The organism is Frigoribacterium sp. AP1 (assembly GCF_056680555.1).
Genome location: NZ_CM155288.1, coordinates 1,463,618 through 1,687,391, shown reverse-complemented (window position 1 = coordinate 1,687,391; position 223,774 = coordinate 1,463,618). Strand labels below are relative to the sequence as shown.

The 223,774-nt window shown below is 72.5% G+C and carries 219 protein-coding genes and 5 tRNA genes (2 of these 224 cut by a window edge); 113 read left to right on the top strand and 111 right to left on the bottom strand.

Annotated elements, in window-relative coordinates; genetic code table 11:
* Together AC1MBW_RS08100 and AC1MBW_RS08095 are read left to right on the top strand one after the other, a co-directional pair.
* Positions 1 to 112, top strand: the end of a protein-coding gene (locus tag AC1MBW_RS08100) for a hypothetical protein (protein WP_480024126.1). Its footprint begins 359 nt before the window's first position; only the last 112 of its 471 coding nucleotides appear in the window; its start codon lies beyond the left edge, outside the window; it ends in the stop codon at positions 110 to 112.
* Positions 113 to 405: 293 nt separating this feature from the next.
* The gene (locus AC1MBW_RS08095) at positions 406 to 1,941 is read left to right on the top strand and encodes a CitMHS family transporter (RefSeq protein WP_480024125.1); all 1,536 of its coding nucleotides are present in this window, start codon (positions 406 to 408) and stop codon (positions 1,939 to 1,941) included.
* A 30-nt stretch (positions 1,942 to 1,971) separates the two neighbouring features.
* Here AC1MBW_RS08095 and AC1MBW_RS08090 read toward each other — a convergent pair whose 3' ends face one another.
* The 5 genes from AC1MBW_RS08090 to AC1MBW_RS08070 form a co-directional block, all read right to left on the bottom strand.
* Positions 1,972 to 2,313: a hypothetical protein gene (locus AC1MBW_RS08090; RefSeq protein ID WP_480024124.1), complete on the bottom strand. Its 342-nt coding sequence runs from the start codon at positions 2,311 to 2,313 to the stop codon at positions 1,972 to 1,974.
* Positions 2,303 to 2,779 (bottom strand): flagellar export chaperone FliS, encoded by a 477-nt coding sequence (fliS, locus tag AC1MBW_RS08085; protein WP_480024123.1) that lies wholly within the window; start codon positions 2,777 to 2,779, stop codon positions 2,303 to 2,305. The genes AC1MBW_RS08090 and fliS overlap by 11 nt, the downstream gene beginning before the upstream one ends.
* Positions 2,779 to 4,167, bottom strand: coding sequence for a flagellar filament capping protein FliD (fliD, locus tag AC1MBW_RS08080; protein ID WP_054145356.1), 1,389 nt, complete (start codon positions 4,165 to 4,167; stop codon positions 2,779 to 2,781). Before fliD ends, fliS begins: the two co-directional genes overlap by 1 nt.
* 221 nt (positions 4,168 to 4,388) lie before the next feature.
* Entirely contained in the window at positions 4,389 to 5,213 is an 825-nt protein-coding gene (locus tag AC1MBW_RS08075) for a flagellin N-terminal helical domain-containing protein (RefSeq protein ID WP_054145357.1), read from the bottom strand.
* 116 nt (positions 5,214 to 5,329) lie between these two features.
* Positions 5,330 to 6,151: a sigma-70 family RNA polymerase sigma factor gene (locus AC1MBW_RS08070; protein ID WP_480024122.1), complete on the bottom strand. Its 822-nt coding sequence runs from the start codon at positions 6,149 to 6,151 to the stop codon at positions 5,330 to 5,332.
* Between the two features lie 469 nt (positions 6,152 to 6,620).
* Here AC1MBW_RS08070 and AC1MBW_RS08065 point away from each other — a divergent pair, with 469 nt between their 5' ends.
* The 8 genes from AC1MBW_RS08065 (at position 6,621) to AC1MBW_RS08030 (ending at position 14,024) form a co-directional block, all read left to right on the top strand.
* Positions 6,621 to 7,124 carry a flagellar protein FlgN gene (locus AC1MBW_RS08065; protein ID WP_043594815.1) on the top strand — a complete coding sequence of 168 codons (504 nt, stop codon included), beginning with the start codon at positions 6,621 to 6,623 and terminating at the stop codon, positions 7,122 to 7,124.
* Between the two features lies 1 nt (position 7,125).
* Positions 7,126 to 8,550: a flagellar hook-associated protein FlgK gene (gene flgK / locus AC1MBW_RS08060; RefSeq protein WP_480024121.1), complete on the top strand. Its 1,425-nt coding sequence runs from the start codon at positions 7,126 to 7,128 to the stop codon at positions 8,548 to 8,550.
* A 3-nt stretch (positions 8,551 to 8,553) separates the two neighbouring features.
* Positions 8,554 to 9,438, top strand: a complete 885-nt coding sequence (gene flgL / locus AC1MBW_RS08055) for a flagellar hook-associated protein FlgL (RefSeq protein ID WP_480024120.1) — start codon at positions 8,554 to 8,556, stop codon at positions 9,436 to 9,438.
* Positions 9,435 to 9,839, top strand: a complete 405-nt coding sequence (locus AC1MBW_RS08050; RefSeq protein WP_043594811.1) for a flagellar assembly protein FliW — start codon at positions 9,435 to 9,437, stop codon at positions 9,837 to 9,839. The genes flgL and AC1MBW_RS08050 overlap by 4 nt, the downstream gene beginning before the upstream one ends.
* A 172-nt stretch (positions 9,840 to 10,011) precedes the next feature.
* Positions 10,012 to 11,220 (top strand): PQQ-dependent sugar dehydrogenase, encoded by a 1,209-nt coding sequence (locus AC1MBW_RS08045; protein WP_480024119.1) that lies wholly within the window; start codon positions 10,012 to 10,014, stop codon positions 11,218 to 11,220.
* Positions 11,221 to 11,593: 373 nt separating this feature from the next.
* Entirely contained in the window at positions 11,594 to 12,829 is a 1,236-nt protein-coding gene (locus AC1MBW_RS08040; RefSeq protein ID WP_480024118.1) for a hypothetical protein, read from the top strand.
* A gap of 21 nt (positions 12,830 to 12,850) precedes the next feature.
* Positions 12,851 to 13,306 (top strand): SprT-like domain-containing protein, encoded by a 456-nt coding sequence (locus AC1MBW_RS08035; RefSeq protein ID WP_054145362.1) that lies wholly within the window; start codon positions 12,851 to 12,853, stop codon positions 13,304 to 13,306.
* A gap of 73 nt (positions 13,307 to 13,379) precedes the next feature.
* Positions 13,380 to 14,024, top strand: coding sequence for a CGNR zinc finger domain-containing protein (locus AC1MBW_RS08030; RefSeq protein ID WP_480024117.1), 645 nt, complete (start codon positions 13,380 to 13,382; stop codon positions 14,022 to 14,024).
* Positions 14,025 to 14,160: 136 nt separating this feature from the next.
* On the opposite strand, the gene AC1MBW_RS08025 is transcribed toward AC1MBW_RS08030, so the two are convergent.
* Complete coding sequence (locus AC1MBW_RS08025) at positions 14,161 to 14,466, bottom strand: DUF427 domain-containing protein (RefSeq protein ID WP_480024116.1); 306 nt, start codon at positions 14,464 to 14,466, stop codon at positions 14,161 to 14,163.
* A gap of 49 nt (positions 14,467 to 14,515) precedes the next feature.
* The gene (locus AC1MBW_RS08020; RefSeq protein WP_480024115.1) at positions 14,516 to 15,121 is read right to left on the bottom strand and encodes a 2-phosphosulfolactate phosphatase; all 606 of its coding nucleotides are present in this window, start codon (positions 15,119 to 15,121) and stop codon (positions 14,516 to 14,518) included.
* 87 nt (positions 15,122 to 15,208) lie between these two features.
* Between AC1MBW_RS08020 and AC1MBW_RS08015 the strand changes: the two genes are divergently transcribed.
* A complete protein-coding gene (locus tag AC1MBW_RS08015; RefSeq protein WP_480024114.1) occupies positions 15,209 to 15,697 on the top strand; it encodes a hypothetical protein in 489 nt (162 codons plus the stop codon).
* Between the two features lie 36 nt (positions 15,698 to 15,733).
* Here AC1MBW_RS08015 and AC1MBW_RS08010 read toward each other — a convergent pair whose 3' ends face one another.
* Positions 15,734 to 16,237, bottom strand: a complete 504-nt coding sequence (locus AC1MBW_RS08010; RefSeq protein ID WP_480024113.1) for a nucleoside deaminase — start codon at positions 16,235 to 16,237, stop codon at positions 15,734 to 15,736.
* A gap of 248 nt (positions 16,238 to 16,485) precedes the next feature.
* Here AC1MBW_RS08010 and AC1MBW_RS08005 point away from each other — a divergent pair, with 248 nt between their 5' ends.
* Both AC1MBW_RS08005 and AC1MBW_RS08000 read left to right on the top strand, forming a co-directional pair.
* Positions 16,486 to 17,085 (top strand): DUF1684 domain-containing protein, encoded by a 600-nt coding sequence (locus tag AC1MBW_RS08005; RefSeq protein WP_480026089.1) that lies wholly within the window; start codon positions 16,486 to 16,488, stop codon positions 17,083 to 17,085.
* A gap of 351 nt (positions 17,086 to 17,436) precedes the next feature.
* The gene (locus AC1MBW_RS08000; protein WP_480024112.1) at positions 17,437 to 19,329 is read left to right on the top strand and encodes a DEAD/DEAH box helicase; all 1,893 of its coding nucleotides are present in this window, start codon (positions 17,437 to 17,439) and stop codon (positions 19,327 to 19,329) included.
* A gap of 49 nt (positions 19,330 to 19,378) precedes the next feature.
* Here the strand turns inward: AC1MBW_RS08000 and AC1MBW_RS07995 are convergent, their stop codons facing one another.
* Together AC1MBW_RS07995 and AC1MBW_RS07990 are read right to left on the bottom strand one after the other, a co-directional pair.
* Positions 19,379 to 20,347, bottom strand: a complete 969-nt coding sequence (locus AC1MBW_RS07995) for a type IV toxin-antitoxin system AbiEi family antitoxin domain-containing protein (protein ID WP_480024111.1) — start codon at positions 20,345 to 20,347, stop codon at positions 19,379 to 19,381.
* Positions 20,348 to 20,493: 146 nt separating this feature from the next.
* Complete coding sequence (locus AC1MBW_RS07990) at positions 20,494 to 21,042, bottom strand: NUDIX hydrolase family protein (protein WP_043595902.1); 549 nt, start codon at positions 21,040 to 21,042, stop codon at positions 20,494 to 20,496.
* 98 nt (positions 21,043 to 21,140) lie between these two features.
* Here AC1MBW_RS07990 and AC1MBW_RS07985 point away from each other — a divergent pair, with 98 nt between their 5' ends.
* Both AC1MBW_RS07985 and AC1MBW_RS07980 read left to right on the top strand, forming a co-directional pair.
* Positions 21,141 to 21,854: an alpha/beta hydrolase gene (locus AC1MBW_RS07985; RefSeq protein WP_480024110.1), complete on the top strand. Its 714-nt coding sequence runs from the start codon at positions 21,141 to 21,143 to the stop codon at positions 21,852 to 21,854.
* A gap of 49 nt (positions 21,855 to 21,903) precedes the next feature.
* A complete protein-coding gene (locus tag AC1MBW_RS07980) occupies positions 21,904 to 22,581 on the top strand; it encodes an SIMPL domain-containing protein (protein ID WP_480024109.1) in 678 nt (225 codons plus the stop codon).
* A gap of 336 nt (positions 22,582 to 22,917) precedes the next feature.
* Here the strand turns inward: AC1MBW_RS07980 and AC1MBW_RS07975 are convergent, their stop codons facing one another.
* The gene (locus AC1MBW_RS07975; RefSeq protein WP_480024108.1) at positions 22,918 to 24,135 is read right to left on the bottom strand and encodes an N-acetyltransferase family protein; all 1,218 of its coding nucleotides are present in this window, start codon (positions 24,133 to 24,135) and stop codon (positions 22,918 to 22,920) included.
* Positions 24,136 to 24,260: 125 nt separating this feature from the next.
* On the opposite strand from AC1MBW_RS07975, the gene AC1MBW_RS07970 reads away from it, so the two are divergent.
* From AC1MBW_RS07970 to AC1MBW_RS07960, 3 genes are all read left to right on the top strand, one after another.
* Complete coding sequence (locus AC1MBW_RS07970; RefSeq protein WP_480024107.1) at positions 24,261 to 24,686, top strand: DUF1810 domain-containing protein; 426 nt, start codon at positions 24,261 to 24,263, stop codon at positions 24,684 to 24,686.
* Between the two features lie 118 nt (positions 24,687 to 24,804).
* Positions 24,805 to 25,800 carry a prolyl aminopeptidase gene (pip, locus tag AC1MBW_RS07965; protein WP_480024106.1) on the top strand — a complete coding sequence of 332 codons (996 nt, stop codon included), beginning with the start codon at positions 24,805 to 24,807 and terminating at the stop codon, positions 25,798 to 25,800.
* The gene (locus tag AC1MBW_RS07960; protein WP_480024105.1) at positions 25,797 to 26,654 is read left to right on the top strand and encodes an NAD-dependent epimerase/dehydratase family protein; all 858 of its coding nucleotides are present in this window, start codon (positions 25,797 to 25,799) and stop codon (positions 26,652 to 26,654) included. Before pip ends, AC1MBW_RS07960 begins: the two co-directional genes overlap by 4 nt.
* Before the next feature lie 144 nt (positions 26,655 to 26,798).
* On the opposite strand, the gene AC1MBW_RS07955 is transcribed toward AC1MBW_RS07960, so the two are convergent.
* The gene (locus AC1MBW_RS07955) at positions 26,799 to 27,692 is read right to left on the bottom strand and encodes an SDR family oxidoreductase (RefSeq protein WP_480024104.1); all 894 of its coding nucleotides are present in this window, start codon (positions 27,690 to 27,692) and stop codon (positions 26,799 to 26,801) included.
* Positions 27,693 to 27,828: 136 nt separating this feature from the next.
* Here AC1MBW_RS07955 and AC1MBW_RS07950 point away from each other — a divergent pair, with 136 nt between their 5' ends.
* Positions 27,829 to 28,398 (top strand): phosphatase PAP2 family protein, encoded by a 570-nt coding sequence (locus AC1MBW_RS07950; RefSeq protein ID WP_480024103.1) that lies wholly within the window; start codon positions 27,829 to 27,831, stop codon positions 28,396 to 28,398.
* A 75-nt stretch (positions 28,399 to 28,473) separates the two neighbouring features.
* Here the strand turns inward: AC1MBW_RS07950 and AC1MBW_RS07945 are convergent, their stop codons facing one another.
* The 3 genes from AC1MBW_RS07945 to AC1MBW_RS07935 form a co-directional block, all read right to left on the bottom strand.
* Positions 28,474 to 29,472, bottom strand: a complete 999-nt coding sequence (locus AC1MBW_RS07945; protein WP_480024102.1) for an aldo/keto reductase — start codon at positions 29,470 to 29,472, stop codon at positions 28,474 to 28,476.
* 67 nt (positions 29,473 to 29,539) lie between these two features.
* Positions 29,540 to 29,770, bottom strand: a complete 231-nt coding sequence (locus AC1MBW_RS07940; RefSeq protein WP_480024101.1) for a hypothetical protein — start codon at positions 29,768 to 29,770, stop codon at positions 29,540 to 29,542.
* Between the two features lie 2 nt (positions 29,771 to 29,772).
* A complete protein-coding gene (locus AC1MBW_RS07935; RefSeq protein WP_480024100.1) occupies positions 29,773 to 30,417 on the bottom strand; it encodes an FMN-dependent NADH-azoreductase in 645 nt (214 codons plus the stop codon).
* A gap of 128 nt (positions 30,418 to 30,545) precedes the next feature.
* Here AC1MBW_RS07935 and AC1MBW_RS07930 point away from each other — a divergent pair, with 128 nt between their 5' ends.
* The 3 genes from AC1MBW_RS07930 to AC1MBW_RS07920 all read left to right on the top strand — a co-directional run bounded on the left by AC1MBW_RS07930 (position 30,546) and on the right by AC1MBW_RS07920 (position 37,103).
* Positions 30,546 to 35,483 (top strand): Lhr family ATP-dependent helicase, encoded by a 4,938-nt coding sequence (locus AC1MBW_RS07930; RefSeq protein ID WP_480024099.1) that lies wholly within the window; start codon positions 30,546 to 30,548, stop codon positions 35,481 to 35,483.
* Positions 35,484 to 35,486: 3 nt separating this feature from the next.
* Positions 35,487 to 36,263, top strand: coding sequence for a DNA-formamidopyrimidine glycosylase family protein (locus AC1MBW_RS07925; RefSeq protein WP_054145378.1), 777 nt, complete (start codon positions 35,487 to 35,489; stop codon positions 36,261 to 36,263).
* Positions 36,264 to 36,377: 114 nt separating this feature from the next.
* On the top strand, positions 36,378 to 37,103 hold the full coding sequence (locus AC1MBW_RS07920; protein ID WP_480024098.1) for a peroxiredoxin-like family protein: 726 nt from the start codon (positions 36,378 to 36,380) through the stop codon (positions 37,101 to 37,103).
* 34 nt (positions 37,104 to 37,137) lie between these two features.
* Here the strand turns inward: AC1MBW_RS07920 and AC1MBW_RS07915 are convergent, their stop codons facing one another.
* A complete protein-coding gene (locus tag AC1MBW_RS07915) occupies positions 37,138 to 37,602 on the bottom strand; it encodes an MSMEG_6728 family protein (protein WP_480024097.1) in 465 nt (154 codons plus the stop codon).
* Between the two features lie 255 nt (positions 37,603 to 37,857).
* Between AC1MBW_RS07915 and AC1MBW_RS07910 the strand changes: the two genes are divergently transcribed.
* Entirely contained in the window at positions 37,858 to 38,550 is a 693-nt protein-coding gene (locus AC1MBW_RS07910; protein WP_480024096.1) for a peroxiredoxin-like family protein, read from the top strand.
* A gap of 211 nt (positions 38,551 to 38,761) precedes the next feature.
* Here AC1MBW_RS07910 and AC1MBW_RS07905 read toward each other — a convergent pair whose 3' ends face one another.
* Positions 38,762 to 40,309: an APC family permease gene (locus AC1MBW_RS07905; RefSeq protein WP_480024095.1), complete on the bottom strand. Its 1,548-nt coding sequence runs from the start codon at positions 40,307 to 40,309 to the stop codon at positions 38,762 to 38,764.
* Positions 40,310 to 40,435: 126 nt separating this feature from the next.
* On the opposite strand from AC1MBW_RS07905, the gene AC1MBW_RS07900 reads away from it, so the two are divergent.
* From AC1MBW_RS07900 to AC1MBW_RS07880, 5 genes are all read left to right on the top strand, one after another.
* A complete protein-coding gene (locus tag AC1MBW_RS07900; RefSeq protein ID WP_480024094.1) occupies positions 40,436 to 42,235 on the top strand; it encodes a PQQ-binding-like beta-propeller repeat protein in 1,800 nt (599 codons plus the stop codon).
* Positions 42,236 to 42,475: 240 nt separating this feature from the next.
* Complete coding sequence (locus AC1MBW_RS07895; RefSeq protein ID WP_480024093.1) at positions 42,476 to 43,240, top strand: hypothetical protein; 765 nt, start codon at positions 42,476 to 42,478, stop codon at positions 43,238 to 43,240.
* 116 nt (positions 43,241 to 43,356) lie between these two features.
* Positions 43,357 to 44,532 carry an amidoligase family protein gene (locus tag AC1MBW_RS07890; RefSeq protein ID WP_480024092.1) on the top strand — a complete coding sequence of 392 codons (1,176 nt, stop codon included), beginning with the start codon at positions 43,357 to 43,359 and terminating at the stop codon, positions 44,530 to 44,532.
* A 10-nt stretch (positions 44,533 to 44,542) separates the two neighbouring features.
* Positions 44,543 to 45,904: a sensor histidine kinase gene (locus tag AC1MBW_RS07885; protein ID WP_480024091.1), complete on the top strand. Its 1,362-nt coding sequence runs from the start codon at positions 44,543 to 44,545 to the stop codon at positions 45,902 to 45,904.
* Entirely contained in the window at positions 45,901 to 46,569 is a 669-nt protein-coding gene (locus AC1MBW_RS07880) for a response regulator (protein ID WP_480024090.1), read from the top strand. The genes AC1MBW_RS07885 and AC1MBW_RS07880 overlap by 4 nt, the downstream gene beginning before the upstream one ends.
* Positions 46,570 to 46,578: 9 nt before the next feature.
* Here the strand turns inward: AC1MBW_RS07880 and AC1MBW_RS07875 are convergent, their stop codons facing one another.
* Both AC1MBW_RS07875 and AC1MBW_RS07870 read right to left on the bottom strand, forming a co-directional pair.
* Positions 46,579 to 47,055: an N-acetyltransferase family protein gene (locus AC1MBW_RS07875; RefSeq protein WP_480024089.1), complete on the bottom strand. Its 477-nt coding sequence runs from the start codon at positions 47,053 to 47,055 to the stop codon at positions 46,579 to 46,581.
* 3 nt (positions 47,056 to 47,058) lie between these two features.
* Positions 47,059 to 47,322, bottom strand: a complete 264-nt coding sequence (locus tag AC1MBW_RS07870; RefSeq protein WP_480024088.1) for a hypothetical protein — start codon at positions 47,320 to 47,322, stop codon at positions 47,059 to 47,061.
* Between the two features lie 123 nt (positions 47,323 to 47,445).
* Here AC1MBW_RS07870 and AC1MBW_RS07865 point away from each other — a divergent pair, with 123 nt between their 5' ends.
* Positions 47,446 to 49,086, top strand: a complete 1,641-nt coding sequence (locus AC1MBW_RS07865) for an outer membrane protein assembly factor BamB family protein (RefSeq protein ID WP_480026060.1) — start codon at positions 47,446 to 47,448, stop codon at positions 49,084 to 49,086.
* A 27-nt stretch (positions 49,087 to 49,113) separates the two neighbouring features.
* Here AC1MBW_RS07865 and AC1MBW_RS07860 read toward each other — a convergent pair whose 3' ends face one another.
* From AC1MBW_RS07860 to AC1MBW_RS07840, 5 genes are all read right to left on the bottom strand, one after another.
* Positions 49,114 to 51,168 (bottom strand): glycosyl hydrolase, encoded by a 2,055-nt coding sequence (locus AC1MBW_RS07860; protein WP_480026059.1) that lies wholly within the window; start codon positions 51,166 to 51,168, stop codon positions 49,114 to 49,116.
* A 146-nt stretch (positions 51,169 to 51,314) separates the two neighbouring features.
* Complete coding sequence (locus AC1MBW_RS07855) at positions 51,315 to 52,046, bottom strand: efflux RND transporter periplasmic adaptor subunit (protein WP_054145227.1); 732 nt, start codon at positions 52,044 to 52,046, stop codon at positions 51,315 to 51,317.
* Complete coding sequence (locus AC1MBW_RS07850; protein ID WP_480026058.1) at positions 52,043 to 54,118, bottom strand: glycosyltransferase family 2 protein; 2,076 nt, start codon at positions 54,116 to 54,118, stop codon at positions 52,043 to 52,045. Before AC1MBW_RS07850 ends, AC1MBW_RS07855 begins: the two co-directional genes overlap by 4 nt.
* A 411-nt stretch (positions 54,119 to 54,529) precedes the next feature.
* Positions 54,530 to 55,420 (bottom strand): hypothetical protein, encoded by an 891-nt coding sequence (locus AC1MBW_RS07845; protein WP_480026057.1) that lies wholly within the window; start codon positions 55,418 to 55,420, stop codon positions 54,530 to 54,532.
* 85 nt (positions 55,421 to 55,505) lie between these two features.
* On the bottom strand, positions 55,506 to 56,144 hold the full coding sequence (locus tag AC1MBW_RS07840) for a DUF2510 domain-containing protein (RefSeq protein ID WP_480026056.1): 639 nt from the start codon (positions 56,142 to 56,144) through the stop codon (positions 55,506 to 55,508).
* Positions 56,145 to 56,322: 178 nt separating this feature from the next.
* On the opposite strand from AC1MBW_RS07840, the gene AC1MBW_RS07835 reads away from it, so the two are divergent.
* On the top strand, positions 56,323 to 56,766 hold the full coding sequence (locus AC1MBW_RS07835; protein WP_480026055.1) for a hypothetical protein: 444 nt from the start codon (positions 56,323 to 56,325) through the stop codon (positions 56,764 to 56,766).
* A gap of 123 nt (positions 56,767 to 56,889) precedes the next feature.
* On the opposite strand, the gene AC1MBW_RS07830 is transcribed toward AC1MBW_RS07835, so the two are convergent.
* Positions 56,890 to 57,930 carry a glycosyl hydrolase family 18 protein gene (locus AC1MBW_RS07830; protein WP_480026054.1) on the bottom strand — a complete coding sequence of 347 codons (1,041 nt, stop codon included), beginning with the start codon at positions 57,928 to 57,930 and terminating at the stop codon, positions 56,890 to 56,892.
* Positions 57,931 to 58,063: 133 nt separating this feature from the next.
* On the opposite strand from AC1MBW_RS07830, the gene AC1MBW_RS07825 reads away from it, so the two are divergent.
* Positions 58,064 to 58,393: a DUF3140 domain-containing protein gene (locus tag AC1MBW_RS07825; RefSeq protein WP_054147600.1), complete on the top strand. Its 330-nt coding sequence runs from the start codon at positions 58,064 to 58,066 to the stop codon at positions 58,391 to 58,393.
* An 82-nt stretch (positions 58,394 to 58,475) separates the two neighbouring features.
* Positions 58,476 to 59,150 carry an SDR family oxidoreductase gene (locus AC1MBW_RS07820; protein ID WP_480026053.1) on the top strand — a complete coding sequence of 225 codons (675 nt, stop codon included), beginning with the start codon at positions 58,476 to 58,478 and terminating at the stop codon, positions 59,148 to 59,150.
* A gap of 212 nt (positions 59,151 to 59,362) precedes the next feature.
* Here the strand turns inward: AC1MBW_RS07820 and AC1MBW_RS07815 are convergent, their stop codons facing one another.
* Together AC1MBW_RS07815 and AC1MBW_RS07810 are read right to left on the bottom strand one after the other, a co-directional pair.
* Complete coding sequence (locus AC1MBW_RS07815) at positions 59,363 to 59,707, bottom strand: hypothetical protein (RefSeq protein WP_480026052.1); 345 nt, start codon at positions 59,705 to 59,707, stop codon at positions 59,363 to 59,365.
* Positions 59,708 to 59,844: 137 nt separating this feature from the next.
* Positions 59,845 to 60,057 (bottom strand): hypothetical protein, encoded by a 213-nt coding sequence (locus tag AC1MBW_RS07810; RefSeq protein ID WP_480026051.1) that lies wholly within the window; start codon positions 60,055 to 60,057, stop codon positions 59,845 to 59,847.
* Between the two features lie 62 nt (positions 60,058 to 60,119).
* Between AC1MBW_RS07810 and AC1MBW_RS07805 the strand changes: the two genes are divergently transcribed.
* Complete coding sequence (locus AC1MBW_RS07805; RefSeq protein ID WP_480026050.1) at positions 60,120 to 61,568, top strand: glucose-6-phosphate dehydrogenase; 1,449 nt, start codon at positions 60,120 to 60,122, stop codon at positions 61,566 to 61,568.
* Positions 61,569 to 61,635: 67 nt separating this feature from the next.
* On the opposite strand, the gene AC1MBW_RS07800 is transcribed toward AC1MBW_RS07805, so the two are convergent.
* Positions 61,636 to 62,502, bottom strand: coding sequence for a transglutaminase-like domain-containing protein (locus tag AC1MBW_RS07800; RefSeq protein WP_480026049.1), 867 nt, complete (start codon positions 62,500 to 62,502; stop codon positions 61,636 to 61,638).
* Between the two features lie 113 nt (positions 62,503 to 62,615).
* On the opposite strand from AC1MBW_RS07800, the gene AC1MBW_RS07795 reads away from it, so the two are divergent.
* The 5 genes from AC1MBW_RS07795 to AC1MBW_RS07775 all read left to right on the top strand — a co-directional run bounded on the left by AC1MBW_RS07795 (position 62,616) and on the right by AC1MBW_RS07775 (position 66,718).
* Complete coding sequence (locus tag AC1MBW_RS07795) at positions 62,616 to 62,912, top strand: hypothetical protein (protein WP_043596776.1); 297 nt, start codon at positions 62,616 to 62,618, stop codon at positions 62,910 to 62,912.
* Positions 62,913 to 63,117: 205 nt separating this feature from the next.
* Positions 63,118 to 63,504 carry a lactococcin 972 family bacteriocin gene (locus tag AC1MBW_RS07790; protein WP_054147606.1) on the top strand — a complete coding sequence of 129 codons (387 nt, stop codon included), beginning with the start codon at positions 63,118 to 63,120 and terminating at the stop codon, positions 63,502 to 63,504.
* Between the two features lie 83 nt (positions 63,505 to 63,587).
* Positions 63,588 to 65,684: a hypothetical protein gene (locus AC1MBW_RS07785; protein WP_480026048.1), complete on the top strand. Its 2,097-nt coding sequence runs from the start codon at positions 63,588 to 63,590 to the stop codon at positions 65,682 to 65,684.
* Between the two features lie 112 nt (positions 65,685 to 65,796).
* Positions 65,797 to 66,510: an ABC transporter ATP-binding protein gene (locus tag AC1MBW_RS07780; RefSeq protein ID WP_480026047.1), complete on the top strand. Its 714-nt coding sequence runs from the start codon at positions 65,797 to 65,799 to the stop codon at positions 66,508 to 66,510.
* On the top strand, positions 66,449 to 66,718 hold the full coding sequence (locus AC1MBW_RS07775) for a hypothetical protein (protein ID WP_480026046.1): 270 nt from the start codon (positions 66,449 to 66,451) through the stop codon (positions 66,716 to 66,718). The genes AC1MBW_RS07780 and AC1MBW_RS07775 overlap by 62 nt, the downstream gene beginning before the upstream one ends.
* A 109-nt stretch (positions 66,719 to 66,827) precedes the next feature.
* Here the strand turns inward: AC1MBW_RS07775 and AC1MBW_RS07770 are convergent, their stop codons facing one another.
* From AC1MBW_RS07770 to AC1MBW_RS07760, 3 genes are all read right to left on the bottom strand, one after another.
* Positions 66,828 to 67,730, bottom strand: coding sequence for an aggregation-promoting factor C-terminal-like domain-containing protein (locus tag AC1MBW_RS07770; RefSeq protein WP_480026045.1), 903 nt, complete (start codon positions 67,728 to 67,730; stop codon positions 66,828 to 66,830).
* Between the two features lie 377 nt (positions 67,731 to 68,107).
* A complete protein-coding gene (locus tag AC1MBW_RS07765) occupies positions 68,108 to 69,361 on the bottom strand; it encodes an AI-2E family transporter (RefSeq protein ID WP_480026044.1) in 1,254 nt (417 codons plus the stop codon).
* Positions 69,362 to 69,487: 126 nt separating this feature from the next.
* On the bottom strand, positions 69,488 to 69,709 hold the full coding sequence (locus AC1MBW_RS07760) for a DUF1653 domain-containing protein (RefSeq protein ID WP_480026043.1): 222 nt from the start codon (positions 69,707 to 69,709) through the stop codon (positions 69,488 to 69,490).
* 40 nt (positions 69,710 to 69,749) lie between these two features.
* On the opposite strand from AC1MBW_RS07760, the gene AC1MBW_RS07755 reads away from it, so the two are divergent.
* From AC1MBW_RS07755 to AC1MBW_RS07740, 4 genes are all read left to right on the top strand, one after another.
* Complete coding sequence (locus AC1MBW_RS07755) at positions 69,750 to 71,156, top strand: carboxylesterase family protein (RefSeq protein WP_480026042.1); 1,407 nt, start codon at positions 69,750 to 69,752, stop codon at positions 71,154 to 71,156.
* Between the two features lie 434 nt (positions 71,157 to 71,590).
* Positions 71,591 to 72,400, top strand: a complete 810-nt coding sequence (locus tag AC1MBW_RS07750) for a YoaK family protein (protein WP_480026041.1) — start codon at positions 71,591 to 71,593, stop codon at positions 72,398 to 72,400.
* Entirely contained in the window at positions 72,393 to 73,841 is a 1,449-nt protein-coding gene (allB, locus tag AC1MBW_RS07745; protein ID WP_480026040.1) for an allantoinase AllB, read from the top strand. Before AC1MBW_RS07750 ends, allB begins: the two co-directional genes overlap by 8 nt.
* Positions 73,842 to 73,875: 34 nt before the next feature.
* Positions 73,876 to 74,607 (top strand): MBL fold metallo-hydrolase, encoded by a 732-nt coding sequence (locus AC1MBW_RS07740; RefSeq protein WP_480026039.1) that lies wholly within the window; start codon positions 73,876 to 73,878, stop codon positions 74,605 to 74,607.
* A 67-nt stretch (positions 74,608 to 74,674) separates the two neighbouring features.
* On the opposite strand, the gene AC1MBW_RS07735 is transcribed toward AC1MBW_RS07740, so the two are convergent.
* From AC1MBW_RS07735 to AC1MBW_RS07715, 5 genes are all read right to left on the bottom strand, one after another.
* Positions 74,675 to 75,670, bottom strand: coding sequence for a MurR/RpiR family transcriptional regulator (locus AC1MBW_RS07735; RefSeq protein WP_480026038.1), 996 nt, complete (start codon positions 75,668 to 75,670; stop codon positions 74,675 to 74,677).
* Positions 75,667 to 76,959: an allantoate amidohydrolase gene (locus AC1MBW_RS07730; protein WP_480026037.1), complete on the bottom strand. Its 1,293-nt coding sequence runs from the start codon at positions 76,957 to 76,959 to the stop codon at positions 75,667 to 75,669. The genes AC1MBW_RS07735 and AC1MBW_RS07730 overlap by 4 nt, the downstream gene beginning before the upstream one ends.
* Positions 76,956 to 78,305, bottom strand: coding sequence for a pyridoxal-phosphate-dependent aminotransferase family protein (locus AC1MBW_RS07725; protein WP_480026036.1), 1,350 nt, complete (start codon positions 78,303 to 78,305; stop codon positions 76,956 to 76,958). Before AC1MBW_RS07725 ends, AC1MBW_RS07730 begins: the two co-directional genes overlap by 4 nt.
* Before the next feature lie 66 nt (positions 78,306 to 78,371).
* Entirely contained in the window at positions 78,372 to 80,042 is a 1,671-nt protein-coding gene (locus tag AC1MBW_RS07720) for an AtzH-like domain-containing protein (RefSeq protein WP_480026035.1), read from the bottom strand.
* Positions 80,035 to 81,180, bottom strand: coding sequence for an acetamidase/formamidase family protein (locus AC1MBW_RS07715; RefSeq protein ID WP_480026034.1), 1,146 nt, complete (start codon positions 81,178 to 81,180; stop codon positions 80,035 to 80,037). Before AC1MBW_RS07715 ends, AC1MBW_RS07720 begins: the two co-directional genes overlap by 8 nt.
* Before the next feature lie 113 nt (positions 81,181 to 81,293).
* On the opposite strand from AC1MBW_RS07715, the gene pucL reads away from it, so the two are divergent.
* A complete protein-coding gene (pucL, locus tag AC1MBW_RS07710; RefSeq protein WP_043596242.1) occupies positions 81,294 to 82,187 on the top strand; it encodes a factor-independent urate hydroxylase in 894 nt (297 codons plus the stop codon).
* Between the two features lie 65 nt (positions 82,188 to 82,252).
* The gene (locus AC1MBW_RS07705) at positions 82,253 to 82,732 is read left to right on the top strand and encodes a nucleoside deaminase (protein ID WP_480026088.1); all 480 of its coding nucleotides are present in this window, start codon (positions 82,253 to 82,255) and stop codon (positions 82,730 to 82,732) included.
* An 18-nt stretch (positions 82,733 to 82,750) separates the two neighbouring features.
* On the opposite strand, the gene uraH is transcribed toward AC1MBW_RS07705, so the two are convergent.
* A complete protein-coding gene (gene uraH / locus AC1MBW_RS07700) occupies positions 82,751 to 83,077 on the bottom strand; it encodes a hydroxyisourate hydrolase (RefSeq protein WP_480026033.1) in 327 nt (108 codons plus the stop codon).
* On the bottom strand, positions 83,074 to 83,637 hold the full coding sequence (uraD, locus tag AC1MBW_RS07695) for a 2-oxo-4-hydroxy-4-carboxy-5-ureidoimidazoline decarboxylase (RefSeq protein WP_480026032.1): 564 nt from the start codon (positions 83,635 to 83,637) through the stop codon (positions 83,074 to 83,076). Before uraD ends, uraH begins: the two co-directional genes overlap by 4 nt.
* Before the next feature lie 327 nt (positions 83,638 to 83,964).
* On the opposite strand from uraD, the gene AC1MBW_RS07690 reads away from it, so the two are divergent.
* Entirely contained in the window at positions 83,965 to 84,912 is a 948-nt protein-coding gene (locus AC1MBW_RS07690) for an FAD binding domain-containing protein (RefSeq protein WP_480026031.1), read from the top strand.
* A complete protein-coding gene (locus AC1MBW_RS07685; RefSeq protein ID WP_480026030.1) occupies positions 84,909 to 87,680 on the top strand; it encodes a molybdopterin-dependent oxidoreductase in 2,772 nt (923 codons plus the stop codon). The genes AC1MBW_RS07690 and AC1MBW_RS07685 overlap by 4 nt, the downstream gene beginning before the upstream one ends.
* Positions 87,681 to 87,839: 159 nt before the next feature.
* Here AC1MBW_RS07685 and AC1MBW_RS07680 read toward each other — a convergent pair whose 3' ends face one another.
* The 4 genes from AC1MBW_RS07680 to AC1MBW_RS07665 form a co-directional block, all read right to left on the bottom strand.
* On the bottom strand, positions 87,840 to 89,282 hold the full coding sequence (locus AC1MBW_RS07680; RefSeq protein WP_082383523.1) for a nucleobase:cation symporter-2 family protein: 1,443 nt from the start codon (positions 89,280 to 89,282) through the stop codon (positions 87,840 to 87,842).
* A 276-nt stretch (positions 89,283 to 89,558) separates the two neighbouring features.
* Positions 89,559 to 90,428 (bottom strand): 5'-methylthioadenosine/S-adenosylhomocysteine nucleosidase, encoded by an 870-nt coding sequence (locus AC1MBW_RS07675; protein ID WP_480026029.1) that lies wholly within the window; start codon positions 90,426 to 90,428, stop codon positions 89,559 to 89,561.
* On the bottom strand, positions 90,425 to 90,877 hold the full coding sequence (locus tag AC1MBW_RS07670) for an S-ribosylhomocysteine lyase (protein ID WP_043597358.1): 453 nt from the start codon (positions 90,875 to 90,877) through the stop codon (positions 90,425 to 90,427). The genes AC1MBW_RS07675 and AC1MBW_RS07670 overlap by 4 nt, the downstream gene beginning before the upstream one ends.
* A 732-nt stretch (positions 90,878 to 91,609) precedes the next feature.
* A complete protein-coding gene (locus AC1MBW_RS07665) occupies positions 91,610 to 92,539 on the bottom strand; it encodes an aldo/keto reductase (RefSeq protein ID WP_480026028.1) in 930 nt (309 codons plus the stop codon).
* Positions 92,540 to 92,668: 129 nt separating this feature from the next.
* On the opposite strand from AC1MBW_RS07665, the gene AC1MBW_RS07660 reads away from it, so the two are divergent.
* The 6 genes from AC1MBW_RS07660 to AC1MBW_RS07635 all read left to right on the top strand — a co-directional run bounded on the left by AC1MBW_RS07660 (position 92,669) and on the right by AC1MBW_RS07635 (position 100,442).
* Positions 92,669 to 93,148: an SRPBCC family protein gene (locus tag AC1MBW_RS07660; protein ID WP_480026027.1), complete on the top strand. Its 480-nt coding sequence runs from the start codon at positions 92,669 to 92,671 to the stop codon at positions 93,146 to 93,148.
* A gap of 144 nt (positions 93,149 to 93,292) precedes the next feature.
* Positions 93,293 to 94,291 (top strand): LacI family DNA-binding transcriptional regulator, encoded by a 999-nt coding sequence (locus AC1MBW_RS07655; RefSeq protein WP_054147328.1) that lies wholly within the window; start codon positions 93,293 to 93,295, stop codon positions 94,289 to 94,291.
* Positions 94,292 to 94,793: 502 nt separating this feature from the next.
* The gene (locus AC1MBW_RS07650) at positions 94,794 to 97,031 is read left to right on the top strand and encodes a beta-galactosidase (RefSeq protein WP_480026026.1); all 2,238 of its coding nucleotides are present in this window, start codon (positions 94,794 to 94,796) and stop codon (positions 97,029 to 97,031) included.
* Between the two features lie 75 nt (positions 97,032 to 97,106).
* Positions 97,107 to 98,462 carry an ABC transporter substrate-binding protein gene (locus AC1MBW_RS07645; RefSeq protein ID WP_054146282.1) on the top strand — a complete coding sequence of 452 codons (1,356 nt, stop codon included), beginning with the start codon at positions 97,107 to 97,109 and terminating at the stop codon, positions 98,460 to 98,462.
* Positions 98,463 to 98,520: 58 nt separating this feature from the next.
* A complete protein-coding gene (locus AC1MBW_RS07640; RefSeq protein WP_071256095.1) occupies positions 98,521 to 99,480 on the top strand; it encodes a carbohydrate ABC transporter permease in 960 nt (319 codons plus the stop codon).
* Positions 99,481 to 99,482: 2 nt separating this feature from the next.
* Positions 99,483 to 100,442 (top strand): carbohydrate ABC transporter permease, encoded by a 960-nt coding sequence (locus AC1MBW_RS07635; RefSeq protein WP_054146294.1) that lies wholly within the window; start codon positions 99,483 to 99,485, stop codon positions 100,440 to 100,442.
* Positions 100,443 to 100,639: 197 nt separating this feature from the next.
* On the opposite strand, the gene AC1MBW_RS07630 is transcribed toward AC1MBW_RS07635, so the two are convergent.
* Entirely contained in the window at positions 100,640 to 101,047 is a 408-nt protein-coding gene (locus AC1MBW_RS07630) for an arsenate-mycothiol transferase ArsC (protein WP_054146295.1), read from the bottom strand.
* A gap of 206 nt (positions 101,048 to 101,253) precedes the next feature.
* Here AC1MBW_RS07630 and AC1MBW_RS07625 point away from each other — a divergent pair, with 206 nt between their 5' ends.
* Together AC1MBW_RS07625 and AC1MBW_RS07620 are read left to right on the top strand one after the other, a co-directional pair.
* Entirely contained in the window at positions 101,254 to 101,796 is a 543-nt protein-coding gene (locus AC1MBW_RS07625) for an RNA polymerase sigma factor (protein ID WP_082460151.1), read from the top strand.
* Entirely contained in the window at positions 101,786 to 103,054 is a 1,269-nt protein-coding gene (locus AC1MBW_RS07620) for a hypothetical protein (protein WP_480026025.1), read from the top strand. The genes AC1MBW_RS07625 and AC1MBW_RS07620 overlap by 11 nt, the downstream gene beginning before the upstream one ends.
* A 187-nt stretch (positions 103,055 to 103,241) precedes the next feature.
* Here the strand turns inward: AC1MBW_RS07620 and nhaA are convergent, their stop codons facing one another.
* The 6 genes from nhaA to AC1MBW_RS07590 form a co-directional block, all read right to left on the bottom strand.
* Positions 103,242 to 104,534 carry a Na+/H+ antiporter NhaA gene (nhaA, locus tag AC1MBW_RS07615; protein WP_480026024.1) on the bottom strand — a complete coding sequence of 431 codons (1,293 nt, stop codon included), beginning with the start codon at positions 104,532 to 104,534 and terminating at the stop codon, positions 103,242 to 103,244.
* Between the two features lie 72 nt (positions 104,535 to 104,606).
* Positions 104,607 to 104,780 (bottom strand): hypothetical protein, encoded by a 174-nt coding sequence (locus AC1MBW_RS07610; RefSeq protein WP_200908349.1) that lies wholly within the window; start codon positions 104,778 to 104,780, stop codon positions 104,607 to 104,609.
* An 89-nt stretch (positions 104,781 to 104,869) separates the two neighbouring features.
* Complete coding sequence (locus AC1MBW_RS07605; protein WP_480026023.1) at positions 104,870 to 105,382, bottom strand: FBP domain-containing protein; 513 nt, start codon at positions 105,380 to 105,382, stop codon at positions 104,870 to 104,872.
* A 527-nt stretch (positions 105,383 to 105,909) separates the two neighbouring features.
* Positions 105,910 to 108,579 (bottom strand): MMPL family transporter, encoded by a 2,670-nt coding sequence (locus tag AC1MBW_RS07600; RefSeq protein ID WP_480026022.1) that lies wholly within the window; start codon positions 108,577 to 108,579, stop codon positions 105,910 to 105,912.
* Between the two features lie 111 nt (positions 108,580 to 108,690).
* Complete coding sequence (locus AC1MBW_RS07595; RefSeq protein WP_054146288.1) at positions 108,691 to 109,386, bottom strand: TetR/AcrR family transcriptional regulator; 696 nt, start codon at positions 109,384 to 109,386, stop codon at positions 108,691 to 108,693.
* A 224-nt stretch (positions 109,387 to 109,610) separates the two neighbouring features.
* Positions 109,611 to 110,486, bottom strand: a complete 876-nt coding sequence (locus AC1MBW_RS07590) for an SDR family NAD(P)-dependent oxidoreductase (protein WP_054146289.1) — start codon at positions 110,484 to 110,486, stop codon at positions 109,611 to 109,613.
* Between the two features lie 186 nt (positions 110,487 to 110,672).
* Between AC1MBW_RS07590 and AC1MBW_RS07585 the strand changes: the two genes are divergently transcribed.
* The 5 genes from AC1MBW_RS07585 to AC1MBW_RS07565 all read left to right on the top strand — a co-directional run bounded on the left by AC1MBW_RS07585 (position 110,673) and on the right by AC1MBW_RS07565 (position 113,912).
* Positions 110,673 to 111,698 (top strand): SDR family NAD(P)-dependent oxidoreductase, encoded by a 1,026-nt coding sequence (locus tag AC1MBW_RS07585; protein WP_480026021.1) that lies wholly within the window; start codon positions 110,673 to 110,675, stop codon positions 111,696 to 111,698.
* Between the two features lie 56 nt (positions 111,699 to 111,754).
* Positions 111,755 to 112,354: a TetR/AcrR family transcriptional regulator gene (locus AC1MBW_RS07580; RefSeq protein ID WP_480026020.1), complete on the top strand. Its 600-nt coding sequence runs from the start codon at positions 111,755 to 111,757 to the stop codon at positions 112,352 to 112,354.
* A 186-nt stretch (positions 112,355 to 112,540) separates the two neighbouring features.
* On the top strand, positions 112,541 to 112,741 hold the full coding sequence (locus AC1MBW_RS07575) for a type II toxin-antitoxin system VapB family antitoxin (protein ID WP_480026019.1): 201 nt from the start codon (positions 112,541 to 112,543) through the stop codon (positions 112,739 to 112,741).
* Positions 112,738 to 113,226, top strand: coding sequence for a PIN domain-containing protein (locus tag AC1MBW_RS07570; protein ID WP_480026018.1), 489 nt, complete (start codon positions 112,738 to 112,740; stop codon positions 113,224 to 113,226). Before AC1MBW_RS07575 ends, AC1MBW_RS07570 begins: the two co-directional genes overlap by 4 nt.
* Positions 113,227 to 113,408: 182 nt before the next feature.
* Positions 113,409 to 113,912, top strand: a complete 504-nt coding sequence (locus AC1MBW_RS07565; protein WP_054144833.1) for a hypothetical protein — start codon at positions 113,409 to 113,411, stop codon at positions 113,910 to 113,912.
* Between the two features lie 70 nt (positions 113,913 to 113,982).
* Here AC1MBW_RS07565 and AC1MBW_RS07560 read toward each other — a convergent pair whose 3' ends face one another.
* Positions 113,983 to 114,906 (bottom strand): helix-turn-helix transcriptional regulator, encoded by a 924-nt coding sequence (locus AC1MBW_RS07560; protein WP_480026017.1) that lies wholly within the window; start codon positions 114,904 to 114,906, stop codon positions 113,983 to 113,985.
* Positions 114,907 to 115,098: 192 nt separating this feature from the next.
* On the opposite strand from AC1MBW_RS07560, the gene AC1MBW_RS07555 reads away from it, so the two are divergent.
* Positions 115,099 to 115,449, top strand: a complete 351-nt coding sequence (locus tag AC1MBW_RS07555) for a hypothetical protein (RefSeq protein WP_152970055.1) — start codon at positions 115,099 to 115,101, stop codon at positions 115,447 to 115,449.
* Between the two features lie 72 nt (positions 115,450 to 115,521).
* Here the strand turns inward: AC1MBW_RS07555 and AC1MBW_RS07550 are convergent, their stop codons facing one another.
* From AC1MBW_RS07550 to AC1MBW_RS07520, 7 genes are all read right to left on the bottom strand, one after another.
* Positions 115,522 to 115,836, bottom strand: a complete 315-nt coding sequence (locus AC1MBW_RS07550; protein WP_480026016.1) for a hypothetical protein — start codon at positions 115,834 to 115,836, stop codon at positions 115,522 to 115,524.
* Between the two features lie 227 nt (positions 115,837 to 116,063).
* Positions 116,064 to 116,837, bottom strand: a complete 774-nt coding sequence (locus tag AC1MBW_RS07545) for an NAD(P)-dependent oxidoreductase (RefSeq protein ID WP_054144829.1) — start codon at positions 116,835 to 116,837, stop codon at positions 116,064 to 116,066.
* Between the two features lie 36 nt (positions 116,838 to 116,873).
* Complete coding sequence (locus AC1MBW_RS07540) at positions 116,874 to 117,617, bottom strand: IclR family transcriptional regulator (protein ID WP_480026015.1); 744 nt, start codon at positions 117,615 to 117,617, stop codon at positions 116,874 to 116,876.
* An 11-nt stretch (positions 117,618 to 117,628) separates the two neighbouring features.
* A complete protein-coding gene (locus AC1MBW_RS07535) occupies positions 117,629 to 118,213 on the bottom strand; it encodes an RraA family protein (RefSeq protein ID WP_480026014.1) in 585 nt (194 codons plus the stop codon).
* A 74-nt stretch (positions 118,214 to 118,287) separates the two neighbouring features.
* Positions 118,288 to 118,566 carry a hypothetical protein gene (locus tag AC1MBW_RS07530; protein ID WP_054144890.1) on the bottom strand — a complete coding sequence of 93 codons (279 nt, stop codon included), beginning with the start codon at positions 118,564 to 118,566 and terminating at the stop codon, positions 118,288 to 118,290.
* Between the two features lie 20 nt (positions 118,567 to 118,586).
* A complete protein-coding gene (locus tag AC1MBW_RS07525) occupies positions 118,587 to 119,933 on the bottom strand; it encodes a TRAP transporter large permease subunit (RefSeq protein WP_480026013.1) in 1,347 nt (448 codons plus the stop codon).
* Positions 119,934 to 120,091: 158 nt separating this feature from the next.
* Complete coding sequence (locus tag AC1MBW_RS07520) at positions 120,092 to 121,138, bottom strand: NAD(P)-dependent alcohol dehydrogenase (RefSeq protein ID WP_480026012.1); 1,047 nt, start codon at positions 121,136 to 121,138, stop codon at positions 120,092 to 120,094.
* 328 nt (positions 121,139 to 121,466) lie between these two features.
* Between AC1MBW_RS07520 and AC1MBW_RS07515 the strand changes: the two genes are divergently transcribed.
* From AC1MBW_RS07515 to AC1MBW_RS07505, 3 genes are all read left to right on the top strand, one after another.
* A complete protein-coding gene (locus AC1MBW_RS07515; protein ID WP_480026011.1) occupies positions 121,467 to 121,823 on the top strand; it encodes a VOC family protein in 357 nt (118 codons plus the stop codon).
* A gap of 108 nt (positions 121,824 to 121,931) precedes the next feature.
* On the top strand, positions 121,932 to 122,471 hold the full coding sequence (locus AC1MBW_RS07510) for a PadR family transcriptional regulator (RefSeq protein ID WP_480026010.1): 540 nt from the start codon (positions 121,932 to 121,934) through the stop codon (positions 122,469 to 122,471).
* A gap of 228 nt (positions 122,472 to 122,699) precedes the next feature.
* Complete coding sequence (locus tag AC1MBW_RS07505) at positions 122,700 to 123,155, top strand: hypothetical protein (RefSeq protein ID WP_480026009.1); 456 nt, start codon at positions 122,700 to 122,702, stop codon at positions 123,153 to 123,155.
* Positions 123,156 to 123,336: 181 nt separating this feature from the next.
* On the opposite strand, the gene AC1MBW_RS07500 is transcribed toward AC1MBW_RS07505, so the two are convergent.
* A complete protein-coding gene (locus tag AC1MBW_RS07500) occupies positions 123,337 to 124,167 on the bottom strand; it encodes an oxidoreductase (RefSeq protein ID WP_480026008.1) in 831 nt (276 codons plus the stop codon).
* A gap of 164 nt (positions 124,168 to 124,331) precedes the next feature.
* On the opposite strand from AC1MBW_RS07500, the gene AC1MBW_RS07495 reads away from it, so the two are divergent.
* Together AC1MBW_RS07495 and AC1MBW_RS07490 are read left to right on the top strand one after the other, a co-directional pair.
* Positions 124,332 to 125,555: a glycoside hydrolase family 76 protein gene (locus AC1MBW_RS07495; RefSeq protein WP_480026007.1), complete on the top strand. Its 1,224-nt coding sequence runs from the start codon at positions 124,332 to 124,334 to the stop codon at positions 125,553 to 125,555.
* The gene (locus AC1MBW_RS07490; protein ID WP_480026006.1) at positions 125,552 to 126,472 is read left to right on the top strand and encodes an ROK family protein; all 921 of its coding nucleotides are present in this window, start codon (positions 125,552 to 125,554) and stop codon (positions 126,470 to 126,472) included. The genes AC1MBW_RS07495 and AC1MBW_RS07490 overlap by 4 nt, the downstream gene beginning before the upstream one ends.
* 60 nt (positions 126,473 to 126,532) lie before the next feature.
* Here AC1MBW_RS07490 and AC1MBW_RS07485 read toward each other — a convergent pair whose 3' ends face one another.
* Positions 126,533 to 128,308: a class I mannose-6-phosphate isomerase gene (locus tag AC1MBW_RS07485; RefSeq protein WP_480026005.1), complete on the bottom strand. Its 1,776-nt coding sequence runs from the start codon at positions 128,306 to 128,308 to the stop codon at positions 126,533 to 126,535.
* Between the two features lie 112 nt (positions 128,309 to 128,420).
* Positions 128,421 to 129,407: a LacI family DNA-binding transcriptional regulator gene (locus AC1MBW_RS07480; RefSeq protein ID WP_480026004.1), complete on the bottom strand. Its 987-nt coding sequence runs from the start codon at positions 129,405 to 129,407 to the stop codon at positions 128,421 to 128,423.
* Between the two features lie 169 nt (positions 129,408 to 129,576).
* Between AC1MBW_RS07480 and AC1MBW_RS07475 the strand changes: the two genes are divergently transcribed.
* The 8 genes from AC1MBW_RS07475 to AC1MBW_RS07440 all read left to right on the top strand — a co-directional run bounded on the left by AC1MBW_RS07475 (position 129,577) and on the right by AC1MBW_RS07440 (position 140,045).
* The gene (locus AC1MBW_RS07475; RefSeq protein WP_480026003.1) at positions 129,577 to 130,881 is read left to right on the top strand and encodes an ABC transporter substrate-binding protein; all 1,305 of its coding nucleotides are present in this window, start codon (positions 129,577 to 129,579) and stop codon (positions 130,879 to 130,881) included.
* The gene (locus AC1MBW_RS07470; RefSeq protein WP_480026002.1) at positions 130,878 to 131,825 is read left to right on the top strand and encodes a carbohydrate ABC transporter permease; all 948 of its coding nucleotides are present in this window, start codon (positions 130,878 to 130,880) and stop codon (positions 131,823 to 131,825) included. Before AC1MBW_RS07475 ends, AC1MBW_RS07470 begins: the two co-directional genes overlap by 4 nt.
* A 9-nt stretch (positions 131,826 to 131,834) precedes the next feature.
* Positions 131,835 to 132,653 carry a carbohydrate ABC transporter permease gene (locus AC1MBW_RS07465; RefSeq protein WP_054144971.1) on the top strand — a complete coding sequence of 273 codons (819 nt, stop codon included), beginning with the start codon at positions 131,835 to 131,837 and terminating at the stop codon, positions 132,651 to 132,653.
* A gap of 137 nt (positions 132,654 to 132,790) precedes the next feature.
* Positions 132,791 to 135,907 (top strand): glycoside hydrolase family 38 N-terminal domain-containing protein, encoded by a 3,117-nt coding sequence (locus AC1MBW_RS07460; RefSeq protein WP_480026001.1) that lies wholly within the window; start codon positions 132,791 to 132,793, stop codon positions 135,905 to 135,907.
* Between the two features lie 128 nt (positions 135,908 to 136,035).
* The gene (locus AC1MBW_RS07455; protein WP_480026000.1) at positions 136,036 to 138,456 is read left to right on the top strand and encodes a sensor histidine kinase; all 2,421 of its coding nucleotides are present in this window, start codon (positions 136,036 to 136,038) and stop codon (positions 138,454 to 138,456) included.
* A 185-nt stretch (positions 138,457 to 138,641) separates the two neighbouring features.
* Positions 138,642 to 138,992 carry a cupin domain-containing protein gene (locus AC1MBW_RS07450; RefSeq protein WP_480025999.1) on the top strand — a complete coding sequence of 117 codons (351 nt, stop codon included), beginning with the start codon at positions 138,642 to 138,644 and terminating at the stop codon, positions 138,990 to 138,992.
* 193 nt (positions 138,993 to 139,185) lie between these two features.
* Positions 139,186 to 139,410 (top strand): hypothetical protein, encoded by a 225-nt coding sequence (locus tag AC1MBW_RS07445; protein WP_054145830.1) that lies wholly within the window; start codon positions 139,186 to 139,188, stop codon positions 139,408 to 139,410.
* 50 nt (positions 139,411 to 139,460) lie between these two features.
* A complete protein-coding gene (locus AC1MBW_RS07440) occupies positions 139,461 to 140,045 on the top strand; it encodes a DUF1349 domain-containing protein (RefSeq protein WP_480025998.1) in 585 nt (194 codons plus the stop codon).
* Between the two features lie 111 nt (positions 140,046 to 140,156).
* Here the strand turns inward: AC1MBW_RS07440 and AC1MBW_RS07435 are convergent, their stop codons facing one another.
* The 3 genes from AC1MBW_RS07435 to AC1MBW_RS07425 all read right to left on the bottom strand — a co-directional run bounded on the left by AC1MBW_RS07435 (position 140,157) and on the right by AC1MBW_RS07425 (position 143,169).
* Positions 140,157 to 140,690: a MaoC family dehydratase gene (locus AC1MBW_RS07435; protein ID WP_480025997.1), complete on the bottom strand. Its 534-nt coding sequence runs from the start codon at positions 140,688 to 140,690 to the stop codon at positions 140,157 to 140,159.
* 301 nt (positions 140,691 to 140,991) lie between these two features.
* Positions 140,992 to 142,203 (bottom strand): MFS transporter, encoded by a 1,212-nt coding sequence (locus AC1MBW_RS07430; protein WP_480025996.1) that lies wholly within the window; start codon positions 142,201 to 142,203, stop codon positions 140,992 to 140,994.
* 78 nt (positions 142,204 to 142,281) lie between these two features.
* On the bottom strand, positions 142,282 to 143,169 hold the full coding sequence (locus tag AC1MBW_RS07425) for a helix-turn-helix transcriptional regulator (protein WP_480025995.1): 888 nt from the start codon (positions 143,167 to 143,169) through the stop codon (positions 142,282 to 142,284).
* Positions 143,170 to 143,326: 157 nt separating this feature from the next.
* Here AC1MBW_RS07425 and AC1MBW_RS07420 point away from each other — a divergent pair, with 157 nt between their 5' ends.
* From AC1MBW_RS07420 to AC1MBW_RS07410, 3 genes are all read left to right on the top strand, one after another.
* On the top strand, positions 143,327 to 143,746 hold the full coding sequence (locus tag AC1MBW_RS07420; RefSeq protein ID WP_480025994.1) for a hypothetical protein: 420 nt from the start codon (positions 143,327 to 143,329) through the stop codon (positions 143,744 to 143,746).
* A gap of 106 nt (positions 143,747 to 143,852) precedes the next feature.
* Entirely contained in the window at positions 143,853 to 144,062 is a 210-nt protein-coding gene (locus tag AC1MBW_RS07415; protein WP_480025993.1) for a hypothetical protein, read from the top strand.
* Between the two features lie 21 nt (positions 144,063 to 144,083).
* Positions 144,084 to 145,010: a hypothetical protein gene (locus AC1MBW_RS07410; RefSeq protein WP_480025992.1), complete on the top strand. Its 927-nt coding sequence runs from the start codon at positions 144,084 to 144,086 to the stop codon at positions 145,008 to 145,010.
* A 127-nt stretch (positions 145,011 to 145,137) separates the two neighbouring features.
* On the opposite strand, the gene AC1MBW_RS07405 is transcribed toward AC1MBW_RS07410, so the two are convergent.
* Complete coding sequence (locus AC1MBW_RS07405; RefSeq protein WP_480025991.1) at positions 145,138 to 145,323, bottom strand: hypothetical protein; 186 nt, start codon at positions 145,321 to 145,323, stop codon at positions 145,138 to 145,140.
* A 115-nt stretch (positions 145,324 to 145,438) separates the two neighbouring features.
* Positions 145,439 to 145,529, bottom strand: a tRNA-Ser gene (locus AC1MBW_RS07400).
* Between the two features lie 137 nt (positions 145,530 to 145,666).
* Here AC1MBW_RS07400 and AC1MBW_RS07395 point away from each other — a divergent pair.
* The 4 genes from AC1MBW_RS07395 (at position 145,667) to AC1MBW_RS07380 (ending at position 149,630) form a co-directional block, all read left to right on the top strand.
* Entirely contained in the window at positions 145,667 to 146,524 is an 858-nt protein-coding gene (locus AC1MBW_RS07395; protein WP_480025990.1) for an SGNH/GDSL hydrolase family protein, read from the top strand.
* A 9-nt stretch (positions 146,525 to 146,533) separates the two neighbouring features.
* On the top strand, positions 146,534 to 147,898 hold the full coding sequence (radA, locus tag AC1MBW_RS07390) for a DNA repair protein RadA (protein ID WP_071256035.1): 1,365 nt from the start codon (positions 146,534 to 146,536) through the stop codon (positions 147,896 to 147,898).
* A 527-nt stretch (positions 147,899 to 148,425) separates the two neighbouring features.
* Positions 148,426 to 149,106 (top strand): hypothetical protein, encoded by a 681-nt coding sequence (locus AC1MBW_RS07385; protein WP_480025989.1) that lies wholly within the window; start codon positions 148,426 to 148,428, stop codon positions 149,104 to 149,106.
* A gap of 14 nt (positions 149,107 to 149,120) precedes the next feature.
* The gene (locus AC1MBW_RS07380; protein WP_480025988.1) at positions 149,121 to 149,630 is read left to right on the top strand and encodes an SseB family protein; all 510 of its coding nucleotides are present in this window, start codon (positions 149,121 to 149,123) and stop codon (positions 149,628 to 149,630) included.
* 125 nt (positions 149,631 to 149,755) lie between these two features.
* Here the strand turns inward: AC1MBW_RS07380 and AC1MBW_RS07375 are convergent, their stop codons facing one another.
* Together AC1MBW_RS07375 and AC1MBW_RS07370 are read right to left on the bottom strand one after the other, a co-directional pair.
* Positions 149,756 to 150,343 carry an amino-acid N-acetyltransferase gene (locus AC1MBW_RS07375; RefSeq protein WP_480025987.1) on the bottom strand — a complete coding sequence of 196 codons (588 nt, stop codon included), beginning with the start codon at positions 150,341 to 150,343 and terminating at the stop codon, positions 149,756 to 149,758.
* 171 nt (positions 150,344 to 150,514) lie between these two features.
* On the bottom strand, positions 150,515 to 153,004 hold the full coding sequence (locus AC1MBW_RS07370) for an ATP-dependent Clp protease ATP-binding subunit (RefSeq protein WP_043594568.1): 2,490 nt from the start codon (positions 153,002 to 153,004) through the stop codon (positions 150,515 to 150,517).
* Positions 153,005 to 153,186: 182 nt separating this feature from the next.
* Here AC1MBW_RS07370 and AC1MBW_RS07365 point away from each other — a divergent pair, with 182 nt between their 5' ends.
* On the top strand, positions 153,187 to 154,185 hold the full coding sequence (locus tag AC1MBW_RS07365; RefSeq protein ID WP_071256031.1) for an NAD(+)/NADH kinase: 999 nt from the start codon (positions 153,187 to 153,189) through the stop codon (positions 154,183 to 154,185).
* 261 nt (positions 154,186 to 154,446) lie between these two features.
* Here the strand turns inward: AC1MBW_RS07365 and AC1MBW_RS07360 are convergent, their stop codons facing one another.
* From AC1MBW_RS07360 to tilS, 15 genes are all read right to left on the bottom strand, one after another.
* Positions 154,447 to 155,301, bottom strand: a complete 855-nt coding sequence (locus tag AC1MBW_RS07360) for a serine protein kinase RIO (RefSeq protein ID WP_480025986.1) — start codon at positions 155,299 to 155,301, stop codon at positions 154,447 to 154,449.
* 366 nt (positions 155,302 to 155,667) lie between these two features.
* Positions 155,668 to 156,573 (bottom strand): hypothetical protein, encoded by a 906-nt coding sequence (locus AC1MBW_RS07355; RefSeq protein WP_480025985.1) that lies wholly within the window; start codon positions 156,571 to 156,573, stop codon positions 155,668 to 155,670.
* Positions 156,574 to 156,842: 269 nt separating this feature from the next.
* Positions 156,843 to 157,865 (bottom strand): sigma-70 family RNA polymerase sigma factor, encoded by a 1,023-nt coding sequence (locus AC1MBW_RS07350; RefSeq protein ID WP_054145811.1) that lies wholly within the window; start codon positions 157,863 to 157,865, stop codon positions 156,843 to 156,845.
* A 373-nt stretch (positions 157,866 to 158,238) separates the two neighbouring features.
* Complete coding sequence (locus tag AC1MBW_RS07345; protein WP_082383283.1) at positions 158,239 to 158,493, bottom strand: hypothetical protein; 255 nt, start codon at positions 158,491 to 158,493, stop codon at positions 158,239 to 158,241.
* Positions 158,494 to 158,709: 216 nt separating this feature from the next.
* Positions 158,710 to 160,230, bottom strand: coding sequence for a lysine--tRNA ligase (gene lysS / locus AC1MBW_RS07340; RefSeq protein WP_480025984.1), 1,521 nt, complete (start codon positions 160,228 to 160,230; stop codon positions 158,710 to 158,712).
* Positions 160,231 to 160,279: 49 nt separating this feature from the next.
* Positions 160,280 to 161,089 (bottom strand): Rossmann-like and DUF2520 domain-containing protein, encoded by an 810-nt coding sequence (locus tag AC1MBW_RS07335; RefSeq protein ID WP_480025983.1) that lies wholly within the window; start codon positions 161,087 to 161,089, stop codon positions 160,280 to 160,282.
* On the bottom strand, positions 161,086 to 162,957 hold the full coding sequence (locus tag AC1MBW_RS07330) for a PH domain-containing protein (RefSeq protein ID WP_480025982.1): 1,872 nt from the start codon (positions 162,955 to 162,957) through the stop codon (positions 161,086 to 161,088). Before AC1MBW_RS07330 ends, AC1MBW_RS07335 begins: the two co-directional genes overlap by 4 nt.
* Positions 162,954 to 163,433, bottom strand: coding sequence for a PH domain-containing protein (locus AC1MBW_RS07325; RefSeq protein WP_480025981.1), 480 nt, complete (start codon positions 163,431 to 163,433; stop codon positions 162,954 to 162,956). Before AC1MBW_RS07325 ends, AC1MBW_RS07330 begins: the two co-directional genes overlap by 4 nt.
* A 90-nt stretch (positions 163,434 to 163,523) precedes the next feature.
* Positions 163,524 to 164,000 carry a DUF3180 domain-containing protein gene (locus AC1MBW_RS07320; protein WP_480025980.1) on the bottom strand — a complete coding sequence of 159 codons (477 nt, stop codon included), beginning with the start codon at positions 163,998 to 164,000 and terminating at the stop codon, positions 163,524 to 163,526.
* On the bottom strand, positions 163,997 to 164,593 hold the full coding sequence (gene folK, locus AC1MBW_RS07315; RefSeq protein ID WP_480025979.1) for a 2-amino-4-hydroxy-6-hydroxymethyldihydropteridine diphosphokinase: 597 nt from the start codon (positions 164,591 to 164,593) through the stop codon (positions 163,997 to 163,999). The genes AC1MBW_RS07320 and folK overlap by 4 nt, the downstream gene beginning before the upstream one ends.
* An 11-nt stretch (positions 164,594 to 164,604) precedes the next feature.
* A complete protein-coding gene (gene folB / locus AC1MBW_RS07310) occupies positions 164,605 to 165,072 on the bottom strand; it encodes a dihydroneopterin aldolase (protein ID WP_480025978.1) in 468 nt (155 codons plus the stop codon).
* Complete coding sequence (folP, locus tag AC1MBW_RS07305; RefSeq protein ID WP_480026087.1) at positions 165,069 to 165,902, bottom strand: dihydropteroate synthase; 834 nt, start codon at positions 165,900 to 165,902, stop codon at positions 165,069 to 165,071. The genes folB and folP overlap by 4 nt, the downstream gene beginning before the upstream one ends.
* Before the next feature lie 662 nt (positions 165,903 to 166,564).
* Complete coding sequence (gene ftsH, locus AC1MBW_RS07300) at positions 166,565 to 168,556, bottom strand: ATP-dependent zinc metalloprotease FtsH (RefSeq protein ID WP_480025977.1); 1,992 nt, start codon at positions 168,554 to 168,556, stop codon at positions 166,565 to 166,567.
* A gap of 125 nt (positions 168,557 to 168,681) precedes the next feature.
* Positions 168,682 to 169,233 carry a hypoxanthine phosphoribosyltransferase gene (gene hpt, locus AC1MBW_RS07295; RefSeq protein ID WP_043593236.1) on the bottom strand — a complete coding sequence of 184 codons (552 nt, stop codon included), beginning with the start codon at positions 169,231 to 169,233 and terminating at the stop codon, positions 168,682 to 168,684.
* 44 nt (positions 169,234 to 169,277) lie between these two features.
* Positions 169,278 to 170,270 (bottom strand): tRNA lysidine(34) synthetase TilS, encoded by a 993-nt coding sequence (gene tilS, locus AC1MBW_RS07290; RefSeq protein ID WP_480025976.1) that lies wholly within the window; start codon positions 170,268 to 170,270, stop codon positions 169,278 to 169,280.
* Between the two features lie 70 nt (positions 170,271 to 170,340).
* Between tilS and ppa the strand changes: the two genes are divergently transcribed.
* Positions 170,341 to 170,832: an inorganic diphosphatase gene (gene ppa / locus AC1MBW_RS07285; RefSeq protein WP_054145021.1), complete on the top strand. Its 492-nt coding sequence runs from the start codon at positions 170,341 to 170,343 to the stop codon at positions 170,830 to 170,832.
* Between the two features lie 84 nt (positions 170,833 to 170,916).
* Here the strand turns inward: ppa and AC1MBW_RS07280 are convergent, their stop codons facing one another.
* Complete coding sequence (locus tag AC1MBW_RS07280) at positions 170,917 to 172,203, bottom strand: peptidoglycan DD-metalloendopeptidase family protein (protein WP_480025975.1); 1,287 nt, start codon at positions 172,201 to 172,203, stop codon at positions 170,917 to 170,919.
* 333 nt (positions 172,204 to 172,536) lie between these two features.
* Here AC1MBW_RS07280 and AC1MBW_RS07275 point away from each other — a divergent pair.
* The 4 genes from AC1MBW_RS07275 (at position 172,537) to AC1MBW_RS07260 (ending at position 174,496) form a co-directional block, all read left to right on the top strand.
* Positions 172,537 to 172,612: transfer RNA gene (locus AC1MBW_RS07275), tRNA-Glu, on the top strand.
* An 83-nt stretch (positions 172,613 to 172,695) separates the two neighbouring features.
* Positions 172,696 to 172,772: transfer RNA gene (locus AC1MBW_RS07270), tRNA-Asp, on the top strand.
* 36 nt (positions 172,773 to 172,808) lie between these two features.
* Positions 172,809 to 172,881 (top strand) — tRNA-Phe (locus AC1MBW_RS07265).
* A 97-nt stretch (positions 172,882 to 172,978) separates the two neighbouring features.
* The gene (locus AC1MBW_RS07260; protein WP_480025974.1) at positions 172,979 to 174,496 is read left to right on the top strand and encodes a glycosyltransferase family 39 protein; all 1,518 of its coding nucleotides are present in this window, start codon (positions 172,979 to 172,981) and stop codon (positions 174,494 to 174,496) included.
* Between the two features lie 3 nt (positions 174,497 to 174,499).
* On the opposite strand, the gene ddaH is transcribed toward AC1MBW_RS07260, so the two are convergent.
* Complete coding sequence (gene ddaH, locus AC1MBW_RS07255; protein ID WP_342212040.1) at positions 174,500 to 175,378, bottom strand: dimethylargininase; 879 nt, start codon at positions 175,376 to 175,378, stop codon at positions 174,500 to 174,502.
* A gap of 102 nt (positions 175,379 to 175,480) precedes the next feature.
* Between ddaH and AC1MBW_RS07250 the strand changes: the two genes are divergently transcribed.
* On the top strand, positions 175,481 to 175,918 hold the full coding sequence (locus tag AC1MBW_RS07250; RefSeq protein ID WP_043593232.1) for an Lrp/AsnC family transcriptional regulator: 438 nt from the start codon (positions 175,481 to 175,483) through the stop codon (positions 175,916 to 175,918).
* Positions 175,919 to 175,934: 16 nt separating this feature from the next.
* Here the strand turns inward: AC1MBW_RS07250 and AC1MBW_RS07245 are convergent, their stop codons facing one another.
* Positions 175,935 to 179,555: a proline dehydrogenase family protein gene (locus tag AC1MBW_RS07245; RefSeq protein ID WP_480025973.1), complete on the bottom strand. Its 3,621-nt coding sequence runs from the start codon at positions 179,553 to 179,555 to the stop codon at positions 175,935 to 175,937.
* A gap of 41 nt (positions 179,556 to 179,596) precedes the next feature.
* Here AC1MBW_RS07245 and AC1MBW_RS07240 point away from each other — a divergent pair, with 41 nt between their 5' ends.
* Positions 179,597 to 180,067 carry a MarR family winged helix-turn-helix transcriptional regulator gene (locus AC1MBW_RS07240; protein WP_480025972.1) on the top strand — a complete coding sequence of 157 codons (471 nt, stop codon included), beginning with the start codon at positions 179,597 to 179,599 and terminating at the stop codon, positions 180,065 to 180,067.
* A 57-nt stretch (positions 180,068 to 180,124) separates the two neighbouring features.
* Here the strand turns inward: AC1MBW_RS07240 and AC1MBW_RS07235 are convergent, their stop codons facing one another.
* A complete protein-coding gene (locus AC1MBW_RS07235; RefSeq protein WP_480025971.1) occupies positions 180,125 to 181,123 on the bottom strand; it encodes a DNA-3-methyladenine glycosylase family protein in 999 nt (332 codons plus the stop codon).
* Positions 181,124 to 181,132: 9 nt separating this feature from the next.
* Positions 181,133 to 182,563, bottom strand: a complete 1,431-nt coding sequence (locus AC1MBW_RS07230) for a GntR family transcriptional regulator (RefSeq protein ID WP_480025970.1) — start codon at positions 182,561 to 182,563, stop codon at positions 181,133 to 181,135.
* A 97-nt stretch (positions 182,564 to 182,660) separates the two neighbouring features.
* Between AC1MBW_RS07230 and trhO the strand changes: the two genes are divergently transcribed.
* The gene (gene trhO / locus AC1MBW_RS07225) at positions 182,661 to 183,581 is read left to right on the top strand and encodes an oxygen-dependent tRNA uridine(34) hydroxylase TrhO (RefSeq protein ID WP_480025969.1); all 921 of its coding nucleotides are present in this window, start codon (positions 182,661 to 182,663) and stop codon (positions 183,579 to 183,581) included.
* Positions 183,582 to 183,591: 10 nt separating this feature from the next.
* Positions 183,592 to 184,077 carry a pyridoxamine 5'-phosphate oxidase family protein gene (locus AC1MBW_RS07220; protein ID WP_480025968.1) on the top strand — a complete coding sequence of 162 codons (486 nt, stop codon included), beginning with the start codon at positions 183,592 to 183,594 and terminating at the stop codon, positions 184,075 to 184,077.
* Between the two features lie 99 nt (positions 184,078 to 184,176).
* On the opposite strand, the gene AC1MBW_RS07215 is transcribed toward AC1MBW_RS07220, so the two are convergent.
* Complete coding sequence (locus AC1MBW_RS07215) at positions 184,177 to 184,842, bottom strand: hypothetical protein (protein ID WP_480025967.1); 666 nt, start codon at positions 184,840 to 184,842, stop codon at positions 184,177 to 184,179.
* 142 nt (positions 184,843 to 184,984) lie between these two features.
* Here AC1MBW_RS07215 and AC1MBW_RS07210 point away from each other — a divergent pair, with 142 nt between their 5' ends.
* From AC1MBW_RS07210 to AC1MBW_RS07185, 6 genes are all read left to right on the top strand, one after another.
* The gene (locus AC1MBW_RS07210) at positions 184,985 to 186,010 is read left to right on the top strand and encodes a 6-phosphofructokinase (protein WP_056260133.1); all 1,026 of its coding nucleotides are present in this window, start codon (positions 184,985 to 184,987) and stop codon (positions 186,008 to 186,010) included.
* A 147-nt stretch (positions 186,011 to 186,157) separates the two neighbouring features.
* The gene (locus AC1MBW_RS07205; protein ID WP_054145012.1) at positions 186,158 to 186,667 is read left to right on the top strand and encodes an NfeD family protein; all 510 of its coding nucleotides are present in this window, start codon (positions 186,158 to 186,160) and stop codon (positions 186,665 to 186,667) included.
* Positions 186,668 to 186,678: 11 nt separating this feature from the next.
* On the top strand, positions 186,679 to 188,076 hold the full coding sequence (locus AC1MBW_RS07200; protein WP_055975635.1) for an SPFH domain-containing protein: 1,398 nt from the start codon (positions 186,679 to 186,681) through the stop codon (positions 188,074 to 188,076).
* Positions 188,077 to 188,120: 44 nt separating this feature from the next.
* A complete protein-coding gene (locus tag AC1MBW_RS07195) occupies positions 188,121 to 189,101 on the top strand; it encodes an MDR family oxidoreductase (RefSeq protein WP_480025966.1) in 981 nt (326 codons plus the stop codon).
* Between the two features lie 150 nt (positions 189,102 to 189,251).
* Positions 189,252 to 189,941: a GntR family transcriptional regulator gene (locus AC1MBW_RS07190; protein ID WP_054145009.1), complete on the top strand. Its 690-nt coding sequence runs from the start codon at positions 189,252 to 189,254 to the stop codon at positions 189,939 to 189,941.
* A gap of 34 nt (positions 189,942 to 189,975) precedes the next feature.
* The gene (locus AC1MBW_RS07185) at positions 189,976 to 190,752 is read left to right on the top strand and encodes an ABC transporter ATP-binding protein (RefSeq protein ID WP_480025965.1); all 777 of its coding nucleotides are present in this window, start codon (positions 189,976 to 189,978) and stop codon (positions 190,750 to 190,752) included.
* 249 nt (positions 190,753 to 191,001) lie between these two features.
* Here the strand turns inward: AC1MBW_RS07185 and hemL are convergent, their stop codons facing one another.
* From hemL to AC1MBW_RS07125, 12 genes are all read right to left on the bottom strand, one after another.
* Entirely contained in the window at positions 191,002 to 192,345 is a 1,344-nt protein-coding gene (gene hemL, locus AC1MBW_RS07180) for a glutamate-1-semialdehyde 2,1-aminomutase (RefSeq protein WP_480025964.1), read from the bottom strand.
* Complete coding sequence (hemB, locus tag AC1MBW_RS07175) at positions 192,345 to 193,334, bottom strand: porphobilinogen synthase (RefSeq protein WP_480025963.1); 990 nt, start codon at positions 193,332 to 193,334, stop codon at positions 192,345 to 192,347. The genes hemL and hemB overlap by 1 nt, the downstream gene beginning before the upstream one ends.
* Positions 193,334 to 194,125: a uroporphyrinogen-III synthase gene (locus tag AC1MBW_RS07170; RefSeq protein ID WP_480025962.1), complete on the bottom strand. Its 792-nt coding sequence runs from the start codon at positions 194,123 to 194,125 to the stop codon at positions 193,334 to 193,336. The genes hemB and AC1MBW_RS07170 overlap by 1 nt, the downstream gene beginning before the upstream one ends.
* A complete protein-coding gene (gene hemC / locus AC1MBW_RS07165) occupies positions 194,122 to 195,108 on the bottom strand; it encodes a hydroxymethylbilane synthase (protein ID WP_480025961.1) in 987 nt (328 codons plus the stop codon). The genes AC1MBW_RS07170 and hemC overlap by 4 nt, the downstream gene beginning before the upstream one ends.
* A 5-nt stretch (positions 195,109 to 195,113) precedes the next feature.
* Complete coding sequence (locus AC1MBW_RS07160; protein WP_082383648.1) at positions 195,114 to 196,337, bottom strand: ferrochelatase; 1,224 nt, start codon at positions 196,335 to 196,337, stop codon at positions 195,114 to 195,116.
* Positions 196,334 to 197,107, bottom strand: coding sequence for a hydrogen peroxide-dependent heme synthase (hemQ, locus tag AC1MBW_RS07155; RefSeq protein WP_082383647.1), 774 nt, complete (start codon positions 197,105 to 197,107; stop codon positions 196,334 to 196,336). Before hemQ ends, AC1MBW_RS07160 begins: the two co-directional genes overlap by 4 nt.
* A gap of 111 nt (positions 197,108 to 197,218) precedes the next feature.
* Positions 197,219 to 197,446, bottom strand: coding sequence for a DUF3618 domain-containing protein (locus AC1MBW_RS07150; protein WP_480025960.1), 228 nt, complete (start codon positions 197,444 to 197,446; stop codon positions 197,219 to 197,221).
* A gap of 47 nt (positions 197,447 to 197,493) precedes the next feature.
* Complete coding sequence (locus tag AC1MBW_RS07145; RefSeq protein ID WP_054147459.1) at positions 197,494 to 197,943, bottom strand: phage holin family protein; 450 nt, start codon at positions 197,941 to 197,943, stop codon at positions 197,494 to 197,496.
* Positions 197,940 to 198,188, bottom strand: a complete 249-nt coding sequence (locus AC1MBW_RS07140) for a hypothetical protein (protein WP_043595360.1) — start codon at positions 198,186 to 198,188, stop codon at positions 197,940 to 197,942. The genes AC1MBW_RS07145 and AC1MBW_RS07140 overlap by 4 nt, the downstream gene beginning before the upstream one ends.
* A gap of 117 nt (positions 198,189 to 198,305) precedes the next feature.
* Positions 198,306 to 199,670 (bottom strand): protoporphyrinogen/coproporphyrinogen oxidase, encoded by a 1,365-nt coding sequence (locus AC1MBW_RS07135; protein WP_480025959.1) that lies wholly within the window; start codon positions 199,668 to 199,670, stop codon positions 198,306 to 198,308.
* Positions 199,667 to 200,734 carry a uroporphyrinogen decarboxylase gene (gene hemE, locus AC1MBW_RS07130; RefSeq protein WP_480025958.1) on the bottom strand — a complete coding sequence of 356 codons (1,068 nt, stop codon included), beginning with the start codon at positions 200,732 to 200,734 and terminating at the stop codon, positions 199,667 to 199,669. The genes AC1MBW_RS07135 and hemE overlap by 4 nt, the downstream gene beginning before the upstream one ends.
* A gap of 121 nt (positions 200,735 to 200,855) precedes the next feature.
* Positions 200,856 to 201,869, bottom strand: coding sequence for an NADP-dependent oxidoreductase (locus AC1MBW_RS07125; RefSeq protein ID WP_054147457.1), 1,014 nt, complete (start codon positions 201,867 to 201,869; stop codon positions 200,856 to 200,858).
* Positions 201,870 to 202,022: 153 nt separating this feature from the next.
* Between AC1MBW_RS07125 and AC1MBW_RS07120 the strand changes: the two genes are divergently transcribed.
* Entirely contained in the window at positions 202,023 to 203,309 is a 1,287-nt protein-coding gene (locus tag AC1MBW_RS07120; protein ID WP_480025957.1) for a glutamyl-tRNA reductase, read from the top strand.
* Between the two features lie 56 nt (positions 203,310 to 203,365).
* The gene (locus AC1MBW_RS07115; protein WP_054147455.1) at positions 203,366 to 203,773 is read left to right on the top strand and encodes an NUDIX hydrolase; all 408 of its coding nucleotides are present in this window, start codon (positions 203,366 to 203,368) and stop codon (positions 203,771 to 203,773) included.
* 64 nt (positions 203,774 to 203,837) lie between these two features.
* On the opposite strand, the gene AC1MBW_RS07110 is transcribed toward AC1MBW_RS07115, so the two are convergent.
* Both AC1MBW_RS07110 and AC1MBW_RS07105 read right to left on the bottom strand, forming a co-directional pair.
* On the bottom strand, positions 203,838 to 204,755 hold the full coding sequence (locus AC1MBW_RS07110; protein ID WP_235451126.1) for a serine hydrolase: 918 nt from the start codon (positions 204,753 to 204,755) through the stop codon (positions 203,838 to 203,840).
* On the bottom strand, positions 204,749 to 206,713 hold the full coding sequence (locus AC1MBW_RS07105) for a M13 family metallopeptidase (RefSeq protein ID WP_480025956.1): 1,965 nt from the start codon (positions 206,711 to 206,713) through the stop codon (positions 204,749 to 204,751). Before AC1MBW_RS07105 ends, AC1MBW_RS07110 begins: the two co-directional genes overlap by 7 nt.
* Positions 206,714 to 206,831: 118 nt before the next feature.
* Here AC1MBW_RS07105 and AC1MBW_RS07100 point away from each other — a divergent pair, with 118 nt between their 5' ends.
* Together AC1MBW_RS07100 and AC1MBW_RS07095 are read left to right on the top strand one after the other, a co-directional pair.
* On the top strand, positions 206,832 to 208,097 hold the full coding sequence (locus AC1MBW_RS07100) for a uracil-xanthine permease family protein (RefSeq protein WP_480025955.1): 1,266 nt from the start codon (positions 206,832 to 206,834) through the stop codon (positions 208,095 to 208,097).
* The gene (locus AC1MBW_RS07095; RefSeq protein WP_480026086.1) at positions 208,094 to 209,425 is read left to right on the top strand and encodes an MATE family efflux transporter; all 1,332 of its coding nucleotides are present in this window, start codon (positions 208,094 to 208,096) and stop codon (positions 209,423 to 209,425) included. The genes AC1MBW_RS07100 and AC1MBW_RS07095 overlap by 4 nt, the downstream gene beginning before the upstream one ends.
* A 37-nt stretch (positions 209,426 to 209,462) precedes the next feature.
* Here the strand turns inward: AC1MBW_RS07095 and AC1MBW_RS07090 are convergent, their stop codons facing one another.
* A complete protein-coding gene (locus AC1MBW_RS07090; RefSeq protein WP_480025954.1) occupies positions 209,463 to 210,542 on the bottom strand; it encodes a LacI family DNA-binding transcriptional regulator in 1,080 nt (359 codons plus the stop codon).
* A gap of 66 nt (positions 210,543 to 210,608) precedes the next feature.
* On the bottom strand, positions 210,609 to 211,283 hold the full coding sequence (locus tag AC1MBW_RS07085; RefSeq protein WP_480025953.1) for a hypothetical protein: 675 nt from the start codon (positions 211,281 to 211,283) through the stop codon (positions 210,609 to 210,611).
* Between the two features lie 123 nt (positions 211,284 to 211,406).
* On the opposite strand from AC1MBW_RS07085, the gene nucS reads away from it, so the two are divergent.
* The 4 genes from nucS (at position 211,407) to AC1MBW_RS07065 (ending at position 214,359) form a co-directional block, all read left to right on the top strand.
* A complete protein-coding gene (gene nucS / locus AC1MBW_RS07080) occupies positions 211,407 to 212,102 on the top strand; it encodes an endonuclease NucS (protein WP_054147450.1) in 696 nt (231 codons plus the stop codon).
* 80 nt (positions 212,103 to 212,182) lie between these two features.
* On the top strand, positions 212,183 to 212,359 hold the full coding sequence (locus tag AC1MBW_RS07075; protein WP_161805567.1) for a hypothetical protein: 177 nt from the start codon (positions 212,183 to 212,185) through the stop codon (positions 212,357 to 212,359).
* Positions 212,360 to 212,383: 24 nt separating this feature from the next.
* Positions 212,384 to 213,061, top strand: coding sequence for an HAD hydrolase-like protein (locus tag AC1MBW_RS07070; RefSeq protein ID WP_480025952.1), 678 nt, complete (start codon positions 212,384 to 212,386; stop codon positions 213,059 to 213,061).
* Positions 213,058 to 214,359 (top strand): MFS transporter, encoded by a 1,302-nt coding sequence (locus tag AC1MBW_RS07065; RefSeq protein ID WP_054147448.1) that lies wholly within the window; start codon positions 213,058 to 213,060, stop codon positions 214,357 to 214,359. The genes AC1MBW_RS07070 and AC1MBW_RS07065 overlap by 4 nt, the downstream gene beginning before the upstream one ends.
* 40 nt (positions 214,360 to 214,399) lie before the next feature.
* On the opposite strand, the gene AC1MBW_RS07060 is transcribed toward AC1MBW_RS07065, so the two are convergent.
* Entirely contained in the window at positions 214,400 to 215,308 is a 909-nt protein-coding gene (locus tag AC1MBW_RS07060; protein ID WP_480025951.1) for an SDR family oxidoreductase, read from the bottom strand.
* 261 nt (positions 215,309 to 215,569) lie between these two features.
* Between AC1MBW_RS07060 and AC1MBW_RS07055 the strand changes: the two genes are divergently transcribed.
* Positions 215,570 to 216,484 carry a cation diffusion facilitator family transporter gene (locus AC1MBW_RS07055; protein ID WP_054145693.1) on the top strand — a complete coding sequence of 305 codons (915 nt, stop codon included), beginning with the start codon at positions 215,570 to 215,572 and terminating at the stop codon, positions 216,482 to 216,484.
* A 27-nt stretch (positions 216,485 to 216,511) separates the two neighbouring features.
* On the opposite strand, the gene crcB is transcribed toward AC1MBW_RS07055, so the two are convergent.
* From crcB to AC1MBW_RS07040, 3 genes are read right to left on the bottom strand one after another with little or no spacing between them, the layout of a single operon-like run.
* The gene (gene crcB / locus AC1MBW_RS07050; protein WP_480025950.1) at positions 216,512 to 216,889 is read right to left on the bottom strand and encodes a fluoride efflux transporter CrcB; all 378 of its coding nucleotides are present in this window, start codon (positions 216,887 to 216,889) and stop codon (positions 216,512 to 216,514) included.
* Positions 216,886 to 217,323, bottom strand: a complete 438-nt coding sequence (locus AC1MBW_RS07045) for a fluoride efflux transporter FluC (protein ID WP_480025949.1) — start codon at positions 217,321 to 217,323, stop codon at positions 216,886 to 216,888. Before AC1MBW_RS07045 ends, crcB begins: the two co-directional genes overlap by 4 nt.
* A 13-nt stretch (positions 217,324 to 217,336) precedes the next feature.
* Positions 217,337 to 217,855 (bottom strand): universal stress protein, encoded by a 519-nt coding sequence (locus AC1MBW_RS07040; RefSeq protein WP_480025948.1) that lies wholly within the window; start codon positions 217,853 to 217,855, stop codon positions 217,337 to 217,339.
* Positions 217,856 to 217,949: 94 nt separating this feature from the next.
* On the opposite strand from AC1MBW_RS07040, the gene AC1MBW_RS07035 reads away from it, so the two are divergent.
* Entirely contained in the window at positions 217,950 to 218,633 is a 684-nt protein-coding gene (locus AC1MBW_RS07035; protein WP_480025947.1) for an SOS response-associated peptidase, read from the top strand.
* A gap of 82 nt (positions 218,634 to 218,715) precedes the next feature.
* Here the strand turns inward: AC1MBW_RS07035 and AC1MBW_RS07030 are convergent, their stop codons facing one another.
* Positions 218,716 to 218,868 carry a hypothetical protein gene (locus AC1MBW_RS07030; RefSeq protein ID WP_480025946.1) on the bottom strand — a complete coding sequence of 51 codons (153 nt, stop codon included), beginning with the start codon at positions 218,866 to 218,868 and terminating at the stop codon, positions 218,716 to 218,718.
* Positions 218,869 to 219,095: 227 nt separating this feature from the next.
* On the opposite strand from AC1MBW_RS07030, the gene AC1MBW_RS07025 reads away from it, so the two are divergent.
* The 4 genes from AC1MBW_RS07025 to AC1MBW_RS07010 all read left to right on the top strand — a co-directional run bounded on the left by AC1MBW_RS07025 (position 219,096) and on the right by AC1MBW_RS07010 (position 220,747).
* The gene (locus AC1MBW_RS07025; protein ID WP_480025945.1) at positions 219,096 to 219,377 is read left to right on the top strand and encodes a polymorphic toxin type 15 domain-containing protein; all 282 of its coding nucleotides are present in this window, start codon (positions 219,096 to 219,098) and stop codon (positions 219,375 to 219,377) included.
* Positions 219,295 to 219,840 carry a T6SS immunity protein Tdi1 domain-containing protein gene (locus AC1MBW_RS07020; RefSeq protein ID WP_480025944.1) on the top strand — a complete coding sequence of 182 codons (546 nt, stop codon included), beginning with the start codon at positions 219,295 to 219,297 and terminating at the stop codon, positions 219,838 to 219,840. Before AC1MBW_RS07025 ends, AC1MBW_RS07020 begins: the two co-directional genes overlap by 83 nt.
* Entirely contained in the window at positions 219,837 to 220,211 is a 375-nt protein-coding gene (locus AC1MBW_RS07015; RefSeq protein WP_480025943.1) for a hypothetical protein, read from the top strand. The genes AC1MBW_RS07020 and AC1MBW_RS07015 overlap by 4 nt, the downstream gene beginning before the upstream one ends.
* A 107-nt stretch (positions 220,212 to 220,318) precedes the next feature.
* Positions 220,319 to 220,747 carry a hypothetical protein gene (locus AC1MBW_RS07010; protein ID WP_480025942.1) on the top strand — a complete coding sequence of 143 codons (429 nt, stop codon included), beginning with the start codon at positions 220,319 to 220,321 and terminating at the stop codon, positions 220,745 to 220,747.
* 32 nt (positions 220,748 to 220,779) lie between these two features.
* On the opposite strand, the gene AC1MBW_RS07005 is transcribed toward AC1MBW_RS07010, so the two are convergent.
* Together AC1MBW_RS07005 and AC1MBW_RS07000 are read right to left on the bottom strand one after the other, a co-directional pair.
* Entirely contained in the window at positions 220,780 to 221,379 is a 600-nt protein-coding gene (locus AC1MBW_RS07005) for a hypothetical protein (protein ID WP_480025941.1), read from the bottom strand.
* A gap of 104 nt (positions 221,380 to 221,483) precedes the next feature.
* Positions 221,484 to 221,567 (bottom strand) — tRNA-Leu (locus AC1MBW_RS07000).
* A gap of 108 nt (positions 221,568 to 221,675) precedes the next feature.
* Here AC1MBW_RS07000 and AC1MBW_RS06995 point away from each other — a divergent pair.
* The 3 genes in view from AC1MBW_RS06995 to AC1MBW_RS06985 are tightly spaced (at most 6 nt apart) and all read left to right on the top strand, a layout consistent with a single transcriptional unit that may run on beyond the window.
* Positions 221,676 to 222,389 carry an FhaA domain-containing protein gene (locus AC1MBW_RS06995; RefSeq protein ID WP_054145701.1) on the top strand — a complete coding sequence of 238 codons (714 nt, stop codon included), beginning with the start codon at positions 221,676 to 221,678 and terminating at the stop codon, positions 222,387 to 222,389.
* Complete coding sequence (locus AC1MBW_RS06990) at positions 222,386 to 222,907, top strand: FHA domain-containing protein FhaB/FipA (protein WP_071257455.1); 522 nt, start codon at positions 222,386 to 222,388, stop codon at positions 222,905 to 222,907. Before AC1MBW_RS06995 ends, AC1MBW_RS06990 begins: the two co-directional genes overlap by 4 nt.
* A gap of 6 nt (positions 222,908 to 222,913) precedes the next feature.
* A protein-coding gene (locus AC1MBW_RS06985; protein WP_480025940.1) for a PP2C family protein-serine/threonine phosphatase crosses the window boundary here: on the top strand, positions 222,914 to 223,774 show its 5' portion. Its footprint extends 387 nt past the window's final position; 861 of the gene's 1,248 nt are visible here — the first part of the coding sequence; the start codon lies at positions 222,914 to 222,916; the stop codon falls past the right edge of the window.

Here is a 223,774-nt window from a genome sequence, read left to right as displayed (position 1 = left end):
GATGCTTGTGGTCGGCCTGACGCTGCTGGCGCTCGGTGCGGTCGCCTTCGGGGCCTGTGCCCTCATGGTGCGGAGGCTGGCCCGCCGGGCCGCAGGGCCGCCCGCCGGGTGACGTCCCGCCACCACTGCACCGCCTCTCGTGCACAGCACCTCGTTTGGTCGCGGTGTCGTGCACGGAACGCGGTGTCGTGCACGGAACGCGGTGTCGTGCCGGGGCCAGGTGCGGGTCGGGTCGGGTCGGGTCGGGTCGGGTCGGCAGGCGACGGACCAGGAGGCGCGGCCCCCTTGAGCAGAACGCGCAGAACGGTGCCAACGCGCGATAGTCGGCCAATGCGCACAAGCGCGACGCGGGTCGGGACGCGCGGCTAGCGTGCCCGGACACACGAACCGGACGAAGGAGTCCTGATGCTCGTCATCCTCGGTTATCTGATGATCGCCACGTTCATGGTGCTGATCATGACCAAGCGGCTCTCGCCGATGCTCGCCCTGATCATGGTGCCGACCATCTTCGGCCTGTTCGCGGGGGCCGGCCTCGGCATCGGCGACATGGTGATCGAGGCGATCGGCGACCTGGCCCCGACTGCGGCGCTGCTGATGTTCGCGATCATGTACTTCGGGCTGATGATCGACGTCGGACTGTTCGACCCGCTCGTGCGCTTCATCCTCCGCGTCACCGGCAACGACCCCGCGAAGATCGTGCTCGGCACGGCACTGCTGGCCGGGGCCGTCTCGCTCGACGGCGACGGGTCGACCACGTTCATCGTGACGACCGCCGCCATGCTGCCGATCTACCTCAAGCTCGGCATGAGCCCGGTCGTGCTGACCTGCGTCGCGGGCCTCGCCAACGGCACGCTCAACATCGTCCCCTGGGGTGGGCCGACCGTGCGCGCCGCCGCCGCCCTCAACGTCGCGCCGTCCGACATCTTCGTGCCGCTCGTGCCGTCGCTCGTCACCGGCCTGGTCATCGTGTTCGTCTTCGCCTGGCTGATGGGCCTGCGCGAGCGCCGTCGCCTCGGCACGGTCGAGCTCGGCGGCTCGGTGCTGGCCGCCGCCGCCGAGAAGATGTCCCCCCTGTCACGCGAGCTGGCCACGGCCGCCCGCGGTGGCGGACCGGGCAAGGCGGGCGTCGGTGTCTCGATGTTCACCAGCCCCACGGTCGCCCTGGGCCTGCGCGGCGGTCGCGCCGACGGCAGCCGGGCGGACGCCCCCGGAGAGCGCGCGGTCGACAACCCCGGCGGCCCGGCCGGCACCGGCAGCGAGAACGGCACCCCGATGAGCGGCACCCTGGCCGACACCATGCTCGACCCCACCCGCGAGACCCTGCGCCCCAAGCTGATCTGGTTCAACTTCGCGCTGACCGTCGTGGTGATGGTGCTGCTCGTGCTCGACCTCTTCCCCCTGGCCTACGTGTTCATGGTCGGCGTCGCGGTCGCGCTGCTGATCAACTTCCCGAAGGTGAAGCAGCAGTCGGCCGAGATCGTCGCCCACGCGCCGAGCATCGTCGGCGTCGTCTCGATGGTCTTCGCCGCCGGCGTGCTGATCGGCGTCCTCAACGGCACGGGCATGGTCGACGCGATGGCGCAGTGGCTCGTGCAGGTGATCCCGAACGAGATGGGCCCGTACCTGGCCGTCATCACGGGGTTGCTCAGCCTGCCGCTCACCTTCTTCATGAGCAACGACGCGTTCTACTTCGGCATCCTGCCCGTGCTCGCCCAGAGCGCCGCGGCGTTCGGCATCGAGCCGGTCGAGATGGCCCGCGCGTCGGTCATCGGGCAGCCCGTGCACCTGCAGAGCCCGCTCGTACCGGCGATCCTGCTGCTGGTCAGCCTCGCGAACGTCAACCTCGGCGACCACCACAAGAAGGTCCTCTGGCGGGCGGCCGTCGTCTCGGTCGTGATGCTCGTCGTCGCCGTCGTCGTCGGGGTCATCCCCTTCGGCTGAGGCTCCGGCCGGGCCGGGCCGTGCTCTGCCTCAGCCGGTGGCGTCGAGGTAGACCGGGCGCGAGGGCTCGTGCGAGGCCTCGACGGTGCGGACGGCGCCGAGGTGCTGCAGCACGGCGGCCCGGGCGGCCTCGAGGCGGCCGATGACGCCGCGCTGGCGCTCGGCCAACGAGGAGGCGCGGGTCGCCAGGTCCTGCGGCAACGGGCCCAGCCCCGTGGGGGGCGTCCAGCGTCGAGGCGGGGTCGCCGCCGTCGAGGTCGCCGTGTCGGCGTCCCCTGCGGGAAGCGAGGCGTCCGCCTCGGCGACCAGCGCGTCCAGCTCGTCCAGGGCCGCGCGCCAGGCGGCGTGCGTCCGCTCGGTCCTAGGCGACACCGAAGCCTCCGGCCAGGCCCGGGACGGTCGAGGCGGCACCGGCCTGCAGCGAGGCCGCGGCCTCGTGCCAGGCCTGGCGCAGCGGCTCGAGCAGCCCGGTGACCTCGCGGGTCTGCGCGACGTCCCGGTGCACGTTGGCGTTGACCAGGGCGGTCGACGTGTAGGTGTACAGGGCGAGCAGGCCCTCGCCGCCGTCCCAGACGTCGATCTTGAGCGACGACGACAGCTCGGCGATGATCGCCTGGGCGTGCAGCAGCTGCTCGGAGGCGGTGCCCCAGTCGGCGGCGCCCTGCGCGGCCTCGGCGCGTGACAGGTCGAGCATGAGGCGGTCGTAGAGCATCGTGACCAGCTGCACGGGCGTCGCGGACAACACGGCGTCGCTCGTGTACTGGGCGCGCTGCTTCTGCACGACGGCCGAGGGGCCGGCCGAGGCCGCGGCGAAGGCGGCGAACGAGGTGGCGTCCATCAGCTGCTGCTCGACGAGAGGCTGGCGAGCTGGCCGGTGATGTAGCTCTGCTGGGCGGTCAGCGCACTGAGCGAGACCTCGAGGGCCGAGTAGGTCTTCTGCAGGTTCGCCCGGCGGGACGCCAGGCGGTCGTCCCACTCGCTGACACGGTCGGTGAGGTCTCTGACGACCGACTGCTGACCGGTGATGACCTTCGTCAGCGAGCCGTCGAACTTGTCCGAGACGGCCGTGGACGTCGAAGCCACCCGCGCGGCGATCGCACTCATCGTCGCCTGCACCTTGTCGGGGTCGGCGGCGAGGGCGGCTGCGAACTTCGTGACGTCGACCGCGAACTGGCCGGTCTTCGCGTCGATCGAGATGCCGATGGTGCTCGGCGACTGACCGTCGACAGGACTGAGCACGGCATCGGTCAGGCGCTGCGTGATGCCGCGCGTGGTCGAGTTGCCGCCGAAGACGCCGGCGGTGACGGTCGTCGTCCCCGTCGCGCTGGTCGAGGTCGTGGCCGCGCTCTTGGTGCTGATCAGGCCCAGGGCGGCGTTGACACCGGCGATCAGGTCGGTCGCGACCTTGGTGGCGGCCGTCGCGTCGCGGGCGATCGAGAGGTGGACGGGTGCGGTGGTCACGGCGGAGACCGTGACCGAGACACCCGGCAGCACGTCGGTGAACGTGTTGCTGCTGCTGGTGACGACCTGCTCGGCCGCCGTTCCCGCCCACAGCGTGATCGAGGCGTCACGAGCCTGCGAGATCACGGCGGCACCGGGCTGGGCGATCAGGTCGGGCGCGGTGCCGGCGTCGACGTCGGCGGCCGTGCCGCGGTAGACGTCGAACCCGCCCTCGGCGCCGCTCTTCTCGCTCGAGAGCTGGAGGCGGTACTGCACGGCGCCCGAGGCGTCCTTGCCCGAGGCGACCTTGACGGCCGTGACCCCGGCGGTGGAGGCGTTGATCGCGGTCACGACGTCGTCGAGGGAAGAGGAGGCGGCGGTCACCTCGGTCGTGACCCCGGCGGCCGAGACGAAGGTCAGGGTGGGGGGCGAGTCGGGCCAGGCGGTCATGGCCGCGGTCACGGCGGTCTTCGACGAGGCGGTCGCCCCGACCACGAGGTCGACCGATCCGGAGACGGCCCCGGCCGCGGTGGTCGCCGTCACCGCCGTCGAGCTGCTGGTCGGGGTGAACAGCGAGAGCGACCCGGGCTTGGCGGCCGAGGTCGCGAGCGTCGCCAGGTCGGCGATCTTGGTGTTCAGACCCTGCAGGGCCGTGACGAGCGTCTGGCCGACGGTGGCCTTGTTCTTCAGGATCGTCTGCGGCACGGCCTCGGACTGCATCAACGTGTTGATGAGCGTCGTGGTGTCGAGCCCGCTGACGAGACCGTCGATGCCGAGCGAGGCCATCTGGTGCTCCTGTCGAGGGTGTGGATGCGGCGGTGATGTCGGGACGGATCGGGTGGGGGCAGATCGAGTGCGTGGGGGCGACGCGACCAGGGCGGTCGTGGCGAGACCGGGTGGTGCGAGGGCGCAGGATCAGCTGCGACCTCGGCACCACCCGGTCTCGGACCGCGGTGAAGCGACGGGTCAGGCCCGAGCTGGGAGCACGGGACCCTCCTCCGCTAGGACTAGCGGAGGAGCGACAGCACGCCCTGGCTGCTCTGGTTCGCCTGGGCCAGCATCGCGGTGCCGGCCTGGCTGAGCACGTTGGAGCGCGTGTACTTGACCATCTCTTCGGCCATGTCGACGTCGCGGATGCGCGACTGGGCCGCCGTGAGGTTCTCCTTCGCGACGTTGGTCGACGCGATGGAGTGCTCGAAGCGGTTCTGCACGGCACCCAGCTCGGAACGGGCCGACGACACGTCCTTGATCTGGGTGTCGATGGCGGCGATCGACGTGAGGGCGTTGGCCGACGAGTCGAACGTGAGCGCCTTGACGGCGGTGGCGACGGCCGTGATGTCGGTCAGCTGCACCGAGATCTGGTCGTTGGCCGCGGTCGAGCCGGCACCGACCTGGAACGTCAGGCTACCGGTGCTGTTCAGCAGGTCGATGCCGTTGAAGTTGGTCGAGTTGCCGATGCGGGTCAGTTCGTCGCCGAGGGCCGTGACCTCGGTCTGGATCGCCGTGCGGGCATCCGCGTTGTTCGAGTCGTTGCCCGACTGGACGGCGAGGTCGCGGACACGCTGGAGGATCGAGTGGACCTCGGTGAGGCCACCTTCAGCGGTCTGGACGACCGAGATGCCGTCCTGGGCGTTGCGTGCGGCGACGGTCAGTCCGCCGACCTGCGAACGCAGGCCCTCGGAGATCGCGAGGCCGGCCGCGTCGTCAGCGGCACGGTTGATGCGGAGACCCGACGAGAGCTTCTCGAGGCTCTTCGACAGGTCGTTCTGCGTGGCGTTCAGGTTGCGGTACGTGTTGTTGGCCGCGAGGTTGGTGTTGATCTGCATACCCATGGTGTTCTCCTCCGTGACTGGGTGGTGTTCGTCGGCCCATCCGTGGGCTGACACCGGTGACTGTCGACCGGTCGACCGCGACTGTTAGGTGAATCGCAGAAGTTTCTGACGCGGTCTCAGACCGCGGTGCTGACGCTGGTGGCGTCGGGCTCGCGCATGGCGCGGGCGACGCCGACGGCGGCGTTCGTCGCGACGCGCGACAGGTACGCGCTGCGTCGGGCCGGCGCCGTCTTCGAGACCGGCGTGAACTCGGCGTCCGGGTCGTCCGCGTAGTGCGACTCGAGGGCGTCGCGCAGCAGGCGGACCGCCTCGGTGCGCTGCTGCGACACCGCCGAGTGGGTGATGCCGAGCTCGTCGGCGATCTCGGTGACGGTGCGGTCGCCGAAGTAGACGCCCTCGACGATCAGGCGCATGCGCTCGGGCAGGGCCTCGACCGCGGCGGCGACGTAGCGGCTGCGCTCCGAGACCAGCAGGTTCTCCTCGGGCAGCGGCAGGTCGGCGGCGAGGTGGTCGGCGACGGTGTCGTCGAGGGCCGAGACCGTGCGGGCCGCGTCGGTCAGCGCACCGGCGGCCGTCTGGCGGTCGACGCCGAGGGCACCGGCGATCTCGTCCACGCTCGGGGTGCGTCCCAGGGTCGCGGTGAGCGCCTCCTGGACGGCGAGGGTCTCCTTGATGCGCTTGCGCGTGCCACGGCTGGCCCAGTCGCCCGAGCGCATGTCGTCGGCGAAGGCGCCGACGATGCGGGTGCGGGCGTAGGCGCCGAACGGGATGCCGAGGGTGGGGTCGAAGGCGTCGGCGGCCTGGACGAGGGCGACGGCACCGACCGAGGCGAGGTCGTCACGCGACAGGTGGGTGGCGCGGGCGCACACCTCTGAGACGAGGTACCCGACCAACGGCAGGTTCTCCACCACCATGGCGTTGCGTTCGGTGCGGTTCATCGCGACTCCCAGTGCGAAGGGGACCTCTGTGGTCCGGTGACGGTGACTCCGGGCGCGACGAACGGCCCTCTGATCAGGGCACGTCGACAGGGTTCGCCGAGGAGGCGCGGGTCGCCCGGACAGGTAGGGGCGGGACCGCGGATGGTGCGCTGCGACCGACCCGTCGGGGGCCCGTCGCTGCTCTGCAACGCTACCGAGCAGGAGGGGGGCGGCGGCAGGTCGGGACTGCCCCCAGTGCGGGGGAACGACCGTCATCCCTTCGGGGGACACACCCCGTGCCCCCACCCCCGGACTGGGTCCGAACGCCCCTGGCTTCGACCACTCCTTTGAGGCTAGGAGCACGGTTCGGGGCCGGTGACTAACGTGCCCCGCGCCTCCGCCGATAGTCCCCGGTGCAGAGGACGTCAGGCACTCCTCGCCGACGACCGACGAACCCGACGCACCGACGCAACCGACCGAGGAGGCCCCCATGGGCGCGAACGAACTCTCCGCGCTGCTCTGGCGAGAGCGAGAGCTGCTCGAGCTGCTGACCTTCAAGCTCGAGGAGGAGCAGCTGCTGCTCACCGCGGGACGCAGCCGCTGGATCGACCACGCCACGCGTGAGGTCGAGCAGGTGCTCGGACGCCTGCGGTCGGCGGGCCTCGAGCGCAGCGTCGAGGTGTCGGCCGTCGCCCGCGAGTGGGGCACAGACGAGGAGGCGCCGCTGCGCGAGATCATCGCCGCGGCCCCGGCCGGCCCGTGGGGCGAGATCTTCACCGCCCACCTGCGCGCCATGACCGAGCTGACCGGCCGCATCGCGCAGCTGCGCGACGAGAACGAACGCTTCCTCCGGGCCGCCGCCCGCGCCACGCAGGAGACGTTGGCCACCGCGTCGACCGGCCCCGCGACCGCGACGTACGACGCGACCGGCCAGACCGGTCACGCGAACTCGGCCAGCGCCTCCGGCGGTCACCTGTTCGACGGGCGGCTCTGACGTGGCGAGCACCTTCGGCAGCCTGAACACGGCCTACCGCGGGCTGACCGCGGCCCGGACCGGGCTCGACGTGGTCGGCCAGAACATCGCCAACGTCAACACCGAGGGCTACACGCGCCAACGAGTCACCCAGTCCTCGATCGAGGCCGCGGCCCGCGTGGGCCTGTTCTCGAGCGGCGTCCAGCCCGGACAGGGCGTGTCGGTCGACGGCATCGCCCGCATCGGCGACCGGTTCGCCGACGCGCAGGTGCGCGGCGCCGCCGGGGCCGCCGGCTACCAGGGCGTCCGCGCCTCGGTCACCGCCGCCCTCGAGTCCTCCCTGAACGAGCCGAGCACCACCGGCATCGCCTCGCAGCTGACGAAGTTCTGGTCGGGCTGGCAGGACCTCTCGAACAATCCGTCGTCCGCCGCGCCCGCGGCCGTGCTGCTCGGACAGGCGAACACGATCGCCCAGACCCTCTCGACCGGCTACAAGGCCGTGGACGACCAGTGGACCTCGCAGCGTCAGCAGCTCGACGGCCTCGCCTCGCAGCTCAACTCGGCCGCGACCCAGGTCGCCGACCTGAACGTGCGCATCCGCACCGCGACCCAGCAGGGCGTCAGCACCAACGAACTCGTGGACGCGCGCTCGGCCCTCACCGAGAAGATCGCGACGCTCGCCGGAGGCACGGTGCGCGACAACGCGGACGGCACGGTCGACGTCCTGGTCGGCGGCAACGCCCTGGTGTCGGGCGACTCGGCCCGGCAGGTGAAGGTGACCGGCGACTACACCCTCGCCACGGCCTCGTCGGGGGTCTCGCTCGAGTGGACCCACCGCGCAGGCGACCCCATCTCGCTCGACGGCGGCAGCATCGCCGGCTCGCTGTCGGTGCTCGCCCCGGCCACGGCCGGCGGAACCGGCGGCGTGCTGGCCGAGGCCGCGGCGAGCTACGACGCTCTGGCGACGCAGCTCGCCGACCAGGTCAACGCGGTGCACGCGACCGGGACGACGGCCGACGGCACCACGGGCCACGACTTCTTCGGCTTCACCGCCGGGGTGTCCGCCGCCCGCGGTCTCACCGTGCTGCCGACCGGCGCGTCGACCATCGCTTCGGGCAACGGCACGGGCGGGGCCCTCGACGGCTCGGTCGCCCGGGCCGTCGGCCAGATCGGCCTGTCGGTCGGTTCGCCCGACCGCACCTGGGGCTCGATCGTCAGCACGATCGGGGCGACGGCCCGCACCGAGGCCGACCGCTCGACCCTCACCGACCTCGCGGCGACGTCCGCCAAGGGCCGCCAGCTCTCGACCGCCGGGGTCAGCCTCGACGAGGAGAACGTCAACCTGCTCACCTATCAGCATGCCTACCAGGGCGCGGCCCGGGTCATGACCGCGATCGACGAGATGCTCGACACGTTGATCAACGGCATGGGACGGGTCGGGAGGTAACCGATGATCACCCGCACCACGAACCAGATGGCGATGCTCACCGCGCAGCGCAACCTGCAGACCAGCTCGTACCGGGTCGACCAGGCCCAGCAGCGCGCGTCGACCCTCGACCGCATCGCGAAGCCGTCGGACGATCCGGCCGGCACGGCGGACGCGCTGCGGGTCAAGGCCGAGCAGGCGGCGAACGTGCAGTTCTCCCGCAACGTCGGCGACGGCGACGGGTGGCTCTCGCTGGCCGACTCGGCGCTGTCGTCCACCGACGACGTGCTCAAGAAAGTGCGCGACCTCACGGTGCAGGGCGCCAACACCGGCGCGCTGTCACAACCCGCGCTGGACGCCATCGCGACCGAGATCGACGGTCTCAAGGCCGACCTCCTCGCCGTGGCGAACACCTCGTACAACGGTCGCAGCGTCTTCGCCGGCACGTCGGACGCGGGCGTCGCCTTCCGCCCCGACTTCAGCTACACCGGCACCCCGGGCTCGTCGGTCACCCGCCAGATCGGCGTCGAGACCAGCGTGCGCGTCGACGCCGACGGGGCCACCGCCTTCGGCACCGGCGCCGACTCGGTCTTCAGCATGCTCGACCGCATCAGCAGCGACCTGCGGGCCGGCGTCAACGTCGGGACGCGGCTCACCGAGGTCGACGCCCGGCTGACGGCCGTGCGCGGCGTACAGTCCGACATCGGGGCACGACAGTCCCAGATCCAGAGAGCCGAGGACACCCTCTTGGACACGAAGACCACGCTCGAGGCGCAGCGCGCCGGCATCATGGACCTCGATCTCGGCCAGGCCGTGCTCGACCTGCAGATGCAGAACACCTCCTACCAGGCAGCCCTCGCGGTCACCGCCAAGGTGCTGCAGCCCACGCTGATGGACTTCCTCCGATGAGCGCGAACGCCGCCCGCGAGGTCGCGGGCTCCGTCGTGACGTTCGTCGCGCCTCCGTTCGGTCTCGAACCGCTGACCGACTTCTCGCTCGAGCGCATCGACGGCGCGCCCGGGCTCTTCGCCCTGCGGGCGAGCGGGTCCGAGGTGCGACTGTTCGTGCTCGACGCGTCCGTGCACCTGCCCGACTACTCGCCCGTCGTGTCGGACGACCAGTCCGCCACCCTCGACCTGCAGGACGCCGCCGAGGCCCTGCTGCTCGTCGTCGCGACGCCCGCGTCGACCGGCATGACGGTGAACCTGCTCGCGCCGATCGTGGTCAACGTGCGCACCGGAGCGGGTGCCCAGTTGATCCTCGAGGGCCAGGACTGGCCGCTGCGCGCCGAGCTGAACCCGCGCGCGTAGGCCCGGATCGCGGCTGGGCACCGTCCCGGCTCGCGGCCGGGCAGCGGCTCGCCGCGGCTGGGCACCGGCTCGCCGCGCGGCTGGGCACCGGCTGCGAAGGCGGTCACGGTGTGGTGACGACCGGTGCGGGCGTCGCGGGCATCGGCTTGCCTGGGACGCAGGAGGCGCGATCATGATCACGACACCCCGCACCACACGGCACCGGCTCGCCGTCGGCACGATGGCGGCGGTCACCGCCGTCCTGCTCGTCGGCTGCACCGCCGGGGCCGACACCTCGGGTTCGGGCGGCCGGGCCGCCACCCGCCCGGCGTCCGAGACCCCGACCGACCCGACCGCCGCCGCCGGCCCGGGTCCGGTCGCCCCGACCAGCGACGCGACCGCCGTCACCGTCGCGGCCGACGCCGAACCGACCGACGTCGCCACCGACCTGGCCGCCCCCTGGTCGGTCGTGCGACTCGACACCGGGTCGTCGTTCGTCAGCCTGCGTGACACCGGCACCGTGCTCGAGCTGCTCGCCGACGGCAGCACCCGCGAGGCCGGCACGATCGACGGGGTCGTGCACGAGGGCGAGGGCGGACTGCTCGGCCTGGCCGTGCTCGCCGGGTCGCCGTCGTACCTCTACGCCTACGCCACGACCACCGACGACAACCGCGTCGTGCGCGCGCCGATCACAGGCGAGGCCGGCTCGTACGGCCTGGGCGAGCAGGAGGCCGTGATCACCGGCATCCCGAAGGCGAGCAACCACGACGGCGGCCGCATCGCGTTCGGCCCGGACGGGCTGCTCTACGTGACGACGGGTGACGCGAACCAGCGGCCGAACGCCCAGGACGCCGGGTCGCTCGGCGGCAAGGTGCTGCGCGCGACCGCCGTCGGCGGGGTGCCCGACGACAACCCCACGCCCGGTTCGCTCGTCTACTCGCTCGGTCATCGCAACCCGCAGGGCATCGCCTGGGACGCCACCGGCGCCGCCTGGGCGGCCGAGTTCGGGCAGAACACCTACGACGAGCTCAACGCCCTCGAGCCGGGGGCCAACTACGGCTGGCCCGAGGTCGAGGGACGCGGCGAGGTCGCCGGCTTCTCGAATCCGGTGCTGCAGTGGTCGACCGACGACGCCAGCCCGAGCGGCCTCACGGCGGTCGGCACGACGCTGTACCTGGCCGGGCTCGGCGGCGAGAAGCTGTTCGAGATCCAGGTGGCGCCCGGCTCCGAGGCCGTGCCGACCGAGCTCTTCTCCGGAGACCGGTCGCTCGGCCGCATCCGCGACGTCCTCCCCGGTCCCGGCGGCACCCTCTGGATCGTGACGAACAACACCGACGGACGCGGCACGCCGAGCGCCGGCGACGACCGCATCGTCAGCGTCCCGCTCACCGCCGTCCCCTGACCCGGCGGGCGACCCGCGCCTCCTCCGCCCTCGCCCTGCCCTGCCCTCCTCTTGCCGTTGCCGCCTCCGCTGTTTCTCCTGTGCAAATCGCGACAGCCGGAGGGCGACACGCCGGTCGACCGGCACGATCGCGTGGCGGGATGCGCCCACGTGTCGGGATGTGCACACGACGGGAGGAGGCGCGGGTCGGGTTCGGCACGCACCCGAGGAGGCGCGGGTCGGGTTCGGCACGCACCCCGAGGAGGCGCGGGTCGGGTTCGGCACGCACCCCGAGGAGGCGCGGGTCGACTTCTCCCCACGGCCCCGTGACACTCGCTCACACGCTGCGCGCCGCGCGGCCTGTTCGGGGGCCGGGCGGTTACCCTCGTACTCGATGAGCCAGCACGACCGACCCGACACGACAGCACCCGGCAGCGCCCGCCCCCAGACCGTGCCGCCGGGGTTCGCCGCACCCGTCGTGCGCGGCACCGGCGGTGCCGGCGGATTCGACCCCGTCAGCCTGCGCACGGCCGTCGACGTGCCCGCCGCCGAGGCCCGCCTCGCCGCCCTGGGCCAGAGCCGCAGCACCGCAGCCCTCGGTGAGCGCGCCGACCTGTTGCGCCTGCTCGGCCGCCTCGACGAGGCCCTCGCCATCGCCGAGGAGGCCTTCCGCCTGGCGCACTTCACCGGCGACCGGGCTGACTCGACGGCCGCCCGCATCCGACGGGCGCACATCTTCCGCGAGCAGGGCAAGCTCGACCGCGCCCTGAACGACCTGCACACCAGCCGCATCACGGCCGCCACCGAAGAGTGGCGCGAGCTCGAGGCCGCCGCCGCCGAACTCGAGGGCTACACGCTGTACGACCTCGGCCGCAACGAAGAGGCTCGCGAGACGCTGGCCAAGGCACTCGAGGCGTACGAGGCGTCGGGCGCTCCGCGCGACCGTACGAACGGGCTGCGCGTCGCGATCGAGGGCGTCATGCGCGCCTACCTGAGCGACACGGGCCCGCAGCCACGGATCGAGGCCCCGGCCGTGGGTGACACGAACCCGGTGCCGGTCCAGCCCTTGACGTCGGCGCCGCCGGTCTCGCCCGCGGCCCCGGCCCGGACCCAGGTGCCCCGCTTCGACGGCATCGCCGCGCTCTACGGCGGGTCGCCCGCGCCCGCGCCCGCGCCCGCGTCTGCGTCTGCTCCCGCTCCTGCTTCCGCCCCCGAGGTGCCGCAGAGCACCGAGGCCACGGCCGCCGACGCCGACGGAGGCGCGGTGCCGGTCCGTCAACCCATCGACGCCGCGCGCACCGCCGCGATCAGCTTCGACCCCGAGTCGATGCCCGACGAGGCCGCCGCGTCGCCGGTGGCCGAGGCCGCCGCCGCCCGGGCCGAGAAGGTCGCCGCGACCGCTCCTGCCGCACCGCGCGACGGTGGCCTCTGGGGCAAGATCAGCCACCTCGCCGAGCGTGCCGCGGGTCACCGCGACCGCGACTCCGACGAGTTCGACGCCGAGCGACGTGGTGACGACGAGGGACGCGCGACCGAGCGGCCCCGCACGGGCGGCACCGGCGTGACCGGGGTCGTCGACGGCCTCCCGCGCGACGACGAGCCCACCACCTGGCCGTTCCCGCGGCGCTGACCCGCGCCTCCTGACCTCGACGTGGCCGACCTCGACCGGGTGCGGCGCTGGGCCGCCGCGCTCATCGACCTGCACCTCGACCCCGCCGTGTGGACCTTCGGCTTCGACAACGCCAAGACCCGCGCGGGCCTGTGCAACTACACGACCAAGCGCATCACGGTCTCGCGGCACCTCGCCGGCCGCTACGACGACGACGAGATCCACCAGGTGCTGCTGCACGAGGTCGCCCACGCCCTCGCCGGCTCGCGCGCCGGTCACGGTCCCCGGTGGAAGGCCGTCGCGACCGACCTGGGCTACGTCGGCTCACGCCTGCACGACGGAGCCATCGCCAGCGAACTCGCCCCGTGGGTCGGGGTCTGCCCCGCGGGGCACGAGCACTACCGCTACCGGCAGCCGGCGCGACCGCTCGCCTGTGGGCGGTGCTCGCGTCGGTACGACCCGGCCCACCTGATCACCTGGACCAAGCGCGAGGTCTGACGCCGCGCCTCCCGGGCCCGGTCCGGGAGACAGGAGGGCCTGCAGGAGGCGCGTAACCGGTTAGGGTGGTCAGGTGCAGACCGGACAGTGGCTCAGATCCGACACCGACACCCGGTGGTTCTTCGACTCGGGGGCGCTCAGCCTCGACTTCGCCTACCTCGGCGGGTTCCGTGCCGGGTCGCGCTTCGGCCCGGAGTCGGGCCTCGACCTGCCCGCCGACGGGTCGACCCCGTGGGACGGCCTGCTGCTGCCCGCCGACCTCGACGACTGGATCGGCGAACGCTTCGACGGCATCGCGGGTTCCGCCGCGGACCGTGAGCTCGCCGACGCCCGGGGCCTGCGCGACGCGATCGCCCGGCTCTCGGTGGCCGCGGCCGACGGCACCTCGACCGACCCCGACGACGTCGACACGCTCAACCTGTTCGCGGCGCTGCCCGACGTGCCGCCGTCGCTCGAGGGCGGCCGACGCCAGGCCGGGGCAGGGCGTCTACGGCTCGGGCAGGCGATGGCGTCGGTGGCGCGCGACGCGGTGACCCTCTTCACGACCGTCGGCTTCGGAGGCGGACCGGACTCGCGCCTCCGTCGGTGCACGAACGGGGCGTGCGGGCTCGTCTTCTTCGACGAGTCGCGCGCCGGCAGCCGTCGCTGGTGCTCGATGCAACGGTGCGGCAACCGCGCCAAGGTGCGGGCGCACCGTGCCCGGGCCGCCCGCGCCTGACGCCGCCACGAAGTGGACAACCCGGCACCTGATCGCGTGGCGGGTTGTTCACTTCGTGGCGGCGTGAGCGGTGCGGCCCCGCATGGGCGGCCCGAGCACGGAGGCGACGGTCGACGAGCAGTCAGTCGGCGTCCGGTCAGTCGATGACCGAGACGTCCTTCCAGAAGGCGACGTAGCCCGAGTAGTCCTTGCCGACGCGGTCGAACGAGGTCGGGATCGGCGTCGGGTAGCTCCAGGCGCGGTCCTGCAGCAGGTCGTCGCCCGACTTGACGCTGAAGTACTGGGTGTCGCCCTTCCACGGGCAGTGGTACTGGGTGGGGCTCTCGGTCAGCAGGTCGGAGTTGACGCTGGCGGGCGGGAAGTACCAGTTGCCCTCGATCGAGATCAGCTCGTCTTTCGGGGCCTCGGCGACGACGGTTCCGTCGGTGAGCACTGCCTTCATGGTTCCTCCTGCGGGTCGGGGCGACGTTCGGGTCGCTCTGGCCGCAACGCTACGCCGAGGGGATGAATTCCTCGCGGGAGCCCGCCCGGACGACGGCGACGACCGCCGCCGCCGCCGCCGAGGACGAGGAGGCGCGGGCCGCGTCGACCACGTCGCCCCGGTCGGTCGCGACCAGCTCGGCCGCCGAGGCCGAGGCCGTCAGCAGGTGCGACGAAGCCCGGGCGAGCGCCCCGGCGGCGGCGCAGGCGACGGCCGCCTCGGGTGACGAGAAGTCGATGCCGACCCCGGCGAGCGCGTCGACCACGGCTCCGGCAGCGAGCTGGTCCTCGACGGCGGGCCGGAACCCGTCGGCCTCGACCGCCCCCGCGGCGACGATCGCGACGAGGGCGCGGTCGCCCTGTCGGGTCTGACGCTCGGCCACGTGCCGGGCCACCTCGCCCGCGGCCCCGGCACCGGTGAGGACGAGGACGTCGGCCCCGCTCGCGACCTCGGGCAGCGCGGCGACGACGCGCACGGTCTCGTCCCGCGTCAGGGTGCCGTGCCCGTCGAGCACGTCGACCACGACGACGACGTGCGCCCCGGGTGCGATGCGGGCGGCTCCGGCCACGCCGTGGTCGAGCCTCACCTGGTACTTCTGCTGGCCGTGCGAACTCATCGGACCAGCGTAGGCAGCCGCAGTCGGACGTCGTCCGTGCGTGACGCGGCGTGACATGCGATCAGGCGGCGGGAGTTGGATCGGGGCATGCACGTGCAGCTCAAACTCCGCCTCGCCTGCCCCGTCGACGTCGCGACCGACGCCCTGCGTGACCCCCAGGTGATGGTCGCCGTGACGAAGCCGCTGGTCGTCTACCGGTCCGAGTCGCCGTCGGGCTTCCCCGACCGCTGGACCGAGGAGGCGCACCCGGTGTCGGCGAGCATCCTCGGCGTCCTGCCGCTCGGCAGCACGCACGTCGACCTCGACTGGCACGAACGCGACGGTGCGTGGATCCAGCGCGACACCGGTCGCGGCACGAGCGGCCAGTTCGCCCGCATGCGCATCAACCACCGCATGGCCGTCGCGCCGGACGGATCGGGGCACACGCTGCTGCGCGACCGGCTCGAGTTCCACGCCGGGCCGTTGGGCCTGCTGCTCTGGCCCGGGCTCTGGGCGACCTGGCAGTGGCGCGCGCTGCGCATGAAGGCGTTGGCCCCGACCTGGCGCGGGGCGCCGACCCACCCGAAGCACGTCTGATCTCGGCACCGGCATCGAGCCGGCCCCGCAGCCGCGTCAGCCCCAGAACCCTGCATGCACGGCCGAGGCCTCGGCGAACAGGGCCGGCCCCGACACGGACACCGCGCCTCCCCCACGGGCGAAGACCTCGCGGCAGGGCAGGTCGAGCGTCGACTCGCCCTCTTGCTCGGTGACCATGCCGAGCAGCTGTCGTTCGGCGAGCGCGTAGACGACCCGACCGATGCCGGCCCAGTGGATCGCTCCGGCACACATCGCGCACGGTTCGGTGCTCGTGTAGAGGGTCGCGGCCTTGAGCGTCGGCTTGTCGAACTGCTGCGCGACGAGGCGGACGAGGTTCGTCTCGGCGTGGCCCGTCGGATCGCCCTCGGTGACGACCGTGTTCTCGGCCTCGACGACGTCCCCGTCGGCCGTGAGCAGCAGGGAGCCGAAGGGATGGTTGCCGTGGTCGCGAGCCTGCTGAGCGACCGCGATCGCCCGGTGCAGCTGCGCGAGGTCGGCCGGGGTGACGGTGGGGTCGGTGGTCGTGGTGTCGGTCGTCATGGGGCGAGCGTAGCCAGGGGGCACCGTCCGCCGCGGCCGGGACGGCGAGCTGTGGACGGGCGACCCGCCTGTGAGGGAGCCACGGGCGGCGGGGCGACCGCCTGCGTACGGTGGCAGGGGTGACCGACCCGACCCGCGCCTCCTCGTCCACCGGCGAGAACACCCCCGACGCCAGCGCCAGCGCCGACGCCTCTGCCGAGACCACCGCCCCGAAGCCCGCGACGACCCCCGCCCAGGGCGCGCTCGACATCGCGTCGTGGCGGCGGACGATCCACGGGCTCTACCGTGACGTGCGCGAGGCGACCGACCTGGCGGCGGCCCACGACCTGTGGCGACGCACCCGCGACGAGCTGTTCTCGACGCACCCCTCGACCCCCCTGCTGCCCGAGGACCGCCCCGACTTCACCGGCCTGCCGACGAAGCCGTACGACCCGGCCTGGCGCTTCGAGGTGGCGGTCGAGCCGGCCGAACCGCGCCGCATGGTGGTCGAGACCGGCACCGACGGCGACGTGCTCTTCGACCTCGTCGGCGTGGTCGACGTGCCCGGCGTCGGCAGCCTCGACGTGTGGAAGCTGGCGCAGTACGCGGGCGGCCTGTTCATCCCGATCAAGGACGCCCTGGCGGGCAAGCCCGGCGGCACCTACGGCGGCGGTCGCTACCTGATCGACTCGGTCAAGGGAGCCGACCTCGGCGCCGGCGGCGAGCCCGGCACGATCGTGCTCGACTTCAACTTCGCCTACAACCCGAGCTGTGCCTACGACCCCGCCTGGGCCTGCCCGCTCGCTCAGCCGGGCAACACGGTCGCCGTCGAGATCCCCGTCGGCGAGCGGTACGGGCGCGCGCACTGAGGCACGCCTGCACACCCGTGCAGACCACACCCGTCGCGTTTTCCGGCCCCAGCCGCTAGGCTGGTGTCACTTGCGAGCCGGTCCGATCGGCTCCCTGCGTCGTAGCACGCCCCTCACCGCCTCTCCGTCCTGGCACACACCCAGGCAGAACAGCAGGCGCGCGAAGCTCACTCTGCGGCGAAACGATCGTGCACACCTGCACCGTCGCCACACCTCGAGCCCGGCTACGACAGCCGTTCTCCCGGCACTGCCCCGCCCTCGTGCGAGCACGTCCCCGACGTGCCCTCGCACCAGCAGGTGGCCAGGCAGCCTCGGCCCGGCTCGACACCGATGCCCCGAAAGGTGCACCACATGTCAACGAACACCCTCGACACCGAGAACACCGACGCCGCGACCGTCGACGAGGCGGCCGACACCGTCACCTTCAGCTCGCTGGGCGTGCCCGCCCCGATCGTGAAGTCCCTCGCCGCGGAAGGCAAGACCACCGCGTTCCCGATCCAGGTCGACACCCTGCCCGACACCCTCGGCGGACGCGACGTCCTCGGCCGCGGCAAGACCGGCTCGGGCAAGACCCTCGCCTTCTCGATCCCCATGGCCGCGCGCCTCGGCGGCAAGCTGGCCGGCGGCAACCGTCGTGCCGGTCGCCCCCTCGGCCTGGTCCTCGCCCCCACCCGCGAGCTCGCCACCCAGATCGACGCCGTGCTCGCCCCGCTCGCCGAGGCCTACGGCATGCGCACCACCACCATCTTCGGCGGCGTCTCGCAGAACCGTCAGGTTCAGGCCCTCAAGGCCGGCGTCGACATCATCATCGCCTGCCCCGGCCGCCTCGAAGACCTCATGAAGCAGGGCTTCGTCAAGCTCGACGCCATCGAGATCACCGTCCTCGACGAGGCCGACCACATGGCCGACCTGGGCTTCCTGCCCGGTGTCACGCGCATCCTCAAGGCCACCCCGAACGACGGCCAGCGCCTCCTCTTCAGCGCCACCCTCGACAACGGCGTGGACAAGCTGGTCAAGCAGTTCCTCCACAACGAGGTGCTGCACTCGGTCGACGAGGCCAACTCGCCCGTCGCCAAGATGACCCACCACGTCTTCGAGACGCCCGACGTCGACAGCAAGAACGCGCTGATCCAGAAGCTCGCCGGCGGCCAGGGCCGTCGCATCCTCTTCATGCGCACCAAGCACCACGCCAAGAAGCTCGCCAAGAAGCTGACCGAGTCGGGCATCCCCGCCGTCGACCTGCACGGCAACCTGTCGCAGCCGCAGCGTGACCGCAACCTCGCCGCCTTCCAGGACGGCTCGGCCCGCGTCCTCGTCGCCACCGACGTCGCCGCCCGAGGCGTGCACGTCGACGACATCGAGCTCGTCATCCACGTCGACCCGCCGACCGAGCACAAGGCGTACCTGCACCGCTCGGGCCGCACCGCCCGCGCCGGAGCCGAGGGCGACGTCGTCACCCTCGTCATCCCCAGCCAGAAGCGCGACGTCGCCCAGCTGATGAAGAAGGCCGACATCCGCCCGACCATCACCGCCGTGACGCCGAACTCGCCCGAGGTCGACGCCCTCGTCGGCCAGGTCGCCGCCTACGTCAAGCCCTCGCCCAAGGCTGCCGTCCAGCAGCAGCAGGGTGGCGGCGGACGCTCGCAGGGCGCCAACGCCCAGCGCAAGCGCGCCGCCCGCCAGGACTCGCAGGGCAACCCCATCGCCCGCCAGGACCGTTCGGGTCGCCCCAGCCAGGGAGGCGCGGGTCGCGGTTCCGACGCCGGTCGCGCCGGTGCCGGTGCGGGTCGCTCGGGTGGCTCGCGTGACGGCGGCCGCCAGGGTGGTCGCGACGGAGGTGCGCGCCGCGACGCCGCCCCCCGCGGTGGCGCCTCGACCTTCTACTCGACCGAGTCGGGCCGCGGTTCGTCCACGCCCGTCCGTGACGACGCCCGTGGCGCGCGTGACGGTGCTCGTGACGGTGCTCGTGACGAGACCCGTGGCAGCCGTCAGACCGGTCGCCGCGCCCAGAGCAGCGGCACCCAGAGCGACGGCGGCCAGAGCCGCACCAATGCCGTCCGCAACGACCAGGCCGAGTTCGCCGCGTCGCTCGGCGGCTCGCGCGAGGGCGGCCAGCGTGACGGCGGCCAGCGCAGCGGCGGACGCCGCGCCTCGTCCGAGGGCGGCCGTCCCGGCTCGCTCAAGGTCGGCGGCCTGGTCGGCGGCAAGGCCCGCACCGGCGGCGGCCAGCGCGGCGGTCGCTGACCGTCAGACCCCAGGAAACCGCTGAGACCCCCGTGCGCGCACGGGGGTCTCAGCGGTTTCCTGGGGTGTCGGCGATCCATGGACCGTGCGTGCAGCCGGCGAGGCCCGCACGGGCGAGCTTGTCGAGCATGGGTCGCTGCGTCAGGGCGTCGTCCCAGGTCCACCGGGCGAAGCCGCGGACACCGGGCACGGCACGGATGCGGTCTTCGCGCAGCTTCTCGTCGACCACGACCTGCTCGGGCGTGCGACCCCGACGTTCGGCTCGGCCGAGGTACTTCACGAGGCCGTCGAACTCTCCGACGACTCCGCAACACGGCCACCAGAAGTCCACCCGCCCGACGAAGCCTTCCGCGTCGTGGAACGCTGTCTGCAGGACCGGTCGGGCGAGCCCGGCCTCGAACATGCCCGCCCGGCTGAGCGACTCGCCGACCGACTCCGAGAGTGGATCAGCGAGGGCGAGAGCGAGGGCGGCCACCCGGGTACCTCTGTAGGAGCCACGAGCCTCGAGGTGGGCTCCCGCGGCGGTCCGGTCGAAGGCTTGCGACCGGAGTCCGTGGTCGATGACGACGAGTCCGCCTCGGAGGTCGCGGGTACGCGCGACGTCGAGAGCGGCTCGGAGAGGGACGACGGTGGGCATGCCCCACCTGCTGGTCAGGTCGGCGGCATCGAGGTCGGCGGCGTGACGTACCAGCGTGGACGATGTGAGGGTGCTGGCGCGCCTCCGGTCGACGACGTGGACGCGTTCGGGCCAACGCCCCAGGAGGGGGAACCCGTCCAGGGCGAGCGCCGACTCGTGCGAGACGACGACGTCGGAGGTCAGCCGCCCGACCACTCCCCGGACCTGCAACACGTGCCGCTGTCGTGGGTCGGCCTCGGTCCAGGTCGACGCGGGCACGTAGGCACCGGGCGCGACGCGCACGAGCTCCCCGGCGCGGGCACGACGTCGGAGCGCGTGGTCGTCACGGCCGCCGCGGAGCCAGACGGTTCGTCGGATCAGGTCGTCGTCGGGAGTGGGCACGGACTCGAGCCTGGCGGACCGGCGCGACCCGCGCCTCCTGCCGCCGTCGGCCTGTGGAGAACGTCGCGAGACCCCAGGAAGTCGCCCAGACCCCGTCTCGCGCGCGAGGGTCTGAGCGACTTCCTGGGGTGTCGGGACGGCGGCGGCTAGTGCAGGGCGCCGACGGAGGCGAGGGCGCTGCGCAGCAGGGTGCCGCGGCCGCCCTCCATCTCGGCGGCGACCTCGTCGGAGGCGGCCTGGTGAGGCGTCAGCCAGGTGAGCTCGAGGGCGTCCTGTCGCGGGTCGCAGGTGCCGGTCACGGGCACCACGTAGGCGAGCGAGACGGCGTGCTGCCGGGGGTCGGTGTAGACCGACGAGCCGGGCAGAGGGAAGTACTCGGCGACCTGGAACGGCACCGGCGACGGCGGCAGCTGCGGGAAGGCCATCGGCCCGAGGTCTTTCTCGAGGTGACGGAACAGGGCGGTGCGCAGGCTCTCGCCGTACATCACCCGGCCCGAGACGAGCATGCGCGAGATCGACCCCTCGTCGGAGGCGCGGAGCAGCACCCCGACCTCGGTCACGACCCCCATGCCGTCGGTGCGCACGGGCACGGCCTCGACGTAGAGGATCGGCAGGTGCTGCCGCGCCTGGAAGAGCTCGTCCTCCGAGAGCCAGCCGGGATTGGGGTCGGGGTCGGGTGTCCGCACGGAGCTCATGGCCCATTCTTACCGGCTCGACGGGCCGCTCGCGTGACGTGACGCTACGGGCGAACAGCACCGGCCCCGATGTCGGCCCCCGTCGCTAGGCTCGGCCCATGGTGCAGATCGACCCGTCCCTCGTCCAGTGGTCCGCCGTCGAGGCCGAGCGTGACGGGCGGCCGCTGCTCGTCCTGCTGCACGGCGTGGGCTCGCACGAGGGCGACCTGATCGGCCTCGTTCCCTACCTGCCGCAGCACTTCGTGGCGGCGTCGCTGCGGGCTCCGCTGCCTCACGGTGACGGCTTCTCGTGGTACCCGCTCTCGACGCCCGGTGCGCCCGACCCGGGTGCCGTCGACGACGCGGCCGAGGCCGTGCTCGCCTGGCTCGACTCTCTGACGAGCGACCACCCGAGCGTCAGCCTGCTCGGCTTCTCACAGGGCGGTTCGCTCTCGCTGCAACTGGTCCGGCATGCGCCCGAGCGGTTCGAGTTCGCCGCCGTGCTCGCCGGCTTCCTGGTCCCCGCCGCAGGTGACGACGCCACGCTCGAGCGCGCAGCCGCACGGGACGACGCCGTGGCGGCCGTCCGCCCGTCGGTCTTCTCCGGTCGCGGCGACGTCGACCAGATCATCCCCGCCGACGCCGTCGAGCGCACCTCGGCCTGGCTCGCGGCGCACGCCGACGCCGAGCAGACCGTGTACCCGGGCCTGGCCCACGGCATCTCGCAAGAAGAGCTCGACGACCTCAACGCGTTCATCGGTCGCGTGACCGCCGCCCCCGTCGTCGACGCCGACGCACCCGTGCCGGTCGCCGGCGCCGACTCCACCGACTGATCCGGGGCCCGCCCCGGCCCTCACCCCTGACGAACGAAGGAGGCGCGCGATGGCGACGCTCTCGGTGTCCGGTTCCGCCACCCACCGCCACCGTGCCGAGCGGGGTGTCGTCCACCTCACCGTGGGCTTCGACGGTGACGACCGCGAGAAGGTCGTCCGCGACACCGCCGCCGTGCACTCCCGCCTCACCGAGCAGGCGACGGCCTGGCGCCGCCAGGAGGCCGCCACCTGGTGGAGCGCCCGGAGCGTCACGGTCGCGATCGAGACCGAGGCGACGACCGACCGGGGTGACGGGGGCGACGCGACCCGCGCCTCCTCGGGGGTGCGGTTCCGTACCCGGGCCGCCGTCGACGTGCGGTTCAGCGACTTCGACGAGTTGGCGTCGTGGGTGGGCGACGTCGCCCTCGAACCCGGTGTGACGGTCGACTGGATCGAGTGGTCGCTCAGCCACGCCCGCCGACCCGAGGTCGAGAAGGCCGTCCGGGTCGCCGCGATCGCCGACGCCGTCACCCGGGCCGGCGACTACGCCGAGGCGCTCGGGCTCGGGCGACCCACGCTGCAGTCGGTGTTCGAACCGGGGCTGCGGCCGGGTGCCCCCGGTGGCGGCAGCCCGTTCGGCCTGGCCCGTGCCGTCACGACGTTCTCGTCGGGCGGCCCCGTCACCTTCGACCTGCACCCCGACGACATCGAGGTCTCCGCCGAGGTCAGCGCCGACTTCGTCGCCTGACCCGTCAGCTCCCCCACGCCGCGGCTCTGCCACCCGGCCTCCCCTGCCCCTGGCCCGGTGTTGTCCGTCCCTGTGTGCAAATCGCGACAACCGGCCTGGGACACGCTGGGCGACGGCGGAACTGAGCGGCGCGTCGTCGCGACGATGTCGGGTTGTGCACACCCAGGGGCGTGCCGCCGGTCGGGTTCGGCACGCCAGGGGGGTGCCGCCAGTCGGGTTCGGCACGCCAGGGGCTCGCCGCTGGTCGGGTTCGGCACACGCCGAGCCGAGCGGCTGGTCCGATTCCGGTTCCGGCATCCCGGGGCGCCGCGCCGCCCGTCGACCCGGCGGCGCACCTCAGAGCAGCCGGTGCCACACCCCTTCGACGCCGACCGACACGAACCCGACGGCCTCGTTGACGGCGAGCATGGGCCGGTTCTCCTCGGCGTTGAAGGTCAGCACCGCCGGGCGGCCCGGCTTCTCCACGGCCAGACGGTCGAGGTTGGCGACCTTCACCAGCCAGCCCAGCCGGTGCCCCCGGTGCTCCCGCCGCACGAGGGTCATCTGCTGCATCGCGGGTCGCGACGCGTCATCGGGCACCGCGAGGTCGGAGCACGCGACGAGTCGGCCCGACGGCACGTGCTCGGCCGCCGCGGTCAGCGAGGCACGCCCGCTCGTGGCCCGTCGCTGCTCGGCCTCGACGAGGCGTTCGACGGTCCAGACGTCCTCGGGCTCGGGCACGTCGCCCATGGGCGCGTCGGTGCTCAGGGCGGTCGCCATCGCCGCGACGTCGGACTGCCAGCGCCGGGGCGTGGGGCCCGACCAGGTGTGGACGCGGTACTCGTCCCCCGCCGCGGCGAGCGCCTCGGAGCGGATCGCGGCCAGCGCCTCCTCGTCCACCGGCAGCGGCAGGCGGCTGATGCGCTCGACCTGGCCGAGCGCGTAGCCGCGCGAGAGCGCGAACCGGACCTCCGAGGAGGCGCGGGGCACCCACCCGTGACCGGTCGAGGCCTCGAGGCGGTCGGCCGGGGCGGTGACGGGGGCCGAGTCCGCTGCGGGTCCCGAGCCTGCGGTAGCGCCCTGGCCCGAGGCCACGCCCTGGCCGGAGGCGACGCCCTGGCCCGAGGCGACGCCCTGGCCCGACGCGACGAAGGCGATGGCGTCGGTCCGGCCGGCGGCGCGGGCGACGGCCTCGACGTGGTCGAGCAGGGCCGTGCCGCGGCCCCGGTGGCGGTGCTCGGGGGCGACGGCGACCCGGAGCCAGCAGGTCGTGACGGCCGGGTCGGCGAGCGTCTCGTACGTGGCCTGGCCGACGATGCGCCCCTCGGCCCGTGCCACGAACAGCCGCCGCGGCGTGAACGGGTCGTGCCACTGCGGCAACTGTTCGGCCGGGGCGAAGTCGAGGTCGTCGAAACCGAGCACCTCGGTCTGGACGGCGTTCTCGAGGGCGATCGCTTCGACGTAGGTGGCGACGCGGGCGGCGTGGTCGGCGGCGGGGCCTGCGTCGTGGTCGGTGGCGGGGCGGGGCTCGAGCGTGCGGGGAACGACGAGTTCGTCGATCACGATGTCGGTCACGGGGCTCCGGGGTCGAGGCAGGGACGTGGTCCGCCGCCCGGCAGGGCAGCCGACCATACTAGCGCCGGTCTCGGCCTCCACGCCAGGGGGGCGACGACCCGACGTGCGAGGCGTAGAACGGGTCGATGAGCGACCCCTTCGACCTCGACCGGTACGTCCGCGCGCAGGACTCCGGCGGGACCCACGACCAGGCCCTCGCCGAGCTACGACGGGGGCGGAAGTCGTCGCACTGGATGTGGTTCGTCTTCCCGCAGATCGCCGGCCTCGGCCGCAGCGGCATGGATCGCACCTACGCGATCCGCTCGCTCGACGAGGCGCGGGCCTACCTCGCGCACCCCCTGCTCGGCCCGCGGCTGCGCGAGGCGGCGGGCCTGGCCGCAGCAGCGGACACGGCGGACGTCGACGACCTGATGGGCGGGATCGACGCCCTCAAGCTGCGCTCGTCGATGACCCTCTTCGGCCGGGCCGACCCGTCCGAGCCCGTGTTCCGGGCCGTACTCGACCGCTGGTTCGACGGCGTCGAGGACGACCTGACCGTCGCCCGACTCTGAGCCGCCGGCGACCCACGGTCGTCTGACGGCTCGTCCCCGGACGAGGAGGCGCGGGTCATCGCCCACAGGCATCGCGCCTCCCCTGCCGGTGTCGGCACCCACGGCTACGCTCGTCGGCATGCCCCCGCTCTACCCCGAGATCGAACCGTACGACTCCGGCCTGCTCGACGTCGGTGACGGCCAGCACGTCTGGTGGGAGGAATGCGGCAACCCCGACGGCAAGCCGGTGGTCTTCCTGCACGGCGGGCCCGGCAGCGGGTCGTCGCCCGCGCACCGCCGGCTCTTCGACCCGCGGCGGTACCGCATCGTGTTGCTCGACCAGCGCGGGGCGGGCCGCAGCACGCCCCACGCGGGCACCTTCGGCACCGACCTCTCCACGAACACGACCCCGCACCTCGTGGCCGACCTCGAGACGTTGCGCGAGCACCTGGGCATCGACCGCTGGCAGGTGTTCGGTGGCTCGTGGGGGTCGACCCTGGCGCTCGCCTACGCCGAGACCCACCCCGACCGGGTCACCGAGCTCGTGCTGCGCGGCATCTTCACGCTGCGACAGAGCGAGCTCGACTGGTTCTACGAGGGCGCGGCGTCGAACGTGCTGCCCGACCGGTGGCAGGGCTACCTCGCCCCGGTGCCGGTCGACGAACGCCGCCCGGGCGGACTGATCGAGGCCTACTCGCGCCTGCTCGCCGACCCCGACCCGGCCGTGCACGGGCCGGCCGCCGTCGCGTGGTCGTCGTGGGAGGCCTCGGCGATCACCCTGCTGCCCCGCCCCGACCTGGTCGAGCGGTACTCCGACCCGTCGTTCTCCCTGGCCTTCGCCCGCATCGAGAACCACTACTTCGTCCACCGCGGCTTCCTCGACGAGGGTCAGCTCATCCGTGACGCCCACCTCGTCGCGCACATCCCGACGGTCATCGTGCAGGGTCGCTACGACCTGTGCACGCCGGCGACCACGGCGTTCGACCTGCACGCCGCCCTGCCCGACGCCGAGTTCGTCCTGGTCGACGACGCCGGGCACGCCTTCGACGAGCCGGGCATCCTCGACGCGCTGATCGCGGCGACCGACCGGTTCGCCGACGCGCCGACCTCATCCGACGACGAGGTGACCCGATGACCGTCGTCCTCGCCGGCTGCGGCGACCTCGGCACCGAGGCCGCCCTGCGGTTCGTCGCCCTCGGGCACCGCGTCCTCGGCCTCCGTCGCTCCGCCGACAAGCTGCCCGCGTCGATCGAGGGCGTCTCGATCGACCTGAGCACCACCCGCCCCACGCTCCCCGCCGACACCGAGGTCGTCGTCGTCGCCCTCTCGGCCGGGTCGCGCGACGTCGACACCTACCGGGCGTCGTACGTCGACGGCCTGCGCACCGTCCTCGACGCACTCGACGAGGCCGGGGCGGTGGACGCCCGGGTGCTGTTCGTCTCGTCGACCGCCGTGTACGACGTCGACGACGGCAGCGTCGTCGACGAGGCGACGCCGGCGACCGGGGCCTCTGCCACGGCCGAGGTGATCCTCGAGGCCGAAGCCCTGCTGCACGAGCGTCGCCCCGACGGCATCGTGCTGCGCCTGGGCGGCATCTACGGCCCGGGACGAGAGCGGCTGATCACCCAGGTGCGCGCCGGCGAGGCCCGACTGGCCGAACCGGCGGGCAGCTCGCCGCACACGAACCGCATCCACCGGGACGACGCGGCGGCCGCGATCGTGCACCTCACCACCATCTCAGGGCCGACCGACGTCCTGTACGTGGGGGTCGACGACGAGCCGTCGAGGCTCGACGACGTGCTGACGTTCGTGGCCGACGAACTGAGGGAGCCCTTGCCGCCGAGCGCGCCTCCTCGGGGCCGTCAGGCCGGTGGCGACAAGCGGCTGTCGAACGCGCGACTGCGCGGCACCGGGTTCGCCTTCGCGTACCCGACGTACCGCGAGGGGTATCGCGCGGTGATCGCGGGCGAGGGCGTCCGGCACCCCTGAGCCGGGCCAGCCCGGGCACGACCTGCACGGGCATCGTCTGCCGGGACCGCCCGCCTCACGAGAACACCGCCGGGCGAACCGAGCACCGCAGCATCCTGCGGTGTCCGGTCCACTCGACGGCGTCTTCGAGGGTGCGTCGGCGATCTAGTGGATCGGAGTACCACCCGTCACGGCGATGGTCTCACCGCTGATGTAGCTCGACTCCTGGCTGGCCAGGAACACGAACGACGGGGCCAGCTCGACGGCCTGTCCGGGGCGACCGTAGGCGGCCTCCGAGCCGAAGCTCTCGATCTTCTCGTTCGGCACGAACGCGGGCTGCAGCGGCGTCCAGACGGGGCCGGGCGCGACGCCGTTGACGCGGATGCCGCGTTCGGCGAGTTGCTGGGCCATGGCGCGGGTCCAGTTCGCGATGCCGGCCTTCGACACGGCGTACTCGGCGAGGTCGGGCGACGGCTGGAAGCCCTGGATCGACGAGGTCGTGATGATCGACGCCCCCGGCTGCAGGTGCTTCGAGGCGGCCTTGGTCAGCCAGAACAGCGGGTAGATGTTGGCCTTGAGGACGTGGTCGAGCGTCTCGGTCTCGAAGTCGTCGATGCTGCTGACGGTCGGCATGACGCCGGCGATGATCGCCAGGATGTCGAGGCCGCCCAGCTCGGAGACGGTCTTCTCGACGACGTCGACGTTGGTCTGCTCGACCTGCAGGTCACCGGGCAGCAGGACGGCGGTGCGACCGGCGTCGCGGACGAGCGCGGCGACCTCCTCGGCCTGCGACTGCTCCTCGGCGAGGTAGCTCAGCGCGACGTCTGCTCCCTCGCGGGCGAAGGCGATGGCGGTGGCGCGGCCGATGCCGCTGTCGGCACCGGTGACGAGGGCCTTGCGACCGGCGAGGCGACCGCTGCCGACGTAGCTGGTCTCGCCGTGGTCGGGCTCGGGCTTCATGGCGTGGACGTCGCCGGGAGCGCTCTGCTGCTGGTGCTCGAAGGGCGGCTGCGGGTACTGGGTGACGGGGTTCTGCGGGGTGTACATGTTGTCTGCCATGTCCCCCGGTGTACGCGGCGGCCGGCGCGCGCCGGCCCAGCTTGTACCCCTGCCCGGAGCGACGTCGCGGGTCGCGGCACGACGAGCCGAGCCGAGGAGGCGCGGCGCGGCCCCCGGGGAAAGATACGGTGGTCGCGTGCCCCTGCTGCCACTGCCTTCAGAGACTCCCCGTCAGGTCCTGCCCGCCTGGGTGCTGCGCGCCGACCGCCGGGCCGCGAAACGCATCAACTCGGTCCGGGGAGTGCTGGTCGTCGACCGCAACCTCAGCCGTCTCAGCCACTTCGCCGACCACGGCCTGTTGTGGGCCGCCGTCGCCGCGGGCCTCGCCCTCGTCGGTCAGCGTCGCGCCGCCGTGCGGGGCACGCTGTCGCTCGGCTTCGCCAGCGCCATGGCCAACATCGTCGGCAAGCGCATCTTCGGCGGCAACCGTCCGCTCATCGACGACGTCCCGATCGAACGACGACTGCGCAGCCAGCCGCTGTCCGCGTCGTTCCCGTCCGGACACGCGGCCTGTGCCGCCGGTTTCGTCACGGGTGTCGCGATCGAGTCGCCGGGGGCCGCGGCAGCCCTGTTGCCGCTGGCCGGCGCCGTCTCGTGGTCGCGCCTCCACGTGGGGGCGCACTGGACGTCCGACGTGGTCGGCGGGCTGATCATCGGGTCGGGCGTCGCGCTGGTCGGGCGACTCGTGTCACCGCGCGAGCGCTGACCCGCCGGCGTTCCCGGCCTGGCCCGGCCCTGCTCGGCGAGACCGAGCGGGACCGGCCGGGTCGACCCGCTCGGACTACCAGCGGGGGTGGACGGCCTCGCGGAAGTACTGGTCGTAGATGCGGACGACCTCGCTGTCGAGCCCGTCGGCGAGCTCACCGACGCTGCCGGCCGCCGCGTTCGCCGTGGCCTGAGCGACGTTGCGCGCGCCGGGGATGACCGTGCTCACGCCCGGCTGCTCGACGATCCAGGCGAGGGCGGCCTGCGGCACGGTGACGCCGTCGGGGACGGCGGCGGCGAACTCCTGCGCGGCGGCGACGCCCTGCTCGAAGTCGACGCCGCTGAAGGTCTCGCCCTGGTCGAACGCCTCGCCGTGCCGGTTGTAGGTGCGGTGGTCGTTCTCGGCGAACGTCGTCTCGGTCGTGTACTTGCCCGAGAGCAGCCCGCTCGCGAGGGGGACGCGGGCGATGATGCCGACGCCGGCGCGTCGCGCGGCCGGCAGCACCTCGTCGAGGGGCTTGAGACGGAACGCGTTGAAGATGATCTGCACGGTCGCCAGGTTCGGGCGCGCGATGGCGGTCAGGGCCTGAGCCGTCTCTTCGACGCTGACGCCGTAGGCGCGGATCGCCCCGTTCTCGACCAGCTCGTCGAGGGCGTCGTAGACCGCGTCGCTCTCGAACACGGCCGTCGGCGGGCAGTGCAGTTGCACGAGGTCGAGCGTGTCCACGCCGAGGTTGCGGCGCGAGCGGTCGGTCCAGGCGACGAAGTTCTCGCGGACGTAGTTCGACGGCACCTGGTCGAGCCGACGGCCCATCTTGGTCGCGACGGTCAGCGGCACGTCGGGGTTCGACGCGCGGAAGCGGCCGATGATCTGCTCGCTGCGGCCGTCGCCGTAGACGTCGGCGGTGTCGAAGAACGTCACCCCCGACTCGACGGAGGCGCCGAGCACGTCGAGCGCGTCGCTCTCGCTGACGTCGCCCCAGTCGGCACCGAGCTGCCAGGTGCCGAGTCCGATGACCGAGACGGGGCGGTCGGCGAGGAAGGATGAACGGGTTCCGAGGGTGCGGCTCTGCATGTCGTCGAGCCTAGGCGCGCGCCGTGCGCGGCGGCCCACCCGGCCCCGGGAGGCGCGGCTCGGCCCGTCAGCGCCTCGAACGGGACGCGTTGACGCTGCGGACGAGCGCGTACGCCACGACGACCGAGACGAACCCCGCGAAGAGGAACGCGGCACCGAAGCCGGCCTGTCCCTGCAGCAGCCGGACGAGCCCGATGATGGCGAGTGCCGCGGCCAGCATGCCGAAGACGCGGGCGACGATCGACTTCAGCCGACGTGCGGCCCCGGCCCGACGACCGCCTCGTCGACGCGACGACACGGTCACCCGAGGCGGCGGGCCGAGGCGACCGCCGCCTCCTTCGCCTCTCGCAGTTCGCGCGCCGCGCGCTCGCGGGCCGCCTCGGGCATCGGGAGCCGGTCGCTGAGCGTGAGGTTCGTGGCGATCGTCTCGACGCGCATGCCGAGCGTCGACCCGAGGACGATGTCGAGGACCGGGGTGGCGTGGTCCCAGCCGGCCGTGGGCGTGCCCTCGTCGTAGACGCCGCCGCGGCTGGTCACGACGACCGCGGGTCGTCCGAGCATCGGCTGCTGGTCGTCGCCGTCGAAGGGCGCGGTGACACCGGGCAGGTGGATGTTGTCGACCCAGGCCTTGAGCGTCGAGGGCAGCGAGTAGTTGTAGAGCGGGGCACCGATCAGCACGACGTCGGCGGCGACGAGTTCGGCGATCAGGGCCTGCTGCAGGGCCTCGTGGGCGGGGTCGGGGGCGTCGCCCGGCTGCCGGAGGCGCGGCGGCCAGTGCAGCGCGCTGTCGCTCAGGTGCGGCAGCGGGTCGACGTGCAGGTCTCGGCGGGTGACCGTGTGGTCGGCGCCGAGGTCGCGCCAGGCGTCGGCGAACGCCGCGGTGATCGCGCGCGAGCGGCTCGTCGTGAGGTCGGCGGACGAGTCGAGGTGGAGCAGGTTCGGCATGCGCCCACCGTAGCCGGGGCGGCCGACACGGCCGGCGAGGGGGCACGACGTGCCGCTCACCTCCGGACAGGAGCGGCACGTCGTGACATCTCGGCGGAATGTCGGTGGTGCAGAGCAGGATGGCAGCGATGACCGACGTGCTCGACCGCTTCTCCCCCGCGACCCGCGAGTGGTTCCGGGGGGCCTTCGCCGCGCCGACCCGCGCGCAGGAGGGCGCTTGGACGGCCATCAGCCAGGGTGACCACGCCCTCGTCATCGCGCCGACCGGCTCGGGCAAGACGCTCGCCTCGTTCCTCTGGTCGATCGACTCGCTGGCCTCGTCGCCCCCGCCCGACGAGAAGCTGCACCGCACCCGCGTGCTCTACATCTCTCCGCTCAAGGCGCTCGGCGTCGACGTCGAGCGCAACCTCCGGTCGCCGCTCGTCGGCATCACCCAGACGGCCCGACGGCTGGGCACCGAGGCACCCGACATCACGGTGGGCGTGCGGTCGGGCGACACGAGCTCGAGCGACCGCGGCCGGCTCGCCCGCACCCCGACCGACATCCTCATCACGACGCCCGAGTCGCTCTACCTCATGCTCACCTCGCAGGCGCGCGAGACCCTCAAGGGCGTGCAGACGGTCATCATCGACGAGGTCCACGCCGTCGCCTCCACCAAGCGCGGCGCCCACCTCGCCCTCTCGCTCGAGCGTCTCGACGCCCTGCTCGAGAAGCCCGCCCAGCGCATCGGCCTCAGCGCCACCGTGCGCCCGCCCGAAGAGGTCGCCCGCTTCCTGGCCGGCCCGGCACCGGTCACGATCGTCAACCCGCGCGCCGACAAGAAGTTCGACCTGCGCGTCGTCGTCCCCGTCGACGACATGACCGAGCTCGGCACCGCCGCCCCGCTCGAAGGGTCGGCCGCCGGTGCCGCACCCCAGGGGTCGATCTGGCCGCACGTCGAAGAGGGCATCGTCGACCTCATCGCCGCACACCGCTCGACCATCGTCTTCTCGAACTCACGCCGCCTGGCCGAACGCCTCACGGCCCGCCTCAACGACATCTGGATCGAACGCCAGGGCGGCGACCTCGAGACCGCCGTCCGTGCCACCGAGGAGGCGCGGGGCCAGTTGGTCACGGCCGGGACCGTCGGCGTCGACACCGTCGACACCGTCGACACCGTCGACCCCTTCGCCCCGGCACCCGCCGCACAGCGCAACCCGGCCGTCGGAGGCGGGGCGCCGGCCCAGCTCATGGGCGGGTCGGGTCAGACCGCGGGCAGCGATCCCCTGCTCGCCCGAGCCCACCACGGGTCGGTTTCGAAAGACCAACGCGCCCTCATCGAGGACGACCTCAAGAGCGGCCGACTGCGCTGCGTCGTCGCCACGAGCTCGCTCGAGCTCGGCATCGACATGGGCGCGGTCGACCTCGTCATCCAGGTCGAGTCGCCGCCCTCCGTCGCCAGCGGCCTGCAGCGGGTCGGCCGTGCCGGGCACCAGGTCGGCGAGACCTCCCGTGGCGTGCTGTTCCCCAAGCACCGGGCCGACCTGATCCACTCCGCCGTCGCCGCCGAACGCATGGTCTCCGGGCTCATCGAAGAGCTGCGCGTGCCGACCAACCCCCTCGACGTGCTGGCCCAACAGACCGTCGCGGCCGTCGCCCTCGACGAGCTCGACGCCGACGCCTGGTTCGACACCGTGCGTCGCAGCGCCCCCTTCGCCACCCTGCCCCGCTCCGCCTTCGACGCCACCCTCGACCTGCTCAGCGGCAAGTACCCGTCCGACGAGTTCGCCGAGCTGCGGCCCCGCATCGTCTGGGACCGCGTGCACGGCACGCTCACCGGCCGCCCCGGCGCCCAGCGCCTCGCGGTGACGAGCGGCGGCACCATCCCCGACCGGGGCCTGTTCGGCGTCTTCATGGTCGGCGAGAAGGCCGCCCGCGTCGGCGAGCTCGACGAAGAGATGGTCTACGAGTCCCGGGTCGGCGACGTCTTCGCCCTCGGGGCGACCAGCTGGCGCATCGAGGACATCACCCACGACCGTGTGCTCGTCTCGCCCGCCTACGGCCAGCCCGGTCGCGTCCCCTTCTGGAAGGGCGACGGCATCGGGCGGCCGGCCGAGCTCGGCAAGGCCATCGGCGGCTACGTCCGCGAGTTGTCGAACTCGAGCGAGGCCGACGCCACCACCCGCGTCGCCGCCGGCGGCCTCGACGAACGGGCCGCCCGCAACCTCATCGCGTTCCTCGCCGAGCAGAAGGCCGCCACGTCGTACGTACCGACCGACACCACCCTCGTGGTCGAGCGCTTCCGCGACGAGCTCGGCGACTGGCGCCTCATCCTGCACTCGCCGTACGGCATGCAGGTGCACGCGCCGTGGGCGCTGGCGGTCTCGGCCCGCATCCGCGACCAGCTCGGCGTCGACGGCGGGGCGATGGCCGCCGACGACGGCATCGTCGTGCGCATCCCCGACACCGACGCCGAGCCTCCCGGCGCCGAGCTGTTCTCGTTCGAGCTGGACGACCTCGACGAGATCGTCACCGAAGAGGTCGGCGGCTCCGCCCTGTTCTCGTCGCGCTTCCGCGAGTGCGCCGCCCGGGCCCTGCTGCTGCCCAGGTACAACCCCGGCAAGCGGTCGCCGCTCTGGCAGCAACGCCAGCGCTCGTCGCAGCTGCTCGACGTCGCCCGCAAGTACCCGCAGTTCCCGATCGTGCTCGAGGCCGTGCGCGAGGTGCTGCAAGACGTGTACGACCTGCCGGCCCTGATGAGCCTCACCCGCGACCTCGCGAGCCGCACCGTGCGCATCGTCGAGACCGAGACCGAGGTGCCCTCGCCCTTCGCCCGGTCGCTGCTCTTCGGCTACGTCGCCGCGTTCATGTACGAGGGCGACTCGCCCCTCGCCGAGCGGCGTGCGGCCGCCCTGTCGCTCGACTCGAGCCTGCTGCAAGAACTGCTCGGCCGGGCCGAACTGCGCGAGCTGCTCGACGCCGACGTCATCGACCAGCACGAACTCGAACTGCAGCGCCTCGCACCCGACCGTCGGGCCCGAGACATCGAGGGCGTCGTCGACCTGTTGCGCCTGCTCGGCCCGCTGACCACCGACGAGATCATCGACCGCAGCTGGCTCGCGGCGACCCTCGTCACCGGTGACGTGGCCGCCCGCGACGACGCGCACCGCGCGCTCGAGACCGCCCTGACCGACCTCGCCTGGTCGAACCGCGTCCTCCGCTTCACCCACGCCGGCACGGTGCGCTGGGCCGGCATCGAGGACGCGTCGCGCCTCCGGGACGCCCTCGGCGTCGCCCTGCCGATCGGCGTGCCGACCGCGTTCGTCGAACCGGTCGACGACCCGCTGGGCGACCTGATCGGCCGCTTCGCTCGCACGCACGGTCCCTTCACCCCGGCCATGGTCGCCGACCGCCTCGGCCTCGGCACCGCCGTCGTGATGGACACCCTGCGCAAGCTCGCCACCCAGCGTCGCGTCGTCGAGGGCGAGTTCCGGCCGCGGCAGCAGGGCAGCGAGTGGTGCGACTCCGAGGTGCTGCGTCGACTGCGCGGCAAGTCGCTGGCCGCCCTGCGTCACGAGGTCGAACCCGTCGCCCCCGAGACGCTCGGACGCTTCCTGCCCGCCTGGCAGCACGTCGCCACCGGGCTCAAGGGATCGGGGCTGCGCGGCCTCGACGGCGTGGTGCAGGTCGTCGACCAGCTCAGCGGGGTCTCGCTGCCCGCCTCGGCATGGGAGTCCCTGATCCTGCCGGCCCGCGTGACCGACTACAACCCGTCCATGCTCGACGAGCTCACCGCCACCGGCGACGTCATCTGGTCGGGCACCGGCACCCTGCCCGGCAACGACGGCTGGGTCAGCCTGCACCTCGCCGACGGCGCCCAGGTCACCCTGCCCGAACCGTCCGGGGCCGAGACCGACGACCTGCAACGCGAGGTGCTCGCCGCCCTGGCCGGCGGCGGGGCCTACTTCTTCCGGCAGCTCTCCGACGCCGTCGGCAGCACCGACGACGACTCGCTCGTCACCGCCATCTGGCAGCTCGTCTGGGCGGGGCAGATCACCAACGACACCTTCGCTCCCCTCCGCACCCAGGTCGGCGGCGGACGCACGCCGAGGCCGCGCACCCCGACGCGATCGCGCTCGTCGTACCGCAGCCGCGGCCGGGTCGCCATGCCCCGCCAGGCGGGCCCGCCCACCGTCGGCGGCCGCTGGTCGCTGCTGCCCCTGGCCGAACCCGACGGCACCGTGCGTGCCGCCGCGACGGCCGAGATCCTGCTCGAACGGCACGGCGTCGTCACCCGGGGCGCCGTGGTCAACGAGGGCGTCCGTGGCGGCTTCTCGACGGCCTACAAGGTCCTCAGCGGCTTCGAAGAGACGGGTCGCGCCCGCCGTGGCTACTTCGTCGAGGGCCTCGGAGCGGCGCAGTTCGCCACCGGGCCGACCGTCGACCGCCTGCGGTCGTTCGTCCGTGACGAGGGCGACCGCCGTGACGACGACACCCTCGCCGCCGCGGGTCGTCAGCGCGATGTGCCCGTGGTGACCCTGGCCGCCACCGACCCGGCGAACCCCTATGGCGCCGCCCTGCCGTGGCCCGGGCAGACGCTCGACGGGGTCTCCGCCGACGAGGCCGCGGCCGTCGCGAGCGCGGCGGCACGAGCCGCCACCGCGGCGGCGGCGACCACGGCGACGGGAGCCGGGACGCGGGCCGAAGCGGGCTCCGCGGGTGCCGCGACCCGCGCCTCCTCGGGGGGCGGCGGCCGCGCGACGAACGACACCTCAGGAGGCGCGGGCGGCGGGAAGAAGTCGGGTCACCGCCCGGGGCGCAAGGCCGGATCGCTCGTGGTGCTCGTCGACGGGCGACTCGTCGTCTACGTCGAACGCGGCGGCAAGACGGTGCTGACCTTCGGCGAGCCCGACGAGCGCGAGCTCGCCCTGGCCGCGGGCTCACTGGCCGCCACCGTGCGCAACCGCATCGGCAAGCTCGCGGTCGAACGGGTCGACGGCGAGTTCGTGCTGGGCACCGCGCTCGGCGACGCCCTGCGCGACGCCGGGTTCGCACCGACGCCCAGCGGCATCCGGCTGAGGTCCTGACCGATGCCCGAAGGAGACACCGTCTACCGCGCCGCCAAGAACCTCGACGCGGTGCTGCACGGCCAGACGCTCACCGCCAGCGACTTCCGGGTGCCGGCGTTCGCCACCGTCGACCTCAGCGGTGAGGTGATCGACGACGTCATCGCGCGCGGCAAGCACCTGCTGCACCACATCGGCGACCTGACACTGCACACGCACCTCAAGATGGAGGGCTCGTGGCACGTCTACCGGCACGGCACGAAGTGGAAGCGCCCGGCCTACCAGGCGCGCGTCGTGCTCGAGACCGCCGACTGGGTCGCCGTCGGGTTCGACCTCGGCATCGTCGAGCTCGTGGCCCGCGACGACGACGACAGCGTGGTCTCGTACCTCGGCCCCGATCTGCTCGGCCCCGACTGGGACGCCGCGCGTGCCCTCGCCAACCTCGAGGCCGACCCGGCCCGCGAGGTCGGGCTCGCGTTGCTCGACCAGCGGGTGCTCGCCGGGGTGGGCAACGTGTACCGCAACGAGCTCTGCTTCCTCCGGGGCGTCCTGCCGACGCGTCCCGTCGGCGAGGTCGAGAACCGACCCAAGATGATCGACCTCGCGCACCGGCTGATCCAGGCCAACAAAGACCGCGTGGACCGCACCACGACCGGCAACCTCCGCGGCACGACGGACTGGGTCTACGGCCGGGCGGGCAAGCCGTGCCTGCGCTGTGGCACGAAGATCCTGCGGGGCGAACTCGGCGAGAGCGAACTCGAGCTGCGCGACACCTACTGGTGCCCGCACTGCCAGAGCTGAGTCCCGCGTGTGACGTCCCGTGACGCGGTTCAGCGTCGGTCCGAGGCGACGTGCCTACGATCGGCGGCACCCGACGGCCGTACCCGGCGAGCCCGTCAGCGCGAGAGGACGACCATGTCGAACACCAGCACCCCCAGCCCCACCACCCCCGACACCACCAGCCCCCGCGGCCCCGTCACCACCATCGCCGAGCAGGTGACCGAGTTCGACCAGGGCTTCACCGCGCAGATCGGCCCCGAGTTCACCGCGGTCTTCGACGACGAGCAGAGCGCCCTGCGCGAGGCCGGCGTGCCCGACGACGCCGTGAAGCCCGGCGACACCGTCGTCGAGGCGACGCTGCTGACACCCCAGGGCACCGAGGTCTCACTCGCCGAGACCGTCGGTGAGGGGCCGGCCGTGCTGGTCTTCTACCGCGGCGCTTGGTGCCCGTACTGCAACCTGACGCTCAAGACCTACCAGGCCGAGTTGCTGCCACGCCTCCGGGAGCGCGGCGTCGCGCTCGTCGCGATCAGCCCCCAGACCCCCGAGGGCTCCGAGGCGTCGGTGACGAACGGCAGCCTCGAGTTCCCCGTGCTGTCCGACCCGGGCAACGTGCTCAGCGGCGCCCTCGGCATCCGCACCGCACCGAGTGCCGACGCCCGCGCCGTCCACACCCAGCTCGGGTTCGACGTCGCCGACAGCAACGCCGACGCGACGGGCGACATCCCGTTCCCGACCGTGCTCGTCGTCGACCACGACGGGGTGGTCGTCTTCGCCGACGTCCACACCGACTACACGACGCGCACCGAGGTGGACGAGATCGTGGCCGCCCTCGACCTGCTGGAGGCGCGGACGGCCTGACGGCGCCGGCCGGCTCGCGGTCGGCCCGCGTCCGTCAGCCTGCGGCGCCCGCCGCCGTGGGCACCGGCCAGACGTAGTCGAGGTCGGCGGGTTCTCCCGTGAACACCCCGGCGTAGAACTCCGGAGCCTTCGCGAGCAGCTTCGAGCGGTGCGACCGGTGGACGTCCTCCCGGCCGAACCAGGGCGGCAGCTCGAACTCGCCCGCACGGTACGCCGCGGCGTCGGCCGGCACCTCGTCGAGGGTCGCCAGGGTCTTCTCGAGACACGTGTCGGCGAACCCCCGTGCGGCCCAGGCCGCACAGGTCTCGGCCTGGTACGCCATGAGCGCCGGACGATGACCCCGCCACATCGCCGTGACCGGGTGGCTCTGCCAGCCGTAGCCGGGCACGACGAGTGCCCGCATGACCTGAAGGGTCTCGACCCGCTGCTTGCCGAGTCGGCGGTCGTCGAGCACCTCGACGCTGGCTCGCAGGTCCGCGTACGGGAGGAAGGTCTGCATCGGACCAGCCAACACGCCCGAACCCCGGGCCGTCCCCCGGGCCGTCCCCCGGCCCGTCCCCCGGCACCGTCGACCACGGGGACGCGGCAGCGTCCCGGGCGGACGCCACGGGTCGTACCGTCTACGCTCGACGTCGGCGATCGGACGTGCCCACACGGGACGTCCCGCACCGCGCCTCCCCGGGGCGCGGTGCCGGCGACCGGTCGTCGTCGACGGCGCGTACCCGACGCGCCACCGCACCGCCGAGAGGACCCCATGTCGACCCCCGAGCCGAGCTCCCCCGCCACCATCGCCGACCAGGTGACCGAGTTCACCGAGGGCTTCAACGCCCAGATCGGCGCGGACGCCACGAAGGTCTTCGACGACGAGCAGTCGGGTCTGCGCGACTCCGGTGTCCCCGCCGCCGCCGTCCGCGTGGGCGACACCATCGTGGACGCCACGCTCGTCACGACCGCCGGCGACGAGGTCTCGCTGTCGGAGACCGTCGGCGAGGGTCCGGCCGTCCTGGTCTTCTACCGCGGCGCCTGGTGCCCGTACTGCAACCTGACGCTCAAGACCTACCAGGCCGACCTGCTGCCCGAGCTGCGCGAGCGCGGTGTCGCCCTGGTCGCGATCAGCCCGCAGACCCCCGAGGGCAGCGAACGGTCCGTCGCGAACGGCGGCCTCGAGTTCCCCGTGTTGTCCGACCCGGGCAACGTGCTCGTCCGGGCTCTGGGCATCCAGACCGAGCCGGTCGCGGCCGCCCGCGCGGTGCACTCCGGCCTCGGCTTCGACGTCGCCGACAGCAACGCCGACGCGACCGCCGACGTGCCGTTCCCGACCGTCCTCGTCGTCGACCGTGACGGCAAGGTCGTCTTCGCCGACGTCCACGTCGACTACACGACCCGCACCGAGGTCGACCAGGTCGTCGCTGCGGTCGACGCGCTCGACACGCCCCCGGCTTCCTGACCGGCGCCGCACCTCCTGGGCTGCCCCAGACCTCCTGACCGGCGCCGCGCCTCCTGACCCCTAGGAGGCGCGCTCGGCCCGGCCGCGCCGGTCACCCCCCGTGCCGGTCACCCCCGCGGCACACGGCGATGAACCCCGTTCCGGACGACGAACCCCGAAGATTCGGGGTTCGTCTTCCGGAACGGGGTTCGTCGTCGATCGGCGGTGCCGCTCAGCGCGGCTGGCCACCGGCGTCGACGGCGGGTGCCGGGGCGGCGGCGTCCTCGCCGAGCCCGACCCGCGAGTGCCGACGCCCGTAGGCGAAGTACACGACGACGCCGATCACGAGCCAGACGGCGAACCGTGCCCAGGTGAGGGTGGTCAGGTTGAACATCAGCCAGACGCAGAGCACCGCCGACAGGATCGGCAGCACGGGCGACAGCGGCACCCGGAACGCGCGCGGCAGGTCGGGCCGCGTGCGCCGCAGCACGATGACGCCGATGCTGACCAGCACGAAGGCCGACAGCGTGCCGATGTTGATCATCTCTTCGAGGACTCCGACGTCGGTGAAGCCGGCGATCAGGGCGACGACGACGCCGGCGATGACCTGGACGCGCACGGGCGTCTTACGGACGGCCGAGGTCTTCGCGAGCCAGCGGGGCAGCAGGCCGTCACGCGCCATCGAGAAGACGATGCGGGCGAGACCGAGCAGCAGCACCATGATGACCGTGGTCAGGCCGATCAGGGCTCCGATCGCGATGACCTGGGCCGCCCAGCCTACGCCGACCAGGTCGAAGGCCGTGGCCAGGGTCGGGGCCTCGACGGCGGCGAGGTCGCGGTACGACACCATGCCGGTGAGCACGATCGAGACCATCACGTAGAGCACGGTGACGATGGCGAGGCCCAGGAAGATGCCGCGGGGCATGGTCTTCTGCGGGTTCTTGACCTCTTCGGCGCTGGTCGCGACGACGTCGAACCCGATGAAGGCGAAGAAGACGAGCGAGGCACCGGCGAGCAGGCCGAAGACGCCGTACTGCGCGGGCTCGGCACCCGAGACGAACGAGAAGAGGGACTGCGTCCAGACGTCGCCCTCGCCGGCCGGGCGGGGCTGCGACGCGGGGACGAACGGCGTGTAGTTCGACGCCTTGACGAAGAAGAAGCCGACCACGATGACGAACAGCACGATCGCGACCTTGATCACCGTGAAGACGCTGCCGACCCGCGAGCTGAGCTGTGTGCCCAGGACGAGCAGCACGGTGAAGAACGCGACGATGACGAACGGCGCCCAGCTCAGTTCGAGCGGCCCGATCGACAGGCTGTCGGGCACGTCGAGGCCGAAGCCGGAGAACACGGTGCTGAGGTAGATGCCCCAGTACTTGGCCAGGACGGCGGCGCCGGTGAGGGTCTCGAGGATGAGGTCCCACCCGATGATCCAGGCCAGGAACTCGCCGAGGGTGGCGTAGGTGAAGGTGTACGCGCTGCCCGCGACGGGGATGGTCGAGGCGAACTCGGCGTAACACATGATCGCGAGGCCGCAGGTGACGGCCGCGAGGAGGAACGACAGCGTGACGCCCGGGCCCGCGAAGTTCGCGGCGGCGTTGGCGCCCACCGAGAAGATGCCGGCCCCGACCGCGACGGCGATGCCCATGAGGGTCAGGTCGGTGACGCCGAGCGAGCGCTTCAGCCCGTTCTCGGGCCCCGTCGAGTCGGCGAGCGACGACTCGACCGACTTGGTGCGCCACAGGGTGCTGAGCCCCCGGGCCTTGGGGACGGTGCTCATGCTGCCTCCTGGGGTGGTGCGGGCGGGTGGTGCCGACGGTCGGTGTGGCCCCGTCTCGGGGGACGACGCGCCAGCATACCGGCGGACCGGTCGCGTCTCGTAGCATGGCCGGTGGGAGGGGGCGGTGTGAGCGGACGGTCGTGGCAGCCCGAGCGCCCTGGGCGCCCGGCGGCAGCGTGGGAGGCACGGGTCGACTCCCCGACCGCGCCCGCCTCGACTGCCGAACGCCTCCCCGACCGCGATGCCCGCGCCGAGGCCGACGCTCGCGACGAGGGCGACGGGGTCGAGCCGACCGGAGCAGGGAGGCGCGCGCAGCCGCCTCCGCTGCAGGCGGCCGGCCGCCGGGCGGGTCGTGCGCTGCGCCGGGTCTGGACCCGCGCCTCCCGGGGTCGCCGCCTGGGGCTGACGGTCGGCGCCGTCGCCGTGGTGACCGCCCTCGTCGCAGGGGCGGGCCTCGCGATGCAACCGCGGTACGACGAGCCGGTGCGCCCGGCGATGCTGGTCGACGACCTGCGCGGAGAGCCCACGGCGACCGTCTGGCAGACCGACCTGGCCGGCGCCTCGACGCCCGGCACGCCGGAGGGCTGCGTGGCCTGGGGGCGGATCGGCATGGTGGGCGACGACGCGCTGCTCGCGGCCCAGTCGACCGAGTTGTCGGACCGGTGCGGTGGCGCCGGAGGGCGTCTCGCCCGGGTGGACGGCGGCACGGGCGCCCTCGAGTGGAACGCGAACGTGGCCACGGCCCTCGGCCGGGCGGTTCGGTCGGTCTGGGTGACCCCGGACGTCGACGGACGAGCGGCCACCCTGGTCGTCGAGCTCGACGCCGGGTCGACCCTGGCCCGGCTGGACCTGCGGACGGGCGAGGTGACCGACCGGTCCGCGGCCGTCGAATCGGCCGACCGCGACCAGGTGACGCGGATCGAGGAGGTCTCGACGACCAGCGTCCTGGTCTCGCACCAGCCCCGGTCCCGGTTCGGGGCCGACGGCTCGGGGCCGACCACCGACGAGGACGACGTCACGCGGTTCGAGCTCCACGTCCTCGACGATCTCGACACCGTCTCGTGGCAGGGCGACGAACCGTCGCAGGCCACGGTGAGGCTCGTCGACGACGAGTTCTACGTGCTGACGTCGGCCGGGGACGGGTCACGGGTGATCGACGCCGGCACCGGTGACGAGCACCGCCTGCCGGTCGACGACGACACGTACGGCTGGCCCCAGGCGGCCGGCGACCACGTGGTCGTGACGCTCGCCGCGCCCTCCGGGCAGCAGCTCGTCGCCTTCTCGCAGGAGCGGCCGGGCACCGTGGACTGGACGGCCGACCTGTCGGCCGACGCCTCGCTCATCGTGTCGGATCGGTGCGTCACGGTCACGTCCACCGTCGCCAGCGGCGACCCGGTGGTCGCCGGGCCGAGGGACTCGGACGACACGGGCGACACCGCCGACGCGGACGAGCCCGAGGGCCGGGCCTCGATCACCTGCCTGTCGCCCTCGACGGGCGAGACCGTGTGGTCGACGACGGTCCTCGTCGCCAGCGGGCAGACGGTCCAGTCGGGGTGGAACCCCTCGCCGAGCTCCGCGTACGACGAGGTGCAGGTCACCGTCTCACCGTCCAGCGGCTTCGGCGACGAGACGTCGACCGTCACGACGTTCGATGCCGACGACGGGCGCGTGGTCTCCGAGGCGACCCTGCCCGGGTACACGGCACCGCTGGCCCAGGGACGCACGACCGTCTACCTGCAGATCTTCGGGGTCGACGGGCGACTGGCGGTCGTCGCCCTCGACCGGGCCAGCGGCCGAGAGCTCTGGCGGACGGCCCGTGACGGGCTGCTGGCGTCCGAGTTCTGGGGGCCGCACCTCGTCGTGACGACCCAGGACGGACTCATCCGCCGCCTCGGAGACGGCACGGCGGTCGTGGCCGGCGGGTGACACGGCTCGACACAGCCGGCCGGCCGGCATTCCGGGAGAATCGTCCCGGGACCATCCCTTCGGAGGAGGCCGGGGCGCGACGGAGTCGTCCCGACGGCCATCGTCCGCCCCCGACCGGCCAGACCCCGGCCCGAAGCCTTGTCGCCCGGTGTCGACGGCTCCTAGCGTCGGCCGTGGTCGCGGAGTGACGGACCACGTCACCCCGATCGACCGACCTGACGAACGACCGAGGAGACCGACATGAACGACACGACCGACACGACCCACACCCGCGACGCGACCGCGACGACCCGGGGCCTCGGCACCGACCGCTCCGGCACCGCGCGCCGTTCGACCGGCAGCGCCTTCCGCCGGGTGGGGGCGACCGCGGCCGTCGCCTGCGCCCTCGCCGGCTCGATCGCCGGACTCGGGGCACTCGGCGCCCTCGCGGCTCCGGGCAGCTCGCCCGCCGCCCAGGCGGCGTCGGAGCCCACGACGGCGACCGTGCCCAAGGTCACGTACACCGCGGCCGACCTGGCCGCCTTCGCCGCCTCGCCCTACGCCGACGACGCCCTCAACCTCGCGGTCGTCTGGGGAGTGGACCAGACCACGGCGAAGGGCAAGGCGGGAGCCGCACTCACGGCCGGCACGGCGCTGCCCTTCGCGGCGGGTGCAGCCACGACGACGGCCTACACCGACGAGCAACGCGAAGCCGCCTTCTTCGCCGCGGGCACCGACACGACGTTCCAGGACGACTTCACCCAGGCCCTCGGGCTCGCCGTGGCCTGGGGCAGCGACGACGTCGCGACGGCCAAGGCGAAGGTCGGCGGCCTGCTGCTCGCCCACGAACAGGTGCCCACCGCGCCGACCTCGTACACCGACGACCAGGACGCCCGGGCCTTCGACCTCGTCGGCTACGGCGACGCCGAGGCGGCCCAGCTGGCGGGCCTGTGGCAGAGCGACACCCGGTCGGCCGTGGTGCGGGCCGGCGCCGCCCTCCTGGCCGGGGACGACCTGCCCCTCTGACGCCCACCCGCCGACGGGCGACCCGACCGGGTCCTCGACCCGGCGGCAGGACCGGGCGGCCGAGCCGCCGCCCGGTCCGCACGAGCACCCGCACCCGCCCTCCCCACGGAAGCCCCATGACGACCCTCCACTCCCGCATCGGCTTCGAGATCGAGCTGCTGGCCCCGCCCGGATCGAGCCGGCGCACCCTCGCCGACCGTCTCGCGAGCGACCTCGACGGTCAGGTCACCCGCATCTTCCACACGGACTCCGAGCCGTCGCTCGTGCCGGGCATGGGCCACTTCTGGCACCTGACGCCGGGCTACGTCGTCTCCGACGCCCGCGGCGGCCCCGTCGCCGAGCTCGTCGACGACGTCACGCTCGTCGACGACCTCCGCCGTGACCACGAGGAGGCGCGGGCCGGGTCCTCGACGGACACGCGCCCCGCCGACGCGGTCCCGCCCGACGACCGGTCGTACCGTGTGCTGTCCGACGACCCGCGCCTCCTGCGTCTCGTGGCCCGGCACTCGTCCCCCGACACGCCCTTCGACCGCGCCCTCGACGACGCGGCCACCCTCTTCGGCAGCACGGTCGAGACGGTCGGCGCCGTGCGTCGCCTGCGCGACGGCGCGGGCTCGAGCATCGCCCTGGCCTCGGCGCTGGCAGCGGGACGCGAGCGACCGTGCGAGATCGTCACGCCGCCGCTCGTCGCCGACCACGAGGCCGCCCTCGAGGGCCTGCTCGAGCCGGCCCGCGAACTCGGCTTCACGGTGCCCGTCGAGGCGGCCGTGCACCTGCACCTCGACGGTGCCCCGTTCCGATCGGTCGCTGCCTTCTCGAACCTGGTGCGCCTCTTCTCGTGGTGGCACGAGCCCCTGCGGGCCGCGCTGGGGACGAACCCCGCGTGCACGCGCCTGGCGCCGCTGCCGTCCGCCCTGGTCGAGCTCGTCGCCCGCGCGGACCAGACGGGCTCGGCGACGACCCTCGACTGGTCGCAGCTGCAGTCGGCCGCCGCGGGCACCGGGCTGACGAAGTACGCCGACGTCAACCTGACCGCGCTGGTGACCGACCGGCCCGTGCGGGACACCGTCGAGGTCCGCATCCTGCCGGGCACCCTCGACGCCGCGGACCTCACCCGCCGTGCGGGCCTGGTCGAGCGGCTGCTGGCCCGCTGCCTCGAGGCGGAGCCCGTGCCGCGCCCGACGAGCACCGACGCGCGCGGGGCCGCAGCCGAGCTGCTCGACCTGGCCCGCACGGCCGACCCCGCCGGATTGGTCCTTTCGGCCGAGGCCACGGCGCGGGGTCGGCGTTAGCGTGGAGGCCGTGCAGACGAACGGGACCACGACGGCCGGGTGGGGACGCACCCGACTCGTGGTGCTGGCGCTGGTCGGGGTCGCCTACTTCGGCGGGCTCGCCCTCGCTCTGCGACTCGAGTGGTACCCGCAGGCGCTCCCGGGGTACCTCTACCTCGGCGTCGTGGCGCTGGTCGCGTGCGCGGCCCTCGACCGGTGGCCCGTCGAGACGCTGGCCGTCGTCACCGGCTTCACGGCCTACACGACCCTCGCACCCCTCCCCCCGGCGCTGTACGGCCTCTACCTCGGGCCGCCCGTGGCGCTCCTGCCCCTCGCCGTCGTGGTCTTCCTGACCATCTCGGGTCGCGGGCCGGTGTTCGCCAGCGCGGCGACCTTCGCCACCCTGGCCGTGCTCGTCGTGCTGCCCTGGCGTGACGTCGCCGCGGCGGGCGTCCAGGGAGTGCCCCTCTCGCAGGTGCTGCTGTCGGACGTGGGGCAGGACCGTTCGGTCGTGCTCGGCCGGCTCATGGCGTGCGGCCTCGTCGTGGTGGTCGCCCTCCTCCTCCGGCGGCAGCGCGAGGCCACGACCGAGCTCGCGAGGACGAACCGTGAGCTGCTCGTGCTGCGGGCGGGCGAGGTCGCCCGCATCGCCGAGCACGAACGCACCCGCATCGCCCGGGACGTCCACGACGAGGTCGGCCACCACGTCGCCGCCCTGGTCATCCGGGCGCAGGCCGCCCTGCGGGTCGCCGACGAGCACCCCGAGCAGCTGGCCCCGGCCATGAGGGACATCGCCGCGGGCGGGCAGGACGTCCTGGGACGCATCCGCGGGGTGCTGCGCGTGCTCCGGGCGGCACCCGGAGGCGCCACCGGGGCGACGTCGGTCATCGACGAACTGGCGCAGATGACGCACCGCCTGACGTCACTCGGCTACGAGGTCGACAGCGCGGTGCACCTCGACGGCGACGACCTGCCGACCGAGCGTCGCGCCGCGGTCCTCGCCGTGGTGCGCGAGGGAATGACGAACGCGATGCTGCACTCGTCGGCGCACCGCGTGCACGTCACCGTCGACGACACGTCCGGCGTGACGGTCGTCACGGTGACCGACCCGGGACCCGCCCGCGAACGGTTCCCCGACGTGCCCCGAGGCGGAGCCGGCCTGCCGTCCCTGCGCGATCGGGTCGGTGCCCTCGGCGGCTCGCTGGTCGCGGGGCCGGACCCCGAGGGGGCCGGTTGGCAGGTCCGGGCCGAACTGCCGGCGACGGCACCGGCACCGGCACCGGCACCGGCAGCGCCGGCCGCGACGGCTGCCGCGTCGGCACCGGCTTCCGCGTCGACACCGGCTTCCGGGTCGACACCGGCTTCCGGGTCGACGGCAGGGCGGGCGGCATGACGCTGCGGGTGCTGGTGGTCGACGACCAAGCGATCGCCCGAGCCGGGCTCGCGACGATGCTCGACGCCGAACCGGACGTCGACGTCGTCGGGCAGAGCGCCGACGGCGAGGACGCCGTCACCGACGCCCTCGCCCTGAGACCCGACGTCGTCGTGATGGACATCCGGATGCCCCGGCTCGACGGCATCTCGGCCACGCGACGCATCGTGCCGGCGATCGGCTGCGCCGTGGTCCTCATCACGACCTTCGACGACGACGAGCACCTGTTCGACGGCATCGCGGCCGGCGCCTCGGGTTTCCTGCTGAAAGACTCCGGGCCCGACCTCATCGCCGCCGCGGTGCGGTCGGCGGCCCGCGGCGATTCCCTGATCGACCCGGCCATGACGCGGGCCCTCATCGAGCAACGGGTCGCCCCGGCCCCCGCGTCGCCGGACGCCGTGCGCCACCGGGCGGCCCTGGACTCGCTGAGCGACCGCGAGCGGGACGTGCTCGACGCCGTCGCGCGCGGCCTCAGCAACGTCGACATCGCCCGAGAGCTCTTCGTCAGCACGGCCACCGTGAAGAGCCACATCTCGAGCCTGCTGGCCAAGACCGACAGCCGCACCCGCGTGCAGGCGGCCGTCTTCGCGTTCCGCTCCGGCTTCGCCCGCCCCGAGGGTGGCTGAGCCGTCCTCTCAGAGCACCCGGTCGAACCGCTGCGAGGGCCGCCTCAACAACGAGTGCTCGAACGGTTCGCCGGCGGCGACCCACCCCTCGCTCTCGTAGAGCCCGACCGCGGCGACGTTGTCGAGGAGTGCGTGCAACACGGCGCGCTCGTACCCGAGCGAGGCCAGCCGCGCGGTGGCCTCTCTCAGCAGCGCACGCCCCAGCCCTCGCGCCTGGGCGTCGGGAGCGGTCGCCAACAGGCCGAGCACCGGGGCGTCGACCGGGTCTGCGGGCAGGCCGCTGCCCGGGCGGGTCGCGAGCACGAAGCCGTCGACCCCGTCGACGCCGTCCGCGATCAGCCAGACGACGCCCGCGTCGAACTTCGGCCGGGCCCGCTCGGCGACCCCGTCGAACGCCTGCCCGTCGCGCGCCGCGCACGCCGCGACCCAGACCGCCAGGCACGCCTCGAGATCGGCCGCGTCGGCAGGGCGCGTCTCGTGCGACACGAGCTACCCCCGCACCAGCAACGGGAACACGAACACCGCGAAGAGGAAGAACGCCGCCATGACGCCGAACACGACGTAGGTGCCACGACCGACGACGCGCTGGCCGGCGGCCTCTCGGCGCTGGAGCACGCGGCGACGGTAGATCACCTGGATCACCACGAGCACGACGATCGCCAGGGCGAGCAGCGAGATGACGACGGCTTCGATGGCACGGCTCCTTCGAGGGACGGGCGATGACAGGGCGAACGAGCGGCGCCGCTCGGGCACCGACAGGCGGGACCGGACGGCCCGCACCAGCTTAACGGCCGACCCCGGGAGCCCAGGAGGCGCGGGTCGCGACCCCGGGACCGCTCACGGCCCGCCCCCGCACCCGACTCGTAGCATGGCCGGGTGACGGACGACGCCCGACCGAGCGACCAGCCGCTCGCGCGCGCCCGCCGCCGCGGGGCCGCCGTCTGGCACCGCGCCTCCCGCCCTCGTCGGCTCGCGCTCGTGACCGCCGCGGTCGTCGTCGCCGCAGCGCTCGTCACGACCGTCGGCCTGGTCGAGGCACCGCGGTACTCGTCGGCCACCGCGCTCGACGGCGTCGTCGGCGACGACCTGCGGCACGAGCCCGTCCCCGAGTCGTGGACGCTCTCGCCGGCCGACGTCGGCGTGCCGGCGGACCAGGGCCGCTGCCTGCTCTGGCAGGCCGAGCCCGCGGTGGGCCCCGACCGGCTCGGCGGCGACGTCCTCGTCAGCGCCGGCGGCGCCGCGGGCGACGACGGCACGGCGAGCGACGACGACACCGCCGGCGACACCGACTGCCGGTTCGACGGCGGCTTCGGCAGCAGCGCGCAGAGCGTCAGCCGACTCGCCCGCATCGACCCCGCCGACGGCACCGTCCGGTGGTGGGTCGACCTCGGCACCGAGCTCGACGCCGGCAGCGGCTTCGTGCAGGTCTGGCCCGCCGACGACGCCACCGACACGACCCTCGTCTCGACGCTGGGCTTCGGCGGGGACGGGTTCGCCTCGTCGTACGCCCGCCTCGACCTCGGCACCGGCGAGCTGACCGACGTGACCACCTCGCCGAACGGGCGCGCCCGCCTGACCGACGCCACCGCCTCCTGGGCCCTCGTCTCGAGCGACCCGCAGTTCTCGTACCAGGACTCGCGCGTCTACTACGACGCCGAGCCCGGCACGGGCGAGTTCTCGCTCTACGCCGCCGACGACCTCGACACCCCCGTGTGGACGGGCGAGACCACCGGCAGCCAGGACGAAGCGCTGACCCCCGACGGTCTGCTCGTCCTCGACGGCGGTGTCATCACCGCGGTCGACGGACGCACCGGCGAGACGCACGCCTGGGGGCCCGACCTGCCGACCGCCACCACCCTCGTCGTCGACGGCGACCTCGTCGTGGTGGGCCTCGATCCCGCGATCCCCACCTCGACCGACGACACCGACGGCACCGTCGTCGCGCTCTCGCTCGACGGCCGCGAGCTCTGGCGGCACGGCTTCCGTCAGGACCGCGGCGTCCAGACGACCGGCGACTGCGTCGTCTTCTCGACCACGCCCGGGGTGGTCTGCGTCGACCGACGCACGGGTGCCGAGCTCTGGACCACCCCGCCCCGCGACCGCCGTCACGGGCTCGCCCGCGTGACCACCGATCCCGCCGGCGACCGGGGGTCGCTCGTCTTCGCCCAGACCTTCGAACCAGGAGGCGCGGCGGCGGTCTCGGGCGACCTCACGTCGGACGAGGCGGCCGAGCGCACCGTCCGCCTGCTCGACGCGGCGTCCGGCCACGAGGTGGCCCGGGCGGTGGTGCCGGGCGAGTCCCAGATCGCGCTGGTCGGCCGCACGACCGGCTACGCCACGACCGCCTCGAGCGGCCGCACGTCGACGGTCACCGCCTTCGACCTGTCCGACGGCCACCGCCTCTGGCAGCTCGACACCGACCGCGACCAGCTGGGCTTCTGGGGCGGCGCGCTCGTGGCGAACCACCCCGACGGCAGCGTGCAGCGTCTCGTCGACCCGGTGCGCGTCGTCGGCTGACGACCCGCGCCTCCTGCCCTCTGCGCCCTACCGCGCCCCGGCGCTCATGACGTACGCCATCGCGTAGGCCCGCGAGTTGCCGTCGTCGATGCCCGTCTCGGGCAGGTCGGCGAGCGCCGTCAGGGCCGCTGCGGCCTGGTCGGGCCCCTGCAGTGCCGAGTACATCAGCACGTAGTCACCCAGAGGCGTGTCGAAGCCGGACGCGCTCGCCTCGGCGACGACGGCGGCGATCCGCTCGGCACCGCCGGCGGCCGACGACGTCAGGTACGACACCGAGGACGGGCTGAGCGGGATCAGCTGGATGCCCGCGATCGCCGACGGTTCGGCCGAGAACCAGGTGCCGTAGTCGCGTTTGCCGCCCCAGGTCAGCGACACGATCTCGTGGTCGTAGCCGTCGGACGTCGGGCCGGTCAGGTCGGGGTTCAGCCAGTAGGCCAGCGCCGACGAGGCCTCGGCGCTGAGCATCCAGGACGCCTCGTCGCCGAGTGCGTCGTCGCCCGTGGCCGCGGCCCACAGCGACAGGCCGGCGTAGGCGGTGACCGCCTCGGACGACGACTCCTGGTTGTTGCCGTCGGCGAACGGCGAGTAGCCCGAGGCCCAGCTGTGCGACCAGTACGGGTCGAACGCCCGTCGGTCGGGGAAGGACCCGTTGTCGGCGCCCGAGGCGATGTCGGCCGCGAGCAGGTCCATGACGGGGCTCCACCGCTCGGCCAGCTCGGGGTCGTCGGCCGCGACCACGCCGGCGGCGTAGAGGAAGTAGCCGTAGTGGAAGTAGTGGTCGTTGAACTCGTCCGAGCCGAACGAGGCCACCTTGCCGACGACCCCCTTCACGGCGGGGTCGTAGACGAAGCACTCCTGCTCGCGCGTCTCGCAGCCCGAGGGGTCGGTCCAGGTGTCGAGGCGGTCGACGAGGGAGGTGCGGAGGGTGTCGGCCGACGCGTCGTCGCCGAGCTGCCGGGCGAGCTGCAACAGCATCGCCGAGCGGTAGAGCGCCTTGCCGCCGAAGTAGGTGTCCGCCGCGGGGGCCTCCGTCGCCGCGACGTCGGCCTCGACCTGGTCCTCGAGCTGCTGCCTCTGGTCGTCGCTCAGCCCCGAGAGGTCGAGCTCGGTCGAGGCCGTCGTGACCGGTGCGTCGAACGACAGCGTCGAACCGACGGACAACGGGACGGTGCCGTAGATCGTCTCGTAGCTCAGCCCGGTGCCGCCGCCCGTCGCCGCGTCGCCCATGTGCGGGGCCGACACGAGCAGGGTGTCTCCCGCGGCGGCCGTCTCGTAGCCGAGCTCGGTGGTCGACACCGCCGACGACCCGGACCCGGAGGCGCGGTGCGCGGTCGTCACCGACACCAGCGGCGAGGCGGCCGCGTCGAGCACCGTCGCGACCTGGTCGTCGGTGGCTCCGTCGGGCAGCGGCACGAGCACGACCGAGCCGCCCTCGTCGAGCCGGACCGCCGTGCCGTCGAGGCCGCCGCCCGTGACGGCCACGCCCCACGTCGTGTCGCCGATCGTGAGCGTGCCGCGCCCCTCGCCGGCGGTGGTCACGGCCGTGCCGAGGGTGTCGGTCTGCGCGGTCGCGGCGGTGTACGAGACGAGCGGCGAGCCCTCGGCGACGGTCGTGTGACCGAGCACCGTGTCGCCGTCGAGGTGGGCGATCGTGACCGAGACGTCGTCGTAGGCGCTGACCTCGGTCGACGAGGCGCCGACGTCGAGGGTGACGTCGGGCAGGGCGGGCGACACGATCGCCTTCTCGGAGGCCACCGGCACCGGCAGACCCGCGGCGAAGCCGGCCTCCGTCAGCTGGAACGAGATCGGGAACGGGAACACGGGCGTCGGCTCGTCGCCGAACACGAGCCCCGAGAACCAGGTGTTGGTCGGCGGGACGAGCCCGTCGGCGAGGCGCATGGTCGGCACGGCGCCGACCGACTCCTGCGGCAGGGCGGCCACGAGGGGGTCGACCTGAGAGGCGGGGAACACGTCGCCTCCGGCGTCGGGTCGGCCCGTGGTGTCGCCGTCCGTGCCCGAGCCGCCGGTGCACCCGGCCAGCACGAGCACGCCGGCCGTGCCGAGGGCGACACCCGCGGCCACGCGGCGGAGGGTCAGGAGGCGCGGGGCGCGTCGGGTACCGCCCCGCGCCTCCTGGGGGTGACGGGCCGGCCCGGAACCGATCGGTGATCCCGAACGATCCCGTCGGTCGGACCGACCCGTCGTCTTGCTCCGTGCGCCGGGGATCGTCAGACCCCGATCTGGCGCAGGAAGTCCTGCATGGTGTCCACCGGCCCCGCGAGGATGCCGTCGTCGCGCAGGTGCATGGTCGCCTCGACCGGCGTGCCGCTCGCGACGAGGCCGTTGTAGGCCCCCTCGCTCAGCTGGTCGCTGACCACGCGGACCGTGGCCGCGGCCGCACCGTCCTTGGTCTGCACGCTGACCAGGTCGACGCTGCCCTCGACGACCTGCTGGTTCGGCAGCATGACGTCGACGGTCGCGCCGTCCTGGATGCGCTCGTAGTCGCGGGGCGTGAGCGTGAAGTCGGCGTCCACGAAGAGCGTGCCGGCCTTCTCGATCGTGGCGACGGACGTGCCCGACCCGAGGAACCCGCCCTCGCGGACGTCGAGCTGCGACAGCGTGCCGTCGACGGTGGCCATGAAGGTGATCGTGCCGTCGTCGGCCACCGTGTAGGCGTCCGTGTCGGGGACGACCACGTCGTCGGCGAGATCCTTCTGCAGCGAGGGGCTCTGGAGCGAGAAGAGGACGTCGCCCTTCGAGACCCGGTCGCCGACCTCGGCGTCGGTGGAGGTGACCGTGCCGCTGTAGTCGGTGCCGACGGAGAAGTCCTGGCTCGCGATGGCCGCACTGGTGCTGATGACCTGCGCCTGCCGTTGCGTGAAGATGACGGTGAAGACGGCCACGAGGGCGATCACCACGAGGATGCCCACGGTCATCTTGATCCTGTTTCCCCAGGTCATGAGACCACCTTCTCTCGGTCGTTCGTGTCGTGTCGGTCGGGTCCGGTCGCCGTTCCGGCGTGCTGCGCCTCGTCGGCGCGGTGCTCGTCGTGACGGTGCTCGTCGGAGCGGTGCTCGTCGACGACCGCCAGTCGGGCCTCGAGCAGGTGACGACGCTCGTCGTCACGACGCCGTTGCTCGTGTCGTTGCTCGGCCGACAGCTCGAGGAACTCGTCGTGGCTGCGGGGCAGCGGTCGTGCGATCTGGGTGCGGAGGGCCTGCACGGGCACGGGGCCGGTGCCGACCGGACCGGCGACGGTCGTGCGGGCGCTCGACCCCGAGCGGGACGCCCGCTTGATCGCCTTCGCCTCGCGGAGGGCCGCGAGCAGGAAGGCCGAGAGCACGGCGGTGTTGATCAGGTTCCAGACCGTGGCCAGGGTGAGCACCCGGTTGTCCCAGTCGCGCCAGATCGCCACGAGCGACGTCAAGGTCAGGAAGAGCCAGAACAGCACCTGGGGGACGAGCACGTTGAACGGACTCGACGCCTTGCCTCCGCCGGTCACGTGCCAGGCGGTGTCCTTGCCGCTCAGCACGTTCCACAACGCCTTGACGTAGATCGGGAACGAGACGGAGGCCAGCATGAGGACCTCCCAGCGGAACGACCCGAGGGTGAAGAACGCCAGCGCGATCTGCAGCAGGTAGAAGCCCGAGTAGAAGAGCAGCCACTGCAGCACGGAGATGTGCAGGTTCATCGGGCGCAGGTCGAAGAAGATCTCCATCGGCGGCACCATGATCAGCAGCAGCGGGGCGATGCCCGTGAGGTAGTGCGTCGCCGTCAACGTGTACTGGAACCGCTGGTCCATCGTCAGGGTGCGACGGGGGCTCAGCGGGTTGTGCCGGAAGAGGATCTCGAAGCCGCCGGTCGCCCAGCGCAGCTGCTGCTTGCTGTAGGCCTCGATGGTCTCGGGGGCGTCGCCGATCGCGAGCGTCATCGGGATGTAGATCGACCGCCAGCCGGCCTCGTGCAGGAACAGGCTCGTCCAGACGTCCTCGGACTTCGAGTCGGTGTCGATGCCGCCGACCTCGTCGATCGCCGCGCGGCGGAAGATGACGTTGGTGCCCACGCAGAACGCCGCGTTGAAGCGGTTGCGACCGGGCTGGATGTACCGGTAGAAGACGGCCTGCATGTAGCCCGCGCCGCGGCTGACGATGCTGACGAGGTTGCCGTACGACTGCGGGGTCTGCACGAAGGCGACCTTCTCGTCGACGAAGAACGGCACGGTCTCGTGCAGGAACATCGGTTTGGGCACGAAGTCCGCGTCGAAGATGGCGAAGTAGTCGCCCTTCGCCACCGACAGGGCGTAGTTGACGTTGCCCGCCTTGGCGCCGTTGCTGGTCAGCCGGCGGATGTAGCGGGCGCCGAGCGTCGCCGCGAGGTCCTTGACCTCGTCGCTGCGGCCGTCGTCGAGCACCCAGGTGCGGTGCTCGCCCTGCATCGCGACGGCGGCCTGGACCGTCATGGCGATCTTCGAGAGCTCCTCGCCGTAGACCGTGACGAAGACGTCGACCACCTTGCGTTCGCCGTCGACGACGATCGGCCAGAGGTGCGGCTGGTCGCGGACGCCGAGGCGGTCGATGGCCTCTTCGTCGTACAGGGTGTCCTGCGTCGAGTGGAAGTCGAAGTCCCGGGGGTTCTGACCGCCCGAGAGGATGGTCCACATCGCCAGCAGGGCCTGGAGGACCAGGACGGCCTCGGCGATGATGACCGCGACGTAGGGCAGCAGGTCGCCCCGGTTGGCGGGGTTCAGCAGGAACTGCCCGTAGAGCAGGATGCCCATGGTGCAGGCCAGCACGAGCAGCACCATGAACGGCGAGTGCGCGCGCCCCTCGGTGCGCGAGACGACCGACGCGTGGTGGTCGCTCGTCATGCGGGTCGAGGGGCGGGCCCGCGACCCGCGCACCTCGTCGTGTGCGAGGCGCTTCAGTTCGCTGCGCGAACGAGGTGCCACGTCGAGGGTGGGGTCGGTGTCGGGTGCACCGGTCAGGGGTCGGTTGTCGGCGTCGCTGTCGCGGACGCGCATGGTTCGGGACATGCGTGTTCTCTCCGGGTTCGGGTCTGAGAGACGACCGGACGCCGACGGCGGTGGGGAACCGCCGTCGGACGTCCGGAGGGGCGTCGGCGACAGCGGCGACTCGAGGTGACGCGCCGGGGTGGGCGGCGGTCGGGTGGGAGTTCGGGTCTCCCGTTTCGTGTCCGTCGACTGCGAGTGGTTCGGGCCATTCGATCGACGGGCTCGTCTCCGGTGTGGGCCTTTCGGGGGACCGTTCCGGGGACGTGTCGAAACAGTACAGGGTCGTTCGAGCCGATCGACGACACCCGTTCGGGGGGCAAGCCCCCTCGAACGGGTCACAGCCCGCGTGGACAGCGGGGAGGTGACACCCGTTGCCCGCGAACACTCACCCGTCTCACCCCGTCCGGGGGGCACGTCGGGCGTGTCCCGGACTCAGGCGGTCAGGTCGGCCAGCCAGCCGGCGAGGAACTCGGCGCCGGCCTCGTCGTGGATCGCGCCCGTGGCGCTCGTCAGCACGGGGTAGGGGGTCGAGGGGACGCCGTCGGCGGGCCGGACGTCGACGTGGGCGACCGCGTGACCCTGCGCGTGCAGCCAGTCGGCCATGGCGTAGTCGCTGCGGGAGTCGCCGACGGTGCGCCAGGCGAGCGGGGGCTCGCCGTCGGCCGCCAGCAGCTCGAGCGCGCGCTCGGCCCCGAGGTCCTTCCCGAGCCGCACCGACTCGATGTCGGTCGAGATGATCGTCGGGTCGACGCGCCACTGCACGGCGCCGGACGCGTCGGGCCGCACGTCGTCGAGTCGGCGCACGCCGAACCCGCGGCGGACCAGCGCCTGCATCGCCTTCTCGTCGAGGTCGCGCTGTCGGGCCAGGTAGGTCGACGACTCGACGCTCGTGAGCTGCTCGATCGAGACCATCGCGTGCTTGGTCGTGTCGTAGAAGACCAGGTCGGCGAACTCGTCGGCGACGAGCGCCTGCATCTCGGCACCGAAGTCGGCGGGCATGGAGAGCGACGAGTCGACCTCGATCGGGCCGATGCCGTCGGCGCCGTGCTCGGGGCCGATCGTGAACCAGACGGCACCCTTCTCGCAGACGCCGTGCACGCGCGACCCCTCGGGCAGTCCGGCCGCGAGCAGCGGGCGGACGACCTCGTCGCGGATGAAGGCGTCCGAGCGCCCGGTGTTGAAGACGATCGGGACGCCGAGGGCGGCGAGCGCCACGAGGTCGCGCGTGATCTCGGGCAGCGCGATGCTGCGGGTCACGGGGCTGGCGATCGGGCCGTCGACGTCGAGGAGCAGGCCGAGGCGGGGTGCGGTGGAGGAGGTCACCGGACCATCCTCGCAGCAGGGGGACGCAGGAGGCGCGGGCCGGCCCGCTCGGTCGACCCGCGCCTCCTGCGCCTCGCGTCGTCGACTACGGGGAGGTCGGCAGCGACGGCATGGTCTGGGCGAACTCGACGAGAGCCGAGAGGAAGACCGAGAACACGACCGCGAGCGTGACGACGTACACCACGATGTAGAGCCAGAGCGGGGCGAGGCCGCCACCGGTCCGGCGCTTCACGACGACCGAGCGGCCGATGACGTAGACGACCGTCAAGAACGCCCACGGCCACGGGAACGGCTTGACGACACCCCGGGCCACGAGGGCTCGGTGGTCGAGCCAGGCGAGGACGACCGTCAGCGCGTAGGCGAGGATGCCGATGCCCATGTAGGCCAGGTAGCCCGGAGTGAACGGCGACTGGTAGACGCCCGGGGTGAACGTGGCGGTGCGCTCGAGGTAGTCGGGGATGTCCCAGAGGGCCAGGCCGATCAACTGCACGAGGGGCAGGAGGACGAGCACCCAGATGAACGGGGTCGAGGTGTTGACGCCGGGGTTGGTGCCCTTGAGCGGGTCGGAGTAGCCGCCGGGGCCGGGGTAGGGCTGCTGCTGCTGCTGGGGCTGCTGCGGGTGCTGGCCCTGGTACGGGGCCGAGTGCTGCGGGTTCTGGGGGTTCTGGGGGTTCTGGGGGTTCTGGGGGTTCTGCCAGGGCTGCTGGCCGGGGGCGTCGCTCACGGTGTCTCCGTCGTCGTCGTGGGTGGGCAGGTCGGTTCGTCGTCGCGCGTCGGGCCGCTCTCCGGCAGCGTAGTGCGGCGGCTCGACCCGACGCCCACTCGCGTTTCCGCCTGTGGACGGACCTGCGAGGGCATCCCGGGTGGGAGGATGGTCGGAACCCCTCGACAGGAGAACACCCGTGGCGTCGCTCCCCCTTTCCGTCATCACCGCACTCGAGGCCTTCGCCGCGCCCGATCGCAAGCAGTCCGTGCACGACCTCGCCGTCGACCCGGCCGGTCCCGCCGAGCAGACCCTGGCCGACCTGACCGGCTCGGTCGAGTGGGTCGACATGGCGGTCGCGCACCCGCTGGGCCCCGACCGCAGCGACCCCGAGGGCATGCGTCGTCTGCTCCAGGCGATGGGCGCCGAGGGGCGCTGCGCCGTCCTGTCGGCCTCGGGCTCCGAGGACGACCGCGACCTCGGCGGCGCGCTCGACGGTGTGCTGCACCAAGAGGGCGGCGCGCTCGTCGTCTGCCGTCCCGGCCCGCTGGCCTTCCTGGTCACCGGCAGGGGCGACCGCTGGCTGCTCAGCGACCGCGAGATCCCCGAGCTGACCGGCCCGATCGGCATCATCACGCCGTAGGGGGCATCCCTCTCTCACGCTGATCCGGTACGTAGCGGATCAGCGGACCCGATCCCCCGCCCCTCCGACTGCGGACGATCCGGTAGGTACCGGATCAGCCGCTGGACGGGCACTCCCCCGGCGTCAGCCGCGGCGGATCGGGTCGCCCGTCGTCAGCTGCCAGATCGCGACGCCGTGCAGCCCCTTCGACTCGGCCAGGTCGGCGCGGGCGGTGATCGAGCGTCCGTCCGACCACCAGAGGGTCGAGCCGTCATCGGGCGACGCCGTGTACTCGGCCTGCTCGGCGTCCCACGAACCGGTGGACTGCGCGCCGGTGCGGGCCTCGGCGACCGACACCGCGCCTCCTGCGGCGCCCTCGCCCGTCCAGCGGTAGCCGTACCCCGCCACACCGAGGTCGAGGCGGTCGGCCGGGACGAGCTCGAGCGCGGCGTCGAGCACCTCGCCGACCCAGGGCAGTCCCCCGACGGGCCCGGGCTCGCTGAAGCCGGTGCCGTGCTGGTCGTAGGCCATGAGCACGAACCGGTCGACCGAGTCGGACAGGGCGGCGAGGTCGTACCCGAGGTCCCCGTACCCCGACGGGTCGGTGCTGGGCTGCACGGCCATCGAGATCGCGGCGTCGTCGGGCAGGGCGTCGCGCAGCTCGGCGGCGAAGTCGACCAGCCCCGGGGCGTCCGCGGCCGAGAGCGACTCGAAGTCGATCTGGACGCCGTCCCAGCCGCCGTTGACGACCTCTCCGGTGAGGCCCGACACCACGAACTCCCGGTTGGCCCGGCTCGACAGCAGCTGTGTCGCGAGCTCGCCGCTGAACCCGTCCCGGCCGGCGTTGACGACCAACAGCTCGGCCTTCTTGCCCGCCGACTGGGCGGCCTCGCGCAGGGAGTTGGCGGACTCGTCGCTCGGGGCGACACCGGCCCCGCCGGTCGTGATCGCGACGCCCGAGACGCCCACCGTGTCGATGGCGGCCTCGCTGTGGTCGAACGCCTCGACCGCGGCCGTCGTCGCGCCGGGCGAGGCGATGGCGTACCCCTCGACCGCGAGCCCGGCGGGGATCTTCGCCTGCGGCGCGACCGTCGGGTTGTTCCCGTCGGCCGAGCACGAGATCAGCGTGACCGCGAGCGAGGCGGCGAGCAGCAGGGCGGCGGTGCCGGTGGTCAGGGTGCGCACCGTGCCATCTTCGCCGATCCGGCGGGACGACGTGGTCGCGGCGGGAGGCGGGACGCGACGGAGGCGCGACGGGCGCGCCTCGCCGACCCGCGCCTCCCGGACTCGCGGGTGGCGGGAGTGCTTGGCTCGGCCCATGACAGACGACGACCGACAGCAGACCTGGGACGAGTTCCACGACGACGTGAACATGACGGCCTCGACGCTTCGCGACTGGCTCGACACGGACGAGTCGCGCGAGGTGGGGCAGAAGGACGGCGGCGAGTCCGTCGGGCACGAGAGCGGTCGGCACATCGTGCGCATCCTCGAGAAGAAGAAGGCCGACCTGACCGACGCCGACTGGCAGCACATGGAGAAGGTGCACGGCTACGTCGCACGTCACTCGAAGCAGCGCCCCTCGGGCGACGTCACCGACACGAAGTGGCGCTGGTCCCTGATGAACTGGGGGCACGACCCCCTGGCCTGACCGCCGGGCCGCCGGACCGCCGGGCCGCCGGGCCGCCGACGGGCCCCGACCACCGTCCGGCCCAGCCCGGCAGACTGGGGCGATGAAGACCGCACTCGTCACCGGGGGCTCGCGGGGCATCGGCCTCGCCGTCGTCCGCGACCTCGCCCGCACCCACCACGTGATCGTCCACGGCCGGGACGAGGAGGCGCTGCGGGCGATCACCGCCGACCTCCCGTCCGCGACGGCGTGGGCCGCCGACCTCTCGGGCCCGGCGCTCACGGTGCCGCCGCTCGACGGGCTCGACGTGCTGGTGCACGCGGCCGGCGTGATCGGCGGCCGGGCCGTCGCCGACACCGAGCGGGACGACTGGCGCCGCGTGTTCGAGGTCAACGTGTTCGCCGTGGCCGAGGTGACGCGTCAGCTGCTGCCGGCCCTGCGGGCGGTGCAAGGCACGGTCGTCTCGATCAACAGCGGCTCGGGGTTCACGGCCGGGCCGAACGGCAGCACCTACGCGGCGAGCAAATTCGCGCTGCGGGCGCTGACCGACGCCCTGCGCGAGGAGGAACGCCCGCACGGCGTCCGGGTCAGCTCGGTGCACCCGGGCCGCGTCGACACCGACATGCAGCACGAGCTCGTCACGGCCGAGGGCGGCACGTACGACACGTCGCTCTACCTCGAGCCGCAGTCCGTCGCCGACGCCGTGCGGCTCGTGGTCGACCTGCCGCACGGGGCCACGGCCGAGGTCGTCTCGGTGCGCCCCACCCGCCGGGCCTGACCTGCCAGGCGCGACCTAAAGGGATCTCGTCAGCCGTCGCGCCACCGTGGCGCCGCGGCGCCGTGCCGAACCCGACCTCGGTAGCCGCTGTCGGGCCCGATCTGCGTGCCGAACCCGACCTCGGGTGGCCTGACGAGCCACCCCGCCACGAGATGACGGCGTGTCGCCGCGTCGTGGTCGCGAATTGCACGCCGGTGGAGGCGCGGGTCGGGTCAGGAGGCGCGGCTCGGGGCCTCGGCCGCGCCCGGCTCGATGAGGGCGAGCCGCGCGACCCTGCGGTTGTGCCACGCGATCTGTCCGCACTGGGCGGCGGCCACGGCCAGGAAGACGACGACGGTCGAGAAGCCGAGGCCGGTGGTCTCACGGATGCCGAAGACTCCGAGCAGCGTCACGCCCGTGCCGAGTCCGCGACCCCACCGGAGGCCGGCCGGGGTGTGCGGGGACTGTCGCCACCACGGGAACCGGTGGTCACCGACCGAGGCGAGCTCTCGAGCCATCGCGTCGGTCGAGAGGGCGACCCCGAACACGAGCACCACGAGCCACAGCAGCAACCACATGCTGACGAGGCTAGGGGCAGGAAGGCGACCCGCGCCTCCTTCGCCCGGTCGAGATGTCACGACGTGCCACTCACCTCCGAAGGTGAGCGGCACGTCGTGACATCTCGCGGACCGGGGAGAAGGGCAGCCCGGGCAGGTCAGCTGTAGTCGTGGCCCGAGACGCCGAGGGAGCGGTACACGAACTCGCCGCCCTCGCTGGCGTCGTCGTCGAGTTCCCACATGAGGTCCTCGCCGTCGGAGGCGCCGGGGCGGGTGACGCTCTTCTGCGGCAGGCCGTCGATGAGGGTCAGTTCTTCGGTGGTGGTCTCGTCGTGGCCGACGAAGCGGGCGGTGTAGGTCTGGTCGCTCATGCCCGCACGCTACGCCGCCCTGCTCCGGGCACGGCCGCGACCGACCCACTACCGTGCACGGCATGAGCACGAAGAAGGCCCCCGAACCGGCGACCCTGTTGATGCTGGGGGCGAGCGGGGACCTCGCCGCGCGCCTCCTGATCCCCGGCCTGGGCGGCCTGTTGTCGCTCGAGCCGCCGCGCCGCGTGCAGCTGATCGGCGCCGGGGTCGAGGAGTACACCGACGCCGAGTGGAAGGCGCGGGTGAAGACGTCGTTCGACAGCGTCCACGCGAGCGGCCCCGCCGTCGACGCCCTGCTCGAGTCGACCACGTACATCACGGCCGACGTGACCGGGGTCGACGGCCTCCGCAGCCTCGTCGAGGCGTGCGACTCGCCTCCGTCCATCTATTTCGCCCTGCCGCCCGCCATCACCGAGAAGGCCTGCACGGCCCTCCGGGAGGTCGACCTGCCCGAGGGCACGTCCCTCGCCCTCGAGAAGCCGTTCGGTACCGACCTCGCCAGCGCGAAGAAGTTGAACCGGGAGGTGTTGAAGCTCGTGCCCGAGGACCAGGTGCACCGCGTCGACCACTTCCTGGGCCGGTCGACCGTGCTCAATCTGCTCGGTCTGCGCTTCGCGAACCGCCTGATCGAGCCCATGCTCAACAACCAGCACGTCGAGAGCATCGAGATCGTCTACGACGAAGAGCTGGGCCTCGAGAACCGCGCCCGCTACTACGACCACGCCGGCGCCATGGTCGACATGATCCAGAGCCACCTGCTGCAGGTCATGGCCGTGCTGACGATGAACGCCCCCGCGACGCTCGGCCCCGCCGACCTGCGCGACGAGAAGGAGTTGGTGCTGCGCGCCACCCACGTCTGGGACGACGACGCGGTCGCGAACACCCGCCGCGCCCGGTACGGCAAGGGGAAGGTCGACGACCGCACCCTGCCCGCCTACGTCGACGAGGACGGCGTCGACCCGTCGCTCGAGACCGAGACGCTGGCCGAGGTCGTCGTCGAGGTGGCGAACTGGCGCTGGGCCGGCGTGCCGATCCTGCTGCGGTCGGGCAAGGCCCTGGCGTCGCGTCGCCGCGAGATCGTGATCACCTTCCGCCCGCCGACCCACGTGCCGAAGGAGTTCGTCGGCGGCGGCACCCCCGACCGCCTCCGCATCGCGATCTCGCCCGACGAGATGTCGCTCGAACTCAACGTCAACGGGCCGGGCGACTCGTACGACCTGTCCCGCGCCTCCTTGCACGCCGACTTCGGCGCGGCCGACCTGACGGCCTACGGCGAGGTGCTCGAGGGCATCCTCGACGACGATCCGACGCTCTCGGTGCGCGGCGACTCGGCGGAAGAGGGCTGGCGCATCGTCGCCCCCGTCGTCGAGGCCTGGACGTCCGGGGAGGTCGCCATCGACGAGTACCCGGCGGGGTCGGCCGGGCCGGAGTCCTGGCCCGCGGGCGTGCACCAGAACGAGCCCGCCGTCCGGGCCCGCGAGGGCGCGAAGCTGGCGCACCGCGAGGACTGAGCCGCGGCGCCGGCGGGCGGCAGGGCAGGGGCGGCGCGAGCGCAGGAGGCGCGGTGCCGGCGGGCGGTCAGCCGAGGCTGACGAAGGTGCTCACGTCGTCGCGCGGCAGGACGTCGGCGACGGCTCCGACCTGCATCCCCGCGACCGTGACGCGGCCGCCGTGGCTCGAGAGGAACGCCGTGTCCGAGGCGTCCCGACCGGTCGCGATGCGCAGCAACGTCTGCCGTGGCGCGAGCCCGGTGGCGTCGACCACGTGCCAGGCGCCGTCGACGAAGGCCTCGGCCACGGCGTGGAAGTCCATCGGCGACAAGCCCGGGGCGTAGACGCTGACCAGCCGCGCGGGCACGTCGAGCCCGCGCAACAGGGCGATGACGAGATGGGCGTAGTCACGGCAGACGCCCTGCCGGTCGAGCAGGGTCTGCACGGCGCCGTCGGTCGGAGCACTGGCCCCGGGCACGTAGGCGAGGTGCGAACCGACCCACGTCGCGACCGCGGCCAGCAGCTCGCGCCCCTCGAGCCCGCCGAACTCGGCACGGGCGGTGGGGCTGAGCGTGTCGGACTCGCAGTAGCGGCTCGGGCGGCGGTAGCGCACGAGGTCCAGCTCGTCGACCGCGGGTTCGTCGAGGCGTCCGTCGACGACGACCCGGTAGTCCACGGTGACCCGGCCGGCCCCGACAGCGCACAGGTGGAGGAGGGTGCCGTGGTGGTCGTGCAGCTCGCGGACCTCGAGAGGGGCGCCGTGCTGGGTGACGACCAGCGCCTCCTCGGTGATGCGGGCGGCGTCGGCTGTGCCGGCCGTGCCGGGCGTGCCGGCCGTGCCGGGCGCCGCTCCCGTGCCGGGCGCGGCGTAGGCGCGGGAGGCGGCGATCGACAGGACGAACTCGGCGGGGCCGTCGACGTCGAACTCGAGTCGGGCGGACGCGGTGCGCTTCATGACGAGAGGGTGGCACGTCCGTGAGTCGGGCGTGTTTCGGGGTGTGCCGTGAAGCGGCTGCGACCCTGCTGGGACCGCCGCTCGATGTCGGTGGTGCCGGGTTGGATGAGCGCATGCCCTCGTACCGCGTCACGCTCACCGTCGGCACCCTGCGACCCGGGGTGCGGCCCGACTCCGTGCTGCCCGCGGCCGCCGCGAGCGCCGCGGGGCTGACCACGGTCGAGGCGAGCGACGTCACGCTGGTGCGGGGCGAGCCACGATTGGTGGTGCGCTACGAGTGCGCCGCCGACGAGCCCGCGCACCGCATCGGGGCCGTCGTCGAGGCGACCGTGGGCGAGCTCGCCGACGTCGTGCAGGGCCGGGTGACGCGTCGCGACGGCGGGGCGTGGACGCTGGTCGGCGCGGTCTGACGCCTTCACCTCGAGGTCGAGGCCGTTCGCAGTCTCCGACCGGCATCGCGGCCGCGCCGCCTCGGAGCACACCGCACCGCACTCGCGCGGAACGGACGTCACGAACCCGGTTATCCACAGGCCGACGTTTTTCATTGAGAAGATCACATATTAATGCTTTTCTGGATGGGTCGAGCACCTGCTCACCCCTCCAGAAAGGCACCGCATGAAGATCCTCTCCCGTCTCGCCACCGGCACTCTCGCATTGGCCCTGATGGCGACCGGCACGACGGCGGCGAACGCAGAGACCCTGCCCGCGCCTGGACCGACAGTCGTCGAGTCCGGCTCGGTGGCGGTCCAGCCCGGTACAGCAGGGACGACCACGAGCGACCACAGCAGAGGCTTCGTGGTCGAGTCGTCCTGGTCCTACGGCACGAAGCCCCGCCTGTACTCGAACTATTTCCACCGCAGCAGGTGGCACGGGTCGTCGGTGAAGACGGCCGCCGGCCGCATCACGCAGAGTGCGAACACGAGCCCGGGCCAGTGGTCGTACGCCTACGGCACCGCCACCCCGAATCGAGTGGACTACGCGTACTACCGCATCACGAGTTGAGCTGCGTGGCGCGTCCCGCCCCGGCGTGACGCGCCACCGCTCCCCCCTCCGCCCGACCTCCCCGTCAGGAAGCCTCGATGCACGTGATTCTCCGGACCTCCATCGTCCTCGTCTCGATGGTCTCGACCGTTGCCGCGCACCTCGTCGCCGAGAGGTCCGAAGAGCTGTTCCCCCTGTCGGCTCCCGCCCAGATCCACATCACGTCGGGCCCAGGAGGCCTGGACGAACCTGCGACCGTGGTCGCGGACTTCGAGGGCAACGACCTGGCCGCAGCTCTCGTGACCTTCGACGCGACCCCGGACGGCGTCCGACGCATCCTCGTCCTCTCTCCTGGTTTCACCGGCCAGCCCGGGGCGCCCGGCGCCCTGGCACCGGGCAGGCAGGTTCACGACTTCGGCACCCGTCTCGCGTCGACGCAGACCCGCGTCCTCGAGGCCGGCGTCGACACGGTCTACGGCCAGTGGACCGTCTTCGGTTCCGACGGCGACATCGAACGCTCCGCTGACGACCTCCGCCGCGACGGATTCACGGCGGAGGTCGTGTGGAACGATGCAGCAGCAACTGCCGCGCAAGCCGTCACGGTGGTCCCGCCCCTCCTCGTGTTCGCTGTCGCCACCTTCCTGTTCGTGACGTCGGCGGCGGCCTGGACCCTGACCGCCGGCTCACGACGGGCTCGTCGCGTCCACGGCCATTCCCGCTACGGGGTGTCGGGCGGCGACCTCGTGAAGACGGCGACGTTCGTCGGGGCCCTGTGGGCGACGACCTGGCTCGGCTGGCTGGCGACGGCCACCCTCCTGTGGGGCTCCAGTCCGAGCATCGGCCCGACCGGTCTCCTCGTGGCGCAGATCACGGCTCTGTGCGGCGGGGCCATGATCGTCATCACGGCCCTCGCGGCCCTCGCGGCCCACGGCGGGTCGCGTCCTGGGCTGCGGCCTCGCGAGCGCCGAGCGACGACGATCCTCGGGGTGGCCGCGGGCACCACACTCCTGAGCATCGGGGCGTCCATGCTGGCCGCGACTGATGCACTAGAGGAAGCCGACGCCGGTCTCCGCGCCGCCACGGCGAAGCACGACTCCTGGCACGACCGATCGGCTCGGATCATCGCTTTGCGGGCGACGGAGGAGTCCGTCGTGGAGCGTGAGGCACCCGACTGGTCCCGCTTCATCGCCAGCGAGGAAGCGACCGGCCACCTCCTGCTGAACTACCTGGACCCCGGATGTCAGGGTCTCTCGTTGACGGTCGACTGCGTGGTGGTCAACCGCACGTACCTGCAGCAGGCGGCATCGCGGGGAACGAGCGGGGTCGACGAGTTCGTCGACGACACCGATGACCGGGTGCGGGTCCTCGTGCCCCTCGGTCTGGAGCCCGAGGCCGGGGCTCTCGAGTCACGTGTGAGAGAGTTCGTAGCATTCCAACGCGAGGTCGAGACGCGATTCACCTGCCCCGACGGCGACTGCTTCGCCGAGGTCCCCGTCGCAGCCGTCACCGTCCAGACATACCGCTCCCCTCTCGAGCTCCCTCTCCTGACGGCCTATCCGCGCACGGATACGGGCGAGGACGTACTCGTCGATCCCGTCGTGGTCGTCGTCCCCCCGACCCAGCGAGTCCTCAGCATGGACTACCACCTGGCGGCCATGAGCACGGGCGACGAGTTGTACACCGGTTCGTACGACGAGCTCGAGGCAGCGCTCCAGGAGCACGGCATCCGCGATCTCGTCTTCGCCCATGCGGAGGTCCGGGACGAGACCGGTTCGCTCGTGCCGCAGTGGCGCGCCTGGAAGAACCAGTCCCTCGTCACGCTGTGGCTCTCGTCCCTCCTGGCTGCTGCGATGGTCTTCCTCCTCGTCTGGGCGTCCGTCCGCTCGCGTGCCCGCTCTCTCTCCGTCCGGCGCGTCCACGGCCTCGGTCCGTTCCGTCGCCACGGCCGGATGATGATCCTCATCGGTGTGCTCGGTTGCGCTGCGCCGTTCGCCTCCTTCGTGACCCCCCAGCCAGGGACCATGCCGGAGATCCCCCTAGGACGACTGATCACCGCCGGCCTGGCACTCGCCGCAGCCTTCGTCCTCCTGGCCTGGCCGACGGCTCTCTGGTGCGAGGGTCGGCCCCGCGGGACGGCCTCGTCCACCAACAGGAGAACCGTTCATCGCCCAACCGAAGGAGACATGCATGGTGCATCCTGATGCCCTGTCCACGCCCACTCGCCCGGCGTCACCCGGGAGTCCCCGCCCGTCTCTGGTCGTCGTGGATCTGTCCAAGGCCCATTCGGGGCGAGAACTCTGGAAGGACGTCACCGTGACGTTCGACGCCGGGACCATGACGTCGATCTCGGGCCCGAGCGGGGTGGGGAAGTCCACGTTGCTCCAGTGTCTGGGGCTGCTCGACACATCGACATCGGGGTCGATCGCCTACGCGAGCGCCGAACTCAGCCGCGCGCGAGGTCGGATACTGCGACGTCTGCATCGCGACGTCTTCGGGTTCCTCTTCCAGGACTACGGTCTCGTCGACAGCTGGACCGTCGCCAAGAACCTCGACGTCGCCCTGACGGCCCAGAGGGTCGCGTCGCGGGAGCGCGCCGGGCGACGATCCGCAGCCCTCCGACGAGTTCACCTGGAGGGGGTCGAAACGACGAAGGTGTCCCGGTTGAGTGGGGGTGAGCAACAGAGAGTCGCTCTGGCCCGCCTCATCCTGCACGAGCCCCGGGTCGTCCTCGCTGACGAACCCACCGCGGCGCTCGATGACGCGAACGCCGAGATGGTCCTCGAACTGCTCCGCGAACTCGCCGACGACGGCGCCGTCGTCATCGTGGCAACGCACGACGCGGGGGTGCTCGCCGCGAGCGACCAGGTGGTCGAACTCGACGGGGCGACGGCCTTCGTCAGGCCCCGCGTAGGCTCCCGACATGGGGACGACACCGACGCGAACGATGCTGACGACGACCGCTCGCGTGGGGGCCGCGGTGGCGACGGCGGCGCTCGCCCTCGGGGCGCTGACGGCCTGCGGCGGTGACGACGACGACCCCGTGGTGACGGTCAGCCCGAGCGTGAGCCCGTCGTCGACGCCCGAGAGCCCGACTCCGGCACCCGCGACTCCCACCGATGACACCGCGACGCCGTCGCCGAGCCCGACCAGCCCCAGCACCGACCCCAGCCCGCGCCCCACGCCGGTCACCACCGACAAGCCCACCGACCGGCAGACGATCCCCCCGCAGAACTGATGGTCGGCCCCCGTCCACCGGCATCGCACCACGAACTGAACGTCGCACCGCGCGTGTGCGCGGTGCGACGTTCAGAAGGCGGTGCGACCCGAGCCCCGGGAGGGCCGGCTCAGTACCAGTTGACGGACTGCGAGTGCGACCAGGCGCCGCACGGAGTGCCGTACACCGACTTGATGTAGCCGAGGCCCCAGGTGATCTGCGTCTTGGCGCTCGTCGCCCAGTCGCTGCCGGCCGAGGCCATCTTGCTGCCGGGCAGGGCCTGCGGGATGCCTGCCGCGCCACTGCTGGAGTTGACGGACTTGTAGTTCCAGCCCGACTCCTTGGTCCACAGCGAGACCAGGCACGAGAACTGGTCGCTGCCCCAGCCGTACTGCGACGACGCGAGGGACTGCGCCGTGGCCTTGGCCCCGGCGACCGAGTTGTCGGATGCAGCGCGGGCGGCCTCGGCGGCAGCGGCGGCCTCGGCGGCGGCCTTCGCCTCGGCAGCGGCCTGGGCCTCGGCGGCCGCCTGCGCAGCAGCGGCCTGGCGGTCGGCCTCGGCGGCGGCGGCCTGCACGGTCTGAGCCGACAGCGCGGTCTTCTCGACGCGGTCGTTCAGCGTCGAGGCGTCGAGCTTCTCGTAGTCGGCGAGCGAGGCGACCTGCGTCTGCAGCTCGCTGGCGTCGGTCCGGCTCGAGGTCGAGGCCACGACCTGGTTCGCGATCTGGATCGTCGAGCGCGCCTTGGCCTGCGCCAGTGATGTGGCGATCTCGGCCTTCTGCTGCTTGACGTCGGCGGCGTGCTGCTCGGCCGAGATGGTGTCCGCACCGGCGGCCGACATCGAGGTGACCGCGAAGCCGGTCCCCGCCACGAGGGCGACCGCGGCGACGCCTCCGATCAACGACAGGCGGCGCCGGGCGCTGCGACGGCGGCCCGCGGAGAGCGAGCGGCGCGTGGCAGGAGCCTCGGCGGTCGGGGTCGACTCGGCGGTGACGGAGTCCTCGCCGGGGGCAGGGGTGTTCTCGGTGGTCATGTGGTCCTCGTGCTCGGCCGACCCGCGCCTCCGGTCGGGCGGGGCGCACACGGCGGAGCCACGCCGGGCGCTCGGGGCGCTCACGGGTGGCCGGTGTCCACGCGACGGGGCGAGGGGCCGTGACAGGTCGGTGTCGGTCTCGCGAGGCCGTGGGGCCTCGACTCGTCCGCCACGGCTGCTCGGCCGAGTGGGGACTCGATCGAGAGGGGCGCACGCGCCCGGGCGAAGTGACGAGTATGCAGAGACTTCCTGAGTAGAACCACACAATGCACTGTCGAACCATGCAGTCCGGCGCATCAGCCCAGCGGATGACATCGACCCGCGCCTCCCTCATCCGAGCGAAGGAGGCGCGGGTCGGGCAGGTCAGCGGCCCCCGATCACGACGCCTCGGGTGTCGCCACGACGTCGTCCGCGACGCGGGACCGACGCCAGGACCCCGTCGCCACGTACTTGACCATCACGTTGAGCACGGCCACCGTCGGCACGGCGAAGAGCGCACCCGGGATGCCCGCCACGTACGACCCGCCCGCCACGGCGAAGACGACCGCGAGCGGGTGCACCCGCACGGCCGAACCCATGACCAGCGGCTGCAGCACGTGGGCCTCGAGCAGGTGCACGACGAGCACTCCGGCCAGCATGACGACGGCCTGTACCGGCCCCGCGAAGACCAGGGCGACGACCACGGCGAGCGCGCCGGTCACGATGGCTCCGACGACCGGGATGAACGACGCCAGGAAGACCAGGATCGCGATCGGCACGGCGAGCGGCAGCCCGAGGACGAACGCGATGAGGCCGATGCCGACGGCGTTGACCGCGGCGACGACGATCTGCACGCGGACGAACGAGGTCAGCGTGTGCCAGCCCGCCTGGCCGGCCCCGTCGACGGCCGGCCGGGCCGCCTTCGGGAAGAGGCGGACGGTCCAGGCCCAGACCCCCCGGCCGTCGATCATCAGGAAGATCGTCGCGAAGAGGGTCAGCAGGCCTCCGGCCAGCAGGTGGCCGGCTGCGGTGCCGATCGACAGCACGCCGCTGAGGATCGCCTTGCTCTCGGTCTGCAGCGCGTTCTGCGCGTCCTTCAGGTAGCCGTCGACGTCGGCGTTCGTCAGCTGGAACGGCGGCCCCTGCAGCAGGGTCGTCAGCTGGTCGTACTGCGCCACGGACTGCTTCTCGATCTGCGGCAGTCCGGCCCGGATCTGCGTCACGGCGAGCAGCACGAGCCCGCCCACGACGACCACCCCGGCCAGCAGCGCCGCCACGATGGCGAGCCAGCGCGGCCACCGGTGCCGACGCAGGAACCCCACGACCGGCACGAGGAACGCCGACACGAGGATCGCGATGAGCAGCGGCACGACGATCTCCTCGAGCGTCGCGATGAGCCAGAAGAGCACGGCCAGCACGGCGGCGACCGCGAGCAGGCGCCAGGCCCAGGCGCCCGCGACGAGCATGCCCGGGGGCAGTGCGGCGGCGGGTGGTGCGCCGCCGGGCTGTGCTGCGGCGGGCGAGGAGGCGCGGGTCGGGTCGACCGGGACGGTGGCGGCCGCGGTCGGGTCGGCGGTGCGGGTCGCGTCGTCCGTGGCGCCCCCGTCTGTGGCTGCACCCTGGGAGCGCTGGGAGCGACGTGAGAACTTCATGAGCCGAGTGTCCGGCCGCGCGGCTATCAAGAGGCTGTGACTTCGCTGACCCGGCCCGCGCCTCCTCGGCTGGGCAGCTTCTCGGCGACCGTCGCGTGGCGGGCGCACGGTTCGCGACCGGGCCGGTCAGCCCTCGGGCGCGAACCTCGGGCCGTCGTAGCCGTCGCGTCGCACCTGTTCCGACCACGCCGCGAGCGGCCGCACCCAGAGCCCCTGCTCGCCGTAGAGCGCGCGGTAGACGACGAGCGGCTCGTCGGTCTCGCTGTGGCGTGCGGTGCCGAGCACCTCGTAACGGCCGCCCTTGAAGTGGCGGTAGAAGCCGGGTGCGGGAGGGGTGTCGGCGGTCATCCCGCGAGCCTAGACGGGCGGTGAGGGGCACGATGGTCGGGTGACCCAGGACGCTCCCCCCTCGACCGCCAGCACGCCGACCACCCCGGGCGAACCCGTCGTCGACACCGACGACCGGGCTGCCCGCCGCGAGTTCGACACCCCCTCGGGCCGCGTCGTGGGCCGCGTCGACGGTGCGGTCGTGCGGGTGCTCGGGGTTCCCTACGCCGAGGCCGACCGCTTCGAGCCGCCGCGTCCGGTCGCGCCCTGGTCGTCCCCGCTGCTCGCCTTCGACCGTGCTCCTGCCTCGCCACAGGTCGCGGCACCCGGGCTCGACGCCCTGATCGAGGGTGCCGCCGTCGGCATGGTCGACGACGAGCACTGCCAACGCCTCTCGATCACCCTGCCCGCCGACCTGCTCGCCGACGAGCGCGTGCCGGTGATGGTGTGGATCCACGGCGGCTCGTACGTGTCGGGGGCGGGCGACCTGCGCGTGTACGACCCGCGCGCCCTCGTCGCCGAGCAGCGCGTGATCGTCGTCACCGTGACCTACCGGCTGGGCATGCTCGGTTTCTTCGGCGTCGGCGACGAGGTGCCCGCCAATCTCGGGCTGCTCGACCAGCTCGCGGCGGTCCGCTGGGTGCACGACACGATCGAGGCGTTCGGTGGCGACTCGTCCCGCATCACCCTGTTCGGCCAGTCGGCCGGCGGCGACGCGATCGCGCACCTGATGATCAGCGAGGGCGCCCGGGGGCTCTTCGCCCGGGCCATCGTGCAGAGCGCCCCGCTCGGCATCGCGCGCGGACGCAGCCGCATGGTGGAGGCGATGACGGAGGCGGTGGGCACGCCCCGCAAGGACGCTCCGCTCGACGAGCTGCTCGCCGGGCAGTCCGTGGCCGAACGGGCGGCGAAGCGCTTCGGCCTGCGCGGTGGCATGGCCTTCGGCGTCCAGTACGGCCGCGCACCGCTGCCCGCCGAGTCCGCCGCCGACGACGCCTGGCGCGAGGTCGCCCCCGAGATCGACCTGCTGATCGGTGCCACGGCCGACGAGACCGCGGTGTTCGCCGAGTTCTCCCCCGTGCTGCAGCGGTTGTTCGGTCTGCCCGTGGTCGGGCGGGTGATCCGGCGCGTGATGGTCGACGCCACGACGAAGGCGGTCTACCACCGGGCCGGCCGGGCCTTCGCCGACCGGCACCGTGCCGCGGGCGGGCGCGTCTCGACGTTCCGGTTCACCTGGGAGCCCGAGGGCACGGCGTTCGGCGCGGCCCACATCACCGAGCTGCCGCTGCTGCTCGGCGGACGCGAGGCCTGGGCGCACACCCGCCTGATCGGCACCACCGACTGGGACGACGTCGACCGCCGCGGCCGCAAGGTGCGCCAGGTCTGGGCCGACTTCGCCCGCACCGGCACGGTCGCCGCCGACGCCACGGCCGGCCTCGCCGACACGCTCGTCGTGCGCCGCCGCTGACCCGGCCCACCTCGCCCCACCCCGCCCCGCCCTCTGTGCAAATCGCGACAACGGGCCGGCGACACGCCGCTCACATCCCTCCGCCGACGGCGTGTCCGCCCGGCGTTGTCGGGTTCGGCCCGCCGCGACACCTGGAAGAAGTCGGGTTCGGCCCGCCGCGACGCGAAGCCGGGTCCGGGTCCGGGTCGGTCCTGACCAGCCCGGTCCGGTCCGGGCCGGTCCGGACCTGTCCGGTCCGGCAGACTCTCCCGGCCACGGTGGGGCCGGACGGTTCCTCCCCCGCCGCACCGCGCCTCCTCTCGTCCACAGGCACGGCCCGGGGTTCGCGCCCGGCACCGCCGCGACCCTACGATCGACGGCAGAACCGATGCGCCGACGTCGCCGTAGTCGCCCGCCCCGCCGTGCCCCGCGGCGCCGAGCACCTGAGGACCCCCGTGAAGAAGTTCCGCCGCAACCAGGCGCGCATGCACCTCGTGATGATGCTGACGTTGACGTTCACCACCGGCATCATCGACGCCGTCGGCTACCTCGGCCTCGACCGGGTGTTCACCGCGAACATGACCGGCAACGTGGTCATCCTCGGCATGGCCATCGCGCAGGCCGACGGTCTGCCGATCGTCGGTCCGATCGTGGCCCTCGCGGCGTTCCTGATCGGGGCCGCGATCGGCGGGCGGGTGCTGCGCGGCGGCCGTGCCGGCTGGTCGGGACGCAGCACGATCTCGTTCGGGGTCACCGGCGGCGTGCTGCTCGGGCTCGGCATCTCGACGTTCTTCGTCGTGCCCGAAGAGAACACGCCGTGGGCCTTCACGATCACCGGCCTGCTCGGCGCCGCCATGGGCCTGCAGGCCGCCGCCGCCCGCAAGATCGCCGTGGCCGACGTCACGACCGTGGTGGTCACGTCGACCATCGTCGGGCTCGCGTCCGAGTCGAAGCTCGCCGGCGGCACGGGCAAGAACTTCCCCCGGCGGGTGCTCGCCGTGGTGCTCATCCTCGCCGGGGCAGGCGTCGGGGCCCTGCTGCTGCAGGTGCACATCGGCGTGGGCATGGGCGTCGCGGGCGGGCTGACGCTGCTCGTCGCCCTGACCGGACACCTGCTGCGCGAGCGGCGGAAAGAGGTCGAAGCGCGCGAGGCGGCCGCGGCAGCCGCAGCGACGACGACGGCGGCCCCGGCTGCCGCCGCGGCGTCCGGAGTCCAGGAGGCGCGCTCGGCGACCGCCGGAGCGAACGGCGACGCTCGTGGCTGACGCCGTGCGCCACGACCTCGTCGTCCGGGCCCGTCGTGCGTTGGTCGACGGCGTGTGGCGCGAGGCGAGCATCGTCGTCCGGGACGGCCGCGTCGTCGCGATCGGTGGCCTCACCGACGAGGTCGACGCCACCGTCGACGTCACGTTGCCCGACGACCAGGTGCTGCTGCCCGGCGTCGTCGACAGCCACGTCCACGTCAACGAGCCCGGCCGCACCGAGTGGGAGGGCTTCGCCACCGCCACCCGTGCGGCCGCCGCCGGGGGCGTGACGACGATCGTCGACATGCCGCTCAACAGCATCCCGCCGACGACCACGGTCGACGCCCTCGACCAGAAGCGTGCCGCCGCCGGACCCCAGTCGGTCGTCGACGTCGGGTTCTGGGGCGGAGCGATCCCCGCGAACCTCGGCACGGGCGACCTGAGGGCGCTGCACGAGGCCGGCGTCTTCGGCTTCAAGTGCTTCCTGTCGCCGTCGGGCGTCGACGAGTTCCCCCACCTGTCGACCGAGCAGCTGCACCGGGCGATGGCCGAGCTCGCCGACTTCGACGGTCTGCTGATCGTGCACGCCGAAGACCCCGACGGGCTCGACGCCGCCGCGGCCTCTCTGACCGAGGGCGCCCATGACGCGGTCGGCGGTGCCGAGGCCGGTGCCTCGTCCGTCGAGGCGCCCGCCGGAGGCGCGGCGTACGACGCGTTCGTCCGCTCGCGTCCCGACGTGGTCGAGCGCACGGCGATCGAGCACGTGGTCGACGCCCTCCGCGCCACGGGTGGTCGTGCCCACGTGCTGCATCTCTCGTCCGCGACGGCGCTCGACACCATCCGCGCCGCCAAGGCCGAGGGTCTGCGGCTCACGGTCGAGACCTGTCCGCACTACCTCACCTTCGACGCCGAGCACATCGGTGAAGGCGCGACGCAGTTCAAGTGCTGCCCGCCGATCCGTGGCGAAGCGAACCGAGAGCTGCTCTGGCAGGCGCTCGTCGACGGCACGATCGACGTCGTCGCGAGCGACCACTCCCCCTCGACCCGCGAGCTCAAGTTCGCCGGTGGTCCCGACGCCGCGCACGGCGACTTCGACGTGGCGTGGGGCGGCATCTCCGGTCTCGAGTTGAGCTTCCGCGCCGTGTGGACCGGGGCAAGGCAGCGCGGCATCCCTCTCGAGACGGTCGTCGGCTGGATGTCGCGGGGCACGGCGGCACTGGTCGGCCTGCCCACGAAGGGGCGGATCGCCGTCGGAGCCGACGCCGACCTCGTCGCGTTCGCCCCCGAGACGCCTGTGACGATCGACGTCGACGACCTGTCGCACCGCAACCCCGTGACCGCGTACGACGACGCACGCCTGTTCGGCGAGGTCGCGGCGACGTGGGTGGGCGGCCGGTTGGCGGGGCCGAGCGCGCCTCCTGCGCGGCTGCTCGTCCGTCCCGACACCGGGGTCGCCTCGTGAGGGGCGGCCGTGGTGCCTCTCTCGAGGTCGCGGCGTGAGCCCGACGAGGGCGGTGGCTCCCGTCGAGGTCGCACCGGGCGTGCACTTCGTCGAGGGTCCCGCGTCGAACTGGACGATCCTCGCGGGCGACGGCACCCTGACGCTGGTCGACGCCGGCTACCCGGCCGACCTCGACCTGGTCGAGTCGTCGCTGCGGGCCGTGGCGCCGGCGACGGGCGACGGCGACGCGCGACTCACGTCGGTGCTCGTGACGCACGGGCACAGCGACCACATCGGCACCCTCTCGGCCCTGCGTCGGCGGCACGGGTTCGAGGTCTTCGCGGCACCCGCCGAGGTGCCGAACGTGACCCGCGAGCAGCTGCACCAGGTCACCGTCGGTGACGTCCTGCCGCACCTGTACAAGCCGCGGTTCGCCCGCTGGGTGCTGCACGCGGTGCGTGCCGGAGGCCTGGGCGACGTTGCCGTGGCCGACGTCGCGCCGCTCGACCTCGGGGCGTCACGCACGTTCAGCGGTCATCGCGTCGTGCCGACGGCCGCGGTCGGTCACACCCCCGGGCACACCGTCTTCGCGCTGCCCGACGACGACGTCCTGATCACGGGCGACGCCCTCGTGACCGGCCACCCGACCTCACGGCTCGACGGCGTGCAGATGCTGCACCCGATCTTCCACTCCGACCTCGCCGAGGCGGGCCGCACCTACGGCCGACTGGTCGACGGCGGGGCGCGGGTCGTGCTGCCGGGTCACGGGCCGGTTCTGCGCCGCTGAGCACGACCAGCCCCTCGGCGTTCGTCAGCCGCCCGTCAGTCCTGCATCTCGAGAGTCGGCTGCAGGCCTATTCGAGCTCGGACAGCTCGGCGTACAGCTCGGTGATCTCGGCGACGCGGCTGCGACCACCCTCGGGGCGTCCGGCCCGCACCGTCTCGGTCAGCACGGCCCCGGCCAGCAGGGCGGCCAGGCTCATGGCACCCGCGTAGCTGTCGAAGGGGGCCGGGGTCTCGACCGGGCAGTCGAGCCTCACGGTCACGTCGACGCCACGCAACGACGGATCGGCCACGAGCACCACCGGCACGCCGCGCGCAGCCAGGGACGACAGGACGCCGGCGAACCCGGCCGGTCGACGCCGGAACCCGACGAGCACGACGACGTCCCGCGCTCCGAGCCCGACCAGCTCTTCGCCGATGGACTGGCCCGGCTGCGGCGCCACGCGGACGTCGTCCCGTGCCTGGACCAGCTGCTGCCTGAGGTGGAGAGCCACCGGGTAGCTGTTGCGGAACCCGGCCACGACGACCCGCTCGGCCCCGGCGACCAACGCCGCGGCACGCTCGAGTCGACCGTCGGCGAGCCCCGAGAGCATCGCGTCGAGGTTGCGACGTTCGGCCTCGGCGTGCTCGGCGAGCCCACCGGAGGCGCGGGTCGGGCCGACCGGGACGCCGCGGCTCCGCGACGCCCTCGCCTGGTCACGCACCTCTTGTGCGTCGGTGAAGCCGAGCCGCCGGAACAGCCGCGACACCGTCGCCTTCGAGACACCGCTCTGCTCGGCGATCTCGGTGGCGGTGTAGACGGCGAGGTCGTCCAGGTGGTCGAGGATGAAGTCGGCGGCTCGCTGTTCCTGGGGCGAGAGGCGGCCGTAACCCGAGTCGATGCGATCACGGATGCCCGCCCCCTCGACCGGGCCCGCGCCTCCTGCGCCCTCGGCCGCGTCTGCGCCGGCGCCTGAGCCTGCGCCAGCGCCAGCGCCAGCGCCAGCGTCGCCGAGCCTGTCGTCGCGGAGCGTGTCGTCGCGGAGCGTGTCGTCGCCGAGCGTGTCGTCGCCGTGGGGGCCGCTCATGCGGACGCCCGCGCCGCGACCGGGTGCGCCGCGGCGACCGCGTGCACGGCGGCCTCGAAGGCGTCGAGCGCGACGGCCACGTCGGCGAGCGTGACGATCTCGTCGGGGTGGTGGCTGATGCCGCCGTTGCCGCAGCGGACGAACAGCATGGCCCACTCGGTCAGTTCGGCGACGGCCATCGCGTCGTGCCCGGCCTTCGAGAACAGCACCATCGGGTCGGCGTCGCCGGTGGTGGCGATGCCCTCACGGATGAACCCCCGGAGGCGCGACGAGGCCACGACGGCCGGCGCGCGATGGGTCTCGTCCACCGAGAAGGTCAGGCCGCGACGCTGGCCGACCTCGGCAGCGACGGCCTGGATGGCGGCCCAGACCTCGTCACGACGGTCGTCGTGCTCGCCGCGGAGGTCGAGGCTGAACTCGACCAGCCCCGGGATGACGTTGACCCCGCCGGGGAAGGCCTGCAGCCGGCCGACCGTGGCGATGCAGTCGGCCTCGCGGGCCAGGCGCTCGACCGCCAGGACGATCTCGCTGGCCCCGGCGAGTGCGTCGTGCCGACGGTGGAACGGCACGCCGCCCGCGTGACCGGCGACCCCGGTCAGGGTCAACTCGAAGCGCCGGGCGCCGGCGATCGACGAGACGACGGCGAGGGACCGATCGGCTTCCTCGAGGTAGGGGCCCTGCTCGATGTGCGTCTCGAGGTAGCCGATCACGTCGGTCGGTTCGTAGGCGGCGTCGGCGACCCGGTCGGGGTCGAGCCCGAAGGCCAGGAACGCTTCGCGCAGCGTCGTTCCGGACGCGTCTGCGAGGGACCACCATTCGGGCAGCCACGTGCCGGCGACCGCACGGGAACCGAGCAGGGCCGTGCCGAAGCGGGTGCCCTCTTCGTCGCCGAAGGCGAGCACCTCGATCGCGAACGGCAGGCGGGCGCCCCGGGCCGACAGTCGCTCGACCAGGGCGATGCCGAGCAGCACGCCGAGGATGCCGTCGTACCGACCGGCGTCGGGCACCGTGTCGAGGTGCGAGCCGAGCAGCAGGGCGGGCAGGCCGGGCTCGGTGCCCTCGTAGCGGCCGCGCTGGTTGCCGGCCGCGTCCTGCCACGTCGTCATGCCGGCTTGCCGCATCCATCCGCCGGCCATCGCGTTGACCCGGGCGTGCTCGGGCGAGAGGTACACGCGCTCGATGCCGGACGGGCTGCTCGAGACCGCGGCCAGGGCGTCGCAGCGTTCGAGGACGAGACGGGCCTCGGCGAGGGGACCGCCCTCGGGGGCGGTGGTGGCCTCGGGGCTCACGCCGCGCCTCCTTCCGGGGCCGCGCCTCCGGCGGTCGCGGCGTCGAGGTCGGGCGACTGCTGGTCGGGGACGACCGAGGAGGCGCGGGTCGCCTCGGACGTCGCGGCCGACGCCGAGCGGTCCACGTCGAGGTAGACGTCGTAGGCGGCACCGACACCGCCGCCGCTCGTGATCGGCGCGCCCTCGCGGCGGAGCACGGCCTCGAGCGCCGCGAGGGTCGTGAGCACGGTGTCGCGACGCGCGTTGTAGCCCATGGTGCCGATGCGCCAGACCTTGCCGTGCAACGGACCGAACGAGGTGCCGATCTCGATGCCGAAATCGGCGAGCAGGGCGCCACGCACCCGGTCGCCGTCGACCCCGTCGGGGATCATCACGGCGACCACGTTGTTCATCTTGTGCGCGAGGTCGCCGAAGGTCTCGAGGCCGAGCCCCTGCACCCCGGCGAGCATGGCGCGGCCGTGCAGCTCGTGTCGCGCGACCACGGCGTCCACGCCCTCGTCGACGACGAGGCGGGCGCACTCGCGGGCACCCCAGAGCATCGTGGTCGCCTCGGTGTGGTGGTTGAGGCGCTGAGGGCCCCAGTAGTCGAAGATCATCGCGAGGTCGAAGTAGTTCGAGGCGATCCGGTGGGCGCTCGTCGTGTCACCTTCGGTGCGGATGCCGGCCTCGATCGACGTGCGGGCCCGGATGACCTCGACGGCCCGCTCGCTGTAGGTGACGGGAGAGGACCCCGAGGGGCCGCCGAGGCACTTCTGCAGGCCGGCGCTGACGGCGTCGAGGCCGAGCTCGTCGGTGCGGAAGGTGTTGCCGACGATCGACGCCGTGACGTCGGTGTAGAACAGCACGCCGTGGCGGGCGCAGACCTCGCCGAGCCCCTCGAGCGGCTGGGCGACGGTCGTCGAGGTGTCGCCGTGCACGACCGCGAGCAGTTTCGGCCGGACGCGTTCGATCGCCTCGACGATGGTCTCGAGGGTGAACACCTGCCCCCAGGGCACCTCGATGACGTGGACCTCGGCCCCGCAGCGCTCGGCGATCTCGCGCAGCAGGTGCCCGAAGCGGCCGAAGACGGGCACGAGCACCTTGTCGCCCGGCTCGATCAGCGAGACGAGCGAGGCCTCGATGCCGGCGCGCGAGGTGCCGTCGACGAGCAGGGTCTGTTCGTTCGAGGTCTGGAACACCTCACGGTAGAGCGCCTGGGTCTCGTCCATGTAGGCGGTCATGGCGGGGTCGTACTGCCCGACGAGCTGCGCCGACATCGCCCGGAGCACCCGGGGGTCGGCGTTGATCGGGCCGGGGCCCATGAGCAGGCGGGCGGGCGGGTCGATCGGCTGGAAGACTCGTTTCACCCGGCCCACCCTACGCAACCCGTGTTTCATGCAGGTGAACGCGTCGGCTCTCGTCAGCGGCGAGCATCAGGTCGCCCAGGTCGCCGCGAGGTCGAGCAGGGACGAGTCCGACCCGCGCGGCCCCACGAGGCACAGCCCGACGGGGGCCCGTCGCCCGGAAGCCGTCGGCACCTCGAGGACGGGTGCCGAGACGGCAGGTGCGCCGAGCACGCCGGCGACGCAGGTGAGACCGAGCGTCGCCGAGCGCACCGCGTCCACCTCGGCGGGGGTCGCCCCGAGCGAGGGCGCGGCCGAGGACGCACTCGGCAGGAGCAGCACCCGCCCGTCGAGGAGGGACTCGAGACGGTGACGTTCGTGGTCGAGGGCGACCCGCGCCTCCTCGGCTCGCTGCCGTGAGACCGTCGAACCGAACGCGAACCGGGACGCCACGTCGGGCGCGAGTTCGCCGGGATGCGCGGTGATCCAGTCGCCGTCGGACTGCCAAGCCTCGAAGGCCTGCACGACGCGGAACAGCTCGAACAGCTGTGCGACGTCGCCCAGCACGAGCGGCTCGGGACGCTCGATGCGTCCCGCCACGGTCGCCTCGTCGAGGGCCCGCCCGAACTCGGCACGCACCTCGGGCGTGACCGAGGCGAGCAGTCCGGGGTCGACCACGTACGACGGCTCGACCGGCACCTGGTCGGCCACGGGCAACGACGTCTCGGCCGCCCGACGGAGGGTGTCGACGTCCCGGGTCAGCCAGCCGACCGTGTCGAAGCTCGGCGCGAGCGGGAGCAGCCCGGTGCGGTCGACGGCCCCGTGCGTCGTGCGGAGACCCCAGAGCCCTTGGTACGACGCGGGCACCCGGAGCGACCCGCCCGTGTCGGTGCCGAGGCCGATGCTCACCTGCCCGAGGGCCACGGCCGCCGCCGGGCCACTCGTCGAACCACCCGAGATAGCCCCGGGCACGGCGGGGTTGGGTGGGTTGCCGTAGGCGGAGTTGCGTCCGGCGATGCTGTAGGCGAACTCGTCGGTCTGGGCGATGCCGCGCAGGTCGGCCCCCGCGTCGAGCAGGTGCTGCACCGCGGCCGCGTGCCGGGTCTCGGGCGTCGCACCGGTGAGACGAGCGGGCACCCCGGCACCGATCGGGTGGCCCGAGACGGCGAACAGGTCCTTCACGGCGACGGTCTCGCCGGCGAGCACCCGAGAGCCCCCAGGAGGCGCGGTGCCGGTCACGCCGTCGTCGCGCCGTCCCGAGACGAGCGGCTCGCCCACGACCCGCCAGACCCGGCGGTCGATCGCCGGAGGCGACGCCTGCACCTGCGCCGACGCGATCCGCCACGGGTGAGCACCCTGCGACCCCGAACCCGACTCGCGGCGCCAGAGCTGCGTGACGACACCGCGCCCACCGGAGGCCGGGGCGTTGACCGACACGACCAGGGCGGTGTCGGCGTCGAGGACCCGCACGTGGCACTCGACGACACGACGCACCGGACCCGACCCGCGCCTGCCTCGGAAGTCCGTGATGGCGTCGTGCCCGACCAGCAGACCCCCGACGTCGGCTCGCATCACGGTGGCGGTCGGCTCGAAGGCTGCGGCGAGCGCGGCTTGGTCGTCGGCGGCGAGCGCCCGCTCGTAGGCGTCGAAGGCGGCCAGCAGGCCGTCGGGCAGGTCACCCTCGACGGTCGTGGGGACGGTGCCCGAGCCGACCCGTGCCTCCTCGGGGCCGAGCAGGTCGGTGGGCGTCGCGTCAACCACCGAAGTCCGCCTTGCGGATGCGGGCGTGGACGCCCTTGACCAGGTCGACGACCTGCGAGATGTCGAAGTCGGTCGCGGCCGACAGGTAGGCGTAGGCGAGGCTGCGGTCCATGCCGTAGCGGGCCTCGAGCAGGTCGATCGCCGCGCGGACACAGGCGCGGACCGCCTCGTCGAGGTCTTCGTCGAGGCCGGTCGGCACGAGCAGGTCGGCGGTCTCGGCCAGCGGCCCGGCGATCTCGCCGAACAGTGTCACGGCCTCGGCACGCCGCACGAGGTCGAAGCGGACCGTGACGCGCAGGCTGGCCTCCATCGCGGTGAGTGCGACCTCGCCGTCGCCCTGGGCGAAGTGCGGGTCACCGACGTAGGCGAGGGCCCCGGGCACCTGGACGGGCAGGTGCAGGGAGGCGCCCTCGGTCAGCAGGGCGATGTCGACGTTGCCCCCGTGTGGGCCCGGTGGCACCGAGTGCGGTCGCTCGTCGCCCGCGACGGCGACCCCCATGATGCCGAGGAACGGGTGCAGGGGGAACCGCACGGTGTGCTCGGCGCCGGGCACGAGCGGCAGGGTGCCGACGAGCGAGCCGTCGGGCTCGTGGTCGACGGCCGCGAAGACGCTGACCGGGCCGGCCTCGAGCGGGTACTCGCCGGCCAGGGCGCCGCGACCGTGACGGTTCGAGATGATGCCGTAGGGCACCCGTGGTGTCGCGTCGAGCAGGGTCATCGTGACGACGTCGCCGGGCTGCGCCCCTCGGATCGCGATGGGCCCCGTCACGACGTGCGGGCCGTCGGCGGCGGGGTCTCGGCCGTGCCGCTCGTCGCCCGCGGCGGCCAGGGCGACCGCGTCGTCGAGCACGTGGTCGGCAGGCACCCCGTGACGGGCGAAGAAGGCCCGGGGGTCACGCCCCTGGTCGTCGAGCACGCCCTCGTGACTGAGGGTGTCGATGAGGACGGCCGTGCCCGGGTCGATCGTGAGCACGGGCTCGTCGGAGGCACAGGGCAAGCGCCCCCACAGGGTCGTGGCGAGTGTCGCGGGCATGTAGGGGACGGCTCCGTCACGGTCGCCCGGCGACAGGGGTTGCAGGATCGGAGTCGCAGGAACGGGGCCCGACGGGGGTGCTGGGGTCGCCTCGGAGATCGCCATGCCCAGCACAGTAGCGAGTGGACGCCTCGTCCCGACAAGCCTTCTGAAACGAGTTGTTCACAATTCGTCCATCGTGAAACAAGTCGTTCACACGGTTGTGTGATCATCGCCGCATGGCGATCATCCTCGGCGACAACCAGTACGGCAAAGCGGAGTCGCGACTCGTGCGCTTCTACCGCGACGGGCCCCGGCACGAGATCCGCGACGTCAACGTCACGACGGCGTTGCGCGGCCCCTTCGACGCGGCGTACCTCCGCGGCGACCAGAGCGCCGTCCTGCCGACCGACACCCAGAAGAACACCGCGTTCGCGTTCGCGAAGTCGAAGGGCGTCGAGGCCGTCGAGCGCTTCGGGCTCGAGCTCGCCCGCCACTTCGTGCACGACGTCGAGCCCGTGACGGGTGCCCGCATCGAGATCGAGCAGTACGACTGGCAGCGGGCCGTGGTCGACGGCACCGAGCACGACCACACCTGGCTGCGCTCAGGGCAAGAAGTCCGGACCGCCGCCGTCACGGTCGACGACACCGGCGAGTACGTCGTGGGCGGCCTGAAGGACCTGGTCCTGCTCAAGTCGACCGGCTCCGAGTTCGCCGGGTTCCTGACCGACGAGTTCACGACCCTGCCCGAGACGCACGACCGCGTCATGGCGACGGCGCTCGACGCGAAGTGGCGCTTCGGCACGACCGACGTCGACTGGGAGGCCACGTACGCCGAGGTCAAGCGCTTGATGGTCCGCGAGTTCGCCACCCTGCAGTCGCTCGCCCTCCAGCAGACCCTGTGGCACATGGGCACGGCGGTCCTCGAGGCGATCCCCTCGATCGTCGAGGTGCGCCTCAAGGCACCGAACAAGCACCACTTCGCCTACGATCTCTCCCCCTTCGGCCTCGAGAACCCGGGCGAGGTCTTCTGGGCCGCCGATCGCCCGTACGGTCTGATCGAGGCCACCGTGCTGCGTGACGACGCGCCGCCGGCCCACGACGCCTGGCGTGCGTCCGCGGGCCTCGCATGAGCGTCGTCGAGTCCACCGACCCCACACCCGCGACACCCGCCGCACCCGCCGCACCCCGAGGAGACATCGTGACCGGAACCGACGACGCCCGCTGGCTGGCGCGCACGATCGAGTTGGCCGTCGAGAACGTGGCGAACGGGGGCGGGCCGTTCGGGGCCGTCATCGTCCGGGGCGACGAACTCGTGGCCGAGGGGCAGAACCGGGTGACGGCCAACCTCGACCCGACCGCGCACGCCGAGGTCACCGCGATCCGCGCGGCCTGCCAGGCGGTCGGCGACTTCTCCCTCGCCGGCACGACCCTCTACACCTCGTGCGAGCCGTGCCCGCTGTGCCTCTCGGCGTCGCTCTGGGCGAGGGTCGACCGGGTCGTGTACGCCGCCGACCGGCACGACGCCGCGCGTGGCGGTTTCGACGACCTCGAGTTCTACGAGCTGTTCGCGCGCGACCGGTCCACCTGGGACCTCCCCGTCGACGAGGTGCGCCCGACGAACGCGCCGGCGCCGTTCGAGGCGTGGCTGACCCACGACCACCGCACCGACTACTGAGCCGCCGTGCGAGGGGGGTCAGCTGCCGCGATAGGTCGAGTACGCGAACGGGCTGAGCAACACGGGCACGTGGTAGTGGCTCGACTCGTCGGCGAGGCTGAAGTCGATCGTCACACGCGGGTAGAACGTGTCACGCTGCGACGCCGCGAAGTAGGCGGCGGTGTCGAAGACGAGTCGGTAGTCGGCGGCGGGCAGGGTGTCCGGGCCGAGCTCGGGCACGCGCCCGTCGGCGTTCGTGACTCCGGTGGCGAGTTCGACTCCCTGGGCGTCGAAGAGCGCGACGGGGACGTCGGCCGCCGGGCGGCCCAGCGCCGCGTCGAGGACGTGCGTGGTGACGTGGCTCATGCGCCGGCCTCGTCCGTGCGGCCGGTGGACGCCGGCTCGGCGGGTGCCGGCTCGGCGTCCGGCTCGGCGGGTGCCGGCTCGGCGAAGGTCGTCTGCAGCCGAAGCAAGGCGATGTCGCGCAGCTCCGCCCCGACGATGCGCAGCTCGGTGTCGTCGTCGAGCCCGAGCCGCCGGTGCAACTCGCCCACGATCTCGGCCCGGCTCCGACCGGCGGCGCGGATCAGGAACACCCGGTCGAAGCGCTGCTCGTACGCGACGTTGCCCTCGGCCAACAGCTGCGCGAGGGTCTCGTCGTCGGCGTCGGCCGCCGAGCCCTGCTCGCGTCGGCTGAACTCCTGGGCGGCCCCGTCGCCGACCGGCTTCTCGCCGATCCGCGGGTGGTGCGCCATCGCCTCGTCGATCTCGGCGGCGCTGAGCGGCGTCGCCGCAGCGGCCGCGACCGTGATCAAGGCGTCGGCGTCGGCGAAGGGCGACTGCGCGGCGACGTCGTCGGCCCACCGCTCGACGTTCAGGGCGGCCAGCAGGTGCGAACGCAGGGTGGCGTCGTCGAGCTCGATCATGACGCACACCTTAGCGACGGTGCCCCGACGCGACGGGAGCGGCCGGCCGACCCGCGCCTCCCGGGTGTCGGGCGATGCGACGCCCGTGCGAATCGTGGCGGGTGGCAGCTCGCACCACGTTCGTGTCGTCGAACCTCCCGCTGGCGTGGTTCGACGACGCAACGGTGGTGCGACCGCGACCGCGACCGCGACCCCGACCCCGACCCCGGCCCCGGCCCTCCACCCGACGCGGACGCCGGGCCGCCGGCAGCACCCCGGCGCCGGTCGTTCGACGCCGAGCGAGCCGACACATGCTCGAAACCCCGGTCGTGCAGAGTGGGTGCTCCCATGGACCTGACCACCCTTCGCGAGATCCGCACCCCGTCGCGCCGGGACGAGATCGTCTTCGCGCCCGGCGAACGCCCCCTCGGCGGCGGCACGTGGCTGTTCTCCGAACGGCAACCCGGGCTGACCGGCCTGGTCGACCTGACCTCGCTCGGGTGGACGCCCGTCGAGCGAGGCAGCGCCACCGACGGCCGCGACGTCGTCAGCATCGCCGCCACCTGCACCATCGCCGCGCTGCTGCGGCTGCCTGCCGACGACGACTGGGTCGCCCACCCGCTGATCGACCAGTGCGCGAACTCGCTGCTCGCTTCGTTCAAGATCTGGAACGTCGCGACGGTCGGCGGCAACGTCGCCCTCGGGCTGCCGGCCGGGGCGATGACCTCGCTCATGGCGACCCTCGACGCCACGGCCCTCGTGTGGACCACCGACGGCGGTGAGCGCCGTCAGCCGGTGTCCACCTTCGTCACCGGGGTGGTGCAGAACGCCCTCGAGCCGGGCGAGGTGTTGCGCGCCCTCGAGGTGCCGGTCGATTCGCTGCGCTCGCGCACCGGGTTCCGGCGCATCTCGCTCAGCCCCCTGGGCCGCTCGGGCACGCTGGTCACGGCCCGGCTCGGTCTCGACGGCGAGTTCGTCGTCACGATCACGGCGGGGACGACGCGTCCGGTCCAGCTGCGCTTCGACGAGGTGCCCGGCGAACGGGCCCTGGCCGACGCCGTCGCCCGGGTCGACTGCTGGTACTCCGACCCCCACGGCGATCCCGACTGGCGTCGTGCCATGAGCACCCGGTTCGCCGACGAGCTGCGCGTCGAGCTCGCGCAGCCGGCCGCCGCCGCGCTCGTCCCCGTCGGCCGGGCACGACCTCACCGGGAGGCGACCCACGACCCCCGCAGCGCGGCCGCGCGAGCGAGGTCGACCCCGCCCACCGCCACGAGCCAAGGAGGCGCGCGATGACTCCGAGACACGTCACGTTCGAGGTCGACGGCCTGCCCCTCGACGCCGACCTCGCACCCGGTCAGGTGCTGCGCACGGTGCTGCGCGAGAACGGCGTCCACTCGGTCAAGAAGGGGTGCGACGCGGGCGACTGCGGCGCCTGCTCGGTGCTGGTCGACGGCGAGCCCGTGCACTCGTGCATCTACCCGGCGCACCGGCTCGAGGGTCGGGCCGTGACGACGGCGGCCGGTCTCGGCACCTCCGAGCACCCCCACCCCGTGCAGCAGGCGTTCGCGGACGCGGCCGGGTTCCAGTGCGGCTTCTGCACGGCCGGCATGGTGGTGACGGCCTCGACGTTCACCGAGGCCGACGCGGACGACCTCCCGCGCCTCCTGAAGGGAAACCTCTGCCGGTGCACGGGGTACCGGGCGATCGGCGACGCGATCTGCGGCGTCTCGAACACGGTGGCCCCGGCCGACGGCGACGCGGCCGGTCGATCGGTGAAGGCTCCGGCGGCGATGCGCGTGGTGTCGGGCAGCGAGCCCTACACGCTCGACTTCCGCAGCACGACGAAGCTGCTGCACCTCGCCGTGCTCGGCAGCCCGCACGCCCACGCCCGCATCACGGCGATCGACACGAGCGCCGCCGAGGCCATGCCCGGGGTGCACCTGGTGTTGACGCACCGGGACTCCCCCGCGACCTTGTTCTCGACCGGTCGCCACGAGGACCGCGAGGACGACCCCGACGACGGACTCGTCCTCGACCCCGTGCTGCGGTTCCGCGGGCAGCGCGTCGCCGCGGTCGTCGCCGACGACGTCCGCACGGCGACGAACGCCCTGGCGGCGATCGTGGTCGAGTACGAGCCCCTGCCCGCCGTGTTCGACCCCGAGACGGCGCGCACGCCCGGGGCCCCGTTGCTGCACGGCGAGAAGACCAGCGAGGTGTCGCGCATCGCGTTCCCCGAGCGCAACACCGTGGCCGCGATGCACGACGAGACCGGTGACGTCGAGGCCGGCCTGGCGGCGGCGGACGCGGTGGTCGAGGGAACCTGGCGCACGCAGCGCGTCTCGCACGGAGCCCTCGAGACGCATGCCTCACGCGGCTGGCTCGACGACGACGGACGCCTCGTGATCCGAACGGCGAGCCAGGTGCCGTTCCTCGTGCGGGACGAGCTGGCTCACGTCTTCGGACTGCCACAGGAGCAGGTCAGGGTCTTCGCCGCCCGCGTCGGCGGTGGCTTCGGGGGCAAGCAGGAGCTGATCACCGAGGACCTCGTCGCCCTCGCCGTGCTGCGCACCGGTCAGCCCGTGCAGTACGAGTTCACCCGCGAGGACGAGTTCACGATCGCCCCGACCCGCCACCCGATGCGGGTCCGCGTGCGGGTCGGCGCGACGAGCGACGGGGTGCTGACCGCGCTGCACGTCGACCAACTGATGGACACGGGCGCCTACGGCAACCACGGCGTCGGCGTCATGTACCACTCGGTGCACGAGTCGACCAGCGTCTACCGCTGCCCGAACAAGCGCGTCGACGCCGAGTCGGTCTACACGAACAACCTGCCCTCGGGGGCGTTCCGGGGGTACGGGCTCGGGCAGGTCGTCTTCGCCGTCGAGTCCGCGATGGACGAACTGGCCCGCGAGCTCGGCATCGACCCGTTCGAGCTGCGCCGCCGCAACGTGATCGTCCCCGGCGACCCGATGGTGGTCACCGACCCCGACGAAGAGAGCGACCTGCTGATCGGCAGCTACGGACTCGACCAGTGCCTCGACCTGGTCGAGCAGGCGCTCGAGTCTCCTGCACCCGCGGGCGCGCCTCCTGCCCCCGTCGGCCCGACCTGGTCGACCGGGCGCGGCATGGCCCTCGCCATGATCGCGACGATCCCGCCGCGCGGTCACTTCGCCGACACCTCGATCGAGCTGCTGCCCGACGGCCGCTACGACATCGGCGTCGGCACGGCCGAGTTCGGCAACGGCACCACGACGGTGCACACCCAGCTCGTCGCCTCGGCGCTCGGCACCACGCCCGACCGGGTCGTCGTCCGGCAGTCCGACACCGACGTGGCCCGCTACGACACCGGGGCCTACGGTTCGGCCGGCGTCGTCGTCGCGGGCAAGGCCCTGCTCGCCGCGGCCCACAAGCTGCGCGCGGCCATGGTCGACCGCGCCCTGGCGATCGCAGGAGGCGCGGGTCACGCCGTCGACACCGGCACCGCCCCCGAGGTGGTCGCGGGCGGCGTCGTGGTGCGGGTCGGCCCCGGTGTCGACGCGACCGTCCTCGTCTCGAGCGAGCGGCTGCTGGCCGACGGTCCGCTCACCGCCGACGGGGCCCACGACGGCACCCCGCGCTCGGTGGCGTTCAACGTGCACGGCTTCGAGGTCGCCGTCGACCGGGCGAGCGGCGAGGTGCGCCTGCTGCGCTCGGTGCAGGCGGCGGACGCCGGCGTGGTGCTGAACCCCGAGCAGCTGCGCGGTCAGGTCGAGGGCGGCACGGCGCAGGCGATCGGCACCGCGCTCTACGAAGAGATGATGCTCGACGACGAGGGACGCGTGCTGACGACGGCGTTCCGCAACTACCGGATGCCCAAGTTCGGCGACGTGCCCCAGACCGAGGTGCACTTCGCGACCACGCACGACGACCTCGGCCCGCTCGGTGCCAAGTCGATGAGCGAGGCGCCGTACAACCCGGTGGCACCGGCCCTGGCGAACGCGATCCGCGATGCCCTCGGCGTGCGGCCGCACGAGCTGCCGATGTCGCGCGACCGTCTCTGGCGCCTCGCCGGCGGGCGCTGAGCCGCGCCGAACCGCGGCGCCGGGCCACTTTCCCTCCGAGCCTGATCCGGCACGTACCGGATCACGAGTCACACCGCGAACTGAACGTCGCACTGCCGAAATGGGCGGTGCGACGTTCAGTCGACGGTGCGACGCGGGCGGGGCGGCCCGGGCCCCGGCTCAGACCTCGCGCTCGGTCACACCGGCCGGTGCCGCGGGTCCGCGCACGGCGTCGTGCGCCGACACGTCACGGTCCGCGCCCTCGTCGCGTGCCTGCACCCGCGGCGAGTTGAGCAGCAGGTTGAGCAGCACGGCGACGATCGCCCCGGCGCTGATGCCCGAGTCGAACACGATCGTGAACCAGGTCGGGAACTGCGCGTAGATCTCGGGGCTGACCGTCGGCAGCAGACTCACGCCCAGGGCGACCGCCACGATCAGGATGTTGCTGTTCGTGAACCGCACCGTCGACAGCGTCCGGATGCCGCTCGCCGCGACCATCCCGAACAACGCGACGCCCGCCCCGCCGAGCACCGCCACCGGCACGCCCTCGACGACGGCGCCGAGCGCGGGCACCAACCCGAGCACCACGAGGATGCCGCCCGCCAGCGTCGCCACGTACCGCGACTTCACGCCCGTGATGCTGACCAGCCCGACGTTCTGCGCGAAGGCGGTGTACGGGAACGTGTTGAAGACGCCGCCGATGACGGTCGACAGCCCGTCGGCCCGCAGCCCGTCGGCGAGGCGACGCGGCGTCACCGGCCGGTCGACGATCTCACCCACCGCGATGATGTCGCCGGTGGTCTCGGTCATGATCACCAGGCCGACGATGCACATCGACACGATCGCGCTCACCGGGAAGGTCGGCAGTCCGAAGTGGAACGGCAGCGCGAGGCCGAACCAGGCGCTCTCGCCCACGCCGCTCCAGTCGGTCAGCCCGAACGGCCACGCCACGAGGGTGCCGACGACGAGTCCCAGCAGGATCGACAGGCGGCGGAGCGCAGGAGGCGCGAACCGCTCGATCAGGATGATCAGCAGCAGGGTGCCCGCGGCGAAGGCGATGTCGAGGGGACGTCCGAAGTCGTCGGAACCCGTGCCTCCTCCGACCCATCCGGCGGCGACGTCCATCAGCGAGACGCCGATGATCAGGATCACCGTGCCCGTGACGATCGGCGGGAAGAACCGCACGAGCTTCGAGAAGAACGGCGCCAGCAGCATCATGAAGACGCCGCTCGCGATGACCGAGCCGTAGATCGCCGTGATGCCGTACTCGCCGCCGATCACGATCATCGGCCCGACGGCGGCGAAGGTGCAGCCCTGCATCAACGGCAGCCGCACCCCGAAGCGCCAGAACCCCACGGACTGCACGATGGTCGCGATGCCGGCCACGAACAAGTCGGCGCTGATCAGGTACGCGATGTCGCCGGGCTCGAGCTGGCCCATGCCGACCAGTGCTCCACCGACGATCAGCGGGACAGCGACCGCCCCGGCGTACATCGCGAGCACGTGCTGCAGGCCGAGCGGGAAGAGCCTCCGTAGCGGGGGGACGCGGTCGACGGGGTGCTTCTCGACGGTGTCGACGGGCGCGCCGCCGGCGGCAGCCGGGACGGACGAGGGCTGGGACATCGGGACTCCTGATCGTGGGGATGCCGGGTGGTCGTCGTCAGAGTACGAAACGCGGGTTTCGTCGCGACGGCACGCGTGTTTCAGGCTCGTGACGTCGGCGCGGCGGGTGCCGATGAACCCGGTTCCGAACGATGCACCCACGAGCAACCGGGTGCATCGTTCGAAACCGGGTGCATCGAGGAGGAGGCGCGGGCTGGCTGCCGAGGATCGGAACAGCACCCAGCCCCATCGCCGGGCAGCGCGACGCACGGCGCACGCCGCGCCGCGGCCACCTGCTCAGCGGGCGGTGATCGCCCGGACGAGGTGCAGCGTGACGTCCGCCGAGCGCCCGGCAGTGAGGGCGAGGTTCTCGTCGTGCACGTCGTGGGCGTCCGGACCGGCGAGGTCGCTGATGCCGCGCACCGAGACGAACGGCACGTGGTGGACGTGGCAGGTCTGGGCGATCGCCATCGACTCCATGTCGACGGCGTCCACGTCGACGACGTCGGCGAAGGCGCTCCGCACGCCGATCACGCGCTCGGCGGTCATGAACGCGTCGCTGGAGGCGATCAACCCGGGCCGCACGGCCCAGCCGCCGCCCGACGCGCTCGACGCGCTCGACGCACTCGACGCGACACCGTCGCCCGAGGCCTCACCCGCCGTCGATGTGTCGGACGAGACCGACGAGACCGACGTGTCGTAGGCGACCGCCGCCTCCATCAGGGCCGGGTCGGCGTGGAAGCTGGCCGGCATGCCGGGCACCTGTCCCAGCCGGTAACCGAACACGCGCGCGTCGGCGTCGAGGTTGACGTACTCGGAGCCCGCGACGACGTCGCCGATCTCGATGCCGACTCCCATGCCCGCGGCGGTGCCGGCGCTGATGACGGTCGGCACGACGCCCTCGAGCGATCCCGCCCGCACGATGGCCGAGGTGGCCGCCCCGGCCGCGTTGACGAACCCGATGCCGCTCTGCACGAGCAGCAGTTCGACCCCGTCGATCTCGACGACGCGCTGCAGCGACCCGCCGACGGCGACCGGCTCGTCGACGCGCGACGCCCGGGACACGAACGGCGCGGCCTCGTCGGCCATCGCCACGATCACGATGATCGGGGGTGCGGCGAGCGCCGCGACCCCGTCGGCAGGAGGCGCGGCGTGCGTCCCGGTCATCGGGTGACGGTCGACCACTCGTCGCGGGCCGCGAGGAAGTCGCGGGCGACGCCCTGCGCACCCTCGAGCGTGTGGTTGGCGCCCCAACCGCACTGGACCTCGTTGGCCGCGGGGACCTCGGTGGCGGTGGTGATGTCGGTGAGGGTGCCCTCGATGAGCGACAGGACGTCGTCCATCGCGGGGTCGCCCTGCAGGATCAGGTAGAACCCGGTCTGGCAGCCCATCGGCGAGAAGTCGATGACGTCGCCCGAGCGGTTGCGCGAGTGCTCGGCGAAGAGGTGCTCGAGTGAGTGGACCGACGCCATGTCGAGGTGCGCCTCGTTCGGCTGCGTGAACCGGACGTCGAACTTGGTGATGACGTCGCCGTGCGGCAGCGTCTTCTGGTCGGCGACGCGCACGTAGGGAGCGGCGACGGTGCGGTGGTCGAGGTTGAACGACTCGACGTTCATCTTGGGCTGGGTCACGATGGTCCCTTCGGGGTGCGGGCGGGGCGCGGGAGGCACCTCGGCCTCTGCACCGATCTGTGCGTCCCAACGCCCTGTCGACCCTAGGACATTCCCTCCGCGCCGGTCGGCGTGTGACCCCGCACGCGGCCCACCGCCCTCTCGGCCCGCGCGGGGCTGCGCCGCGCAGCCCGCGCAGCCCGCGCGGCCCGCGCGGCCCGGCTCGGCCCGGCTCGGCTCGGCTCGGCTCGCCACCCCGCCACCCCGCCACCCCGCCACCCCGCCACCCCGCCACGGAGTAAACAACCCGCCACGCAAAAGGATGGCGGTTTGTTTACCTCGTGGCGGCGAGCGGGGGGGGAGGGGATGAGGATGCGGACCGACGGGCGCCGCACCGCGCAGCCCGGCGCCGCGGCGCTGCGCTGTGCGGGGCCCGATGCTGCGCCGCGCAGTTCACCCCGCCACCCCGCCACGAAGTGGTCAACCCGCCACGAAAAAAGATGGCGGGGTGACCACTTCGTGGCGTCGTGTCCACTTCGTGGCGGCGAACGGGGGAAAAGGAAGGGGGGCGGACCGACGGGCTCAGCGCAATGCAACGCGGCGCAGCGCAGCGCAGCGCAGCGGAGCGGAGCGACGGGCGCAGCGCAGCCCGTCGCCCGGCGCAGCGCAGCGACGGGCGCAGCGCAGCCCGGCGCCCGGCGCCCGGCTCCCGGCTCCCCAACGTGCCAGCCCGGCTCGCTACGGCAGCGTGTGCCCGGCCGCCGTGAAGAGCCGGTACCACTCGGGCCGGGTCAGCGGCACGTCGGACCCCGCGGCGCTGTCGCGGAGGTGTGCCACGCTCGTCGTCCCGAGCACGACCTGCATCTCGGCCGGGTGCCGGGTGATCCAGGCCACCGGGATCGCCGACGGCGGCACGTCGTACGTCGTGGCGAGCTCGTCGATGACGTCGTTGAGCTCGGGGTAGCCGTCGCGGTCGCCGAGGAACACGCCGTCGAAGAAGCCCTTCTGGAACGGCGACCAGGCCTGCAGGGTCATGTCGTTCAGACGGCTGTAGTCGAGGATGCCGTTGTCGCGGTCGACGGACTGGTCGAGCCCCGCCATGTTGGCCGCCACGCCCGCGGCGATCAGCGGGGCGTGGGTGATGCTGAGCTGCACCTGGTTGACGATCAGCGGCTGCGTCACGCTGCGCTTCAGCAGTTCGACCTGGGCGGGCGTGTGGTTCGAGACGCCGAAGTGGCGCACCTTGCCGCTCGAGTGCAGCTGGTCGAAGGCCGCGGCCACCTCGTCGGGCTCGACGAGGGCGTCGGGCCGGTGCAGCAGCAGAACGTCGAGGCGGTCGGTGCGCAGGGCGGCGAGCGAGGCGTCGACCGACTCGAGGATGTGCTCGGTCGAGAAGTCCCAGAAGCCGTCGCGGATGCCGACCTTGCTCTGCAACTGGACCGCGTCGCGCTCGGACGAGGTCAGGGTGACGGCGTCGCCGAAGCGCTGCTCGCAGTGGTGGGGGTGGTCGCCGTACACGTCGGCGTGGTCGAAGAAGTCGATGCCGAGGTCTCGGGCCTCGGCCACGAGTTCACGGATCGCGTCGTCGGTCATGCCCGAGATGCGCATGAGCCCGAGGACGATGGTCGAGGCGGGGCGGTCGGTGGTGGGTAACGTCGTCGTCTTCACGCGGCCAGTCTGCTCTCGTCCGGCGTCCTCGGGAGTCGACCCGCGCCTCCTCAGAGGACGGTCAGGAGGCGCGGGGCGCCTGGGGAGGACCCGTCCCGTCGTTCGCGCCCTCCGTTCCGAATGCCCGGCATGACCGTCACCGCGAGCGCGAGCACCGCGCGCGTCGCCGCCGCTTCCCTCGACCGAGCGTGGAGCATCGGCACGCCGCTGACCCCCGTCGGGTTCTATCCGCGGGCGGGAGTGATCCCGGCCGTCGTCGCCGTGCGAGATCAGACCGGCCCGTGGGACACCGTGGGTCGCACCCGACGACTCGAGCTGTCGGACGGCAGCAGCGTCGTCGAGAGCCTGGTGCGCGTGGAGCCCGACGGGGTCTTCGTCTACGAGCTGAGCGAGTTCACGGGGCTGCTCGGGCGGCTGGTGACCGGCGGCCGTGCCGACTGGAGCTACCGGGCGACGCCCAGCGGACGCACCCGGGTCGACTGGACCTACTCGTTCTTCGCCCGACCGGGGCGTGGGGCGATCGTGCGCGGCATCGTCCGCTTCGCCTGGGCGCCGTACATGCGGCGCGTGCTCGTCGGCATCACCCGCGAGATCGAGCGCACCGCCTAGCCGGACTCGCCCACACCCCGGGAACGCGCCCACACCCCGGGAACGCGCCGACACACCCGTGCGCGCCGGTGGGTCTCGGCGACTTCGTGGGGTCTCGCGCATCCGACACCCCGGCGGGGCACGAGGCACCGCTACCCTCGGGACATGAAGGACGCCACGATCTACGACGTGGCGAAGCGCGCGGGCGTCTCGCACCAGACCGTCAGCAGGTTCCTGCGCGGCTTCGAGGGCATCCGTCCCGCCACCCGCGAGAAGGTCGAGCAGGCACTCGCCGAGCTCGAGTACCGCCCCAACTCGGCGGCCCGCTACCTGCGCCTGCAGCGGACGAACCGCATCGGGCTGCTCGCCGACAACATGCAGCAGTCGGGCCCCGCCCGCACCATCGCCGGGGCCACCGAGGCCGCACGCTCGCTCGGCTACGTCACCGACATCGTGTCGATGGACGGCGTCGACGAGCGCTCGGTCGACGACGCCCTCGACCTGATGCTCGGGCAGCAGATCGCCGGCATCGTCGTCACCGCACAGACCGCGGTCGCCCGGTCGGCGCTCGAACGCCGCGCGATCTCCGTGCCCGTGGCGCGCGACTTCGGGCTGATGGTCGAGGGCACCACCGAGTCGATCAACGAGCACGCGGGCCGGGTCGCGGCCGAGCACCTCGCGAGCCTCGGCCACCGCCGCGTGGCCTACGTCGCCGGGCCGGAGCAGTGGCTGGCCGCCCGCGAGCGCGCCGACGGGTTCCACCGGGCCACGACCGCGTCCGGAGGCGCGGTGACGGTCACCGACGTCGGCGACTGGTCCGCGGCGGCCGGCTACGACATCGGCCTGCGGCTCGCCGCCCGCACCGACGACTTCACCGGCGTCGCCGTCGCCAACGACGCCATGGCGATGGGGTTGCTCGCCGCCCTCGCCGCCGAGGGGGTCTCGGTGCCGCACGAGGTCAGCGTGGTCGGCAACGACGACACCCCCGAGGCGCGGTTCATGGTGCCGTCGCTGTCCACCGTGGCGCTCGACTTCGGCTTCGAGGGGGCGCACGTGATGACGTCGCTGATCGCCCGCATCGAGGGGCGGAGCCCCGACACGGCCAGCCGCCTGCCGGTGCCGTCCCTCGTCGCGCGCGCCTCGACCGCACCCGCGCGCGGCTGACGCCCCGGGGCGCGGGCCGACCCGCGCCTCCTGGTCGCCCGTCCGCCGCCGTGCGCTCGACCCGACCCGCACCTCCTCGTCGCCGGTCCGCCGCCGCGAGCGTCCCGACGTGCCGAACCCGACCGGCGGTGACCTGTCAGGCGAGCACATCCCGACAACTCGAGCCCGACACGCCGCTCGATTCCGCGCAGGAGTCCGAGCCAGCCCCCGACTGTCGCGATTTGCACATCAAGGGCGGAGGGCGGAGGGCGGAGGGCGGGGGGCGGAGGGCGGGGCGCGGCAGGGCAGGGCAGGGCAGGGCAGGGCAGGGCCGGGCAGGGCAGGAGGCGCGGTGCGGGGGCGAGGGAGCGGGTCGGAAGTGGGGTCTTGCGCAGGCGGCGGGGCGTGGGTTACGTTCTCCGCAGACGCCGATGTTATCGACAACATCCCATCGACATCCCGAGCACTCGCGGGGTGACGTCGGCGGTCGCCACCGAAGCCGACACACACGAACGGGTCAACGATGACGTCAGCACCACGCCACTCCGGGGTTCTCTTCGGAGCCGCCTACTACGCCGAGTACCAGCAGGCGGGCACCCTCGACCGCGACCTCGACCTGATGGTCGAGGCGGGCTTCACGGTGATCCGGGTGGGCGAGTCGGTCTGGTCGACGTGGGAGCCGCGCGAGGGCGAGTTCGACCTCGACTGGCTGCAGCCCGTGCTCGACGGCGCCCACGCCCGCGGCATCGCCGTCGTGCTCGGCACCCCCACCTACGCGGTGCCGCCGTGGCTGCAGGTGCGCCACCCCGAGATCGCCGCCGAGCGCACGACCGGCGTCCGCGCCGGCTGGGGCGCCCGGCAGGAGATGGACCAGAGCCACCCCGCCTACCGCTTCTACGCCGAGCGCGTCGTGCGCAAGGTCGTCGAGCGCTACGCCGGGCACCCCGCCGTGATCGGCTGGCAGGTCGACAACGAGCCCGGCAACGAGCGCCCGCGCAACGACCAGGTCTTCGACCGCTTCGTCGCCTGGCTGCAGCGCAAGTACGGCACGGTCGAGCGCCTCAACGAGGAGTGGGGCCTGGTCTACTGGTCGCACCGCCTGACCGAGTGGTCGCAGCTCTGGCGTCCGGACGGCAACGTGCAGCCGCAGTACGACCTCGAATGGCGGCGTTTCCAGGGCGAGCTGGCCGACGAGCTGATCGCCTGGCAGGCCGACGTCGTCCGCGAGTACGCCCGCGACGACCAGTTCGTCACCACCTGCATCTCGTACTCGCGCCCGCAGGTGGCCGACGACCGGCTCGTCGAGAGCCTCGACGTCACGGCCGGCAACCCCTATTACAAGATGCAGGACGGCCTGACGCTCGGCGTCGAGGTGCCCCGCGAGGCCGGCTGGTGGCACACCGGCGTCTGGGCCCTGCAGCAGTGGGGCGACCGCGCGTTCTCGTCGGCGCAGGCCCCCTTCCTCGTCACCGAGACGAACGCCCAGTCGATCGGCGGCCCCTGGCAGAACCACCCGCCGTTCGACGGGCAGATCAAGCAGGCCGCGCTGGCGCTCGTCTCCCGCGGCGCCCGCATGGTCGAGTACTGGCACTGGCACACGCTGCACTTCGGCGTCGAGACCTACTGGGGCGGCGTGCTGCCGCACAGCCAGCGTCCCGGCCGCATCCACCGCGAGGTCGCGGCCCTGGGCGCCACGCTCAAGGCCGTCGGCGGCTCGGTCGACGGTCTCGAACCCGACGCCGACGTGCTGATGCTCTGGTCGACCGAGACCAAGTGGTCGTTCGAGACCTACCCGCCGCTGGCCCTGCCCGACGGCGGTCCCGACCCCGAGTCGTACCTGCACCTGTTCGACGCGCACTACCGCGGGCTCGCCGAGGCCGGCGCGCAGGTGCGCATCCAGCACGTGGCGCAGTTCGTCGCCGCCGACCCGGCCGAGCTGGCGGCGACGCACCCCGTGCTCGTGGTGCCGGCGCTCTACGTGGTCGACGACGCGACCCTGGCGGCGCTCACCGCCTACGCCGAGGCCGGCGGCCACCTCGTGATCGGCATCCGCACGGCCTACGGCGACGAGCTCGCCCGGGCCCGCCGCGACCCCGCCCCCGCCCGGCTCTCGGGCCCCGCGGGCGTCTGGTACGAGGAGTACACCAACCTCGACGCCCCCCTCGCCGTCCACGTCGCGGACGCCGGCACCGCCGAGCGCTCCGACGACACGACCGCAGGAGGCGCGGGCCCGGTCCCCGACGCCGCCACCGCCCCGGCCGACGCACCCTTCGCCCTCGAACCCGGCTCGGCCGGCACCCGCTGGGCCGACGTCCTGCACGTCGAGGACGCCACCGTCGTGCTGCGGGCCGCGCCGACCGAGATCGGGGCCGACGCGGTGCTGACGACCCGCGCCTCCGGAGCCGGACGCGTCAGCTACGTCGCGACCGTGCCCAACCCCGAGCTCTCGCGCTCGATCGCCCGCTGGCTCGTGCCGGCCACGGCGGCGGGCGCGTGGGCGGCGACCGAGACGGTCACCGTCACCACCGGTTCACGAGCCGACGCCCCCGGGCTCGCGTTCGTGTCGAACTGGTCGGCCCACGAGGCCACCGTCACCACCCCCTCCGCGGTCCGCGACCTCGAGACCCGCGAGGTCGTCGCCGCCGGCACCACCCTGACCCTCGCCCCGCGCGCGGCCCACGTCTACGAGCTCGTCGACGCGGGCCCCGAGGCCGACGCCGCCGCCCCGGACGGGGCCGCCACCGCCGGCACCGCGTCCTAGGCGAGCCACGCCGCCCCTCCGACCGCACCACCCGACCCCCGCACCACTCCCCCACCCCCTCGAGGAAGAACCACCATGAAGAGAAAGACCACAGCAAAGGCGCTCGTGTCACTCGCCGTCGTGTCGGCGTTCGTGCTGACCGGCTGCGCCCCGTCCGGCGGAGGCGCGGGTGGCGGTGGCGACACCGCGCCCGTCTCGCAGGCCGACATCGACGAGGCCATGGACACCGACACGACCCTGACCTTCTGGACCTGGGTGCCCGACGTCCAGAAGGAGGTCGACCTGTTCGAGGCGAAGTACCCCAAGATCAAGGTCGACGTCGTCAACGTGGGCACCGGCACCGCGCAGTACCCGAAGCTGCGGACGGCGCTCAAGGCCGGCAAGGGCGCGCCCGACGTCGCCCAGATCGAGTACCAGTACATCCCGTCGTTCCGTCAGACCGGCAGCCTCGTCGACCTGACCCCCTACGGAGGCGCGGACCTCGAGTCGAAGTACGTCCCGTGGGTCTGGAACCAGGTCGCGGACGACACCGGCGTCTGGTCGGTGCCGCAGGACTCGGGCCCGCTCGGCAACCTCTACCGCTCGGACATCTACGCGCAGGCCGGGCTGACGAAGGCCCCCGAGACCTGGGCCGACTTCGCGACCGACGCGCAGACGATCAAGGACAAGACCGACTCGTACATCTCGAACCTGCCCGGCAACGACCCCGGCCAGATCGTCGGGCTGTTCTGGCAGGCCGGCGCCAAGCCGTTCTCGTACGACGGTGACAAGACCGTCGGCATCGACCTCGACTCGACCGAGACGCAGAAGGTCGTCACCTTCTGGCAGGACCTCATCGACAAGGACCTCGTCTCGACCGACGCCGACTTCAACGACGCCTGGTACCAGGGCTTCTCGTCGGGCAAGTACGCCAGCTGGCAGACCGCCGCCTGGGGCCCCGTCTTCCTGCAGGGCACGGCGGCGAACACGAGCGGCAAGTGGACCGCCGCGAAGATCCCGCAGTGGAAGGCCGGCGAGGACGTCTCGGGCAACTGGGGCGGATCGAGCGACGCCGTCATCACCGGCACGCAGAACCCGATCGCCGCGGCCGAGTTCAGCAAGTTCCTGAACAGCGACCCCGAGTCGACCCTGGCCTTCGCGAACGAGCAGTTCCTGTTCCCGACGACGACCGACACCCTGTCGAGCAGCGACTTCACCGACACCGCCTCGGACTTCTACGGCGGTCAGAAGGTCAACGAGCTCTTCGCCGGCGTCTCGGACACGGTCAGCACCGACTTCCAGTGGCTGCCGTTCATGGACTACGTCTACTCGAGCTTCAACGACACGCTCGGCAAGGCCATCGCCGACCACTCCGACCTGTCCGCCGCCCTCACGGCGTGGCAGGACGACGTCACCGCCTACGCGAAGCAGCAGGGCTTCACCGTCAAATAGCGCTCACGGGGTGCCGCCCGCCCGCGGGCGGCACCCCTCGGCCCGGCAAGGAGCCCCCATGTCCACCTCCGTCACCCCTCGTCGAGACGCGACCCGCGCCTCCTCGTCCCGTCAGCCCGCCACCCCGCGGCGCACGAGCTCGCTGCACCGGCCGCAGCTCGTCGCGGCCTGGGCGCTGGCGATCCCGTTCCTGGTCGTCTTCGCGGCGATGTTCCTCGTGCCGCTCGGCTACGCGGGCTACCTGAGCACCTTCACCTCGCAGCTCGTCGGCGGGCAGGTCTTCTCGGGCCTCGCCAACTACAGCCGCGCGCTGAACGACCCGAGCTTCTGGGCCGGCCTCGGCCGGGTCGCCCTGTTCCTCTTCGTGCAGGTGCCGATCATGCTCGTGATCGCCCTGTTCGTCGCGCTCGCCCTCGACACCGGTCGGGTCGCCGGCAGCAAGTTCGTCCGCCTCGCGATCTTCGTGCCCTACGCCGTGCCCGGCGTCGTCGCGACGCTGATGTGGGGCTACCTCTACGGCCGCGAGTCCGGCCTGATCGCCCAGGTGATCAGCGGTCTCGGGCTCACCCCGCCCGACCTGCTGTCGCCGCAGAACGTGCTCGGCAGCACGATGAACATCGTCAGTTGGGAGTTCATCGGCTACAACATGATCGTGCTGTACGCCGCACTACGCAGCGTGCCGACCGAGATGTACGAGGCCGCCGAGATCGACGGAGCCGGGCCCTGGCGGGTGGCGTGGAGCATCAAGATCCCGGCCATCCGCTCGGCGATCCTGCTGACCGTGATCTTCTCGGTCATCGGGTCGTTCCAGCTCTTCAACGAGCCGAACCTGCTGTACAGCATCGCGCCCAACGCGATCGGCTCGGACTTCACCCCGAACCTCTACGCGTACAACGTCGCGTTCAAGAACCAGGACGTCAACTACGCCGCGGCCATCGCGTTCCTGCTGGGGTTCCTCATCATGATCATCAGCTACGTGGTGCAGCTCGCCACCTCACGCAAGGAGCGACTGTCGTGACGATCGCACCCGCACCCGTCGACACCGCCGGGGCCACGTCGGTCGACCGCCCCGTCCGCCGCCTCGAGAGCTCGGGAGGCGCGGGCCGGCGCCGCCCGCGACGTCGCGTCGAGCGGTCGAAGCGCAAGACGCCGATCCTCACCGTGCTCCTGTGGATCACGCTGGCGTACTTCCTGCTGCCGCTGATCTGGTTGGCGATCCAGGCGACCAAGACGAACGGCGACATCTTCTCGACGTTCGGCCTGGCCTTCGGCCGCACCTTCGCCCTGGGCGACAACCTCGCGCAGCTGTTCACGTTCCAGGACGGCATCTTCGTGCAGTGGATGGGCAACACGGTGCTCTACGCCGTCGTCAGCTCGGTCGGTGCCGCGGTGCTCGCCACGATGTGCGGCTACTCGCTGGCCAAGTACGTCTTCAAGGGCAAGTCGTTCGTCTTCGGGCTGATCCTCGGCGCCGTCATGGTGCCGCTGACGGCGCTGGCGATCCCGACCTACCTGCTGTTCAGCGCGGCGAACCTCGTCGACACCCCCTGGGCGATCATCCTGCCGTCGCTGGTCAGCCCGTTCGGCGTCTACCTGATGCGCGTCTACGCGAGCGAGGCGGTCGACGACAGCCTGCTCGAGGCGGCCCGGATCGACGGGGCGGGCGAGCTGCGGATCTTCCTGACCATCGCGTCGCGGCTGCTCGCGCCGGGCATCGTCACGGTTCTGCTGTTCGCGCTGGTCTCGACCTGGAACAACTACTTCCTGCCGCTGATCATGCTGAACGACCCGTCGCTCTTCCCGGCGACGGTCGGCCTGGCGCAGTGGCAGCAGGCGGCCACCGGCGGCGGCGGCGCCCAGGTGCTGTTCTCGACCGTGCTGACCGGCTCGTTCGTGTCGATCCTGCCGCTGGTCGTGGCGTTCCTGTTCTTGCAGCGCTTCTGGCAGTCCGGCCTGAGCGCGGGCGGCGTCAAGGGGTAGGCGGCTCGACTCCCGCCCGACCCCCGGTTCACGGTGGGGGTCGGCGCGGGTGGGCCGTGGCCGTGGCAGCGGCGGCCCGGGAGGCGGTGGTGACGTTGAGGGGTCGCCACCGCCTCCGTTCGCGCGTGAGACCCCGGGAAATCGCCGAGACCCCTCGGCGCGTGCCGGGGTCTCGGCGACCCCCCGGGGTCTCGGCGTCAGAGGCGGGCGTGCAGCTCGGCGACGCGGGCGCGGATGTCGTCGCGGACGAGGCGCATGCGCTCCATGCCCTCGATGCCGCGCTCCGAGGGTTCGTCGGTGACCCAGGTCTCGAACCGGGTGCCGGGGACCTCGTCGACCCGCGCCTCCTGACCGAGGACGACGACCACGTCGGCGTCGCGCACCATCTGCTCGGTGAGGGCCTTGGGGTGCTCGTCGCCGAGGTCGATGCCGAGCTCGGCGAGCGACTCGACCGACTGCGCGTTGAGGTCCGTGCCGGGTTTCGTGCCGGCCGACACGACGGTGACCTCGTCGCCGGCGAGGTCACGCATCAGCCCGGCGGCCATCTGCGACTTGCCCCCGTTCTTCTGGCAGACGAACAGGACGGAGGCGCGGGTCGAGGTCATGCGCACACCGTACCCACCCCAGGTGGCCGGGCCCCTGACGGGCCCGCGTCGGACCCCGGGAACTCGCCGAGACCCTCGTGCGCGCCCCGGGGTCTCGGCGACTTCCCGGGGTCTCGGGGGACGGAGACGGGACGCCCGCCGACCCGTCCGAGGTCCCGTGTCAGGTTCGCCGGTTCCGCGACACTCCTCTAGTGAAGGGGGTGGACGTGGATCACGACACGGAGGGCGACGACGAGCTCGTCAGACGCACGGTCGGGGGTGACCAACGGGCCCTGTCGGCCTTGTTCGACCGGCACGCCGCGACGGTGACCCGTTACGCGTGGGCGCTGGCGGCGACCCGGATGGACGTCGAGGAGATCGTGCAGGACACGTTCGTGACCCTCTGGAAGAAGGTCGACCAGATCGACCTGCCCGAGGACTCGCTGCTGCCCTGGCTGTTGGTCGTCTGCCGCAACCACGCCGCGAACCTGCGCCGCAAGCAGGCCCGTGCCGCCACCGACGAGCTGCCCGACGACCTCGTCGCCCCGGACCACGGCGAGGAGGCGCGTGACCGGCTGCGGTGGGTCCGTGACGAGATCGACGCCCTCGGCCCGGTCGACCGGCAGATCGTCGAGCTCTGCCTGATCGAAGGGCGCCCCTACGGCGAGGCCGCCGCCCAGGTCGGCCTGAGCATCGGCGCCGTGACGCAACGCGTGTCGCGCACCCGATCGCGACTGAAGAAGAAGGCGGTGATGAACGATGAACTCTGAGCCCCCCACCGGAGACGAGCTGGACAGCATGCTCGTCACGATGAAGCAGAACGTCCTCGAACGCACCACGGAGTCCCCGCGTCGCAAGCGCAACCGGAACCTCGGCCTCGGCCTCGGCCTGGCCGCCCTGCTGGCGATCGGCGGTGGTTCGGGGGCCCTGGCGCTCGGCATGCTGCCCTCGCCGTTCCAGGCCTCGGCACCGGCGACGCCGACGAGCACGCCCACCCCGACGCCGACCGTCACGCCGACGGCGACGTCACGGCCGACGCCGACGGTGGCACCCGTGGTCGCGCCGGTGCCGTCGGCGCCGATCGACTGCGCGACGCTGGCGAGCGGCATCGACCTGACCTCGTTCGTGCCCGACCCGGTCTACGCCCCGGCACTGCTGCCGTCGGACTACGACCGCACCGGTCAGGCGGGGCTGGCACAGCAGGGCGTCCTCTCGTGCGTCTGGACCTCGACGGCGGGCTCGTTCGCGAACGTGACCGTCCGGGTGTCGGACGACGTGACGACCGGCTCGCGGTGGAACGCGGAGCGTCGGGCCGCGGGTGAACCCGGCCTGGGCGTGGGGCAGACGTCGTCGATCTCGTGTGGCGAGGACGGGATGGCGTCGTGTCGCGCTTCCGTCGTGTCGGCACCGTGGTGGATTTCGCTGTCGTTCCTCGACGACACGTCCGGTTCGTTCGACCCGACCGCGAGCGGCTGGGACTCGACGGGGGCGCAGGCTGACGTCTCGGGAGCGTTGCAGAGCCTGACGTCGACGCTGGGCGGGCTCGCTCCCACCGCCGCCTGGCAACCGCCCGAGACCGTCTGGGCCGACGCGGCGTGCGCCTCCCTGCAGGCCACGTCGATCCCGACGATCCTCGGATCGCCCGCGCTCGTCGGCCCGGACGAGCACGTCTCGACGCCTCCCGTCGACGGCATCTCGGACACGAAGGACTCGTCGCTCGACTGCCGCTGGGTCGCACCCCCCACGGGGCCGCTCCCGGAGGGCTCCTTCGGCGAGTTCCGCGTGACGATCGTGCCCGGTGGCGAGTGGGCTTACGAGCCCACCGACGACAGCCGGGCCGTGACGGTCGCCGGGGCCGACGCCGCGACGGTCACCTGCGTGTCCCGCGAGGGCAGCTCGTGCTACATCGACCTCCTGAGCGACGGATCGTGGCTCCAGGTCGGCTACGCGAGCGGCGCCACGCCCGAGATGACGTCGCTGCTGGTCGCGGCCGCGGAGGCGATCGTCGCGACGCGTCCCGCGGGCTGACCCGCGCCTCCTGCGCTGCCGTGACCGAGGCACGCGACCGCAGGAGGCGCGGCCCGGCCGACGCAGGACGGTGGACGGAGGGCGGCCGGGCCCCAGGAACTCGCCGAGACCCTCGTGCGCGCCCCGCGGTCTCGGCGACTTCCTGGGGTCTCGGAGGGTTCCTGGGTTCTCGGCGGACGGCGGCCCGTCAGGCGTCGAGGCGGGCCCGGGCCCGACCGCGCACGGCGAGGATCGTACCGCCGATCAGGGCCGAGACGAGCGAGCCGACGAGGACGCCGACCTTGACCACGTCGTCCTGCTCGCTGCCGGTGCCGTAGGCCAGCTCGCCGACGAGCAACGACACGGTGAACCCGATGCCGGCCACGAACGACAGCCCGAGCACGTCGCCCCAGCGCAGGCTCGGGTCGAGCCGGATGCCGGGCAGGCGGGTGACGAGCAGCGACGCCCCCGTGATGCCGATCGACTTGCCGAGGACGAGTGCGACGACGATGCCGATCGCGACGCTGTCGCCCAGCGACTCGGTCAGTCCGCCGAAGCCGCCGACGGTCACTCCGGCCGAGAAGAACGCGAAGATCGGCACGGCGATGCCGGACGAGATCGGGCTCCACTTCTCGGCGAAGTGATGCGTCAACGGGTGGCGTTCTTCGTGGCCGTCGGGGCCGACGTGCGTCACGCCGGCCCGAGCGGTGGCGACCGCCGGCACGAGCAACCCGAGGGCGACGCCGGCGATGGTGGCGTGCACACCGGACGCGTGCACCAGCGCCCAGGCGACGACGCCCAGCGGGATCAACAGCCACCACGAGCGAACCCCACGCCGCACGAGCACGGCGAACGCGGCCAGCGGCAGCAGGGCGAGCAGCAGCGGGACGAACGCGATGCCGGCCGTGTAGAACACGGCGATGATCGTGATCGCGATCAGGTCGTCGACCACGGCGAGCGTCAGCAAGAAGGTGCGCAGTGCCGGGGGCAGCCGCTTGCCGACGACGGCGATCACGGCGACGGCGAACGCGATGTCGGTCGCGGCCGGGATCGCCCAGCCCTGCAGGGCGTCGGGGCCGGCGTTCAGGTTGACCAGCGTGAAGATCAGGGCGGGCAGCACGACGCCGCCGACCGCCGCCGCGATGGGCAGCGTGGCCACGCGAGGGTCGCGCAGCGAGCCGGCGACGAACTCCTGCTTCAGCTCGAGACCGACGACGAAGAAGAAGATCGCGAGCAGGCCGTCGGCCGCCCAGGTGCCGACGCTGAGGTCCAGGTGCAGGGATTCGGGTCCGAACGACACGTCGCGCACGGCCGAGTAGAACGAGCCGGCCGGGCTGTTCGCCAGGACGAGCGCGAGCGCGGTCGCCACGAGCAGCAGCAGGCCGCCGGTCGTGTCGCGGCTGAGGAAGCGCGAGAGGCGTGCGGCCCGCCCCTCGGCGTGGGGCGCGTGGGCGGGAGCAGGAGGAGTGGCCGTCGGGTCGGCGGGGGTGGGGTCGGTCATGGGCGTCGTCCTTCGGGAGGGTCGGTGAGCAGGGCAGGCGTCCGCTCGACCCGTCGACGACGAGGAGCGGCGTTACGCCACGGGCGGCGGGCAGCCGGCGATCTCGCCGTGGGCGTTGCTGCCCCAGAGGCTCATCCAGCCGTTCGTGCCGCAGGTGCGCTTCGTCAGCACGAGCCGCTTCGGGAACGCCTGCTGCGCCGTGCGCGTCCGCCGCGGGGCGCGGGACGGGCAGGCGGGTGACGACATGCCCACCAGGGTACCGCCGGGGTCCGTGAGCGGGCCGACCCGCGCCTCCTGCGTCCCGGTTCTCGCCGGGTCAGGAGGCGCGGCGCGGGTCAGGAGGCGCGGCGCACGTTCTCGACGAACCCCGCGGCCCGCACGCGCAGGCTCCCGATGCGTTCGAGCCGAGCGGCCTCGACGTCGAACCCGAGGTAGGCCTCGGGCGGCAGCACGTGCACGTTGTCCGAGCACTCGAACCCGCCGCAGACGAGCGTGCCCACGGTGTCGCCGTTGCGTCCGGCCGCGCCCGCCCGCTTGGCGGCGTAGAACAGCACGTCGGCCGGCAGCCGGACGTCCTGGCACCAGGTGCACTGCGCCCGCTGGCGGGGCGACGCCTCGGCCTGGCGCAGCACGACGCCGGCGACCGCGGGGCCCGGGCGGCCGTCCGCGTCGAGGGTCGGCACGACGACGTAGGCCCGGCGGGCGAGCTTGGGGTCGCGCCAGCCGAGGTACTCGAGGTCGGCCCAATCGAGGTCGGCGAAGCCCGGGGGCAGGGTGAGGTCGGTGGCTTCCTTGCGGCTCGCGTTGACGAACGAGGCGCGGACGGTCTTCTCGGTCAGGGGGATCATGTGGTTCTCCGGTCGTCGGGCCCGGGGCGGCGACGTCCGCGGGCACGGGCGGTCGGTGACCGCCCGGCTGCCCGCCGTCGACGCGTCGGCCGACCCGGGTGTTCTCGTGGGACCGTGCCGGGGCTCCAGCCCGCGCGGCACGGCGATGCACGGACCGACCCGGACGGCCGATCCGCTGCGGAGACACGACTACCTGCAGCCGGCGCACGCGGCGCCGACGACCCCCTCACGCCCGGAGGGCGTCGCAGGTGCGGACGGGATGATCACCGGGCCACCCTAGGGCGGTGGGGCTCCGGCGGCAACGGGGCCGCGCCTCCTGCGGTCGGGGTCGCACCACCGGTGCGCCGTCGAACCATGCAGATGCGCGGTTCGACGGCGCATCGACGGTTCGACCCGGAACGCTTCGCCGGTTCCGGAGGCGCGGGTCGCGTCCACGAGGCGGGCGCCGGCCCCGAGGCACCACGAAACGGACGTCGCACCGCCGTGTTCGGCGGTGCGACGTCCGGTCGGTGGTGCGACGCGCAGGGTCAGCCCGCGTGGCGCCCGTGGTGGTCGGGGTCGCTGCCGTCGGGGACGGCGTCGACGGGAGCCGCCGGGTCGACGTGCGAGACGTGCCCGTCACCCGAGGCCGAGGCCGAGGCCGAGCCCGCACCTGCACCTGCACCTGCACCTGCACCTGAGCCCGCACCCGCGGCGTCACCGGCCGAGGCGTGCGGCTGTGACCGCTCGAGGGAGGCGCCCTCGACGTCGACGTCGGGCAGGATGCGGTCGAGCCATTTCGGCAGCCACCACGCGGCGTCGCCGAGCAGGTGCATCACGGCCGGGATCAGCAGCAGGCGCACGACGAACGCGTCGACGAGCACGCCTAGCGCCAGGCCGAGGCCGATCGACTGGATCATCACCGAGTTCGAGAACACGAAGCCCGAGAAGACCGCCGTCATGATCAGGGCCGCGGCCGTGACCACCGTGCGACCGGCGTGGACGCCGCGCTGCACCGCCAGGCGGGCCGACGAGCCGTGGGCGTACGCCTCGCGCATGCCGCTGACCAGGAACAGCTGGTAGTCCATCGCGAGCCCGAACAGCACGCCGACCATCAGGATCGGCAGGAAGCTCAGGATCGGACCCGGGTCGTGCACCCCGAAGACCGGGCCGAGCCAGCCCCACTGGAACACCGCGGTGACGCCGCCGAACGCGGCGAACAGCGACAGCACGAACCCGATGGTGGCGGTGATCGGCACGAGGATCGACCGGAACACGAAGATCAGGATGATCAACGAGAGGCCGACGACGACGAGCAGGTAGAGCGGCAGGGCTCCGGCGAGTTTCTCGCTGACGTCGATGTTGCCCGAGGCGTTGCCGGCGACGCCGAGCGACGAGACGTCGTCGATGTCGAGCCCGCGCAGGTCGCGCACGAGCTGCTCGGTCGACTCGGCGGTCGGACCGCCCTCCGGCACGACCTGGAACGCCAGCAGGGTGTCGTCGTCCGAGGCGCCGATGGGGGCGACCGCGGCGACGTCGTCCTGGTCCTTGAGGATCGTGCCGATGCGCACCTGCTCCGAGACGAGGTCGTCCTCGGAGATCGCGGTCGGCAGGTCGGCGACGACGACCAGGGGGCCGTTGACGCCGGCGCCGAACTTCTCGTCGATCAGCTTGTACGCCTTGTAGGCGCTCGAGTCGACGGGCTCGGACGACCCGGCGGGCAGGCCGAGGCGCATCGAGAGCGCGGGGATCGCGACGATCAGCAGCACGGCGACGCCGGCCACGAGGGTCAGCACGGCCCGCGTGGTGCTCATCGGCTTGGTGGGCACCCGGACGGCACCCGTGTTGCCGACGGCCTTGCGGGCCTTCTTGGTGAGGATGCGCAGGCCGACGAGGCGCAGCAGCGCCGGGGTGAGCGTGATGGCGATCAGGATCGCGACGAACACGCAGACCGCGCCGACGGTGCCCATCAGGCCGAGGAACGGGATGCCGGTCAGGTTGAGCGCGAGCAGGGCGATCAGCACGGTCGAGCCGGCGAAGACGACCGCGTTGCCCGACGTGCCGTTGGCCAGGCCGATCGACTCGTGCAGCGGCACCCCCTCTTTCAGTTGGGTGCGGTGCCGGTTGAGGATGAACAGCGAGTAGTCGATGCCGACCGCGAGGCCGAGCATGACGCCGAGCACGGGCGTGACCGACAGCATCTCGACGGCGCCCGAGAGCGACAGCGAGGCGAGCACGCCGACGCCGACGCCGATCAGGGCGTTGATCAGGGGCAGCCCCGCACCGATCAGGGTGCCGAGCATGACGAACAGCACGATGGCGGCGATGACGACGCCGGCCACCTCGCCCGGGCCGAGGATCTCGGGGATGCTGGCGGCGATGTCGTTCGACACCTCGACCTCGACGCCGTCGATGTCGGCGTCGTTCATCGCCTCGACGACGGCCTCTTTGTTCTCGCTGGTGACGAGGTTGAGCGCCTTGTCGAACTGGATGCTGGCGACGGCCGTGGTGCCGTCGGTCGACACCTGGCGGATGCCGTCGGTCAGCTCGAGCAACGAGGCGCCCTGCTCGAGCGTGGCGCTCTGCGTCTCGAGCTCGGCCTTGCCGGAGTCGAGGGTGGACTGCTGCGTGGCGATCTGCTGCTTCCCGGCGTCGAGCTGGGCCTGCTGCGCGTCGAGCTGCGGCGTGGCGGCGGCGAGCGCGGCCCCACCGGCGGCCTGTGCCTGGGCCTTGGCGGCGTCGAGCTGCTGCTGGCCGGCGTCGATCTGCGCCTGGGCGGCGTCGATCTGTGCCTGGCCCGAGGTGATCTGGGCCTCGCCCGCGGTGATCTGCGCGCGGCCGTCCGTGATCTTCTGGGCCTGGTCGTCGATCTGCTGCTGGGTCGCGAAGGGGTCGGTGGTGCCCTTGACGTCGTCCAGCTCTTTCGCGTCGGTCAGCAGGGCCGCGATGTCGGACTTCTGCTGGTCGGTGAAGGCCGAGTCGTCGGTGGTCGTGAAGACCACCGTGCCGGTGCCGCCGCTCGCCTGGGGGAACTTCTCGGCGAGCTCGTCGCTCACCTTCTGGGTCGCCGTGCCGGGGATGCTGACGGCGGTGGTCAGCGTGCCGCCGAACAGCGCGAAGGCGCCGCCGGCGAGGCCGAGCACGACCAGCCAGGCCACGATGACGAGCCAGGCCCGCCGGGCCGAGAACCGGCCGAGTCGATAGAGCAGGGATGCCATGGGTGTCTGTTCCTCCAGGGGTGGTGCGGGGTGATGCGGGTTGCGGGGGTGGGCCTCACGTCGCGTCGTCGAGAAGGAGGTGCGGGTCGGCCGGGGACGCCGGCCGACGGGTCAGGGGGTGGTCGGGTCGGGCGCCGTCGGGGCGGCTGCTGCCGGGGTGGGCGTCGGCGTCGTCCCGTAACCGGTGCGGATGCTCGTCGTCATGCGGTCGAGCAGGTCGGCCCAGACGTCGCGGCTGTCGGCGTCGACGACCGCGCCGGTCCGCATGATCCAGTGGCGGGCCACGACGGCGATGCCGTTCATCAGCGAGCTGACCAGCACCTCGGCCTCGAGCGGGTCGGTGGCGGGGCTGCGCTCGGCCATCTCGATCGAGAGCTGCTCGGTGACGCGGGTGAAGACGTCCTGGATCAGGCTGTGCGACCGCGGGTCGCTGCCGTCGTCGCCGAGGACGCCCCAGAGGTACGAGACGACGGCCGGCAGGTCGATGCCCTGCATGGCCTGGATGACCTCGGCGAACAAGGAGGCGCGGCTGCCGTCACCGACGGGCGTCGCGGCGGTCGCGGCCCGGAACTCGTCGACGGCGCCCGTGAGCACGCGGGTGCAGGCCGTCATGACGACCTCGTCGAGCGACGAGAAGTGGTTGAAGACCGTGCGCCGGGAGACGTCGGCCCGCTCGGCGAGCTCGTCGACGCTGAAGCGGGGAGCCCCCCGTTCGGCGATGAGCGCGTCGGCGGCGTCGACGATGGCCTGACGGTGCTTCGCCTTGAGGGCGGCACGGCGGTCGGGCACCAGGGTCTTGACGGTCACCTGCCTACACTAAGTGCAGCGACGCACTCGGTGCACCCACACCGGCTGGGGGCTTGCTGGGACTTGGGCGGCCGAGTCGCGGGCCGCGCACCTCGCCCGCCCCGCGCCTCCTCGTCCCTCCGACGAGTGGTCCCAGAACGTCCTTCGATCGCCAGGGAAGGACGATTCGGGACCACTCGACGGTCTGGCGCGGGGCGGGCGAGGGCGGCAGGCGCCCGCCCGGGTCAGATGGTCTCGTCGAGGTCGAGCAGGCGGGCGCTCTCCTCCCAGAGGCGACGGGCGAGGTCGGCGTCATTCGCCTGACGGGCGACGCGGCCGGGTGCTTTCAGGCGATCGAAGTAGTTGCCGCTCGGTGCCGGCACGGTCGCGGCACCCGCGAGGCGGATCAGTGGCTCGGCGCCGTCCTCGGTGGACACCGCGAGGCGCTTGGCCGCGGTCATGAAGGCGCCGTCGCCACCGAAGCCCGAGGCGACGAACCCGGGGTGGAACGCGAACGCGTCGACCCCGCCGCCGGCGCGCGGCAGGCGTCGGGCCAGCTCGCGGGTGAACAGCACGTTGAGCAGCTTCGACGTGCCGTAGGCGCGGAAGCCGCCGGCCCACGCACCCCGCGCGTTGTCGAGGTCGTCCAGGTCGACCTTGCCGAAGAGGTTGCCGGCACTCGAGGTCTGGACGATGCGGACCGACCCGGCCGGCGCCTCCTTCGCCGTCTCGAGGAGGCGCGGCGTCAGCAACGCGGTCAACAGGAAGGGAGCGAGGTGGTTGCCCTGGAACGTCGTCTCGTGCCCGTCGACCGTGAGCGCACGCTCGGGGATCGTGGCGCCCGCGTTGTTGGCGAGCACGTGGATGCGGGGGTTCTCGGCGAGCAGCTGGTCGGCGAGCTCGCGCACGGTCGACAGGTCGGAGAAGTCGGCGAGGTAGGCGGTGCCACCGATCTCGTGGGCGACCGTGCGGGTGCGGTCGGGGTTGCGACCGACCACGGCGACGGTGGCACCACGGCGGGCGAGCTCACGGGCGGCGGCGCGGCCGATGCCCGAGCTGGCTCCGGTGACGACCACGGTCCGGTCGTCGAGGCGGGCGGCGGGAGGCAGGGTGACGGTCATGCATCGGACGCTAGGCGGGATGGGGCGGGGTGGGTCGGCGGTCGGCGTTCTCTCGGCAGGCGCTCAGCCGCGAGGGCCTCCGTCCACGGTAGCGTCGCAATGCGAGACAATCTGTTTCGAATCAGGGTGCCGCTCCCGCGCCCGACCCGACCCGACCGACCCGCCCCTCATCAGAGAAGAGACGACATGTCCGACGCCACCGTTCCCCTGACCGGCTCCAGCACCATCGGCACCTGGCTCGACCACCCCGAGGGCGGGCCCGCGATCCGCGCCGCACTCGGGCAGGGAGGCGCGCTCGACGAGAGCGCGCTCGCCCCGGTCCGCGGCCTGCCGCTGCAGCAGCTGGTCGCGATGAGCCAGGGGCAGGTGCCGCAGGAGCTCGTCGACGGCCTGGTGCTGCAGGTCAACGGCGGCGTCGTGCCCGACGAGACGATCGAGGCCGACGGCCCGTGGCGCGAGACGGTCACCCCCGGCCGGTTCGCCGGCAAGACCGTGGTCGTCACGGGTGCGGCGTCCGGCATCGGCCGCGCGACCGCGTCCCGTGTGGCCCGCGAGGGCGGTCGCGTCGTCGCCGTCGACCTCGTCGCCGACAAGCTGGAGGCGCTGGTCGCCTCCCTGCCCGACGCCGACGTGGTCACCGTGGCCGGCGACATCACGAAGCAGGACGACATCGACGCGATCGTCGCGGCCGCCGGCGACCGCATCGACGCCCTGGCGAACATCGCGGGCATCAACGACGACTTCTCACCGCTGCACGAGACGAGCGACGCCATGTGGGACCGCGTCATCGGCATCAACCTGACCGGCGGGTTCAAGCTGTCGCGCGCGGTGATCCCCGTGATGCTCGGGGCCGGCCGCGGCTCGATCGTCAACGTCGCCTCCGAGGCGGGGCTGCGCGGCAACGCGTCGGGCAACGCCTACACGGTGTCGAAGCACGGCGTCGTCGGCCTGACCAAGTCGGCGGCCTTCATGTACGCACAGCAGGGCATCCGGGTGAACGCGGTGGCGCCCGGCGGCGTCGCGACGGGCATCCCCTTCCCGGCGAACGTGTCCGAGGCGGGGTCGGCCCGACTGCGTCCGTTCCAGGCGGCGATCCCGACGATCGCGACGGCCGAGGAACTCGCGGCGTCGATCACCTTCCTGTTGAGCGACGACGCGGTGAACGTGAACGGCGCCATCCTGGCGAGCGACGGCGGCTGGTCGGTCCAGTAGGGCCGGACCATCCGCAGCGAGGCCGGGTGGGGCGGGACGTGCACGAGGATGGACCGGTGACCACCGCACGCCCCACCCGCCCCGGCCGCGCCCGCAGCGAGGCCGCCCGCCTGGCGATCCTCGACGCGACCCGCGACGAACTGGCCGAGCGCGGCTACGACAAGCTCTCGCTCGACCGCATCGCGGCGGCGGCGGGGGTCGGCAAGGCGACGATCTACCGCTGGTACCCGGCGAAGGCGGCGCTGGTGGCCGAGGGCATGCTCACGGGACATCTGCTGCCCCACCTCGAGGTGGCCGACACGGGCGACGTGCGTGGGGACGTCCTCGACTGGCTCCGCGCCTCCTTCTCGGCCTTCGCCTCGCCCGCGGCGGGCGGGTTGATCCGGGCGTCGATCGCGGCGACCGCCGAGGACGCCTCCGTCGCCCGGCACTACGACGAACGCGTCACCTCGGTCACGCGGGCGGCGCTTCGCGACCGCCTCGAGTCCGGGAGGCGCGCGCGGCAGATCCGGGACGACGCGCCCCTCGACGCCCTGGTCGAGTCGCTGATCGGCACGGTCTTGCTGCACGTCGTGACCCGGCGCGACCCCGGGGACGCCGCGCTCGAGGCCGCCGTCGAGCTGTTGTTCGACGGCGTCGCGTCGCGGACGGCCTGACGGGTCGCCGCCCGCCCGTCGCCTCGTCCTCAGACATGCGTCGAACGCGTCGTAGGGAGGCGGCCTGTGGAGATGCACCTCCGACACTCGGAGTCGCGAGAGCGTCGTCGCATGATCGATGCGCCTGACACCGCGAGCATGAGCATATAGACTTGATGGATCGAGCATATGGAGGTTGCTGTGGCGATGACGAGCGTGGACGTGGACACCGAGCTGTTGGCAGCCGCCAAGGGCATCCTCGGCGTGAGGACGACGAAGGACGCCATCAACCAGGCACTCGGCGACATCGTGAAACGGCAGCTGCAGCTCGAGGCCTTGGCCACGTTGAGTGGGATCGAGGTCGACGTCGAGCCGCAGCGGGTGGCCCCGGGGACGACGGACGCGTGAGCAGCGGCCCTGCCGGGCTCCACCTCTCCGAGCCCGACGCGCCCCACGCGCCGATGCGGCGGCCTCGCTTCATCATCGACAACTCGGCGTGGCAGCGGGTCGCCACCGAACCGGTGGTCCGTGCAGCGTTCGAGGCGATCATCCGGACGACCGCGCCGGACGACATCCTCATCTGCCCGCCTGTCGCGGCCGAGTACGGCTTCAGCGCTCGCAGCCTCGAGGACCACTCCGCGATCGTCCTGACGCTGGCGAACGCCTTCTCGGACTGCCGAATGCATCCGGAGGTGCGAGACGTGGCGGCCATCCGATCCGCTCTCTTCGCCGCTCACATGGGCCGGGCAGCAGGCGCCGTCGACGTCCTCATCGCCGCCTACGCAGTCGTGAACCGGGCCACCGTCGTGCACTACGACCGGGATTTCACCCACATCGCCCGCGCCTACCCCGATCTCCGGCAGCGGTGGGTGGTGGCCGAGGGCAGCCTCTGAGCAGTTCGCCGATACTCCTGCGTCGGCACGTCAGGGCCCGACGTTGGTCACCCGACCAACGTCGACCCCGAACGCGTGCGTCGTGCCGTCGCCGGCCGCAGGATCGTTCTCGCAAGGCAGTTCCACTCGACAACACGAAGCACCGCAACTCGAACTCCTACGACAACGAAAGAGGACGAATCATGAGCAAGCTGAAGTCGAAGACCGCGACCCTCCTCGCCACCGCCGCCGTGAGCGGCATCGCCATCACCGGGCTGAGCGGTTTCGCCGCCGCCCCCGCGCAGGCCGAGACCACCGCGCCCGCCTCGCCCGAGTCGAGCACGGGCAGCCCGATCACGGGCAGCGTCACCCTCGACCCGGTGGCGATCGTCGGGGCGATCAGCGCCGCCGTCAACGACCAGGGCGACCGCGAGGGAGCGGTCAAGGCCGCCCTCGACGTGGGCTACTACAACGCGGGCAACCCCGAGCGCCTGACCGTCGCCGTGGTCAACAAGAACCAGGACATCACGGTCGAGGGCGCCATCGCCGACGCCCAGCCCATCGACATCAAGGGCGGCAGCTACGTCATCTACTGGTTCGACGGTCCCGGCAAGGTCACCAACAACGGTGACGGCGGCTACCTGAACTGGGGCGTGTTCGGCAACAACGTCAAGACGGACAACGTCATCAGCGTCAACGGCGGCTGACCCCTCCACGGCACCGCGAGCCCGCCCCGACGTCCCCACCGGACGCCGGGGCGGGTTCCCGTGTGCGCGATCAGGCCGGCGGCAGTTCAGGAGGCGCGGGTCGGGTCGGTGCCTCGACCGCCCGCGGTCCGCCCCGTCGTCGGTCGCGTCGCACGACGCGTGACCGGATGACGCCCTTGACGAACGCGACCGAGACGAGCGCCGTGCGGTTCGGGGCGCGCCAGGTCCGCATGAGGCGCGCGAGGTGCCAGGCCACGGCCTGACGGCTGTACGCCGTCTCACGGGCGATCTCCGCGTTCGACAGCCCGTAGGCGGTCAGCGTGAGCATCTGCCGTTCGACGTCGTCGAGGTCGGGGGCGTCGGCCACGAGGTCGAGCGCGACGTCGGACCCCGGGGCCGCAGGGGGTGGCTGGGCGCCGCCCGCGCCTCCTGGTCCCCCGACCGGCGGGGTGGCGACGAGACGGGGCCGGTGCCGCGCCCACTCCTCGGCCCAGCAGGTGCCCAGTTCGTGGGCGACCTGCGCGGCGCGGGCCATCGCGAGGACGAGCGTCCCGGCCTGCCCGCCGGACGCCGAGTGCATGACGAGCGAGAAGATGCGCAGGGCCGGCAGGGCGCCGCGCAGGACGACGGCCAGGTCGACGTCGGGGCAGGTCGCGCTGCGGCGGGCGACGGCGCGCAGCTCGTCGAGGCACGCGGCCGACACCGGACGACCGTGTTCGACCGCGGCGAGCGCCGGAGCGAGCACGATGGGCACGATCTCGGCGTACCGGTCGCGCAACCACGACCGGCCGGACGGGCCGACGTCCTCGAGCGAGCAGTCGAGCAACAGCTCTCGGAACTCGTCCTGGCGGGCGTCGAGTCGCAACCCGAGGGGCTGGCCCGCACGCATGACCGCCGCCGGGCGGGGTGCGTGGGCCTCACCCTGCTCGGTCAACGTCTCACCCCCGGTCGCGGCGCCGGCGCCGTGGCCGGGTCGGTCCCGCGTGGCGGGCACGCCCCCGAGCCTAGGAGCGCCGGCGTCGCAGCACAGTCGGCGTGCTGGCCGACGCCGGTGTCCCCCGGCGCCCCCGTTGTCGCGGGGCCGTGGGGCCGGCGGGCCGCCGGGCCGCGGGGCCGACCGGACGGTGCGGACACAGGCGCGGCGGGTTAGCCTCGACGGCATCCCTGCCCCGCGACGGAGGTCCGCATGCGAATGGACGACGGCACGCCGGACGAACCGGTGAGCCCACCCGACGACGACCTCGAGACCTGGTCGGACGAGGCCCACCGTGAACTCGAGCTGCTGGTCGCCCGTGACCGCGAGGTCGAGCTGGCCCGGCGGCACGAGGCCGAGCGCATCGCCCGGCTCGACCGCGCCGCGCGCCTCGAGCAGGACCGTCGCCGCCGCGAGGCCGAGCTACCACCCGAGCTGCGCGACGCCGACGACGAGCCCTACGACGGCGGCCCGCGACGACGACTCGTCATGGGGTCGTCGAAGGTGCTCGCGGCGGTGGCCCTTCTGGCGGCGGTCGCCGTCGCGGTGACCGGGTTCCTGTAGGCCGACCCGCGCCTCCTGGGCTCATGCGTCCATGAACCCGGTTTCGAACGATGCACCCGAAAGCTTCTGGGTTCATGGTTCGAAACCGGGTTCATGGGTGGCCGACGGCCCGGGCGACGCCCGTCGGACGGCGAGCAGGGCGATGCCGACGACGGCCGTCACCGAGAGCTGCTCGCCGAGCAGCAGGACGGCGAGGCCGGCGCTGACGGCGGGGCCCGTGCCGCAGGCCGTGGCGTAGACGGTGGAGAGGGCACCGGCCGCGTAGCCGCGCTGCAGGACGGTCATGTAGACGACGTGCAGCACGGCCGAGACACCGGCCCCGACTGCAAGTCCGCCGGCGCTCGCGCCGAGGCCGCCGGTGAACGGAACGATCGGCAGCCAGAGCACGGCGCTGGCGACGGCGCCCGACCGTGGCGCCGCTCGGACCAGTCGGATCGTGGGACCCCGGAACCCTAGGCGCTGTCGTGGCGAGCGTAGGGGCGGCAGGTGTCCGGCGGGTGAACCAGGGTCGGCGGCGAAGAACCCGGTTCCGAACGATGCACCCGGAAGCTTCGGGGTTCATCGTTCGGAACCGGGTTCGAGGGCGACAGCGGGGGCGGCCTCCGGGCGCGGACTCAGGCTGCGTCGTCACCCGCGAGCCGACGCAGCACGCGGCCCGAGGCCGCGGACATCTCGGCCTCGACGCCGAGGGTCGCGAGGTGCTCGACGACGGAGTCCATCTCGTGGGCGCGTCGCACCGCGTGCTTGCGGCTGCCGGCGACGTAGCGCTCGATCTTCGCGTCGGCGTCGCCCGAGAGCTGGGCCGCGATCTGGGCGTGCACCCACTCCTCGCAGCCGGCGGCCCGACCCGCCTCGAGGGCCTCGACCACCGTCGTCGCGAGGCTCTTCATCATCACGCTGCGCAGCAGCTTGCGCGAGGTCGCCTCGCCCGCGGGGCCGTCGACCGTCTCGACGTCGGCTCCGAGCGACCGCAGGAAGCTCGCGACGTCCGACGCGGCCGACCCGCTGACCATCGTCTCGGTCGCCGCCCCCTTGCTCGGCACCGGCCCGAGCACGGCGACGTCGGCGAAACGCCCGCCCGCGGCCTCGACGACCGTGCCGACCTCCCGCATGACCTCCGGGGAGGCGGTGGTGAAGTCGGCCCAGATCGCCCCGTCCGAGAGGTGGGGCGCTTCCGCCGTCGCGATGCGGCCGCTCAGCGACGCCCCCGTGAGCACGACGACGAGCTCGGACGCCGCCACGACCTCGGCGGCCGTCTCGAGTCGGCGGACGCCGTCCGGCGTGGTGGGTGCCGCGGGGTCGAACCCCGTGACGTCGTGACCGGCGGCCGCCGTGGCCTCCGCGTAGATGTGCCCGGCTTCGCCGAGGCCGATGAATCCGACTCGCATGGTGTTCCTCTCGCCGCGAGTCTGGCGACCCGCGTGTCAGCGCCCGATCGCCTGCGCGGCCCGGCGGAGTTCAGGGGCCCGATCGACGAGCTCCTGTCGTGTGTTGAGTTCTGCCGGCCCCGAGGCCGACACCGAGGCCACGACGTCGCCGTCGGGCCCGAAGACCGGGACGCTGACCGCGGCCACGTCCCGGTCGCGTTCGGCGATCGAGACGTGGAAACCGTCGGCGCGGATGACCTCGAGCGACCGGCGGAGGTCGTCCGCCGAGACCGGCGTGCCGTTCGCGTCCCGCAGCTCGGCGGACGAGGCGACCAGCGCCTCCTGCTCGTCCGGTGGCATGTGCGCCAGGATCGTGCGTCCCGCCCCGACCGTCAGCGGCAACCGGCGGCCGATCGGCAACTGGTAGCGCAACGGGTCGGCACCGTCGACGCGCGAGCTGAGCACACGCTCGTCGCCGGACCGCACGTAGAGCGACGAGGTCAGACCCGTCGTGACCGACAGCTGCTGCAGGTGCGGTCGCGTCCGGTTGCTGAGCGGATCGCTCACGATGAACGCGTGCGCCATGCCGAGGGCGGCGACGCCGAGGCGGTAGTCGCCCCCGACGTGCTGCACGAGGCCCCGCCGCTGCAGCACCCCCACGATGCGCAGCACCGTCGCGGTGCTCAGGCCGCTGCCCCTGCTGAGGTCGACCAACCGCATCGGCCCCTGGGCCCTCTCGAGCAGTTCGAGGACGTCGAGTGCACGTTCGACGCTGCGGACGGTGGGCTGGGGGTCTGCCATGCCGACCATTCTCACCCGGACACGATGCGCCTCCGGGTCTCGGTCTCGTCGGCGTGCTTCGCCTCGGCTCGCGCGAGCACGGCGTCGGCCTCGTCGGCGGGCACCACGGCGACGCCGTCCGAGTCGCCGAGCACGAGGTCGCCGGGGTGCACGACGACCCCGCCGATCGCCACGGGACGGCCGAGGCGGAAGGGTCCGTTGCGATAGGGACCGGCCGGGGAGGCGCCGGCCGCGAAGGCGGGGAAGCGCAGCTCCTCGAGGTCGTCGACGTCGCGGACGGCCCCGTCGACCACCATGCCGACGCAGCCGGCCTTGCGCAGCCGCTCGGCGATCAGCTCGCCGATGAGCGCGCGGTCGGTGACGCCGTGGCCGTTGACGACCAGCACCTGGCCGGGCCGGAGCTGCCCGATCGCCTCGTGGATGCCGGCGTTGTCGCCCCCGGCCACCTCCACCGTGAAGGCCGGGCCGGCGACGCGGGCGCCGCGCCAGACGGCACGGATCGACGAGTCGACGACGCCGAGGCGGTCCATGGCGTCGCCGACGTTGGCGACGGGCAGCGCCGCGAAGCGGTCGAGCGGTGTGCGGGGGTCGGTCACGGGGTCTCCGATGGTCGTGGTGGCGGTGGGTGACGGGGTCGGGGCGGACGGGCCGGACCCGCCGGCCGGGGCGGTCATCCCTCGCTCGGCTTCCAGCCGTGGGCGTAGGACAGCAGCAGGGTCCAGATGCCGAGGACGGCGGCGATGCCGAACGCGACGGGGCTGAGGACGGCCTCGGCGGCCGTGACGAGGTCGGCGTCGAGTCCGATCACGCCCACCAGCTGGGTGAGGACGAACACGGTGCCGACGATCAACATCGAGACCAGCAGGACGACGAACACCGTCGTCATGACGCCGATCAGTCGGCGTCGGGCCGGGCCGTGCTGCGGTTCGGGGGTGGCTTTGTCGGTCATGGGGTCTTCTCCGTTCCGGGTCAGTGGGGCACGGGCAGCCAGCCCGGCCCGATCAGGGCGGCGATCAGCAGGATCGGCAGGACGTACAGGACGATCAGCGGCACGAACGTCTTGACCGGGTTGACCCCGGCGATGCCCGTGGCGATGTAGATGGCCGACGCACCGGGAGGTGATGCGCCCTCGGTCGACGCCGCGACGAGCACGACGCAGGCCGCGAGGATCGGGTCGACCCCGGCGACGACGAGCACGCTGAAGCCGATGCCGCCGATGGTCGCGATGGTCGCCGTCGAGCTGAGCGGACCGGCCACGAGGACCACGAGCACGGCGACGACGATCGACATGACGAGCGGCGAGGCGTCGAATCCGTTCAGCACCGCCGAGAGCTGGTCGGCGAGGCCGAGTTCGGTCAGCACGGCACCACCGGCGAAGGCGAAGACGAGGGTGGCGCCGATGTCGCGGTAGCGCGGGGCCGTCTTGGCGACGAAGTCGTACCAGGCCGCCCCCGTGCGCGGCAGCTTCTTGCGGCCGAGGACGAGCGCGAAGAGCAGCAACAGGACGGGGATCCACACCACGATGCTGACGGTGTCCATGACGTCCTCGCCGAGGGCGCTGATCAGGGCCTCGCCGGTCGGGCCGAGGGTGACCAGCACGGGGATGACGATGCCGAGGAACAGCAGGAACGACGTCCAGCCCCGGGCGAAGGCCTGCACGAAGGGCATGATGTCCGAGCGGTCGACCCGGCCGATCTTGTGACGTCGCACGAAGATGAAGACGACGATCAACCGCCAGAGCACGCACCAACCGGCGGCTGCGAACATGGCGGGCAACAGGGCGTCGACCGAGACGAGCGGAGCGACCGTGGCCGTGCCGATCAGGATGAAGAACGAGGCGCTCGGCGGGATGACCGTGCCGTTGCCCGCGTTGCCGGCGATCAGGGTGGCGGCGACGTGCGGCGGCCACTGCGAGCGCTTCATCCACGGGATGGCGACGGTGCCCATGGTCGCGGCGTTGGCCGAGCCCGAGTGCGCGACCGAGCCGAAGAGGGCCGAGCCGACGGTGGCGACGTACCCCGCGCCTCCTCGGAACCGACCGAGCAGCGAGTTGAGGATGTCGACCTGACGGTCGATCACCCCGGTCGCCGCCAGCAGGAAGCCGATGAAGGTGAACGCCAGGGCGGCGAAGACGATCTCCTGGCTGAAGGCGGCCTGCAGGCCGACGAGCAGCAGGTCGAGGACGTCGGGTCCGCCGAAGGCGCACACGACGAGGAATCCGACGACCATCGCCTCGCCGATGCCCCGTTTCAGCGGGACGCTCCAGACGACGATGGTGCCGATGTAGGCGATGAGGGCCCAGACGGCCAAACCCATGATGACTCGCTCTCCGTTGAGGGTCAGAAGTTCACTAGATGCACTCGAAGTGCGTTCCGTGAACCGTACGGGGTGTTCAGGCCGTCGTCAAGAACCCCCGCTCACGACGAACGCCCCCGCACACTCGGTGCGGGGGCGTCCGGCGGAACGGGGTCGGATCAGGCGAAGGTCGCCGCGTCGATCACGAAGCGGTAGCGCACGTCCGACTTCAGGACGCGCTCGTAGGCCTCGTTGATCTGGTCGGCGTCGATCAGCTCGGTCTCGGGCACGATGCCGTGCTCGGCGCAGAAGTCGAGCATCTCCTGCGTCTCGCGGATGCCGCCGATGGCCGAACCGGCCCAGCTGCGACGGGCGGGGATCAGGGCGAACGCGGGCACCTCGAGCGGCTCGGACGGGGCACCGACGTTGACGAGCGTGCCGTCGACGGCGAGCAGGCCGAGGTAGGAGCCCATGTCGACCTTCGCCGACACGGTGTTGATGATCAGGTCGAACGAGTTCGCCAGGTCGGTGAAGGTCTGCTCGTCGCTGGTCGCGTAGTGCGCCTTGGCACCGAAGCGCAGCGAGTCCTCTTTCTTCGAGGTGGTCTGCGACAGCACGGTGACGTCGGCGCCGAGTGCGGCGGCGATCTTCACGCCCATGTGGCCGAGGCCGCCCATGCCGACGATGGCGACCTTGGTGCCCTCGGTGACGCCCCAGTGGTGCAGCGGCGAGTACAGCGTGATGCCGGCGCAGAGCAGCGGGGCGACCTTGTCGTAGTCGAGCGACTCGGGCACGCGCAGCACGAAGTCCTCGGTGACGACGACGGCCTGCGAGTAGCCACCCTGGGTGACGGTGCCGTCGGCCGGGTCGACGCTCGTGTAGGTGCCGGTGTTGCCCTTGGCGCAGTACTGCTCGTCGCCTCGCTTGCAGTACTCGCACTCGCCGCACGAGTTGACCATGCAGCCGACGCCGACGCGGTCGCCGACCTTGTGCTTGGTGACCTCGGAGCCGACCTCCGAGACGGTGCCGACGATCTCGTGACCGACGACCTGCGGGTACTGGATCTCGCCCCACTCGCCGCGGACGGTGTGGATGTCGCTGTGGCAGATGCCGGCGTAGGCGATGTCGATCATGACGTCCTTCGGGCCGACGTCGCGGCGCTCGATGGTCGTCTTGACGAGGGGCTCGGTGGCGGACGGGGCCGCGTAGGCGTTGACGGTGCGCATGGGTCTCCTGAGGGTGGGTTCGGTTCGGGGACGAGGGGCTGGGCGGAACACGGTGCTCGACGACGGGCTCCTCGTCTTCGACGTTACGCCCCCGGGACGACCGTGGGAGGCCCTGCCAGTGCCCCCGAGGCGACGGCCCGCAGGAGGCGCGGTGCGCGTCCGACCGGAACCGCGCCTCCTGCGGGTGGTCCGGTCGACCGCCGGCGACCGTGGGACACGCCTCCGGGTGGGAAAGTGCCCTGACTCGTGGCACGACTCGGAGGCCGGGCGGCGTACCAAGGAGCCAGCCGCAGCACCGGGTGGTCCGGTGCCGGACGAAGGAGTCGACATGGCAAGCGGAGTGGCAACAGTGTGGGTGCCCGTGACCGACATGGGGCGGGCGACGGCGTTCTACCGTGAAGCGCTCGGCCTCACGGTGAAGAGCGAGAGCGACGACTGGACCGAGATCGACGCGAACGGCCTGATGATCGGCCTGAACGGGCGTGAACAGGCCGCGGCGTCGAGTGAAGGTGGCGCGGTCATCACGTTCCAGCCCGACGGCACCCTCGAGGACGCGTTGGCCGACCTGCAGTCGCGCAGCGCCGACGTGACCGGCACGATCAGCGAGCACCCGTGGGGCCGCATCCTGCCCTTCAAGGACACCGAGGGCAACGACCTGCAGTTCTACACGCCCCCGACCGACTGACGTCGGGGCCTGCAGGAGGCGCGGTGCCGGTCGGACCGGCACCGCGCCTCCTGCGTCCGGTCGCGTCGTGCGGAGGCCGACCGGCCGGACACGCACCATGATGTGGGGATGGTCACCGAGATCCTCATCCTGAGCAACCTGCTCGCCGGGCCGCAGCACGGGTACGACATCAAGCGGAACGTGCGTCGCCCGGGCCTCGGCGTGGTCAACAACAACGCCGTCTACACCGCCCTGAAGCGCCTGCACGAGCGGGGCTCGCTCGACCGCCGCACCGAGGAGACCACCGGCCGGCCCAACCGTCACGTCTTCTCGCTGACCGACGCCGGCCGCGAGCTGCTGCTCGAGCAGATCGCCGACTTCCCCGTCTCCCGAGGCGCCGACGACGAGGAGTTCTACGTCCGGTTCGCCCTGCTGTACCTGGTCGACGAGGCGACGCGGGCGGCCGTCTTCGCCACGCGCGTCCAGGCCCTCGAGGAGCGCATGGCGACGGCACAGGCGTACCTCGACGCCGCCGAGGCCGACGGGACGCGCTTCCCGGTGCAGTCCGTGGCGATGTTCCGGCACCTGCTCGACCTGCTGGTCACCGAGCGGGCGTGGGTCCGGGAGTACGCCCGCAATGGCGAGGTCGGGGCGCCGCGTCACCCGTAGTGGGGTGTCATCCATCTCCTCATTCCATTGAGGACTAGTACCCGTTGGACTAGCTTGATCCCGAAGCGAAGCCACGCTTCAGCGGAGCGCGAGCTCCGACGCACCGCGTCACCGCGTGGCGTGGAGTCGTCGTCACCTCAGGTCGGGGAGGACGTCGGCTCCGACCCCCTCGCCCACGTCGGGTGCTGGCGAGGGGGAGCCCCGTGGTGGACCGTCGGAGGGGGCACCGTGACCACTGCATCGTCGCTCTTCATCGTCCGCTGCCCTGCCTGCGGGGACTCCACGAGGGTCGTGCCGAATCCGTTCGTCGGCATCGGGCTCGCGGTGCACGAGGACGTCCGGGCGTGCACGTCGTGCGTCTGGGCGGCACCGCGGGGGTCGACCCGCGTCCGGGGCGAGGGGCGGGGCGAGGCGCGGGGCGTGGCGGGTGTCGGGGTGGGCACGCGCGACGAGGTCGCCGCCGGCACGGAGAGGCCCGGGCGACGAGGCGCCGTCGGGTCGTTCGTGGCGAGGGTGCGGCTGGTCCGGGCAGCGGTGGCCGCGGGGGTCGCGGCCGCTGCGGGGGTGGCAGCCTCGGCCGGGGCGGCGGGGGCCGGGGCGGCGGGGGCTGCGGTGGCGGGGGCCGCCGCGACCGCCGCTCCGTCCCTGCCGGGGCCCGTCGGCTCGGGGCCGGCCGCCGGCTGAGACCGCAGGCCGCCCGGGGCCGGCGAGCGGGCCACCTGCAGGAGGCGCGGTGCCGCCTGAACCGTCACCGCGCCTCCTGCAGGTGGTCGCGTTGCGCGTCGCACCACCTTTTGAACGTCGCACCGCCGAAGTCCACGGTGCGATGCTCAGTCGGCGGTGCGACACGAGCCCCGCCGGAGCCTCAGGCGTCGAAGTCGGTCGCGCGGCTGCGGTCGGCCCACGCGTCGACGTCGCCCCGGAGGTCGTCGAGCGCGCCCGTGACGATCTCGACGGCGTCCGAGCCGAGCAGCAGCAGGTACGGCGCCCGGCCCGACTCGACCGCGTCGACCAGCAGGCGCGCGCCGGCGGCGGGGTCGCCGGGCTGGGTGCCGTCCGAGGTGTCGGCCTCGATGCGGCGCTTGCCGGCCGTCTCGGCGTAGTCGGCGATGGGCGTGGCGGACTGCGTGAGCGAGCGGCCCGAGAAGTCGGTGCGGAACGAGCCCGGCTCGACGACCGTCGCCGTGATTCCGAGCGGGGCGAGCTCGGTGCGCAGGGCCATGGTCATCTGCTCGAGGGCGGCCTTGACGGCGCCGTAGTAGCCCGAGCCGGGACCGGTGCGGCGGGCGCCGATGGACGACAGGTTCACGATCGTGCCGCTACGGCGGGAGCGCATGCCGGGCAGCACGGCCTTGATGGTGCGCACGCTGCCGTGGAAGTGCGTGTCGAACAGGCGCGCCACGTCGGCGTCGTCGCCCTCCTCGACGGCGGAGCGGTAGCCGTAGCCGGCGTTGTTCACGAGCACGTCGACGCCGCCGAACCGCTCGGTGGCGAGGCCGACGGCGGCGGTCACCTGGTCGGCGTCGGTGACGTCGAGCGCGGTGGCGACGGCGTGGTCGGGGTGGGCGTCGGCGATGCCCTGCACGGTGGAGGCGTCGCGCGCGGTGACGACGACGTCGTGCCCGCGGGCCAGCGCCTCCTCGGCGAAGGCGCGCCCCAGCCCCGTGGAGCATCCGGTGATCAACCAGGTCGACATGTGGTCTCTTCTCTCTCGTGCGTCGCGGGCGCCGACGCGCCGCCGCCCTCAAGACAACCAAGGAGGCGCGGTGCCCGTCAGGTGCCCGCGGTCCGGCCCTGGACAACGACCGCGGGGCTGCGTATGGTAACGATACCAACCACCCCTCGAAGGCAGGATCGTCAATGGTGTCCACTCTGCATTCCCCGACGCGCCGAGGTGCTCTCGGAGCATTCGTCGCCCTCTCGCTCGTGACCGGCCTGACCGTCGCCGGGCACCCCGCCGGGGCCGAGGCCGCCTCGACCTCCCCCGATCCCGTCTGGCAGTCCCGCGCCTCGATCTCGTACGACGCCCTGCAGGACCACCTCTACACGGGCGCCGCGGGCCACGGCCTCTACCGCGAGAACACGAACACGGCCGAGGGCAACCCCTGGTCGTTCCTCTGGGAGTACCGCGAGGCGACCCAGGCCGCCCTCGACCTGCAGGGCCTGCCGGGCGTCGGCCCGGCCTACGCGAACTCCGCCCGGGCACGGGTCGACGGTCTCGAGAACTACTTCGCCGTCGCGCCCGGTGGGCGCCCCGGCTACCAGTCGTACCTGCCCGCCCCGCTCGGCACGGGCGGCGACGTCTACTACGACGACAACGGCGTGGTGGGCCTGTCGTTCCTCAGCCAGTTCCACGCGACGGGCGACCCGCAGTACCTCGACCGGGCCCGCGCCGCGTTCACCATCGCCTCGCGGGGCTGGAACGCCGACCCGACGCTCGCCTGCCCCGGTGGGGTCGACTGGATCGACACCGCCGACAACACGACGCGCGGCGCGAACGTGACGGGCCTCGCCGCCCAGCTCGCGGCCCACCTCTACGAGGAGACCGGCGAGAACGCCTACCTGCGCTTCAGCACGCAGGCCTACGACTGGAACGAGTCGTGCCTGAAGCAGTCCCCCGGGCTCTACCGGAACAGCCGGCACGACGACGGCACGGTCGACCCGACGCTGTGGACGTACAACTCGGGTGCGATGATCGCCACGGCGACGATCCTGTACCGCGCGACGGACGACCCGACGTGGCTGACCAAGGCCACCGACGACGCCCGCGGCTCGCTCGCCTACTGGGGTGCCGAAGGCCGTCTGCAACAGCAGCCCGCCATCTTCAACTCGTTCTACTTCAAGGACCTCTTGCTCCTCGACTCCGTGCAGCACGACCCCGCCTATCGCGCGACCATCCAGGAGTACGCCGACGCCACCTGGCGGGACAACCGTGACCCCGCCACCGGGCTGTTCCACTTCCAACCGAGCGGCGGCGGCGACTACCTGCCCGAACGCCCTGCGGCCACGCTCGACCAGTCCGCCATGGTGCAGATCTTCGCGGCGCTCGGCTGGTCGTCCGACCGCCTGGGCCAGATCAGTTGAGCAGCGATCAACGGACGGTGGCCCCCGTCGGCGTCGTGGACGTCGGCGGGGGCCACGTCACGGCCGCAGTCGTCATCGACGGTCGGCTCACCGATGAACACCGGGCCACCCTCGACCCGCACGCGGCCCGCGACGTGTTGCTCACCCGGCTCACCGAACCCGCCTCGGACGCGGCCCGCGCCTCCGTGTCGGCCGGTCGCCCCGCGCCGACGCGGTGGGTCGTGGCGCTGCCCGGCCCCTTCGACTACGACGCCGGCCGCGGCAGCTTCGACGGCGTCGACAAGTTCGCCGCCCTGTCCGGCGTCGACCTGCGCGCCTCGTTCGCGGAGGCGCTGGGCACGTCCCCGGCGTCGGTCGGGTTCGTCAACGACGCCGTCGCGTACGCCGTGGGCGAGTGGTCGTCCGGCGCCGGTGTCGGCGCCGGCCGCTTGATCTGCGTGACGCTCGGGACGGGGGTCGGCTCGGCCTTCCTCGTGGAGGGTCGGCCCGTGACCGACGGTGCCGGAGTGCCCCAGGACGGGAACGTGCACACACTCACCGTCGACGGCCGCCCTCTCGAGGAGACGGTCTCGACCCCGGCGCTCCGCACCGGGTACCGGCGACGGACCGGCGACGACCGTACCGTCGAGCAGATCTGTGACCTCGCCAGAGCCGGCGACCCCGTGGCGAGCGACATCGTGACGGCGACCTTCACGGCCCTGGGCGACGCCCTGCGGCCGTGCGTCGACGGGTTCGGGGCCGAGGCCGTCGTCGTGGGCGGTGGCGTCTCACGCTCGTGGGATGTGATCGGCGCGCCCCTCAGGGCAGGCCTCGGGCAGGGCGTCCCCGGCTCGGCCAGGGGGCGCACCGTCGCCCCCGGCACGCTCGGCGACCACGCACCCCTGCTCGGCGCGGCCAGCTGGGCCGACCAGAACTGACCCGGCCGGGCCGACCCGGCCAGGCCGACCGGCCCAGCCGAGCCCGCCCCGCCGGGCCGCTCACTCGTCCCTGGCCGTGCCCCGCACCGATGCCTTGACGGTCCCCAGCCGCTGCCCGACGCCGCGCCCGTGCGGGCGGACGGTGTACGGCCCGACGGCCGCCGGCACGATGAACGTCTCGGCGTAGTGGACCACGAAGGGCTCGAACGCCCCGGTCGGACTCTCGACGACGGCCTCCGCCCCCTCGACGAGGTTGAGCACGTTGACGGTGCCCCGGGTGTCGTGCGGCACGACGTCGTCGAACCAGTGCCGACGCACCTCGATGAACTCGAGTTCGTGCAGCCCCGTGCGCTCTTCCACCCAGCCGTCGCCGCGCGCGACCTCGGTCACCTGGTCGACCAGTTCGTCGCGGGCGAACCGCTCGTCACGGTCCCACTGGATGTTGGCGAGGGCGTGATCGAGGTGGACCGGCCGCGGCACACCGTCGAGGCCCAAGCGTCCCCAGTCCCACATCTTGAAGGTGAAGATGTACGGCGTCGCCGAGATCTCGAGCACCATCGAGTCGGAGCCCGAGCAGTGGACCGTGCCGGCCGGGATCAGGAAGTGGTCGTGCTTCGCGGCCGGGAAGGCGGCGACGTATCGTTCGGCGTCGAACGGCTCCCCGCCGTCGGCCGCGGTGCGCAGCGCCGACTCCATCTCGCCGCGGTCGACGCCCTCGCGCAGCCCGAGGTAGACGACCGCGTCGTCCGCCGCGTCGAGCAGATAGTAGCTCTCGTCCTGCGTGTACGGCATGCCGAAGACGTTCTGCATGTAGTCGGTCAACGGGTGGACCTGCAGCGACAGGTTTCCGCCGTCCATCGTGTCGAGGAAGTCGAAGCGGATCGGGAACTCGGCCCCGAACCGCGCGTGGGTCCGAGCACCGAGCAGCTCGCGCGGGTGGCGGAACACCAGGTCGAGGGCGGGCAGCTCGACGACCGTGCCGTCGACGGAGAGCAGCAGGCTGTTCTCCTCGGGCACGCAGTCGAAGCACCAGGCGTAGTTGCTCTCGTCGCCGACCTCGAGGACCGTCTTCATCCACTGCCCGCCCCAGACCCCGGGATCGAAGAAGGGGACGACCCGGAACGGTCGGCGCGAGGCGATCTCGAGGCCCGCGAAGAAGGTCCGCGCCTCGACGAGCTTGGCACCGGCCATCGAGTCGTTCGCGTCGAGCACGAAGTCGAGCCGGTCGAAGAGCGCGCGCTTGTGCCGGTCGGCCGTCCGCCACTCGACGAAGTACCCGCGCTTGACCTTGCGCAGTTGGTCCTCGTCGCCGTTGTCGGCCCGCCAGTTGGGCGCCCCGGCACGCTGTCGTCGCTGGATCTCCCACCGCGCGAGGTCGGCGAGCACGACCACGTCGACGTCGACCGGGACGAGGGCGGCACCCCAGCCGTAGAGCACCACCGGCCCGTCGGCACGCCGGACCTCGTCCGCCACGGCGGCGAGACGGTCCGCGTCGTAGAACTCGTCGAGCGTGTGGTGACTGAGCACCCCGAAGACGCGGTCGTCGGTGAGGTCGCGCGCGATGAGCGCGTCGATCTCGTCGCTCGTGCGGGCCGCGGCCTCCTCGACGTCGATCAAGGAGGCGCGGGGCGCGACCGCCTGCAGCTCGCGACGGAGCGCCTCGAGGTCGCTGCCGGGGTAGGTGTCGACGGCCAGCACGACGCCCGGCCCGAGCAGGTCGGCGAGGCGGCCCCAGGCGTCGGGGCCCGTCCAGGCGCGGTGCCCCTCGGGCAGCTCGATGACGGGGGTCTTGTCGTAGGCGCCGGGGACGACGCCGGCGGGGACGGAGGTGGTCATGCTCGCCTGCTTTCGTTGATAACGTTACCAACACTAACGGACGGCCCGGACGGCAGCAACGGCGAGCACTCGGTGGGCCCGGTCGAGGGCCGCCCGAACCGGCCAGGCGGTCTCAGTGGTGGACGATGTGCACCGGCAGCTCGACGAGCTGCGGAGGTTCACCCTCGGCCGATCCGTCGAGGCGCGCCAGCAGCATCCGCGCCGACGCGCGGCCCAGCTCGACGGGGTCGTGGTCGATCACCGACAGCGGGACGGGTGCCATGTCGGCGAAGTCGAACGAGTCGAAGGCGAACAGTCGCGGCACCGCCGCCCCCTGCGAGCCCGATGCCCGCTGCGACAGGGCTCGCAGCACCCCCACGCTGATGCGGTTGTTCGCGGCGAAGATCGCCGTGGGCGGGTCGTCGGTCGCGAGGAGGTCACGCGTCACCGCCTCGGACGCCGAGGCTTCTTGCAACCCGAAGACGACGAGGTCGTCGTCGACGGACAGCCCGCGCTGCTCGAGGGCAGCCCGGAAGCCGGCCAGACGACGACGCCCGGTCGAGACCGTCTCTTTGTTGCCCAGGAACGCGATGCGTCGGTGCCCCTCGTCCAGCATCTGGGAGACCGCCTGCCGAGCCCCCTCGACGTCGTCGATCAGGACGGCGTCGGCCTGGACGCCGTCGACGGTCCGCGAGGCGAGGACGAGCGGGACGCCGGCGAGCCGCTCGGGCAGGAAGCGGTCGGCGTCCCCGCCGACGGGGACGACGACGAGGCCCTCGACCTGGCGCCCGAGGAAGTCGGACAGCAGCTGGCGCTCGAGGTCGGCGTCCTCGTTGGTCGTGCCGACGAGGATGCGGCGCCCCGTCGCGGCGACGACCTGCTCGATCCCCTGGACCACACCGGCGTAGTAGGGGTTGGCGATGTTCGTGATCATGACGCCCACGAGACCCGAGCGGTGCCCGGGCCGCAGGCTGCGGGCGTTCTCGTTGCGGTGGTAGCCGACCTCGGCGACGACCCGCTCGACGTGTTCACGCAGGGCGGGTCGGACGTTCTTGCCCCCGGAGAGCACCCGCGAGACGGTCATCGGGCTGACGCCGGCGACCCGCGCGATGTCTTTCACCGTGACGGCGGCCCCTCGGCCCGTACCCGTCGGACCGGTGTCGGCCGACCGTGATCCTGCCCCTGCCGCCATCCCCCCAGATATACAGGCCCACCTCCGCTTGTCAAACCTGGAGGACTGTGGCACGGTGTTGGTAACGTTATCAATTCAACGACGAACGGAAACGACCATGGCCCACCCGATCCCCGGCGGCCCCACGGTGACCCGGCGCACGGCACTCGCCCTGGGTGGCGTGGGGCTGCTGACCGCGACCCTGGCGGCCTGTGCCCGCGGCACGGACACGCGTCCGTCCGCCCCCGGCACGGTCACGCTGAACAGCGACAACCCCACCTGGGGTCCCGGCTACGACGCGGCGTCCGACGTGCTGGCGGCGCGCATCGGCTACCGCATCACCTCGCGCTCGATCGCCAGCGTGGCGAACTACAACCAGGTCATCCGCATGACGGCTCAGACGAACAGCACGACCGACCTGATCAAGTGGACGAACGGCTACCGCCTGCAAGACATCGCCCGGGCCGACATCCTGACCGACCTGAACGAGGTGTGGGACGACGCCATCGGTCGCGGGTGGGTCGACCCGGCCCAGCGTGACTCGTTCACGTACGAGGGCAAGGCCTACGGCGTTCCGCTCTACAAGAGCTACTACGCCGTCTTCTACAGCAAGCGCGCCTTCGCCGAGAACGGCATCGACGTCCCCACGACCTTCGACGACCTGATGGGCGCCGCCCAGACCCTGAAGGACGCCGGCATCACCCCGTTCCTGGCTCCGGGCGCGACCACGTGGGAGTCCGAGATCTGGTTCATGCAGCTGCTGGCCTCGATCGACCCCGCTTACTACGCGGCCGTGACGACGAACGAGGCGAGCTACGTCGACGACCCGGCCCGCGAGGCCATGGACCTCTGGTCGACCATGTACGCCGACGGGTTCTTCTCCGCCCCCGACGTCACGTCGAACGACCTGCCCGGCCTGGTGTCCGAGGGCCGCTTCGGCATGATGCTCTACGGCACCTGGTTCGCGAACACCCTGCTGGCCTCCGGTCTGACCGACGACGACATCGGGTTCTTCCGGGTTCCTCCCCGCACCTCGTCGACGGCTCCGGCGGTCATCGTCGAGAGCGGCTCCCTCTCGGTGCCCGTCAAGGCCCACCGACGCGACGCGGCCGTCGACGTCGCGCGCAACTGGCTGTCGACCGACGTGCAAGAGGCCTGGGTCGGATTCCTGGGCGACACCAGCCCCAACCCCGCGGCCCTGCCGAAGTCCGACCTCGTGAAAGTCCTGGCCGCCGACATCGCCGCGAGCAAGCCGACCGAGCTCATCCGCTACTGGGAGGCCTCACCGACGCCCCTGGTCGAGGGCAACGTGCAAGACCTGGGGTCGTTCATGGTGACCCCGAGCACGCAGCACGGCGAGTCGACCCTCCGGTCGATGGAGGCCCGGGCCCGCACCGAGTGGAAGATCTGGGACGCCGCATGACCCTCACCCAGCCCCCGGTCCCCCGAGAAGCCGCGGCTCCGTCGGGCGACCCGACCCGCGCCTCCGTCGTCGTCCCGCATCGTCCCGGCCGGGCGCCGCTCGCCGGCGCGGCCTTCCTCGCGCCGGCGGTCGCGCTCGTCGTGCTGCTGCTCGTGGTGCCGTTCGCGTTCACCATCTACCGCAGCTTCTTCGACGACAACGGCTTCACCCGCACCTGGGTGGGGCTCGACAACTACACGGCCATGTTCGCCGACCCGGCGTTCGGCCAGTCGGTGCTGAACACGTTCTTCTGGGTCGTCGGCACGCTGGTGCTGCCCGTGGGCCTCGGCCTCGCGATCGCCGTGGGCACGTGGAAGCTCAAGCTGGGCGCCGTCGCCCGTTTCGCGGTGATCCTGCCGTACGCGATCTCGGGGTCCGCCACCGCGGTGGTGTGGACCTTCATGCTCTCGACCGACGGCGGTCTCGACACGCTGCTGCGCCTCCTCGGGCTCGATCCCCTGGTGTCGCAGTGGCTGCTGCAGTGGCCGCTGAACACCGTGATGATGATCGTCGCGACGACCTGGCAGGCGACGGGCGCGTGCGTCATCCTCTTCCTCGTCGGCCTGCAGTCGATCCCGCCGAACACGCTCGAGGCCGCCCAGCTCGACGGCGCCTCGGGCTGGCGACTCTTCTGGGCCGTGACCTTCCCCCAGCTGCGGCCCATGACGATCGTCGTCGTCGGCATCTCGATCGTCGGCAGCCTCAAGGTCTTCGACCAGGTGCTGCTGCTGACCAACGGCGGGCCCGGCACGGCGTCCGAGACGCTCGCGCTGACCATGTACCGCGAGACCTTCACCCTGTCGCGCTACGGCTCGGGGGCCGCGGTGGCGGTCTTCCTCACCGTCGTGGTCGTCGTCGCGTCGTACGCCTACCTGCGTCGCCAACTGCGGCCGGCGAAAGACTAGGAGCCCCCGATGACCAAGACCTCCCGCCGCGTGCTCGCCGTCGTCCTGACGGTCACGTCACTGATCTGGCTGATCCCCTCGTGGCTGCTCGTCGTGAACGCCTTCACGCTGAGCAGCGAGTACTCGGGCACCCCCTCGTGGTGGCCGACCTCGTTCTCTCTGATCACCAACATCCGGACGGCGTTCGAGAACGCGAACGTCGGCCAGGGCATGCTCAACAGCCTGCTGTACTCGGTCGTCGGGGCCGGGGCCGCCGTGTTCATCGCCTCGCTGGCCTCGTTCGCGGTGACGATCATGCCGCTCAAGCGCCCGACGCTGTGGTTCTGGGTCATCTACGTCGGCACGATCCTGCCGCTGCAGGCGTTCCTCTCTCCCCTGTTCACCGGCTACGCCGCGGCGTCGCTGTTCGACACGCAGTACGGCATGCTGCTCGTCTACGTCGCCCTCACGATCCCGTTCGCGTTCTTCGTCGTGCGGGGCCACATGACGGGCCTGCCGAACGAGGTGCGCGAGGCGGCGTCGCTCGACGGCGCCGGCTGGGCGCGCATGTTCTTCCAGGTGCACCTGCCCCTGTCGACGAGTGCATTGATGGCGGCGTTCGTCTTCCAGTTCACCTGGATCTGGAACGACCTGCTCTTCGGCCTGACCCTGTCGTCGAGCTCGAACATCCGGCCCGTCATGGCGACCCTCGCCGACCTCACCGGCAACTACTCGACCTACGGCCCGCCGGTCGCGCTGGCCGGCGCCCTGGTCGCCTCGCTGCCGACGATCATCGTGTTCTTCTCGTTCCAGCGCTTCTTCGCCCGCGGGTTGAACCCGACCGCGTGAGGCCGACCGCGTGACGCCGACCGACTGAACCCCACCGTCCGACGCGCACCGCGCCTCCCCCACGTCACCGCCCGTCCCCCTCGCACCACGTCCCCCGCACCACCGTCCCTCGCACCACCGTCTGGAGAACCACCCCGATGACCGAAGCCGCCCTCGTCTCCGCTCAGCCCTGGTCCCACCTCGAGGCCCGCGCCGGCCTGCTCGACCGGGCCACCGCCGTGACGGCCACCGTCGGCGGGGCGCGCGTGCGCGTCGTGCCCGAGCCGCTGAAGACCACCGTCGACGGCGTCCCCACGCAGAGCCTGCGCCTCCTCGTCGACGACGACGCCACGCTGGCGGCACTCGACCGCGTCTCGATCACGGGGGCCGACGGGGTGGAGCTGGTCGTCGGTCGACCGGCGGCTCCCGACGACCTGTCGGTGCGCCTCCTGGTCCGAGAGGTCGACGCCCCGACCGAGGTGCAGGTGCACCTGCCCGGCCTCGGGGCGGACGTCATCGCGGTCACGCTCGAGCCTCAGCGCGACTGGCACGTCCACGTCGTCCACCACTCGCACTTCGACTTCGGCTACACCGACCCCCAGACGAACGTCATCTCGTCGCAGCGGTCGTACCTCGACTCGGTCGTCGAGCTCGCCGCGGCGACCGACGACTGGCCCGACGCCGCCCGGTTCCGCTGGAACGTCGAGGCGCTCTGGGCCTTCGCCGACTGGGAGCGCCACCGCCCCGCCGCGGCCGTCGCGGAGTTCGTGCGCCTCGTCAAGGAGGGGCGGGTCGGCCTGAGCGCGCTGCCCTACAACCTGCACACGGACACCTGCTCGACCGAAGAACTGCACCAGCTGCTGCGCGAGGCGCGGCGCATCCGCGACGAGCACGGCATCGACTTCACGACCGCGATGCAGACCGACGTGCCCGGGCAGGTCGCGGGCCTGCCCGACGCCCTGCAGGAGGTCGGGGTCAAGTACCTCGCGGTGGCGCACAACTGGGCCGGCCGGTCGATGCCGCACACGAACGGTGCCCTCGACCTGCCGCGGATGTTCCGGTGGCGCACCCCCGCCGGCGGCTCGGTGATCGTCTGGATGACCGACAGCCCCCACGGCCTCGCCTACATGGAGGGCCCGATGGTGGGCCTCACCGAGGACTACGAGGTCGCCGAGACGTACCTGCCGGCCTACCTCACGGCGCTCGCCACCCGCGGCTACCCGTTCCCGCCCGGGGTCTTCGGTGCCCACGGCGAAGAGGCCGAGGGGCGGCCCGGCTACCCGTGGGACGTCCTGCACCTGCGCACCCAGGGGTTCATGGGCGACAACGGGCCGGCCCGCCTGCACCTGGCCGAGACCGTGCGCCGCTGGAACGAGACCTGGACGTCGCCGCAGCTGCGGGTCTCGACGAACGAGGACTTCTTCGCCGAGGCCGAGGCGCGACACGGCGACGAGCTCGTCACGGTCGAGGGCGACTGGGGCGACTGGTGGGTCGAGGGAGTCGGCTCCGGCGCGGTGCCGCTGGCCCTGACCCGGGAGGCGCAGGCGTCGGTCAGCGACGCGCAGTCCTTCTCGCAGGCGGCCGCGTGGCTCGGCGGCTCGGCCGTGCCGACCGAGCGGGCGGACGCCGACCACGTCTACGACGCCGTCTCGATGTTCAACGAGCACACCTGGGGGGCGAGCAACTCGTGGACCCACGGTGACGAGGGGTACGACTCCGGCGAGCGCCAGTGGCAGTGGAAGGTGGGCCAGGGCATCGCCGCGCACCAGCGCAGCCGCGACCTCGAGGAACACGCGCTCGTCTACCTCGCCGAGGCCGTGCGGGCGGCCGACGGCGCCCTCACGAGCATCGTCGTGGCGAACGCCTCGGGCGCGACGAGGACGGGGGCCGTGCGGTTCCTGCTCAAGGAGTCCACGGTGCCGTTCGATGCCTCGATCGGCCTGCGCGACGGTCGCAGCGGCGACGACCTGCCCCACGTCGAGGACGCCCAGTCCAACAGCCTGCACCGCGAGTCGGGTCGGTGGGTCACGGCGCAGGTGCGGGACGTCCCGGCCTGGGGCTTCGTCCGGCTCGACGTCGTGGCGACCGCGTCGGCGCCGGTCGAGCCCGTCGTGCACCCGGCTCTGACGACGTCGGCCGCCGAGCTCTTCACCCTCGAGAACGAGTACCTGCGGGTGCGGGTCGACCCCCGGACGTCGGCGATCAGCTCGCTGGTCGAGCTCGCCACCGGGCGCGAGCTCGTCGACGCGGGTGCCCCGACCGGCTTCAACGCGTACGTCTACGACGAGTACGGGTCGTCGGGTGCGGGGGTGAACCACCTCGCCAACAAGCTGTGGAGCTCGGACCGGCTCGAGCTGCTCGCGTCCCGGTCGACCGGTGGGCCGGCGGTGCTGGTCGAGCGGGTGACGGACGCCGTCGAGGAGCGGCTGGTCTTCTCGTTCTCCGCGCCCGGTGTGGACGAGGTCCGCGTGACGCTCCGTCTGCGCCACGGCGAGCCGCGCCTCCTGATCGCGAACCGGCTGACGAAGCCGGTGACCCGCACGAAGGAGAGCGCGTTCTTCGCGTTCCCGTTCGCGGCCGCCGAGCCGACGGTGCGCTACGAGGTGTCCGGCGGCGTGACGGGTTCCGGGCTCACGCACGTGCCCGGCGCCCCGCAGCACATGAGGGCGATCCGCAACTGGGTGACCGTCGAGGACCGGCAGGAGGCGGTGGCGTGGGTCACGAAGGACGCTCCGCTCGTCATGCCGGGCACGATCAGCCTGCCCTACGCGCCGTTCCCGGCGAGCACGAGCCCGGTGGGCGCGGCGACGGTCTACTCGTGGGTGCACAACAACGTCTGGGACACGAACTTCCCGATCGAGCAGGGCTTCGACGCGACCTTCGAGTACGCGGTCGGCGTCCGTGCCCGACCGGGCCAGGCCGTCGAGGCCGTCGCCCTGGCGACCACCGCGGACCTCGTCCGGCCGCTGACGACGGTGCCGGCCGGCACGTCGGGGGTCGAGGAGCGCGCCTCGATCGAGCTGCTCACCCTCGACGACGACCGGGTGCGGCTCGTCGCGGTCGTGTCCGACGGCGAGGCCTCGTCGCTGGTGCAGCTGCAGTCGATCACCGACGAGGCCACGACGGTCACGCTCGGGTTCGCTGTCGACGTCGCGTCGGTCGAGCGCACGACCTTCCTCGGCGACACGATCGGGCCGCTCGAGCTGCAGGGCTCGACGGTCGCGGTGGAGCTGCGGCCGTACGAGTCGGTCGGCGTCCGCGTGCGACGCGGGTGAGCCGAGGAGGCGCGGTGGCCGTCGGACCGGCACCGCGCCTCCTGACCGGGCCGGCCGCTCGCGGCCCGTTCTGGGGCCTCGTGCCGCGACGTCGTGCGACGTAGCGTTCAGGGGTGTCAGCAGGTGTCGTGGATCAGACGTCTGCCCGCACACCTGCCGCGGTCGGTGACGCCACGGAGGCGCCCCGCCCGCCGCACGTCGACCCGCCGAACGTCGGTCCGCCGCACGTCGACCCGCCGAACGTCGGTCCGCCGCACGTCGACCCGCCGCCCGTCGACCCGCCGCCCGTCGACCCGCCTGCCGAGGACGACTCCCTGCGCGTCGGGATGGAACGGAGCATGGCGGCGACGCTGGCCGTCGCCGCGTCCCTGCTGGTGCTGCTCGCCCTGCCGGACTTCACGGCGGACCACCTGCCGGGGATGACACCGCTCGTCGTCGTGTCGCTGTTCCTCGGTGGCTCGATGCTCGCCGCCCTGCCGCTCGCGCTGCTCCGTCGCCCGGGGCCCGTCCGGGCAGGCCTGTGGAGCCCCGTCGCGGCCTACGTCGGCCTGCTCGTCCTCGAACCGTTCCAGACCCATCGCGAACCGGTGGACGAAGGGACGATCCCGTGGCTCGTGGGGTTGTCCCTCGTCGCGTTCGCCTGCACAGCGGTGGCCGAGGTCGACCCCGTGCGCGCCGGGATCATCTGCGGGGGCATCGACGCGGCTCTCGCCGCCGCTTACTGGGGACGGTTCCCGTTCATCGACAACCTCCTGGAGTTCATCGGCCTCGGTCTGCTCGCCGCCGCACTCGTCGTCGGCGTGAAGGCCCTGCGGGCCCGGGCCGACCAGGCCGACGCGGCCGAACACCGCGCCCAGCTGCTGTTCGAGGGCCAGCAACGGCAGGAGGCCACCGAGGTCGAACGGGTGCGGACCGACGCGCTGTTGCACGACACCGTCCTGGCCGCGCTCCTCACGGCGGGCGGCGACCACTCCCCCGAGCGGACCGCCGCCGTCGCCCGGTCGGCCCTCGACATCGTCTCCGACGTGGACCACCACGCCACCCTGCAGCCGACGACCGTCCCCTTCGGCGAGGTCGTCTCGGCGGCCGAGTCCGAGCTCGCCCCGCTGCGCGGCGCCGCCCGGGTCGACCTGGCCGCGGTCCGCGACGTCCTGCTGCCGCCCGCCACGGCCGAGGCGCTCGTCTTGGCGACGCTGCAGGCCCTGACCAACAGCGTCCGTCACGCGGGAGCCTCGGCCGACCGGGCGGCGACGGCGACGCGCCTCGAGGGCGGCGGCCTGCGCATCACCGTCTCGGACGACGGAACGGGCTTCGACCCGGACCGGGTGTCCGCCGAGCGGCTCGGGGTGCGCGTGTCGATCCTCGAACGCGTCCACCTCGCGGGGGGTTCTGCGAGCATCCGGTCGGCACCGGGTCGCGGGACCGCCGTCGCCCTCGAGTGGCACCCGACCGGCGGCACCCCGACCGTCACCCGCCGCCCGGGCGAGGGCCTGCTGAACCTGATCCCCCGACGTCAACTCTCGCGCGTCCTCGGCGTCGTGATCGTCGTGGCGGTCCTCATCGCGACCGTGGACGCCGTGCTGGTCACCCACGCGTACGGCTCCGTCGTCGCCTCGCTCCTCGGCCTGCTGATCCTGCCGGCCCTGGTCCGCGGGGCGAGACGCGGCTGGATGTCGAGCCGGACGGCGTGGGGCACGACGGCGGTCAGCTGCCTGCTGTGCGCCGTCGCCACCATCGGCCTCGATCCGGAGGCCTTCGACTACGTGTCGATCGCCCGGTACACCTGCGGGGTGCTGGCGGGCGCCGTGATGGGGTGGATGGCCGGGCGCAAGGGACCGCCCGTCGTCGCCGTCGCGGTGCTCGTCGCGCAGATCACGCTGTGGGCGGGGCCCACCGGCGCCATCCGCCTGGGTCTCGCCGGCGAGATCGTCGTGGTCATCGCCGCCCTGCTGATGCACCAGGCGATCCGACAGGTCACCTCGGCGGCCCGGGTCGCCGCGGGCCAGCACCGCGAGCTCACCATCGCGCAGGCCGAGCTCGACGCCGTCCACCACGAACGCCACCGGCGGCTGCAGCACGCGCACCGCACGGTCGCCCCGATGCTCCGGCACGTCGTCGACGCCCGGGGCGATCTCGACGGGTCGACCCGGGCCGAGTGCCGGGTGCTCGAGCAGTCGCTCCGCGACGAGATCCGGGGGCGCGGGCTGCTGAACGACGCCGTCCGCACGAGCGTCGAGGCCCTGCGGCGTCGGGGGTCGCTCGTGCAGGTGCTCGACGACGGCGGGCTCGACGACGTCGATCCCGCGGCCCTGGACGCCCTGCTCGACGAGGTCGCGCGCCGCCTCGAGCCCGTCCGGTCGAGCCGCGTCGTCCTCCGCTCGGGTCATCCCGAGTCCGGCACGGCCGTCACCATCGTCGCGTCGACCCCGGACGAGACCGCCGCGGCCCTCGGTCTCGACGCCGACGACGAGGTCGACCTCTGGGCCACACTCCCCCACCCCGTGGCTGCCGGGGTCACACCCCGAGGCGAGCGTCGCACCGCCGAGTGAACGTCGCACCGCCGAAGTGGACGGTGCGACGTTCAGTCAGCGGTGCGACACGGGCACCGCACCTCGGGCGAACCGACGACTTCGGCCGGCTCCCGCTGGCAGCACCTCGGCCGCTATTGTCACAAACCATCGACAAGTGTCATCATCGACCGAGTTGTTGACCCGACGAGCAGTTCCCGGGCCGGGTGTGGCTAGACCCCATCGCCACCCCGCAGACCGACGACCAGCGCACGACGGTCGCGAAGGTGCGCTTCGCGCCAGGCGCGCGGACCGCCTGGCACCACCACGCGCGAGGCCAGTTCCTGTACGTCACCGAGGGCGTCGCGCGCTTCGGCACCCGTGACGGGAAGGTCGTCGACGTCCACCCCGGGCAGACGATCTTCGTGGCTCCGGGCGAGGAGCACTTCCACGCCCCCTCCGAGGGCAGCTTCATGGAGCACATCGCCATCCTCGAAGCAGCCGACGACCCGGCGACCACCACGACCTGGCTCGAGCGCATCACCGACGCCGACTACGCCGGCTCGGACGCCAGCTGAGCCGCCGAGACCCCGGGAAGTCGCCGAGACCCCCGCTCGCGAGCAAGGGTCTCGGCGACTTCCTGGGGTCTGAGCCCACGCCACCCCGAGGAGGCGCGGTGCGGTTCGATCCGGCACCGCGCCTCCGCGGGTCGTCGGGTCGCTCCGCCGCGCGGGCGAGCCGTTCGAGGCCGGGGGCTCGTAGGGTCGGAGGATGACGACGACGACCTGGACGACCCTGCAGCTCATCCTCTCCGCCGGTGTGGTCGTGTGCGGCGCGCTGTTGACCCGGGGCGACGCCGACGTCCTCGGCGTGCTGATGATCCTCAGCGGGTCCGCCTCGATCGTGGTCGGGCTGCGGGCCATGGCCCTCTCCCGCCGTGTCGAGAGGCAGCACGCCGCCCTCGAGGCCGGCGACGCCCCGACGCACGAGCGCTGACGCCGGCACTGACGCCGACGACGACGACCATCACCTAGAACGAGGACGCCATGACCGACATCCCCTGGGCCACCGGCACCTGGACCACCGAGCCGACCGCGGTCGACGTCGCCGACGACGGCCTGCGCGTCACGGCGGCCGAGGGCAGCGACGCCTGGCGCATCACGTCGTACGGGTTCGTGCACGACACCGAGCACGCCCTGGTCGCGCCCTTCCCGCAGGGCACCGCGATGGAGGTGTCGTTCGTGCTCGACTTCTCGGCCCAGTTCGACCAGGCCGGGATCTTCGTCTCGGTCGACCCCGAGACCTGGGTCAAGGCCGGGGTGGAACTCAGCGACGGCGAGCAGAGCCTCGGCGCCGTCGTGACGCGAGGCGAGTCCGACTGGTCGCTCTCCCCCGTCGACTGGACCGGCCGCACCGTGACGATCCGAGCCAGCCGATCGGGCGACGCGCTCACCGTGCGGGCCCGGGTCGGCGCCGAGCCCTGGCGCCTGGTCCGCGTCGCCCCGCTCGCCCCCGACGCCGCGGCGAGCGCCGGCCCCTTCTGCTGCGCCCCCTCACGCGCCGACCTCACCGTGCACTTCACCTCGTGGACGACGACGCCCGCCGACGAGAGCCTGCACCCCGAGGACTGACCACCGCGCAGCCGGCGGTGACGCCCCCTGTCGGACCGTCGGCTGAACATCGCACCGCCGATGTGGACGGTGCGATGTCCGGTCGGCGGTGCGACACGGAGGCGCGGGTCGTCACCCTGCGGCTGATGCGTCCCCGTCGGGGCGGCGCAAGATCAGGTTCGTCATGACCTGGGTCATCACGGTCACATCGTGCTGGTTGACGAGTTCGATCCGGGTGCGCACGATGCCCCGGTCGGGACGGGACGCCGAACGGCGGGAGTCGACGACGGCGAACCGGGCCCGGAGCACGTCATCGGGCCGGACGGGCACCGGCCAGCGCAACTCGTCGACGCCGGGTGATGCGACGCTGGCAGCCTGGTTCAGGTACGACTCCACCATCAGGCGCATCATCACGGCGGTGGTGTGCCAGCCGCTGGCCACGAGCCCGCCCAGGGGTGTCGCCTCGGCCCGCCCCGCGTCGACGTGCATGTCGTGCGGATCGAACCGGCGGCCGAAGTCGACGATCTCGTCCGCCGTGACGCGGTACGAGCCGTGCTCCAGCGTGAGGCCGGGCACGTAGTCGTCGAGGAATCGATCGGCGAGCCGATGAGCGAAGGGCGACGTGTCGTGGTCCGTGGCTGCGGTCCCGTCCGGTTCGTAGGGCACGCCTTCACCCTAGGTCGGCCGAGACCCCAGCAAGTCGCCGAGACCCGCACTCGCGAGCAGGGGTCTCGGCGACTTCCTGGGGCCTGGACGCCGAGGAGGCGCGGCGACGGAAGCGCCACCGGTGGTCGTCCGCAGGTCGAGCCAGAACGGGGTGTTGCCCCAGCCCCCGGCAGACAGGTTGAACTGACCTTCCTTTTCAACCCCACTCGGGATGTTGCACCTGCTGCCCTTTCATCCCCTTGCCGTTAAGGAGGTGAGGAGGTGAGGAGGTGAGGATCGATGATGCTCAGGGCCGAGCCGGTCAGAGCGTCCCGGGGAACGCGTTGCGCCGCCCGTACACCGTCAGCGCCAACGCCACGACCCCGAACCCGATCATCAGCACCGGCAGCACGAGCCCGTCCGCCACGGTCAGCAGGGCCGCCCCGACGATCCCGGCGAAGAAGATCGCGACGTTGAACGCCACCGGCAAGAACGCGTTCGCGACGTCGGCGTTGTCGCCTCCGGCGGTGGTGAGCGCCGCCTGCAGCTGGGCCGACGCCCCGCCGAAGGTCACGCCCCAGAGCACCGCGGCGACGACCACGGCCGGCACCGACGCGTGGCCGACGAGCAGGACGACCCCGGCGACGACGAACAGGGCGACGCTGCCGTGCAGCAGCGCCCGCGGGTACCGGTCGAGCAGCGCCCCGGTGACGACGATCCCGCCGATCGAGGCGATGCCGTAGATCAGCAGCGTGACGTCGACGCCGAGCCCCGACCCACCGGCCCGCAGGTACGGCGAGACGTACGTGTAGATCGTGTTGTGCGCCAGCATCCACGCGGCGATGACGGCCAGGATCACGGCGATCCCCGGGATGCGGAACACCCGCCCGAGCGAGAGCCGCGCCCCCGCGGGTGCCGGTGCCGCGTCCGGGACGATGCTCGCCACGAGCACGAAGACGACGACCCCGAGCAGGGTCAGCCCGCCGAACGACCACCGCCAGTCGAAGGCCGTCCCGAGCCACGAGCCCAGAGGTGTCCCGAAGGCGAACCCGACGGGCGCACCCGCCGAGACGATCGCGAGCGACAGCCCGGCACGGTCGGGCGGGCTGATCCGCCGACCGTAGGCCGCGAGCATGCCCCAGATGACGCCCGAGAACGCGCCGGCCACGAACCGCGACACCAGGGCGGGCGCGATGACGGGCGAGAGCGCCGTCACCGTGTTCGCCACGACCAGGCCCGTGATGGCGATGAGGAGGAGCGGCTTGCGACGCATCCCCCGGGTCAGCGTGATGGCCGGCACGGTCGCGACCACGGTGCCGAGTGCGTACGCGCTGATGAGCAGCCCCACGGCCCCTTCGCTCGTGTCGAGGCCGTCCGCGATGACGGGCAGCAGGCCCGCCGGCATCGTCTCCATCGCGACGAGGATGAACCCCATCGTCGCCAGGACGACCAGCGAGAACACCGGCAGCCGCTCGACGGGCCCTCCGCCGACGGAGGCGCGGGGCACGCGGGTGGGGACGGGGGCTGTCGACATGGTGAGGTCCTTTCGGGCGCGGAACCGCGCCTCCTGGGGGTGGGCCCAGTGGTGCGGGGAGAAGAGGGGAGGCGCGGGTCAGGTGACGGGGTCGGCGGACCGGGCCCGCTCGACGACGTTCTCGGTCGCCGCCCACGAGGCGAGGAGGCGCAGCCCCTCGTCGGACGCGGAGCCGGGGGCGGCCGTGTAGACCGTGAGCGAGTGCCCGGGGGTGTCCTGGAGTTCCATCACCTGGAAGTCCAGTTCGAGCAGGCCGACGGTCGGGTGCCGGAACTCCTTCGCACCGGTGTAGTGGCGGCGGACGTCGTGGGCGGCCCAGCGGGCGCGGAACTCGTCGCTGCGGATGGACAGTTCGCCGACGAGGGCCGCGATGCCGACGTCGTGGGGGTTGCGGCCGGCGTCGCGTCGCAGGATGGCGACGTTGACGTTGGCTGCGCGCTCCCAGTCGGGGTAGAAGTCGTGCGCACCCGGGTCGAGGAAGATGTAGCGCGAGTGGTTGGCGGGGCGCACGGTGCTGCGGTACATGTCGGAGTACAGGGCGAAGCCGAGGCCGTTGGCGGCGACGAGGTCCATGCGGGTGTTGGTGACCATGGCGACGGCGCCGGTCATGGCGTCGAGCATGTGCTGCACCGGGGACTGTGCGATCTTCTGCTCGCCGGTGACCGGGGCTTTGCGGCGGGAGGGAACGGAGGCGCGGGCGAGGTCGTAGAGGTGGTCGGTTTCGGCCTGGTCCAAGCCGAGGGCGCGGGCGATGGCGTCGAGGACACTGTCGGAGACCCCGCCGAGGTTGCCGCGTTCGAGACGGGTGTAGTAGTCGACGCTGACGCCGGCGAGGCGGGCGACCTCGTCGCGTCGGAGCCCCGGGACGCGTCGCCGGCCGCCGGCGCTGACGACGCCGGCCTGCTCGGGCGAGAGGCGTGCGCGGCGGCTGGCGAGGAACTCGCGGACCTCGGCTCGGTTGTCCATGTGTTCGACCCTACGGACGGTGGTTCGGCGCAACCAGGCCCTGTGGGGGCCAGGTTCGGTGAGGCCTGGGGGGTCGCGAAGTTGCCGTGGTCGTGACGCTCGCTCAGTACCTCGATAGGGTCGTGGCACGAGCACCACTCGACGACGGGGGACCGAGATGACTGACGGACACGACCACGACGGCCAGCAGGGGCAGCCGAACCAGCCGTACGGCGGGCAGCAGTACGGGGGTCAGCAGTACGGGGGCGTGCCGCAGGCGCCCGGGGCGGGGGCCGACGGAGGGGCGGTCCAGCGGCCGTCGCGTGGGTTCGAGATCGCCGGCTTCGTGTTGTCGTTCTTCGGCTTCCTGGCGATCGCCGGCCTCATCATGAGCACGATCTCGTTCCGCCGTCTCGGCCGAGCCGGTCAGCCTCGTGGCCTCGCGCTGGCCGGCATCATCATCTCGATCGTGGTGCTGCTGCTCACCATCGCGTTCATCGTGGCGGGCATCGTCGGCGCCTCGGCCCTCCTCGAGACCTGCCAGGACCTCGGCCCGGGCACCCACGACGTCGACGGGGTCACCTACACCTGCAGCTGAGCTGCGACGGCGGCACTTGGCGACGGACCGTCATGCGGAGGATCACGTCGCCGGCGAGCTGCCCGAAGGACTCCAGGGCTGCACGGATCTCCGATGCTTCTCGATCATGCACTCCAGTCCGGACACGGTCGAGCAGCGGCCCGAGAAACGCGAGGTCGAAAGTGTCCGCGCCATCGTGGAGGCCGGCCGGGAGCCGGAGCCGCTGACACTCGAATACGGCGCGAGCGGCCTCCTGCCCGAGGCGGACGGGGCCTTGTTCGAGCGCCGGGCCGCGCCCTTCGCGGGGCAGGAGGCGTCCCCGGAGCAGCCGGACTGATCAGCCGGTAGCGTCACCGTCATGGGGATCTGGTCTCGGCTCGTCGGCGCGGCGTCGAGCGACGTGCCCGCGGACCTCGTCGTCGTCGTCGACCGGGAGAGCGTGTCGATGGGCGACGACGCCCAGTCACACCGTCGTGAGCTGCGGGTCCCGGCCGGGTCGCTCGTCGGCGACGTGGTCGAGCGCAGTAGCCCCGACGTGCGCGCACAGGGCTGGTCGTGGGTAACCGTTGTCGACGGCACCGTCGTCGCGGTGTGGTCGGTCGACCACGGCGTCGCCCTCCTCGTCCCCGACGGGCCCCTCGTCGCTTCTGATCCCGCAGGGGTCGTCCAGGTGCGCTTCCGCTACCTCGGCCAGCTCGACCCGGCGTGGCTGTACGAGCGCCTCGCCCAGGGTGCGCCGCTCGACCGGGAAGCGCTCACCGCCGAGCACGCTCCGCTCGCCCGGACGGCGCTCGAACGCCAGCGCCGAGAGCGCGAGGCCGCGACGACCGCACGCCTGCTCGGCCCGACGTGCGTGCGGGCGCTGGAGCACCTCGGGGCGGTCGTCGACCTCCACTCCGACGTGCTCTGCCGGTTCGACATCGGCGGCGTCGCCTGGCAGGTCGAGCGCCGCGACAGCATGACGGTCGTCTTCGGCCGGGGGCGACGGTCGCCCCTGGCGTCGCTGCGCCCGGTCGGCCTTGCGGAACGCTGGGTGCTGGCGGCGCTCGCCCTGGACCGGCGTTCCGCCGACGGCCTCGACCCGCTGCCCGACGCGCCTGTGCGCGCCGGGGCCGAGCCGGTGCAGCTCATGGTCGCGGGCAGGGCCCGTGGTGTCCAAGGCTCGTCGGGCGCGGTCGTCGCGCAGTTGAGGGACGTACGCGACGTCGGGCCCCTCGACCTCGTCCTCGGCCGCGACCTCGACGAGGTGGTCGCCCTGTTCGGCCTCGCTGGCCCGAGCGCCTGAGGCACGCGTCGCGGCTCAACCAGTGGCACCGTCGGCCGGGCTTGCGCAAAAGGGTCTCACTGTCTCAGGTACGCAGGTCGTCGAGTGGGGGAACCTGGGCCGGCAAGTCGTCGTTGGTGAACCAAGTTCATCGAGGATGCCGGGCGAACAGCCATTCAGACGGCTTGCACTCCCGAGCTGCCCGGACGCCGCCGACGGTGCCCTGCAGCAGGAGCCGGACGGCGATGGGCGAGCTGAGCGTTGCGGCGAGGGCGTCGCTGTCGTCGAACTTCTCGTGGACGTCGTCGCCGAGCTCGGGGCTGATCGTGAGCAAGTGCTCCGCACAAGGGCCCTGGGCGTCTTCCATGGCTTGCCCCCGGCCGCACATGACGGCAAAAAGACAAGAGCCCCGGAATCCCTGCAAAGAAGGGGTTCTCGGGGCTCTTTTCTGGCGGTACCGGTGGGATTTGAACCCACGGTGGAGTTAACCCCCACACATGTTTTCGAGACATGATCCTTCGGCCGCTCGGACACGGTACCGAGGACGAGTTTAGTACATCCGGCGGCAGGGACGAAACCGGGGGATTGCTCGTCCACCGGACCGCGCCTCCTCGGGGTTGTGCACAGGGTTCACGGACGCCCGGCGCAGGCATCGGAGCCCGGCGTAGCCTCGGCCCATGCCCTCACGCCACACCGTCACCGCCTTCCTCTCGGGCGTCGGCGTCACCCTCGCCACCACGGCCGCCGCCGGCGCCGGCGTCAGCCGCTTCATGCAGCGCCGCAACGCGGCCGCCGCCGACCTGAACGCCCTGTTGCCCGTCCACTCCGCCTGGTGGCGCGACCGCTTCGACCGCAAGGGCAAGCTGCTCTACGTCGCGATGGGCGACTCCGCCGCCCAGGGCATCGGCGCCTCGAGCCCGGCCCGCAGCTATGTCGGCCGGCTCTCCGCTTACATGCGCCGCCAGAGCCACACCTCGCTGCGCGTCGTCAACCTCAGCGTCAGCGGCTCGACCACCTGGCTCTGCCGCAAAGACCAGCTGCCGAAGTTCGAGAAGTACGAACCCGACGTCGTCACCGTGGCCATCGGCGCGAACGACATCATCCAGTTCAACCCGGAGTCGTTCGAGAAGAACCTCCGCGTCATCTACGGCGCCCTGCCTTCACACGCCATCGTCGGCGACCTGCCCGCCATGTGGATTCCCGACCGCGAGAAGAAGCTCGTCGAGGCCAACGCCATCGTCCACCGCATCGCCGGAGAGTACGGCCTCACCGTCGCCCCGCTCTACGAGACCACCCGCCGCCAAGGTTTCTTCCGCACCTACCGCAACTCGGCCGGAGACCTCTTCCACCCCAACGACCGCGGCTACCGCGTCTGGGCCTCGGCCTTCGAACCCGCCATCGCCGCCCGCCTCGCCCGCATCGCCGCCGACGAGGCCGCCACCACCCACGAGGCCCGCGAGGCCGAAGCTGTCGCGGCGCACACGGCCGCCACCTCCCCGACGGACGCCCCCGCCGATGTCGGGGGCGCCTCCTAGGCTGACGGCATGGCTCGCACCACCACTCCCCCGTTCCGCTGCACCGAGTGCGGGTGGACGTCGCTCAAGTGGGCCGGGCGCTGCGGTGAGTGCCAGAAATGGGGCACCGTCGTCGACGTCACCTCGGCCCTCGTCAGCGCCCGCGGCACCGCCTCGGTCCGCGTCGAAGGTGACCGCGTCGCCCGACCCATCACCCAGGTCGAGGCCAACAGCGTCGCCTACTGGCCCAGCGGCATCGCCGAGTTCGACCGCGTCCTCGGCGGCGGCATCGTCCCCGGCGCCGCCATCCTGCTCAGCGGCGAACCGGGCGTCGGCAAGTCCACCCTGCTGCTCGAGGTCGCCTCGCGCGCCGCCGCCACCGGCGCCCGCGTCCTCTACGTCACCGCCGAAGAGAGCGCCTCACAGGTCCGCCTCCGCGCCCAACGCACCGGCGCCATGCACGACAACCTCTTCCTCGCCGCCGAGGTCGACCTCTCGGTCATCCTCGGCCAGATCGACCAGGTCGACCCCCAACTCGTCATCGTCGACTCGGTGCAGACCGTCTCGTCCTCGACCATCGACGGCATCGCCGGCGGCACCTCCCAGGTGCGCGAAGTCGCCTCGACCCTCATCCGCGTCAGCAAAGACCGCAACCTGCCCGTCCTGCTCGTCGGTCACGTCACCAAAGACGGCACCATCGCCGGCCCCCGCCTGCTCGAACACCTCGTCGACGTCGTCTGCCAGTTCGAAGGCGACCGGCAGACCGCCCTCCGCTTCATCCGCGCCCACAAGAACCGCTTCGGCCCCACCGACGAGGTCGGCTGCTTCGAGATGACCGGCGACGGCATCGCCGAGGTCGCCGACCCCAGCGGCCTCTTCATGTCGCGCAACGGCACCCCCGTCAGCGGCACCTGCATCACCGTCGCCATGGAAGGCCGCCGCGCCCTGCCCGTCGAGGTCCAAGCGCTCATCGTCGCCAGCTCGACACCCCAACCCCGCCGCGTCGTCAACGGCGTCGACTCCTCCCGCGTCGCCATGCTGCTCGCGGTGCTCGAACGCCGCGCCGGCATCCGCCTCGGCGACGCCGACGTCTACGTCAGCACCGTCGGGGGCATCAAGATCACCGAACCCGGCGCCGACCTCGCCATCGCGCTCGCCCTCGCCAGCGCCAGCCGCGAGAAACCCTTCCCCCAGACCATGGCCGCCGTCGGCGAGATCAGTCTCGCCGGCGAGATCCGCCCCGTCTCCTCCCCCAAACAACGCGCCTCCGAAGCACGACGCCTCGGCTTCACCCAGCTCGTCGACGCCGAAGCGGGCAACCTGCGCGAAGCGCTCCGGCGGGCGTTCAGCGCCGCGGGCTCCGAACGCGACCGCGAGCTCGACCGGGCCTTCTAAACCGACCCGACCCGCGCCTCCTGAGCCGGGGTCGAGGCTGGGGCCGAGCGCACGGTTCCGCACGTCCGACACCGGGCGCGAGTGGGCAGAAGATGCGGCTCCCTCGCACGCGACGAGCACCTTCTGCCCACTCGACGGTCGCACCCGCACACCCGCCCCCACTCACGAGCACCAACGCCCACCCGTCGAGTGGTCCCGAACCGTCCTTCCGACCCACCCGGAGGACGATCTGCGACCACTCGACCCGCGCCTCCGGAACCAGACCCGCACACACCGGCCCGGCCCGCGCGAGACCAGGGCCCGAGGGGGCAGAAGATGCTCCTCCCCCGCGCGCGACGAGCATCTTCTGCCCACTCGCCCCCCATCTCGCGACCACCCGAGCACCCCTCCCGACCCGACAGACCCCGCACCGGGGTACGTCCCGCCACCGCCGGCACCAGGCGCATGCACCCCGCTCCACGCGGATTCTCAGCCCACACGCCGCGCTGGTCCCCGCCAACCCCCTGACCGGCCCTTAACCTGTGCCCATGTCGACGTTCAAGAACCCGGTCGGGCCGCAACCGCCCTCGGTCTACTGGCGTCGTCGTGCGGTGCTCGCGCTCGGTCTGATCGCGGTCGTGGTCATCATCGTGTTGATCGTCGTCCGCCCCGGGTCCGGCTCGGCAGAACCCGGTGCCGCCGCGACGACCTCCGCACCCCCGGCCGATGCCGCCCCCACCGAGCCGGCCGCCACCGAGACCGCCCCTGCGGCCGACGCCACCGCCGACCCGGCCGACACCTCGACCGAAGGCGCCTCCGACGCCGCGGCCTGCTCGACCCGCGACATCGAACTCAAGCCCGTCACCGACAAGACGAGCTACGCCGCGACCGAACTGCCGCAGATCTCGATGTCGATCACCAACTCGGGTCGCGCCGACTGCTCGATCGACCTCGGCTCCGCGCAGCAGACGCTCGTCATCACGAGCGGCGAAGAGCAGTACTGGTCGTCGAAGGACTGCCAGGTCAACGGCACCAACCAGGTCGTCACGCTCACCGCCGGCCAGACCCTCAGCACTCCCCCCATCGCCTGGGACCGCACGCGCTCGTCCGCCGACACCTGCGAGTCGACCTCGCGCGAACCCGTCACCGCCGGCGGCGCGACCTACCGCCTCGCCGTCTCGGTCGGCGACATCACCTCCGCCGACACCGCCCAGATGATCCTGAACTGACAGTGACCCACCCTGTGAACGCCACCCCTGCTGCCCCCACGCCCTCCGAGCCCGTCGACCCGGCCGACCGCAACGGCACCTTCCGCTCCGAGTCGCTCGAGTTGGCCCTCGCCGCCCAGGACGCCGCCGCCGTCGCCTTCGCCCTGCGTCACGACGTGGTCGTGGTCCCGAAGCTCGTGCTGCCGACGGACACGAGCGGCACCGCCGGCACCGGCACCGGCACCGGCACCGCACCCTCCACCGGCGGCCCCGACGACGGAGCCCTCCCTGACGAAGGCGACCAGGTCCGCGTCTTCGGCCGCGAGAACACCGACAAGCGCATCCTGCTGCTCTTCTCGTCGGACGACACCTACGCCGCGATGGTCCCCGACGACCCGAACCGCCAGGTCATGCTCTACGACGCGCTCTCGCTGCGCGCCTTCCTCGAGGCCCACCTCGACGTCATCGAGCAGGTCTTCTTCGACATCGCCGGCCCGCACACCATGGCCGCCAACCCCGAGGACCTCCTCAAGGCCCTCGGCTAGCCCCAGACCCCCCAGACCCCCAGGAGGCGCGGGTCGAGTGGTCCCGAATCGTCCTTCCCAGCGCGGCGAGCAACGATTCGCGACCACTCGACCGACGCAGCGAACGTGAGTTCGTGCGCGAAGGACTACAGCGCGGGCAGCGCCTTGAGCATCCGCGAGTTGCCCAACGTGTTCGGCTTCACCCGAGCCAGGTCGAGGAACTCCGCCACACCCTCGTCGGTCGAGCGGACGAGCTCGCCGTAGACGTCCGGCGGCACGAGCCCTTCGTCGCCCACGTTGAGGTACCCGTGCTTCTCGAAGAAGTCGACCTCGAACGTCAGGCAGAACAGCCGACCGATCTCGAGCTTCCGGGCCGCCCCTTCGAGCGACTCGAGGAGGCGGTGGCCGACCCCCTTGCGGATCCACGCGGCGTCGAGGGCGAGCGTGCGCACCTCGGCCAGGTCGTCCCACATGACGTGCAGCGCGCCGCAGCCGATCGGCACCCCGTCGGGCCCGACCGCGATCTGGAACTCCTGGACGTCGCCGTACAGCGTCACGAGGTCCTTGCCGAGCAGGATGCGCTTCTGCACGAACGGTTCGCACAGCCGCTGGATGTGCGGCACGTCGCTCACGACCGCGTTCCGCACCGTGATGCCGTGCCGGTCGGCCCCGCCGAGCGGGTCGACACCGCCGACCCCGTCGACACCGGTGGGCGCGTCTGCCGCGTCTGACATGGAGCTCCTTCGAAGGCGACCCGAGGAGGCGCGGGCCGCCGCCCAGCCTAGCGACGCCTTCGCGACCCGGTCCCGGGTACGCCGAAGGGCGGCCCTCCTCGTGGAAGACCGCCCCGGGCGTCGAAGGCGACCCGCGCCTCCTTCGGTGTTGCTGTCGTGCTGGTGTCGCGCCTAGCTCTCGATCTCGGGGGCGTCGCCCACGAGGACCTCTTCGCGACCCGGCTGACGCGAGGTGGCGAAGGTGAACTCTCCGTCGACGAAGTCGACCTGGACGTGGTCACCCGCGTTGAGCTCACCCTGCAGGATGCGCTCGGAGAGCCGGTCTTCGACCTCGTGCTGGATAGCACGACGCAGCGGCCGCGCACCGAGCGACGGGTCGAACCCGATCTCGATGAGCCTCTCTTTCGCGGACTGCGAGAGGACGGCCGTCATGTCGCGGTCGAGCAGACGGTCGGACAGGCGCTTGATGAACAAGTCGACGATCTGCAGCAGCTCTTCCTGGTTGAGCTGCGGGAACACGATCGTCTCGTCGACGCGGTTCAGGAACTCGGGCTTGAAGTGCTTCTTGAGCTCTTCGGTGACCTTCGACCGCATGCGCTCGTAGGAGGTCGCCGTGTCGCCCTCGATCTGGAAGCCGACGGGGCCGCCCGTGATGTCTTTCGTGCCGAGGTTGGTCGTCATGATGATGACCGTGTTCTTGAAGTCGACGACACGACCCTGACCGTCGGTGAGACGACCCTCTTCGAGCACCTGCAACAGCGAGTTGAAGATGTCGGGGTGGGCCTTCTCGATCTCGTCGAACAGCACCACGGAGAACGGCTTGCGGCGGACCTTCTCGGTCAGCTGCCCGCCCTCTTCGAAGCCGACGAACCCGGGAGGGGCACCGAACAGACGCGAGACGGTGTGCTTCTCGCCGTACTCGGACATGTCGAGCGAGATCAGCGCGCCCTCGTCGTCGAACAGGAACTCGGCGAGCGCCTTGGCCAGCTCGGTCTTGCCGACACCGGTGGGCCCGGCGAAGATGAACGAGCCGGAGGGACGCTTGGGGTCCTTCAGGCCGGCACGCGTGCGGCGGATGGTCTTCGAGAGGGCCGCGATGGCCTGCTCCTGACCGATGACGCGCTGGTGCAGCGCCTTCTCCATGAAGACGAGACGCGAGGTCTCTTCTTCGGTGAGCTTGAAGACCGGGATGCCCGTGGCCTGGGCCAGCACCTCGGCGATGATGCCCTCGTCGACGGTTCCGCCGGCTCCGGCCTCGCCCGAACGCCACGTCTTCTCGAGACGGAGGCGCTCACCGAGCAGCTTCTTCTCTTCGTCGCGCAGCGAGGCGGCCTTCTCGAAGTCCTGGTCCTCGATCGCGCCCTCTTTCTGGCCGCGGACGCCGGCGATGCGCTCGTCGAACTCGCGCAGCTCGGGCGGCGCGGACAGGATCGACAGACGCAGGCGGGCGCCGGCCTCGTCGATCAGGTCGATGGCCTTGTCGGGCAGGAAGCGGTCGCTGACGTAACGGTCGGCGAGGTTCGCCGCCGCGACGATGGCGCCGTCGGTGATGGACACCTTGTGGAAGGCCTCGTACTTGTCGCGCAGCCCCTTCAGGATGTTGATCGCGTGGGGCAGCGAGGGCTCGTTGACCTGGACGGGCTGGAAGCGGCGCTCGAGCGCGGCGTCCTTCTCGAAGTGCTTGCGGTACTCGTCGAGCGTGGTCGCACCGATCGTCTGCAGCTCACCACGGGCGAGCAACGGCTTGAGGATCGACGCGGCGTCGATGGCACCCTCGGCGGCACCCGCACCCACCAGGGTGTGGATCTCGTCGATGAAGACGATGATGTCGCCGCGCGTGCGGATCTCTTTGGTGACCTTCTTCAGGCGCTCCTCGAAGTCACCGCGGTAGCGGCTGCCGGCGATGAGCGAGCCGAGGTCGAGCGAGTAGAGCTGCTTGTCCTTCAGCGTCTCGGGGACCTCGCCCTTGACGATCGCCTGGGCCAGGCCCTCGACGACGGCGGTCTTGCCGACGCCGGGCTCACCGATCAGCACGGGGTTGTTCTTCGAGCGACGGGAGAGGATCTGCATGACCCGCTCCATCTCTTTCTCGCGCCCGATGACCGGGTCGAGCTTGTTGTCGCGCGCGGCCTGCGTCAGGTTGCGACCGAACTGGTCGAGCACCTGGCTGCCGCCCTGCGCGCCCTGGGTCTGTTCGCCGCCCACGGCCACCGCCTCTTTCCCCTGGTAGCCGGAGAGGAGCTGGATGACCTGCTGGCGGACCCGGTTGAGGTCGGCGCCGAGCTTCACGAGCACCTGGGCGGCGACTCCTTCACCCTCGCGGATGAGGCCGAGCAGGATGTGCTCGGTGCCGATGTAGTTGTGGCCGAGCTGCAGCGCCTCGCGCAGGCTCAGCTCGAGGACCTTCTTCGCCCGGGGCGTGAAGGGGATGTGGCCGGTCGGCTGCTGCTGGCCCTGGCCGATGATGTCTTGCACCTGCTCGCGCACGGCGTCGAGCGAGATGCCCAGCGACTCGAGGGCCTTGGCGGCGACGCCTTCGCCCTCGTGGATCAGACCGAGCAGGATGTGCTCGGTGCCGATGTAGTTGTGGTTCAGCATCTTCGCCTCTTCTTGGGCGAGGACGACGACGCGACGGGCACGGTCGGTGAATCTCTCGAACATCTTCTTTGCTCCCTAGGTGGCGGGGTGGTTGTCGCCACCGAATGTGCATCTGGCGCCCGCAGGGTTCGGCACCGGTTTACAGAGAGAGTAACCAGGCCCCGGGGCTTAATCTGCCCCTGTTCGCTGGGGGCATAGAGCAGTGCGCAGGCGGGCTGACAGGGGTACCGGTTAGCCTCGCGTCCATGGGCAAGTTCACGGTCGGCCTCGTTCCGCACCCCACGAAGTCGGTGCTCGACAGCGTCGAGATCATCCGCGGCTGGACGACCCGCTCACAGGCGCACCTCGTCGCCATGACCTCCGACGCGGCCCGGGTCGGCGACGGCGTCGAGCTGGTCGACGAGCGCACCTTCCGCGAGCGCGTCACCGTCGTGGTGGCCCTCGGCGGCGACGGCACGATGCTCGGCGCCATGCGGCTCGTCGCCGAACGTCCCGTGCCCGTGCTCGGGGTCAACTACGGCAACGTGGGCTTCCTGGTCGAGGTCGAGCCGCACGAACTGCCCGAGGCGCTCGACCGCGTCGGCCAGAAGCAGTTCTCGCTCGAACCGCATCACGCCCTCGAGGTCACGCACTCGACGACCGGCTTCGAGAACACCTACCTCGCCTTCAACGACGCCTCGGTGGCCCGCCGCCCGGGCGAGGGCGTCGTCTCGGCCGACCTCGTGCTCGACGAGACGCCCTACGGCTACTACAAGGCCGATGCGATCGTCGCGGCGACGCCGGCCGGCTCGACCGCCTACAACTACGCCGCGGGCGGGCCGATCCTGTCGCCCGCGATCGCCGCCGTCGTGGTCACCCCGGTGGCGCCGATGTCGGGCATCGACCGCTCGGTCGTCCTCGGCCCGCGCGAGCAGCTGCGGTTCGAGATCGGCGACGGCACGCACTCGGCGGCGCTCGAGGTCGACGGCCGCGTGGTCGCCGACGTCAGCGAGGGCTGCGTCATCAGACTCGTGCTCCGGCGTGACGCAGGCCAGGTGATCCGGCTCGACGCCGACCGGCACGGCCGCAAGGGCCGCCTCAAGCTCAGCCTGCTCGACCTGCCGCTGCGAGAAGACCAACTGCTCGAGCTCGTCCCGACCGACGTCCGGGCCCGCTTCCGCGAGCGCGCCGAACGCGCCGGCGGCATCGCCGGTGTCGCCCACGACGACGACACCGCCGTCACCGGCATCAGCCCCGTGCACTGACGACACGACGGGTCCCGGTCTCCGGTCGAGTGGTCCCGAATCGTCGTTCGCCCGGCGGTGAAGGACGATTCGGGACCACTCGACCGCGGCCGCCGTGCGTGACGCCCGGTGCGACGCCCGGTGCTCGGACGCGACCGCCCGCAGGAGGCGCGGTGCGCGGCGATCGCGCACCGCGCCTCCTGCGCTCTGCCGCCGTCCCGCAGCCCGGGCCCGGCCCCGGCCCCGGGCCCGGGCCCGGGCCCGGGCCCGGGCCGCCTCCGGCTAGTACACCTCGCCCAGTGCCTCGGCGAAGACCTGCTCGGGGTCGCGCACGAACCCGCGTCGGGCGAACCAGGAGCAGACGTTGCGGCAGTCGCGTTCGAGCAGGTCGACTCCGGTCGGGTTGCTCGCGACGTCCACCAGCTGCGGCACGTCGATGGCGACCACGCGCCCGTCGTGGACGAGCAGGTTGTACGGCGAGAGGTCGCCGTGCGCGAAGCCGGCCCGAGCGAAGCCGATGACGATCTCGTGCACCTGCTCGAACAACGGCCACAGCGCGGCACCGTCGTCCTTGACCTGGGCGAGGCGTGGAGCGGCCTCGGCCCCGTGCCCGATGAACTCCATCAGGATCTCGGTGCCGCTGATCTGCACCGGGTAGGGCACCGCGACGCCGAGCGAGTGCATGCGGCAGAGCGCGTCGAACTCGGCCGCGGCCCAGAGCCCGGCCTGCACGCGGCGTCCGTGCGCCGACGAGCCGCGCGCCATGGCCCGGCCGTCGCGGGTGTTGCGCACACGACGGCCCTCGCGGTACTCGGACGAGCGGTGGAAGTCGCTCTGCTCGGGCCCGCGGTACCGCTTCGCGGCCAACGAGGAGGCGCGGGCTCCGTCACCGGCGCCCAGCACGACGTCCGCCGGCACGGCTCGGTCGATCAGGTGGACGTCGGCCTCCTTGCCGCTCTTGACGACGCCGAGCTCGGTGTCGATCGCGGCGGCGGAGGTGACGACCCAGGCGGGCCAGGGCCGGGGCCCGCGTTCGGTGGGGGTGGCGGCCGGCCAGGTGGACCAGCGCTGGTCGGCGTCGGGGTCGGGGCCGATGGTGGAGAAGGTGGGTACGACGGGATCGTCGGAGGAGGTCAAGCTGTGCTCCAGGGGAGGCGGAGACCGGCCCGGCGGGCGCGACGAGCGTCGCGCGGCTGTCGCTACGGGCGGAGGGTCTCGGGGTGAGTGGGGTACGCGTGGTGTGCGTTGACGGCAGTCATGCTCATCACCCCTCTCGTGGAGCCTCTCGTGGCGACGTGTCTCTCTCGCCCACGAACGTCTCGTGGTCCGGCCACCTCGTGGCCCTGGTCCGCCCACGGTACCGCCCCGCGCCTCCTCTGTCGACGGTCGTTCTCCCGTCGGCCGCCGGTCGAGTGGTCCCGAATCGTTGCTCGTCCGCGCACGGAGGACGATTCGAGACCACTCGACCGCCGCAGCGCGGGACGCGCGGGGGCGCGACGCGCTTCACGACAGCAAGCGTCGGACGCGGGCGACGACTTCGTCCGCCCGGCGCCCGTGCAGGTCGTCGTCCGTGCACCGGACCGTGCGCCAACCGGCATCGGCGAACCTCTCACGACGCCGGATGTCCCGCCGGAAGCGTCCTGGGTCACGACGGTGCTCGTCGCCCTCGTACTCGACGGCGAGCTTGCACCACGCGTACCGGAGGTCGGGCTTGCCGAGGTATCGCCCGTCCTGGTCGTACGTGCGGACGTTGATCTCGGGTTCGGGAAGCCCAGCCCGCATCAGGAGGAGGCGGAGCTCGGTCTCTTTCGGTGACTCGACTCCGGGTCGCACCAGTGCTCGAGCTTCTCGCACGCTCGCGATGCCCCGAGCTCGTCCGACCTCGAGGATCGCCCGGTCCAGCTCGTCGAGTGGCCGGCGCCGCGCCTCGGGCAGGGTCGACCACGATCCGGCGAGGGCGTCACCGATCCGGACGAGTTCGTCGAGTGACAGCAGCTGCCCTGAGCGCACCCACGCCGAGATCGGCTCGGCAACCGGGAGCCCGTCCACGAGTCCCGACGGCTCGGGAGCGGCGCGATGTCCCACGACGCCGTTGCGGCGGACGCTGCGTCCCGTCGAACTGCTCACGTGCAGCGGTTCCTGTCCGCGTTCCACCCTGGCGGGGACGGGCAACCCCCAGAGCGCCAGGGCCGTGACGTGGGAGAAGTACCACCCGTCCATCATGACCGGCACCAAGCCGCGGGCCCTGTCGGCGACGGTCTCGATCGGGTGTCCCGCGGCGACCCTCACCCCGTGGTGTGGTCGCGCGAGGTCCGGCCCCCGCATCCGCTCGGTACCGAGACCCGCGGCCTTGCCCTGCGCGACGGAGAAGGGCTGCTCGAGTTCTCGGGGGATGGCGATGCGGGGCATGACGCGACCCTGTCCGCCGAACCCGACCCGCGCCTCCTCTCGTGACGTTTCTGTGCACGACCACGCCCCCTCACGCGATGGGGACGAGTCGTCCGCGTCCCATCGAGCGGTCGAGTGGTCCCGAATCGTCCTTCGTGACGCGGGGAAGGACGATTCGGGACCACTCGCCCCCGCGACGCGAGACACGACGGACTCGGGCACGGGCACGACGAAGGGCCGCCGCCCGGGACGACCCGGGGCGACGACCCTCGCGTGGTGCGACGTGGGACCTACTGCAGGTAGAGCTGCAGGTCCTGGCTGACGGCCTTCGCGAACATGCGGAGGCGGGCACGGCTCTCGACCCGCGAGACGGCCTGGCGCGACGAGTGGACGCGCTTCGAGATCTCGTCGAGGGTCATCGGCTGGTCGTCGTCGAGGCCGAAGCGCATGCGGATGACGCGCGCCTCGTCCTCGGGCAACGTCGCCACGAGGGCGTGCATGTCGCGGTTCAGCAGCGAGCTCTCGGTGGCCTGCGTGGGCGACGGGGTCTCTTCGTCCTCGATGAAGTCACCGAGCTCGCTGTCTTCGGCGTCGCCGACGACGGTGTGGATCGACACCGGCTCGTGCGACCGCGACTTCAGCTCGATGAGGTCGGCGACCTCCATGGCGACCTCTTCGGCGACCTCGTCGACGGTGGGCGCACGGCCCAGGTCGACGGTCAGGTCGCGCTCGGCCCGCGAGATGCGGTTGATGCGCTCGACCGTGTGCACCGGGATGCGGATGGCACGGGCCTTGTCGGCGAGGCCGCGGGCGATGGCCTGACGGATCCACCAGGTGGCGTAGGTCGAGAACTTGTAGCCCTGCGTGTAGTCGAACTTCTCGACGGCACGGACGAGCCCGAGGTTGCCCTCCTGGATGACGTCCATGAAGGGCAGGCCGCGCTGCGTGTAGCGCTTGGCGATGCTGACGACGAGGCGGAGGTTCGCGGTGATCATGCGGTCCTTCGCACGCTCGCCGTCGTGCTGCAGCCAGCGGAGGTCGCGGAGCATCTCGGCGTGGGCCTTGGTGCGGTTCTTCTTGACCGCGTCGGCCGCCTGCAGCTCTTTGAGCTTCTCGCCGGCGAACAGCCCGACCTCGATGCGGCGGGCGATCTCGGTCTCTTCGGCTGCGTCCAGCAGCGGCATGCGACCGATGTGGCGGAGGTAGTCGCCGACCTGGTCGGTGGAGGCCCCTCGGACCTGCGACAGGACCTCGACCTCGGTGTCGTCGGTCGCTGTGGTGGTGTTGCGCGTGGTGACGGAAGTGGTCGTCATCGTTCTCTCCCTGCTCGAGTACTGACCTGGTGTCGCGTCGATTAGTTCGTGAAGCTCTTCGGCGTACTCAAAGTCTGGCGTGCGGCACCGGGCCGCCCAAAGCCGGCGGAGGCCCTCGCGACGGTTCTCGGAGCGCACGTCCAGAGTTTCGACGCCCACGGGGTACGAAGACGAACGACGTTTGACAGCAGCCCGGAACGGGTATAGGCGGCCGTTATCACGGCGGGGGTACACATTCCCAGGTTGCTCACCGGAAACTCGGCCGCAGATCTGTCGGGGTACGACGAACGGCACCGCGAGCCCAGGAGGCGCGGTGCCGTGACCCGAGGACACCCCCGTCGACGACGGGCCCCGGTCGTGGAGCGGAGCGGGGTCAGACCGCGCTGCGACCGGTGCGGTCGGCTCGGTCGGCCCGAGCGGCGACGCCGGCGCGGTCGGCCAGGTCGCGCGACTCGGCGCGCTCCTCGGCCTCGGCCCTGGCACGCTCTTCGGCTTCGACCTTGGCGTAGGCGGCCCGCTCGGTGCGGTCGGAGCGCAGCAGTGCCCTGACGATGAACCAGAAGATGAGGCCCACGAGGATGGTGGGCGTCAGGGAGAAGACGATGGCTCCGGCAAGGGACTCAGGCACCCGACCAGGGTACGTCGCCCTCCCGGGGAAAACCACGTGCACCTCTCGACGACGAGACGAGCGCGCGGAGGACGGAGGCGCGGTGCCCGACCGGCACCGCGCCTCCTGCGCTCGTGCGGGCCGTGAACCACGATCCGTGCGATGAACCACGAAGAAGAGGGGTTCATCGCACGGACCGTGGTTCACGGGCGGACGAGCAGGCCCACCGCCTGCCGCCTACTTGACGAGCGGGAAGAGGATCGTCTCGCGGATGCCGAGGCCCGTGATCGCCATCAGCAGGCGGTCGATGCCCATGCCCATGCCGCCGCTCGGCGGCATGCCGTGCTCGAGCGCGGTGAGGAAGTCGTCGTCGAGGCGCATGGCCTCGGCGTCGCCGCGGGCCGAGAGGGCGGCCTGCTCGACGAAGCGCTCGCGCTGGATGACCGGGTCGACCAGTTCGGAGTACGCGGTGGCGAGCTCGAAGCCGCGGACGTAGAGGTCCCACTTCTCGACGACGCCGGGCTTCGAGCGGTGCTGACGGACCAGCGGGCTCGTGTCGACGGGGAAGTCGACCACGAAGGTCGGGCGGTCGAGCGACGGCTTGACGAAGTGCTCCCAGAGCTCTTCGACGAGCTTGCCGTGGGTCTCGTGCGGTACGACCAGGTCGACGGTCGCGGCGAGCGCCTGCAGGTCGGCCACCGTGGTCGCCGGCGTGATCTCGACGCCCGAGGCCTCGCTGAGCGACTCGTACATCGGCACGCGGGCCCACTCGCCGCCGAGGTCGTACTCGGTGCCGTCGGCGAGGGTGACGAGGTGCGAACCGGAGACGGCCATGGCGGCGTTCTGCACGAGCTCTTGCGTCAGACGGGCCATCTGGTCGTAGTCGCCGTAGGCCTGGTACGCCTCGACCATCGCGAACTCGGGCGAGTGCGTCGAGTCGGCGCCCTCGTTGCGGAAGTTGCGGTTGATCTCGAAGACGCGGTCGATGCCGCCGACGACGGCCCGCTTGAGGAACAGCTCGGGCGCGATGCGCAGGTAGAGCTCGGTGTCGAACGCGTTGCTGTGCGTCTGGAACGGTCGGGCCGCGGCGCCGCCGTGCATCGTCTGCAGCATGGGCGTCTCGACCTCGAGGTACTCGTACGAGTCGAAGGTGCGGCGCAGCGACGAGACCGCGGCGGCCCGGGCGCGGACGGTGGCGCGGGCCTGGTCGCGCACGATCAGGTCGAGGTAGCGCTGGCGCACGCGCGTCTCTTCGCTGAGCTCGGAGTGCAGGTTCGGCAGCGGCAGGATCGCCTTGGCCGCGATGGACCACTCGGTGACCATGATGGACAGCTCGCCGCGACGCGAGGAGATGACCTCGCCCTTCACGAAGACGTGGTCGCCCAGGTCGACCAGTTCCTTCCAATCGGCGAGGCGCTGCTCGCCCACCTCGGCGAGCGAGACCATGGCCTGGATGCGGCTGCCGTCGCCCGCCTGGAGCGCGGCGAAGCAGAGCTTGCCGGTGTTGCGGGCGTGCACGACGCGGCCGGCGAGCCCGACGACGTCACCCGAGCGGCTGTCGGTCTCGAGCTCGGCGTACCGGGCGCGGACCGCACCGATCGTGTCGGTGATCGGCACGCCGACCGGGTACGCCTCGACGCCGGCCTCGAGCAGGCGGGCTCGCTTGTCGAGCCGCACCTGCTTCTGCTCCGACGCCTCGCGCGCGGCGGTGGCTGCCTCGTCGTCGGGGGTGGTGGTCGGGTCGGGCGCGGCGGTCATGTGTCAGGTGCTCCTGGGGTGGTGGAGGGGGCGGGAGGCGCGGGCCGGGTCAGGCGCGCGGGTCACCGAACGCGGTGGGGCCGTCGTCGAACGAGGCCATGTCGATGGTACCGGGGCCGACCGCGCCGCCGGCCTCGCCGAGGGCGGCGTCCATGGCCGACCGCATCAGCGGCGCGAGCAGGCGGCCGGGCTCGGGCAGGCCCAGCTCGGTCAGCAGACCGACCGACTGGGCGACGATCGCGGCCGAGAACTCGGTGGCCGTCGCGACCGCCTCGGCGTAGCGGGCCCGGTCGGCCTCGGCAATGATGACCGGCTCGGCACCCATCTCGACGACGAGCGCCTGGCCGATCGGCTGCACGGGGGTCGGCGCGGTGACGGCGCACCAGGCGTCGCGCAGCCGGACGAGGTCGATGGTCGTGCCGGTGAAGGCGAGGGCCGGGTGGATCGCCAGCGGGATCGCCCCCGACGAGAGCGCGGGCCGCAGCACCTCGAGCCCGTGACGGGGCGACGTGTGCACGACGAGTTGGCCGGGCTGCCAGGTACCCGTCGCGGCGAGACCCTGCACGAGGTCGGCGAGCTGGTCGTCGGGCACCGCGAGCAGCACGAGCTCGCTGCGCTCGACGATCTCGGGCACGGTCAGCACGGGCACGCCGGGCAGGATCGCCTCGGCCCGGTCGCGGCTGCGCTCGGACACGGCCGAGATGCCGACGATCGCGTGGCCCGCCGCGGCGAGTGCCGCACCGAGCACGGGCCCGACGCGACCGGCACCGACGATGCCCACGCCGAGGCGGCCGCTGCGGCGGTCGGAGCCGCCCGGGGGCCGGCGGCGGTCGTCGCGCGGGTCGCGGGGGTCGGTCACGGGGTCTCCTCGCTCCAGCGGTGGGTGCGGTCGGCGTGGGCGGCGGCGACCGCCTCGCGGCCGGCGGTCGTGAAGAAGCCGAGGGCGTCGTCCTGGTCGAGAGCGCCGATCTCGGCCACGATCGGCCCCTGGACGGTGTGCAGGTGCACGGTCGCGAGCCGCAACCGCCGACGCAGCGGACCCTGCACGAGGCCGACGCTCTGCACCCGGGGCAGCGGCACGATGACGAGCTGTCGCCAGATCGCGCCCTTGCGCAGCAGCAGCGCGCCCGGCGCCGTGCGGAACCCGTTGCGGCGCCACGAGAACCAGCGCAGCACGGCGGCCCGCCGCGGCGACACGGTGAAGCCGCCGTCGGTGCCGCTCGACCTCAGGCCGCCCTCGACGAGCGAGAGGGTGTGCTCGGTCGTCGCCTCGACCGCGTCGCGGACGGCAGGAGGCGCGGCCTCGCCGGCCATGGACGTCGCGTCCCCGAGCGCCTCGCCACCGAGAACAGGAGGCGCTGCCTCGCCGGTCGCGGAGGCGTCCGTCCTCGGGACCGTCGCGGAGACGACTGCCTCGGGGGTGCCCGCCTCGGGGACGTCGGCCGACGCGGTCGACCCGGCCCGCGCCTCCTCGGTGGCGACGCCCACGGCGGCCACGCCGACCAGCTCGGGCAGGACGAGTTCGAGGACGCGGCGGACGTCGTCCTCGTCGCCGACCGGCAGGATCGTCGTGTTCTCCTGCCCGGCGGCGCCCTTGGTGCTCGAGCGCGAGGCGCGGTTGATCTTGACGTCCCACCAGCCGAACGGGCGCCAGAGCAGCGGCTGGCTGACCTTGACCGAGTGGATGCGGCCGGGCGGCAGCGTCTCGTTCGAGGTCGAGAACAGGCCGTAGCCGATGCGGACCCCGTCGCGCGTGCCGGCGATCGTGTACCGCAGTGACTTCGTGATGCGGTTGACGTAGAACCCGCCCGAGCCGAGCACGGCCGGCAGCAGCACGAAGAGCAGGAACCACTCGCCCGTCGTGACCACGCTGATCACGATCGCCACGACGGCGGCCAGCAGGAACAGCGTGTACCCGCTCAGGACGGTCGACCCGATCAGGCGGCCGGGCGAGAGGGCCACGACCGACTGCGGCGGCGCCTCGTCGGGGTCGAGCTCGGGCGCGAGGAACTCGTTCGCGCGCTGCTCGACGAGACCGCCGAAGCCCTGTCGGTGCGGGGCATGGGCGTCGGGGTGCCCCGTGGTCGTGGGTCCGGCAACCGAGTCGGCCGGCGCACCGGCTGCGCTCGTCGTCGGCGAGTGCGGCTGCTGCGCCCCGCCCGCCCGCCGCAGGATCTCGCGGCGCAGGTCGTCCGCCGACGCCGAGCGCAGGTAGGCGAGGTTCACGTTGGCGTCCTGCCCGGCCTGGTTGACCTCGAGCTTGGCGGCACCGAAGACGCGGGCGAGCAGCGGGCGCTGGATGTTGATGCCCTGGATGCGGTCGAGCCGCGCCCGCCGGTTGGTGCGGAACACGATGCCGCTGCGCACCTCGACCACGTCGTCGCCGACCCGGAACGTGTGCATGCGCCACGACAGCCAGAACCCGCCGACGAACAGGGCGATGACCACGACCACGGCCAACAGCAGCAGGCCCAGCCAGCCCTGCTCGACGACGTAGCCGAACGGGTCGCCCTCGTCGCCCCGCCGACCGCCGGGCACGAACAGCTCGACGACGTACTCGCGTGCGTTGTTGAACAGGATGACGAGCACCGCGGCCAGCGCGATGCCGCCCTTGAGCAGCGGGGTGGCCGGGTGCAGGCGGTGCCACTCGCCGTCGGTGAGGGCGGCGACGTCCGGAGGCGCGGGTCGGCCTCCGCCCCCGTCCGCTCCGGTGCGGGGGTCGCTCACAGACCGGCCCGCCGCGATTCGGCCAGCTCGACGAGGCGGTCGCGCAGCCGCTCGGCCTCGTCGGCGGGGACGCCCGGGATCGTCACGGCCGACGCCGCGGCCGCGGTGACGAACTTGAGGTCGCTGAGACCGAGCGCCCGGACGACCGGGCCCCGGTTGATGTCGATGAGCTGCATGCGGCCGTAGGGCACGGCCACGACCCGCAGGTACAGGATGCCCTTGCGCAGCAGCAGGTCGTCCTCTCGCAGCTGGTAGCCGATCGCCCGGACGCGACGGGGGGTCAGGGCGGCGACGACGATCGTCACGAGCACGACGGCGGCGGTGATCGCGTAGGTCCACCACTGGCCGATGAACCAGAGCGGGACGGTGGCGCCGGCCACGATCAGCCCGGTGACGACGTAGCCGACCAGCTCGGGCCAGACGTACCGGGGCGAGACGCGGGTCCACTGCGCGTCGGGGATGTCGAGTCGGTCCATGTCGGCGTCTCTTCCGGTCGGCGGCGGTGTCGTGCGGCAGCGATGTCGTGCGACGGTCTCGTCGTGCGACGGCGGCGGGGCCGCGGGCGGTCAGACCGCTTGCGTCCCCGGGCCCTGGCCGTTCTCGTCGTCGGCGGGCGGGACGGTGCACATGCGTTCGGCGACGATGCCGGCCACGAGCAGCCCCGCACCGCCGACGACGGCGACGATCGCGGGCACGAGCGAGCCTACAGCGACCCCCACGCCCCGCGAGAGGACGAACAGCAGGACTCCCCCGGCGAACCCGCCGAACAGGGCGCCGGACAGGCTGCTCGCCTTGGCCAGCAGCAGCACGCGGGTGGCGTAATAGGGGTCGACGCGCTCCTTGCTCGACCCGGTAGCGACGCGGTGCACGGGCACGGCCATCGAGACGACGACACCGCCGATGCCGAGCAGCACGAGGCCGAGGGCGACGGGCAGCACGATCGACGGCTGACGCAGGGCGACCAGGACCGAGTCGAGGACGAAGCCGGCGGCCACGGCCACGATGATCAGGCCGACCAGGGTGGAGGGGCGGGTGTGCTTCACGGGGCTCCTGGGCTGGGGTCGGGGGTCGGGTCCTGAGCGGTCCCACGGTCGGACGGGGTCTCGGGTGCGGGGTCGAGCAGCGGGGTCGCCCCCGGCACGGGACGGGTGCGCTCGGTGAGCCGGGACGCCAGGTCGGCGACCCGCCCTGCTCCGGCGAGCCGCGCCTCCGGGTCCAGCTGGAGCCAGGGCTCCAGCACGAACGCCCGCTCGGCGGCACGGGGGTGCGGCACCTGCAGGCGCTCGGTGTCGATGCGCTCGTCGTCGAGGGCGACGACGTCGAGGTCGAGGGTCCGGTCGCCCCACCGCACGTCGCGGGTGCGCCCGTGCATGGCCTCGATCGCCTGCAGCGCGTCGAGCAGGGCGTCGTCGTCGAGCGTGACGTCGGCGAGCAGGACGGCGTTGAGGTAGGTCGGCTTGCCCGGATCGAGGCCTTCGGGCGTGACGGCGGTCGACGACACGGGGGCGGACGCGGCGACCACCGTGATGCCGGGCGTCGCGTCGACGGCCCGGACGGCGTCGCGCAGCAGGGTGTCGCGGTCGCCGAGGTTCGAGCCGAGGGCGATCACCGCGCGGCGGACGCTCGCCCCGCTCACGCTCGCCCCGCTCACGCTCGCTCCCGGCTGATCGTGATCGACACGTCGCCGAACGGCACGGTGATGGGGGCCCCCGGCTTGTGCACGGTGACCTCGGTGGCGACGGCCGGGGGGTGGCTCAGCACGACGGCGGCCAACCGCTCGGCGAGGGTCTCGATCAGGTCGACCGGGTCGCGCTCGACGGCGGCCACGAGTTCTTCGGCCAGGACTCCGTAGTGCACGGTCTCGCCGAGGTCGTCACCGGACGCCGCGGACGTGGTGTCCAGGTGCACGACGACGTCGACGACGAACTCCTGACCGTCGCGGCGCTCGTGGTCGAAGACGCCGTGGTGGCCGGTGGCCCGCACGCCGCTGAGACGCAGCACGTCGAGGCCGCGGGCGCGGAGGGCCGGCACGAGCTCGCCGACCGGTACGGGCTCGCCGAACGGCTCGTGCTCGTGCCCGGGCAGGCCGTCGGACCGGGTCCCGACGCCGCTCACGCGTGCCTCGCCGGTCGTCGGGGAGCCGCGGCGGCCTCGGTCCACGCCTGCAGCACGTCGAGGGCCGCGCGGGTGCCGGCGACGTCGTGCACGCGCACGCCCCAGACGTCGGCCTGCGCCGCCAGCACGCTGATCACGGCGGTCGCGGGGTCGCGGTCGACGGGCGGCGCGCCCTCGGGCAGGAGGTCGGCCAGGAACCGCTTGCGCGACGCGGCGACGAGCACGGGCAGGCCCAGGCGGCCGAGCACGTCGAGATGGGCGAGCAAGTGCCAGTTGTGGGTGGCGTCCTTCGAGAACCCGAGCCCGGGGTCGAGCACGATCGCCGACGAGTCGACGCCCCGGGCCACGAGGTCGTCGACGCGCGCGCCGAGTTCGTCGGCGACGGTGCCGACGACGTCGCCGTCGTAGTCGCGCGACGTGGCGGCGGGTGCGTGCCCCGATCCGTCGAGTCGACCGCGCCAGTGCATGACCACGAAGGTGCGTCCGCTCTCGGCGACGACCCGGGCCATGTCGACGTCGGCGAGACCGCCCGACACGTCGTTGACGATCTCGGCGCCGGCCTCGAGCGCGGCGGCGGCGGTCGACGCGTTCATCGTGTCGATGCTGACGCGCACCCCCTCGGACGCGAGTTCGCGCACGACCGGCAGCACGCGACGCAGCTCGTCGGCCGGCTCGACGCGAGCGGCACCGGGCCGGGTCGACTCACCGCCGACGTCGACGACGTCGGCGCCCTGCGCCACGAGGGCGCGGGCGTGGGCCAGGGCGGCGTCGACGTCGAGATGACGACCGCCGTCGCTGAACGAGTCGGGCGTGACGTTGAGCACGCCCATGACCGCCGGGCCGGGTCGTCGGGCGGTGGACCGGTCGCGCGAGCGTCGGAGGACCGGCTCAGGAGGCGCGGCGTGCGACCCCGGGCCGGTCGCGACCCGGTCACGCACCGCGGGTGCCGCGTGCGAACCGCTGCGCTGCCGCTCGGGTCGTGGCCGGGCCTCGAGCACGGGGTCGGCGTCGTCGAACGACCGCTCGTGCAGCGGCCCCTCGAACCGGCCACCGGCCACCAGCCGACGACCCGAGCGGACCGCGGCGGCCGGTGCCTCGGCGGGGAGGCTGGTCGCGGAGGTCGTCGCCGGGGTGTGCGTGACGGGCGGCAACTGGGCCGGCGGACGGACGGCCGCGGTCTCGTTCTGCGCCAGGACGAGTCGTCCCTGCGTGATCGGACCCGCGGCCAGCTCGTCGGCGGCCGCTCGGGCGGAGGCGGGGGGCGCGTCGACCACGACGTCGGCCGGGTACCGCTCACGACCGCGGGGCCGCTTCGTCGGTGCGCCGCTTCCCTGTCGGGCCGCAGCGGCCGGGCGGCCGTCGTCATCGGAGGCGGCGGGGGTGCCGCTGGACGGGTCGGTCACGAAGCGGTACCTCCGTTCGGTGCTCGGGACGAGCCCTCAGGCTAGCGACCGGCTGCGCCTCGGCGCAGCCGGTCGGGGCCGATCGTGCGTCAGGCCGTGGCGATGCCGGGCGTCGTGCGGGGCGGGCGCGTGCGGGACGGCTTGGTCGTCGGCTCGGAGTCGACGCCCCCGTCGACGGCTTCGGCGTCGACGGGCGACTTCGTCGGCATGGGGATGGCCGGACGGTCCGACACCGGACGCTTGTCGCTCGAGAGCCACTGGGGACGCTCGGGGAGCTTGCGGACGTCCTTGAAGATCTCGGCGAGCTCGTCGTGGTCGAGGGTCTCTTTCTCGAGCAACTCGCGGGCGAGGAAGTCGAGCACGTCGCGGTTGTCGTTGATGACCTCCCACGCCTCGTCGTGCGCCTGCTCGAGCAGGACACGCACCTCGGCGTCGACCGTCTCGGCGATGTTCTCGGAGTAGTCGCGCGAGCTGCCGTCGCGGCCCATCATCATCTCGCCCGACGCCTGGCCGAGCTTGACGGAACCGACCTTGTTGCTCATGCCGTACTCGGTGACCATCTTGCGGGCGGTCGCCGTGGCCTTCTCGATGTCGTTCGAGGCGCCGGTGGTCGGGTCGTGGAAGACCAGCTCTTCGGCGACACGGCCGCCCATGGCGTACGTGAGCTGGTCGAGCAGCTCGTTGCGGGTGACCGAGTACTTGTCTTCGAGAGGGAGGACCATCGTGTAGCCCAGGGCCCGACCGCGGGGCAGGATCGTGATCTTGGTCACGGGGTCGGTGTGGCGCATCGCCGCGGCGGCGAGGGCGTGACCACCCTCGTGGTACGCGGTGATGAGCTTCTCGTGGTCGTTCATGATGCGGCTGCGGCGCTGCGGGCCGGCCATGACGCGGTCGACCGCCTCGTCGAGGGCGCGGTTGTCGATCAGCTGCGCGTTCGAGCGCGCCGTCAGCAGGGCGGCCTCGTTGAGCACGTTGGCCAGGTCGGCACCGGTGAAGCCGGGCGTCTTGCGAGCCAGGACCTCGAGGTTGACCGAGGCGGCGAGGGGCTTGCCCTTGCCGTGCACCTCGAGGATCTGCTTGCGACCGTCGAGGCCGGGAGCGTCGACGCCGATCTGGCGGTCGAAACGGCCGGGGCGCAGCAGGGCCGGGTCGAGCACGTCGGGACGGTTGGTCGCCGCGATCAGGATGACGTTGGTCTTGACGTCGAAGCCGTCCATCTCGACCAGCAGCTGGTTGAGGGTCTGCTCGCGCTCGTCGTTGCCGCCGCCGATGCCGGCGCCGCGGTGACGACCGACGGCGTCGATCTCGTCGACGAAGATGATCGCCGGGCTGTTCTGCTTCGCCTGTTCGAAGAGGTCGCGGACGCGGCTGGCGCCGACGCCGACGAACATCTCGACGAAGTCCGACCCCGAGATCGAGAAGAACGGGACGCCGGCCTCGCCGGCGACGGCGCGGGCGAGCAGGGTCTTGCCGGTGCCGGGAGGGCCGTAGAGCAACACTCCCTTGGGGATGCGGGCGCCGACGGCCTGGAACTTGGCCGGCTCTTTCAGGAACTCTTTGATCTCTTCGAGTTCTTCGATCGCCTCGTCGGCACCGGCGACGTCGGTGAACATGACCTGCGGCGTCTCTTTCGAGGCCAGCTTGGCCTTGGACTTGCCGAACTGCATGACCTTGCTGCCGCCGCCCTGCATGGACGAGAGCAGGAACCAGAAGATGACGCCGATGATCAGGAACGGCAGCAGGATGCTGAGCAGCGACATGAACCAGCTGGTCTGCGTGACGGTGTCGTCGAAGTTCTCGAGGTTCGCGTCGTTGACGGCGTCGACGACCTCGGAGCCACGCGGCGTCGCGTAGTAGAACTGCTCGGCCTTGTCGCCGTCCTTCAGGACGAGGTCGACCCGCTGCTCGTTGCTGAAGATCGTCGCCGACTTGACCTTGTCGGTCTGGATCGCCTCGAGGCCCTTCTGGGTCGAGATCTGGGTCGTGCCCGCCCCGCTGATGAGGCTCCACCCGATGCCGATGCCGATGACCGCGATCACGATGTAGATGATCGGACCGCGGAAGAGTTTCTTGAAGTCCATGTCAGTACGGGCGACGCCCGACACCTTTCTGCAGGAAGAACGTGAGCAAAAGGGTACATCGGGGCTGCTATGCCCTGGATGGGTGTTCGCCGAGGGCTTGATCCGCCCCGTCGGGGAGCGGACCGCTAGCTGTAGACGTGCGGGGCCAGCACCCCGACACCGCGCAGGTTGCGGTACTTCTCGTCGTAGTCGAGGCCGTAGCCGATGACGAAGTCGTTCGGGATCTCGAAGCCGACGTACTTGACGTCGACGGCGACCTTGGCGGCGGCCGGCTTGCGGAAGAGCGCGAAGATCTCGACCGACGCCGCGCCGCGCTTCTGCAGGTTCTCGAGCAGCCACGACAGCGTCAGGCCCGAGTCGATGATGTCCTCGACGATGATGACGTCGCGGCCGTGCAGGTCGCTGTCGAGGTCTTTGAGGATGCGCACGACGCCCGACGACTTGGTGCCCGAGCCGTACGACGAGACGGCCATCCAGTCCATGGCCGAGGCCAGCTTGAGCTCGCGCGAGAAGTCGGCCATGACCATGACGGCGCCCTTGAGCACGCCCACCAGAAGCGGCTCGCGGCCGACGTAGTCGGCCTCGACCTGCCGCGCGACCTCGGCGATCTTGGCGTGGATCTGCTCTTCGGTGTAGAGCACGCTGGTCAGGTCGGCCTCGATGTCGCTGAGTTCCATGGTGGTGTCGTGCTCCTGGGGTCGTGGGGTGCCGAGGGGGGATCTCAGGAGGCGCCGGTCGCCGAGAAGTGCAGCGCGCCTCCGGTGCGTTCCACTGTAACGCCCGGCAGCGACACCGCCCCCTGCCCGTGCCAGTCGGTGACCAGGCGCGCGACCTCGAGGGTCTGGATGCGGCTGAGCGAGACGCCGAACTCGCTCTGCACCGCGAGCCGGATGAGTCGCTGGCGCAGGGCCGCCGGGTTCGCGGCCAGCCCCCGGACGTCGAGCGAGATGCCCGCCTCGGCGTGGTCGGCCAGCTCTTCGGCCAGTTCGTCGGCGAAGTGGTCGAGGGCGGAGGAGTCCTCGCGCAGGGCGTCCGCCGTGCGCGCGAGCGCCTCGGTGATGCCCGGGCCCAGCTCGCGCTCGAGCATCGGCAGGACGGTCCGCCGCAGCCGCACCCGCGTGAAGGTCGGGTCGTCGTTGTGCGGATCGGCCCAGGCCTCGAGGCCGGCGTCGACGCACGCCGCCGCGGTGGTCGAGCGACCGACGGCCAACAGGGGGCGGGCGTAGAGGCCCGAGCGCGCCTCCATGCCGCTCAGGCTCGTCGCACCGCTGCCACGGGTGAGGCCGAGCAGCACCGTCTCGGCCTGGTCGTCCCGGGTGTGGCCCAGCAGCACGGTGCGGGCGCCCTGCTCGGCGGCGACGGACGACAACGCCTCGTAGCGGGCCGTGCGGGCCGCCGCCTCGGGGCCGCCCTCGGTGCCCACCGAGACCCGCACGACGACGACGGGGTCGAGTCCGAGGCCGCGCGCCTGGTCGGCCGCACGGGCCGCGACGGTGCGTGAGTCGCCCTGCAGGTCGTGGTCGACGACGACCGCCCCGGCCCGCAAACCCGCACGCGGCGCCTCGAAGGCGAGACCCGCCGCCAGCGCGAGCGAGTCGGGCCCGCCGCTCAGGGCGACCAGCACCAGGTCGCCTTCGTCGTGACCGGACAAGGAGGCGCGCATGGCACGTCGGACGTCGGCCGTCGCGGGGGTCAGGCGGGGTCTGTCGGGCATCTTGTAACGTTAGCGACACCGCCGACCCGTCGGGTCGGACCCCCTACGACGCATCGCAAGGAGCACACCCATGGCCGCGTACGACGCCGTGATCGAGATCCCCAAAGGCAGCCGCAACAAGTACGAGGTCGACCACGAGACCGGTCGCGTCTACCTCGACCGCGTCCTGTTCACCGGGTTCGTCTACCCGACCGACTACGGCTTCTTCGAGAACACCCTGGGCCTCGACGGCGACCCCGTCGACGTGCTCGTGCTGCTCGACTACCCGCTCTTCCCGGGTGTGGGCGTCAAGGTGCGTCCGGTCGGCGTCTTCAACATGACCGACGACGGCGGCAGCGACGCCAAGGTCATCGCCGTCCCCGCGAAGGACCCGCGCTGGGAGCACATCCAGGACGTCACCGACGTGCCCGAGTACCTCCGCAAAGAGATCGAGCACTTCTTCGAGCACTACAAGGACCTCGAGCCCGGCAAGTGGGTCAAGACCGAGGGCTGGGGCGACGCCGCCGAGGCCGAGGCCATCGTCGAGGCCGGCATCGCGAAGCTGGCCGACGAGGGACACTGACCTCCCGCACCACGGCATGACGAAGGGCCCGACACCACCTGGTGTCGGGCCCTTCGTCATGCCGCCGTCCGCGGACGGCGCCGCCTACAGGCGGATGCCGCGGTCGGCCATGAACGGCTGCGGGTTCTGCGCGACGCCGCCGACGCGGGTCTCGAAGTGCAGGTGGCAGCCGGTCGAGTTGCCGGTCGAGCCGACGTGACCGATCTGCTGGCCGGTGCCGACCGTCTGTCCGACGCTGACCATGATGCCGCCGTTCGGCTGGTGGCCGTACCCGGTCGTGAAGCCGTTGCCGTGGTCGATCAGCACGAAGTTGCCGTAGCCGCCGTACCAGCCGGCGTAGGTGACGACGCCCGCGGTCGCCGCGTAGATCGGCGAGTTGCAGCCCGCGGCGAGGTCGGTGCCCGCGTGCAGGATGTACGCGTGCGTCACCGGGTTGACGCGCATGCCGAAGCCACTCGAGATGTTGCCGCCGGCAGGACGCGTCCAGCCCTGGGGCGAGACGACCCCGAGGGCCGTGCCGTTGGTCGCCGCCGCTGCGGCGGCCGCGGCGGCGCGGGACTCCTCGACGCCCTTCTGGTACTCGGCCTCGGTGTGGTCGACGTTGGTCTTCAGGGTCTCGAGCTGGGCCTGGAGCCGAGCCTGGTTCTCCTGCTGCGCGGCGAGGGCGTCGCTCGCGGCCTGGGCGGCGTCGTTCGCGTCGGCCAGGGCCTGCTGCGCCGTGTCGGCCAGCACGGCGAGGGCGGCCTCGGCGACGGCGGCCTGGTCGCTCAGCCCCTGGGCGGTGTTGCGGTCCTGGGTGGCCTGCGCGTAGATGCCGTCGGCCTGCTCGGTGAGCTTGCTCATCGCGCCGAGCTTGTAGAGCAGCTGGCCGGCCTCACCCGGGTCGGCGATCAGGCTGCCGCTGACGCCGTTCGTGCCACCGGAGCGACCGAGCTGAGCGGCCAGCTGACCCGCACGCTCTTCGCTGGCGGCGGCCACCTTGTCAGCGGCGTCGGCTTGTGACTGCAGCTGCGTGGTCTTGTACTGCGCGTCGTCGTACGCGGACTGGGCCTTCTGCAGCTCGTCACCGCGCTTCTCGGCCTCGGTGTTCTTGGCGTCGAGGTCCGCCTGCATCTGGGTGAGGATGCCCTCGAGGTTGGTGATCTCGGCCTGTTTCGCGGCCTCGTCGCCCCGGGCCTTCTGGACGTCCTCCCACGACGGGTAGGACGCGGCGGTGGCCGAGGACGCGGGCAGTCCGACGACACCCGCGGTGAGCAGCAGGGACGCGGCGGCGATCGAGACGACGACGCGGGCGAGTCGCGACGACGGCGCGAGGGGACCCGACGTGAGGCTCGCCAGGCGGGCTCGACCGGGTCGGCGGGTGGTGGTCATCGAGTGGGTCCGATTCGTCGTGACGGCGTCGAGTCCGTGGGGCCGGTGGTCGCCGTGCTGGACACGGTAACCCCGGCGGGCGGTCCCGTACAGCACCACGAGGCGGTGACGACGGGCGGGCCGACCCGGGGGCGGGCCCGAACTCTCAAGAACGACTTGAAACTAGCCTCCGCTCGGACGATCGCCGGGCAATCACCACGGAGTGGCGGGCGAGTCGCGTGACCGGAACGGGGGACGAGGAGGCGCGCGCGTCGATGCGTGTCGCCCCCGTTTTGCATTTGCCCGCGATCATCCGTATGCTCTGTGATCGGTTGCTATGACGTCCTCGGACACGGCCCCATCGTTTAGTGGCCTAGGACACCGCCCTTTCACGGCGGCAGCACGGGTTCGAATCCCGTTGGGGTCACCAGCACCACCGCAAGACCGTACCGAGGCACCACCTGCACCAATCACAACAGAACATCGAGTACGCTGTGTCACAGCAGCAAGTTTGGCCCTGTAGCGCAGTTGGTTAGCGCGCCGCCCTGTCACGGCGGAGGTCGCCGGTTCAAGTCCGGTCAGGGTCGCCAAGGCGAGTTCATCGCCTGGGGGCTTCGGGCCCTCACGGCTGGGTAGCTCAGTTGGTAGAGCGTTCGACTGAAAATCGAAAGGTCCACGGATCGATGCCGTGTCCAGCCACAGAAGGCCCCGCTCAGGCGGGGCCTGACTCGTTTAACGGCCTGGCCGCGAGTGGGCACCGCGGCGCAGCCGCAGGTCGGCACAGCGGGACGGCCGCGTGAGCATCGGCCACGACCCGGCGGTCGTCTCCCTCCGCAGCCGTTGGCTCGACCCGCTCGTCGCCGGCCTCGCGGCGCTGCTGCTCGGGGCCGCCTTCAGCTGGGTGCCCTCGTACTGGAGCGACGAGGCGACGACGCTGCAGGTGGCACGCCTACCCCTCGGTGAGTTGCTGGCCTTCGTCCACCAGCGCGATGCGGTGCACACGGTCTACTACCTCGTCATGCACTTCTGGGTCGGCGCCTTCGGTGAGGCCGAGGTGGCCACGAGGTTCCCGTCGGCCGTGTTCGTCGGTGCCGGGGCCGCCGGGGTGCTCGTCCTGACGCGCATGCTGACCACCCGGCGCACGGCCCTGCTGGCCGCCGCCCTCTTCGCGGTGCTGCCACGCTTCACGCTCGAGGCCGCCGAGGCCCGTCCCTACGCGCTCTCGGCCGCCCTGGCCGTCTGGGTGACCGTGCTGCTGCTCGTGGCCTCCCGGCGTCACCGCCGACGCTGGTGGATCGGGTACGGCGCGGTCCTCGCCGGGTCGATCGCGACCTTCGTCCCCCTCGGCCTGATCATCGTGGTGCACGGTGTCTTCCTGCTGCTGGCGCCGGCACAGCGCCGCCGCCGGGGAGCCCGCCACCGCCTCCTCGGCTGGTCCGTCTCGACGGGAGCCGCTCTGTTCGCGACCGCGCCGGTCATCGGGACGGTCCTCGCCGAGCGCTCGCGCCTCCTGGGGGTGGCCGACCCGTCCACCGGGGCCGACGTCACCTGGTGGACGGTCCTGGTCGAACCGTGGTTCGTCACGGGCCTGGCCTTCGCCGTCGTCTCGGCGGCCCTGCTCATCCTCCTCGGCACCCGCCTCCGCGACCGCTCGCGGACGCCGGGCAGCGTCGTGTTGCTCGGTGCGCTCTGGGTCGCGCTGCCCGCCGGGCTGCTGCTCGCGCTGGGGCTCGTCCTGTCGCCCGTGTACACGTCGAGACTGGTGACCTTCTCGGCACCGGGCATGTGCCTCCTGCTGGCGGTCGCCGTCACCGGCTTCCGGCGGCGCTGGATCAGCATCGCCCTCGTCGCCCTGCTGGTGGCGGCCTCGGTCCCGACCTACGTGCTGCAGCGGCTGCCGACCGGCAAGGGGGGCGGCAGCGACCTCTCCCAGCTCTCGAGCTACATCGAGAGCCAGGCCCGCCCGGGCGACGCGTTCCTGCTCGACGCGACCGGCACCGTGTCGACGCGACCCCGCCAGGCGATCTACGCCTACCCGGAGCGCTTCGCCGAGCTCGACGACGTCGCCTTCGTGCGGTCGGGGTTGCCGTCGGGCTCGTACTCGGACGTCACCCTGCGCCTCGACGACGAGGACGACGCCGTCGAGCTGGCCGCCCGGCTGTCGTCGGTCGACCGCCTGTGGATCGCACGGCTCTCGGTCGACGTCCTCAGCGAGGCCGACCTGCGCCAGCTGCGCGACGAGGGGTACGAGATCCGACAGGAGCACCGCACCGGACGCAGCGTCGTCTACCTCTTCGCGCGACCGCCGGCCTGACGCTCAGCGCCGCAGCTCGAGGGTGCAGCACTTGACGCCGCCGCCGCCGAGCAGCAGCTCCGACAGGTCGACGCCGATCGGGTTGTAGCCCCGCTCGCGCAGCTGCCGCTCGAAGCCGGTCGCCCGGGCGGCGATGACGACGTTGTAACCGTCCGAGTACGAGTTGAGGCCGAGAATGGCCGCGTCCTCCTCGCTGACGAGGATCGCATCGGGGAATCGCTGCCGCAGGATCGCGAGCGAGGCGTCGTCGAAGGCGCTCTCGAGGTAAGCGATGGTGTGACGACCGTCCACCGGCTCGGGGTCGAGCACGGCGATGGCGGTGTCCAGGTGGTAGAAGCTCGGGTTCACCAGGGTGAGGCTGACCACCTCGCGCCCGAAGACGCGACCGATCTCGTCGTGCGAGCTCGAGTCGCTGCGGAAGCCCGTGCCGGCGAGGATGACGTCGCCGACCAGCAGGAAGTCGCCCTCGCCCTCGTTGGTCTCGGCGGGTTCGGCCACCTCGAAGCCGGCCGAGGCGAACCAGCGCATGTAGGCCGGGCCCTCGGCCTGGCGCTCGGGGTAGGTGAAGCGCGCACCGTACGCGACGCCGTCGAGGACGAAGCCGCCGTTGGCCGCGTAGACCATGTCCGGCAGGCCCTCTTCGGGGTCGATAAGCTCGACGTCGAATCCGAGGCCGACGTAGGTGTCGTAGAGGGTCTGCCACTGGGCCAGCGCCAACGAGGTGTCGGTCGGCTGGGTGGGGTCCATCCACGGGTTGATCTTGTAGCTGACGGTGAAGTGCTCCGGTCGGCACATCAAGATGGTGCGGTGGCTCGCCACGCGGGCGGCGTCCCGTCGGGCGGTCGCGTCGGGCAGGTCGGAGGGTTCGATCGTCAGGCTCACCGGATCAGTGTCACATCGCGGGCGCGCACGAGGCCGGGCTCTCACGCAATATTCTTGCGTATTTGTCAGCTTCGATGCAGTTTTTCCGCGTACGATGCCTGTGTGGACAATCTCGACTACGGCATCATCGACCTCCTGCGCCAGAACGCCCGCGCCGGGTACGGCGACATCGGCGCCTCGGTCGGCCTCAGTGCCTCGGCGGTCAAACGCCGCGTCGACCGCCTCGTCGCCGACGGGGTGATCAAGGGGTTCACCGTGCAGGTCGACCCAGCCGTCGACGGGCTCGGCACCGAGGCCTACGTCGAGCTGTTCTGCCGCGGCACCGTCTCGCCCCAAGAACTGCAGCGCATCCTCGGCACGGTGCCCGAGGTCGTCGACGCCGGCACGGTGACCGGCAGCGCCGACGCCATCGTCCACATGCGCAGCCGCGACATCCCGTCGCTCGAAGAAGCCCTCGAACGCGTGCGCAACGCCCCGAACGTCGACCACACGCGCAGCGCGATCGTCCTGTCGAAACTGATCAGCCGCCGCTCGGCCTGACGGCGGCCCGTCGGCGTCAGAGGCGCAGGTCGGCCAGCGCGGGGTCGAGGCGCCCGTACCGGTGCGCCGTGAGCGAGACGGACTGCTCGCGCACGAACGTCAGCAGTTCGATCCGCCCCTCTTCGGTCACCTCGCCCGAGAAGATCGTCACGTCGGGGCTGCCCTGCAGAGCACGGGCCAGTGCGGCGGGGTCTCCGCCGATCATCCGGATGCGCAGGCCGCGGTAGGCGGCCACCGCCTCGGGTGACGGGGCCGGCCTCGAGTCGTCGACCCGCCCCCCGTCGGTGGAAGCCCGCTCGCCCCCGGCGGCCTCGGCCAGCAGGTCGAGCACGTCCGGACCGGCGGCCTCGGCCGTGCCGCCCTGCAACGCCCCCGCGGCGGCCCGCGCGACGAACGCTTCGTCGCTCTCGACGACGACGTCGCGCACGCGCACCGGGGACGAGGAGGCGCGCCACAGGTGCACGAGACCCGCCGGCAACGGCACGGCCGAGCTGACGGCCAGGGTCGACCCCGCCCGCGCGCCGGCGGCGACGAGCCGGACGAGCGCCGACGGATCGGCCCCGGAGGAGAGCCGCACCGTGACCGGGTGCGGTCGGTAGCGCAGCACGTTGCGCTCGACCACGAGGCCGGTGACGTCACGGGCCAACCCGAACTCGGACTGCCAGGCGCGCTGATCGCTCTCGACGGCCGTGCGGAGCGAGTCGAACTGCTCGAACGACAAGGTGGGTCGGGCCGCGTCGACCAGGCGGGTGACCCCCTCGGAGACGTCGTGCAGGCGCAGCGAGGGGCGCGGGTCGTGGGGACGGTGACGCCAGGCCCCCTGGCCGATCAGGGCGTTCGGGCCACCGGGCTTGAGGCCCCGACCGATCGCCCGTCGGCCCCACCCGCCGGTGGGTCTGCGGCGCACCCGCGCACCCGTCGTCGGACCACCGACGACGAGATCGCCCGCCCGCACGGTGTGCAGCCACTCGTCGATCTCGTCGACGTCGAGGGAGTGCAGACCCGCCACGTCGCCGCCGTTCTCGGCGTTCTGCACAGCGACCGCCTCGGCGAGGGTATCGACGGCGACGAGGCCGACGACGGGGACCCCGTGCGTGCTCGAGGCGAAGGCACCCCGGGGGTCGACACCGTCGCGCACGCCCGGCGAGCAGAGGGCCCCGGCCGCGTCGAGGGGACGCGGCTCGAGCAGCCACGACTCGCCGGGACCGAGCACGGTCAGGACGTCGAGCTCGGACCCGGTCGGGGTGGAGGGGAGCGGCCCCATCACGGTGGCGGCGTCGTCGGCCGGACCGACGACGACCGCCTCGAAGGCCTCGCGCAGCAGGCGGCGGAACGTCTCGCCGTGACCGACGGAACCGACGGCGAGCACGAGGTCGAGCGCACCGTGGCCGCGACCGGCGTGGTCGACGACGCTCGCGACGACGTCGGCGGCGGCGAGCTCGAGGTCGGCCGAGGGGGTGACGACGAGCGAGGTGACCCCCCGGGTCGGCACGGCGAGGTCGAGGTCGGGGCGCACGTCGCGGAGACCGACGGCCGTCTCGATCGGCGCGTGGGCGACGACCCGGTCGACCACGGGGTGCGTCAGCAGGGCCCGTTCGTGGTCGGGGTCGTCGGCGACGACCAGGGCCAGGAGCGAATCGGGGACGCCGACCGCCCAGAGCGCTTCGGCGACGACGGCGACCGCCCGCCGCCGGCCGGGGGGCAGGCGGACGACGACCGCGCTGCCGGCACCGAACGCCGCGAGCACCCCCTCGACCGTGCTGGCGACGGGTGTGACGAGGTCGGGCACGACGACCGTCAGCCGCGGGGGCCGGTGCTCGGCCGTCTCGACGGTCGCGAGGTCGCGGGTCAGGATCGCCAGTCGGTGGGCCGAGTCGACGGCCGCACCGACCTCGTGGTCGGCCTCGGACAGGGTCGAGCCGGACTCGCTGACGGACACCTCGACGAGGCGCGAGCGCCGCAGGGCGAGCTCGCGGCCCGCGAGGTCGAGCAGTTCGGCACGGGTCTCGGGATCTTGGCCACCCCAGGCCGCCCCGGCCGCGGAGGCGCGGGTCACCACCGCCTCGAGGGCTGCGTCGTCGAGGGCTCCGTCCCCGGAGGACGCGGCCCCGAGGGAGGGGGCAGCGTCGGCGGTCTCGATGCCGGCGACCGATCGACGGGCACGCCCGAGCACGCCCCGGGCCCACCGACGGTTGCCGTCGAGCGAGGGATCGGTGTCGGCCTCGGCCACGAAGTCGACGACGTGGTCGGGACCTTCGTCGAGCGGCCCGGACCGGTCTCGTCGCCGCCGGGGTGCGGAGGGGAGCTCGGGCACGGTCGCGACGGCCCGGTCGTGCCGACGAGCCTCGCGGGCGAACGCTGCCTCGTGGTCGGCGTCGAGCGTGCTCGAGAGGAATCCCTCGGGGTCGGCGAGCGCGTCCAGCCGGCCGACCAGGTGTCGCACCGCGGAGTCGAACTCGCCGGAGACGATCACCGGCGCCTGGAGGACGAGCGAACCGAGCTCGGAGCGGACGACCTCGGCGAGCCCGGGCGCGGACCCCAGCCACATCTCGACGTCGAGCAGGTGGTCGGTGCCGTGTCGACGGGCGACCGTGACGGCATGGGCCAGGTCGAAGACGTCGTGCCCGGCGAGTCCCACCCGGGCGACCGCGGCGTTCTCGGGCCTCAGGGCGAACTCGACCAGCCGGAGGTGGCTGGCGTCGGTCTCGTGCTTGGCCTCGAAGGTGACGACGGGCCAGTCGTGCAGGCGGGCGTCGACGATCTCGTCGCGGCGTGACCCGCCCTTCACCAGCCGGACCGAGATCGGGGCGCCGCCCCGGTCGACACGGTCCCGGGCCCAGTCGGTGAGCAGCCGCAGCGAGTCGAGCGCCTCGGGGACGTACGACTGGACGACGATGCCCGCCGTGACGGACTCGAGCCCGGGTCGGTCGAGCAGTCGCGTGAAGACGTCGATCGTCAGGTCGACGTCGGCGTGCCGGTCGACGCCGAGGGTGAGGAGGGTGCCCGTCGAGGCCGCGAGCTCGAGCAGGGGCCCGAGCCTCGACTCGGCCAGGTCGCTCGTCTCGTCGAAGGACCAGGGCGAGGTCGGACCGACGAGCTCACGGACGGTCGTCGTGACGCGCTCGACGTCGGGCCGCTCGACCAGGGCCCGGACCGCGGCGACGCGCCGCTCGGCCTGGGTCGGCCCCGACACCACGGGCCCCCAGGCGGTGAGGTCGAGCCGGACGCCGTCGCGCCGCAGACCCGCGAGGGCCTGCGTGAGCTTCTCGGGTGGCGCGTCGACGAGCAGGTGCCCGACCATGTGACGCAGCGTCCTCCGCGCGACCGGCATGATCGGCTTGGGCGCGAGCGGGCCGAAGCCCCCGCCGAACGAGATCGCCGCCCGCAGGTGCCAGGGCAGGAGGGCCGGCGTGCGTCGGCTGAGCGAGTCGAGTGCGGACGCGGCCGCCCGGTCGTCTTCGGGTCGGACGACGCGGTCGGCGAACTCCCGGGCGAAGTCGAGCCCCCGGGGGTCGCGCAGCACCTCGGTCAGACGGGCGGCCGGGCCCTGCACCGGGACGGCACGCGCGGCGTCCCACCAGCGGCGGGCTGTCTCGACGGTCTGCTGCGTGACTTCGTCGGCGTGCACATCGGACATGGGTCGAGGATATGCCGCACCACCGTCCCTACACTGGGCGAATGGCCGACGAACTCACCGACGAGGAGTGGGTCGTCTGGGACTCGTTCTACGCCATGAGACGGCGGCTCGACCGTGCCCTCGAACTCCGCCTGCAGAGCGATTCGGGCGTCTCCGCCCCCGAGTACGAGATCCTCGTCGGCCTGGGCCGGAGCAGCGACCGACGCTCGCGCGTGCGCGACATCGCCGAGCAGATCGGCTGGGAGAAGAGCCGGGTCAGCCACCAGGTCACCCGCATGGAGCGCCGCGGGCTGGTGCGTCGCACCGAGTGCGCGTCCGACGCGCGCGGCACCTGGGTCGAGCTGACCCCCGACGGCCGTCGAGCCATGCTCGCCGCGACCCGGGGCCACACGGCCGCGATCAAGAAGTACTTCGCGGACGTGCTCGGGGCGGACGCCGAGGTCGTCCAGGCGTTCTCGGGTCGCGTGCTCGACGCGATCGGCACGGACGCGTCACCCGACCCGCAGGGCTGACCCGCGCCTCCTCGGCGTCCCGTCGCGGAGGCGCGGCGACCTCGGCCGGCGACCGCGTCAGTGGGAGCGGTGGTCCTGGATGGTCATGCGCGGGCCGAACCTCGGCTTCGAGAACCCGCTGCCCGTGATCAACCGCATGACGCGCTCACGGTGGCCTCGCCACGGCTCGAGCAGCTCGAGCATGCCGTCGTCGTCGACGGGACGACCGATGAGCGCCCACCCGACCACGGCGGGCAGGTGGTAGTCGCCCACGCTGGGGCTGTCGGGGTCGCCGTGGGCACGCTGGGTCGTCTCGGCGGCGGTCCAGACGCCCACGCCGGGGATCGACCGGAGGCGCGTCGCGACCTCGTCGCCGCCGCGTCCGACCGACAGCGTGCGCTCGAGGGCGGGCGCCACGGCACAGACCCTCATGACGGTCGCCGACCGCTGGGGACCCACACCGGCCCGGTGCCACTCCCAGCTCGGGATGCGACGCCAGCCCTGGGCGTCCGGCGGGACGACGAGCCCCTCGGGCGCCGGACCGGGGGCCGGCGTGCCGTGGCGACGCACGAGCTGCCGCCACGCGCGCCAGGCCTCGACGCTCGTGACCTTCTGCTCGAGGATCGCCGGGACGAGGGCCTGCACCACGAGGCCGGTGCGGGTCAGGCGGAGCCCCGGCTGCCGCCGACGGGCGTCGGCGAGGAACGCGTTCGTCGTGACGTCGAGCCCCGACCAGTCGTCACCCCGGCCGAGCAGCTCGGGTACGTGCTCGACCGCCCAGGCGGCACCCGGACCCCACGCGTCGGCGCGGACGGACGAGGAGGCGCGGCTCGCCGACACGCACAGCGTCGCCTCACCGGTCGGCGTGCGCAGTGCGAGCCACGTGCGGTCGCCGACGACACGGAAGGCCGGGTCGCCCGCGCCGCGGCTGAGAGGTCGGAGCGTCGCCCGGACGTCGACCGGCCGGGCCGACGAGTACACCGTGCCGAGTCGGACGGCCGGTGACCCGGAGGCTGCGGGCACACCGCCGTCGGGGCCGGCGTCGGAGTCGGTCACGGCGATCTCGACCTGGTCCATGACGCGATGCTAGACGCTGCCCCCGACAGTGCCGAGCGCACGGTCGCCCGGCGGGCGCAGCGAGCGCACGAACGCGGCGACGGCCGGGCCGACCCCGCCGTCGGCGCCCGGGGCGGCGTCCGCGACGGCACGGGAGAACGACCGCCACGAACCCGGCGTCAGCTCGAACCGGCACGACACGGCACCGTGGGCGAGGCGCGGCTCGAGGACGTCGAGCTCGTGCGAGAGAGCGCGGGACCGGCCGGCCGAGACCGCCCGCCTGATGACCGGGGCCAGGCACGACAGGGTCGACAGCGTCACCGCGCGACCCTCTGCTCGCCCGACGACGGCGTCGAGTCGCCGCACGGCCGCGAGGGCGTCGGCGCCGCCGCCCCCGGCAGCCGACGCGAGATCGGCCGACCACGACACCAGCCCCGCGTACAGCTCGCGGGCCGCCACGACCTCCGCCAGCCCGGGCTGGGCGATGCGGGTGTACCTGTTCGGGGCGAGCTCGACGAGACCCGTCTCGTCGAGCCGTTCGAGGGCGTGGCGGATCGGCGTCCTCGATACACCGAGCCAGGAGATGAGCTCGGCGTCGACGAGTCTCTCGTCGGGAGCCAGGGTGCCGTCGAGGACGGCCCTGAGGACGAGGTCGTGGACGTCGTCGCTGAGGCGGCGGCGCACCGGCAGGTCGTGCAGGCGCTGGCCACCGTCGGCTGGGGGTGCCACCCGGGGACGGGACCCACCGACCGGCCTCGATGGATGTCGGCCGCCGGGGACCACGTCGGCTCGGTCGACGGGCCCGCACAGCGACGCGACCGACCGCACGAGGCCAGGGGTGAAGTCGGAGGGGCCGCCCTCCTCGAGGAGGCGTGCCGCGTCGGAGGCGAGCTCCGCCACCCGGACGAGGTCGGACGCCGGGAGCTCTCGCAGATGATGGCGGAGCGGCAGACCGAGGCGACGCGCGTGACGGGCGGCGAGTCCGCTCGCCCGCAGCCCGGCCACCACGGACCACAGGTCGTCCCACGAGTCGGCGACGACGCAGGCGGCGGTGACCGCGGGGCTCGTCGGACCCGTGACGCAGGCGTCCGCCACGGCCCGCAGACCCTCGGCGATCTCGACGCGTTCGTGGTCTCGCGGGCCTCCGGCGAGTGAGTCGTGGGCGGCGGCGAGCAGGCCGCACCCGCTCGCGAGGAGGTCGAGGGCGGTCTCGCGCCGGGGGACCACGACGGAGGTCGACCGGCCACCGATCGACTCGACCAGCTGGACGTGCTCGAGCTTCGCGATGGCGACGCGGATCGGCGTGCGCGAGACCCCCAGCCAGTCCTCGCAGTCGGCGTCGCGGAGTCGTTCACCGGGCCGGAGGGTGCCGTCGAGGACGGCCTCGACGAGATGGTCGTAGACGGCGTCCTTGTGCAGGCGACGGGGGATGACCGGACGGGCGGGGGTGGGGACGGGCATCGGCGCCTCTCTGCTGGTGTCAGACATTCCAGTCGAAATGATAAGGCATTCATGCCCTGTGCGTCGAGCAGTGGGGGCCGAAAACTAGACTGCCGGGATGGCCACCCCGAAAATCGTGCTGTTCTACGCGTTCACCCCGCTGGCCGACCCCGAGGCCGTCCGTCTCTGGCAGCGCGACCTCGCGGAATCCCTCGACCTCCGCGGACGCGTGCTCGTCTCGCGCCACGGCGTCAACGGCACGCTGGGCGGCGACCTGCCCGACGTGAAACGGTGGCTCAAGAAGACCCGCCAGCACCCCGCCTTCGCGCAGCTCGACGTGAAGTGGAGCGAGGGCACCGGCGACGACTTCCCCCGCCTGTCGGTCAAGGTGCGCGACGAGCTCGTGACGTTCGGCGCCCCCGACGAGCTCGAGGTCGACGGGTCCGGCGTGGTGGGGACGGGCGAGCGCCTCTCCCCCGACGAGCTGCACGACCTCGTCGACCGCGAGCAGGTCACCTTCTTCGACGGGCGCAACGAGTACGAGTCGCGCATCGGCCGGTTCCGCGGCGCCGTGGTGCCCGACGTGGCCACCACCCGTGACTTCGTGGCCGAACTCGACAGCGGTCGCTACGACCACCTCAAGGACGAGCCCGTCGTCACCTACTGCACGGGTGGCGTGCGCTGCGAGGTGCTGTCGTCCCTCATGACGGCCCGTGGCTTCTCGCGGGTCTACCAACTCGACGGCGGTGTCGTGCGGTACGGCGAGCGTTTCGGCGACGACGGTCTGTGGGACGGTTCGCTCTACGTCTTCGACGGTCGCGGCTCGGTCGAGTTCAGCGACCACGCGGCCGTGATCGGCCGCTGCGCGGTCTGCGGCGCCGCGACCAGTCGGATGCAGAACTGCGTCGACGTGCAGTGCCGGGAGCAACTGGTCGCCTGCGAGGGGTGCGGTGCGCGAGGCGACGTGACCTGCGACCGGCACCGCGCCTCCTCGGCGGTGACCGCCGGTGCTGTGACCGCCGGCGGACCTCCGGCGTAGGGTCCCCGGCATGACTGAGACCAACGACACCAAGAAGATCGGCGAGGTCCTCGACGCGGGCCGCATCGGCATCCTCACCACGCAGAGCAGCCACGGCCACCTCGTGAGTCGGCCCCTCGCGATCGTCGACCGCGATTTCGACGGCAAGGTGTACTTCTTCACGCGTGACCCCTCCCCGAAGGTCGACGACGTCAAGGCGCACCCGCAGGTGAACGTCGCCGTCGAGACCGGCAAGGGCTACCTGTCGCTCGCGGGCAAGGCGTCGATCGTGAAGGACTCCGCGCTCGTCGACGAACTGTGGACGACCGGCGCCGAGGCCTGGTTCGACCAGGGCCGCGACGACCCGAGCGTCGCCCTGCTCGAGGTCGACGTCGACACGGCCGAGTACTGGATCAGCAACGAGCCGAAGGCCGTCACCCTGTTCAAGTACGCCAAGGCGGCCGTCACCGGCGGGCACCCGAAGAACGTCGCCGACACCGGCACCGTCTCGCTCTAGCCGAGGAGGCGCGGCGCGGGTCGTGCGGGACGGCCCGCGCCCCCGACCGCCCGCGTCCGGTGTCGGGCGGTGGCCGATGACGTGCGGTGGACGGCCGGATCAGCCGCAGGTGACGGTCTGGCCGTCGCCGTTCACGTAGTCGCCCGGGCCGAGCTGGGCGCAGGCCGTCGCGAGTTGCGAGTAGTAGTCGAGCCACGCGATGGCGTACGCGAGGCTCAAGAGGATGACGATCGAGGCGATCACCATGCCGGTCAGGGCGAGGGTGGCCGGTCGGCCGGCGGCCCGGGCGCGTCGCGCGGCCACGATGCCGAAGATGAGGCCGAGGGGCGCGAAGAAGACGCCGAAGACGATCGACGCGATCGCGAGACCGCGGCCCCCGTCGTCGGTGCGGGGCGGCGCCGACGACCAGTCGTCGTCGGCGGGGAAGAAGTACGAGCCGAGGCCGGCGTTCTCGGACGCGGCGGCGGGTGCCGCCCCGGGCGCCGGCCCCCAGACCTGACGACCGTCGGAGTCCCACGTGGGCGCTGCGGTCTGCTGCACGGCGGGCTGCTCCCCGACCGGCTGGGGGAAGAACGGCTGCTGACCGACGTGCTGCTGCGGGGCACCGGGGTGGTCGAGCGGCCAGGCGTGGTCGGCCGCGGCCGTCTCGGGGTGCACCGGCCGAGGGGGACCGAACGGGAACTCGCCCCGGTCGGGCTCGGTCGGCGTCGGCCGGGCGAAGCGTGCCCACGGCGACGGCGGACGCCCCGGCTGCTCGTTGCTCATGGAGGCGAGGGTAGTACGGCCGCCTGCGCGACCGGGCAGGGCGGCGACCGGCCCCGTGGACAGGTGTCGCGCCTCCTCGTGGTCCATGATGGTCTCGACCTCGGCCCGTCGATCGGGCCCTTCGATGCGATGGAGCCCCTCGATGCGAATCGGAATCCTCACCAGCGGTGGCGACTGCCCCGGTCTCAACGCGGTCATCCGCGGCGCCGTGCTCAAGGGCACGCAGATCCACGGACAAGAGTTCGTCGGTTTCCGCGACGGCTGGCGCGGCGTCGTCGACGGCGACGTGATGCCCCTCACCCGCAAAGAGATCCAGGGCATCGCCAAGCAGGGTGGCACGATCCTCGGGACGAGTCGCACGAACCCGTTCGAGGGCGACGGCGGCGTCGACCGCATCGCCGAGAACATGGAGCGCTTCGGCATCGACGCCATGGTCGCGATCGGCGGAGAGGGCACGCTGGCCGCGGCCAAACGGCTGACGGACGCCGGGCTCAAGATCGTCGGCGTGCCCAAGACCGTCGACAACGACCTGGGGGCGACCGACTACACCTTCGGCTTCGACACCGCGGTCCAGATCGCCACCGACGCCATGGACCGCCTGCGCACCACGGGCGACTCGCACAGCCGTTGCATGGTCGCCGAGGTCATGGGGCGGCACGTGGGGTGGATCGCCCTGCACTCGGGCATGGCCGCGGGCGCCCACGCGATCCTCATCCCCGAGCAGGCGACGAGCATGGACCAGATCGTCGAGTGGGTGCAGTCGGCCTACGACCGGGGGCGCGCACCGCTGGTGGTCGTCGCCGAGGGCTTCGTGCCCGACCACGAGAGCGACGTGCACTCCGAGCGCGGCCTGGACGCCTTCGGCCGGCCGCGCCTCGGCGGCATCGGCGAGCGCCTCGCCCCCGTCATCGAGGAGCGCACGGGCATCGAGACCCGCGCCACCACGCTGGGGCACATCCAACGCGGCGGCACGCCCACGTCCTACGACCGCGTGCTCGCCACGCGACTCGGCATGGCGGCGAGCGACGCGGTGGTCGAGGGACGCTGGGGTCGCATGGTGGCCCTGCGAGGCACCGAGATCGTCCACGTCTCGTTCGAGGAGGCCCTCGACAGCCTCAAGGTCGTCCCGCAGAACCGCTACGACGAGGCCGCGATCCTCTTCGGTTGACGGGAGCCGGATCGGGGGCGGGCACGGCGTGGACGGGGTCCCCGCGAAGCCGTCGTCGGCTCGTCCCCAGGGTCGGCCACCCCGGCGTCGTCCCGGGTCCGTCGCTCAGGCGATGTGCGCGCGGCCGGACTCTGACAGGCTCGACACATGATCACGTTCATCGTGGTGGGGGCGATCGGACTCCTGCTCCTGCTCGTCAGCATCGTCGTGGGCGACCTGCTCGACGTCTTCGACGTCGGCGACGGGCTCGTCTCGGGCGTCGCCCTGGGCGCGGCCCTGGCCATCTTCGGGCTCGCCGGGGTCGTCACGTCGCAGACCGACCTCGCGGCGGGGTGGACGTACGCCGTCGCCGTCGGCATGGCTCTCGTCGCCCTCGTGCTGATCCAGCTCGTCGTCCGCCGTGTGACGCGTCGCGAGAGCGGTGGCCACTGGTCGCCCGTCGGGTTCGTCGGCGTCACGACCGAGGCCACCGGCCCGGCCGGCGGCGAGGTGCGGCTCGACGACGTCCGCGAGCTCGAACGGCGGCTCGCGACCAGCGACACGCGCATCGAGCGCGGCGTCCGCGTCCGTGTCGTGGCCGAGAACGGCCCGCGCGTGCAGGTCGAGGCGCTCGACGCCGACGGGGCCTCCGCGTCACGTGATCCCCAGACCAACTGAAAGGAAGCCCCGTGGACTTCATCTCCTCCAACGTCAGCGTCGTCGCCATCGTCGTCGCCGTCGTCATCGTGCTCGCCCTGCTGTCGTTCGTCGCCAGCCGCGTCCGCCGCGTCCCGCCGAACGAGGCGTTGATCGTGGTCGGCCGTGGCGCCGAACGCTCCGAGGGCGGCGGCATCTCCAGCCCGCAGAAGGTCATCATCGGCGGCCGCACCTTCGTCTGGCCGATCTTCCAAGAGGGCTTCAAACTGTCGCTCGAGCAGTACCAGACCCCGGTCGAGGTGCAGGCGATCGACGCCAACTACATCCGCACCGCGGTCAAGGCGACCGTCAACTTCAAGGTGACCGGCACCGAAGACGGGGTGCGTCGCGCCGCCCAGCGCTACCTGCTGCAGCAGCAGCAGCTGCCCGTCATCGTGCAGCAGTCGCTCGAGGGGTCGATCCGCGGTCTCATCGGCGGCCAGCCGGTCGACGACCTCGTCAAGAACTTCTCGCGGCTCGCGGCCGACGCCGTGAACGAGACCAAGGGCGAGCTCGCCGAGCTCGGCCTCCAGATCGAGACGATGAACATCCGCGAGATCGAGACGCCCGGCAGCACGTACCTGGCCGACCGCGGGCGTGCCGAGGCCGCCGTCGCCAAGCAGAACGCCGACGTCGCCGAAGCCGAGGCCGAGCGCATCGCCGCCCTGGCCCGCATCGGCAACACCCAGCAGACGGCCGAGCGCCAGCTGCAGCTCGACGTGCGCCAGGCCCAGATCAAGGCAGAGACCGACCGGGCACAGGCCGAGGCCGCCGCCGCCGGTGAGCTCGCCCGGGCCATGCAAGACAAGCTGGTCGCCGAACAAGAGAGCATCGCCGTCGCCGAGCAGGCCAAGGTCAACCAGGAGCGACTCAACATCGAGGTCCGTCAGCCCGCCGAGGCCGCGGCCTACGCGTCCGTGCAGAACGCCGAGGCCGAGCGCGACGCGGCCAACGCCGCCGTCGAGGCCGAGGCGTTCCGCCGCACCCAGCTCGCCGACGCCGCCCGCAACGCGGCCGAGAACGAGGCCGCGGCCGTCGAGGCGGCCGGTCGGGCCGAGGCCGCGGCGATCAAGGCCAAGGGTCTCGCCGAGGCCGAGGCGGTCGACGCCCTGGCCGAGGCGCAGGGCAAGTTCGGCCAGGCGGCGCTCGCGTCACAGGTCATCTCGCGCCTCCCCGAGATCGCCCGCGAGATGGCGGCCCCGATGGGCAACATCGACGCCCTGACGGTGGTGTCGACCGACGGCGCCAACGAGCTGACCAAGTCCGTCGCCAACAACATGACGCAGCTGCAGGACGTCGTGAAGGCCACGACCGGGCTCGACCTCGTCAGCGCGCTGGGGGGCTTCCTCGGGGGCAAGGCCGGTGCGTCCGGCCCCGTCGATCGCGCCTGACCGCCCCTGGCCTCGCCTGATCGCGCCCGCGTAGCCTCGGTCGCATGCGTGCGATCGTGGTCGAGAAGGGCAGGGCCGCCGAGCTGAGAGAGCTCGACGAACCGATCGCCGGACCAGGTGACGTCGTCGTCGACGTCACCTGGTCCGGCGTCAACTACAAGGACGGGCTCGCCCTGCGCGGCGACCCCGGGGTGGCCCGGGTCGATCCACTCGTGCCCGGCATCGACCTGGTCGGCATCGTGGCGTCCTCGGGCTCGTCACGCTTCACACCGGGCGACGAGGTGCTCGTCAACGGTGCCGGGCACGGCGAGACCAGGCCCGGCGGCTTCGCCGAGCGCGTCGTCGTCGACCCGGGCAGCGCCGTGCTGCTCCCCCGCGGCATCGACGGTCGGCGGGCCGCCGCCATCGGCACGGCGGGTTTCACGGCGATGCTCAGCGTCCTCCGGCTCGAACGCGACGTCGGACCCGACGACGGCGACGTCGTGGTGACCGGGGCGGCCGGAGGCGTCGGGTCGGTGGCGATCGCGGTGCTGAGCCGCCTCGGGTACTCGGTCAGCGCCTCCTCGGGTCGCGTCGCCGAGCAGGGCGACTACCTCCGCTCGCTCGGGGCCTCCACCCTGATCGACCGCGACGAGCTGTCCGGCGCGGGCAAGCCGATGCAGCGGGCCCGCTGGGCCGGCGGCGTGGACTCGGTCGGCAGCCACACCCTCGCCACCGTCCTGGCGCAGACCCGCTGGGGCGGCACCGTGACGGCCTGCGGGCTCGCCCAGGGGGCCGACCTGCCGACGACGGTGCTGCCCTTCATCCTGCGGGGCGTGACCCTGGCCGGCGTGAACTCGGTGGAGGCGCCGCTCGAGCTGCGGCAGCGCGCCTGGGACCGGCTGGCGCGAGACCTCGACCTCGACGTGCTCGACTCGATGACCGACGAGGTCGCCCTGGCCGACGTCGTGGACGCCGGCGAGGCGATCCTGGCGGGTCGGACCCGGGGCCGGACGGTCGTGCGCGTGGGCGGACCGCGAATCTAGAACTCCGGATCACCCATACGTACTCAGCCCACGGGTTTATGCTCGACATGTCGGCGACCGGTTCAGGGCCGGGTCGACGAACCCGACCGACCGCGGTGTCCCGCACCGTCGACCGTCGCCACCCATCCGCACACACGACGGAGGCCCCCGATGCCGATCCCTCAGAACGACGACCAGACTCCCGCTCCCCGCCGCCTGCTGCGCGACGTCGTCTACGACAAGATGTTCGCCGCGATCATCGACGGCACCCTCGAGTTCGGCGAACGCCTGAACGACGACCAGCTGGTCGCCTGGCTCGGCGTCTCCCGCACGCCCGTCCGCGAGGCCATCGCCAAGCTCGCCGACCAGGCCCTGGTCGACATCGAGGCCAACCGCTACACGCGCATCGTCGACCCCTCGTACGACGAGTTCGTCGACACCGTCGACGTCGGTTACGCCGTGTGGTCACTGTTCGTCGAGCGCGCCGTGCCCAAGCTCGACAAGGCCCAGCGTGCCGAGGTCGTCGGCCTGCTCGACACCCGGGCCAAGGCCTTCAAGGCGAAGAAGGAAGAAGACATCGCGGGCCTCGTGCGGGCCAACGAGATCCTGCTGGCCGCGGCCGACAGCGAGTCGTTGACGCGCCTGTGGTCGAACACCGGCCCGCGCCTCCTGCTGCTGCTGCGTCGCCCGTCGGCCAACGGCATCTTCGACTACCCGCAGGCTCACGCTTTCACCGTGGCGTTCCGTGACGCCGTGAAGGCGGACGACGCCGAGGCGGCGGCCACCGCCGTGCGCGAGCAGCCCGCGCGCCTGCAGGGCCTCTTCGACCAGGTGCGCGAGGCGGGCATCTACCGCGCGTGACCTCAGCTCCCCCGCGGCCGCCCCGGTGCCGCCCGTGCTCGACGTCGTCGACGCGCGGGTGACCCGGGGCGGTCGTGATCTGCTGCACGACGTGTCGTTGCGAGTCGACGCCGGTCAGCACTGGGCGCTGATCGGCCCCAACGGAGCCGGCAAGACCACGCTGCTGACGTTGTGCGGTGCGCTCGGCCACCCGACCGCGGGCACGGTCGACGTCCTCGGCCGCCGCCTCGGACGCGTCGAGCTGAGCGAGCTGCGCCGCCACATCGGCCACGTCGACCCCCGCCACCGCATGGTGGGCGACAACACCGTGCTCGAGGTCGTGCTGACCGGCTTCACCGGCAGCAGCGACCCGGTGCCCCGCTGGTCCCCCACCGACGAGCAGGAGGCGCGGGTCGTCGACCTCGTCGCCAGCGTCGGCCTCTCGTCCCGCATGCCTGCACGGTGGAGCGTGCTGTCCCAGGGCGAACGTGGTCGGGCACTGATCGCTCGCGCCCTGGTCTCGCAGCCGGCCCTGCTGTTGCTCGACGAACCGGCCACGGGACTCGACGTCGCGGCGCGGGAACACCTGCTCGACACCGTCGACGAGCTGCGCACGGCCCACCCCGGGATGGCCTCGGTCACCGTGACGCACCACCTCGAGGACCTGCCGAGCAGCACGTCGCACGCCCTGCTGCTGCGCGACGGCGAGGTCTTCGCCACCGGCCCGGCCGACGAGGTGCTGACGTCCGACCTCGTGTCGGGCGCCTTCGACCACCCGCTCGTCATCGAGCGGGCCGACGGTCGCTGGTCGGCCCGGGCCCGCCGCCGCTGAGCCGCCCGGTGCATCACGGCGCCACGCGCAGCCGCTGCCGGAGCGCCCGCCGCCGGCCCACCCGGCCAGCCGGCCACCCCGCCACGATGTAAACAACCCGCCAAGAAATGATGTGGCGGGTTGTTTACATCGTGGCGGGATGCGGCGGAGCAGGCCTGGCCCCGAGTGACGGGCAGGGCGAGTCCGGCACGCAGAGCAGGCCGAGCCCCCGGCGAGCCGGAACGGAGGCGCGGCGCGCGCTCGCGCGGACTAGTGCGGTGCCTGGGCGGCTGCGGCGGCCTTGGCCGCGGCGGGCACGGCGTCGAGGATGCGCGACACCACGTCGTCGTCGTGGGCCGCCGTGACGAACCACGCCTCGAACACCGACGGCGGCAGGTTGACCCCGGCGTCGAGCATGGCGTGGAAGAACGGCGGGTAGCGCCAGGCCTGTTGGGCCCGGACGTCGTCGTAGTCGTTCGGGGCCGTCGGCGTGAACGCGAACGAGAAGAGCGACCCGGCGCGTTGCACGCTGTGCTCGACCCCCTCGGCGGACAGGGCGGCCGAGACGCCGGCCGACAGCTGGTCGGCGACGGTGTCGAGCCGGGCATAGACCTCGGGCGTCGCGAGCCTCAGCGTGGCGATGCCGGCGGCGACGGCGACGGGATTGCCGCTGAGCGTGCCCGCCTGGTACACCGGCCCGAGCGGGGCGAGGAAGTCCATCACCTCGGCGCGGCCGCCGAGGGCCGCCAGGGGCATGCCCCCGCCGATGACCTTGCCGAACGTGACGAGGTCGGGCTCCCACCCGGCGCCGTCGGGAACGACCTGGGCGGCCTCGAGACCCCACCAGCCGGCGCGACCCACGCGGAAGCCGGTGAGCACCTCGTCGACGATCAGCAGCGAGCCGTGGCGTCGCGTGATCTCGGACAGGCTGCGGTTGAAGCCGCGCTGTGGCGCGAGCACGCCCATGTTCGCGGCGGCCGCCTCGACGATGACAGCCGCGATGCGCGGGCCGTGCTCGTCGAAGGCCGCGCGCACGGCGCCGAGGTCGTTGTAGGGCAAGACGAGCGTCTGGGCGGCGGTCTCGGCCGTGATGCCGGCCGAACCGGGCATCGACAGCGTGGCGACGCCCGAACCGGCCTCGGCCAGCAGCGAGTCCGAGTGACCGTGGTAGTGCCCGGCGAACTTCACGAGCAGGTCGCGACCGGTGTAGCCGCGGGCGAGACGGATGGCCGTCATGGTCGCCTCGGTGCCGGTGGACACCATGCGCAGCTTGCCGATCGGACGCTGCTCGCCGACGGCGACGCGTTCACGGACCAGCTCGGCGAGTTCGGTCTCGGCCGGGGTGGACGCCCCGAACGACAGACCACGCGCCGCGGCCTGCTGAACGGCCTCGAGCACCTCGGGGTGCGTGTGCCCGAGGATCGCAGGACCCCACGAGGCGACGAGGTCGACGTAGTCGCGTCCCTCGGCATCCGTGACGTACGCGCCCTTGGCGCCCACGAGGAACCGTGGCGTCCCGCCGACGGAGCCGTAGGCGCGGACGGGCGAGTTGACGCCGCCCGGGATCGACCGCTTCGCCCGGGTGAAGTAGGTGTCGTTGCTCTGCTCGGTCATCAGAACCGCTCTTTCTGGAGGCGCGTGGCCAGTTCGGTGGCCCAGTACGTCAGGATCGCGTCCGCCCCCGCCCGCTTGATCGACAGGACGCTCTCGTAGGAGGCGGCGTCGAGGTCGATCCAGCCGTTCGCGGCGGCCGCCTGGATCATGGCGTACTCACCGCTGATCTGGTACGCCCAGACCGGCACCGTGCTGGTCGCGGCGGTCTCGGCGAGGACGTCGAGGTAGCTCATGGCCGGCTTCACCATGACGACGTCGGCACCCTCGGCGATGTCGAGGTCGACCTCGCGGAGGCCCTCGCGCCCGTTGGCGGCGTCCATCTGGTAGGTGCGGCGGTCGCCGACGAGGGTCGACCGGACGGCCTCACGGAAGGGGCCGTAGAAGGCCGACGCGTACTTGGCGGCGTAGGCGAGCAGTGCCGTACCGCCGAAACCGGCCTCGTCGAGCGCGTCGCGGGCCGAGCCGATCTGGCCGTCCATCATGCCGCTCATGCCGATCAGCTGCGAGCCGGCCTCGGCCTGGACGACCGCCATCTCGTCGTAGCGCACGAGGGTGGCGTCGTTGTCGACCGAGCCGTCGGCGGCGAGCACGCCGCAGTGGCCGTGGTCGGTGAACTCGTCGAGGCAGAGGTCGGTCTGGACGACCAACGCGCCCTGGGCGGCGTCGACGGCCACGCGGGTGGCCACGTTGAGGATGCCCTCGGGGTCGGTCGCGCCCGATCCGACGGCGTCCTTCTCGAGGGGAACGCCGAAGAGCATGACTCCGCCGACGCCGGCCTCGGCGGCCTGCTCGATCGCCCGGGGCAGGCTCGACAGGCTGTGGTGGACGACGCCCGGCATGGACGAGATCGGGGTGGGTTCGTCGATGCCCTCGCGGACGAACATCGGCAGGACGAGATCGGCGGGGTGCAGGCGGGTCTCGGCCGTCAGACGGCGCAGGGCAGGGGTGGCACGCAGGCGGCGGGGCCGCACGCGGGGGAAGTCAGACATCAGTCCTTCTCGGTGGGGGGCGTTCCGGCGGACGGGCCGTCGAGGGCGTGGTCCACCACGGCCTCGACGAGGGCGGCCGCCGATCGGGTCTCGGCGATCAGGTGCACGGGCAGCCCCGCGGCACGGGCGTCGAAGGCGGTGCGCGGGCCGATGCACGCGACGAGGGTCGCCGGCGGCAGGGGCGCCAGCTGGGCGGCGATCTGACGGGCCACGCTGCCCGAGGTCACGAGCAGTACGCCGATCGAGCCGTCGGCGACGCCGTCGCGCACCTCGGCCGAGACGGGCACGCCGACCGTGCGGTACGCCGAGACGAACTCGGCGTCGAACCCGCGGGCCGACAGCCCGGCGACGAGCGTCGGCTCGGCCAGGTCGGACTGCGGCACGAGCACGCGACCGGTGACCTCGTCGGCCGGCCACTCCTTCACGAGCCCGCGGGCCGAGTTGTCGCCCTCGGGGACGAAGTCGACGCGGATGCCCGCCAGGCCCAGCGCGGCCGCGGTGGTCTCGCCGACCGCGGCGACCCGGGTCGACGCGGGGGGCCGGATGCCGTTGCCGACCAACACGTCGACCGTGGTGGCGCTCGTGACGACGAGCCACTCGTAGACACCGGACTCGAGGCGGGCCAGGGCGGCGGCGAGCAGCTCGGGCGTCTCGGCGGGGGCGAAGTTGATGAGCGGGGCGATCACCGGCGCGGCACCGCGCGACCGGAGGGAGGCCGCGACCCCGTCGCCCCACTTGCCACCGCGCGGCACCAGGACGCGGACGCCCTTGAGCGGCTTGTCGGCGGTCACGAGGCGCTGCCCAGGGGGTCACCGCCGGACGGTCCGCCACCCAACGGGGCGAACTCGGCCGCGCCGGAGTCGAGCAGTTCGTCGACCACCCGACCCGCGACCTCGTGGACGTCGGCGAGACGCGCGACGAGCGGGCCGTCGTCGAGGGAGACGGCGTGCGACGAGCTGAGGCGCCGGCTGCCGTCGGGGCTGTACACGGTCGCACTGAGCAGCAGCAACCCGGCGTCGATGACGGCACTGGCACCGACGGGTGCCGCGCAGCCGGCCTCGAGGCCGGCCAGCACGGCCCGCTCGGCCGTCACCACGAGGCGGGTCTCGGCGTCCTCGATGGCGGCCAGACCGCGAGCGAGCGCCTCGTCGGGATCGCCTTCGCGCACCTCGACGGCCAACGAGCCCTGGCCCGGCGCGCTGGGCCAGAAACCGAGCCCCAGCAGTTCGGTCGCGGCGTCGAGCCGTCCCAGGCGGCCGAGCCCGGCCGCACTGAGCAGGACGGCGTCGAGGTCGACGCCGACGCGGCCCAGCCGCGTGTCGACGTTGCCGCGGATGTCGACGACCTCGAGGTCGGGACGTCGCGAGAGCAACTGGGCGGCACGACGCGGCGATCCCGTGCCGACGCGAGCGCCCTGCGGCAGCCCCTCGAGGGTCAGTCCGTCGCGGGCGCAGAGGGCGTCGCGGGCGTCCGCCCGGCCGGGTGTCGCCCCGATGACGAGACCGGGATGCGTGGCGGTGGGCAGGTCTTTGAGGGAGTGCACGAGCGCGTCGCACTCGTCCGCGAGCAGCGCTTCGCGCAAGGCACTGGCGAAGACGCCGGTGCCACCGAGCGAGGCGAGTGACTCACCGGTGCCCTGGGACCGGTCGCCCTCGGTCTTGATGCGGACGAGTTCGACGTCGTGACCGGTCGCGGCCGCGATGCGGTCGGCGACCGTGGTCGACTGGGCGACGGCCAGCGCGCTGCCCCGGGTTCCGATGCGGATGGTCGCCACGGGGGTCAGGGGACCAGCCCGGACAGGGCGGGCTTGAATCCGAGACGGACGTTCTCGCAGCAGCCGGGACGGCACACGTCGTACCAGGGCCCGAGGTCGGTGACGTGCGGACGGTCTTCTGCCGGGACGCCGTCACGACGCTCGAGGACGAGGTCGACGAGACCGGTGACGTAGTTCGGGTCGATGCCCGGCGTCGGGGTGCGCGTCGCCCAGAAACCGTTCTTCTCGCTGGTCTCCATCGCCTCGTTGTCGAGGTCCCACATGACCTCCATGTGGTCGCTGACGAAGCCGAGGGGCACGATGATCACGGCGCGGGTCGGACCGCCGGCCAGGTCGTCGATGGCGTCGTTGATGTCGGGCTCGAGCCAGGGCATCGAGGGCGGGCCGCTGCGCGACTGGTAGACGAGCTGCCACGGGACGGTCGTGCCGCCGCCCTCGGGCAGGTCGAGGTCGAGTGCGGCCTCGGCCGCGGCCATGACGACCTCGGCGACGGCCTTGTGCTGGGCGGCGTAGGCACCGTCGGCGTCGAAGCCGCGCGCCTCGGGGCCGCTCTTGGCGGCGTCGGTCGACGGGATCGAGTGCGTGGCGAAGAGCACCTGCACCTCGGTCGAGAGGTCGAGGCCCTCGTTCTCGGCGCGCGCCTTGACGAGCGCGTCGCGCACACCGTCGATGAACGGCTGCACGAACCCGGGGTGGTCGAAGAACTGGCGCACCTTGTCGATCTGCATGGTGCCCTCGAGCCCGGTGGCGTCGAGCGCCATCGCGAAGTCCTCGCGGTACTGGCGGCACGAGCTGTAGGACGAGTAGGCGCTGGTCGCGACCGCGATCAGCTTGCGGAACCCGCGCTCGTCGGCCTCGCGCACCGCGTCGGCCATGTACGGCTGCCAGTTGCGGTTGCCCCAGATGACCGGCAGGTCGATGCCGCGACGCTCGAGCTCGGCCTCGAGGGCCGCCTTGAGCTCGCGGTTGTGCTCGTTGATCGGGCTGACGCCGCCGAAGTGGCGGTAGTGCGTCGCGACCTCTTCGAGTCGTTCTTCGGGGATGCCCCGACCGCGCGTGACGTTGCGCAGGAACGGGATGACGTCGTCCTGCCCCTCGGGCCCGCCGAAACCGGCCAGCAGGATGGCGTCGTAGTCGGTCGGCTCGGAGACGTGCTCGGGCCCCGCGGCGGCGGCGGGTGTGGCGTTGCGGACGAGCTGCCCGTTGGTGATGTTGCTGGTGTCGGTCACGACAAGACCTCGATGATGTCGGTGGTGGGGATGCGGCGGCCCGTGAAGAACGGGATCTCTTCGCGGACGTGGCGTCGGGCCTCGGTGTAGCGCAGGTCGCGCATGAGGTCGACGAGTTGGACGAGCTCGGGCGCCTCGAGCGCGAGGATCCACTCGTAGTCGCCGAGGGAGAAGCTGGCGACCGTGTTCGTCAGCACCGCGCGGTGCTCGGAGCCCTGCTTGCCGTGCTCGGCGAGCATCTGACGGCGCTCGGCCTCGGGCAGCAGGTACCACTCGTAGCTGCGCACGAACGGGTACACCGTGAGCCAGGTCTCGGGCTCTTTGCCGCGCATGAAGGCCGGGCTGTGGTTGCGCGAGAACTCGGCCTCGCGGTGCATGCCCATGGCGTTCCAGGTGGGCAGCAGGCCGCCCAACACGTCGGTGCGCAACAGTTGCCGGTAGGCGGACTGGACGGCCTCGGGGACCTCGCCGTGCAGCCAGATCATGATGTCGGCGTCGGCCCGCAGGGCGCTGACGTCGTAGAAGCCGCGCACGGTGACGCCGAGCCCGGCGAGGGCGTCCACGACCGCGTCGAGTTGCGGGACGTCGTCGAGCTCGGGGGCGTAGGGGTTCTGCGGGTCGCGACGCAGCACGGCCCAGAGCGTGTAACCGAGACGTTCGGCGGGCGGAGGAGTGCTCGCCGCCGCGTCACCGGCCTCGGTCTGGACGGGTGCTGCGGGCGAATCGGACGTCGGCAGGACGGGCGCTGCCGTGTCGGCGCTGGAACTCATGCAGTCATTCTCCCTCTCGGCACGCTGGGAGCCCAACCAGGTTGCTCCCGGTCGAGCGAACGGGTCCGGGTGCTCTCTGGGGACGAACCGTCGGGCGAGCCCGGCGACCGCTCAGCGGCGATTGACGAGCGCGACGACGACGCCCGCGACGGCCAGTGCGCCCGCCCCGGCGGCGGCGAGCCACGGGGTCTTGTCGCGGTCGAACGACGCCTTGGCGCGGTGCCCGGCGATGCCCAGTTGCTTGGGCACGTTCAGCTTGTCCTCGAGCTCGTTGAGCGTCGCGGCGAGCTCGGCGCGAGTGCGGTCGATGTGGGCCTGGATGTCGCTGCTGTCGCTCACGGTGCTCCTGTCGGGAACGGGAAGGATGGGGATGTCGAGGAGGCGCGTCAGCGCTCGTCGAGGCGGGCGCCGGGGATCGAGCCCACGCCCTTGACGGCCTTGAGGTCGGCCTTGAGGCTCGCGATGGTCTTCTCGGGGACCGCGGGGAGCCCCTTCTTGATCGCCTTGTACCCGAGGAACGCCAGCAGGGCGGCGACGAGCAGCAGCACGCCGGCGACGATGAGGGCCGAGGCCCAGCCGGGAAGCCAGATGGCGAGCAGCAGCACGATGCCGGTCAACAGGACGCCGAGCATGGCGAAGACGAAGACGAGTGCCCCGACGAGGAACCCGGCACCGATGCCGAAGGCCTTGAGCGTGCCGATGACCTCGTACTTGAGCAGGGCCAGCTCGCCCTTGACGAGGTCGGTGACCAGCGTCGGGACGTCTTGCACGAGGGCGAAGAGCGACCGCGGCCTCGTCTTGTGCCGCACCTTGTCGCTGCGCGTCGAGTCGGTCATTTCTTGCGGCCGCCGCCGAAGGCCTTGGAGATGCCGCGGGTGATGCCCGTGACGACGGCGTCGACGCCGTCGGCCGTCTTGGCACCGGCGAAGTCCTGGCCCTTGGCGACCTGGCGCTGCACGGCCCGGCTGTTCCAGACCTTGGACGCCCTCTCGGTGATCTGCTCGTAACGGTCGTGGCCGGCGCGGGCGCCGAGCACGAATCCGACAGCGGCTCCGGCGACGAAGATCAGTTTGCCTCGCACGGGGGACTCCATTCGTGGTCGTACGCGCGACGGCATGTGCCGCACACGTCCCCCCAATGTAGCCCGAGGCGGCTGCCCGACGCCCGCGCCGGACCGAAGCCGACCGACCCCGGGGCCTCAGTCGCGGGACGGGGGCGACGAGAGCGCCGCCACCAGGGTGGCGGCCTGACGACGCGAGTGGGCGACGATCGCGGCGAGCCCACGTCCCGCCACCGCGCCTCCTGCCTGCACGACCTCGACCACGGGCTCGGTGACGGCCGCCGCCTTGGCCCGGCGCGGGGCGTCCCAGGTGGCCCGGCCGAAGCCGACCAGGTGGCGCTCGGCGAGGTCGACGCCGAGCAGGGTCGAGGCGTCGGCGAGCGCCGCGTCGCGCACCTCGGCGTCGGGCGTGCCACGGTCGACGACGGGTGAGTCGAAGCTGAGCCGCAGCACGTGGCGTCCCCCGGCGAGGTCGGCCAGCCAGCTCCACTTGACGGTCGCGTGGGTGAGTGCCTTGGCGCGCAGGCCGGTCGAGCCGGGGGCGACGAGCACGCCCGTGCCCCGGGGCGCCGCGTCGAGCTCGGGCCGGTCGACGACGAGGGTCGCGAGGGTGATCGCCCCGGGCGGCACCGAGGAGGCGCGGGTCGTCAGGGCCACCGCGTCGTGGTCCCCCACGGCCAGCACGACCTGTCTCGCCCGGACGTGCTCACCGCCGGTGGTCTCGACGCTCGTCTCGTCGATCGAGCGCACGCGGATGCCGAGGCGGACGTCGACGCCGAGCCGCTCGAGGTCGGCGACGATCGGGTCGACGAGGCGCGCGAGGCCGCCGCGGATGCCCGCAACCGCCGAACCGGCCGGGGCCAGGGCCCGCAGCCCGAGCACGGCGGCGGCGAGGCTGCCCTCGCGCTGCAGGGCCGAGCGCAGTCCGGGGGCGACGCGGTCGACGGCGAGGAGGTCGGGGTGGAGCGAGTGGACGCCCGAGACGATGGGGCTGACGAGCCGGTCGACGACGGCCTCGCCCATGCGGGCGCGGACGAGACCACCCAGGGTGGTCTCGTCCGACCCGACGTCGGCGGGCAGCTCGGCGTCGTCGAGCGCGCGCCTCACCCCGGCCTCGCCGACGACGGCGCGGACGTCGGCGGCGGACGGGTCGCCGGGGATGCCGAGCAACCCCGTGCGCGGGATCGGGAAGGACTCGCCGTCGGCCTCGTGCAGCCAGGCACCGCGCGGGTCGGGCAGGACGATGTCGTCGCCGAGGCCGAGTTCGGTGGCGAAACCGGCGACCGTGCCGCCACGGGTCGCGAAGCTCTCGGCCCCGGCGTCGAGCGCGATGCCGGCGACCACGTGTCGCGAGACCTCGCCGCCGAGACGGTCGGACGCCTCGAACAGGACGACGCTCAGCCCGGCGGCGGCCAGATCCCTGGCGAGCACGATGCCGCCCATGCCGCCGCCCACCACGGCGACGTCGACGACGGCGCCCGGGGTGACGACGGGCGGGGTCACAGCGTGTGGGCGAGCTCGACGATGCGGGTGAGCACGTCGGGGTCGGTGTCGGGGCTGACGCCGTGGCCGAGGTTGAGGACGTGCGCCGGGGCCGACCGACCACGCTCGACCACGTCGCGGACGTGCGCCTCGAGCACGGCCCAGGGCGCCTGGAGCATGGCCGGGTCGATGTTGCCCTGCACCGGGGTCGAACCGCCGAGGCGACGGGAGGCCTCGTCGAGCGGGATGCGCCAGTCGACGCCGACGGCGTCGGTGCCGACGTCGCGCATGGCGGCCAGCACCTCGCCGCTGCCCACGCCGAAGTGGATGCGGGGCACGTCGAGGTCGGCGACGTGCGACAGCGCCCGGGCCGAGTGGCGGGCGACGTGCGCGGTGTAGTCGGCCAGCGACAGCGACCCGACCCACGAGTCGAACAACTGGGCGGCGCTCGCACCCGCGAGCACCTGGGCCCGCAGGAAGGCGCCGGTCACGTCGGCGGCCCAGGTCAGCAGGGCGTCCCAGGTCTCGGGGTCGCTGTGCATGAGGGCCCGGGCGCGGATGTGGTCCTTCGACGGCCCGCCCTCGACGAGGTAGGCGGCGAGCGTGAAGGGCGCACCGGCGAACCCGATCAGCGGCGTGCTGCCGAGCTGCGCGACGGTCTGGGCGACGCCCGCGGCGATCGGGGCCAGCGCCTCCGGATCGACGGGTCGGAGGGCCGCGACGTCGGCCGCCGTGCGGATCGGCGTCTCGAGCACCGGCCCGCGCCCCGGGACGATGTCGACCGCCACGCCGGCCAGCTTGATCGGCACGACGATGTCGCTGAAGAAGATGCCCGCGTCGACGCCGTGACGGCGGACGGGCTGCAGCGTGATCTCGCTCGCCAGGTCGGGCGTGAGGCAGGCGTCGAGCATCTTGGTGCCGACGCGCAGCTCGCGGTACTCGGGCAGCGAGCGCCCCGCCTGGCGCATGAACCACACCGGCAGCGTCTCGGGCCGGTCGCCGCGCAACGCGCGGACCAACGGTGAACGCGTCGTGAGGCCGGCGGCCAGCGGGTGCTGCTCGGGCAGGGCGGAGGTCTGGGTCACGGGGTCGATTGTCCCATCGCCCGCTGGACGTCACGTCGAGGCGACCCGCCGCCGGCCCCGCCTCGGCGAGACCGTCCCGGTCGGGTCGCCTCGAACGCGGGAGCGGCCGAGGAGGCGCGGGTCAGGAGACCGCGACGACCATCTTCCCGACGTTGGCACCGCGCATCAGCCCGGTGAAGGCGTCGAACGCGTTGTCGACGCCCTCGACGACGGTCTCGTCGTACACGACGTCGCCGGCGGAGAGCCAGGGGCCCATCTCGGCCTGGAAGGCGGGTGCGAGGTGGCGGTAGTCGCCCAGCGTGAAGCCCTTCATCGTGAGGCCGCGGGTGACCATGTTGGTCATGCCGGTGATGCCGACCGGGGCGCCGGTCGAGTTGTAGTTCGCGATCGAGCCGCAGAGCGCGGCGCGGCCGCCGGTGCGGAACGAGGCGAGGGCGGCCGACAGGTGGTCGCCGCCGACGTTGTCGAAGTAGAGGTCGATGCCGTCGGGCGCGGCCTCGGCGAGCAGCTCGGAGACGTCGCCGTCGCGGTAGTTGAAGGCGGCGTCGAAGCCGTACTTCGAGGTGAGTAGCTCGACCTTCTCGGCCGAGCCGGCGCTGCCGATCACCCGCGAGGCTCCCTTGAGGCGGGCGATCTGGCCGACCATGGTGCCGACGGCCCCGGCGGCGCCCGAGACGAAGACGACGTCGCCCTCGCGGATGCCGGCGATCTCGGTGAGGCCGACGTACGCCGTGAGGCCGGTGAGGCCGAGCACGCCCAGGTACGCGGACAGCGGCACGCCGTCGACGGGCTGCACGGCGCGGAAGGCGGCCGCGCCTCCTTGGGCCACGTCCCGCCAGCCCTGGTCGTGCAGCACGACGGTGCCGACCGGCAGGTCGTCCGAACGGGACTCGACGACGCGGCCGACGGCACCGCCGGTCATGGTCTCGCCGAGCGCGAAGGGCGGGATGTACGACTTCACGTCGTTCATGCGACCGCGCATGTAGGGGTCGACCGAGAGGAACTCGTTCTGCACGCGCACCTCGCCGTCGGCGAGCTCGGGCAGGGTCACCTCGACCCGGGCGACGTCGTCGGGGGTGGGCTCGCCGTGCGGGCGGGCGACGAGCTGCCACTGGATGCTGGTGGTCGAGGTCATGGTGTTCTCCTTCGTCGATGCGGTGCGCGCCGCCGTCCGGAATGCGGACGCCGACACCAGTGTTGCAAGTTGCAACTGCCAGGATGCATTCCCGGCCACTCGACGTCGAGTCAACGCCCAGCCGAAAACGCCGATCAGAGTTAGGATCACTCAGTGCTCATCTGCCTCACGGCGTCCCACCAGAACGCCAGCTTCGACCTCCTCGAGAGGCTGAGCATTGGCGCACCCTCGGCGGCGGGCACCCTGGTCGACGGCAGCGACTTCGTCAGCGGCGCGGTCGTGCTCGCGACCTGCAACCGTTTCGAGGCCTACCTCGACGTCGACGAGCCCCTCACCGCGGGCAGCGCCCTGGCCGTCGAGGCCACGATCGAGACCATGAGCACGGCCAGCGGCGTCGAGCCCGACGACCTGCGCGACAGCGTGCGGGTCATCACCGGCGACGAGGTCGTCGAGCACCTGTTCGCCGTCAGCTCGGGCCTCGAGTCGGTCGTCGTCGGCGAGGACGAGATCTCGGGCCAGGTGCGCCGTTCGCTCGAACGCGCCCGCCACGACGGCACCACCTCGCGCGACCTCGAGCGCCTCTTCCAGAAAGCGTCGCAGACCTCGCGCGGCATCAAGAACCAGACGAACGTCGGAGGCGCGGGTCGTTCACTCGTGCGCCTCGCCCTCGAACTGGCGTCCTCACGCGTGACCGACTGGTCCGAGGCGCGCGTCCTCATCGTGGGCACCGGCCAGTACGCGGCCACCACCGTGGCGGCGCTCCGCGACCGCGGCGCCGACCAGCTCGCCGTCTACTCGGGTTCGGGCCGCGCCGAGTGGTTCGGCCTCAAGCACGCCGCGACCCCCTACGACGACCTCGCCACCGCCGTCGCCTGGAGCGACGTGCTGATCACCTGCACCTCGACCACCGAGCCGGTCGTGACCCGCGACGTCGTCCGCCCGGGCGGTCGTCGCCTCGTGATCGACCTCGGCCTGCCCCGCAACGTCGACCCGCTCGTCTCGGGCGTCGAGGGAGTCGAGCTGCTCGACCTCGAGACCATCAGCCTGCACGCCCCGCTGCCCCAGCTCAGTGCGGCCGACGACGCCCGCGCCCTCGTCACGTCGGCGGCCGCCGAGTTCCAGGCCGTCGCCGCCGAGCAGTCGCTCACCCCGTCGGTCGTCGCGCTGCGCAAGCACGTCTTCGACCTGCTCGACGCCGAGATCGAGCGCGCGCGGTCACGCGGCGACTCGTCCGAGCGCACCGAGTCGGCCCTGCGACACCTCGCCGGCGTCCTGCTGCACACCCCCTCCGTCCGGGCGCGCGAGCTGGCCCGCGAGGGCCGCGGCGACGAGTTCCGCGACGGTCTCGAGGCGCTGTTCGGCGTGACCGACGCACGCCGCGCCTCCTCGTCCTCGACGTTGCGCGCCGTCGACGACGAGCGTCAGGCCTCGGCGGGCTGACCGTCTCTCGACGGCGCGAGGTCGAGAGCTCGGCCACCGTGCCCGAGGATGGCCTGATGGACACCATCGTCGTCAGCGCGCTCGCCCTCGTCCGTGACCGGCGGATGCTGATGGTCACGGCTCGGGGTCGTGACGTGCTCTACCTGCCGGGCGGCAAGCTCGAGGCCGGCGAGACCGCGGCCGAGGCGCTGGTCCGAGAATCACGCGAAGAGGTCGGCGTCGAACTCGACCCGGCGACCGTGGCCGAGCTGTTCACGGTCGTGACGCAGGCTCACGGCGAGCCCGAGGGCCGACAGGTCGCCATGACGGTCTTCGCCGCCGAGCTCGCGGCGACGAGCCCCGAGCCCGCTCCCGCCGCCGAGGTCGGCGCGGTGCACTGGGTGACCTCGGCCGACGCCGACCGGTGCCCGCCGGCCGGGGTCGCGACGCTCGAACGCCTGCGAGGGCTCGACCTGGTCGACTGACCGACGCGCGGCACGGCCCGGCCCGGCACGGCATGGCTCGGCTCGGCTCGGCTCGTGGCGCCGCTCAGTGCACGTACTCGAGAGCGTCGGTGCCCACGGCCCGCAGGGCGTCGAGAGCACGGAGGCGGTGGGCGAGCGTCAGGTCGTCGAACGTGACGATCACGCAGTACGCCACGCTGCGGTGCGGTCCGCGCAGCACCCCGAGCTCGGAGCGCACCCCCGGGTCGCCGCCGGTCGTGTGGACGATCTGGAGGTCGTGGTCGAGTCGTCGGTGTCCGAGCGGATCGAGACCGAACGGTGCGGCGACGAGCGACGTGTCGGCACCCAGCGACAGCCAGCCGAGAACCCGGTTCGAGACGGCGCGGTCGACGACCTCGCCGCGGGCCAGGGACACCATCAGGCCGGCCAGCTCGTGGGCCGAGCCGACGGCGAGCGCGGGCGCGTCGTCGGGGCCGCGCGACGACCGCGTCACGTCGAGGAGGGCCGTCTTCGTGAGCCCGAGCGACTCGCCCCGTGCCCGCACCGCGGCCAAGCCGACCCGACCGATGAGCGCGTCGATCGCCGCAGCGTCGCGGAAGGCACCGACGAGCGTCGCCGCGTCGGTCACCGGGAGGCTCGTCCGGCGGAGGTAGGGCCAGAGACCGCCGGGCCCCTGGTCGCCGGGGTCTCCCGGTCGGTCGAGTTCGTCGAGCGGGCGCAGCGTGCCGTCCTCGATGCGGGCCGACACCTCGATCAGCAGCAGGACGGCACCGAGCTGCCCGACCGGCAACGCCAGGTGCTCGTCGACGCTCAGCAGGTCGGCGCCCGAGTCGAGGTCACCGACCGAGGCCGAGACCTGACCTCCCGCGAGGGCCAGGTCGCCCAGGGCCGCGAACGACGACGAGAACGACTCGAGCGCGCGACCGCCGCCGTGACGCGGCTCGTGGTCGGCGCCGTCGGCGTTCTCGCGTCGGGCGCGGCGCCCGGGCCCCGGACCTACCAAATCGTGACGCGCTCCTCGACCGGCAGCCACAGGGCGTCGCTCTCGGTGACGCCGAAGGTCGTGTAGAACTCATCGATGTTGCGCACGATCTGGTTGCAGCGGAACTCGTTCGGCGAGTGCGGGTCGATCGAGATGAGGCGGATCGCCTCTTCGTCGCGCAGCTTGATCTGCCAGGCCTGCGCCCAGCTGAGGAAGAACCGCTCGGCACCGGTCAGCCCGTCGATCACGGGCGGCTCGGCGCCGTCGAGCGAGATGAGGTAGGCCTTCCAGGCGATCGAGAGCCCACCGAGGTCGCCGATGTTCTCGCCGATCGTGAGAGCGCCGTTGACGTGGTGGTCGGGAACCTGCTTCGGGGCGAGGGCGTCGTACTGCGCGATGAGCGACGAGGTGAGCTTCTCGAAGGCCTCGCGGTCGGCGGGGGTCCACCAGTCGGTCAGCTTGCCGTCGCCGTCGTACTTCGAGCCCTGGTCGTCGAAGCCGTGGCCGATCTCGTGGCCGATGACGGCGCCGATGGCTCCGTAGTTGGCGGCGGCGTCACGGTTCTCGTCGAAGAACGGGAACTGCAGGATCGCCGCGGGGAAGACGATCTCGTTCATGCCCGGGTTGTAGTACGCGTTGATGGTCTGAGGCGTCATGAACCACTCGTCGCGGTCGAGCGGCTTGCCGATCTTTCCCAGCTCGCGGTCGAAGCCGAAGGCGGCGGTGGCACGCACGTTGCCGACCAGGTCGGCGGGGTCGATCGACAGGGCGGAGTAGTCGCGCCAGGTCGAGGGGAAACCGATCTTGGGCGTGAACTTCTCGAGTTTGTCGAGGGCCCGGGCACGGGTCTCGTCGGTCATCCACTCGAGACCCGTGATGCTCTGACGGTAGGCCTCGACGAGGTGGGCGACGAGGACGTCCATCGCGGTCTTGGCCTCGGGTGCGAAGTGCCGCTCGACGTAGATGCGGCCGACGGCCTCGCCGAGGGCGCCCTCGACGAGCGAGACACCGCGCTTCCAGCGGGCGCGCTGCACCGGGGTGCCGGTGAGGGTGCGACCGTAGAAGCCGAAGTTCGCCTCGACGAAGGGCGTCGACAGGTAGGCGGCCGTCGAGCGGACGATCTGCCAGCGCAGCCAGTCGCGCCAGGCGTCGACGCGGTCGTCGGTCAGCAACGTCGCCAGGCCGGTCACGAACGACGGCTCGCGCACGACGAGCTCGTCGAAGACGCCGGCCGGGCCGCCGACGGCGTCCCGCCAGGCCGTCAGGTCGACCCCCTCGGCGAGCGCGTCGAACTCGGCCCAGGGCAGCAGGTTGTAGGTCTTGTCGCTGTCGCGGGTGGCGACGTTGCTCCAGTGGTGCGAGGCGAGGGAGGTCTCGAGCTCGATCACGCGGTCGGCGCGGGCCGAGGCGTCGTCGAGGCCGGCGAGCCCGAGCATCTCCTCGACGAACGCCCGGTAGGCGGTCCGCACGGATTCGAACTTCTCGTCGCGGTAGTACGACTCGTCGGGCAGGCCGAGGCCGCCCTGTTCGACGAAGACGACGTAGCGCTCGGGGTCGCCCGGGTCGTTGTCGACGAAGAGCTGCACGACGCTCGGCATGCCCTGCTTCTCGAGCGAGCCCAGGAGGCGCGTGAACGAGGTCACGTCGGTCACCCCGTCCACCTCGGCCAGGAGCGGTTCGAGGGGTGCGGCGCCGAGCGCCTCGATGCGCTCCTCGTCGGTGAAGCTGGTGAAGAGGTCGCCGACCTTGCGGGCCTCGGTGCCGGGTACGGCGGACTGCGACTCGATCACGATCTCGCGGACGGCCTTCTCGGCCTCTTCGGCGAGGAGGTAGAAGGAGCCGTAGCGCGCCTTGTCGTCGGGGATCTCGGTGCGGTCGATCCACGCGCCGTTGACGTGCCGGAAGAGGTCGTCCTGCGGGCGGACCGCCGGGTCGAGTTCGTCGGTCTGGATTCCGCTGCTCAGTGCGTCGCTGGTCATGCTCGTCAGCCTAGGTGAGGCCCACGACGGCGGGCCGGGCCGGGCCCGCTGCGGCCCGGGCTGACGAGGCCGTCCCAGGAAACACGGAGGAAACGGCACCCCCAGTACAGTTCTCGGCATGGCACTCCCCTGGGCACTGCACGGCGACGGCAAGACGGTCGACCCGACCGAGATCGTGGCCCCGGAGGAGCGGCTCAGCTGGCCGCGCACGATCGGCCTCGGCGGCCAGCACGTCGTCGCCATGTTCGGTGCGACCTTCCTCGTGCCGATCATCACCGGGTTCCCGCCGAGCACGACGCTGTTCTTCTCCGGCATCGGCACCCTGCTCTTCCTGATCATCACGAAGAACCGGCTGCCCAGCTACCTGGGCTCGTCGTTCGCCTTCCTCGCCCCGATCGCAGCCGCCACCGACGTGGGCGGCATCCCCCTCGCGCTCAGCGGCATCATCGTCGTCGGCGCCCTGCTCGCCGTGATCGGCGTGGTCGTGAACCTCGCGGGCACCCGCTGGATCGACGCCCTGCTGCCCCCGGTGGTCAGCGGCTCGATCGTCGCCCTGATCGGCTTCAACCTGGCCCCGGCCGCCCGTGACAACTTCGCGCTCTCGCCGGGCATCGCCCTGATCACCCTCGCCGCGGTCGTGCTGAGCGCCGTGCTCTTCAAGGGCCTGCTCGGCCGCCTGTCGATCTTCGTCGGCGTCGTCGTCGGCTACGTCGCCGCCGTGATCGCGGGCGCCGTCGACTACAGCGCCGTCGCGGCCGCTCCGTGGGTGGGCCTGCCGACCTTCACGGCCCCCGCCTTCGACCTCGGGCAGCTGCCGATCTACCTCGGCTTCCTGCCCGTCGTGCTCGCCCTGATCGCCGAGAACGTCGGCCACGTCAAGGGCGTCGGCCAGCTGACCAAGCGCAACCTCGACCCGCTGACCGGCCGGGCCCTCTTCGCCGACGGCCTCAGCACGGTCATCGCGGGCCTCGGCGGCGGCTCGGCCACCACCACCTACGGCGAGAACATCGGCGTGATGAGCGCCACCCGTGTCTTCTCGACCGCCGCCTACTGGGTCGCCGGCGTCGTGGCGATCCTGCTCGGGCTGTCGCCCAAGATCGGCGCCGTCATCTTCACCATCCCGCCGGGGGTGCTCGGCGGCGTCACGACGGCGCTCTACGGGCTCATCGGCGTGATCGGCATCCGCATCTGGGTCGAGAACGAGGTCGACTTCAGCCGCCCGAAGAACCAGCTGACCGCCGGCGTCGCGCTGATCATGGGCATCGCCGACTTCACCCTGGCCCTCGGAGGTGCGAGCTTCGGCGGCATCATCCTCGGCACGGTCGCGGCCATCGTGGTGTTCCACGTGATGAACGGGCTGGGTCGGCTCCGGGGCACCGACTGAGCGTGCGCCTCCGCTCGCCCCTCGACCGCGAGATCCTCCGCCTGGCCGTGCCGGCGCTGGGAGCGCTCGTGGCCGAGCCGCTCTTCCTGCTCACCGACACCGCCCTCGTCGGCCACCTCGGCTCGGTGCCGCTCGCGGGGCTCGGGGTGGCGAGCGTCATCCTGCAGACGGCCCTCGGGCTGCTGATCTTCCTCGCCTACGCGACCACCCCGACGGTCGCACGGCGACTGGGGGCCGGCGACCAGCGGGGCGCGATCCGGGCCGGGGTCGACGGCATGTGGTTCGCGCTGCTCGTCGGCATCGTCGTCGCGGGGTCGGGCGCGGTCGCCGCCGAGCCGCTCGTGGGCCTCTTCGGCGTGGCCGACGAGGTCGCCGCGGCCGCCACGACGTACCTCTCCGTCTCGCTGCTCGGCCTGCCCGGCATGCTGCTCGTGATCGCCGCGACGGGCCTGCTGCGCGGGCTGCAGGACACCCGGACGCCCCTCGTCGTCGCCACCGTCGGCTTCGCCGCGAACGCCGGCCTCAACGCGCTGTTCCTCTACGGCTTCGACTGGGGCATCGCCGGCTCTGCGGCCGGCACCGTCGTCGCGCAGTGGGGCATGGCCGCCGTCTACGTGGTGATCGCTTTGCGGGCGGCCCGGGCCGTCGGCGCCGACCTCCGTCCGGGGCTCGCCGGGGTCGGTCGCACCGCGCAGGCGGGCGGCTGGCTGCTCGTGCGGAACGCGGGTCTGCGGGCCGCGCTCCTCGCGACCGTCGCGGCCGCCGCCTCCTCGGGGGTCACCGGCCTGGCCACCATCCAGGTCGCGCTCACCCTCTTCAGCACCCTGGCCTTCGCCCTCGACGCCCTCGCGATCGCGGGGCAGGCGATGGTCGGCCACGCCCTCGGGCAGGGCGACCGCGAGCGGGTGCGGGCGATCACGCGACGGCTGATGCTCCTCGGCGTGGGCGGCGGCGTGGTGCTGGGCGCCGTCCTGGCCCTGCTCGCGCCGGTGCTCGCGCCCGTCTTCAGCCCCGACCCGGGCGTGCAGGCGCTGCTGCCGTCGGTGGTCGTCGCGATGGCGGTCGGCATCCCGCTCGCCGGCTTCGTGTTCGTGCTCGACGGCGTGCTGCTCGGCGCGGGCGACGCCCGCTACCTCGCGATCGCGTCGGTCGTCAGCGTGCTCGCCTACCTCGCGGTGCTGCTCCCGGTGGAGGCGCGGGTCGGCACCACGACGTCGGGTGCGGTCGCGCTCTGGCTCGCGTTCGGCCTCGGGTACATCGGGGCGCGGGCGGTCACGCTCGGACTGCGGGCCCGCACCGACCGGTGGATGGTGGTCGGCGCGCGTTGAGCGTCGCGCCGCCCGGCGCCCCTGCTCCGGCGCGGCGTCAGCGCGCGGGCGGACCCGTCGTCGAGCCGGGGCGGAAGACGCTGGTGAAGGTCGTCCCGACCGCTGGCTCCCCCGCGAGCAGCGCGAGCACCGCGCGACCGGCCGCGCGGCCCTTCTCGACCGCGGGCTGGACGACCGTCGTGAGGTCGGCGGCTCGCGGGTCGTCGAGCCGCACGCCGTCGTAGCCGACGACGCTCAGGTCGCCCGGCACCGACAGCCCCAGGTCGTCCGCGGCCGCGATGACGCCCGACGCGAGCAGGTCACTCTGCGCCACGATCGCCGTCGGACGCCGGGCCTCGGGCACGTCGAGCAAACGCAGACCCGCACGGTGCCCCTCGCTGGTCCAGCTGCCCCTGGTCGCCAGGCCGCCCACGCCGGGGAAGACCTGGCGGGTCCCCCGCAGCCGCTCGAGGGTCGGCCACGAGGTGCCCCGGCCCACGCGCTCGTCGGTCAGCTCGTCGTCGTGGCCGCCCGTCGACCGGCCGGGGCCCAGTTCGAGCGCGACGACCGCGACGCGTCGGTGGCCGAGGTCGTGCAGGTGCTGCGCCAGCAGTCGGGACGAACCGACGTTGTCCTCGGCGATGTCGAGCACGCCCTCGGTCGGTGGGGCCTCGATCGAGACGACGGGGATGCCGCGCCGCCGCATGATCGACACGGACTCGTCGAGGCGGGTGCTGCAGCCGAACAGCACGACCGCGTCGACCGGGGCGTCGAGCAGGCGGGAACGTTCGCCCTCGCTCTCGGTGAGCAGCAGCAGCGAGTTGTCGGCCGGACCCGTCACGTCGGCGATGCCGTCGAGCATCGCGACGTTGATCGGGTCGCGGAAGGCCGTGCTGAGGGTGGACTCGAGGACGGCCCCGACGATGCCGGAGCGCCCGCGGCGCAACGACCTCGCCCGCGGGTCCGGCCCGGCGTAGCCGAGTTCGTCGGCGGCGGCGAGCACCCGCGCACGGGTCTCGTCCGACACGGGGCCGGTGCCGCTGAAGGCCAGGGAGGCGGTGCTCGCGCTGACCCCGGCGACTCGCGCGACCGACGCGAGGGTCGGCCTGGCGGCGACGTCGCCCTCTGCCCGGCTCATGCTGCCGCAGCCTAGCCGACGGGGCCGGACGGCCCCCCGGGGTGGCTGGTGACGGTCGGTGCGTTGTCAGTCGACGGGTCGGACGGGCGGTTCGTCGACGCCCAGGGCGGTGACGTAGTCGGACGCGAGGCCCGGCAGCTGCGCCCAGTCGCCGTAGTGCGCGGCGGCCTCCATGAGGTCGACGATCGCGCCGCGGACGGTCTCGCCGAGGGCGGGCCGCATGTCGTGCACCGCGACGGCCCTCGCACTGCAGAGGATCTCGAGCGGCAGCAGCAGGTCGTCCAGCACGTGCTGACGGGCGGCCGGCGAGAGCACCTGCACGATCGCCCGCGCGAGGTCGAGGAAGTGCGCGACGTCCGCGGGCAGGGCCAGCCCGTGGGCCGTGCAGGCCGGTCGGCGCACGCCGGGCTCGGGGACGTCCTCGAGCGAGGTCGCCTTCGTCGACGCCACGGAGATCATGCGGACGAGGTCTCGCAGCAGCACCTCGTTGAACCGCCGGTGCCAGACGACGACGTGGGCCCCGCTGAACGGAGCACGCACCACGACCTTCATGCGCCTCAGCTCGAAGAGGGCGAGGTGCACCTCGCCGGGGGTGACCCGGTGCTCCCGCACGATGGTGTCCACGTCGAGGGAGTCGCCGGGTGCGTAGCGTGCCGTGGCCAGGTCGACGAGCAGCAGCTCGGCCGTGTCGTGGGTCGTCCCCCGCAGCGGCCGGGTCGTGGCGGGCATCGGGTTGGGCATCGTTCCTCCTGGACGCGTCTCGATGGTCGTCCTGCCGACCATCTGTCATGAATGTATTTCACATATGAATGCCTGTCAACACCACGATGGAGGGCCGTTCTCGCCGCCCCGTAGGATCGTCGGGTGCGTCTCGTCATTGCCCGCTGTTCGGTCGACTACGCCGGTCGACTGTCCGCCCACCTACCCCTGGCCACGCGCCTCCTCATGGTCAAGAGCGACGGCAGCCTGCTCGTCCACTCCGACGGCGGCAGCTACAAGCCCCTGAACTGGATGAGCCCGCCCTGCACGATCCGCACGGTCGAACCCGACGACGACCAACGCGAGGCCGGCGTCGTCGAGCTGTGGAAGGTCACCCAGGCGAAGACGGCCGACATCCTCGTGGTCTCGATCCACGAGGTCCTGCACGACTCGTCCCACGAGATGGGCGTCGACCCGGGTCTGACCAAGGACGGCGTCGAGGCCGACCTGCAGAAGCTGCTGGCCGAACAGATCGACCTGCTCGGCGACGGCCACACCCTCGTCCGCCGCGAGTACATGACCGCGATCGGGCCGGTCGACATCCTCGCCCGCGACGCGAAGGGGGCCGCCGTGGCCGTCGAACTCAAGCGTCGCGGCGACATCGACGGGGTCGAGCAACTCACGAGGTACCTCGAACTGATGAACCGCGACCCACACCTCGCCCCCGTGACCGGGGTGTTCGCCGCACAAGAGATCAAACCGCAGGCCCGCACGCTGGCCCACGACCGGGGCATCCGCACCCTGCTGCTCGACTACGACGCCATGCGCGGCCTGGACGACTCGCACTCGCGCCTGTTCTGATCGAGCCCCCGAAGTCTTGTGATACTCACATTTCAGGGTTATATTCCTCCTACGACCCCCTTCGACCGCAGGAGCGACCCGTGACCTCACCGATCTTCGACACCCTGACCGCCGAACGCGAGGCGACCCCGCTCTTCGAGTCCCTGGCCCGGGGCCTCGACGACCCGATGTGGTCGTTCGAGACCGTGTCGCCTCCGTCGACCCGAGACGCGGTGCCGGCGGTGGCGACCTGGCCGCTCCGGGCCGTCCCGCGCTGACGCCCGATCCGTAAGCTGGGGGCGATGACTCTCCCCTACACGGCCGTCCTCTACGACCTCGACGGCACCATCGCCGACTCGGCGCCCGCGATCACCGCCAGCCTCGCCCACACGATCGGCGAACTCGGCCTGCCGGTGCCCTCCGCCGCCGAGCTCATGGCCTGGGTCGGCCCGCCCCTGCCGCAGAGCTTCGAGGTGCGCCTCGGGCTCGGCGGCGAGCGCCTCGTCGACGCCATGCGGCTCTACCGCGCGCACTACCTGGCGAACGGCGCCCTCGAGGGCGAGGTCTTCCCGGGCGTGCCCGACCTCATGGCGGCCGTGCACGCGGCCGGCATCCCCACGTCGACCGCCACCTCGAAGCCCGAGACCCCGGCCACCGCGATCCTGCGGGCGCACGGACTCGACCGGTACCTCGACGTCATCACCGGTGCCTCCGACGACGAGGTGCGCAACACCAAGGCTGACGTCGTCGAAGAAGCCCTGAAGCGCCTGCGGGCGCGCGGTGCCGACCTCTCGCGTCCCGTGCTGCTCGGCGACCGCCACCACGACGTCGAGGGGGCGGCGGTGCACGGCGTGCCCACGATCCTGGTCGGCTGGGGCTACGGCGAGCCCGACGAGCACGTGGGCGCGGTCGCCGTCGCGGCGGACGTCGACGAGGTGGCCGACCTGCTGGGCGTCTCCCTGCTGCGCGGCGCCGCGTGACCCGCGCCGCAGCCGCCGTGCGGTCGCCCGCCGCCTGGCTGCTCACCCTCGCGATCGTGCTGATCGCCCTCAACATGCGTGGGCCGATCGTGGCCCCGGCCCCCGTGCTCGACCAGATGAGCGCAGACCTCGGCCTCACGGCGGTCGTCGCCGGGCTGCTCACCAGCATCCCCGTGCTCTGCTTCGCCGTGGCGAGCCCGTTCGCCTCGGCCCTGATCGGCCGGATCGGCGCCGAACGCGCCGTCACCCTCGGGCTCGCGGGCGTTCTGCTCGGCACCCTGCTGCGCACGGCCGGCGGCACGGTCTGGCTCTACGTCGGCACGATCGTGATCGGCGTCGCGATCACGATCGGCAACGTCGTGCTGCCCGTCGTCATCCGCCGCGACTTCAGCCCCGAGCGGGCCGGCTTCGTCACCGGCATCTACACGTCGGCCCTCAACGTCGGGTCGATGATCACCTCGCTGGCCACGGCTCCGATCGCCTCCGTCGTCGGGTGGCCCCTGGCCCTCGTCACCTGGGGACTGCTCGCCGTCCTGGCCGCGGTGGTCTGGTCGATCGCCGTGGGCCCCCGCGTGGCGGTGCTCGGCGGTAGCGTGGCCGTGGTGCCGGGGTCGCAGGCCGACGTCGACGACCGGCACCGCGCCTCCTCGGCGACCGACGTCTTCACCGGCGGCATCGACGTGGTCGAGCCCGGTGAAGCCGAGGCCGATGCGCGCGAACGCCGACGCAGCGCCACCCCGCTGCTGCGTCGGTGGACCACCTGGGGCCTGACGCTGGCCTTCTCGGGCCAGGCGTTCGGCTACTACGGGCTCACGGCCTGGATGCCGACGCTGTTGCGCGACGAGGTCGGGCTGACCCGTGAGGCGGCCGGAGCGAGTTCGTCGGTCTTCCAGATCCTCGCCGTGGTGGGTGCGCTCGGCGTGCCGTTCCTCGCGCTGCGGGTGCGACCCGCGGTCGTCATCGGTCTCATCGCCGTGTTCTGGTCGGCCATGCCGCTCGGCCTGCTCTTCGCCCCCGAGCACTGGCTGCTCTGGTCGATCTTCGGCGGGGCCGCGCAGGGCGGCGGGATCACGATCATCTTCATCGTCATCGTGCGCATGGCGTCGACCGACGTCGAGGCACGGCGCCTGTCGGCCCTCGTCCAGGGCGGCGGGTATGCCATCGCGGCACTCGGCCCGCTCGCGATCGGCGGGCTGCACGACGTCAGCGGCAACTGGCAGATCCCGATGATCGGCGTCGCGGCGGCGGTCGTCGTGCTCGGCGTCAGCGGCGTGCTGTCGTCGCGGCGCGTGCCCTGAGCCGACCGGGCGGACGCCCCCTGGGGTCCGACGGGCGAGGTCAGTCCCGCACGCCTCCGGCGAAGAGCACCTCGAGCGTCAGCGGGTCGCGTCCGGTCAGGTCGCGCACGGAGGACGTCACCTGCGCCACCTCGCCCGACGCCATCGACGTGTAGGTGCTGACCCAGGCGTCCGCCTGGAAGGGCTCGGGCTCGAAGACGCGGCGGGACTCGTAGGCCTCGTCGACCGTCTCGTCCACGAACGTGAACGGCCGCCCACCGAGGGCGGTGAGGCGTGCGGCCGCCTCCGTCAGGGTGAACGCCTCCGACCCGGTCAGGTCGTAGGTCACCCCGGCGTGCGACTCGTGGTCGAGCAGCACGACGGCCGCCACGGCCGCGACGTCGGCCCGGGCCACCGCGGCCACACGCCCGTCGCCGGCCGGGCCGCGGATGACGCCCTGCTCGTCCGCGAACAGCGGGATGAAGTCCAGGTAGAAGTTGTCGCGCAGGAACGTGAAGGCCAGACCCGACTCGCGGATGTGCTGCTCGGTCGCGAAGTGGTCCCGCCCGAGTGTGAACACCGAGTCGGCCGACGCGCCGGCGAACGACGTGTAGACCACGTGCCGCACGCCCGCCTCGACGGCGGCGTCGACGAACGCACGGTGCTGGTCGACGCGGTCGGGCGCCTCGGCCGCCGACACCATGAACAGGGTCTCGACCCCGCGCAGCGCCTCGACGGAGGCGGCCCGGTCGCCGTAGGTCGCGACGGCGACCTCGGCCTCGGCGCCGTCGAGCCGGGGCGCGCGGGCGGCGTCGCGCACGACGAGCCGCAACGGCACGCCCCGCTCCGACAGGTGGAGCGCCACGATGCCGCCGACCGCACCCGTCGCGCCCGTCACGGCGACGAGCGGCGAGGAGGCGCGGGCGGGCTCCCCCACGGAGGCGGACGAGGTCTCGGTCGAGTCGGTCATCCCTCACTGAACCATGCGCGGTGGGTGCGGCTCCCAGGCGGGGCCGACCCGCGCCTCCTCGTCCGCCGGATGCGCCCCGATCGGCGTCGTTGCGGGGATCGAGACTCGTTATCGACTACCGGGATCGGTGGCCGTCGCCGACGGGCGCCGGTAGATTCGACGCCGGCCCGACACCCCGGCGGGCCGATCCGGCGGGCCGATCGCCACCCCGATCCGCCACCCCCGACCTCCCCCCGACCTCCACCCCGACGAGAGGCGCCCATGGGCCACGACCACGGACACGGACACGTCGCCGCCGACGGACGACGGCTGCGCCTCGCGATCGCGATCGTCGCCCTGGGCCTCGTCGCCCAGCTGGTCGGCGCCTGGCTCTCGGGCTCGCTCGCGCTGCTCGCCGACTCGGGGCACATGCTCTCCGACCTGGCCGGGCTGGTCGTCGCGCTCGTGGCCACGATCGTCGCCGCCCGCCCCGCGAGCGGCCGGCAGACCTACGGCTACCGGCGGGCCGAGGTGTTCGCGGCGTTCGTCAACGGCCTCGTGCTGCTCGCCGTGTCGCTCTCGGTCGCCGTCGCCGCCGTGTCCCGCCTCGTGGCGGTCGGCGAGCACGAGGTGCTCGGTCTGCCCATGCTGGTCGTCGGCCTGGTCGGCGGGGCCACGAACGTCGCAGCACTGCTCGTGCTGCGCGGCGGGGCGACGCACTCCATCAACATGCGCGGGGCCTACCTCGAGGTGCTCGGCGACCTGCTCGGCTCGGCGGCCGTCGTCGTGGCCGCCGTCGTCGTGCTGACCACGGGCTTCACGCAGGCCGACTCGGTCGGGTCGCTGATCATCGCGGCGATGATCGTGCCGAGGGCCTGGTCGCTGCTGCGCGAGGCGATCCGGGTGCTGTTCGGGTCGGCACCGGGCGACATCGACCTCGAATCGGTCCGCGCGCACATCGGCGACACCCCGGGCGTCGTCTCGGCGCACGACGTGCACGCCTGGCAGATCACCAGCGGCGCGACCGTCTTCTCGGCGCACGTCGTCGTCGAACGCGAGGTGTTCTGCGACATGAAGGTCGACGAGACCCTGGACGCCCTCGACCGGTGCCTCGCCGCCCACTTCTCGGTCGAGCACGCGACGTTCCAGCTCGAGCCGGCCGACCACGCGGGGCACGAGCGCGAGACGCACGCCTGACCGGGCGCTGGATGCGAGCCGATCCAGTCAGGCCAGCGAGCCGAGCCACAGGCCGAGGGACGCGACGCCGACGCACGCGACGAGCATGCCCAGGCCGTTCGCGACCGCGGCCCCGCGTCGACCGGTGGCCAGCAGTCGAGCGGTCTCGACGCTCGCGGTGCTGAACGTCGTGTACCCGCCGAGCAGACCGGTGCCGAGCACGGCCTTCCACTCGGGCGCGACGACCGCCTGCAGGGCGAGGCCGGTCAGCAGTCCCAGAGCGAACGAGCCCGACACGTTGATGACGGTCGTGCCCCACGGGTAGGCCGTGCCCAGGCGATCCTTGACGAGGCCGTCGACGACGAAGCGCACGGCGGCACCGATCCCGCCGGCCGCCGCGACGGCGACGACGAGCAGCGGACTCACGAGGCGCGCCCGGCGAGACGTGCGCCGACCCGGATGCCCGCCGCCGCGGCGAGCACCCCGAGCACCAGGCTGAGCAGCCCGTAGAGCCCGGCGACGGCGAGGTCGCCGCCGCCCGCCCCGGCGAGCTGCGCGGTCTCGGTCGCCAGCGAGCTGTAGGTCGTGAACCCGCCGAGGACACCCGTCCCCACGAAGAGCCGGGCCCGGCGGCGCCCGCCCTCGTCGGGACCGGAGCGCAGCAGCCGCTCGAGCAGGACGCCGAGGACGAACGCCCCGACCACGTTGATCGCGAAGATCGCCGTGTCGAACGCACCCCACGACGGCACCACGAGGGTCACCCCGACCCGCACGGCGGTCCCGAGGGCGCCGCCCAGCGCGACGAGCGCGATCAGGGACGGACGGAGGTACGGGGCACGAGGGCGCGCAGCCCCCGTCACCGGCGGCCTCGCGTCACAGCTCGTCCTCCCACGGCAGCGTCTGGCTGCGGGGGACGGGGGCCAGCGGAACGACGACGACCGGGCGGTGCTGACGGTGGCTGAGGTGCAGGGCGACCGAACCGGCGAAGAACTCGCGGACGCTGCCCCGCAGGCCGGCCTCGCGACTGCCGACGACGATCAGGGGGGCGTCGAGCTGTTCGGCCAGGTGCGACAGGCACTGGGCGGGGTCGCCGGCGACGACCGAGGTGCGCAGCTCGACGCCGCGAGCCGAGGCGATCGGCCGCAGCCGCGCCTCCAGGTCGGCGTCGAAGGAGAGCGTCTCGGTGTAGTCGTCGGGGTCGAGGGGGTACGACAGGACGGTGCCGTCGATGCCCTCGGCGAAGGCGAGCCGGTCGGGCTCGACCGAGACGCACAGCAGGCCGGTGCCGAAGCGTGCCGCCAGGTCGGCCGCGGTCGCCACCACGGACTCGCCCGAGTTCGGCACGACGCCCACGACGACGAAGCCGCGGACGGGGTTCTGCTCGTCGGACATGGTCACCACCCTCTCACCGCGTCGCCGACCCGTGCGGCGCCACGGCCACAGTGAACCACCGTCACGCCCCTCCGCGGAAGAGCAGACTGTCGGCATGTGCGGTCGCTACGTCGTTGCCCGGGCCACGTCCGATCTGTTGCCGAGCCTGCTCGACGGCCTGGGGCCCCTGCCCGACGACTTCAACGTCGCACCGACGACGGTCGTGCCGGTCGTCCGCGAGCGACACGGCGAGCGACAGCTGCCCGGTGCCCGCTGGGGCTTCGTGCCGTCGTGGTACCCCGACCTGAAGAAGCGGCCGCAGCCGATCAACGCGCGCATCGAGACCGTGGCGACGAGCGGCATGTTCCGCCGGGCGTTCGCCACCAGCCGGTGCATCGTGCCCGCGCAGGGGTACTACGAGTGGGTCGTGACCGAGACCGGCAAGCAGCCGCACTACGTGCACCAGCCCGACGCCGGGCTCGCCATGGCCGGCCTCGTCACCGCATGGCCCGACCCCGCCAAGGCCGAGGACGACCCGGACCGCTGGGTGATCTCGACCACGATCATCACGCGCGACGCCCACGTGGCGCCGGGCGAGGTGCACGACCGGATGCCGGCCTGCCTGACGCGCGACTCGTACGACGACTGGCTGGGCGACGGCCTCGACGCCGACGAGCTGCTGACGCTGCTCGACCGGGACTCGTTCGAGGTCGCCCACGACCTCGTGCAGCACGAGGTGAGCCGCGACGCGAACAACGTCCGCAACAACGGCCCGCACCTCATCGAGCCCCTGCGCTGACGCTCGTCCGACGAGGAGGCGCGGCTCGCGTCCCCGCCGGAGGCGCGGCCCCACGTCCCTGCCGCAGGCGCGGCCCGCCGCCTCAGCGCGCGTCGCGGTGACTCGCCAGGCGTTCGCGCAGGTAGGACACCAGCTCGCCCTGGGCCCGTCGGGACTCCCGGGTCAATCGGTTGAGCGGCACGCGACCGCCCGCCGCCAGGGCGGGGTCGCGGGGGACGACGACGACCCCGAACACGCTCGCGTCGTCGAGTAGGTCGAGGAGGGCACCGTCGGCGAATACCTCGACGACCGCGCTGCCTACGAGTCGACGTCTCGCCCGCATTCGCCTGCGCGACAGGCGGCGCGTGAGGACGCAGCGTCAGATCGTCTGACCGAGCTGATCTTGGACGGGGTCGACCCGGAACAGGCTCGTCTCGATGTCGGCACGTGGCTCAAGGGCCAGAACGCGCTGCACTCCCCCGTATGATCTCCGGCGGACGGCCTGACGACGTGACAGGACTCGGGCACGCAGGCGTGAACAAGTCGCTGGGCAGTCGATGGCGGACACGGGTGGCGGCGTTGGATGACCACGTCCACTCCGTGGCTGGCTCGGTCCCGGAGTCGGAGTGGTACCGCACACGACTCAACGTCCGACTCACCTCGACCACAGGAGGACGACCCCATGGCCGAAGAAGCCGTCTTCGTCTCAGGACCGCAGATGCCGCCGTCGAGTCACGAGACGTTCGCCGAACGAGTACCTCCTGAGATGACGGCGCTCTGGCGGGACCACGGCCTGGGTGACACCGCAGACGGTTACTTGCGGATCGTCGACCCGGCCCCATGGCTGGACGTGCTCGCAGAGGTCGCCCCCGGGTTCACGCAAGGCGTTCCGTTGTTCTCCTCGGCGCTCGGTGACCTCTTCGTCTGGCTGGACGGGCGACTGCACCTCCTCGAATTCCGTCAGGGCACGTCCCGCATCCTCACGAAATCGATCGCGACCTTGAAAGTCATCGCCGCGTACGAGTCCTTCTTGAACGACCCCGACTACTTCGACTGGGCTCCGTGGCCGGAGGCGCGAGCTCGTCTGGGCGTTCCCGGTTCGGATGAGTGCTTCGGCTTCACGCCCATCCTCGCCCTGGGGGGACGGCCGACAGCCGATTCTCTCCAGCTCGTAGGCATGAGGGAGCATCTCCTCCTCATATCCTCAGTTGCTGGTCCCCTGTCGTGAGGGACGCACTTCGCATCCTCGGCAAAGCACTACATGCCGTCATCCCGCGCGACCACGATCGAGTGGTCGCCCGGATCAGCGTGGTCGGCGGAGTGACAGCCGGCACGATCGAGTTGCATGCTGCCGACGGCAGCTCGACCTCTCTCTCGTCCGGTCGTGGCGTCTTCCGGGCGGCCCGCGATCTCCGGAGGGTCATGAACGAGGCCGAAGCCGGGACCTGGTTCACGGGCGTGTTCACCGTCACCGCCGGGGGGAAGCTCAGTGCGAGGTACGACTACGACCACGAGTCCGAGCTCGGGTCTTTCGCCGCCGAGGCGTACCGCGCCGACTTCGACGAGTTCCCCCGCACCCCAGAGAACACCCCCAACTGACTGGCCGCCATCCTCGCCGGTGCCCCGACCCGCCACGACCTGGCCCGCCGAGCCGACGGTGGCGGCGGGGCCGAGCGATGAGCTAACACGACGACGACGGCGGCCGCGTGCCGACCGAACGTGATGCCCTCCGTCGGGTGGGTCTCGCCGTCCACCGCATGATGCCTCGAGGCTCCGTCCGGGCGGAGTTCGACTTCTCCGAGGTCGGCGGCGTCCGGGTGGCATCCGTGGGTTTCTTCGACGAAGCCGGTCACGAGTCGTCCACTCCCGACACGGACGAGGCGGGCGCCGCCGCCTCCGACCTCCGACGGCTCGTGTACCGAGCCGACGTCGGAACGTGGTTCAGCGCCCGCTTCCGGGTGACCGCCGCCGGCAAGCTCGGCACCTCGTTCGACTTCGACCACCGCGCTCCTCACACCTGGATCGACGACCAGGCGTACCTCGACGATCTCGAGTCGTACCCACGGCCCGCCGAGGCGATCCCTGGCTGGCTCGCCGCCGTCGTCGCCTCGCGATCGGCCGGAGGCTCTCCGTGACCGGCCTCACGGGCTGATCGGGCCGAAACGCCTCAGAGTGGCAGCACGGCCTCGAGGGCGAGCGGGTCGCCGTCGATCGCGATGTCGTTGAGTTGCCGGCCGACGAACTCCGCGGCCTCGACCGTGTCCGACTCGATCCGGCGCCCCGTGCCCTCGACGACGAGCGCCCAGGCGACCGGCCCCCCGGAGGCGCGGGTCATCTCGAGACGGCAGCGCGTCAGTTCGCGGTCCTGTCCGAATCGCATGTCCGACAGGTCGGCGATGACCATGCACTCGAGGTCGTCGCGGAACCCGTGGAGGGTGGCGTCCCTCGCGATCTCGAGCCGCGCCTCCTCGTCGTGGTCGTCGGCGGACGAGGTGAACCGCGTGCCCTCGACGGTCCGGACGATCCACGAGACGTGGTCGCCGACGGTGACGAAGGACTGCATGCTGCTGATCCTCGGCCCGATGTCGGCGTGCGCGTACACCGGGGGCAGGTCGGTCACGCTGACCACGACGCCGTCGCGGCGACCCACCACGCGGCGGTCGGAGTCGACGACGATGCGCTGGTTGCGGGGCACCCACGGAGCCTTCGGGAACTCGTCGAAGAGCACCTCGTCGAAATCGAACACGACCCCGCTCTGCTGGCTCATCGCACCAGCCAAGCACCTACGGGCCGGTGAGCAGGCCCGGAAACGGCCCGGAAGCGGGCCCGAGAAAGTGAAAAGGCCCACCCGGAGGTGAGCCTTCACGTTCGTGCGCGAGGGGGGACTTGAACCCCCACGCCCTTTCGAGCACTGGCACCTGAAGCCAGCGCGTCTGCCAATTCCGCCACTCGCGCGAACTCGTAGACTTTAGCACGCGTCAGAGGCCCGGAAGAGCAGCGGTGAGTACCTTTCACTCGTTCGGGCTAAGATCGGGCGACCAGAGACCCCGAACCTGGAGACCCATGGGACTGCTCGACAATTTCGAACGCGGGTTGGAGCGTGCCGTCAACGGTGCCTTCGCCAAGACGTTCCGTTCGGGCGTGCAACCACTCGAGATCACGAACGCGCTGCGCCGCGAGCTCGACACCAAGGCCGCCGTGGTCTCGCGTGACCGGATCCTCGTGCCCAACGAGTTGCAGGTCCGCCTGGCTCCGATCGACTACGACAAGATGTCGGCCATCGGTCCGGCCCTGATCGACGAGCTCACCCAGCTGACGCAGCGCCACGCCACCGCCCAGGGGTACCAGTTCGCCGGCCCGCTCGGCATCCGCCTGCGTGAGGACGACTCGCTCAGCGTCGGCATCATGACCGTCGACTCGCGCAACCTGCGCGGCGAGGTGCAGTGGAAACCGTTCGTCGAGATCGACGGCAAGCGCCGCGAGCTCAGCGGTGCCCGCACCATCATCGGCCGCGGCAGCGACGCCGACATCACCGTGCAAGACACGGGGACGTCCCGTCAGCACGTCGAGATCCTGTGGGACGGTTCACGTGCCCAGGTCCGCGACCTCGGCTCGACGAACGGCTCGAAGCTCAACGGCAACCCGCTGACGAAGGCCCCGCTGCAGCCCGATTCGGTGATCCAGATCGGTCGTACGCGTATCGTGTTCCGCGTGCTCCCCCAGTCATCGACGCCCGACCCCTTCGACGGGCCCGACTCGACGGGTGGCCGACGATGACCTCAGCCCTCACCCTGCTGGTGCTCCATTTCGGCTTCCTGGCCGTCCTGTGGCTGTTCGTCTTCGTGATCGTGTTCGCGCTGAGAAGCGACCTGTTCGGGCAGCGGGCGCGCAAGATGCCCGCCGACGCCACACCCGGCAAGGCGAGCTCGACCGCCACCGCGCCTCCTGCACCCGCTCCGCGCGCCGCGCCCGCCGCGCCGGCGCCGACCCCGCAGGGTGACGGCCGCGCGACGCGCCTCGTCATCACCAAGGGCGCGAAGGCGGGCCTCGAGATGCCGCTCGGCGACGGGCCGCTCACGATCGGGCGATCGCAAGAGAGCAACCTCGTGATCCGTGACGACTACACCTCGACCCACCACGCGCGCCTCATGCTCTGGAACGGCCGCTGGGTCGTCCAAGACCTCGACTCCACCAACGGCACGTTCCTCGCCGGTGATCGCGTGTCGGTCCCCACCCCCGTGCCCACGGGCGCGACCGTGACGATCGGGCAGACGAGCTTCGAGCTCCGGCGGTAGGCCCTCATGACGACGCACGCCAAGAGTGCCGCTCTGTCCAACGTGGGCAAGATCCGGTCCAACAACCAAGACAGCGGCTACGCCGGCACGCAGCTCTTCGTCGTGGCCGACGGCATGGGCGGGCACGCGGGCGGCGACGTGGCCTCGGCCATCGCGATCCGACGGATCCGCGAGACCGACCGGGTCTACACCTCGCCGGGTGACGCCGAGTTCGCGCTGCAGTCGTCGCTGATCGCGGCGAACCAACTGCTGGCCGAGACCGTCTTCGAGCACCAAGAACTCACCGGCATGGGCACCACCGTCAGCGCCATGCTCCGCGTCGGTGACAGCATGGCGATCGCCCACATCGGCGACTCGCGCATCTACCTGTTCCGCGAGGGCGAGCTCAGCCAGATCACCGCCGACCACACCTTCGTGCAGCGCCTGGTCGACAGCGGTCGCATCACGCCCGAAGAAGCAGCGGTCCACCCGCGACGCAGCGTGCTGATGCGCGTGCTCGGCGACGTCGACGCGGCCCCCGAGATCGACACGGCCACCCTCGGCACGCAGCCCGGCGACCGCTGGCTGATCTGCTCGGACGGCCTCAGCAGCTACCTCGCGGAAGAGCGCATCAAGAAGGCGCTGGCCATGGGCCTCGACGCCGAACAGACCGCCCGGCGCCTGGTGAAAGAGACGCTCGACCACGGCGCCCCCGACAACGTGACCGTCGTCATCGTCGACGTCGACGAATCGGGCGACTCCGCCCTCGACGAGCCCGTCACGGTCGGGTCGGCCGCCGCGCCCCTCAGCTTCGACAGCGACGCGGGCCGCAAATCCCTGCGCCTGCCGACGATCCTGCTGCATCCGCTCAAGGTCGCCACGACGCCG

Bases quoted from the DNA above. Each gene is read 5' to 3' on its own strand.
- AC1MBW_RS07395 (WP_480025990.1), top strand. From the start codon at position 145,667: ATGCCCTCACGCCACACCGTCACCGCCTTCCTCTCGGGCGTCGGCGTC.
- AC1MBW_RS07920 (WP_480024098.1), top strand. From the start codon at position 36,378: ATGTCGAACACCAGCACCCCCAGCCCCACCACCCCCGACACCACCAGC.
- uraH (WP_480026033.1), bottom strand. From the start codon at position 83,077: ATGAGCCACGTCACCACGCACGTCCTCGACGCGGCGCTGGGCCGCCCG.
- AC1MBW_RS07660 (WP_480026027.1), top strand. From the start codon at position 92,669: ATGACCGTCACCGCGAGCGCGAGCACCGCGCGCGTCGCCGCCGCTTCC.
- AC1MBW_RS07090 (WP_480025954.1), bottom strand. From the start codon at position 210,542: ATGAGCCGGGCAGAGGGCGACGTCGCCGCCAGGCCGACCCTCGCGTCG.
- AC1MBW_RS07025 (WP_480025945.1), top strand. From the start codon at position 219,096: ATGATCTCCGGCGGACGGCCTGACGACGTGACAGGACTCGGGCACGCA.
- AC1MBW_RS07645 (WP_054146282.1), top strand. From the start codon at position 97,107: ATGAAGAGAAAGACCACAGCAAAGGCGCTCGTGTCACTCGCCGTCGTG.
- AC1MBW_RS07245 (WP_480025973.1), bottom strand. From the start codon at position 179,555: ATGTCCGATGTGCACGCCGACGAAGTCACGCAGCAGACCGTCGAGACA.
- AC1MBW_RS07620 (WP_480026025.1), top strand. From the start codon at position 101,786: ATGAACTCTGAGCCCCCCACCGGAGACGAGCTGGACAGCATGCTCGTC.
- AC1MBW_RS07510 (WP_480026010.1), top strand. From the start codon at position 121,932: ATGGTCACCGAGATCCTCATCCTGAGCAACCTGCTCGCCGGGCCGCAG.
- AC1MBW_RS07895 (WP_480024093.1), top strand. From the start codon at position 42,476: ATGAACGACACGACCGACACGACCCACACCCGCGACGCGACCGCGACG.
- AC1MBW_RS07765 (WP_480026044.1), bottom strand. From the start codon at position 69,361: ATGAAGTTCTCACGTCGCTCCCAGCGCTCCCAGGGTGCAGCCACAGAC.
- AC1MBW_RS07325 (WP_480025981.1), bottom strand. From the start codon at position 163,433: ATGGACCGACTCGACATCCCCGACGCGCAGTGGACCCGCGTCTCGCCC.
- AC1MBW_RS07675 (WP_480026029.1), bottom strand. From the start codon at position 90,428: ATGACCGGGACGCACGCCGCGCCTCCTGCCGACGGGGTCGCGGCGCTC.
- AC1MBW_RS07880 (WP_480024090.1), top strand. From the start codon at position 45,901: ATGACGCTGCGGGTGCTGGTGGTCGACGACCAAGCGATCGCCCGAGCC.
- AC1MBW_RS07890 (WP_480024092.1), top strand. From the start codon at position 43,357: ATGACGACCCTCCACTCCCGCATCGGCTTCGAGATCGAGCTGCTGGCC.
- AC1MBW_RS07500 (WP_480026008.1), bottom strand. From the start codon at position 124,167: ATGTCGACCTGGTTGATCACCGGATGCTCCACGGGGCTGGGGCGCGCC.
- AC1MBW_RS07235 (WP_480025971.1), bottom strand. From the start codon at position 181,123: ATGGACCAGGTCGAGATCGCCGTGACCGACTCCGACGCCGGCCCCGAC.
- AC1MBW_RS08000 (WP_480024112.1), top strand. From the start codon at position 17,437: ATGTCAACGAACACCCTCGACACCGAGAACACCGACGCCGCGACCGTC.
- AC1MBW_RS07205 (WP_054145012.1), top strand. From the start codon at position 186,158: ATGATCACGTTCATCGTGGTGGGGGCGATCGGACTCCTGCTCCTGCTC.
- AC1MBW_RS07520 (WP_480026012.1), bottom strand. From the start codon at position 121,138: ATGCGCACCGTCAACGCCTACGCGGCCCCGTCCGCCACCGAGCCCCTC.
- pucL (WP_043596242.1), top strand. From the start codon at position 81,294: ATGGCGATCATCCTCGGCGACAACCAGTACGGCAAAGCGGAGTCGCGA.
- pip (WP_480024106.1), top strand. From the start codon at position 24,805: ATGCCCCCGCTCTACCCCGAGATCGAACCGTACGACTCCGGCCTGCTC.
- AC1MBW_RS08070 (WP_480024122.1), bottom strand. From the start codon at position 6,151: ATGAACCGCACCGAACGCAACGCCATGGTGGTGGAGAACCTGCCGTTG.
- fliS (WP_480024123.1), bottom strand. From the start codon at position 2,779: ATGGACGCCACCTCGTTCGCCGCCTTCGCCGCGGCCTCGGCCGGCCCC.
- hemB (WP_480025963.1), bottom strand. From the start codon at position 193,334: ATGTCTGACTTCCCCCGCGTGCGGCCCCGCCGCCTGCGTGCCACCCCT.
- AC1MBW_RS07115 (WP_054147455.1), top strand. From the start codon at position 203,366: ATGGACACCATCGTCGTCAGCGCGCTCGCCCTCGTCCGTGACCGGCGG.
- AC1MBW_RS07825 (WP_054147600.1), top strand. From the start codon at position 58,064: ATGACAGACGACGACCGACAGCAGACCTGGGACGAGTTCCACGACGAC.
- AC1MBW_RS07670 (WP_043597358.1), bottom strand. From the start codon at position 90,877: ATGAACGTCGAGTCGTTCAACCTCGACCACCGCACCGTCGCCGCTCCC.
- AC1MBW_RS07085 (WP_480025953.1), bottom strand. From the start codon at position 211,283: ATGCCCAACCCGATGCCCGCCACGACCCGGCCGCTGCGGGGGACGACC.
- folP (WP_480026087.1), bottom strand. From the start codon at position 165,902: ATGGGCGTGCTCAACGTCACGCCCGACTCGTTCAGCGACGGCGGTCGT.
- AC1MBW_RS07855 (WP_054145227.1), bottom strand. From the start codon at position 52,046: ATGACCTGGGGAAACAGGATCAAGATGACCGTGGGCATCCTCGTGGTG.
- AC1MBW_RS07770 (WP_480026045.1), bottom strand. From the start codon at position 67,730: ATGACCACCGAGAACACCCCTGCCCCCGGCGAGGACTCCGTCACCGCC.
- fliD (WP_054145356.1), bottom strand. From the start codon at position 4,167: ATGGCCTCGCTCGGCATCGACGGTCTCGTCAGCGGGCTCGACACCACG.
- AC1MBW_RS07125 (WP_054147457.1), bottom strand. From the start codon at position 201,869: ATGACCTCGACCACCAGCATCCAGTGGCAGCTCGTCGCCCGCCCGCAC.
- AC1MBW_RS07585 (WP_480026021.1), top strand. From the start codon at position 110,673: ATGTCCGACGCCACCGTTCCCCTGACCGGCTCCAGCACCATCGGCACC.
- AC1MBW_RS07990 (WP_043595902.1), bottom strand. From the start codon at position 21,042: ATGAGCTCCGTGCGGACACCCGACCCCGACCCCAATCCCGGCTGGCTC.
- AC1MBW_RS07460 (WP_480026001.1), top strand. From the start codon at position 132,791: ATGACCGAAGCCGCCCTCGTCTCCGCTCAGCCCTGGTCCCACCTCGAG.
- AC1MBW_RS07970 (WP_480024107.1), top strand. From the start codon at position 24,261: ATGAGCGACCCCTTCGACCTCGACCGGTACGTCCGCGCGCAGGACTCC.
- ftsH (WP_480025977.1), bottom strand. From the start codon at position 168,556: ATGGACTTCAAGAAACTCTTCCGCGGTCCGATCATCTACATCGTGATC.
- AC1MBW_RS07910 (WP_480024096.1), top strand. From the start codon at position 37,858: ATGTCGACCCCCGAGCCGAGCTCCCCCGCCACCATCGCCGACCAGGTG.
- AC1MBW_RS07215 (WP_480025967.1), bottom strand. From the start codon at position 184,842: ATGAGCAACGAGCAGCCGGGGCGTCCGCCGTCGCCGTGGGCACGCTTC.
- hpt (WP_043593236.1), bottom strand. From the start codon at position 169,233: ATGGAACTCAGCGACATCGAGGCCGACCTGACCAGCGTGCTCTACACC.
- AC1MBW_RS07955 (WP_480024104.1), bottom strand. From the start codon at position 27,692: ATGGCAGACAACATGTACACCCCGCAGAACCCCGTCACCCAGTACCCG.
- AC1MBW_RS07685 (WP_480026030.1), top strand. From the start codon at position 84,909: ATGACTCCGAGACACGTCACGTTCGAGGTCGACGGCCTGCCCCTCGAC.
- AC1MBW_RS07805 (WP_480026050.1), top strand. From the start codon at position 60,120: ATGAGCACGAAGAAGGCCCCCGAACCGGCGACCCTGTTGATGCTGGGG.
- AC1MBW_RS07795 (WP_043596776.1), top strand. From the start codon at position 62,616: ATGCCCTCGTACCGCGTCACGCTCACCGTCGGCACCCTGCGACCCGGG.
- AC1MBW_RS07640 (WP_071256095.1), top strand. From the start codon at position 98,521: ATGTCCACCTCCGTCACCCCTCGTCGAGACGCGACCCGCGCCTCCTCG.
- AC1MBW_RS07445 (WP_054145830.1), top strand. From the start codon at position 139,186: ATGACGACGACGACCTGGACGACCCTGCAGCTCATCCTCTCCGCCGGT.
- AC1MBW_RS07375 (WP_480025987.1), bottom strand. From the start codon at position 150,343: ATGTCAGACGCGGCAGACGCGCCCACCGGTGTCGACGGGGTCGGCGGT.
- AC1MBW_RS07365 (WP_071256031.1), top strand. From the start codon at position 153,187: ATGGGCAAGTTCACGGTCGGCCTCGTTCCGCACCCCACGAAGTCGGTG.
- AC1MBW_RS07495 (WP_480026007.1), top strand. From the start codon at position 124,332: ATGGTGTCCACTCTGCATTCCCCGACGCGCCGAGGTGCTCTCGGAGCA.
- AC1MBW_RS07630 (WP_054146295.1), bottom strand. From the start codon at position 101,047: ATGACCTCGACCCGCGCCTCCGTCCTGTTCGTCTGCCAGAAGAACGGG.
- AC1MBW_RS07430 (WP_480025996.1), bottom strand. From the start codon at position 142,203: ATGTCGACAGCCCCCGTCCCCACCCGCGTGCCCCGCGCCTCCGTCGGC.
- AC1MBW_RS07590 (WP_054146289.1), bottom strand. From the start codon at position 110,486: ATGACCGTCACCCTGCCTCCCGCCGCCCGCCTCGACGACCGGACCGTG.
- AC1MBW_RS07190 (WP_054145009.1), top strand. From the start codon at position 189,252: ATGCCGATCCCTCAGAACGACGACCAGACTCCCGCTCCCCGCCGCCTG.
- AC1MBW_RS07465 (WP_054144971.1), top strand. From the start codon at position 131,835: ATGACCAAGACCTCCCGCCGCGTGCTCGCCGTCGTCCTGACGGTCACG.
- AC1MBW_RS07905 (WP_480024095.1), bottom strand. From the start codon at position 40,309: ATGAGCACCGTCCCCAAGGCCCGGGGGCTCAGCACCCTGTGGCGCACC.
- AC1MBW_RS07105 (WP_480025956.1), bottom strand. From the start codon at position 206,713: ATGACCAGCGACGCACTGAGCAGCGGAATCCAGACCGACGAACTCGAC.
- uraD (WP_480026032.1), bottom strand. From the start codon at position 83,637: ATGATCGAGCTCGACGACGCCACCCTGCGTTCGCACCTGCTGGCCGCC.
- AC1MBW_RS07565 (WP_054144833.1), top strand. From the start codon at position 113,409: ATGAGCAAGCTGAAGTCGAAGACCGCGACCCTCCTCGCCACCGCCGCC.
- radA (WP_071256035.1), top strand. From the start codon at position 146,534: ATGGCTCGCACCACCACTCCCCCGTTCCGCTGCACCGAGTGCGGGTGG.
- AC1MBW_RS07980 (WP_480024109.1), top strand. From the start codon at position 21,904: ATGGCGACGCTCTCGGTGTCCGGTTCCGCCACCCACCGCCACCGTGCC.
- AC1MBW_RS07530 (WP_054144890.1), bottom strand. From the start codon at position 118,566: ATGACCGACAAAGCCACCCCCGAACCGCAGCACGGCCCGGCCCGACGC.
- AC1MBW_RS07930 (WP_480024099.1), top strand. From the start codon at position 30,546: ATGACCGACGTGCTCGACCGCTTCTCCCCCGCGACCCGCGAGTGGTTC.
- AC1MBW_RS07420 (WP_480025994.1), top strand. From the start codon at position 143,327: ATGACTGACGGACACGACCACGACGGCCAGCAGGGGCAGCCGAACCAG.
- AC1MBW_RS07655 (WP_054147328.1), top strand. From the start codon at position 93,293: ATGAAGGACGCCACGATCTACGACGTGGCGAAGCGCGCGGGCGTCTCG.
- AC1MBW_RS07960 (WP_480024105.1), top strand. From the start codon at position 25,797: ATGACCGTCGTCCTCGCCGGCTGCGGCGACCTCGGCACCGAGGCCGCC.
- AC1MBW_RS07470 (WP_480026002.1), top strand. From the start codon at position 130,878: ATGACCCTCACCCAGCCCCCGGTCCCCCGAGAAGCCGCGGCTCCGTCG.
- AC1MBW_RS08015 (WP_480024114.1), top strand. From the start codon at position 15,209: ATGCACGTGCAGCTCAAACTCCGCCTCGCCTGCCCCGTCGACGTCGCG.
- AC1MBW_RS07715 (WP_480026034.1), bottom strand. From the start codon at position 81,180: ATGGCGATCTCCGAGGCGACCCCAGCACCCCCGTCGGGCCCCGTTCCT.
- AC1MBW_RS07485 (WP_480026005.1), bottom strand. From the start codon at position 128,308: ATGACCACCTCCGTCCCCGCCGGCGTCGTCCCCGGCGCCTACGACAAG.
- AC1MBW_RS07145 (WP_054147459.1), bottom strand. From the start codon at position 197,943: ATGACCGACTCGACGCGCAGCGACAAGGTGCGGCACAAGACGAGGCCG.
- hemL (WP_480025964.1), bottom strand. From the start codon at position 192,345: ATGACCGAGCAGAGCAACGACACCTACTTCACCCGGGCGAAGCGGTCG.
- AC1MBW_RS07415 (WP_480025993.1), top strand. From the start codon at position 143,853: ATGCACTCCAGTCCGGACACGGTCGAGCAGCGGCCCGAGAAACGCGAG.
- AC1MBW_RS07600 (WP_480026022.1), bottom strand. From the start codon at position 108,579: ATGGCATCCCTGCTCTATCGACTCGGCCGGTTCTCGGCCCGGCGGGCC.
- AC1MBW_RS07070 (WP_480025952.1), top strand. From the start codon at position 212,384: ATGACTCTCCCCTACACGGCCGTCCTCTACGACCTCGACGGCACCATC.
- AC1MBW_RS07240 (WP_480025972.1), top strand. From the start codon at position 179,597: ATGGCCGACGAACTCACCGACGAGGAGTGGGTCGTCTGGGACTCGTTC.
- AC1MBW_RS06990 (WP_071257455.1), top strand. From the start codon at position 222,386: ATGACCTCAGCCCTCACCCTGCTGGTGCTCCATTTCGGCTTCCTGGCC.
- AC1MBW_RS08045 (WP_480024119.1), top strand. From the start codon at position 10,012: ATGATCACGACACCCCGCACCACACGGCACCGGCTCGCCGTCGGCACG.
- hemQ (WP_082383647.1), bottom strand. From the start codon at position 197,107: ATGAGTTCCAGCGCCGACACGGCAGCGCCCGTCCTGCCGACGTCCGAT.
- AC1MBW_RS07055 (WP_054145693.1), top strand. From the start codon at position 215,570: ATGGGCCACGACCACGGACACGGACACGTCGCCGCCGACGGACGACGG.
- AC1MBW_RS07850 (WP_480026058.1), bottom strand. From the start codon at position 54,118: ATGTCCCGAACCATGCGCGTCCGCGACAGCGACGCCGACAACCGACCC.
- AC1MBW_RS07020 (WP_480025944.1), top strand. From the start codon at position 219,295: ATGGCCGAAGAAGCCGTCTTCGTCTCAGGACCGCAGATGCCGCCGTCG.
- AC1MBW_RS07035 (WP_480025947.1), top strand. From the start codon at position 217,950: ATGTGCGGTCGCTACGTCGTTGCCCGGGCCACGTCCGATCTGTTGCCG.
- AC1MBW_RS07610 (WP_200908349.1), bottom strand. From the start codon at position 104,780: ATGTCGTCACCCGCCTGCCCGTCCCGCGCCCCGCGGCGGACGCGCACG.
- tilS (WP_480025976.1), bottom strand. From the start codon at position 170,270: ATGCCCGACAGACCCCGCCTGACCCCCGCGACGGCCGACGTCCGACGT.
- AC1MBW_RS07195 (WP_480025966.1), top strand. From the start codon at position 188,121: ATGCGTGCGATCGTGGTCGAGAAGGGCAGGGCCGCCGAGCTGAGAGAG.
- AC1MBW_RS08095 (WP_480024125.1), top strand. From the start codon at position 406: ATGCTCGTCATCCTCGGTTATCTGATGATCGCCACGTTCATGGTGCTG.
- AC1MBW_RS07790 (WP_054147606.1), top strand. From the start codon at position 63,118: ATGAAGATCCTCTCCCGTCTCGCCACCGGCACTCTCGCATTGGCCCTG.
- AC1MBW_RS07800 (WP_480026049.1), bottom strand. From the start codon at position 62,502: ATGAAGCGCACCGCGTCCGCCCGACTCGAGTTCGACGTCGACGGCCCC.
- AC1MBW_RS07410 (WP_480025992.1), top strand. From the start codon at position 144,084: ATGGGGATCTGGTCTCGGCTCGTCGGCGCGGCGTCGAGCGACGTGCCC.
- AC1MBW_RS07100 (WP_480025955.1), top strand. From the start codon at position 206,832: ATGGCACTCCCCTGGGCACTGCACGGCGACGGCAAGACGGTCGACCCG.
- AC1MBW_RS07220 (WP_480025968.1), top strand. From the start codon at position 183,592: ATGACTGAGACCAACGACACCAAGAAGATCGGCGAGGTCCTCGACGCG.
- nhaA (WP_480026024.1), bottom strand. From the start codon at position 104,534: ATGACCGACCCCACCCCCGCCGACCCGACGGCCACTCCTCCTGCTCCC.
- flgL (WP_480024120.1), top strand. From the start codon at position 8,554: ATGATCACCCGCACCACGAACCAGATGGCGATGCTCACCGCGCAGCGC.
- AC1MBW_RS07355 (WP_480025985.1), bottom strand. From the start codon at position 156,573: ATGCCCCGCATCGCCATCCCCCGAGAACTCGAGCAGCCCTTCTCCGTC.
- AC1MBW_RS07545 (WP_054144829.1), bottom strand. From the start codon at position 116,837: ATGCGAGTCGGATTCATCGGCCTCGGCGAAGCCGGGCACATCTACGCG.
- ppa (WP_054145021.1), top strand. From the start codon at position 170,341: ATGGCCGCGTACGACGCCGTGATCGAGATCCCCAAAGGCAGCCGCAAC.
- lysS (WP_480025984.1), bottom strand. From the start codon at position 160,230: ATGACCGCCGCGCCCGACCCGACCACCACCCCCGACGACGAGGCAGCC.
- AC1MBW_RS07540 (WP_480026015.1), bottom strand. From the start codon at position 117,617: ATGGCAGACCCCCAGCCCACCGTCCGCAGCGTCGAACGTGCACTCGAC.
- AC1MBW_RS07040 (WP_480025948.1), bottom strand. From the start codon at position 217,855: ATGTCCGACGAGCAGAACCCCGTCCGCGGCTTCGTCGTCGTGGGCGTC.
- AC1MBW_RS07735 (WP_480026038.1), bottom strand. From the start codon at position 75,670: ATGAGCGGCCCCCACGGCGACGACACGCTCGGCGACGACACGCTCCGC.
- AC1MBW_RS07915 (WP_480024097.1), bottom strand. From the start codon at position 37,602: ATGCAGACCTTCCTCCCGTACGCGGACCTGCGAGCCAGCGTCGAGGTG.
- AC1MBW_RS07650 (WP_480026026.1), top strand. From the start codon at position 94,794: ATGACGTCAGCACCACGCCACTCCGGGGTTCTCTTCGGAGCCGCCTAC.
- AC1MBW_RS07575 (WP_480026019.1), top strand. From the start codon at position 112,541: ATGACGAGCGTGGACGTGGACACCGAGCTGTTGGCAGCCGCCAAGGGC.
- AC1MBW_RS07230 (WP_480025970.1), bottom strand. From the start codon at position 182,563: ATGCCCGTCCCCACCCCCGCCCGTCCGGTCATCCCCCGTCGCCTGCAC.
- AC1MBW_RS07425 (WP_480025995.1), bottom strand. From the start codon at position 143,169: ATGGACAACCGAGCCGAGGTCCGCGAGTTCCTCGCCAGCCGCCGCGCA.
- AC1MBW_RS07385 (WP_480025989.1), top strand. From the start codon at position 148,426: ATGTCGACGTTCAAGAACCCGGTCGGGCCGCAACCGCCCTCGGTCTAC.
- AC1MBW_RS07925 (WP_054145378.1), top strand. From the start codon at position 35,487: ATGCCCGAAGGAGACACCGTCTACCGCGCCGCCAAGAACCTCGACGCG.
- AC1MBW_RS07005 (WP_480025941.1), bottom strand. From the start codon at position 221,379: ATGAGCCAGCAGAGCGGGGTCGTGTTCGATTTCGACGAGGTGCTCTTC.
- AC1MBW_RS08065 (WP_043594815.1), top strand. From the start codon at position 6,621: ATGGGCGCGAACGAACTCTCCGCGCTGCTCTGGCGAGAGCGAGAGCTG.
- AC1MBW_RS07810 (WP_480026051.1), bottom strand. From the start codon at position 60,057: ATGAGCGACCAGACCTACACCGCCCGCTTCGTCGGCCACGACGAGACC.
- AC1MBW_RS08025 (WP_480024116.1), bottom strand. From the start codon at position 14,466: ATGAAGGCAGTGCTCACCGACGGAACCGTCGTCGCCGAGGCCCCGAAA.
- trhO (WP_480025969.1), top strand. From the start codon at position 182,661: ATGGCCACCCCGAAAATCGTGCTGTTCTACGCGTTCACCCCGCTGGCC.
- AC1MBW_RS07680 (WP_082383523.1), bottom strand. From the start codon at position 89,282: ATGTCCCAGCCCTCGTCCGTCCCGGCTGCCGCCGGCGGCGCGCCCGTC.
- AC1MBW_RS07475 (WP_480026003.1), top strand. From the start codon at position 129,577: ATGGCCCACCCGATCCCCGGCGGCCCCACGGTGACCCGGCGCACGGCA.
- AC1MBW_RS07760 (WP_480026043.1), bottom strand. From the start codon at position 69,709: ATGACCGCCGACACCCCTCCCGCACCCGGCTTCTACCGCCACTTCAAG.
- AC1MBW_RS07060 (WP_480025951.1), bottom strand. From the start codon at position 215,308: ATGACCGACTCGACCGAGACCTCGTCCGCCTCCGTGGGGGAGCCCGCC.
- AC1MBW_RS06995 (WP_054145701.1), top strand. From the start codon at position 221,676: ATGGGACTGCTCGACAATTTCGAACGCGGGTTGGAGCGTGCCGTCAAC.
- AC1MBW_RS08020 (WP_480024115.1), bottom strand. From the start codon at position 15,121: ATGAGTTCGCACGGCCAGCAGAAGTACCAGGTGAGGCTCGACCACGGC.
- AC1MBW_RS07440 (WP_480025998.1), top strand. From the start codon at position 139,461: ATGACCGACATCCCCTGGGCCACCGGCACCTGGACCACCGAGCCGACC.
- AC1MBW_RS07525 (WP_480026013.1), bottom strand. From the start codon at position 119,933: ATGGGTTTGGCCGTCTGGGCCCTCATCGCCTACATCGGCACCATCGTC.
- AC1MBW_RS07210 (WP_056260133.1), top strand. From the start codon at position 184,985: ATGCGAATCGGAATCCTCACCAGCGGTGGCGACTGCCCCGGTCTCAAC.
- AC1MBW_RS07945 (WP_480024102.1), bottom strand. From the start codon at position 29,472: ATGCAGAGCCGCACCCTCGGAACCCGTTCATCCTTCCTCGCCGACCGC.
- AC1MBW_RS07555 (WP_152970055.1), top strand. From the start codon at position 115,099: ATGCGAATGGACGACGGCACGCCGGACGAACCGGTGAGCCCACCCGAC.
- AC1MBW_RS07370 (WP_043594568.1), bottom strand. From the start codon at position 153,004: ATGTTCGAGAGATTCACCGACCGTGCCCGTCGCGTCGTCGTCCTCGCC.
- AC1MBW_RS07605 (WP_480026023.1), bottom strand. From the start codon at position 105,382: ATGATCCCCCTGACCGAGAAGACCGTCCGCGCCTCGTTCGTCAACGCG.
- AC1MBW_RS07985 (WP_480024110.1), top strand. From the start codon at position 21,141: ATGGTGCAGATCGACCCGTCCCTCGTCCAGTGGTCCGCCGTCGAGGCC.
- AC1MBW_RS08040 (WP_480024118.1), top strand. From the start codon at position 11,594: ATGAGCCAGCACGACCGACCCGACACGACAGCACCCGGCAGCGCCCGC.
- AC1MBW_RS07815 (WP_480026052.1), bottom strand. From the start codon at position 59,707: ATGTGGTTGCTGCTGTGGCTCGTGGTGCTCGTGTTCGGGGTCGCCCTC.
- AC1MBW_RS07280 (WP_480025975.1), bottom strand. From the start codon at position 172,203: ATGACCACCACCCGCCGACCCGGTCGAGCCCGCCTGGCGAGCCTCACG.
- AC1MBW_RS07820 (WP_480026053.1), top strand. From the start codon at position 58,476: ATGAAGACCGCACTCGTCACCGGGGGCTCGCGGGGCATCGGCCTCGCC.
- AC1MBW_RS07935 (WP_480024100.1), bottom strand. From the start codon at position 30,417: ATGCCGAACCTGCTCCACCTCGACTCGTCCGCCGACCTCACGACGAGC.
- AC1MBW_RS07690 (WP_480026031.1), top strand. From the start codon at position 83,965: ATGGACCTGACCACCCTTCGCGAGATCCGCACCCCGTCGCGCCGGGAC.
- AC1MBW_RS08075 (WP_054145357.1), bottom strand. From the start codon at position 5,213: ATGGGTATGCAGATCAACACCAACCTCGCGGCCAACAACACGTACCGC.
- AC1MBW_RS08010 (WP_480024113.1), bottom strand. From the start codon at position 16,237: ATGACGACCGACACCACGACCACCGACCCCACCGTCACCCCGGCCGAC.
- AC1MBW_RS07515 (WP_480026011.1), top strand. From the start codon at position 121,467: ATGGCAAGCGGAGTGGCAACAGTGTGGGTGCCCGTGACCGACATGGGG.
- AC1MBW_RS07350 (WP_054145811.1), bottom strand. From the start codon at position 157,865: ATGACGACCACTTCCGTCACCACGCGCAACACCACCACAGCGACCGAC.
- AC1MBW_RS08050 (WP_043594811.1), top strand. From the start codon at position 9,435: ATGAGCGCGAACGCCGCCCGCGAGGTCGCGGGCTCCGTCGTGACGTTC.